Origin of the sequence: Paenibacillus sp. ACRRY (genome assembly GCF_022346995.1) — a bacterium.
GTDB lineage: Bacteria > Bacillota > Bacilli > Paenibacillales > Paenibacillaceae > Paenibacillus.
Map to the genome: position 1 here is coordinate 461,372 of NZ_JAKRNM010000001.1, position 230,686 is coordinate 692,057.

General features: G+C 45.1%; 189 protein-coding genes and 4 pseudogenes (2 of these 193 cut by a window edge). 152 read left to right on the forward strand and 41 right to left on the reverse strand.

Annotated elements, in window-relative coordinates:
* From MH144_RS02050 to MH144_RS02100, 11 genes are all read left to right on the forward strand, one after another.
* Nucleotides 1-934: the 3' portion of an amidohydrolase gene (locus tag MH144_RS02050; protein ID WP_239299224.1), read on the forward strand. Its footprint begins 353 nt before the window's first position; only the last 934 of its 1,287 coding nucleotides appear in the window; its start codon lies beyond the left edge, outside the window; the stop codon is at nt 932-934.
* Nucleotides 931-2,226 carry an amidohydrolase gene (locus MH144_RS02055; protein WP_239297401.1) on the forward strand — a complete coding sequence of 432 codons (1,296 nt, stop codon included), beginning with the start codon at nt 931-933 and terminating at the stop codon, nt 2,224-2,226. Before MH144_RS02050 ends, MH144_RS02055 begins: the two co-directional genes overlap by 4 nt.
* 42 nt (nt 2,227-2,268) lie before the next feature.
* Nucleotides 2,269-3,825: a glutathione ABC transporter substrate-binding protein gene (locus tag MH144_RS02060; RefSeq protein ID WP_239299225.1), complete on the forward strand. Its 1,557-nt coding sequence runs from the start codon at nt 2,269-2,271 to the stop codon at nt 3,823-3,825.
* 107 nt (nt 3,826-3,932) lie between these two features.
* Nucleotides 3,933-5,138: an amidohydrolase family protein gene (locus MH144_RS02065; protein ID WP_239297403.1), complete on the forward strand. Its 1,206-nt coding sequence runs from the start codon at nt 3,933-3,935 to the stop codon at nt 5,136-5,138.
* A 17-nt stretch (nt 5,139-5,155) separates the two neighbouring features.
* A complete protein-coding gene (locus MH144_RS02070; RefSeq protein WP_239297405.1) occupies nt 5,156-6,292 on the forward strand; it encodes an amidohydrolase family protein in 1,137 nt (378 codons plus the stop codon).
* A 288-nt stretch (nt 6,293-6,580) separates the two neighbouring features.
* A complete protein-coding gene (locus MH144_RS02075; protein WP_239297415.1) occupies nt 6,581-7,858 on the forward strand; it encodes an MFS transporter in 1,278 nt (425 codons plus the stop codon).
* Nucleotides 7,859-8,188: 330 nt separating this feature from the next.
* Entirely contained in the window at nt 8,189-10,420 is a 2,232-nt protein-coding gene (locus MH144_RS02080; protein ID WP_239297425.1) for an S-layer homology domain-containing protein, read from the forward strand.
* Nucleotides 10,417-11,310, forward strand: coding sequence for a GNAT family N-acetyltransferase (locus tag MH144_RS02085; RefSeq protein ID WP_239297426.1), 894 nt, complete (start codon nt 10,417-10,419; stop codon nt 11,308-11,310). The genes MH144_RS02080 and MH144_RS02085 overlap by 4 nt, the downstream gene beginning before the upstream one ends.
* Nucleotides 11,311-11,530: 220 nt before the next feature.
* Nucleotides 11,531-11,935, forward strand: a complete 405-nt coding sequence (locus MH144_RS02090) for a VOC family protein (protein ID WP_239297427.1) — start codon at nt 11,531-11,533, stop codon at nt 11,933-11,935.
* A gap of 263 nt (nt 11,936-12,198) precedes the next feature.
* Nucleotides 12,199-14,499, forward strand: a complete 2,301-nt coding sequence (locus tag MH144_RS02095; RefSeq protein WP_239297428.1) for a stalk domain-containing protein — start codon at nt 12,199-12,201, stop codon at nt 14,497-14,499.
* A 190-nt stretch (nt 14,500-14,689) separates the two neighbouring features.
* The gene (locus tag MH144_RS02100; RefSeq protein WP_239297429.1) at nt 14,690-16,144 is read left to right on the forward strand and encodes a S8/S53 family peptidase; all 1,455 of its coding nucleotides are present in this window, start codon (nt 14,690-14,692) and stop codon (nt 16,142-16,144) included.
* A gap of 110 nt (nt 16,145-16,254) precedes the next feature.
* On the opposite strand, the gene MH144_RS02105 is transcribed toward MH144_RS02100, so the two are convergent.
* Entirely contained in the window at nt 16,255-16,680 is a 426-nt protein-coding gene (locus MH144_RS02105; RefSeq protein WP_239297430.1) for a MarR family winged helix-turn-helix transcriptional regulator, read from the reverse strand.
* A gap of 145 nt (nt 16,681-16,825) precedes the next feature.
* Nucleotides 16,826-17,464 carry a nitroreductase family protein gene (locus MH144_RS02110; protein WP_239297431.1) on the reverse strand — a complete coding sequence of 213 codons (639 nt, stop codon included), beginning with the start codon at nt 17,462-17,464 and terminating at the stop codon, nt 16,826-16,828.
* A 247-nt stretch (nt 17,465-17,711) separates the two neighbouring features.
* Between MH144_RS02110 and MH144_RS02115 the strand changes: the two genes are divergently transcribed.
* The gene (locus MH144_RS02115; RefSeq protein ID WP_239297432.1) at nt 17,712-18,167 is read left to right on the forward strand and encodes a DinB family protein; all 456 of its coding nucleotides are present in this window, start codon (nt 17,712-17,714) and stop codon (nt 18,165-18,167) included.
* Nucleotides 18,168-18,348: 181 nt separating this feature from the next.
* On the opposite strand, the pseudogene MH144_RS02120 reads toward MH144_RS02115, so the two are convergent.
* The 3 genes and pseudogenes from MH144_RS02120 to MH144_RS02130 all read right to left on the reverse strand — a co-directional run.
* A pseudogene (locus MH144_RS02120) lies at nt 18,349-18,683 on the reverse strand (cupin domain-containing protein); the annotation flags it as partial.
* Between the two features lie 209 nt (nt 18,684-18,892).
* On the reverse strand, nt 18,893-19,720 hold the full coding sequence (locus MH144_RS02125) for an AraC family transcriptional regulator (protein ID WP_239297433.1): 828 nt from the start codon (nt 19,718-19,720) through the stop codon (nt 18,893-18,895).
* Between the two features lie 269 nt (nt 19,721-19,989).
* Nucleotides 19,990-21,270, reverse strand: coding sequence for a glycoside hydrolase family 125 protein (locus tag MH144_RS02130; protein WP_239297434.1), 1,281 nt, complete (start codon nt 21,268-21,270; stop codon nt 19,990-19,992).
* Nucleotides 21,271-21,681: 411 nt separating this feature from the next.
* Here MH144_RS02130 and MH144_RS02135 point away from each other — a divergent pair, with 411 nt between their 5' ends.
* Genes MH144_RS02135 through MH144_RS02150 form a run of 4 tightly spaced genes read left to right on the forward strand, consistent with a single transcriptional unit; the run spans nt 21,682 to nt 26,279 of the window.
* Nucleotides 21,682-22,632, forward strand: coding sequence for an ABC transporter permease (locus MH144_RS02135; protein ID WP_239297435.1), 951 nt, complete (start codon nt 21,682-21,684; stop codon nt 22,630-22,632).
* 16 nt (nt 22,633-22,648) lie between these two features.
* Nucleotides 22,649-23,560: a carbohydrate ABC transporter permease gene (locus MH144_RS02140; protein ID WP_095286732.1), complete on the forward strand. Its 912-nt coding sequence runs from the start codon at nt 22,649-22,651 to the stop codon at nt 23,558-23,560.
* A 39-nt stretch (nt 23,561-23,599) separates the two neighbouring features.
* The gene (locus MH144_RS02145) at nt 23,600-25,210 is read left to right on the forward strand and encodes an extracellular solute-binding protein (RefSeq protein ID WP_239297436.1); all 1,611 of its coding nucleotides are present in this window, start codon (nt 23,600-23,602) and stop codon (nt 25,208-25,210) included.
* A gap of 52 nt (nt 25,211-25,262) precedes the next feature.
* Nucleotides 25,263-26,279, forward strand: coding sequence for a glycoside hydrolase family 130 protein (locus tag MH144_RS02150; protein WP_239297437.1), 1,017 nt, complete (start codon nt 25,263-25,265; stop codon nt 26,277-26,279).
* 58 nt (nt 26,280-26,337) lie between these two features.
* Here MH144_RS02150 and MH144_RS02155 read toward each other — a convergent pair whose 3' ends face one another.
* Nucleotides 26,338-28,674 (reverse strand): helix-turn-helix domain-containing protein, encoded by a 2,337-nt coding sequence (locus MH144_RS02155; RefSeq protein ID WP_239297438.1) that lies wholly within the window; start codon nt 28,672-28,674, stop codon nt 26,338-26,340.
* Nucleotides 28,675-28,859: 185 nt separating this feature from the next.
* On the opposite strand from MH144_RS02155, the gene MH144_RS02160 reads away from it, so the two are divergent.
* The 13 genes from MH144_RS02160 to MH144_RS02220 all read left to right on the forward strand — a co-directional run bounded on the left by MH144_RS02160 (nt 28,860) and on the right by MH144_RS02220 (nt 43,349).
* Nucleotides 28,860-29,963 carry an amidohydrolase/deacetylase family metallohydrolase gene (locus tag MH144_RS02160; protein ID WP_239297439.1) on the forward strand — a complete coding sequence of 368 codons (1,104 nt, stop codon included), beginning with the start codon at nt 28,860-28,862 and terminating at the stop codon, nt 29,961-29,963.
* Nucleotides 29,941-31,050: a DgaE family pyridoxal phosphate-dependent ammonia lyase gene (locus tag MH144_RS02165; protein WP_239297440.1), complete on the forward strand. Its 1,110-nt coding sequence runs from the start codon at nt 29,941-29,943 to the stop codon at nt 31,048-31,050. The genes MH144_RS02160 and MH144_RS02165 overlap by 23 nt, the downstream gene beginning before the upstream one ends.
* Nucleotides 31,047-31,802, forward strand: a complete 756-nt coding sequence (dagF, locus tag MH144_RS02170; protein ID WP_239297441.1) for a 2-dehydro-3-deoxy-phosphogluconate aldolase — start codon at nt 31,047-31,049, stop codon at nt 31,800-31,802. The genes MH144_RS02165 and dagF overlap by 4 nt, the downstream gene beginning before the upstream one ends.
* Nucleotides 31,795-32,808 carry a sugar kinase gene (locus MH144_RS02175; RefSeq protein ID WP_239297442.1) on the forward strand — a complete coding sequence of 338 codons (1,014 nt, stop codon included), beginning with the start codon at nt 31,795-31,797 and terminating at the stop codon, nt 32,806-32,808. The genes dagF and MH144_RS02175 overlap by 8 nt, the downstream gene beginning before the upstream one ends.
* On the forward strand, nt 32,795-33,541 hold the full coding sequence (locus tag MH144_RS02180) for a GntR family transcriptional regulator (RefSeq protein WP_239297443.1): 747 nt from the start codon (nt 32,795-32,797) through the stop codon (nt 33,539-33,541). The genes MH144_RS02175 and MH144_RS02180 overlap by 14 nt, the downstream gene beginning before the upstream one ends.
* A gap of 381 nt (nt 33,542-33,922) precedes the next feature.
* Nucleotides 33,923-34,462 carry a 2'-5' RNA ligase family protein gene (locus MH144_RS02185; RefSeq protein ID WP_239297444.1) on the forward strand — a complete coding sequence of 180 codons (540 nt, stop codon included), beginning with the start codon at nt 33,923-33,925 and terminating at the stop codon, nt 34,460-34,462.
* A 333-nt stretch (nt 34,463-34,795) separates the two neighbouring features.
* Nucleotides 34,796-35,899, forward strand: a complete 1,104-nt coding sequence (locus tag MH144_RS02190; protein WP_239297445.1) for a peptidylprolyl isomerase — start codon at nt 34,796-34,798, stop codon at nt 35,897-35,899.
* 346 nt (nt 35,900-36,245) lie between these two features.
* Entirely contained in the window at nt 36,246-37,214 is a 969-nt protein-coding gene (locus MH144_RS02195) for an Ldh family oxidoreductase (protein WP_239297446.1), read from the forward strand.
* Between the two features lie 563 nt (nt 37,215-37,777).
* Nucleotides 37,778-38,620 carry a transporter substrate-binding domain-containing protein gene (locus MH144_RS02200; RefSeq protein WP_239297447.1) on the forward strand — a complete coding sequence of 281 codons (843 nt, stop codon included), beginning with the start codon at nt 37,778-37,780 and terminating at the stop codon, nt 38,618-38,620.
* Between the two features lie 18 nt (nt 38,621-38,638).
* Nucleotides 38,639-39,973, forward strand: coding sequence for a CapA family protein (locus MH144_RS02205; RefSeq protein WP_239297448.1), 1,335 nt, complete (start codon nt 38,639-38,641; stop codon nt 39,971-39,973).
* Nucleotides 39,974-40,023: 50 nt separating this feature from the next.
* A complete protein-coding gene (locus MH144_RS02210; RefSeq protein ID WP_239297449.1) occupies nt 40,024-40,779 on the forward strand; it encodes an amino acid ABC transporter permease in 756 nt (251 codons plus the stop codon).
* Nucleotides 40,779-41,531, forward strand: a complete 753-nt coding sequence (locus tag MH144_RS02215) for an amino acid ABC transporter ATP-binding protein (RefSeq protein ID WP_239297450.1) — start codon at nt 40,779-40,781, stop codon at nt 41,529-41,531. The genes MH144_RS02210 and MH144_RS02215 overlap by 1 nt, the downstream gene beginning before the upstream one ends.
* A 255-nt stretch (nt 41,532-41,786) precedes the next feature.
* Complete coding sequence (locus MH144_RS02220) at nt 41,787-43,349, forward strand: glycoside hydrolase family 43 protein (RefSeq protein WP_239297451.1); 1,563 nt, start codon at nt 41,787-41,789, stop codon at nt 43,347-43,349.
* Here the strand turns inward: MH144_RS02220 and MH144_RS02225 are convergent.
* Nucleotides 43,346-44,230, reverse strand: a complete 885-nt coding sequence (locus tag MH144_RS02225; RefSeq protein WP_239297452.1) for a helix-turn-helix domain-containing protein — start codon at nt 44,228-44,230, stop codon at nt 43,346-43,348. The genes MH144_RS02220 and MH144_RS02225 overlap by 4 nt on opposite strands.
* Nucleotides 44,231-44,301: 71 nt before the next feature.
* Between MH144_RS02225 and MH144_RS02230 the strand changes: the two genes are divergently transcribed.
* Nucleotides 44,302-45,192: a pectinesterase family protein gene (locus MH144_RS02230; RefSeq protein ID WP_239297453.1), complete on the forward strand. Its 891-nt coding sequence runs from the start codon at nt 44,302-44,304 to the stop codon at nt 45,190-45,192.
* 42 nt (nt 45,193-45,234) lie between these two features.
* Nucleotides 45,235-46,368 (forward strand): glycoside hydrolase family 88/105 protein, encoded by a 1,134-nt coding sequence (locus MH144_RS02235; protein ID WP_239297454.1) that lies wholly within the window; start codon nt 45,235-45,237, stop codon nt 46,366-46,368.
* A gap of 133 nt (nt 46,369-46,501) precedes the next feature.
* Here MH144_RS02235 and MH144_RS02240 read toward each other — a convergent pair whose 3' ends face one another.
* Nucleotides 46,502-48,805: a helix-turn-helix domain-containing protein gene (locus tag MH144_RS02240; RefSeq protein ID WP_239297455.1), complete on the reverse strand. Its 2,304-nt coding sequence runs from the start codon at nt 48,803-48,805 to the stop codon at nt 46,502-46,504.
* A gap of 437 nt (nt 48,806-49,242) precedes the next feature.
* On the opposite strand from MH144_RS02240, the gene MH144_RS02245 reads away from it, so the two are divergent.
* From MH144_RS02245 to MH144_RS30685, 8 genes are all read left to right on the forward strand, one after another.
* Nucleotides 49,243-51,561, forward strand: a complete 2,319-nt coding sequence (locus MH144_RS02245; RefSeq protein ID WP_239297456.1) for a glycosyl hydrolase family 95 catalytic domain-containing protein — start codon at nt 49,243-49,245, stop codon at nt 51,559-51,561.
* Nucleotides 51,562-51,701: 140 nt separating this feature from the next.
* Nucleotides 51,702-52,616, forward strand: coding sequence for an ABC transporter permease (locus tag MH144_RS02250; RefSeq protein WP_239299233.1), 915 nt, complete (start codon nt 51,702-51,704; stop codon nt 52,614-52,616).
* A gap of 15 nt (nt 52,617-52,631) precedes the next feature.
* On the forward strand, nt 52,632-53,510 hold the full coding sequence (locus MH144_RS02255) for a carbohydrate ABC transporter permease (RefSeq protein ID WP_062834731.1): 879 nt from the start codon (nt 52,632-52,634) through the stop codon (nt 53,508-53,510).
* Between the two features lie 34 nt (nt 53,511-53,544).
* On the forward strand, nt 53,545-55,134 hold the full coding sequence (locus MH144_RS02260) for an extracellular solute-binding protein (RefSeq protein WP_239297457.1): 1,590 nt from the start codon (nt 53,545-53,547) through the stop codon (nt 55,132-55,134).
* 380 nt (nt 55,135-55,514) lie between these two features.
* Complete coding sequence (locus MH144_RS02265; protein WP_239297458.1) at nt 55,515-56,183, forward strand: hypothetical protein; 669 nt, start codon at nt 55,515-55,517, stop codon at nt 56,181-56,183.
* A 316-nt stretch (nt 56,184-56,499) separates the two neighbouring features.
* On the forward strand, nt 56,500-56,733 hold the full coding sequence (locus MH144_RS02270; protein WP_239297459.1) for an XRE family transcriptional regulator: 234 nt from the start codon (nt 56,500-56,502) through the stop codon (nt 56,731-56,733).
* A gap of 42 nt (nt 56,734-56,775) precedes the next feature.
* Nucleotides 56,776-57,210, forward strand: a complete 435-nt coding sequence (locus MH144_RS02275) for a DUF3888 domain-containing protein (protein ID WP_239297460.1) — start codon at nt 56,776-56,778, stop codon at nt 57,208-57,210.
* 54 nt (nt 57,211-57,264) lie between these two features.
* Complete coding sequence (locus tag MH144_RS30685; protein WP_275439937.1) at nt 57,265-57,876, forward strand: sugar O-acetyltransferase; 612 nt, start codon at nt 57,265-57,267, stop codon at nt 57,874-57,876.
* A gap of 36 nt (nt 57,877-57,912) precedes the next feature.
* Here the strand turns inward: MH144_RS30685 and MH144_RS02290 are convergent, their stop codons facing one another.
* Entirely contained in the window at nt 57,913-58,785 is an 873-nt protein-coding gene (locus MH144_RS02290) for an AraC family transcriptional regulator (RefSeq protein WP_239297461.1), read from the reverse strand.
* 308 nt (nt 58,786-59,093) lie between these two features.
* Between MH144_RS02290 and MH144_RS02295 the strand changes: the two genes are divergently transcribed.
* Complete coding sequence (locus MH144_RS02295; RefSeq protein ID WP_239297462.1) at nt 59,094-65,477, forward strand: rhamnogalacturonan lyase family protein; 6,384 nt, start codon at nt 59,094-59,096, stop codon at nt 65,475-65,477.
* 297 nt (nt 65,478-65,774) lie between these two features.
* On the opposite strand, the gene MH144_RS02300 is transcribed toward MH144_RS02295, so the two are convergent.
* Nucleotides 65,775-66,938 (reverse strand): iron-containing alcohol dehydrogenase, encoded by a 1,164-nt coding sequence (locus MH144_RS02300; protein WP_239297463.1) that lies wholly within the window; start codon nt 66,936-66,938, stop codon nt 65,775-65,777.
* Nucleotides 66,939-67,123: 185 nt separating this feature from the next.
* Here MH144_RS02300 and MH144_RS02305 point away from each other — a divergent pair, with 185 nt between their 5' ends.
* The 4 genes from MH144_RS02305 (at nt 67,124) to MH144_RS02320 (ending at nt 72,670) form a co-directional block, all read left to right on the forward strand.
* A complete protein-coding gene (locus MH144_RS02305; RefSeq protein ID WP_239297464.1) occupies nt 67,124-67,564 on the forward strand; it encodes a MarR family winged helix-turn-helix transcriptional regulator in 441 nt (146 codons plus the stop codon).
* 21 nt (nt 67,565-67,585) lie between these two features.
* The gene (locus MH144_RS02310) at nt 67,586-69,544 is read left to right on the forward strand and encodes an FUSC family protein (protein WP_239297465.1); all 1,959 of its coding nucleotides are present in this window, start codon (nt 67,586-67,588) and stop codon (nt 69,542-69,544) included.
* Nucleotides 69,545-69,783: 239 nt separating this feature from the next.
* On the forward strand, nt 69,784-70,281 hold the full coding sequence (locus MH144_RS02315; RefSeq protein WP_239297466.1) for an SMI1/KNR4 family protein: 498 nt from the start codon (nt 69,784-69,786) through the stop codon (nt 70,279-70,281).
* 103 nt (nt 70,282-70,384) lie between these two features.
* Nucleotides 70,385-72,670 carry a preprotein translocase subunit SecA gene (locus tag MH144_RS02320; RefSeq protein ID WP_239297467.1) on the forward strand — a complete coding sequence of 762 codons (2,286 nt, stop codon included), beginning with the start codon at nt 70,385-70,387 and terminating at the stop codon, nt 72,668-72,670.
* A gap of 99 nt (nt 72,671-72,769) precedes the next feature.
* On the opposite strand, the gene MH144_RS02325 is transcribed toward MH144_RS02320, so the two are convergent.
* Both MH144_RS02325 and rsgA read right to left on the reverse strand, forming a co-directional pair.
* Nucleotides 72,770-73,780, reverse strand: a complete 1,011-nt coding sequence (locus MH144_RS02325) for an aminoglycoside phosphotransferase family protein (protein WP_239297468.1) — start codon at nt 73,778-73,780, stop codon at nt 72,770-72,772.
* Nucleotides 73,777-74,850 (reverse strand): ribosome small subunit-dependent GTPase A, encoded by a 1,074-nt coding sequence (rsgA, locus tag MH144_RS02330; RefSeq protein ID WP_239297469.1) that lies wholly within the window; start codon nt 74,848-74,850, stop codon nt 73,777-73,779. The genes MH144_RS02325 and rsgA overlap by 4 nt, the downstream gene beginning before the upstream one ends.
* Nucleotides 74,851-75,374: 524 nt before the next feature.
* Between rsgA and MH144_RS02335 the strand changes: the two genes are divergently transcribed.
* On the forward strand, nt 75,375-75,929 hold the full coding sequence (locus tag MH144_RS02335; protein ID WP_239297470.1) for a class I SAM-dependent methyltransferase: 555 nt from the start codon (nt 75,375-75,377) through the stop codon (nt 75,927-75,929).
* Between the two features lie 129 nt (nt 75,930-76,058).
* Here MH144_RS02335 and MH144_RS02340 read toward each other — a convergent pair whose 3' ends face one another.
* A complete protein-coding gene (locus MH144_RS02340) occupies nt 76,059-76,616 on the reverse strand; it encodes a helix-turn-helix domain-containing protein (protein ID WP_239297471.1) in 558 nt (185 codons plus the stop codon).
* Between the two features lie 294 nt (nt 76,617-76,910).
* Between MH144_RS02340 and MH144_RS02345 the strand changes: the two genes are divergently transcribed.
* From MH144_RS02345 to MH144_RS02420, 17 genes are all read left to right on the forward strand, one after another.
* Nucleotides 76,911-78,137 carry a Tm-1-like ATP-binding domain-containing protein gene (locus MH144_RS02345; protein ID WP_239297472.1) on the forward strand — a complete coding sequence of 409 codons (1,227 nt, stop codon included), beginning with the start codon at nt 76,911-76,913 and terminating at the stop codon, nt 78,135-78,137.
* A 39-nt stretch (nt 78,138-78,176) separates the two neighbouring features.
* Complete coding sequence (locus MH144_RS02350) at nt 78,177-79,172, forward strand: Gfo/Idh/MocA family protein (protein ID WP_239297473.1); 996 nt, start codon at nt 78,177-78,179, stop codon at nt 79,170-79,172.
* Nucleotides 79,169-79,948, forward strand: a complete 780-nt coding sequence (locus tag MH144_RS02355; RefSeq protein WP_239297474.1) for a sugar phosphate isomerase/epimerase family protein — start codon at nt 79,169-79,171, stop codon at nt 79,946-79,948. The genes MH144_RS02350 and MH144_RS02355 overlap by 4 nt, the downstream gene beginning before the upstream one ends.
* Before the next feature lie 7 nt (nt 79,949-79,955).
* Nucleotides 79,956-80,918 carry an ABC transporter permease gene (locus tag MH144_RS02360; RefSeq protein WP_239297475.1) on the forward strand — a complete coding sequence of 321 codons (963 nt, stop codon included), beginning with the start codon at nt 79,956-79,958 and terminating at the stop codon, nt 80,916-80,918.
* 30 nt (nt 80,919-80,948) lie between these two features.
* Nucleotides 80,949-81,830, forward strand: a complete 882-nt coding sequence (locus MH144_RS02365; RefSeq protein WP_239297476.1) for a carbohydrate ABC transporter permease — start codon at nt 80,949-80,951, stop codon at nt 81,828-81,830.
* A gap of 65 nt (nt 81,831-81,895) precedes the next feature.
* The gene (locus MH144_RS02370) at nt 81,896-83,416 is read left to right on the forward strand and encodes a type 2 periplasmic-binding domain-containing protein (protein ID WP_239297477.1); all 1,521 of its coding nucleotides are present in this window, start codon (nt 81,896-81,898) and stop codon (nt 83,414-83,416) included.
* A gap of 51 nt (nt 83,417-83,467) precedes the next feature.
* On the forward strand, nt 83,468-83,830 hold the full coding sequence (locus tag MH144_RS02375; RefSeq protein ID WP_239297478.1) for a cupin domain-containing protein: 363 nt from the start codon (nt 83,468-83,470) through the stop codon (nt 83,828-83,830).
* An 11-nt stretch (nt 83,831-83,841) separates the two neighbouring features.
* Nucleotides 83,842-84,669: a phosphoenolpyruvate hydrolase family protein gene (locus MH144_RS02380; protein ID WP_239297479.1), complete on the forward strand. Its 828-nt coding sequence runs from the start codon at nt 83,842-83,844 to the stop codon at nt 84,667-84,669.
* Between the two features lie 79 nt (nt 84,670-84,748).
* Nucleotides 84,749-84,874, forward strand: coding sequence for a hypothetical protein (locus MH144_RS30690; RefSeq protein ID WP_275439938.1), 126 nt, complete (start codon nt 84,749-84,751; stop codon nt 84,872-84,874).
* Nucleotides 84,875-84,950: 76 nt separating this feature from the next.
* The gene (locus MH144_RS02385; protein ID WP_239297480.1) at nt 84,951-86,663 is read left to right on the forward strand and encodes a sensor histidine kinase; all 1,713 of its coding nucleotides are present in this window, start codon (nt 84,951-84,953) and stop codon (nt 86,661-86,663) included.
* Complete coding sequence (locus MH144_RS02390) at nt 86,660-88,099, forward strand: response regulator transcription factor (protein ID WP_239297481.1); 1,440 nt, start codon at nt 86,660-86,662, stop codon at nt 88,097-88,099. The genes MH144_RS02385 and MH144_RS02390 overlap by 4 nt, the downstream gene beginning before the upstream one ends.
* A 338-nt stretch (nt 88,100-88,437) precedes the next feature.
* Complete coding sequence (locus tag MH144_RS02395; RefSeq protein WP_239297482.1) at nt 88,438-90,174, forward strand: type 2 periplasmic-binding domain-containing protein; 1,737 nt, start codon at nt 88,438-88,440, stop codon at nt 90,172-90,174.
* Nucleotides 90,175-90,235: 61 nt separating this feature from the next.
* A complete protein-coding gene (locus MH144_RS02400) occupies nt 90,236-91,150 on the forward strand; it encodes an ABC transporter permease (protein ID WP_183519494.1) in 915 nt (304 codons plus the stop codon).
* Nucleotides 91,151-91,162: 12 nt separating this feature from the next.
* Nucleotides 91,163-92,056, forward strand: coding sequence for an ABC transporter permease subunit (locus MH144_RS02405; protein ID WP_239297483.1), 894 nt, complete (start codon nt 91,163-91,165; stop codon nt 92,054-92,056).
* Nucleotides 92,057-92,126: 70 nt separating this feature from the next.
* Nucleotides 92,127-93,755: a glycoside hydrolase family 13 protein gene (locus MH144_RS02410; protein ID WP_239297484.1), complete on the forward strand. Its 1,629-nt coding sequence runs from the start codon at nt 92,127-92,129 to the stop codon at nt 93,753-93,755.
* 61 nt (nt 93,756-93,816) lie between these two features.
* Nucleotides 93,817-95,484 carry a glycoside hydrolase family 13 protein gene (locus tag MH144_RS02415; RefSeq protein WP_239297485.1) on the forward strand — a complete coding sequence of 556 codons (1,668 nt, stop codon included), beginning with the start codon at nt 93,817-93,819 and terminating at the stop codon, nt 95,482-95,484.
* A 263-nt stretch (nt 95,485-95,747) separates the two neighbouring features.
* A complete protein-coding gene (locus MH144_RS02420) occupies nt 95,748-96,635 on the forward strand; it encodes an aldo/keto reductase (RefSeq protein ID WP_239297486.1) in 888 nt (295 codons plus the stop codon).
* Nucleotides 96,636-96,749: 114 nt separating this feature from the next.
* Here MH144_RS02420 and MH144_RS02425 read toward each other — a convergent pair whose 3' ends face one another.
* Nucleotides 96,750-98,510, reverse strand: a complete 1,761-nt coding sequence (locus MH144_RS02425) for a methyl-accepting chemotaxis protein (RefSeq protein WP_343225995.1) — start codon at nt 98,508-98,510, stop codon at nt 96,750-96,752.
* 342 nt (nt 98,511-98,852) lie between these two features.
* On the opposite strand from MH144_RS02425, the gene MH144_RS02430 reads away from it, so the two are divergent.
* The 3 genes from MH144_RS02430 (at nt 98,853) to MH144_RS02440 (ending at nt 100,702) form a co-directional block, all read left to right on the forward strand.
* The gene (locus MH144_RS02430) at nt 98,853-99,254 is read left to right on the forward strand and encodes a hypothetical protein (protein ID WP_239297488.1); all 402 of its coding nucleotides are present in this window, start codon (nt 98,853-98,855) and stop codon (nt 99,252-99,254) included.
* Between the two features lie 178 nt (nt 99,255-99,432).
* Complete coding sequence (locus tag MH144_RS02435) at nt 99,433-99,981, forward strand: PadR family transcriptional regulator (RefSeq protein ID WP_239297489.1); 549 nt, start codon at nt 99,433-99,435, stop codon at nt 99,979-99,981.
* 1 nt (nt 99,982) lies between these two features.
* Nucleotides 99,983-100,702, forward strand: a complete 720-nt coding sequence (locus MH144_RS02440) for a CPBP family intramembrane glutamic endopeptidase (protein WP_239297490.1) — start codon at nt 99,983-99,985, stop codon at nt 100,700-100,702.
* Nucleotides 100,703-100,774: 72 nt separating this feature from the next.
* Here MH144_RS02440 and MH144_RS02445 read toward each other — a convergent pair whose 3' ends face one another.
* Both MH144_RS02445 and MH144_RS02450 read right to left on the reverse strand, forming a co-directional pair.
* Complete coding sequence (locus MH144_RS02445; RefSeq protein ID WP_239297491.1) at nt 100,775-101,245, reverse strand: GNAT family N-acetyltransferase; 471 nt, start codon at nt 101,243-101,245, stop codon at nt 100,775-100,777.
* Nucleotides 101,246-101,557: 312 nt separating this feature from the next.
* Complete coding sequence (locus MH144_RS02450; RefSeq protein ID WP_239297492.1) at nt 101,558-102,457, reverse strand: LysR family transcriptional regulator; 900 nt, start codon at nt 102,455-102,457, stop codon at nt 101,558-101,560.
* A gap of 139 nt (nt 102,458-102,596) precedes the next feature.
* Here MH144_RS02450 and MH144_RS02455 point away from each other — a divergent pair, with 139 nt between their 5' ends.
* The 9 genes from MH144_RS02455 to MH144_RS02495 all read left to right on the forward strand — a co-directional run bounded on the left by MH144_RS02455 (nt 102,597) and on the right by MH144_RS02495 (nt 109,322).
* Nucleotides 102,597-104,066 (forward strand): UbiD family decarboxylase, encoded by a 1,470-nt coding sequence (locus MH144_RS02455; protein ID WP_239297493.1) that lies wholly within the window; start codon nt 102,597-102,599, stop codon nt 104,064-104,066.
* Nucleotides 104,067-104,101: 35 nt separating this feature from the next.
* On the forward strand, nt 104,102-104,701 hold the full coding sequence (locus MH144_RS02460; RefSeq protein ID WP_239297494.1) for a UbiX family flavin prenyltransferase: 600 nt from the start codon (nt 104,102-104,104) through the stop codon (nt 104,699-104,701).
* A 133-nt stretch (nt 104,702-104,834) separates the two neighbouring features.
* On the forward strand, nt 104,835-105,464 hold the full coding sequence (locus tag MH144_RS02465; protein WP_239297495.1) for a cysteine hydrolase family protein: 630 nt from the start codon (nt 104,835-104,837) through the stop codon (nt 105,462-105,464).
* Nucleotides 105,465-105,637: 173 nt separating this feature from the next.
* The gene (locus MH144_RS02470; protein ID WP_239297496.1) at nt 105,638-106,093 is read left to right on the forward strand and encodes a GNAT family N-acetyltransferase; all 456 of its coding nucleotides are present in this window, start codon (nt 105,638-105,640) and stop codon (nt 106,091-106,093) included.
* Between the two features lie 172 nt (nt 106,094-106,265).
* Nucleotides 106,266-106,835, forward strand: a complete 570-nt coding sequence (locus tag MH144_RS02475) for a hypothetical protein (RefSeq protein ID WP_239297497.1) — start codon at nt 106,266-106,268, stop codon at nt 106,833-106,835.
* A gap of 89 nt (nt 106,836-106,924) precedes the next feature.
* Nucleotides 106,925-107,542, forward strand: a complete 618-nt coding sequence (locus tag MH144_RS02480; RefSeq protein ID WP_239297498.1) for a histidine phosphatase family protein — start codon at nt 106,925-106,927, stop codon at nt 107,540-107,542.
* A gap of 211 nt (nt 107,543-107,753) precedes the next feature.
* Nucleotides 107,754-108,383 (forward strand): TetR/AcrR family transcriptional regulator, encoded by a 630-nt coding sequence (locus tag MH144_RS02485; RefSeq protein ID WP_239297499.1) that lies wholly within the window; start codon nt 107,754-107,756, stop codon nt 108,381-108,383.
* 18 nt (nt 108,384-108,401) lie between these two features.
* Complete coding sequence (locus MH144_RS02490; RefSeq protein WP_239297500.1) at nt 108,402-108,911, forward strand: DUF4188 domain-containing protein; 510 nt, start codon at nt 108,402-108,404, stop codon at nt 108,909-108,911.
* A 285-nt stretch (nt 108,912-109,196) separates the two neighbouring features.
* A complete protein-coding gene (locus tag MH144_RS02495; protein ID WP_239297501.1) occupies nt 109,197-109,322 on the forward strand; it encodes a YjcZ family sporulation protein in 126 nt (41 codons plus the stop codon).
* A gap of 396 nt (nt 109,323-109,718) precedes the next feature.
* Here the strand turns inward: MH144_RS02495 and MH144_RS02500 are convergent, their stop codons facing one another.
* Complete coding sequence (locus MH144_RS02500; protein WP_239297502.1) at nt 109,719-110,693, reverse strand: helix-turn-helix domain-containing protein; 975 nt, start codon at nt 110,691-110,693, stop codon at nt 109,719-109,721.
* Between the two features lie 169 nt (nt 110,694-110,862).
* Here MH144_RS02500 and MH144_RS02505 point away from each other — a divergent pair, with 169 nt between their 5' ends.
* From MH144_RS02505 to MH144_RS02540, 7 genes are all read left to right on the forward strand, one after another.
* Entirely contained in the window at nt 110,863-111,738 is an 876-nt protein-coding gene (locus MH144_RS02505; RefSeq protein WP_239297503.1) for a fumarylacetoacetate hydrolase family protein, read from the forward strand.
* 21 nt (nt 111,739-111,759) lie between these two features.
* Nucleotides 111,760-113,226 carry an alpha-ketoglutaric semialdehyde dehydrogenase GucD gene (gucD, locus tag MH144_RS02510; protein ID WP_239297504.1) on the forward strand — a complete coding sequence of 489 codons (1,467 nt, stop codon included), beginning with the start codon at nt 111,760-111,762 and terminating at the stop codon, nt 113,224-113,226.
* Nucleotides 113,227-113,242: 16 nt separating this feature from the next.
* Nucleotides 113,243-115,216, forward strand: a complete 1,974-nt coding sequence (locus MH144_RS02515) for a YjhG/YagF family D-xylonate dehydratase (protein ID WP_275439939.1) — start codon at nt 113,243-113,245, stop codon at nt 115,214-115,216.
* Nucleotides 115,217-115,274: 58 nt separating this feature from the next.
* Nucleotides 115,275-116,873, forward strand: a complete 1,599-nt coding sequence (locus MH144_RS02520; protein WP_239297505.1) for a glycoside hydrolase family 43 protein — start codon at nt 115,275-115,277, stop codon at nt 116,871-116,873.
* Nucleotides 116,874-117,229: 356 nt separating this feature from the next.
* Complete coding sequence (xynC, locus tag MH144_RS02525; protein ID WP_275439940.1) at nt 117,230-118,903, forward strand: glucuronoarabinoxylan endo-1,4-beta-xylanase XynC; 1,674 nt, start codon at nt 117,230-117,232, stop codon at nt 118,901-118,903.
* Nucleotides 118,904-119,040: 137 nt separating this feature from the next.
* A complete protein-coding gene (locus MH144_RS02535) occupies nt 119,041-119,691 on the forward strand; it encodes a hypothetical protein (protein ID WP_239297506.1) in 651 nt (216 codons plus the stop codon).
* A gap of 229 nt (nt 119,692-119,920) precedes the next feature.
* Entirely contained in the window at nt 119,921-120,343 is a 423-nt protein-coding gene (locus tag MH144_RS02540) for a DUF3237 family protein (RefSeq protein ID WP_239297507.1), read from the forward strand.
* A gap of 126 nt (nt 120,344-120,469) precedes the next feature.
* On the opposite strand, the gene MH144_RS02545 is transcribed toward MH144_RS02540, so the two are convergent.
* From MH144_RS02545 to MH144_RS02570, 6 genes are all read right to left on the reverse strand, one after another.
* A complete protein-coding gene (locus MH144_RS02545) occupies nt 120,470-120,856 on the reverse strand; it encodes a RidA family protein (protein WP_239297508.1) in 387 nt (128 codons plus the stop codon).
* A gap of 19 nt (nt 120,857-120,875) precedes the next feature.
* Nucleotides 120,876-122,252: an amidase gene (locus tag MH144_RS02550; RefSeq protein ID WP_239297509.1), complete on the reverse strand. Its 1,377-nt coding sequence runs from the start codon at nt 122,250-122,252 to the stop codon at nt 120,876-120,878.
* A 193-nt stretch (nt 122,253-122,445) separates the two neighbouring features.
* Complete coding sequence (locus tag MH144_RS02555; RefSeq protein WP_239297510.1) at nt 122,446-123,471, reverse strand: ABC transporter substrate-binding protein; 1,026 nt, start codon at nt 123,469-123,471, stop codon at nt 122,446-122,448.
* Between the two features lie 33 nt (nt 123,472-123,504).
* A complete protein-coding gene (locus MH144_RS02560) occupies nt 123,505-124,377 on the reverse strand; it encodes an ABC transporter permease (protein WP_239297511.1) in 873 nt (290 codons plus the stop codon).
* Nucleotides 124,377-125,153, reverse strand: a complete 777-nt coding sequence (locus MH144_RS02565; RefSeq protein WP_239297512.1) for an ABC transporter ATP-binding protein — start codon at nt 125,151-125,153, stop codon at nt 124,377-124,379. Before MH144_RS02565 ends, MH144_RS02560 begins: the two co-directional genes overlap by 1 nt.
* 216 nt (nt 125,154-125,369) lie before the next feature.
* Nucleotides 125,370-127,049: a PucR family transcriptional regulator gene (locus MH144_RS02570; protein WP_239297513.1), complete on the reverse strand. Its 1,680-nt coding sequence runs from the start codon at nt 127,047-127,049 to the stop codon at nt 125,370-125,372.
* A gap of 331 nt (nt 127,050-127,380) precedes the next feature.
* Between MH144_RS02570 and MH144_RS02575 the strand changes: the two genes are divergently transcribed.
* Nucleotides 127,381-127,863, forward strand: coding sequence for an NUDIX domain-containing protein (locus tag MH144_RS02575; protein ID WP_239297514.1), 483 nt, complete (start codon nt 127,381-127,383; stop codon nt 127,861-127,863).
* 191 nt (nt 127,864-128,054) lie between these two features.
* Here the strand turns inward: MH144_RS02575 and MH144_RS02580 are convergent, their stop codons facing one another.
* A complete protein-coding gene (locus MH144_RS02580) occupies nt 128,055-129,380 on the reverse strand; it encodes a PepSY domain-containing protein (protein ID WP_239297515.1) in 1,326 nt (441 codons plus the stop codon).
* Nucleotides 129,381-129,625: 245 nt separating this feature from the next.
* Between MH144_RS02580 and MH144_RS02585 the strand changes: the two genes are divergently transcribed.
* Complete coding sequence (locus tag MH144_RS02585) at nt 129,626-130,084, forward strand: NUDIX domain-containing protein (RefSeq protein WP_239297516.1); 459 nt, start codon at nt 129,626-129,628, stop codon at nt 130,082-130,084.
* 150 nt (nt 130,085-130,234) lie between these two features.
* On the opposite strand, the gene MH144_RS02590 is transcribed toward MH144_RS02585, so the two are convergent.
* Together MH144_RS02590 and MH144_RS02595 are read right to left on the reverse strand one after the other, a co-directional pair.
* The gene (locus tag MH144_RS02590; RefSeq protein ID WP_239297517.1) at nt 130,235-133,423 is read right to left on the reverse strand and encodes a hybrid sensor histidine kinase/response regulator; all 3,189 of its coding nucleotides are present in this window, start codon (nt 133,421-133,423) and stop codon (nt 130,235-130,237) included.
* 16 nt (nt 133,424-133,439) lie between these two features.
* The gene (locus MH144_RS02595) at nt 133,440-134,582 is read right to left on the reverse strand and encodes a response regulator (RefSeq protein WP_239297518.1); all 1,143 of its coding nucleotides are present in this window, start codon (nt 134,580-134,582) and stop codon (nt 133,440-133,442) included.
* A 486-nt stretch (nt 134,583-135,068) separates the two neighbouring features.
* Here MH144_RS02595 and MH144_RS02600 point away from each other — a divergent pair, with 486 nt between their 5' ends.
* The 5 genes from MH144_RS02600 to MH144_RS02620 all read left to right on the forward strand — a co-directional run bounded on the left by MH144_RS02600 (nt 135,069) and on the right by MH144_RS02620 (nt 141,967).
* Nucleotides 135,069-136,073: an ABC transporter substrate-binding protein gene (locus MH144_RS02600; protein ID WP_239297519.1), complete on the forward strand. Its 1,005-nt coding sequence runs from the start codon at nt 135,069-135,071 to the stop codon at nt 136,071-136,073.
* Between the two features lie 158 nt (nt 136,074-136,231).
* Nucleotides 136,232-137,821 (forward strand): helix-turn-helix domain-containing protein, encoded by a 1,590-nt coding sequence (locus tag MH144_RS02605; RefSeq protein WP_239297520.1) that lies wholly within the window; start codon nt 136,232-136,234, stop codon nt 137,819-137,821.
* A 161-nt stretch (nt 137,822-137,982) separates the two neighbouring features.
* Nucleotides 137,983-139,020 carry an NAD(P)/FAD-dependent oxidoreductase gene (locus tag MH144_RS02610; protein ID WP_239297521.1) on the forward strand — a complete coding sequence of 346 codons (1,038 nt, stop codon included), beginning with the start codon at nt 137,983-137,985 and terminating at the stop codon, nt 139,018-139,020.
* Between the two features lie 152 nt (nt 139,021-139,172).
* On the forward strand, nt 139,173-139,829 hold the full coding sequence (locus MH144_RS02615) for an NAD(P)-dependent oxidoreductase (RefSeq protein WP_275439942.1): 657 nt from the start codon (nt 139,173-139,175) through the stop codon (nt 139,827-139,829).
* A gap of 131 nt (nt 139,830-139,960) precedes the next feature.
* A complete protein-coding gene (locus MH144_RS02620) occupies nt 139,961-141,967 on the forward strand; it encodes a glycoside hydrolase family 2 protein (RefSeq protein WP_239297523.1) in 2,007 nt (668 codons plus the stop codon).
* 28 nt (nt 141,968-141,995) lie between these two features.
* On the opposite strand, the gene MH144_RS02625 is transcribed toward MH144_RS02620, so the two are convergent.
* On the reverse strand, nt 141,996-142,868 hold the full coding sequence (locus tag MH144_RS02625; RefSeq protein WP_239297524.1) for an AraC family transcriptional regulator: 873 nt from the start codon (nt 142,866-142,868) through the stop codon (nt 141,996-141,998).
* Between the two features lie 195 nt (nt 142,869-143,063).
* On the opposite strand from MH144_RS02625, the gene MH144_RS02630 reads away from it, so the two are divergent.
* Nucleotides 143,064-146,411 (forward strand): DUF5107 domain-containing protein, encoded by a 3,348-nt coding sequence (locus tag MH144_RS02630; protein WP_239297525.1) that lies wholly within the window; start codon nt 143,064-143,066, stop codon nt 146,409-146,411.
* A gap of 182 nt (nt 146,412-146,593) precedes the next feature.
* Here the strand turns inward: MH144_RS02630 and MH144_RS02635 are convergent, their stop codons facing one another.
* Complete coding sequence (locus MH144_RS02635; protein ID WP_239297526.1) at nt 146,594-147,862, reverse strand: saccharopine dehydrogenase NADP-binding domain-containing protein; 1,269 nt, start codon at nt 147,860-147,862, stop codon at nt 146,594-146,596.
* A 260-nt stretch (nt 147,863-148,122) separates the two neighbouring features.
* Here MH144_RS02635 and MH144_RS02640 point away from each other — a divergent pair, with 260 nt between their 5' ends.
* The 9 genes from MH144_RS02640 (at nt 148,123) to MH144_RS02680 (ending at nt 156,720) form a co-directional block, all read left to right on the forward strand.
* Complete coding sequence (locus MH144_RS02640; RefSeq protein WP_239297527.1) at nt 148,123-148,902, forward strand: hypothetical protein; 780 nt, start codon at nt 148,123-148,125, stop codon at nt 148,900-148,902.
* A gap of 193 nt (nt 148,903-149,095) precedes the next feature.
* Complete coding sequence (locus MH144_RS02645) at nt 149,096-149,764, forward strand: Type 1 glutamine amidotransferase-like domain-containing protein (RefSeq protein WP_239297528.1); 669 nt, start codon at nt 149,096-149,098, stop codon at nt 149,762-149,764.
* Between the two features lie 109 nt (nt 149,765-149,873).
* Nucleotides 149,874-150,185, forward strand: coding sequence for an ArsR/SmtB family transcription factor (locus tag MH144_RS02650; RefSeq protein ID WP_239297529.1), 312 nt, complete (start codon nt 149,874-149,876; stop codon nt 150,183-150,185).
* Nucleotides 150,186-150,187: 2 nt separating this feature from the next.
* Nucleotides 150,188-152,689 carry an FAD-dependent oxidoreductase gene (locus MH144_RS02655; protein ID WP_239297530.1) on the forward strand — a complete coding sequence of 834 codons (2,502 nt, stop codon included), beginning with the start codon at nt 150,188-150,190 and terminating at the stop codon, nt 152,687-152,689.
* 345 nt (nt 152,690-153,034) lie between these two features.
* Nucleotides 153,035-154,252 carry a DNA polymerase IV gene (locus tag MH144_RS02660; RefSeq protein WP_481857334.1) on the forward strand — a complete coding sequence of 406 codons (1,218 nt, stop codon included), beginning with the start codon at nt 153,035-153,037 and terminating at the stop codon, nt 154,250-154,252.
* Nucleotides 154,249-154,614 (forward strand): YolD-like family protein, encoded by a 366-nt coding sequence (locus MH144_RS02665; protein WP_239297531.1) that lies wholly within the window; start codon nt 154,249-154,251, stop codon nt 154,612-154,614. The genes MH144_RS02660 and MH144_RS02665 overlap by 4 nt, the downstream gene beginning before the upstream one ends.
* Nucleotides 154,598-154,966, forward strand: a complete 369-nt coding sequence (locus tag MH144_RS02670) for a YhjD family protein (protein WP_095286834.1) — start codon at nt 154,598-154,600, stop codon at nt 154,964-154,966. The genes MH144_RS02665 and MH144_RS02670 overlap by 17 nt, the downstream gene beginning before the upstream one ends.
* Before the next feature lie 301 nt (nt 154,967-155,267).
* Nucleotides 155,268-155,789, forward strand: coding sequence for an RNA polymerase sigma factor (locus MH144_RS02675; RefSeq protein WP_239297532.1), 522 nt, complete (start codon nt 155,268-155,270; stop codon nt 155,787-155,789).
* Nucleotides 155,758-156,720, forward strand: coding sequence for a hypothetical protein (locus MH144_RS02680; RefSeq protein ID WP_239297533.1), 963 nt, complete (start codon nt 155,758-155,760; stop codon nt 156,718-156,720). The genes MH144_RS02675 and MH144_RS02680 overlap by 32 nt, the downstream gene beginning before the upstream one ends.
* An 86-nt stretch (nt 156,721-156,806) precedes the next feature.
* Here MH144_RS02680 and MH144_RS02685 read toward each other — a convergent pair whose 3' ends face one another.
* Nucleotides 156,807-158,144, reverse strand: a complete 1,338-nt coding sequence (locus MH144_RS02685; protein ID WP_239297534.1) for an alpha/beta hydrolase — start codon at nt 158,142-158,144, stop codon at nt 156,807-156,809.
* 34 nt (nt 158,145-158,178) lie between these two features.
* Nucleotides 158,179-158,655 (reverse strand): MarR family winged helix-turn-helix transcriptional regulator, encoded by a 477-nt coding sequence (locus tag MH144_RS02690; protein WP_239297535.1) that lies wholly within the window; start codon nt 158,653-158,655, stop codon nt 158,179-158,181.
* A 242-nt stretch (nt 158,656-158,897) separates the two neighbouring features.
* Here MH144_RS02690 and MH144_RS02695 point away from each other — a divergent pair.
* Nucleotides 158,898-159,008: pseudogene (locus MH144_RS02695) on the forward strand (hypothetical protein); the annotation flags it as partial.
* A 100-nt stretch (nt 159,009-159,108) separates the two neighbouring features.
* On the forward strand, nt 159,109-159,657 hold the full coding sequence (locus MH144_RS02700) for a sugar O-acetyltransferase (RefSeq protein ID WP_239297536.1): 549 nt from the start codon (nt 159,109-159,111) through the stop codon (nt 159,655-159,657).
* A 108-nt stretch (nt 159,658-159,765) separates the two neighbouring features.
* Here MH144_RS02700 and MH144_RS02705 read toward each other — a convergent pair whose 3' ends face one another.
* Nucleotides 159,766-160,659: an AraC family transcriptional regulator gene (locus MH144_RS02705; protein WP_239297537.1), complete on the reverse strand. Its 894-nt coding sequence runs from the start codon at nt 160,657-160,659 to the stop codon at nt 159,766-159,768.
* A gap of 174 nt (nt 160,660-160,833) precedes the next feature.
* Here MH144_RS02705 and MH144_RS02710 point away from each other — a divergent pair, with 174 nt between their 5' ends.
* From MH144_RS02710 to MH144_RS02745, 9 genes and pseudogenes are all read left to right on the forward strand, one after another.
* Nucleotides 160,834-162,153: an MATE family efflux transporter gene (locus MH144_RS02710; protein WP_239297538.1), complete on the forward strand. Its 1,320-nt coding sequence runs from the start codon at nt 160,834-160,836 to the stop codon at nt 162,151-162,153.
* Between the two features lie 88 nt (nt 162,154-162,241).
* Nucleotides 162,242-162,403, forward strand: a pseudogene (locus MH144_RS31060) (maltose acetyltransferase domain-containing protein); the annotation flags it as partial.
* A 273-nt stretch (nt 162,404-162,676) separates the two neighbouring features.
* Nucleotides 162,677-162,853, forward strand: coding sequence for a hypothetical protein (locus MH144_RS31065; RefSeq protein WP_481857335.1), 177 nt, complete (start codon nt 162,677-162,679; stop codon nt 162,851-162,853).
* Nucleotides 162,854-163,409: 556 nt separating this feature from the next.
* The gene (locus MH144_RS02720) at nt 163,410-164,108 is read left to right on the forward strand and encodes a response regulator transcription factor (protein WP_239297540.1); all 699 of its coding nucleotides are present in this window, start codon (nt 163,410-163,412) and stop codon (nt 164,106-164,108) included.
* A gap of 2 nt (nt 164,109-164,110) precedes the next feature.
* Nucleotides 164,111-165,577 carry a HAMP domain-containing sensor histidine kinase gene (locus tag MH144_RS02725; protein ID WP_239297541.1) on the forward strand — a complete coding sequence of 489 codons (1,467 nt, stop codon included), beginning with the start codon at nt 164,111-164,113 and terminating at the stop codon, nt 165,575-165,577.
* Nucleotides 165,570-166,715: a WD40 repeat domain-containing protein gene (locus tag MH144_RS02730; protein ID WP_239297542.1), complete on the forward strand. Its 1,146-nt coding sequence runs from the start codon at nt 165,570-165,572 to the stop codon at nt 166,713-166,715. Before MH144_RS02725 ends, MH144_RS02730 begins: the two co-directional genes overlap by 8 nt.
* Before the next feature lie 187 nt (nt 166,716-166,902).
* Nucleotides 166,903-168,726 (forward strand): acyltransferase family protein, encoded by a 1,824-nt coding sequence (locus MH144_RS02735; RefSeq protein WP_343225998.1) that lies wholly within the window; start codon nt 166,903-166,905, stop codon nt 168,724-168,726.
* Between the two features lie 42 nt (nt 168,727-168,768).
* On the forward strand, nt 168,769-169,458 hold the full coding sequence (locus tag MH144_RS02740; protein WP_239297544.1) for an SGNH/GDSL hydrolase family protein: 690 nt from the start codon (nt 168,769-168,771) through the stop codon (nt 169,456-169,458).
* Between the two features lie 44 nt (nt 169,459-169,502).
* Nucleotides 169,503-170,495 carry an LCP family protein gene (locus MH144_RS02745; RefSeq protein WP_239297545.1) on the forward strand — a complete coding sequence of 331 codons (993 nt, stop codon included), beginning with the start codon at nt 169,503-169,505 and terminating at the stop codon, nt 170,493-170,495.
* Nucleotides 170,496-170,641: 146 nt separating this feature from the next.
* Here MH144_RS02745 and MH144_RS02750 read toward each other — a convergent pair whose 3' ends face one another.
* Nucleotides 170,642-171,853 carry a DUF418 domain-containing protein gene (locus tag MH144_RS02750; protein ID WP_239297546.1) on the reverse strand — a complete coding sequence of 404 codons (1,212 nt, stop codon included), beginning with the start codon at nt 171,851-171,853 and terminating at the stop codon, nt 170,642-170,644.
* A gap of 209 nt (nt 171,854-172,062) precedes the next feature.
* Between MH144_RS02750 and MH144_RS02755 the strand changes: the two genes are divergently transcribed.
* The 4 genes from MH144_RS02755 (at nt 172,063) to MH144_RS02770 (ending at nt 174,994) form a co-directional block, all read left to right on the forward strand.
* Nucleotides 172,063-172,311, forward strand: coding sequence for a hypothetical protein (locus MH144_RS02755; protein ID WP_239297547.1), 249 nt, complete (start codon nt 172,063-172,065; stop codon nt 172,309-172,311).
* Nucleotides 172,312-172,349: 38 nt separating this feature from the next.
* Nucleotides 172,350-172,508 carry a hypothetical protein gene (locus tag MH144_RS02760; RefSeq protein ID WP_239297548.1) on the forward strand — a complete coding sequence of 53 codons (159 nt, stop codon included), beginning with the start codon at nt 172,350-172,352 and terminating at the stop codon, nt 172,506-172,508.
* A gap of 232 nt (nt 172,509-172,740) precedes the next feature.
* Nucleotides 172,741-173,673: a glycoside hydrolase family 43 protein gene (locus MH144_RS02765; RefSeq protein ID WP_239297549.1), complete on the forward strand. Its 933-nt coding sequence runs from the start codon at nt 172,741-172,743 to the stop codon at nt 173,671-173,673.
* A gap of 163 nt (nt 173,674-173,836) precedes the next feature.
* Nucleotides 173,837-174,994: an alpha/beta hydrolase family protein gene (locus MH144_RS02770; protein WP_239297550.1), complete on the forward strand. Its 1,158-nt coding sequence runs from the start codon at nt 173,837-173,839 to the stop codon at nt 174,992-174,994.
* A 259-nt stretch (nt 174,995-175,253) separates the two neighbouring features.
* On the opposite strand, the gene MH144_RS02775 is transcribed toward MH144_RS02770, so the two are convergent.
* Entirely contained in the window at nt 175,254-176,258 is a 1,005-nt protein-coding gene (locus MH144_RS02775; RefSeq protein WP_239299239.1) for a pectate lyase family protein, read from the reverse strand.
* A gap of 419 nt (nt 176,259-176,677) precedes the next feature.
* Between MH144_RS02775 and MH144_RS02780 the strand changes: the two genes are divergently transcribed.
* Genes MH144_RS02780 through MH144_RS02800 form a run of 5 tightly spaced genes read left to right on the forward strand, consistent with a single transcriptional unit; the run spans nt 176,678 to nt 182,281 of the window.
* Nucleotides 176,678-177,595, forward strand: coding sequence for an ABC transporter permease (locus MH144_RS02780; RefSeq protein ID WP_239297551.1), 918 nt, complete (start codon nt 176,678-176,680; stop codon nt 177,593-177,595).
* Nucleotides 177,596-177,624: 29 nt separating this feature from the next.
* Entirely contained in the window at nt 177,625-178,506 is an 882-nt protein-coding gene (locus MH144_RS02785) for a carbohydrate ABC transporter permease (protein ID WP_095357686.1), read from the forward strand.
* Between the two features lie 54 nt (nt 178,507-178,560).
* Nucleotides 178,561-180,150 (forward strand): extracellular solute-binding protein, encoded by a 1,590-nt coding sequence (locus MH144_RS02790; protein ID WP_239297552.1) that lies wholly within the window; start codon nt 178,561-178,563, stop codon nt 180,148-180,150.
* A 25-nt stretch (nt 180,151-180,175) separates the two neighbouring features.
* Nucleotides 180,176-181,159 (forward strand): LacI family DNA-binding transcriptional regulator, encoded by a 984-nt coding sequence (locus tag MH144_RS02795; protein ID WP_239297553.1) that lies wholly within the window; start codon nt 180,176-180,178, stop codon nt 181,157-181,159.
* 27 nt (nt 181,160-181,186) lie between these two features.
* The gene (locus MH144_RS02800) at nt 181,187-182,281 is read left to right on the forward strand and encodes a pectinesterase family protein (RefSeq protein WP_239297554.1); all 1,095 of its coding nucleotides are present in this window, start codon (nt 181,187-181,189) and stop codon (nt 182,279-182,281) included.
* 220 nt (nt 182,282-182,501) lie between these two features.
* Here MH144_RS02800 and MH144_RS02805 read toward each other — a convergent pair whose 3' ends face one another.
* Nucleotides 182,502-182,951, reverse strand: a complete 450-nt coding sequence (locus MH144_RS02805) for a MarR family winged helix-turn-helix transcriptional regulator (protein WP_239297555.1) — start codon at nt 182,949-182,951, stop codon at nt 182,502-182,504.
* Between the two features lie 271 nt (nt 182,952-183,222).
* Here MH144_RS02805 and MH144_RS02810 point away from each other — a divergent pair, with 271 nt between their 5' ends.
* The 10 genes from MH144_RS02810 (at nt 183,223) to MH144_RS02855 (ending at nt 196,600) form a co-directional block, all read left to right on the forward strand.
* The gene (locus MH144_RS02810) at nt 183,223-184,419 is read left to right on the forward strand and encodes an MFS transporter (protein WP_239297556.1); all 1,197 of its coding nucleotides are present in this window, start codon (nt 183,223-183,225) and stop codon (nt 184,417-184,419) included.
* Between the two features lie 240 nt (nt 184,420-184,659).
* Nucleotides 184,660-185,247 (forward strand): TetR/AcrR family transcriptional regulator, encoded by a 588-nt coding sequence (locus tag MH144_RS02815; RefSeq protein ID WP_239297557.1) that lies wholly within the window; start codon nt 184,660-184,662, stop codon nt 185,245-185,247.
* Nucleotides 185,248-185,348: 101 nt separating this feature from the next.
* Nucleotides 185,349-186,089, forward strand: coding sequence for an oxygen-insensitive NADPH nitroreductase (nfsA, locus tag MH144_RS02820; protein ID WP_239297558.1), 741 nt, complete (start codon nt 185,349-185,351; stop codon nt 186,087-186,089).
* Between the two features lie 341 nt (nt 186,090-186,430).
* A complete protein-coding gene (locus tag MH144_RS02825) occupies nt 186,431-187,978 on the forward strand; it encodes a response regulator (protein WP_239297559.1) in 1,548 nt (515 codons plus the stop codon).
* Nucleotides 187,979-188,172: 194 nt separating this feature from the next.
* Nucleotides 188,173-189,138: an ABC transporter permease gene (locus tag MH144_RS02830; RefSeq protein ID WP_239297560.1), complete on the forward strand. Its 966-nt coding sequence runs from the start codon at nt 188,173-188,175 to the stop codon at nt 189,136-189,138.
* A 14-nt stretch (nt 189,139-189,152) separates the two neighbouring features.
* Nucleotides 189,153-190,022, forward strand: a complete 870-nt coding sequence (locus tag MH144_RS02835) for a carbohydrate ABC transporter permease (protein WP_239297561.1) — start codon at nt 189,153-189,155, stop codon at nt 190,020-190,022.
* Nucleotides 190,023-190,110: 88 nt separating this feature from the next.
* On the forward strand, nt 190,111-191,754 hold the full coding sequence (locus MH144_RS02840; protein WP_239297562.1) for an extracellular solute-binding protein: 1,644 nt from the start codon (nt 190,111-190,113) through the stop codon (nt 191,752-191,754).
* A 98-nt stretch (nt 191,755-191,852) separates the two neighbouring features.
* A complete protein-coding gene (locus tag MH144_RS02845) occupies nt 191,853-193,601 on the forward strand; it encodes a sensor histidine kinase (RefSeq protein ID WP_239297563.1) in 1,749 nt (582 codons plus the stop codon).
* Complete coding sequence (locus MH144_RS02850) at nt 193,598-194,929, forward strand: ABC transporter substrate-binding protein (RefSeq protein WP_239297564.1); 1,332 nt, start codon at nt 193,598-193,600, stop codon at nt 194,927-194,929. Before MH144_RS02845 ends, MH144_RS02850 begins: the two co-directional genes overlap by 4 nt.
* 864 nt (nt 194,930-195,793) lie before the next feature.
* Nucleotides 195,794-196,600: a Cof-type HAD-IIB family hydrolase gene (locus MH144_RS02855; protein ID WP_239297565.1), complete on the forward strand. Its 807-nt coding sequence runs from the start codon at nt 195,794-195,796 to the stop codon at nt 196,598-196,600.
* 309 nt (nt 196,601-196,909) lie between these two features.
* On the opposite strand, the gene MH144_RS02860 is transcribed toward MH144_RS02855, so the two are convergent.
* Complete coding sequence (locus tag MH144_RS02860) at nt 196,910-197,959, reverse strand: YeiH family protein (protein WP_239297566.1); 1,050 nt, start codon at nt 197,957-197,959, stop codon at nt 196,910-196,912.
* A 154-nt stretch (nt 197,960-198,113) separates the two neighbouring features.
* Between MH144_RS02860 and MH144_RS02865 the strand changes: the two genes are divergently transcribed.
* On the forward strand, nt 198,114-199,007 hold the full coding sequence (locus MH144_RS02865; protein WP_239297567.1) for a LysR family transcriptional regulator: 894 nt from the start codon (nt 198,114-198,116) through the stop codon (nt 199,005-199,007).
* Nucleotides 199,008-199,086: 79 nt separating this feature from the next.
* Here MH144_RS02865 and MH144_RS02870 read toward each other — a convergent pair whose 3' ends face one another.
* Entirely contained in the window at nt 199,087-200,622 is a 1,536-nt protein-coding gene (locus MH144_RS02870; RefSeq protein ID WP_239297568.1) for a carboxylesterase/lipase family protein, read from the reverse strand.
* A gap of 202 nt (nt 200,623-200,824) precedes the next feature.
* Here MH144_RS02870 and MH144_RS02875 point away from each other — a divergent pair, with 202 nt between their 5' ends.
* The gene (locus MH144_RS02875; RefSeq protein WP_239297569.1) at nt 200,825-201,640 is read left to right on the forward strand and encodes a helix-turn-helix domain-containing protein; all 816 of its coding nucleotides are present in this window, start codon (nt 200,825-200,827) and stop codon (nt 201,638-201,640) included.
* 47 nt (nt 201,641-201,687) lie between these two features.
* On the opposite strand, the gene MH144_RS02880 is transcribed toward MH144_RS02875, so the two are convergent.
* Both MH144_RS02880 and MH144_RS02885 read right to left on the reverse strand, forming a co-directional pair.
* Nucleotides 201,688-201,891, reverse strand: coding sequence for a hypothetical protein (locus MH144_RS02880; protein WP_239297570.1), 204 nt, complete (start codon nt 201,889-201,891; stop codon nt 201,688-201,690).
* Nucleotides 201,892-203,055, reverse strand: coding sequence for a glycoside hydrolase family 27 protein (locus MH144_RS02885; protein WP_239297571.1), 1,164 nt, complete (start codon nt 203,053-203,055; stop codon nt 201,892-201,894).
* Between the two features lie 356 nt (nt 203,056-203,411).
* On the opposite strand from MH144_RS02885, the gene MH144_RS02890 reads away from it, so the two are divergent.
* The 6 genes from MH144_RS02890 (at nt 203,412) to MH144_RS02915 (ending at nt 209,461) form a co-directional block, all read left to right on the forward strand.
* Nucleotides 203,412-205,343 carry a fructose-1,6-bisphosphatase gene (locus MH144_RS02890; RefSeq protein WP_239297572.1) on the forward strand — a complete coding sequence of 644 codons (1,932 nt, stop codon included), beginning with the start codon at nt 203,412-203,414 and terminating at the stop codon, nt 205,341-205,343.
* A 220-nt stretch (nt 205,344-205,563) separates the two neighbouring features.
* Nucleotides 205,564-205,752, forward strand: a complete 189-nt coding sequence (locus MH144_RS02895; protein WP_239297573.1) for a hypothetical protein — start codon at nt 205,564-205,566, stop codon at nt 205,750-205,752.
* Between the two features lie 91 nt (nt 205,753-205,843).
* Entirely contained in the window at nt 205,844-206,764 is a 921-nt protein-coding gene (locus tag MH144_RS02900) for a helix-turn-helix transcriptional regulator (RefSeq protein ID WP_239297574.1), read from the forward strand.
* A 21-nt stretch (nt 206,765-206,785) separates the two neighbouring features.
* A complete protein-coding gene (locus MH144_RS02905) occupies nt 206,786-207,784 on the forward strand; it encodes a cysteine peptidase family C39 domain-containing protein (protein WP_239297575.1) in 999 nt (332 codons plus the stop codon).
* 18 nt (nt 207,785-207,802) lie between these two features.
* Nucleotides 207,803-208,813, forward strand: a complete 1,011-nt coding sequence (locus MH144_RS02910) for a hypothetical protein (RefSeq protein ID WP_239297576.1) — start codon at nt 207,803-207,805, stop codon at nt 208,811-208,813.
* A gap of 228 nt (nt 208,814-209,041) precedes the next feature.
* Nucleotides 209,042-209,461: a MarR family winged helix-turn-helix transcriptional regulator gene (locus tag MH144_RS02915; protein WP_239297577.1), complete on the forward strand. Its 420-nt coding sequence runs from the start codon at nt 209,042-209,044 to the stop codon at nt 209,459-209,461.
* A 213-nt stretch (nt 209,462-209,674) separates the two neighbouring features.
* Here MH144_RS02915 and MH144_RS02920 read toward each other — a convergent pair.
* Nucleotides 209,675-210,283 (reverse strand): annotated as a pseudogene (locus MH144_RS02920) (aldo/keto reductase); the annotation flags it as partial.
* A 33-nt stretch (nt 210,284-210,316) separates the two neighbouring features.
* Here MH144_RS02920 and MH144_RS02925 point away from each other — a divergent pair.
* Together MH144_RS02925 and MH144_RS02930 are read left to right on the forward strand one after the other, a co-directional pair.
* The gene (locus MH144_RS02925) at nt 210,317-210,766 is read left to right on the forward strand and encodes a MerR family transcriptional regulator (protein WP_239297578.1); all 450 of its coding nucleotides are present in this window, start codon (nt 210,317-210,319) and stop codon (nt 210,764-210,766) included.
* A 390-nt stretch (nt 210,767-211,156) separates the two neighbouring features.
* On the forward strand, nt 211,157-211,303 hold the full coding sequence (locus tag MH144_RS02930; protein ID WP_239297579.1) for a hypothetical protein: 147 nt from the start codon (nt 211,157-211,159) through the stop codon (nt 211,301-211,303).
* 171 nt (nt 211,304-211,474) lie between these two features.
* On the opposite strand, the gene MH144_RS02935 is transcribed toward MH144_RS02930, so the two are convergent.
* A complete protein-coding gene (locus MH144_RS02935) occupies nt 211,475-213,073 on the reverse strand; it encodes a PucR family transcriptional regulator (RefSeq protein WP_239297580.1) in 1,599 nt (532 codons plus the stop codon).
* 274 nt (nt 213,074-213,347) lie between these two features.
* On the opposite strand from MH144_RS02935, the gene MH144_RS02940 reads away from it, so the two are divergent.
* The 14 genes from MH144_RS02940 to MH144_RS03005 all read left to right on the forward strand — a co-directional run bounded on the left by MH144_RS02940 (nt 213,348) and on the right by MH144_RS03005 (nt 229,968).
* A complete protein-coding gene (locus MH144_RS02940) occupies nt 213,348-214,145 on the forward strand; it encodes an ABC transporter ATP-binding protein (RefSeq protein WP_239297581.1) in 798 nt (265 codons plus the stop codon).
* Between the two features lie 30 nt (nt 214,146-214,175).
* Nucleotides 214,176-215,054, forward strand: a complete 879-nt coding sequence (locus MH144_RS02945; protein WP_239297582.1) for an ABC transporter permease — start codon at nt 214,176-214,178, stop codon at nt 215,052-215,054.
* Between the two features lie 26 nt (nt 215,055-215,080).
* Complete coding sequence (locus MH144_RS02950) at nt 215,081-216,109, forward strand: ABC transporter substrate-binding protein (protein WP_239297583.1); 1,029 nt, start codon at nt 215,081-215,083, stop codon at nt 216,107-216,109.
* A gap of 62 nt (nt 216,110-216,171) precedes the next feature.
* The gene (locus tag MH144_RS02955) at nt 216,172-216,984 is read left to right on the forward strand and encodes a cysteine hydrolase family protein (protein WP_239297584.1); all 813 of its coding nucleotides are present in this window, start codon (nt 216,172-216,174) and stop codon (nt 216,982-216,984) included.
* Between the two features lie 21 nt (nt 216,985-217,005).
* Nucleotides 217,006-218,193, forward strand: a complete 1,188-nt coding sequence (locus MH144_RS02960) for an amidase (RefSeq protein ID WP_239297585.1) — start codon at nt 217,006-217,008, stop codon at nt 218,191-218,193.
* A 73-nt stretch (nt 218,194-218,266) separates the two neighbouring features.
* A complete protein-coding gene (locus tag MH144_RS02965; protein WP_239297586.1) occupies nt 218,267-219,109 on the forward strand; it encodes a creatininase family protein in 843 nt (280 codons plus the stop codon).
* The gene (locus MH144_RS02970) at nt 219,106-219,972 is read left to right on the forward strand and encodes a fumarylacetoacetate hydrolase family protein (RefSeq protein WP_239297587.1); all 867 of its coding nucleotides are present in this window, start codon (nt 219,106-219,108) and stop codon (nt 219,970-219,972) included. The genes MH144_RS02965 and MH144_RS02970 overlap by 4 nt, the downstream gene beginning before the upstream one ends.
* Nucleotides 219,973-220,007: 35 nt before the next feature.
* Nucleotides 220,008-221,024, forward strand: a complete 1,017-nt coding sequence (locus MH144_RS02975; protein ID WP_239297588.1) for an ABC transporter substrate-binding protein — start codon at nt 220,008-220,010, stop codon at nt 221,022-221,024.
* A gap of 49 nt (nt 221,025-221,073) precedes the next feature.
* Nucleotides 221,074-222,408: an FAD-binding oxidoreductase gene (locus MH144_RS02980; RefSeq protein ID WP_239297589.1), complete on the forward strand. Its 1,335-nt coding sequence runs from the start codon at nt 221,074-221,076 to the stop codon at nt 222,406-222,408.
* A 96-nt stretch (nt 222,409-222,504) separates the two neighbouring features.
* Nucleotides 222,505-224,187 (forward strand): CocE/NonD family hydrolase, encoded by a 1,683-nt coding sequence (locus MH144_RS02985; protein ID WP_239297590.1) that lies wholly within the window; start codon nt 222,505-222,507, stop codon nt 224,185-224,187.
* 47 nt (nt 224,188-224,234) lie between these two features.
* A complete protein-coding gene (locus MH144_RS02990) occupies nt 224,235-224,675 on the forward strand; it encodes a cupin domain-containing protein (protein ID WP_239297591.1) in 441 nt (146 codons plus the stop codon).
* Nucleotides 224,672-226,000 carry an amidohydrolase family protein gene (locus MH144_RS02995; protein ID WP_239297592.1) on the forward strand — a complete coding sequence of 443 codons (1,329 nt, stop codon included), beginning with the start codon at nt 224,672-224,674 and terminating at the stop codon, nt 225,998-226,000. Before MH144_RS02990 ends, MH144_RS02995 begins: the two co-directional genes overlap by 4 nt.
* Before the next feature lie 57 nt (nt 226,001-226,057).
* The gene (gene ggt / locus MH144_RS03000; RefSeq protein WP_239297593.1) at nt 226,058-227,638 is read left to right on the forward strand and encodes a gamma-glutamyltransferase; all 1,581 of its coding nucleotides are present in this window, start codon (nt 226,058-226,060) and stop codon (nt 227,636-227,638) included.
* A 344-nt stretch (nt 227,639-227,982) separates the two neighbouring features.
* On the forward strand, nt 227,983-229,968 hold the full coding sequence (locus MH144_RS03005) for a glycoside hydrolase family 127 protein (RefSeq protein ID WP_239297594.1): 1,986 nt from the start codon (nt 227,983-227,985) through the stop codon (nt 229,966-229,968).
* A gap of 143 nt (nt 229,969-230,111) precedes the next feature.
* Here MH144_RS03005 and MH144_RS03010 read toward each other — a convergent pair whose 3' ends face one another.
* Nucleotides 230,112-230,686, reverse strand: the 3' portion of a protein-coding gene (locus MH144_RS03010) for a response regulator transcription factor (RefSeq protein ID WP_239297595.1). Its footprint extends 358 nt past the window's final position; the window shows 575 of its 933 coding nt (coding positions 359-933); the start codon falls outside the window, past its right edge; the stop codon is at nt 230,112-230,114.

The window sequence follows — 230,686 nt, forward strand, 5'->3', positions numbered from 1 at the left end:
TTCTCCACTTGAAAGGTCCAATCATTTGTTGGAACGTTTGATTGAAGCAGGTTCTACGCATATACGGACCCATGTAGACGTGTATCCGGAAGTGGGGACGATACAACTTGGTCCAATTCAAGAACTGCTCCACACTTATCGCAACACGTTAACGTACGAGATTGTTGCTTTTCCACAGCATGGTTTGTTGCGTTCCGGCAGCAAGGAGCTGGTCCGCGAAGCCCTACGTCAAGGAGCACATTTAGTCGGAGGCGTTGACCCTGCAACGATGGACGTGGATCTGGAAGCCAGTTTGCAAACGATGGTGGAGCTTGCAGTTGAGGCAGGCGCAGGTATCGATCTGCATTTGCACGATCCCGATTATTTGGGCACATATACGATGAAGCGCTTGGCCGCTTTGTCGATGGAGGCTGGTTTACAGGGAAAGGTTTCAATCAGCCACGCGTTTGCCTTGGGTGAAGTGAGCGAAGTGGAAGCGAGAGTCACAGCCGAATTGCTGGCCGAATCAGGAATTACGATTATTACGAGCGCACCTCATGGTCGCGTCATCCCGCCAATTCCTTTGTTATGGGAGCACGGAGTCAGCGTTGAAGCAGGCTGCGATAATGTTTATGACACATGGCAGCCATTCGGAAATGGTGACGTACTGGAGCGTGCATCAAGGCTTGCGGAGCGGTTTGCATGGATTGATGAACGTGCTTTGGCACGGTCGCTAAGGCTCATAACAGGCGGGAAAGAAACGTTAAACATTCATGGCGAACGTGAATGGCCCGCTCCTGGCGATGCGGCTGATTTTGTACTGATAGATGCGAGCTGCGCAGCTGAAGCGGTGGCCCGCAGAGGGGCTCGGGAGGCTGTTTTTTCAAAAGGGCGCCTTGTATGGGATAGCCGGCAGGGTCACCGAAAAGGAAACATTTTAATCGGAAAGGAATGAGGGTCATTTTACAGCATCAGGATCATCCGTATTGGTTGCGTAATGTTTGTCTGGAGCAAGGTTATCGGTACGAGAACAATCATATCGTGGGAACGATGACCGGAAAGTTTGATCTATGGATCGAAAAAGGAAAAATCATGATGATCGTAGAGGCTGAGAGCAGGACTGAGCAGGAATCACCATACGGATTAAGTAGAGATGCATGCATTGGAGAAGTTAGGCAAGGCTTGCAAGGTCCTGACCGGGATGCGAAGGGCATGCTTCTCCTGCCTGGTTTCAGAGAAATGCATATTCATATCGACAAAACGTATTATGGTGGACCATGGATTGCGCCTACGCCGCCCGAAAACATCTTTAAACGGATGGCAGAGGAACGCGAGTTGTTGCCGCGACAATTGAAGCACTCTAAGGAGCGGGCCTTGAAGCTGCTGTCCCTATTCCAATCCAGCGGTGTTACTCATGTACGCACTCACTGTAATATCGATCCACAGGTAGGACTTGGCAATCTGGAGGCCACAACAATGGCAATATCTCAATTCAGTGACCGTTTGTCCTGCGAAATTGTAGCATTCCCCCAGCATGGTTTGCTTCGCAGCGGCGTTGTTTCTGAAATGAGGGAAGCGATGCGAAGGGGCGCGCGTTGGGTAGGTGGAGTGGACCCTGGCAACGTGGACAACAACATTGAGAAGTCACTGGCCACGATTTTGGATATTGCCGTTGAAGCTGATGCAGGAGTGGATATCCATATTCACGATCCGGGCCAACTGGGTGTATTTACCATGATTCGGCTGGCTGCAATGACTGAACAGGCAGGATGGCAGGGGAGAGTGAACGTAAGCCATGCACTGGCATTTGCTGATATAGGGGAAGCGGTGCAGGAACAGTTGGCCGAACGATTTGCTGAACTGGGAATGTCGATTACATCAACGGTGCCTCTCAACCGCTGGATGCCGTATTCTTTGTTAAAGAAACATGGTGTTCGTGTGGAGCTGGGCGAGGATACGATCACGGATCACTGGGGGCCATTCGGCCGCGGAGACATGCTGGAACGTGCTGGACGACTGGCTGAGCGTGAACGCTGGAGTTCGGAGCGCGGATTGGCCGAAACCCTTGGATACATAACGGGAGGCATAACCCCACTGGATGATCGGGGGAACATGCAATGGCCTCGTCCTGGTGATGACGCCACTGCCGTGCTGGTCGAGGCATCCTGCTCGGCTGAAGCTGTGGCAAGGCGATCGACGCGCGGCGGACTCTTATACAAAGGGTTGGTCGTTAACGGAGAACTCTAATATAAAGTCACCATCATTCCATAAGGAAAGTAGGACATGCACATGAAAAAAAGAGGACTTATTACCAGTTTATTGACTCTGTCCATGACACTTGTCATTAGTGCGTGTTCGTCTGGGGGTTCTACAGCTTCCGGCGGCGAACCCACCACACCGGGAGAACGCCAAGCTGGCGGAACACTTGTGATCGCGCGGCAGAGCGACGCCAACAATTTGGACCCACAATACAGCTCCCAGATCAATTCTATGGCCGTCTATCATCACAAAATCACAGAAGGCCTTGTCTTGATGGACAAAAACAGCAAATATCAACCAGCACTTGCTACGGAGTGGACACAGGTGGACGATACGACATGGGAATTCAAGCTGCGCGAGGACGTGATGTTCCATGACGGTACTCCGTTTAACGCGGAAGCGGTGCAGAAAACGTTCGCACGGATTCCAAGTACACCCAAAGCGGGCATGTTTTCGATGATCAAAGAAGTTACAGTGCTGGATGACTACACCGTCCAGTTCGTGCTTGAATACCCTTATGCTGCGATTATGTCCTTGCTTGCCAGTGCGGAAGGCAACATCTTAAGCCCTGTTTCTTTGGAAAAAGCAGGTACGGATATGGTGAAGGAACCTGTAGGGACTGGACCATTTGTATTTGAATCCTGGACACCAGGTGATAAAATCGTGCTCGCCAAAAACGAAAACTACTGGGGGGACAAACCGAATATCGATAAAGTCGAATTCAGAACCGTACCTGAAGATACGACGCGGTTAGCCATGGTTGAGACAGGAGAGGCGCAAGTGGCGGAGCAAGTTCCTTCCACGGAGATTGCCCGGATTGAGGCATCTGCAACGATGAAGCTGGGTCGTTATGAAGCTTTTGCGACAGACCATATCGGCTTCAATACTAGCAAGGAGCCGTTTGACAATAAGCTGGTTCGTCAGGCCATAGCGTATGCGGTGGACAAAGAATCGATCGTCAGCGGTGTGTACAACAACATTGGCAAAGTAACGGATTCCACACTCGGACCAACGGTCATCGGTTATAGCCCTAATGTCAAAGGTTACAGCTACGACCTGAACAAAGCCAAATCGCTGCTTACTGAGGCGGGGTACCCAGAAGGGTTTACCGCAACGCTCTATACCAGCGACAACAAAACAAGAGTGAATGTGGCGGAAGTGCTGCAATCCCAATTGAAAGGCATTGGCATAAACCTTGAAGTGAAAGTGTTGGAATTTGGGGCGTATATCGATGCGGCAGCCAAAGGAGAAACCGAAATGTTCCTCAGCGGATGGGGAAATGCAACCGGTGATGCGGATTATAATCAAATCAACCTGTTGCACAGCAGTTCCAAAGGCGTTCCGGGCAATCATTCGTTCTATAGCAACCCTGAAGTGGATCAACTAATTGAAGATAGTCGCAAAGAAACCGATCCTGAGAAACGTACCACCATTTTTGAAAAAGCCATTCAGATCGAACTGAACGACGTGCCGATTCTTCCGTTCCGCAATGGCGAAAATCTTGCTGCGCTTTCGAAGGATGTGGACGGGGTATGGATCAGCCCATCCGGTTTTGTAGAAATAAACACGGCGAGCTTTCTGAAATAACGGACGGAGGAGTGGGGATGACAAGTCAGATCATCCGAAATTGCAGAATTTCGGAAAGCAATGAATTACATGACCTCTGGATACGCGATGAAAAGATAGAAAGAATCATGCCATCGACCCTTGATGGGGAATCAATAGTGGATATCAGGTTGACGGATATCGAAGAGGATGAAGAGCAACGAGCGAGGTTGCCGGGCCAAACGCTCACATTAGATGCTCAGGGAGCACTCCTCTTGCCCGGACTCATCGAGCCGCATATCCATTTGGAAAAAGCACTTCTACTTGATCGTATGTCTGGCGATGCTGCCTCATTGCAGGAAGCGATCTCCATGACTGCAGCGCTCAAAGCGGGATTTACTGAAGAAGACATGATCGAAAGATCAGTAGAGGTGATCAATAAACTTTCTGGTTACGGTGTGACCCAGCTTCGCTGCCATGTTGAAGTGGACCCGATGCTTCAGCTTCGGGCGATGAGCAGTGCATTGGAAGTCAAAGAACGGATGCGGAGCAAGGTGGATATGCAAATCGTCGTTTTTCCGCAAGAAGGGATTGCGAGTGCTCCGGGAACGGTGGAGTTAATGGAGGAAGCGGTCCGGATGGGGGCTGACGTGATCGGTGGAATTACGTATGTTGATCCCGACCTGGAGGAACATTCGAAATTTGTATTCGAGCTTGCCGAACGCTCTAACCTGCCGATCGATTTCCATGCGGATTTTTCACTAAATCCTGAAGATGCTGGAATTATCCACATTGCTCGGAAGACAGTGGAATATGGTTATCAGGGGAATGTGTCTGCTGGACATGTAACCTCACTCGCCGCCATGTCCCGGGAGAAGGCTTCATTATATGCCGGACAGATTGCGGAGGCGGGTCTGCATCTCATGACACTTCCTGCGACCGATCTCTACCTGAATGGCCGCGGGGACGATTACAACGTCCGAAGAGGTATTGCGCCAATCGGGTTGCTGCGGGATCACGGCGTAAATGTAATCTATGGTTCAAACAATATTCAGAATGCATTTACGCCTTTTGGGAGCGGAAACCCGCTTGATGTGGCTTGGCTGCTTGGCCATGCCGCTTTTATGGGAAGCCGGAAAGACACAGAGACATTGGTGGAGATGGCAACATACGGTGCGGCAAAGGCTCTGGGTCTTCGAGATTATGGTTTATGGGCCGGAGCACAGGCGGATCTGGTCATGTTTCCGGTACAGTCGAAGCGACAGTTAATTATTGAGCGCCCGCGGCCAATAGGGGTATGGAAACGGGGTTGCCTGTTGGCGAACGAAAACAGCTTAGAATGGAGAATGAAATGACTTTCATTGTGAATAATGTGTTGCTTCCCACGGGTTTGCATCGTTTAGTCATCGAAGATGGACGCTTTCGGAATATTGTGCCTGAATCATCCGATAATAAAGCGGTGACAGTGGAAAGTGGAACACACGCCGAATCGTGGAATGCGACAGGGTTGGTGTATCTCCCGACTTTTGCAGACATGCATTGTCACTTGGACAAACACCATATTGGAGAACGCTGGTTTCCATTGGAACCTTTTCAGACTTTGGAGAAGCATCTTGCCTATGAAAAAAGGCTGCTCAGCGAATTGAAACAACCGGTTAGAGAGCGGGCAAAGTTGCTCGTGGAACAGATGTTGGATTACGGCACCACCCGCATTCGGACTCATGTTGATGTTGATCCAGAGGTGGGGCTGCGCAACCTGGAAGCTGTTCTGTATGTCAAGGAAGAACTTCGAGATGAAATGGACATCGAGATTGTTGCATTTCCGCAACAAGGGCTGCTTCGTTCTTCATCGGAGCAGATTGTAAAGGATGCGTTGGCACTTGGCGCCGACCTTGTCGGAGGTGTTGATCCGGCAGGCCTTGACGGGGACATGGAACGTAGTTTGCAATGCATGTTTGATTTAGCAACGCTCACTGGGAAGGGGATCGATCTTCACCTCCATGATGGAGGTGAAACAGGGCTTGCGACTATGCGGAGATTTGCGGAATTGACGATGGAGTCGGGTCTTCGGGAACGTACTGCGGTCAGTCACGCGTATTGTCTGGGTGAAATGACAGACGCTGATGTGCAGCCGATTTTGGATATCCTTAAAGATGCCGGAGTGAGCCTCATTTCAAGCGTACCAATTGATCGTCCGATGCCTAGAGGTTATCAAATCCTTGATACTGGTGTGAATTTTATGCTTGGCTCCGATAATATCCGTGATGCTTGGTCGCCTTTTGGCAATGGAGACATGTTGCAGCGTGCATCACGTTTGGCCGAGCGGGAAAACTGGGTTAGCGATGAGAGATTGCTTGGGACATATCAGTGGGTATCTACCGGCAATTTAATTCCAGCAGAGGGAGATCCCGCGGACTTCTTGCTGGTGCGTGCAATAAATGCTCAACATGCTGTGGCGTCTGTCCCGACGAGAGCAGCCGTTTTTAAGAAAGGAATGCGAGTACGTTAATGTATGAGTTAAAATGTCTGATTACAGCAAAACCGGCCATCTTCTGAAGTGGAGAAGGCCGGTTTTTTTGAGTAGTCCATTAAGCTATACATATATGAATACAGAATCACAGAGGTAATTTGGTATATCCCTGCAGGAACTCACTATATTTAGTTCTTTTTTACATGTTCTTTGTTGTAAAACTGTTTTAAGTGCCGTAATCTTATTTTGATTGACTAGTTTGGTGGATTACTTTTTTATTTGATAAAGTAACATATTGAGATTATTGAGAAATGGAGAAAAGCTTCGATGAAGTCATCCGATTTAACCCGTCCATTTTACTTTTTGTGGACGACCCAGACTGCTGCGAATGCAGCAGACGTGCTTTACATTATGGCCCTTACAGTGCTGGTCCTTGATCGAACCGACTCTCTTGTGTCGGCAGCGCTTATGCCGCTAATGCGTAGCGGAGCCCAAATGTTGAGCAGTTTGATTGCGCCATTACTGATTAATCGTTTCAAGTTGTCCAACCTTCTATTGATGTCGCAAGTCGGGCAATTTTTGCTATTCATTTGCCTGGCGGTTTATTTGCAGTTGAACGGAGAGGCTTCATCACTTGTTTTGGTATTTTTGCTTGTATTCGTGATGTCTTTTCTCGACGGATGGACAACTCCAGCTCGTAATGCACTTGTTCCACGTCTGGTATTGCGTGAGCAAGGTCTGCTTAAAGCAAACGGACTACTCAGCGTCAGCGACCAGATTGTGCAATTTGCAGGTTGGGGACTAAGCGGTATCATCGTTGCATTTATGGGAGCTAGCCCCACTTTATTGATCACCGCTGTTATTTATGGTCTTGCCGCGGTATTTACACTTGGTGTGAAAGAACCCGAGAAGTCGGAAGTCGTTAACAAGGAATTGGAGGCCATTTCTAATGAAATTGCGGAAACTGGCACATCCAAATGGCATACGTTAACTGAAGGCTGGAAAATGATATGGATGACACCTCGCCTGCGGGTGCTCACCTTTATGGACATCATCGACATGCTCGGGGCATCGATTTGGGTAGGCGCATTTACCCTTGCTTTCGTACAAGTTGCACTTGGTCAAGGTGAAGAATGGTGGGGATTTATTAATGCTGCTTATTTTGCAGGGACAATAGGCGGTGGTTTGCTGGTACTGGCGCTGGCACGGACTATTGGTGACCGTTATTTAACGGTGATGATGATTGGTATGGCTGGATATGGAGTGCTGACCGCGATTTACGCACTTAACACGCAGCCTTTCGTTGCTCTTATTTTAGTCATGTTAATGGGGCCTTTTGCGGAACTATCCATTATTAACCGCCGTACATTGATTCAGCGCAGTGTAGCCAGTCAGCAGCTGCCCACGGTGTTATCTGCTCAAGCTTCACTCATGCATCTCGTATTTTGCATTTCGCTGTTAGGCATGGCTGGACTTGCCGAATACATCGGGATCGTGAATCTCTATTTGTTCGCAGCTGGACTGACCATTCTAGCACTTTTGGTAGGCTTGCTGAGCCATCGGGCTTTCCGGGACCAAGGCGCTCAGAGTCATATAAGCGGTTAGTCTATGGCATCTACCATGATTAAAAGCCGAAAAGGTTAGCTCAAAAAACAAAGGCAGTCTGCGGAAATGGCAGTCTGTCTTTGTTTTAACACATAAAATTTGATTCTGTTAGAAGTGTTCCTGAATTTAAGGATCTAAGAGGTAATGAGATGTTATTGGTATTCAGTGTTTCCAATAAAAAAGATACGGTGATTGAAAGAAGAAATTTCCAGGGAAAATTATTTATTTACATATAAAGAATTGTGAGAAAAATGTCGAAATTGAATAAGCATAGATTCTTTACTCCATGAGAGATAGGTCTATTTTGATTCATATATAGGGGGTAATCATTTGAAGAAGAAGCTACTCATCAAAGTCATGACAACTACTGCTCTGCTTAGTGCAAGCATCCAGCCTGCTTTCGCTTCAACGGAACTGACCGATATCCAAGGTTCTTTTGCCCAAGACGCCATTCAGAAGCTGTCTGAGGCCGGAATTATCAATGGGCAAGGTGAGGGTAAGTTTAATCCGACCGGCAAAATAACCAGGCAGGATTTCGCAATCATTCTTGCGAAAGCTCTGAATCTGAATGTGGAAAAAGTGCCGGTACAGCCGACTTTCTCGGACATTCCGGCAGATAGTTACTCCTACAAATACGTTGAAGCTGCAACGCAAGCAGGCTTAATCAGAGGACTTGGTAACAGCACTTTCGGTTTGGGACAAAATCTTGCCCGGGAAGATATGGCCGTTCTGTTTGCAAGATCACTAAGCTATACTGCAGGTGCTGATATAACAGCTGGTAAGGCATCGCAGCTGAAATTCACGGATGCTAACTCCATCTCAGATTATGCTAAAGATTCGGTAGCAGTAGCTGTAGAGCTTGGACTGATTAATGGAAACAGCAATGGTACCTTTAATCCACAAGGCAATGCCAGCCGTGAGCAGGTAGCTTTGGTGGCCAGCAAATTTCTTGCAGCTCAGCAAAAAATAAAAGAAGATCTCGCGAACCAGCAGTCCGAGGAGCAGGATAATGCAGTACCCCCGAGCACAACGACTGACGATGTAGTGCCAATTCCACCCGTTTCTTCTTCCAGCGGAAGCAGCAGCGGCAACAATGGAAGTCCTGCAGCCCCAACGGATTTCGTAGCTCCAACGGTTGTCATCATGTCATCCACGCCTGTTCCAGTTGGAGGAAACGTAAGTGTAACGAGTTCTGAAACCGGGGTTGTTTATTTGGTACCATTTGAAGACATTCCAACAGCAATATCGGGGCTCAATACATTGGTGACAGATCACCGTGCTGCCAAGAAGTCCGTTACAGCAGCAAATACCCAAACCTTCATCTCAACCGAAGGGCTTGCTGCCGGAATGTACCGAGCAGTTGCGGTTGATGGAGCAGGTAATGTTTCTGTGCCTTCAGTTACATCGATTGAGTTAGTAGAGAACACAATTCAAACGACTTCAATCGAGTTCTTGGATGCCCGTACGATTGCGTTGAATTATGATGAAGAATTGGACACGACTCATATCCCTACTGTTTTTAACGAAGAGGGGCATACAATTACCTCTGATTTGGTGGTTAAAGCCTCAGATGGTGATGTTATTTACCCTATTTCTTTAAATAATGACGATGTCTTGATTTCAGGGAAACAAGTATTAATCAAACTGCCATTCACGGTACAAATGGAAGAGTGTCTGTATATCTCATATCAACCTCAAGCCGAGGAAAATGCTCTACGTACCTTATCAGGGAAAAAGGCTCAGTCAATTAATGAATACAAAATTCAGTACTCTGAGACGAATGAATCCTCACTATCATTGTCTCTTGCACCCAATGCCTCTTTTGTAGTTAATCCTTCTTTAGGAGTGAATGAATCAATCTCGTTATCTGTATCAGCCAATCCAGAAAACTACAATAAGCGCAGCATTAAGAGTTTAATTCAGGTTAAGCGGGGAGAGACTGTAGAGAACCTCCTTTACAATCCAGAAGACAAAGATTTTGATATTATCGATGCGGAACAGCATGTGCTAGGCAGCATAAGCGTCACTTCTACCTCGGATGCACTGACGATTAATCCAAATGGGGATAGCGGATTGACTATTGTTCCTTCTAGCTCTTTATCGGATATGAACACTAAGCTTGTGTTCACACTTCACGAGGAGGGGAATGATCAATCCAAGCAGGTTTCACTACAAGTTACGTTTGATCAAACAAAACCAACCGTGACGGATGCGACTTATAAAAACGGAAATATTACGCTGAACTTTAATGAGCCGCTCACTGTTTCTTTCCCTTCTGGGGGTAGTAATACACTGGAATATGCACCTAGCGGTGATTTCACAGCAGAAGATAAGAAAGTGTTAATTGGAGGACCTTCAGGTATGATTAGTCCTGAAACAGATTACCAGTTTTCCTTGGTTAACAATCAGCTAGTAATTATGTTGACCGAGGCTGCTTTTACAAAGTATAACTTTGCACCCCCTGGGAATTTCCGAGTAACACTTAATGGCTACCAAGATTACGCAAAAAATAACTTAGAACAAAATCAGTGGGAAGTTTCCATTCCCGCTATTCAGGATTGAGCCAGCCAGTACGATTGGAATTTGCTATCTTTCAAAAAGCTATTCCAATCGAGTTTCAGGCTTATCTCTCGATAGAGCACCGTGCTGTTCTCAAGCAGATGCCGGATTTCTACGCTGCGGTGGGTGCATTAATTCAAGGGAAGCCGGCAGGAGTTACTTTAATCCATCTCCCTGCTCTTGGTTCTCAGCGAACGGCAAAATTACTTGATATTAATATTGATCAAGCGCATCGCCGGCAAGGAATTGGACTAGCGTTAATGAATCAGCTCTGTTTACTGCTTAGAAAGGCAGGAGTACATGAATTGACTGTTGAATATCTGAGGAGCGAAATAAATCAACCGAAGGTATCCGCTTTTTTCCAAGCTTGCGGCTTTGATCTTTCGGTCCCTGGTATCTATGTATACAGTTCATCACTGCAGGTTCCATCAGAGTTTCCATGGGTAAGAAGCTTATCTTTGCCTGATAGCTTTACAACCCGGCCTTTTTATTCCATTTCTCCTGAGGAACGGGAAGAGATACAAGCTGGGTTAGGAGAGTGGTATCCATCAATCTTGGATCCGTTAGCAGAAGAAGAGCTGATTGACAAAAGTCGAAGTGTTTTTCTGCGCCACAACGGGGAGATTGTGGGGTGGTTGATCTTTGAACATTTTGATGACAAAACCATTCTGTGTAAAACCATGTTTGTCCGCACTCTTTTTCAGCGTATGGCAAGAGGTGTAGCATTGATGGCCGAGGCAAGCCGGAGGCTGTCACTGGATCCGGTGTATAGTGAATTGATTTTCTTCGTGGAAGCAGAAAATCAGCCGATGGTGAAATTTATTAAAAAACATGTGTGTTCTCCACATATAAAAGAAGAAATTTTATGGAGATCACAAAAAACACTTCATTAAGAGTAATCGTATACGTTTTCTTAAAGTTAAGCCTCGGCTTAACTTTTTTTATAGTCAAAGGACTTATACCTGCTTCTCATTGGAAGAGATGAAAAAGTTAAAACGCTACTGACATACCGTGGTCAGTAGCGTTCTTTTATGATTTAAAGGGTGGAGAGTAATTCTACCTCAAAAGATAATATCACATTTTATCTTTTATTTAGAGAAAGGATGTTCTTTTATGCATTTCGCTTCTGTACGTATGATTACCGACGACGTGGATCGTCTAGTCGAATTCTATGAGAAAGTCATGGGTGTTTCAGCAGAACGTCCCGCACCAGTCTTTGCCGAACTCGTTATGCCTTCGTGCACTCTGGCTATAGGTCACTCCCAGACGGTACCACTGTTCGGTGTTGGTTCCGTGGTGGCTGCCGATAATGGCAGTGTCATCCTCGAGTTCCGGGTTCATGATGCCGATGCCGAATACGAACGATTGAAGCCCGTTGTTGATGACTGGGTGAAGGAACCGACTACGATGCCGTGGGGGAATCGTGCGATGTTGTTCCGTGATCCTGACGGCAATCTCATTAACCTCTTCCAGCCGGTGAGTGAGGAAGCGATTAAACGGTTCAGCGGTAGAGCTTGAAAGTCTATCACTAGTTAATGAATCAAAGCAGCTGATCAATATGATCAGCTGTTTTTGATTTACTTCTAACCTAACGAAAGGATAGCGCCTGAACTAGAGATGACTCAATAATCTTGTTATACGAATAGTATTCTATTGAAAATAGCTGCATCAAATCCATAATATTCAATTTATTTAGTAACTTTTTCCGTATTCGAGCGTTTAATAGTATGACTTTTAATAGATTGAAATTTGCGAGGGAGCGAAAGGGGAAGAAATAAAGAATGAATTTGAAAAAGAATATGTCCATAATCACTGCGGTAGCAGTACTTCAAGCATTTGCAGTTGGTTCAGTGAGCGCACAACCCGTAGATCAAGGAGAGGCAGCGGCTGTAAAGCCTGTCAAAGCAGAATCATTAGAGGTCATTAAGGAAGAACAGCCGCTTACTGAGAATGAAGTAAAGATAAAAAGCAGCACAGCATCCTCAAAAGCTGAATCTGCTGAAGGAGGCAATGAAGCCACCAAATCAGCGGGCGTGGAGACATCACCTGCGATAAACACGGATTCGCCTACTGCTGATGAAGAAACAATAACCAATGAATCCGAAGAGGATTTTACGAGCCAGGAAGGAACTACCGAGGATGACAAGACGACAGCTACTCCAGCTCAAGTCGAGCAACCTGCAACAGGTACTGCTGCTACCGGAACATCGGGTGGAGACCTTACTCTGTACATGAATAGCAACAAAATGGAGCAGGATGGGAATACGTTTCTTGCCGGCCAGCCAATGACTGTAAAAAACGGTGTATCCTATGTTGCGATCCGTGCACTGGTGGACCGTGTGGGGTACGGAGTTAAATACGATAACAAAACTAAAGAAACCATCATTATCAGTGGTGACAATGAGCTCCGATTCAAAACAAACAGCAAGGTTTATACCGTTAATGGTGAGTCCAGAACGATGAAAGGCCCTACGTATCAGCAAAAAAATACGTTTATGGTGCCGTTAACTTCCATTACTCAAGCGCTGAACATTTCCTATAAAGTAAATCAGTCGGCGAAAACCGTTGTGCTCAATCTACATAAGAAGCCTGTTGCAAGCTTTGTGATTTCCCAAAAGGAAATTTTTGCGGGAGATACAGTGGATTATGTGACTTCCTATAGTTCTCCAAACGGTCTGGAGATCACGAACGAACGCTGGACAGGTCGTCAGGATTTGTTTGATCAAGCGGGTACATATACCATTTCATATCAAGTTCAGGATTCAAACGGCCAGTGGAGCGATCCCTATTCAATTACAATTGAAGTCTTGCAGCCTAATCTTCCTCCTGTAGCCATGTTCACAACGGACAAGGAACAATATAAGATGGGTGAAAAAATAACGTATTTGGATCAAAGTACAGATGATGAAGGCAAGATTGAGAAAACGGTTTGGGATAACAATCCGCTCGCATTCTTTGAACCTGGACCCAAAACGGTAACCTTGACCGTCACAGACAACCATGGGGCTACTGATACGTATTCCAAAGTGATAAACATAACCGATGAGACGTTATATAATTTTTCGGATTTTAATTTACTTTTCACACCGGTTGGACAGAAGTTTACCTTTAATGGTGGCGAAGTAACTTCCATGGAGAAAGTACCTTATACGTATAGAGATGAGGCAAGTCTGCTCATCCGCAGCAACAGTCCGGAAACGGTTAATACGGAAGGCATTGTGTACCAAGAGTCTTCTTCGGGGCAGACGCGCTTCATGATTCACCATGTGAACAATACAGGCAAGAGAGTAAAAATGTATGTTATTGCAACCAATAACAACCCATATCCAGCGGTATTCGAGCAGCAAAATATGGGTTTCGCAGGACCGACTCCGTTTGCTACCGTAGCCGGTAAATTGTCTATTGATAAATGGTTCAAGTCGATACAGGCTGGTACTGATCAAAAGAAAGAATATTTTGAACCAGGAGAAAGTAAACTGATTTTGACCGAGCTCAATAAAACACCAATGAAAGAAGGGCAAGTGATCTCGCTCTATTCGGATGCATTCAGCGATTATTCCCTGGATTATAACGTTATTCTGGTCGAAGAAAATAAAGACCCGTTCGAAGCGTTACCAACGCTGCCTGTGCTCGATCGTGACGGTGTGCACAACCGTGGCACATACCCGAATGCAACTCGTGTTATAACGTACGATCAGCAAGTTGGAGCTACGCCAGCGCGTTTGCCTCTTGGAGACAATGCAAGCGACCCGAATTTGATTGGAACGGATCCGATGGCTTACACGGATGCATCCAATGCAGGTAACTTTGGAGTCTTATACAAAATCACGTTAAGCAATGTTGCGCCGCGTACACTGATCTCGTTTAACCCACGTGGTGGAAAGTACTTTGGAGTAGCTCTTGTGAACGGTCAAGTTGTACAAATTGTCGATGGTAGCCTATCGATTAACACGTCTAGTGAACAAAGCGTACTCCACCGAACAGGGTCTTCTTCGGAAAGTGTAACAATTCTTTTCTCAGCAGCGCCAGGAAGTAACCTGCCAGTTAACCTTCTATTTACACCACTCCCAATGGAGAAGTAGTGTAGTTGATCTTATGGGCTAGAGAGGTAACAAATAATTTGTTAGGCTACGCATTGAAAGAAAGGACTCCTTAGGGAGTCTTTTTCTGTTATACAATCGCTGTTAAAGGATTTTGACGGCAGGATAGTAGAAGAGTCTGTTAAAACTAAACTAATGTCTCTATTACGAACGATATAGGGGGGTAACAACGATGGCATTTCCTGATCCAACATGGGCAAGGGTAGGTTTTATAGAACCACCGGATTTTCATAATTCCGGCAAGAATATTGGAATAGTAATCATTGATAAAATGAAGCCCCATCATACAATTCGCCACTTGGGTGACCGAATTAAGTACGTAACTGTCCAAAACGATTTAACTATAAAATGCAATAATATTGCATTCCAATCTTCAGAAGGTGAAGTAGATGAGGAAGTCGGTGAACATGGCTTGATGACCATATTAACCCTATCTCATGAACCTTTCTCTTTGGAAGGGAAAACACATATAGGTCTTTCTCCTGCTGCAAACTTCATTGTGCTTGACCATGGTGCTTTTAGAGAAGGTGAAGGTGAGCGATTAAAATATGGAATTGATTGGGTGCTAAAACAGCCAAACTGGAATATTAAAATAATTTTATGCACAGGTTGGCATGCTTCGGATAATCCTGTACTCCTACAGAAAACTCATAAGAATTCAACAGTTCAAGCTTTACATTCTGCAGAACAAAGAGGTTTGATGGTAATCTGTTCAAACGGTAATACAAGATTGGGCAACATTATGCCACCTATCGAATATTTCACTGTGGGTGGCTTCAATGATCGTGGGAAAGCGGAGCGTCACCTACATTTGCCTTATCCCGATGAGCCGTTTGGCAAGAATGGAGATGGTCATTTTAGGCCAGATATTCTAGCTCCAAGAGTATACCTAACGCTCCCTTTCTGTGAATCCAAGGAGAGAGAAGAACAGGTATCATATTATTGGGAAACTTCCGGTGCAGCAACGCTCGTAACTGGTATTGCTGCGTACTTATTTTCTAAATATCCAGAATTAGACTCAACAAATTTACGAAGTAAATTGATTGAATATGCTGATCCAATAGAAGATTACAAAAATAATGCACCAAGAATAAATGTTGGTAATGTAATTCATAGTTTAGAAATGCAGGTTAATCTGAAAAAAGCAAACCAATGTTTATCGAGTGTTCGTATTGCTGGCCATGACCATTCTATAGAATCTTCAGATGATATTGAAAGGGGGTTAGCGTTATCCAAACTTGTTCAACAACAAATCGTAACTCGACAAGAATTATGGAAGTATACTGAAGATGAATCCGATGTAGTAAGGAAAATTGCAGTATACGCCTTAGCTAAACCAGAAGACGAATGTGAGAGAAGGCTCTATTGGAAACGATTAAGCGAGGAAAGCGAGGGAGGAGTGCGCGGTTGGTATGCGCACGGTTTGTTACAAAATGCGAATGAATCAGAAGTATCCAAGTGGGTCCCATTTTCCACAGATAGCAATTGGGCAGTCCGTTGGTCTGTTAGTGAATACTTAACTAGATATGTTGAATACTTTCCTCAATTGGAAAAGACGCATGATCCGGATTTGATACAAGAAAAGGCCAGCAAGGTACTGCAGTGGTTAAAAAATCCAATGGTTTAATGTGAAGTAGAACAGGGCTGAAAAAAACGGTCTATAAAACTCGCTAAAAGGACGTAAAGAACTCCATAAGATAGACCTAGCCACCTCAGTTCCAGAGGGTTCTTTTAAATTTACATATCTTTCATATTGAATTGCATACGTGTAAGCATATCAGTCATCATGGCAACTTCTTCTTCACTGAAATCAAGAAGCATCTGATGAACGAACTGGTTACGATCCTGTTTGAAGTTGGCTATATGCGTGAGTCCTTGTTCCGTTAATCGGACGAAGGTTTCCCTTTGGTCAATAGGGTTTCTTCTTCTTGATACGAGACCGTCTGCTTCCAGCTGCTTCAAGTGACGTGTAATCGCAGCACTGTCGATGTGAATGGCTTTTTGCAAATGGCTTTGAGTAACTTCCTCATGAATATAGAGATGATACAACAGAACATATCGTGAAGAACTGATCCCCGTACAACGTTCAAATTTGGGTTTCAGCTGATTACTTATATTTTTAAGTAGGATTAATAGGTTTTCTTGCTCCAGTGAACAATTCATGTTGTGCCCCTCCTTGAATGGTGCCGAATATCTTGAAAAAGACAGCCTGGTAACCAAGGCGCATCTCTTCCAAGACATTCAGCAGCTAAAGGCAACTATATCACAATGTGATGGCTTCTCGCATCATGGCAAGCAGCTAATGGATTTAAGCCCAGAATGTAGTTTCTTCTGCTGGCAGGCGGTAGGAAGTATATCCCTCGCTCGTAGCTTTACCAATTGTCAGCAGCATGACGGGTACATAACGTTCTTTATCCAATCCAAACACTTCGGCAATTTGATCTTTTTCATATCCACCAATTGGATTGGTGTCATATCCATGCGCACGGGCAACCAGCATTAATTGCATGGAAACCAGGCCGGAGTCAAGCATAATAACATCGTTCATTTCAGCATCAGACATGCTGCTATAGATCGGTTTGAATGCATTCAACTGAAAGTCCTTAACATCTTGCGGCATTAATCCGAGCTCAACGGCTTTCCCATAAATGTTTTCGGCATAATCGAAGTTGTTTTTGTCCGCAAACACCGCAATAACAGCGGAAGCTTGGGCTACTTTTTCTTTGTTGAAGCGGGACAGTGGCACGAGTTTATCTTTTCCCTCTGGCGTATCCACAACAAGGAAACGCCAAGGCTGCATGTTAATCGAAGAAGGAGCAGTGCTTGCTTCGTTAATGATTTGAGTCATTTCTTCTCTGGAGATTTTAACGGATGGATCATAAGACTTTATTGAGCGGCGTCCGTATATAATTTCATTAAAATCGTTTGTTTTTTGAGATGGTTTCATAATAAATTTCTCTCCCTTTATCTAATAGTTGATGTATCAATATTTGACTAGTCAATAGTTGATAAGTCAAATATAATCGAATTGTTTGATCATTTCAACCTTTTTTATATGTTAAAATATTACAATCCATGAGGTGAACTATTGTATTGTTCAGTTGCACAATAAGAAAATAAGTGTTTGTCGAATGTAGTTGATTTGAATTGAATTGTTGAATTTAAAGCAATGAGAAGAGGAGGGGATTATCGAAATGAAGACCATTAAGTGTATGATGGAGCATCTGTACTGGGCCGACGGACGCATCTTGGACGCGCTTCAGGAAAGTGCGACGAGGAATAAAGACCTGTTGAAGTTAGTTAGGCATGTCGCGGTTGCAGAACGTGTCTGGCTATCCCGATTGCATGGCAAGGACAGCGGGCAATATTCGTTGTGGGAGGAGGAAGAAGACCTCTCGGTGATCCGGTCGATGTTCGAAGAAAACGCCAAGCAATATCGCGTCTATATGGAAGGACTTGATGAATCCCGGTTGGACGAGAAGCTCGACTACGCGAACCAGAGCGGGGTTCTGTTTCAAACGTCCGTCCGGGACATCCTGTCACAGGTTATCTTACATGGGCAATATCACCGGGGACAGATCAACCAAGCGCTTCGAATTGAATCGGCAGAGCCTGCCCAAATCGATTACATCACGTTTGCGAGACTATAACGACGGATCATAATCACCATTACACTGAATTGAAGTGGCTTTGAGATAACACTTAAAGGTAGCTCACTAAAAAAATACTGGAAATTACTGCTAACAACCAAGGAGTTGAAAAAAAAGAAAGGAGCTTCTGCTGCCAGCTCCTTTCTTGGGTAAATGAATTGTTATTAATGTTTTGAATCAGCTCACTGACACTCTTGCCTGTGTTTGCTAAGCTTTTGGCTCGATCAACATGATATGACATTCCTTTATGGCGGATGGTTTGATCTCTGTTCCTTTCGGGATAACAATCATTTCATCCTTGTAAATCTTCACTTGGCTATCACGAAAATCAATGATCATTTCCCCTTTGATCACGAAAAATACCTTATCTGTCTCTTCATGAACATGCCATTCGTACTCTCCTGCAATCTTTACAAGCTTAAATTGATAGTCATTCATTTCACCAATGAATTTTGGAGTCCATTGATCATGAATTGTAGATAGTTCCTCACTCAGTTTAATAACTGGATAATGGATAGTAATCACTCCTTATTTTTATGTACTTTGCTTCACAAGATTGCAAACACCGAAACTGGCGATTCACCACCTGGGGTCCGTAACATATCACTTTGGGATGATCAGACATTTACGTTTTTTACATACGCAATTTTCCAGACATCTTGTTTTCTTGGCTTGCTATTAGCATATAATTTTTATTTTTAGTTTCAAATGGATGCCTGTTGAAACTAACATGGATTATTGGTGAATCTCTGCCTATACTCGGTGGGAGAAAGACCAAATTGTTTTTTGAACACTCTACTAAAATAAAAGGGGTCTGTAATCCCAACAGCTTCTGCAATCTGCTGTACTGAGACATCACTTGTAATTAATTTTTTTTGCGCCATGTTAATGCGGTATTTAAGTACATATTCTGCTGGCCCCATACCGGAATATCTTCTAAACACATAAGAAAGTCGATTACGATTAACGTTATAATGCTCTGCGAGCGATGGTATTGTAAGACCTTGATAATAGTGTTCATGGATGAATTTCGATACACGTTGGAATAAGGCATGTGATTCACTGCTAGTTTGCCTGTTATCCGCACATAATAATGCTTCATTTAGTGCATCACGAAACAACATTTCAGTCTGAAACATCGAGATTCCACCTTGCTGATTATACACATGCCAAAGCCGTATAATTAATTCGGTTAGACGGGTGGAATCTCCCGTTGGCAATTCAAAATGTTGATGAGAAAAGGACGACTCTTTTAATTTTGAGTCATGTATCCGGTATAACACAAGAATATACTCCCAGTTAGTGTCACCAAACATTTTTTGTTCTAGTTTCATTTTCGCTCCCCCATGAACAATTTTCCCTGGCGTAAAAATATAAGGCATTCCATTAAAATAAAATTGTATTTTCCCTGTCAAGGGGAACACAAATCCCGGGAAAGAATCTGTATAATCTGCGTAGGGCACTCCTGATTTTTTACCATATCGGTATACTCCTTCTACTTGAAAAGGAATTTGTGCAAAGTGTTCTGCTAGTAGATTGATGTTTATGTTCACAGTGTGACCTCACTTCAATAGTAGTTTGTGAATAAATTTTGAAGTTAATTAATCAATGTATTTCCTATATTCACATTATTGATAACGATTATCATTGTCAAGATCGGACGTACTAATGCTCACCGGGATAATAGAATAGTGAGGAAACCTACAAAAAAACGAAAAACCTGCTGCGGCCTTCCCTATAAACAGGACGGTGCAGAGGTTTTTGTTGGAATACGATAATTCTCGCTGTAGCTGTCTCTAAAAGAGCGTATATCTTAGTGGTCTTAAATGATTCCCCTGTCCATCGCTTTGCCGATCAGCGTAGCAAAAAGGCTGTTAGACCAGGCGAACCACTCGCGTGAAAAGTCGGAGGGATCATCCGGGTGAAAGCCTTCGTGCATATACCCGGTATCTGCATCAGTCCTGATCAGCATATCGATTAATTCTTTCATTTCCTCATCGTTATCTGCTGTTAGCGCTTGCATAGACAGTGCCATATGCCACACATAACCTCCTGGCGTATGCGGACTACCAATACCTTTCGCATGTTTACCTTCGAAATAAAAAGGGTTGTCGAAACTAAGAGCAAATCGGCGAGTGTTTTGATATATTTCATCCTCTACACCTACATAACCAATATAAGGAATAGATAGTAATCCCGGTGTGCCAGCATCGTCCATCAGTGAATAATTCCCGAATCCATCAGTTTCATAGGCGTAGATTCGACCGTATTTTGGATGATTCACAATCCCGTATGTCCGGATGCCGAAGTCAATTTCCTTGCGCAGCTTCGCTGCTCGGGCAGCCAGTCTTTCGTCCTTATAGATAACGCTGGCGATTTCGCGGATATACTCCAGAATCACCACAGCGAACATGTTGGAGGGAATGTTGTAACCGAATTCGCAGCTGTCATCACTCGGGCGGAAGCCCGACCAGCTCATACCAGTGTAGTTGACAGGCATACCGCGTCCGTTATTGTGTAACGTCTCCGTATCCTGAAGCGTCTGCCGGATAAAATGGTAGGGTGACTTCTCTCCGTGGTACTGCTCCGTTTCAATAACGTTCACAATGGAGCTGAGTGCCTGGTAGCATTCAGTATCGAAGATATCCGTTTGCTCTGCTTCCTTCCAGTACATATAAGCCAGCTGAACGACAAAGCAGAGGGAATCCAGCTCGTATTTGCGCTCCCACATCAAGGGATTTAAATTGCAATCATCCGTAGCCCGGTAATGCTTGTCGCTTGCAGTTTCATTGAATGCATTTGTATACGGGTCGATATTCACATAGAACATCTGCCGTGCAATCAGGCCGCGGAGAATCCGCTGAAGCTCAGAGTCATTTTTGGCAAAAGGAATGTAGTGGCGGACTTGCTCCGTAGAATCGCGCAACCACATGGCTGGGATATCGCCAGTAAATACAAAGGTGGTGCCGTCTTCAAGCAGCTTGGTTGTCGTCTCAAGTGTGTTGGGGAAGCAGTTGCGGAACAGCTTTTGCAATTTGGGATGATGGGCAAGTCTTTTGTCGGCCTCATTCAAGTACTCGGTAATGGAAGATGGCAGATTCATAGTCAAACTCCTCCTACGTAGTTAGGATAAGGTAGCAAGCACGGTTCATAATACAAAGCTTCTGATATCATCAATGCATGTGATAGTCTTGGCATTCGTAGCAAATGTTTGCATACTTGTCTGGTGATCACAATATGTAACTTTTGCAGCTTAAAGAGAGGTTCATAATTCACACATTTTATTCATGTTTCATGCGGGACATTTGCATCACGACAAGCCCGAAAGTGCCACAGCAGCAAGGTTTCACGCGCTTTCTAACATGACAATGCACAACCTACATATTTACGGTGTCAGCTTGATTTCAATACAATTTGAATTGTAAGCGCTAGCATAAAAGAGGTCAGCTGAATGCAAAGCGGATACAAATTTATTTTATGTAACGAAAAAAATACCATAGAGAGGAGTGGGAGAATGAAGGTGAGTCATGCTACAGTATCTGTAAAACCTTCATTGAAGAACAAATCCCTTGGCAAAAGAATCTGGAAAAATTGGGAGCTTTATTTGTTCATGCTTCCCGCGTTGTTGTATTTCCTCGTTTTTCATTACGGCCCGATGTACGGCATTCAGATTGCTTTCAAGAATTTTGTACCTTCAAAAGGAATCACAGGCAGTGAATGGGTTGGTTTTGACCATTTTGAACGATTCTTCAATTCCTATTTCTTTTGGGATCTGCTCTGGAACACGTTCAGCATCAGCTTCTATGAACTTGCGATCGGCTTTCCACTTCCGATTATTCTGGCGCTAGCCTTTAATGAGGTACGGAACGGTCCGTTCAAGAAATCGGTTCAGACGGTAACCTATGCTCCGCATTTCATTTCCGTTGTTGTTATGGCGGGGATGATCATCACCTTTTTGTCGCCTTCCAGTGGAATGATTGTCCGGTTAATTGAATTCCTGGGCTTTCAACCAGCACAATTTCTGACGGACCCGGCCTGGTTTAAGACGATTTATGTTTTCTCGGGTGTCTGGCAGAGTACCGGGTGGGGGACGATTATTTATCTCGCAGCTTTGTCTGGCGTAGATCCCCAGCTGCATGAAGCGGCCATTATGGATGGAGCGAGCCGGATTAAACGGATGCTGCATATCAATCTGCCAACCATTGTACCCACCATTACAATCATGCTGATCTTAAATATGGGTAATATACTGGGCCTTGGCTTCGAGAAAATTCTGCTGCTGCAGAATTCACTCAATATGGAAGCCTCCGATGTAATCTCCACCTATGTCTACCGCGCCGGTTTGGTGGATGCCCAGTATAGCTTCTCAACGGCTGTGGGATTGTTTAACTCGGTAATCAACGTTATTTTGCTTGTTACTGTCAATCAGATTGCCAAACGTACCAGTGAGAATAGCCTCTGGTAGAAAGGAGTTGAGGTCTTTGGTTACTGCCATGAAAGAGTCCAGAGGGGACAAGCTGTTTGTGATTTGCACCTATATTTATTTGGTTCTTGCACTGCTCGTTGTTCTCTATCCGCTGATCTATATTCTCAGTGCTTCCATCAGTTCGCCGCAGGACGTCAACTCGGGAGCCATGTGGCTGTTTCCGAAGAATGTGACACTGGACGGCTACAAGCTTGTTTTTGATAACCCGAAGATATGGAATGGTTATTTGAACACGATTATTTATACGGTGGTAGGGACCCTGGTCAATCTCGCCGTTACTCTGCCAGCCGCGTATGCGCTCAGCAGATCTGATTTTGTCGGGCGTAATCTATTCATGGGTCTCATTCTGTTTACAATGTTCTTCAGTGGCGGGCTCGTGCCGACGTATCTGCTGGTCAAAAACCTCGGACTCATCAACAGCATGTGGGCATTGATTTTGCCGGTGGCTGCTTCAGTTTGGAATATTGTCGTAGCCCGCACCTTTTTTCAGACGACCATCCCAAAAGAACTGCAGGAAGCGGCGCACATGGATGGCTGTACGAATCTGAAGCTGTTCATCCGCATTATTTTGCCACTGTCGGCACCCATTATTGCCGTTATGGCTTTATTCTATGGAGTAGGCCACTGGAACAGTTATTTCCCGTCCCTGATCTATTTGAATGATGAAGCCAAGTATCCGCTGCAGATGGTACTGCGCCAGATCCTTGTCCTTCAGGAGATGTCGGCCGAAACCACGGGCGCTTCGATCAATAGCGAGGTGGCGACCGCCATGAACAATAAGGCTGAAACGGCATCACTAATCAAATACGGAGTCATTGTTGTCTCCACTTTGCCGATCGTGGCGGTTTATCCATTCCTGCAGCGTTACTTTGTCCAAGGGGTCATGATTGGCTCTGTTAAAGGTTGAACCATTAGAATGGTGTATATAACAAGGGAGGAATTATTCATGCAGACCACACGCAAACCATGGAAGCTTCTGTTGTCTTCGGCTCTAGTTCTTACACTGCTGGCAGGCTGCAGCAATGCTGACAAAGGGGCAGGAGATAACAGTACCGGAGCGGTTACTGTGAATAAAGAGGGTTTCCCGATTGTCAATGAATCCGTAACTCTCACACTTATGGCGCCGGATGTAGGGATTCAGAACTGGGAGAACATGACCGTGCTCCAGCAGATGCAGGAGAAGACGGGCATTAAGCTGGAATACAGGAATGCACCGAAGGACAGCTTCGAGACCAAGAAGAATCTGGTGCTCGCCAGCGGAGATTACCCGGATATTCTCTATGCTGCAGGTTTGACCACTGCAGAGCAGATGAATTATGGAGAGCAGGGTATCCTCGTTCCTTTGGAAGATCTGATTGAAGAATATGCTCCGAATTTCAAGGCTTTGCTGGATGAGAATCCGGATGTCCGCAAATCAATTACAGCACCGGACGGGCATATCTATTCTTTGCCGGTAGTAGAACTCAGTCAGCATTGGTATCGTAACCCAATGTGGTATAACGGTGACTTCCTGAAAGCATTGAATATTGACAAGCTTCCCGAAACGACAGAAGAGCTGTATACCTACCTGAAGCGTGTGAAGGAAGAAGATCCGAACGGCAATGGCATAGCCGATGAAATTCCGATTTCCTCGGTGACAACACCTGCTGCCAATCTACGTGATATCCGCACCTGGCTGCTTGGTGCCTTCGGTATTTATGAAGAAGAGATATACGTGGACGATGACGATAAGGTGCACTATACACCGCTTGAAGAAGGATATAAGGAATATTTGACCTATATGAACCGTCTGTGGTCCGAAGAGCTATTGGATCATGAGAGCTTCTCGCAGACGGCAGAGCAAAAGAAGGCTAAAGCACAGAACAACCAGGTCGCCCTCTTCTCCGACTGGCATGCCTACATGTCCAAAGGCGGAGAGCCTTCGACGGCAGATCCAATGTTTGCACCTGTCCGCAGCGAATCGGTGGCTGCACCGGCGATTGCGAAGAACAGAGGGATTACAACGGGTGCCTTTGCCATTACGGAAAGCAACCCGGCGCCGGAAGCCTCGATGCGTTGGGTGGATTATCTCTATTCCTACGAAGGTGCCATGTTCTTTAATAAAGGGCCAGAGGGCATTCTCTGGGAATATACCGACAAAGAAAACCGGGTGAAGAAATATTTGCCTGTACCGGATGGAAAAGAAATGGAAGATTATCGAGCTACTCTGACACCTAACTACGGTATTCCTGCTCCGACCCTGTCCATGGATGATATTAGTAAAGGGCTGAAGACAGACTTTGATCTCTGGGTAGAGAAGGAAACGGAGCAAAAGCTTCTCGATAAAGGTGCTCGGATTCCGTTCCCAACACTATTCCTCACCGTGGAAGAGCAGACGGAAATCAGCAACCTGAATTCGGATTTGAGCACATACGTGAAGCAGATGGAAGCGAAGTTCATCACCGGTGCAGAGCCCCTTACCAGCTGGGACAATTATGTGGCGACCGTTAAGAAAATGGGTGGAGAACGTGTGGCTGAAATTAATCAGGCTGCGTATGACCGCTGGAAATCCAACTAATCAAGTCAGCGCGGAAACCATACCTTGAACATGAATCCCAGGAGGAACAGACATGCAAATAACGAGACATCCGAACAATCCCATTGTCGTCCCGGGCGGCTATGAATGGCGAAAGGTTACGGTCTTCAACCCGGCAGTCATCATAGATAATGACAAATTTTATATGATTGAGCGCACCGCAGGCTCCCTGACTCCATGCAAGAATTATCTGGGTCTGCTGGAGAGCGATGATGGCGTAAACTTCACCCACGTGAAGGATGAACCCATTGTGACGCCCGATATGCTGGGTTTTCCATATGGCAGTGTGCAGGACCCACGTATTGTCAAGATTGATGGAACCTTCTATCTGAACTACGCCCTGCGTCCCTGTGCAATGAGCTATTATCCAACGGGAGCAGGGGTCCCCCTGCGCTCAATTCCGGAATATCCGGACGGATGGGGGGAAGAGGAGGGACACTGGTTGACCCGGTCCTCCATTCTGAAATCGGATAATCTCCTGGATTGGGAGTTTGTGGCGGATACGACACCTCTTGATATTAACGACCGGGATAATATTCTGTTTCCTGAAAAAATAGGTGGCAAATTCGTACTGCTGCGCCGTCCCGAGGAATATGTGGGAGAAGACTACGGTACGGATAAGGCGGCCATGTGGATTACCTACTCCGAGGATCTGGTGAACTGGGAAGAGCCCAAGCTGCTCGCCACCGCCGGAAACCTGTCCTGGGAATCGCGGAAAATCGGGGGCTCAACGCCTCCAATCCGTACCGACAAGGGCTGGCTGGTGCTCTATCACGGCGTCGATGAAGATATCGTCTACCGTGTGGGAGCTATGCTGCTGGATTTGGAGCAGCCTGAGAAAATCATTGCCCGGACCCATCATTTCATTATGGAGCCGGAGACGTACTACGAGAAATTTGGATTCCAGATTCCGAATGTAATCTTCCCGACCGGAAACGTGGTCAAAGATGGACTGCTCTTTATCTATTACGGAGTAACGGATACAGCGATTGCTCTCGCCACGGTTCCTCTGGATGAATTGGTAGAGCATATCCTTCGGGAAGGGCAGTAATCAGGGCCGGCTTGGTTAGTGATTCAGCTGCTTTGCAGGGGAAGAAGGAAGCCCGGAATTAAATGGGCCTTTTCACAACAGTCCCCTTCAAAGCATGTTCTTTACGATATTGCCCTGGTGTCAGACCGATTTCTTTTTTGAACTTGCGGATGAAATTCGGCGTATCCAAATAACCGACCTGCTCGATAATTTCTTTGAGCGGTGCGCTAGTGTTCTCCAACAGCCGGATGACTTCATCCACACGTTTTTGCCAGATATATTGTGAGAAATTGCTGCCAGTCTTCTCTTTGAAACTCCGGCTCAAATAAGAGGTCGAAATGGCAAACTTAAGCGCCACATGTTCCAGGCTGAGTGTGTAGTCTGCGAACTGCTCGTCCACGTAGGCCAGAATGTCATCCATTAACGAAGATTCGCTTGTCTCCGTGTTCCGCTCGACCTGCATGCAAATGTCAGCGGCCAGAGAGAGCAGGCGGTTCTCCAGCTCTTCTAGCGTTTCAAAGGAGGTCAATTCCGGCATATTGGCAAACACACTATCCATCCCAAGTTCGGAGGCTGTGCGCAGAAAAGCGTTCAGCAGTTCGAAGCAGATGCAGCGCAGCAGATGAACTTGCAGTGGCTCGTCTTTGATCATCTCGATGGTATCAGCAATCATCTGGACGGCTACCGGTTCGTTGCCCTGTTTCAGACTCTGCTCCAGCTTCAACATGGATTTGCGCGGAATCCAGAAACTCTCGGTGGCGGAAGGGTTCAGCTCTGCAAGCTGCTCGAAGTAGGTTACCTGTCCGCTGCGCCGGATCATTCGGTGTTCCAGTGCCGCGGCAGCTTCGATAAACGATTGATTAAGACGGCTCAGGTCGCTATATGCCATACCGACACCGATGCTTAAGGACAGCTGCGAGTGCTCACGGATGATCGATTGGATACCTTCAATAACCTGCTCCATTTGGGTCTGGACCACCATGTCCGCTTCTCCGGGAAGTGAAATGATTAAGGCAAATTGGTCCTTGACCGAAAATTCCACACCAAAGATCTGTGCACCAGGAGTGGGCAAGCACACATTGCTGAGTATATCCTGCAGGAGATGCCGTTCCTGCCAGGACTTGCTGCCCGGCTTGGTGTCATCCCAGGACAGAATAGCTGAGAAATAGAGGCCTTCCCCCTGAGGATGCCTGAAGCCGGTACTGAAAATCATCTGCTCAATTTCTGGATCGTCCGGCTTGCCGTGTTTAAGCAGCAGCAGCATACACTGATTGCGGACGAAGGGCTCCTGTAGATCAATTTTGGCGCTGTAATCGTGAAGAGTTTGCCGGATCCATTCCCACTCATTGCGAAGCTTGGGAGCATCATTACCGCTGCTTTTCAGCTTCGCGAATTCCATCAGATCCCTAATCGGATGGTACTGCCTTTTGGCCAGCAGCAGTGCCGCAGCAATGCCAGTGATCACTGTAATACAGAAGACAATTAAAATCAGGGTCTGAACATGGGCCACACGACTAAAAAATTGGAAGCTTGGCATCGTGGTGACATAGGTCCAGCCATTTTCTTCCGATTGCACCGAAACGACGGAGTGTTGTTCCCCGTCCAGCTTCAGATTATGAATCCCAGGCTCAAGTCCGGATATGTTCTCCAGCTCGTTCTGGGGAAGGGTGACGCCATGGCTGTTTGCCGTCAACACCTCTCCAGTAGGACCGAATATGTAGCTGCTCCCCGTGAAGTCACTCAAAATTGAATCCATAACTCCAGTAAGCTTGGATTCTTTCATTAAATAGACAACGGTTCCGTATGGATAGGGGTCATTCGGTTTAATGGGTACGAGCATGACAAGCATTGGATCCGTCCGGGAATTAATGGTTACATTCTCCGCGGGACGTACCAGCGGTTGTCGGGTTTCATTTAAGTCCTGCCGCAACTCCGCAGGGGTCCAACGCTCAAATTGATAGAGAGTATCAAAGGTGACATGAAGATCAGCGAGACCACGGTGAGAATAGATGTTGGAGTCGTTATGGAAATACAGAAGCAGGTCCTCGGCAATATTGCTGCTGGCTTTGTAATTAGCAAGTGCCTGTATCGCCTCCATGCTGTAGTAGGGATCCCTCACCATGTAAGGGGTCAAATACTTGTCATAGGCGATTCTCCCTGCTATTTCCTGAAGTTCATTCATACGGGTATCTATGGTGTTCTTCACCTGATTCAGCTGATTGACATTGGATTGTTCAATTTCTACACGAAGCCCCTTGACAGCGTTTTCATATACAAAAATAGTAACACCTGTTAGAGGGATAAGAAATATAAGAATGTAGGAAAACGCATATTTCAGTAGAAGTCTTGATTTGAAATGATTCCAGCTGAATTTGAATTGGTTGAGCAAGGATGGCTTGAATGCCGGATTAGCCATGTAGTTGTCCCTCCCGTATTTAAAAAGTCGGATTAGTCATCCTGGAATAATAAATTACTGTTCTGTTCTGGATGATATTTAAGTTAGCATAAACATTATAACATTATAATCTTTGGAATAAAGTAGCTCATCAGGTTTATTTTTAATTTGCCTGTATACCTGGGTTGAAGAAGGAGATGGGATGATTGGGCACAGAGAATGTGCTGCGCAATTTGCAGCTTGTTGACGGGCGGATCATTGATATCGCCATTCAGGACGGGATCATCACCGACATTAAACCGTCAGGCCAGGCTGCGGAAGGAAAGAGCGGTCAAGATTGTTCGGGGTTATATGTGTCTAGCGGATGGATTGATCTGCATGTGCATGCTATGCCGGAGCTTGATCCCTACGGCGATGATATTGATGAAATTGGTGTGAAGCAGGGAGTAACCACACTGGTGGATGCCGGAAGCTGCGGAGCAGACCGGATCGGTGCATTGTACACTGCCAGCCTGAAGACTGCTACGCAGGTGTTTGCTCTATTGAATATTTCAAGGATCGGGCTCGCACGGACAGATGAGCTGTCACAGCTGGAATGGATAGACCGGGCGAAGGCCCGGGCAGCGGCAGCGGCTTATCCTGATTTTATCGTTGGTCTGAAAGCACGCATAAGCCGAAGCGTTGTCAAAGATTGCGGCGTAGAGCCGCTCAAGCTGGCACGCATATTGTCCGAAGAAACGAAGCTGCCGCTCATGGTTCATATTGGTTCCGCACCGCCTGCAATCTCCGAAGTATTGGAGCTATTACAGCCGGGCGATGTAATCACCCATTACCTTAATGGCAAGTCCAATAATCTGTTCCATGAAGACGGCACACCACTACAAGGACTGCTTGATGCTGCTTCCCGTGGAATTCATCTGGATGTGGGACATGGCACAGCGAGCTTCTCCTTCCGGATTGCAGAACAGGCCAAGGTGGCCGGTATTGAGCTGAATACAATCAGTACGGATATTTACCGCGGCAACCGGCTGAACGGTCCGGTCTACAGTATGTCGAATGTGCTGACCAAGTTTCTCGTTCTCGGCTACAGTCTGGAAGAAGTCATCCGCGCGGTTACAATCAACGCAGCAGCATGGCTCGGCAAGCCGGAGCTCGGACAGATTAGGGTGGGACAGCAGGCGAACCTGACTTTGTTTGCTCTTGAAGCAGGTGAGAAGCAACTTATGGACTCGGAAGGCGATGTCCGGATCGCACAGCACTATATTAAGGTTAAAGGAGTCTATGCTAATGGATCACTCATTACAAGCTAGATATGGACTGAAGCGTGTGATAAATGCCAGTGGTAGAATGAGCATTCTTGGCGTTTCCGCACCAACGGATTCAGTCATGGAGGCAATGAAACAAGGTGGACAGCAGTATGTAGAGATTGCAGACCTCGTAGACAAATCGGGAGAATATATTGCACACCTGCTTGGTGCGGAAGGGGCAGTTGTTGTGAACTCGGCATCCAGCGGCATAGCCCTGTCAGTGGCAGCCATGGTGACTGCCGGAGATCCGCGGCTTAGTCTTCGCCTTCACCAAGAGCCGGTATTGAAAAATGAAATTATTATGCTAAAAGGCCATAATGTGCAATATGGAGCACCTGTCGAAACCATGATATTTCTTGGCGGCGGCCGGGTTGTGGAAGTGGGATACGCCAATGAAGGCCGCCAGGAGCATATCGAGCAGGCCATCGGTGAACATACCGCGGCCATTCTCTATGTCAAATCTCACCACGCTGTACAAAAGAACATGATTTCTGTTGAAGAGGCCTGGGAGGTTGCACAGCGCAGAGGGATTCCGCTAATAGTTGATGCCGCAGCAGAAGAGGATCTGTCCAAATATGTCCATTATTCAGATTTGGCGATTTACAGCGGATCCAAAGCGATTGAGGGCCCCACCTCCGGGATTGTCGCCGGTAAAAAGAAATACACCGAGTGGCTGAAGGTACAGCTGCAAGGGATCGGCCGCAGTATGAAGGTTGGTAAAGAGACTACCTTCGGGCTGCTTCAGGCGCTGGAGGAATACCAGAACAAGACCGATAACAGCGAACGGGAGAAGCAGGAGCTGGAGGCTCTTCAGCTGCTGACTGAGATTCCTGGAGTTTCAGTATGCATCGTGCAAGATGAAGCGGGTAGAGCGATTTTCCGTGGACGCGTCCAGGTTGATTCCGCTGTTGCGGGAAAGGAAGCGAAGGATGTGAATGACCAGCTGCGTGAAGGGGAAATTGCGATATATACCCGAGACTATGGCGTCAAGCAGGGTTATTTCGATATTGATCCCAGGCCCCTGCAGGGTGATGATCTTCAGGTGATTATCAGAAGAATACAAGAGATCGTGGGAGGCGAGCAAAAATGAGTCATATTCAACAGCGTCTGTATAAGAACAGAGCCGCACTTAATGTACTGGCTGGCAGTATCGGAAACGCTAAGGAAGTATACGAAGCTGCAGAAGGATATGTACTGATAGGTGTGCTCTCGAAAAATTACGATACGGCGGAGGAAGCAGCAATTGCCATGACTGCATATGGTCAGGCTATTCAAGATGCAGTATCCATCGGGCTCGGAGCCGGAGATAACCGCCAGGCGGCAGTTGTGGCGGAAATTGCAGCAAGTTATCCGGGAAGCCATATCAATCAGGTCTTCCCAGCAGTGGGGGCGACTCGAGCCAACTTGGGAGCTAAGGACAGCTGGATTAACAGCCTGGTTTCACCGTGCGGGCAACCCGGCTATGTAAATATATCAACAGGCCCTGTCAGTTCAGGGACCACTCCGCATGCTATTGTTCCGGTTCATGCCGCCATTGCACTGGTTCGTGACATGGGTGGCAATGCGCTCAAATATTATCCAATGCAGGGTATGAAGCTGGAAGAGGAGTACCGAGCGGTGGCCAAGGCCTGCGGGGAAGCCGGATTTGCTCTGGAGCCTACGGGTGGAATCGACCTGAATAACTTCGGAACCATACTGGAGATTGCACTTCAGGCAGGTGTGCCACAAGTTATCCCGCATGTCTATTCCTCTATTATCGATCCAGAGACGGGGAGTACGAACGTGCAGGATGTTCGCAGGCTACTCGATATGATGAAATCGCTGGTGGACAGGTATGCCTAGGATTGCTGCTTTTGGTGAAGTGATGATGCGTTTACAGGTTCCGGGTTATGAAACGCTGATTCAGAGCAGCAGGCTGGAGTATTCGTTCTCTGGCAGCGGGGTAAATGTAACGGCAGCGCTGGCCAAATACGGCCATACCGGTGCTCTTATAACTACCTTGCCGGAAACGCCGGTGGGCGAATCAGCTATCGCCTATCTGCGCAAGCTTGGAGTGGATACTTCACTAATCAGCCGTGGCGGCAAGCATCTGGGGATGTACTTTCTGGAGAATGGCTTTGGAGCACGTCCCGGCAGAGTCACTTACACAGACCGGCTGGGCAGCAGCTTCAATACTGCGGAAGCGAGTAACTATGATATGCCAGCTCTTGCAGCCAAAGTTGACGTTCTTCATTTATGCGGCATCACGCTGGCAATGAATGAAGGCGTTCGCCAGCAGATGAAACAACTTGCTGTGGAAGTGAAGCGTGCCGGGGGGAAGGTTGTTTTTGATTGCAATTACCGTCCTGCGTTATGGGGAACAGATGGCTATACCAAGGCACGCCCACATTATGAAGAACTGCTCGAACTTGCGGACATAGCACTGATGAATGAGAAGGATGCGCGCTTTATTCTTGGCATTGGAGCCGGAGGTTATGATAGAATAACACAGTTAAAGCAAGTGATTCCCGAAGTTGTGGAGCGCTTCGGCATCAGAACGGTCGCGGGAACCCAACGAGAGATTAATGCTGACAACACGCATTCCCTGACAGGTCATATTTGTCATGAAGGTACGTTCGTGTTTTCCGGCAAACTGACCTTCCCGGTGTATGACCGAATCGGAGCCGGGGATGTATTTGCGAGTGCCATTATCCACGGGCAATTGCAGCAATACCCGCAGCAGCAGACGGTTAATATGGCAGTGACTGCAGCGATGCTGGCCCATACCACTCCAGGCGATACAGCGCTTTTTAGCGAGAGTGAGGTGCTCCGGGCGCTGTCAGACCATACCTTAGATGTTGAAAGGTAGTGAACAACGAGTGTCCTTGAAGCGGAAGCAAGGTCCTTTATATCAGCAAATCCAAAAAATTCTCAAAGATCGAATACTCCATGGAGTATATCCTCTCGGAAGCATCATCCCCTCTGAGCCACAGCTGGAGAAGGAATTCGGTGTCAGTAAAATGACGGTTCGCGGTGCGGTCCAGGAGCTGTCTCAAGAGGGATATGTGCAGAAAAAAAGTGGTGTTGGCACGATTGTGATGCGCAATACCTCCCATCAGAAGCTCTCTAAGGGGAAGCGGTTTACGGAGCTGCTCGTAGAAGAGGGACATAAACTGGAAAAGAGAGTACTGAACTCCCAAATAGTCACTAATGATGAAGGGACGGAGGAATTTGGCCGCTTCGGACTGTATTGCCAGCGGATTGAAAGGCTCTACATTCTGAACGGTCAGCCTTATATTCATCTCATACACTTCTTGGCTACAGCTGCCCTGCCCGGCGAAGGTATGCGAGAAATGAATACAGACATTCAATCGCTGTACGACTCACTGGAGGAGAACGACATTATGCTGGAAAACTTCAGGGACCGTTTCTTTGTAGAGCCAGCACCTCCCGAGGTGTGTAAGCTGCTGGAGATCCCCGTAGGGATGCATGTGCTCAAGCGCCTGCGTAACTCCTTTGACGGGGAAGGAAGACTAATAGAGCACAGTATCGGCTGCTATAATACAGAGCTTCATCATTATCTGGTTAGTTATGACACCTGAATTAGTCATCGGAATGGGTGGGCATATATAATTAGGATGTATTCCTTAGTGTTAGACTATCGCTAATGCAGCAGGATTTTAGATGTTCGAGGTATTACAACATACTTCATTAAAGTCGCTAATCTAGCGGCTTTTTTTGGTTGCTACATCGTTTTTTTGATCCAATAAGAAATTGTCTCGACCTGGATATAAAATTAATGGAGGAATGTAATTACTTTTTTATTTATAACTGGAAGGACCTTATTACTAACGGTGAGATTTACTTGGTAGTGACACATTATTTAACTAACAGGCAGGATCGTCTGAATAGTCGAAGAAATAAGAATGGTGAGCGAAAGTGCACAATGTTCCTAAATGGTTGCTAAAGGATGTGGCTGTATAATGAAATATTTTATTGGAATTACCCCTCCAGATGAGTACAAAGAAAAAATAGTGGTATTCCGTGATCGCTGGTCGAGTAGCTATCTGAACGACGTAGCAGAGCCACACATCACTGTAAAAGCGCAGGGTGGTCTTCATGGAGATCTGAAGTGGCTAGAAAAGGTAAGACAAACATGCGATTCAATCCAAACTTTTTCGTTAACATTATCGGTACCTGGGTCGTTCGGAAGTGAAGTCTTATTTCTTAGCGTTGAAACGGAAAAAGTAATTGATTTACATCGAAGATTGGTAAACGTGATTTCTCCATCACAAGAACTTGTAGATCGCTACTTTGAAATGGATAAGTATCATCCACATTTGACCTTGGGGCAAACCAACTGGGGGTTGAAGGAGACTGAAATTCACGAAATGGAAATGTTAGCAATAAACGAATTAGCTCCTTATCCAACCTTTAATGTCCATTTTGTTCGTGTATATAAAGAAGTTAAGCCTAACCAATATGTACCATTTGTAGATATCCCCTTGGGAGCTAAATGCTAAGTGTCTCAACTAACAGGGAACATTAGTGAAACAAATGGAGTGGCTTATTAATAGGAGGTTTTGGCTTGGTTAGTGATATCTTAGTACAACCTTGGTGGAAATTCTGATCTATTGCAAAAAGCAGAAAGTTATATGAGGCCACATACAAAAAATCTTTCTAAAAAAATAGAAGCTTTGCATTCAGGTAATCTACCTTTGTAAATAACACATATAGATGAATCAAATGAATAAGGATTTAAGATTTTTTATGTTATTTTAAGGTATTATTTTCCGAATACATTATATTTAATTAAAAAGTAGATTTAGGAAAAGCCTAAGGGGGATCATAATTTAATGGACAACAACAAGCCGTCGCAATCTGACAATGAAGAAGAAATGAAAGATTCTTTGACCGAAGAGCGGGAGAACCAGGTAGAAACAACGATGGTGCCGGAAATACAAGAAGAGGAGAATCAACAGCATTCATCCGAGGCACATCCACAAGTGGTTAAAGGGAAAAAAAATGTGGTCTGGATGGTAATCTCCGGAGTACTGGCAGCCGCACTTATCGTTGTACTCGTATATCCACCGTTTGGCGGGGGCAGGGAGTCTGTGGCTTCGGTCAATGGTACGGACATTTCTAAGGATGAGCTGTATAATGAATTGGTTTCTCTTGGTGGCGAGAGCACACTGAACAGCATGATTACAATGAAGTTGATCGATCAGGAGGCCACAAAAGCGAACGTATCTGTTACTGAACAAGATGTGAACGACGAGATTGAATCTCTAAAAACCCAGTATGGCGGTGAAGAAGGGCTTAACATGGCACTTTCTCAATCAGGCATGACCATGGATTCGCTCAAGAAAAATACGGAAGTCCAAGTGAAGATCCGTAAAATTCTTGAACCGCAAACGACAGTAAAAGATGAGGATATCAGTGCTTATTATGAGGCGAACAAAGCAACATTCGCCACTCCGGAGCAGGTAAGAGCATCCCATATCCTAGTGGCGACGAAAGAAGAAGCGGATGAGATCAAAAAACAATTGGATGAGGGAGCAGATTTTGCAACCCTGGCAAAAGAGAAATCCACAGATACAGGCTCTGCAGCGAATGGCGGGGATCTTGGATTTTTTGGAGAAGGTGAAATGGTAGAAGCATTTGAGAAAGCAGCTTTCTCCATGAAAGTCGATGAGATTAGCGACCCAATTAAGTCCGATTATGGTTACCACATTATCAAGAAGACAGATTCTAAAGAAGCTACTAATCCAACGCAAGAAGACAAAAAAGAAGATATTCGTAATATACTCGTGGAGCAGCAAGTCGGTGAACTCAGTACCAATTGGATGAGCGAATTGCGTTCCAAGGCTACAATTGTTAACACACTTGAGCCAGCAGATGAAAGCACGGATGCTGCCGCGGCTACCGCTGAGGATACAGAATCCTCTGCCAAGGAATAATAGTCACGACAGATGGAATAGAAACAAGGAAGCAGCTGACCAATTTGGCCTGTAAGGTTCGAATTTGATCAGCTGTTTTTTCTTGTATCTTTAAGAGTAAGGCGGTGAAAATCAATATTTTAAATTCATTCTTAGCAGAAGGTAGCTTTAAATAGAGCAAGTAAGGTTAACAGAACATGCTATGACTAATTTGGTTTATGCTATAATGATATGCTTATATGACAATAAGAAAATTTTCAAATAGGAGTGTGATTCATATGCAAAAGGGTAACAAGAAAGCACAGAACAACTCATTCCTCGCCACAATAGGGTCTCACATTCACACGGCTCTCTGGGATATCAGACAATGAGTTATAACCTGGATAGTGCAAGAGAGTTGGCCATTCGTGTAATTCTTGCGACTGGCGCGAGCCAAGCAGTGGCAACTTCACTTGCTGAAGCAACCGTCGGCGCAGAGTGTTCCGGTCGCAGTGGGGTTGGATTCGCCCATCTTCCCGATTATCTGGAAGGCTTTTTGAATGGTCGTATAACGGCTACAGCAGAACCGGAAATATCCTTTCCAACCCCTACGATTATAAAAGCCGATGCTAAGGGTGGTATCGCCCAGCTCGGTTTTGATCGTGCTTTTGAGGAGTTGCTAACACGTGCGAGTACATATGGGGTAAGCATATTTTCATTAAAGAATAGTTATACTGCCGGTGAACTGGGTTACTACGTAAGGAAACTAGCCCATAGGGGGATGGTAGCTTTCGCAACAACGAATGGGCCTGCTTTAATGGCTGCGGGACAGGGGGCGGAAGCCGTTTATGGAACGAACCCTCTTGCATTTGCTGCACCTGTTGATAACAGGTCTCCCTTGGTATTCGACCAGGCATCCAGCGCCACAGCCTTTGTTAATATACGTAAAGCTGCTGAACGAGGAGAGGATATACCGGAAGGTTGGGCCATTGACGAGAAAGGGAATAACACTACTGATCCGCGCGAAGCAATCAAGGGGGCATTACTTACTTTTGGAGGTACACGTGGTGCTAATATTGCTCTCATGGTTGAAATACTCGCTGCAGGTGCGACAGGTGCAAACTGGTCACTTGATGCGCCATCCTTCGATGAAGGCAGTGAATCGCCTGGAGCAGGAGTATTTATTATTGCTTTGGATCCCGAACTGCTATCGCCCGGTTTTTCCGCTCGATTAGTCTCTCAGATTGAACGATTGTCTGCTAAGGGAATTCATATCCCGGGAGGCAGCACTATTTTGGAGGAAATAGATATCCCTTCTTCTTTGGTTGAAACACTGGAGAGCTATTGTCTCAAGTGAAATAATCGGAATATTGATGACTCAGAAAAAGAAGGAGTAAAACAAGGACTGGCTAATGAGCCAGTCTTTTTTTGGACCTTTCTCTGGGCGAGATACATATTGTTAAGCCTACTCGGCTGTGTTACCTTCATAAGTTTTAGTCTGAGCAAACATCACTTTATTTTATATATTAAATATGTAAAGTATACAAATAAAAAAAATAATAGTATCCTTTCAAAAAGCGACAAATTTTGAAATAGGCGTGTGGTACCGGTATCTTTCTGTAGAAGAATGTCGCATAACATCATAGCAATCTATCATTTATGTATGGGAAATGCTAAAAAAAATATCGGAAATTCTCTTGAATATGTATATAATAAGATAATTCGAACTTTTTCGCGTTGCTTCGATAAAGAGGGATTCTTGTTTCATATTACAATTCGACTGATTTCGCTATTATTCGTCATTTTACAACCATTTTTTATTGACACAATATATCTAGCGTGACATAATACTTTTCATACTAAATTACTATGTTATATCGGATATTTTAATTTCCGTGATTACACGAGGGGGAAGTTGTAATGAAAAAGAGATTTATGCCAGGCGTTTTTATTCTATTGTTGGGTATTGTTATTGCAGGATGCGGAAATAAAAGCGGGGCAGATTCTGAAGCTCAAAGTGGTGCGGGAACAGGTCAAAAAACAATTGTCGCAGCAACCAGCGGAGTCAGTAATCCATTCAGTTACGATAAAGACGGTGAATTGACAGGATACGATGTTGAAGTTATGAAAGCCGTTTTCGAAGGGCTGCCAGAATACAAATTGGAAGTGCAAGCGATTGAGTTTGAAGGAATTCTGACAGGACTGGATAACGGACGTTTTCAACTGGGAGCAAACAATTTCAGTTCTAATCCTGAACGTCGTGAGAAATATGATTTTTCGTTGCCCATCATTGAAAATGCGAATGTGTTCGTTGTTCGTAAAGACGACAACACCCTCAAATCGATCGAAGATCTGAAAGGGTACAAAGCCGTAACCGAAGTAGGAAACTCCGGTGCAACACTACTTGAGAATTACAATACAGATCATCCGGATGCCAAAGCAGACATCATGTATACAGACGAAAACTTCGTGAAGCAGTTTGAAGGCATCGAAGCAGGACGTTACGATGTGCGCATTATTTCCCGTGTTTCTGCGGAGAAAGCCATCAAAGAACATGGTTTCACCAATCTGAAAGTTGTACCATTCTCTACAGAAAACAGTGACCCAGGTTCATATATCCTGTTCACCAAATCTGCTGATAGTACTCTGCTCGATGCGGTCAACAAACGCATCAAGGAAATGTACAATGATGGTACGCTGCTTAAAATCAGCGAAGAACAGCTGGGCGGAGACTACCTGCCGAAAAAAGAACTGATGGAATAGTGAGAAAAGGGTGAAATTATGAAATTTATCGTTACAGGAGATGCGCTGTTTTCAAGCAGCAATTTGCATAAAACAATGGATCCTAACCTTCTCGCACTGTTGCGCGGGGCAGATGAGGTGTTCACCAATGCTGAATTCGTTACGCCGAGAAAAAATACGATTCCGGCATCTGGCCGTGGTTATCAGACAAGTGTACGTCCCAAAGCGTTGGATGAGTTTGGTCCGCTAAATATTCGTTACGTGAGTTTTGCAAATAACCATACAGGCGATTACGGTGTCGAAGGTTTATGCGACACAATTGATGAGGCGGAGCAGCGCGGCTTGGTTCCGCTGGGTGTCGGACACAGTTTACACGATGCACGTAAACCGGTATTTGTAGATACGGCAGATGGACGGATCGCGATCATCACCATCGATGTAACAAGAAGCGAGGTATTTGCTGCTTCGAACCCTGGCAACGGGGTTCCAGCTCGTCCAGGCGTCAATCCTCTTCGCTGGTCACGCACGTATGTCGTGAATGATCAGGATTTTGAAACACTGAAAGAAATCAGCGAACGTATCGGGATTTCACCAAGTATGGAAGAAGGAAAGCGAATCGAAACGTACAAGAGCAAATCGGAAAATCACTACGAATTCGGATCACTCTTTGAAGGTTATCTGACGTTCGAAAAAGGGGATAACCCTCGTGTCAAAACCGAAGCTCATGCACAAGACCAGCAGGAAATTCTCCGTACGATTCGGGATGCCAAAGAGCGGAGTGATTTTGTATTCGTAAGCTTGCACACCCATGAAGGGGAGAATGAAAACTGGTATTCGGACTATCCTGCTGAATTCATCGAAACGTTTGCGCGTGGTGCAATTGATGCAGGAGCGAATTGTGTATTTGGACATGGGGCCCACTTTACAAGAGGTGTGGAATTGCATAACGGTCAACCGATTTTTTATAACATCGGCAGTCTGTTCATGGAGTTTGAAGCTGGGGAGTCGATCATTTCTCCGGAGATGTTTACGGCTTACGGCTATTCCGAAAACGAATCCCCATCTACGCTGCACAAAAACAGAACGAAGGACAGTGAAGGGAACTGGCAAGGCTTCTACAGTGATCCGAAGTTTTCCGAAAACTTCCTTGTTTCGTTTGATCTCAGCGTTGACGAAAATCGCTTCGATTATGAGCTGATTCCAATCGATCTCAGACTTACTCACCAGACCGTAACCAAACGCGGGCTACCTGTCCTGGCATCAGAAGATGCTACGACATCATTGCTTGAACGGCTGAACGCAGTCAGTAAGGAGCGTTATCATACAGAAATCGTTCGCCAAGGCGAAGTGTTGACCGTTAAAGAGTGGAAGTAATTCCACTCTTGCTGTATTTAGAACATATTGCGGAAGGAATGTAATACTTCATGGGAGAAATTTTTGATATCAATGCGGTGTTTTCTGCCATTCCCCGACTATTAGAGGTTCTGCCTGTGAGTCTGCAGATCACAAGTATTTCAATGGTTATCGGTCTTGTATTTGCCTTGATCTTTGCCGTGATCCGCATGAGAAAGATTCCTGTACTCAGTCAGGTTGTGGCCGTGTTCATCTCGTTTATTCGGGGAACACCAATCATTGTACAGCTGTACTTAACGTATAACGGGATACCACTGTTGTTAAAGTTCATCAATCAACAGTATGGGACCGATTATAACATTAACGCTGTGCCTGCGATGCTGTTTGTTCTGGTGACATTTGCATTTAATGAAGCTGCTTATAACTCGGAGACGATCCGTGCAGCTCTGCAATCCGTAAACAAGGGGCAGATAGAAGCAGCCGAGTCGCTTGGCATGACTTATCTTCAAGTACTACGCAGAGTTATCGTACCTCAAGCCCTGGTCGTTGCCATTCCGCCGCTGGGTAATGCCTTGATCGGTTTGCTTAAGGGAACATCCCTGGCATTTGTCGCTGGGGTTATCGAGATGACTGCACAAGGTAAAATCATTTCCGGAAGCAATTTTCGGTTTTTCGAAGTTTATCTAGCACTCGCAATCATTTATTGGATCATGACGATTATTATTGAACAAATTTTGCGTTTCCTGGAGAAGAGATTCTCGATTCCCGATCCGGTACAAAAAACGATGAACAAAGGCTGGTTCTCCATGGGAAGGAGGGAGATCTGATGATCAAGGTAAGCAATTTGTCAAAGTCTTTTCACGGCAATCTCATTTTGGACGATATTTCGGTGGATATTGAGAAGGGAGATGTTGTAGCCCTTATTGGTTCGTCAGGTGCGGGGAAATCTACTTTTTTACGCTCTTTGAATTGCCTGGAAAAGGCAAACAAAGGCCTTCTGGACCTTGAAGGACTTAAGGTGGACTTCAGCAAAATTACAAGCAATGAGCGCCTGGAGCTGCGCAAACAAACCGCAATGGTCTTTCAGCAATTCAACCTTTTTCAGCACCGGACCGCACTGGACAATGTGAAAGAAGGTCTGAAGGTCGTCAAGAAAATGAAGGACAAGGATGCCACTGAAATTGCCAAAAGGCAGTTGGAACAGGTTGGGTTGGCCGAACGGGCGCATTATTATCCGAAACATCTGTCCGGAGGACAGCAACAGCGTGTCGGTATTGCGCGTGCGTTGGCAATGGAGCCCAAGCTTCTCCTGCTCGACGAGCCAACATCTGCACTTGATCCCGAGCTGGTAGGTGAGGTGCTGCAAACCATAAAAAAAACAGCTGCCAGCGGACAAACCATGCTGCTTGTTTCACACGAAATGAGCTTTGTATACGAAGTGGCCAACAAGGTACTTTTCCTGGACAAGGGGAAAATCGTAGAGGAAGGAACGCCGGATGAAGTATTTAATCACCCGAAATCACAGCGGGCTAAGGAGTTTCTACAGAATTACTTCCGTAACAAATCCGGCAACCTCTAATTTAGACAGTAACGAAAAGCATTTGAACTAAAAAAGTTATGCCGCCAGCGCGCATCGATATTCAATCGGTGCGCGTTGTTTGTATTTGGGTCGTAATGTCGTTAAGTGTATTTATATGTATAACTTCAAATCAAAAATGGATTGAACAAGAAAGTATAAAAAGAAGGGAACTGAACATGGAATAAGCAAGAAATTTACATCTGATTGAACTATAATGGGCGTGTTTACAATACATTTGCTGGAGGAGAGCTGACATTGAGAACATTTCAAAACCCCGTACTCCCCGGATTTTACCCTGACCCATCAGCCATAAGAGTGGGAGAGGATTATTATCTGGTAACTTCAAGCTTTGAATATTTCCCTGGCGTGCCTCTGTTTCACAGTAAGGATATGGTTAACTGGCGTCAGCTCGGCCATATCCTGGATCGGCCTTCTCAATTGAATCTAGATCATATCGCTCCATCTATGGGAATCTGGGCACCTACGATCCGGTATCATAATGGGACCTTTTATATGATCACAACCTACGTCGATAATGAGAAACAGCAGCATAATTTCTATGTTACGGCTACTGATCCTGCCGGAGACTGGTCAGATCCTGTTTGGCTAGAAGATGCTCCCGGTATTGATCCATCCCTGTTCTTCGATGATGGCCGCGTATATTATACAGGCAACCGAGTTCCTCCAGGCGGGCAGGAATATCCCAAACACATGGATATCTGGTTGCAGGAAATCGATCTAAGTCAAGGTAGACTGATTGGAGAGAAGTATAGTATCTGGCAGGGCGCACTTAAGGTTGCACATGCACAGGAAGGTGCTCATCTATACAAAATTGGCGAATGGTACTATGTGACTGTCGCAGAAGGAGGAACTGGCCACACTCATGCAGTTACCATAGCAAGGAGCAGGAAGGTCAAGGGTCCTTATGAGGGTCACAAAGCTAATCCGATTTTGACTCACAGGCATCTTGGAAGAGAGTTTCCAATTGTCAACGTGGGCCACGGCGAACTGGTGGAGACTCACCATGGCGAGTGGTGGATGTTTTGTCTTGCTTCCCGCACTGCGGGAGGTTATTACCGCAATCTTGGTCGTGAGACGTTTCTTGCACCTGTAATTTGGGAAAATGAGTGGCCAGTGGTTAGTCCTGGAAAAGGAATGTTGGAATTTGAGACGGTTGCCCCGAATCTGCCAGAACACACGTGGGAGATCCCCTCTGTGAGAGAGGATTTTAATGTTCCAGAACTATCTCCCGTTTGGAATTTCCTTCGAACACCCCGTGGTGAGTTCTGGAGTCTAACTGAACATCCAGGATATCTGCGTTTGAAACTGAAGCCGGAACAGTTAACTGCGCAAGGGAACCCCTCTTTTATTGGACGACGCCAACAGCATTTAAGCTTTATCGCTGCAGTACGTCTTATATTTGAACCTCAAGCGGATGGTGAAGTGGCTGGCTTAGTACTGCTGCATAACGCGAACTTTCATTTCCGCTTTGTCTTATCACGTGAAGGTGACAGGTATATTCTTCGCCTAATCGAACGTTTCGAGGGAGAAGAAAAAGAGCTTGGTTCTGACCGATGTGATGGAGGCAGAGTTCAGCTGAAAGTGGAAGCCCGTCATCAGGATTATAGCTTTTACTTTAGAACAGAAGAGGCAGATGAGTGGAAGACACTCTGCACGAATGTCGATGGAAGGCTGTTAAGCACTGACCTGGCCGGAGGCTTTACAGGAACATACATCGGCCTGTACGCCAGCTCTCAGGGAGCTCCTAGTACAACGTTTGCTGACTTTGATTGGTTTGATTATGAAGGTTTGAATTAGAGTTCTTTATTAGGTTGAAACAGGCTTTCCCCCTGACGAAATTTGATTTCTTTTCGATAGTGTGAAGGGTTGTAACCTGTTACTCTCTTGAAGGTTTTGTTAAAGTGGGACAGATGCTCAAACCCGACATGTGAGGCAATGTCCTGGATTTTGCTATTGGATTGGGTAATGAGTCGCTTGGCCTGTTGAATTCGAATATGCACGACATACTCCCGAAAATGAAAGCCTGTCAGTCTGTAGAATATGCGGCTCAAGTAGGAAGAGCTGATGAAAAATTGTCTGGCCGTTTCTTCCAAAGTCAGTGGCTTCTCATAATGTTCGCGAATATAAGTAGCGACGTCGGTAACCAGGTTGTGCAGTGGGTGCTTCGTGTTATCACTCTGTGAGAGAGGTTCTGTACGTTGAAGGAGAATCATTAATTCAGCAAATAAAGTTAGAACACTTGTTTCGTAAAACGGTCGACATTCCTGACATTCCTCAACCATACGTATCAGAAGGTTTTCTGCTTCGTTCTGCTCTCGTAGCATCAGTCGAAAAAGGTGAAAGCCGCGCTTGTTAAACCATTGCGTATCATCCTGAAGCGGGGTGGGTAGAAGTGCTGGATTATAATTAATTAGAATTCGTTCAAATTCAGCAATTTCGGAGCTTGCGGTCGCATGCATCTCATCGGATTGGATCAGAATAATCTCTCCTTTTTGAAGCGTGACCACTTGACTATCTACAAAATATATACGTTCACCTTCTTTAAGATAATACAGTTCAACGAAAGGATGACTGTGAGCCCGGGGCATAGCTGTGATGCCTGCACGTTTCATGTGCTGGATGCTGAATTGCTCGTTTGCCACATGGTATTTCGGTTGGGAAACGCTTACACTTTTCATGGCCGCTCCTTATCACTCGGTAGTTATTACCATTATAGTTTATCTCCAAAGTAGGTTGAAAGGGGAAACGTATGTTGATTACTGTATCTGCTGGACAAAACGGAGATTATTCCAATCTCCAGGATGCTGTGGATTCGATCTCTCAAGGGCATAAATCGGAGGTTACGATTCGAATCAAACCAGGGCTCTATCAAGAGAAAGTAACCATCCCATCTGATGCTCCGCCCATTCTATTGCTCGGCGAAGATTCAGACACCACAATTATAAGCTGGTCGGATAATGCACATACACTGGATGCAGAGGGAAAACCACTCGGAACATTTCGCTCAGGGACCATAAATATATTTGCGAAGCAGTTTACTGCCGAGAATATAACGATCCAAAATGCCTCTGGACCAGGGACGGGGCAGGCTGTAGCCGCCTTTGTTGACGGAGACCATGCCGTCTTTCGCAGAGTGCGTTTTCTCGGTAACCAGGATACGTTATATACGGGCCCAGGGAAGCAGTATTATAACGATTGTTATATTGAGGGGGATGTAGATTATATTTTTGGTCCGGCTACGGCGCTCTTTGATCACTGCCAACTTCATAATAAAAGATCAAGAGGGTACATAACGGCAGCTTCCACACCGGAAGGTACACCATTCGGATATGTCTTTTTGGATTGCCGAATTACAAGTGGTGAAGGGGTTCACGATGTGTATCTTGGGCGTCCTTGGCGTCCTTATGGGCATGTTGCTTTTCTGCGAACAGTTATGGATGGTTCCATTACAGGCGAGGGCTGGCATAATTGGGGGGAGCCTGATAGAGAGAAAACTTGTCGTTATGAGGAATACGAGAGTCGTGGCGCAGGCTCTAATCCATCGGAAAGAGTTTCTTGGTCGCGGCAACTGACATCAGCGGAGACGATGAAGTATCAGATTATAAATATTCTGGACGGATGGCATCCCGAAGGTTACTGAGCAGCATTACCCTTACTATTGAAATGACAGGAGGTCACGGAGATGACCAAGATAGAGGCCAAAATTGCAAGCAACGCCCGGAAAATTGCGGATACCGTTATAGGACAGTGTAATGAAAAGGGAGAGCATGAGTACGTTCTGAAACGTTGGGCTTACGTACCCGGGATGCTGTTGATGGCGATGATGCGCACTGGAAAATGGTTTGACGAACCTGCTTATACCGCGTTTGTACGGCGTCACATGGACACCTTTATTCAGAAGGACGGTTCCATTCGGACCTACTCACTGGAGGAGTACAATCTGGATCAGATTAATCAGGGGAAGAATCTGTTCTGGTTGCTCCAAGAAACAGGAGATGATCGGTATGCTGAGGCCGCTCATCTTCTCGCCGCACAGCTTATTAGTCAACCTCGAACCTCTGAAGGTGGATTCTGGCACAAAAAGGTATATCCGTTTCAAATGTGGCTGGATGGTCTGTATATGTCTTCACCCTTTTTGGCAGAATATGCCAAGGTATTTGCACGTCCCGAATTACTGGACGAGGTGGCTCATCAGTTATTGCTGATTGAGCATAAAACTCGCGATCCTCGGACCGGTCTGCTCTACCACGGCTGGGACGAATCCCGTGAACAGGAATGGGCAGATAGCCGCACGGGCTTGTCATCGCAATTCTGGAGTCGGGCAGTAGGCTGGTACATGATGTCACTTGTAGACTGCCTTGATCATTTCCCGATAACGCATTCGAAGCGTGGAACCATAATTGGTATTTTCCATCGGTTGTGCCTTGCCCTGCTTCAGGTACAGGATAAAGAAACAGGACTGTGGTATCAGGTACTGGATCAAGCCGGCCGGAAGGGTAATTACTTAGAGGCGTCCGGTTCATGCATGTTTGTATATGCTTTGGCAAAAGGACTGAGGCGTGGTTATTTGGAAGCGGGATTTGAAAATGCGATGCTTAGAGGGTATAAGGGTATCGAAGAGCATCTCACGGAAGAAGATGCACATGGTATACATCTGAAACAAATATGCCATGGAGCAGGATTAAGCCTAGATCGAAATGGTTCCTACGACTATTATATTTCGGAGGAGATCGTTGAAGATGTTCCAATGGGAATGGCACCCTATCTGCTTGCTTCCCTTGAAGTGGAACGTTATGTTAACAGAAGTGAATCATGATGCTAGAGCAGAACATACCATGTTACAAAAGATAGTTTACCTTTTAAGACTCCTTAATCATGACGACTATCTAAAAAGAGGCCTCTCCAAATTGGAAAGGTCTCTTTGTCGGTTATTGATTGACCGGTATAATTTAAGGTTTGCTTTTTGCGGTAGAGATTTGATTATTTTCCAAGGTTGTTGCGCCGGCGCGATTTCGATATTCACCGGGAGTCATATCATTTAACTGTTTGAATCGGCGGATGAAGCTTGACACGTTGTAATACCCAACTTCCTCCGCTACGGATGATAGCGGTTTCAAAGTTGTGGTCAGTAAATGCTGAGCTTTCTTCATCCGTAATTCGGTCACATACTCAAGTGGGGTCTGACCGGTCTGTTCCTTAAACAATTGACTCAGATTGGGCAAAGCCATGCCAAATGTCTCTGACATTCCCTGAAGAGAAAATTCACATTGGTCAAAATGCTCCTCAATGTATTGGGTGATCAAGTTGAGGGATCGGGACGCTGGTTCTTTTGCAGATGTTTCCTTATTCAGTCTCTCAAACGCGAGGGATAAATCCTGACTGATAGATTGAATCAATTGCTCGAATTCATCGATTGTCTCCAGACGCTCCAGTACAAATATATCGGGATATTGGGCGGAGTGTTGCTCGCTCATCCCCAGTCCAATCCATATCTCATTAACGGAACGAATAATATCGTAGCACAAACTACGGGCAATAATTAAAGGTACCTGCTTTTGCCGGATAAAATCAGTAATATTCGAGAGAGCACTTTGAATCTTATCCATCTTGCCTTTACGAACAGCCCGCTGCAGGCTCTCCATCTCTGCGTGGGGATAGGACTCTTGGTGATTGAAGCTCATCGGAATATCGTGATACCGAATAACCCGGTTAACACCTTGAATGAATCGATAATCCATGGCTGTCTGCGCTTCAAGATAGGAACGGGGACTTTCTGAAACCAAGGTTCGGGTACCGACACCAAGAGTTACCGTCCCGCCTAATAATTCATGTAATCGTTCTTGGAATTGATCCATACAGGCAGGCGTGTCATCAGTAATAGTTTCTTGAATAAGCAGGAGGAATACATAACGACCCGTCTCAAAATGCTCAATTCCCAAAATGGGATGAGGACCGGGATAGCTTTGTTCCATTTCCTGAACGGTATGATTATTCATGGAATGTACATGCTCGGCAGTTTCAATAATGATAACCTGGGTTTGTGCCTCGTCGGTCAGTTCTACAATGTTGCTATCATATTCAGTGATTTCTGATAAGGATTGAATTTCACCCTTTAGCAGCGCGAAAACCATCTGTTTTTTGACAGCGGATGAGTGATTTTTAACACGGTTATCGAGATCTTTATTTTGATTGGCCAGGCTGGTTAACGTATAACGAACGGTTTCAAGTTCATTCAATGATTTCATCTTTTGAGGGAATAAACGATGGCTTTCCTTGCGCAGCAAATGGATGGGTCTATAATTGGAACGCATGCTTACATAAATGATGCCTCCGCCGACAATCAAAATGGCTATTATTCCGTAGGTCAGCCAGTTTTGGGCATGATTCACTTTATCCATTACGACATGGATCGGAAGCAAACTTGCATATTTCCATCCAGACTGCTTGGATTCCATGAGGAAAAGATAGTAATTGGTTCCCTCCAGTGTAATCTCCTGATAAGGAGCGTGATTACCTTCCGTAATAAGCTTCGATAAGGCTAAACGGGAGGGGCTGCCTTCTTTTGCAATAGAAGTAACGAGCTGATTATTCTGGTCAAAGATCCACATGGATCCTTCAGCTTTTTCATATGTGGACATTAATTGATGAATGGATCTTTCATTGATCAAATACACTATGGTTCCGTAAGGTTTAGCTTGATTCGGAAACATCGGTTGAATCATTCTCAGATAGCGTTCATCCGATTTTTCATCATAACCTGGTGAGAGCAGGGAAGCTGTCCTGGATTCCTGCAAATCGGTAATCATGGATGATGCGGGCCAATCTTCAAATTGATAAATTTGATTGGAGATCATCGGCAATGAATAGACACCGCTGCTTGTAAAAACAGCAGGGTCCGACTTGAAATATACCCAGATTTCATGAATAAACGGGCTCATTCGTTGGTAACGTTTTAACTCCCGTGTGATTCCCCAAGCTTTATAACCCCATTGCTCTGAAATTCGATAAGGGTACAAACTGTTATCTTCAATTAGCATTTGCCTCGTGGTATCTTCGATCCTACCTAATTGCTCGTCCATGGATTCACGCATGTTATCCAGCGTATTCAGATTGCCGGCAATCACTTCCTCCTCCAGTTGGCTCACGAAGAAACTATAGACCAACATCGCAATCAGGGTGATGGGAAGCAGAAGAAGGATGATGTAGGACAACAGGTATTTTATGAAGATTTTATAGGAATGGTTGTCGGTCATCTCGTTTAGCCCCCCTGAAAGAGTATTGGTTCGCTCGTTCATTTTTTAGCAAACTTCCCTGGCGAAGCTCGTATAGCACGCGAGCATGTTAGTGACAAGCAAGGTGATTAGCATTATTTTAGATGATTCCATTCCATACATCTACCTTTTTTTCCTTTTTCATTCAGAATGGTAATGGCAGCGATGGTTGGCAGGCAAATATTCAGGATTTGATATAACCAATTAGTTTGATTATAGAGCTGAAAAGTTATATTTAGTGGATTTCAGATAAATTGCTTATAAATAAAGCACATAAATTTTGTACATTGTAAGCCTTTTCAAGACTGTGATAAGGTCGTTTTGCATTAAAGGTTTAAGCGGATTAGGCAGGGAAACCTGCTTCAATTCAATTCCGCGAGTTTTTCCTTTGCTAAACAACAAATAAAGAGGTGAAGTGAATGAGATTAAGATCTGAATCCTTGATGTGGTACGATACTCCAGCTCGTAACTGGGAGGAAGCACTACCCATCGGAAACGGAAGGTTAGGTGGAATGGTTTTTGGAAACATCAAGCAGGAACAAATCCAGTTTAATGAGGATTCGATATGGTCTGGTGGACCCAGAAATCGGAATAACCCGGATGCCAAGGAACATCTGCCTCATATACGGCAGCTCTTGTTCGACGGTAAATTAAAGGAAGCTCATGAACTCGCGGAAGCAGCTCTTTCCGGTACGCCATGCAGCCAAAGGCACTATATGACAGCCGGTGACTTGATAATTCGTATGAATCATACGGTAGATCCGGTGGATTCCGCAGATTACAGGAGAGAACTGAATCTGGAGCAGGCGATTGTTCGTACGGAATATGTGTATGAAGGCGTCAGGTTCCGCAGAGAAGTATTTTGCAGCTACCCTGCGCAGGTCATGGTGATTCGGCTGGATGCGGATCGTCCAGGGAGTTTGAGCTTCATGGCGAGATTCGAACGAAAAAAGGGCCGGCATATGGAACTGTCTTATCGAAAAGGTGAAGATACCATCATAATGTCCAATCCATGCGGAGGAGTTAACGAAGCGTCATATACGGCCGTGGTAAAAGCCGTTGCCTCAGGGGGGACTGTTCAGGCGATTGGGGAGCATTTGAAAGTACAAGGGGCGAACCAAGTAACCTTATTTCTGTCCGTGGCTTCCGGCTTCCGGTACGATAAACCAGAACGGCAAGCCTGTGAATGGGTTGACCAAGCAGCTGTCCAAACGTATGAAAAGTTAAAGAATGAACATGTGCTTGATTACCAACAGTTGTTTCAACGGGTCAAGCTGGAGCTTGCGGACCTTTCGGAAAATGATCATCATCTATTGCCTGCTTCAAAGCGGCTTGAGCTTGTACAAAAAGGAGCCGAAGATTCCGGGCTAAATACACTATACTTCCACTTTGGAAGGTATCTTCTTATTTCATCGAGCAGGCCTGGCGCTCTTCCGGCCAATTTGCAAGGAATATGGAATGACTCCATGACACCGCCGTGGGACAGCAAATACACAATTAATATCAATACCCAGATGAATTACTGGCCCGCTGAGACGTGTAATCTGGCAGAATGCCATGAGCCTTTAATTGAACTGGTCGAACGGATGAAGGTCAACGGGAAAGTGACCGCACAAATGATGTACGATTGCAGAGGTTTCGTCGCCCACCACAATACGGATCTCTGGGCAGACACCGCTCCCCAGGATATTTATGCTGCAGCAACTCAGTGGGTCATGGGCGGGGCATGGCTTACGCTCCACCTATGGGAACACTATCAATTTTATCCGGATAAGGTTTTCTTGGAACGAGCATATGACACAATGAGGGAAGCGGCGTTGTTTTTTGTGGACTTTCTTGTTCAAAGTCCTGAAGGCTATCTGGTCACCAATCCTTCTGTTTCACCCGAGAACCGTTATAAGTTACCGAGTGGGGAAGCAGGAACATTATGTTATGGTCCCACGATGGACACGCAAATTATTGAGGAATTATTCAGGGCATGCGTGGAAGCGAGCCTTGTGTTGAACGTTGATCAAGATCTCCGGGAGCAATGGGAGAAAATGATCAAACAATTGCCACCTATGAAAATTGGCAAGCATGGACAGCTGCAAGAATGGCTGGTGGATTATGACGAAACAGATGCGGGCCATCGTCATATCTCCCATTTGTTTGGACTTCATCCCGGTTCAACCATCAGTCCTGACCTGACGCCAGAGCTGGCAGAAGGTGCGAAAACGACACTGATTCGGCGGTTGGAAAATGGGGGAGGGCATACGGGCTGGAGTAGAGCCTGGATCATTAACTTCTGGGCAAGGCTGCTGAATGGAGAGCAGGCCTATGAGCATACACAACAACTTCTTCGGCAATCAACCCTGCCCAATTTATTTGATAACCATCCTCCGTTCCAGATCGATGGTAATTTTGGTGGTATTGCAGGCATTGCGGAAATGCTGCTGCAAAGTCATTTAAATTACATTCAGTTTCTCCCGGCCCTTCCAGCTGTATGGCCAGCGGGTAGTGTGACCGGCCTGCGGGCCAGAGGAGGATTCGTCATTGACATGACATGGGCTGACCAACAAATGAAGACAGCGTCCGTACGCTCTGAGATTGGAGGACGCATCCGTTTGTTCTCGCAGCATCCTATCCATGTAACTACCGCGGACGGGCAGCCGGTAGCTACAGATCGTAAGGGGAATATTACCGAATTCACTACAGCCGCAAATACCGTATATACATTGGCCTCTGCAGGTGAAATATAAAAATTGTATATAATTATTGAATATTGTAAACGCTTTCCTTCTGGTGATATATTCGGCGTGCAACATTATACATCCACCCATAAGGAGGTGACACTGTGAAATTGGCTATGAAACAGAATAGGAAGTTCGGGAATCGGGGTATGGGCGAATATTTTAATATGCTGGGTAAGGACTTCCAGAAGCATAAGATTGTTTACTTTCTGGGACTGTTCGGGATTAGCTATTACATCATTTTTAGCTATATACCGATGTATGGCGTTAGCATCGCTTTTAAAAATTACTCACCGGTCAAAGGCATTTTGGGAAGCGAGTGGATCGGTTTTCAGAACTTTGTAGATTTCTTCCAAAGCTTTTACTTTTGGAGGTTACTGCGGAATACGCTGATCATCAGCATTTACGAGCTGCTCATTGCTTTTCCTGCGCCCATTATTTTAGCTCTGCTGTTAAATGAGGTAAGGCATACCTTTTTCAAACGGTTGACACAGACGATCACGTATCTGCCACACTTCGTGTCTATTGTTGTAATTAGTGGCATGATTGTAGACTTCTCAAGAAAAGCGGGATTGTTTAACATCATATTGAGCTGGTTTGGTGTTGAAGCACAAAATTTATTGCTGGATCCATCCCTATTTAGAACCATATTTGTAGGTTCGGGAATATGGCAGGGTATCGGCTGGGGATCCATTATTTACCTCGCTGCATTATCAGCCATTGATACTCAGCTGTACGATGCAGCCACAGTGGACGGCGCGAACCGGTGGAAGCAAATGCTGCATGTAACGTTACCGGGCATCATGCCAACGATCGTTATACTGCTGATTCTGCGCATTGGTGGCATCATGGATGTCGGTTTTGAGAAGGTAATCCTGTTGTATAATCCTCAAACCTACGAAACGGCAGATGTCATCTCCAGTTTTGTATACAGGCGTGGACTTCTGGAGGCGAATTACAGCTACAGCACCGCTGTCAGCTTGTTTAATTCCGTCATTAACTTCATTCTTCTGATTCTGGCAAACCGGATTAGTCGGAAAATCAATGATACGAGTCTATGGTAGAGGAGGATACCTGGCATGATAAAACGCAGCTTGGGCGATAAAATATTTGACACATTAAACATTGTGTTTTTGACAGGGCTGATGATCATTACTCTCTATCCTTTTCTCTATGTGATCTTTGCATCGCTCAGTGTGCCGTCAGAATTGGTCAAACACAGCGGCCTTCTCCTGTGGCCTAAAGGGTTCTATCCAGAAGCCTACAAATTAGTGCTCAAAAACCCGATGATCATCTCCGGCTATAAGAACACCCTGTTTTATGTAGTGGTTGGAACCACGCTAAACGTGTTTTTTACGGCGTTGTTTGCTTTTGTTTTATCACGAAGAGATATGTATTGGAAAAAGTATATGATGATGATGGTTGTCTTCACCATGTTTTTCAGCGGCGGTCTCATTCCTGGCTATATTTTGGTGAAAAACCTGGGGATGCTCGATACGCGCTGGGCTCTTATCATTCCCGGATTGATCGCCACCTGGAACCTCATTATTATGAGAACTTCATTTCAGGCTATCCCGGTTGAGCTTGAAGAGGCGGCAAAGATTGATGGAGCATCCGATTTCCGAATTTTTGCCCAGATCATCTTACCTCTATCGGTTCCTGTACTTGCCGTGATGGCATTGTTCTACGGCGTAGGTCATTGGAACTCATGGACAGGGGCTCTAATTTATTTGCGGGATCGGGAGCTGTTTCCGCTGCAGCTGGTTCTGCGGGAGATTCTCATTGAGAACAGCACGACGGACACAACCAACCTGTCCACTGCGACGGGAGATCCATTCCTAGGAGAAGTGGTTAAGTACGCTACTATAATCGTGGCTACGTTGCCTATTCTGGTGCTGTATCCATTTATCCAGAAATACTTCACAAAAGGTGTCATGATAGGAGCCCTGAAGGGCTGAGTACCTTATACTAGCTGAATAATGGGGGATGAGTATGAAGGTTACGAAGGTAGGAAAAATGTCCTTAGGCATCCTGATGGCTGCATCGTTAATAGCGGGGTGCGGAGATGTCAAAACGGGTGATCAGGAAGGTACAACTGACCCAAAAAACGAAGCAGTCAGCTTTCTCTGGAACGGTAAATTCAGCAGTAAAATCCCAGAACTTAAGGGCTATGGTGATGTGGCAGCGTACAAAGAGATTCAGAAACGGACAGGTATCACGATTAATTTTCAGGAAAATGATACGAGCAATCTCTCCCAGTTCAATATTATGCTGGCCTCAGGAACCTATCCCGACATTATATATGTTCCGAGCAACTACCCTGGAGGCGTAGCCAAGCTTATTGAAGACGGTGTAGCCATACCGCTAAATGATCTGATTGATCAATATGCGCCTAACTACAAGAAACTGCTAGAGGAGAATCCGGAAATCAAAAAGCAGGTTATGCTGGATGATGGTACAATAGCCAAATTCCCGCAGGTCAATCTTGATCTTAGACGCAACGCGTGGGCCGGAACGATGATCCGTCAGGATTGGCTGGATCAGGTAGGGCTTTCGATGCCAAAGACCATTGATGAGTGGTATATCGCATTAAAAGCTTTTAAAGAAAATGACATGAACGGAAATGGCGATAAGTATGACGAAATTCCGCTCGGTGATCAAAGTGGAATGGGCAGCATTACATCCTTCAGCACAGCATATGGTCTACTCGTTACCTTTCAGATGAATCCACAGACGGGTAAGATCACCTATGGTCCCTATGAACCCGCATTCAAAGATTATCTTGCTATGATGAATAAATGGTACCAAGAAGGCTTGATTGATAGTGAATTCGCAGCTACCGACAAGAAAGGCTTTGAAGCGAAGTTCTCGAATAATATTGTAGGCGCTTACGGTGGGACCATTTCCGGCATAAATACGTACAAAAACCAAATGCAGGCGGCTGTTCCCGATTTTAAACTGGTAGGTGTCTCGCCTCCGGTTGGACCTGCAGGCCAATCGTTCAGTGCAGCGGAACAACTGGCACAATATGTACCTCTCGAAGGAGCAGTTGTCAGCTCACAGGCCAAAGATCCAGAGAAGGTAATGAAGTTGCTCGACTTCATGGTTAGTGAGGAAGGGAGTGACCTGCAGAACTGGGGCCTTGAAGGGGAGAGCTATGTTATAGAGAATGGAAAGAAGAAATTTACGGATGCCATATGGAACGACCCGAATTATGAAGCACGAGTAGCCGTTTCGCGTTATGCCTATCCGACTTCAGGGATGGTTAAGGTGATGAGTTATGATGCCTGGGCTTCATTTGAACTGGAGCATCCGGAAGCCAAGGAAGCCAATGAAAGATGGTTCAATGCGGATCGCACACTGCTGCTGCCACCGCTCTTGTTCAGTGGGAGTGAAAGTCAGGAAATCAGCAGAATTATGAGTGAAGTGGATACTTATATGAAAGAAATGCTGTTAAAGTTCGTGATGGGTAACGAACCCCTGGAGAACTTCGACACATACAAGGATACACTTCAGAAAATGAACATTGAAAAAGCGATCGAAATCTACCAAGTAGCGTATGATCGCTACCAACAAAGATAAAGTCAAATAGAATGGAGCAGTCTGCCAATGAGCAGCTGCTTCTTTTTTTATTATATTATTGGACAGTTTGACGTAACATACGAAACGTTGAAGGACATGAGCTGCTTAGTAAAAACAACTAACTGTTCTTTTTATACTGTACATAGAAGTAATATAGTAAGACCAATGATAACAACGGCTCATATATCAAACACGAGAATCGGGATTGGAATGATCTCTCCAAACGTTAGCAAAAATAATGAATCATTTAAGGCTTATGGTAAAGAGAGACTTCCTATTTTATGTGAATCAGGTTGATGATTGTGGGTTAATAACGGGGAAATGACTATTCTGGTTATGTAGGTTGCTATTCATAAAAAGTATAGGGAAGGTGAAACTTTTTGGATCTTGTCATTTATTCGGCTTTGGCACTAATTTATTTGTTTCTTGTGATCAGGATTGCTACTCAATTATCTGGAAAAAGACAATGGCTCAATTACTCCATCTTCCAGATCTTTGTATTATTCAGTCTTGCGTACGATAACGGAATTATCGCAGCTGGTCATCTCATAGGTGAAGGAGAGCTGCTAAAGAGACTTAGTAGTGTTCGCTTTTGGCTTCATGCCTTTGCAACTCCCACGTTGATACTTGTAGGCTACTACATCCTGCGCAGCTCACAAGTCAAATTTTCAAAACACATCATTACACATATTGCTGCGTGGTTAATAACAGTGGGCCTTATCATTTACCAAATTGTAAGTTCAACTATACATGAGGTTAACACTCTCACTCCCATAGAGGAGTATGGGGTTTTGAGGTATACGTCAGAAAGTCTTGCTGGTCCGCCCTTTATGGTTATCATCGTTGGTTTTCTGCTGTTGTTAATCGGTGTAATCGTTCTAGTAAAACAAAAATGGGTATGGCTGTTCGTTGGAACCGTACTGTTATTTGTGGGGCAGGGGATCCAAATACCCTTAGCAAGCACAGCTTTAACAAATATATACGAACTTCTTCTCATGGTGTCCATATGGATCACCACTTCAAGAGCTTTAGATTCTCAGAGACCATAAGGTTCCTGTAATACGTTATAGAGTTGATTGAAGTAAAAGAAGAAAAGGTGAAATGTCTAATGGATGATTGACTCGTTCATTAGACATTTTTTGTTGTGGAGTAATAACTGTGCTAATGAACAGGATATTTGAAATCAACGAAGGGTACAATACTACAAAAACTCTGGGGGTACTCCGTGTTTAAACCATTTGTTTGGTTGATTTTAATTTTTACTTTATCCGTTGGGTTCAATTGGGCCACTAGTAGGGAACGCTCATGTAGAGGATAAACAACGCGTAAGGTTAGATATGACGGTATACAGGAGGTTTTCGTTTTATGAAATTCGAACTAGGACGCTGCTTACTGAATGAACGCTTGATGGAATCCGGAAAGTCAGCAGAGTGGCTGGCAAAAGAATTACTTTTTAAACCGGAACGGGTTTACGACTTTATGGAAAACAAACGGGTGATGCCGCTTAAAATGGCCATATCGATCGCCGACTCTATCGGTTGTGACGTTCGTGCCTTGTATGAATTAATTCCGAGTGATATCGAAGTCAAGGGAGATTGATGAAATGTTGGAATGCGCTATCTCTAACCGGAGGTGAAGTCCTTGTTTGGAAGAGTGGTAAGAAGATTACTTGTATCGCTTCTCTGTCTGACGCTTATTTTGGAACCCGCAAAAACCTATGCTGAAACGCATACATATTGTAAGGACCAAAGACTGATCCTAACTCTTTTAAGTCCGACAATAGAAGAGCAACTAACCCTCTTTTATAAAGATCGATTGATTGAGAAACCTATGTTTGCTCCTTTTCTAGGTGGGAATGACCTAAGCATAGATTATCATGATTCATACATTATTGCCCACGTAACGGTTGAACCGTACGTTGGTCCCCACTTAAGTGTTGGTCAGGATCTGATTACGTTTCATATAGACAATGCCGGCGAGGTCAAAGTCATTGCATATCATCATATCAAAAGTTACGAGCTTCCACCAAATTGGAGGGATGTGGTCATTCCAACTGCAACCTTCAGACAAATGTAAATGTTGCGCTGTAAATAATCGAAATACTTGTTTAACAAGGAGTTGAGTTTTTTTATGACAAAACAATATCAAAGGTTACTTGAGGGGAAATTGTATGAAACCGATGAACAGATCCAAGAAATGAAAAATAAAGGGCGGTATCTCTCTAGATTATTTAATCAAACCACAGAAGAAGAGAATGCTCTCAGAAAGGACTTGATTAAAGACCTGTTTGGGAAAATAGGTGAAAATTATACAGTGAAGCCACCCTTTTATTGTAGTCATGGGTCTCATATCAACGTAGGAAATCATTTTTTCTGTAATTTTAATTGTATCTTTTTAGACCTCAATACGATTGAGATCGGCAATAATGTATTTATTGGTCCAAGAGTTAGTATTTATACTGCTCTTCATCCCATTGATAAAGAAGTCAGGAGCACAGGACTCGAGTATGCGTTACCCGTAGTCATTGAAGATGATGTTTGGATCGCAGGAGATGTTGTCATTAATCCAGGAGTAACCATTGGGAAGGGAAGTATTATTGGTTCTGGTTCGGTGGTTACCAAAGATATCCCTGAAAATGTGATTGCTCATGGCAATCCATGTAGAGTTCATAGATCAATTACAGATGCGGATAAAGAATACTGGAATGAGGTGTTAGCCGAGTACAAGGAAAGTTTAGAATAAATGGTTTTTTAATGCCGAAATGGAGTAGGAATTTGGCTACTCATAATAGATGGCTTCGTAAGGAAACTCTAACTTATTCAAGCGATATTCTTTGGGTGACATGGACATATATTGCCGAAAAACTTTGCCAAAATAGCTTGGACTCTCAAAACCGCATTGTTGACCAATCTGGGAAATTGGAAGCTCAGTCGTGCGGAGTAGTCGGATTGCAACCTCAATCCGTCTGTCTTTGAGATAGGCTAGCGGTGATGTTTTCTCCGATTTCTGAAATAATCTGCACAAGTAATGCTTATTGATATCACAATGGCTGGCCAGCAAATCGAGCGTCAAAGGGGAAGCATAATTCTCCCGGATGAACTTTTTGCATTTCTCGATCGTGGTAATCGAAAGGACGCCGATATCTCTCTCCGCATCCCGACTTGTCTGAACCAAGATAAGCAACCACTGATAGACTTGCATGGACAAACGATACTTGTCCGTTACTTTCTCTTGATGAATCAAATGGATGATCTGCCATAACTCCTGAATCAGGGGAGAATCCGCGTTTCGTAGAATGACATGTCCCTCGTTATCATGAATCATATCCCAGATCCGGTTCGCTTCATCCCCCCGAATGTTTATCCAGATAAATTCCCAAGGTTCGTTATTCTCTTGCTTATAGTAATAGCAATGTTCTCCAGAGATTTTAACCAGTAGGGCATGTCCTTTAGGTAAAGGAAGCGTTTGATTATCAATATCCAGATAGCCCTGTCCATTAAGCGTGTATTGAAAAACAACGTGCCCAGGGTCCGGTCTATTGTCACTTGGACAGCGATATTCCTCGCTGGAGACGATCTGCCATCCAATAGAGTCCAGTGTCATGATTGATGTATCGTCGTTACGAAAAGCATAAGAGACCGTATGAACCATACTTTCATCCCCTGCCTAAAAAAGTCAATTATATTATATAATACGTCACATTTTTTAGATTGTCTGCCTTTTTTTACACCTGTAAGATAATTGTAAGCGGTAACATAAAAAGGGGGTGACTATCGTTGTGTTCCTTTGGTTAGTGAAAGCAAGTTTTCCTGCAACAAAGGAATAGTGCTTCACAAGTCCAACGAACGACTAACATCAAGCAGGGCAGATGAACCATATTCCTGGGGCTGTCTTACAACACAAAGATTTCTTTCCCCAGATTCTAAAATGAATTTTTGGATAAAGGAGGAGCTAATCCAATGGACCGAAGAACTGTTTCCATCCAGAAATCGATATTTGTATCTTTTCTAGCATTCCTTATGGTTATTTCATTGGCTGTACCTCCGGCTCCGGCACGTGCAGAGTCATCAGACATCCTGACGGGCCGCCAGGGAGAATATCTTAACCGGGGTCTGGTTGCGGTTCTCGTAGACAACGGCGTTTTTTTAAGCTGGAGGTATTTAAACAATGATCCTGATGATATCGCTTTCAATATATACAAAAACGGAACCAAAGTGAACGCGTCACCGATCAGCGACGTGACAAACTATGTGGACACAACCGGCTTCGACAGCTCGCAATATCAGATTTCCACCATCATTGCGGGCAAGGAGCAAATGCAGCCAGAGGTTGTATCGGTCTGGCATAACGATTACCTGCCTATTCCACTGGATAAGCCGGCTGACGGCCGGACCAAGGATGGTGGAACTTACTCTTATTATGCCGGCGATGCTTCCGTAGCGGACTTGGACGGTGATGGCGAATATGAAATCGTCTTCCTGTGGAGTCCGAGTAATTCCAAAGACAATTCGCAGGCAGGTTATACCGGCAATGTCTATATCGATGCCATCAAGCTGGACGGCACAAAGCTGTGGAGGATTGACCTTGGAGTCAATATCCGTGCCGGAGCCCATTATACGCAACTCATGGTATACGATCTGGATGGCAACGGAAAAGCCGAAGTCGTTGTGAAAACAGCGGACGGCACAAAAGACGGACAAGGCACGGTCATTGGTGACGGCACGAAAGATTACCGCAACGAGGGCGGATACATACTGTCAGGGCCGGAGTATCTCACGCTGTTTGACGGTGAGACCGGAGCGGCCGTATCCACCGTGGATTACAATCCCCCAAGAGGAAACGTCAGTGATTGGGGCGACGGGTACGGCAACCGTGTAGACCGCTTCCTTGGCGCCATCGCTTATCTGGACGGCACGAAGCCAAGTGTTGTGATGAGCCGCGGTTATTATACCCGCACTGTGCTTGCTGCTTATGATTATGTTGGCGGAAAACTCGTGCAGCGCTGGATCTTCGACACAAACGAAGCAGGAGCACAATATCAAGGACAAGGTAACCATAACTTAAGTGTACTGGATGCCGACAATGACGGCAAAGATGAAATCATGTTCGGCGCCTTAGCCATCGACGATGATGGCGGTTTGATGTACAGCACCGGGCTCGGTCACGGTGATGCCATGCACGCCGGACAGCTCGATCCGAACCGGGAGGGCTACCAGGTCGTAAGCGTGCATGAGCATTCGGACGCTGCGTACGGACTGGAGATGCGAGATGCGGCTACAGGTGAAATTCTCTGGGGACAAAAAACAGGTTTCGACACCGGCCGCGGAATGTCGGCGGACATTGATCCGAACTATCCTGGCTACGAGTCATGGGCCACAACCATTACCAATGGGCAAAGTGTCCCTGTAACCAATACCTACTCAGCTGCCGGAGAGGCTATCTATACTGCGGAAGAAGGACCTAAAACCGCAAACTTTGCGATTTGGTGGGATGGAGATCTTCAGCGGGAGCTGTTCGATCATGAGTGGGATAACAGTACAGCCAGAGGAATTCCACTCATCTATAAGTGGGATTACGAGAACAAAAAGCTGGATGAAATTTTCCGGGCGACTGGTACGTTAACGAACAACCATACCAAAGGAAATCCAGCGCTACAGGCGGACATTCTGGGTGACTGGCGTGAGGAAATTCTACTGCGTAGCGAAGATAGTTCGGAATACCGTCTCTATACGACGACCATTCCTTCAGATTATCGTATTCCTACGCTGATGCAGGACCCTGTATATCGACTTGGTGTAGCATGGCAAAATGTATCTTACAACCAGCCGCCTCATACAGGCTTCTATCTTGGAGCGGAAGCAACAGCATTCCCTAAAGCGGATCTGTCACTGACGCGTGAAGCAGAAATGCTGGAGTCCGTCTATCGCTTTGACTTTGGTACCGAGACAGCGTCAGGGAATACGGCAGTACAGGATACGCTTTACGCACAAGATACGGGCTACGGCTTCATAGAAACAAGTGGGGTTACCGTAGGGGCAGACCAGGTTTCGGTTGAGACCGGTACGACATTTGCTGTTGACCTGCCCAATGCCAACTATAAGGTGACATTGCGGCTGGGGAATGATTCGCGTGGCTCCAACGTTGGAGTCAAATCCGAATTCGTCCAGAAGTTAGCTATGACGAATGTAAAAGCGGGAGAACCGCTGGAGTATTCCTATGACATTGCCCTGGTGGATGGTCAGCTTGATTTCCTCTTCACGGGTACAGCCATAGACATCCAAGACATTATCATAGAGAAATATCCGGATAAATCGGCCGGTGCCGCAACGACGATCTATATGGCCGGTGATTCAACCATGCAATCTTACAGTGAAATGCAGGCACCACAAGAGGGGTGGGGTCAGCAATTCGGTCGTTACTTCTCAAATGGGGCAGTGATCGTGAACGACGCGATCGGCGGCCGAAGCAGCAAATCGTTTATGGTAGACGGTCGTCTGGATACGATCCTGCAGCGAATCAAGCCGGGAGATTTCTTCTTCATTTCCTTCGGTCACAATGATGCCAGTGCAGGGATACCGGACCGTTATGCATCACCAGAAGATTATAAAATGTATTTGGCCCGATATGTAAACGGTACCAAACAGCGAGGTGCAACACCGGTATTGCTTACTCCGGTTGGACGCAGAGATTTCAATACGGTAACGCAGGAATTCAACGTCAGTTTCCCGGCATATGTGCAGGCTGCCAAAGAGGTGGCAGAGGAGCTTGACGTGCCGCTGATTGATCTCAGCAAGCTGAGCATTGCGTACTACGACAAAATCGGTAATGCTGCAACGGAGAAAGTGTTCCTTTACGCTAATCCGGGTGAATATCCGAAATACCCAAATGGAATCAACGATAATACACACTTCAGCAGTTATGGCGCACAGAAAATTGCCGGACTGGTTGCAGGCGCGGTCAAAGACATGGAGTTGAGTATTTCTTCTCTGGTTATCGACCCGGATATGTCCGAGCCGGAACCGGAGCCAGAAATTCAGCTCTACGAAGAGGATTTTGAAGGATACGCTGCCGACTACCAGTATGCGATGGTCAATGCTACGGGTATTGCAGGAACGATGACAGGGACCGTTGTAGAACAAAGCGGAAATAAAGTGCTGTCCGTCACGGGATCCGGATCAGGTCATCGGGCTAAAGTGTTCCGTTTGTTCGATGCCGTAAACGGTGATCAGGTAAACGTGAAGTTTGATTGGCAATCGGGCAATGTAAGTGCCTATCCGTCAGAGGGGCATCTTACTATCATGGATTCTAACGAAAATGCGCTTTTCACACTGTATACGAAAACCGGAAGTTCCAAAATTCATTATTATGTCGGTGCTTATAATCCGGACTATGGCACAGGCGATACAGCCATACCTGAAGGTGGAACGGCTACAGAGATCTCCAAGAACCAGTGGGTCAATGTGGATGCAACCGTTAATTTTGCCAAGAAAACGCTGGATATGACGTTAACGAACATAGCGGATCCGACAGTTACACAGACGATCGAATCTATTCAGATGAGTTCCGGTGCTTACGCGGACAACGTCAGAGCCTTTAGGTTCTTGGGTACGAGAAAAGGCGGTGGAGGCACGCTGAACTGGACGACTCAGATCGATAACGTGCGAATTGAAGGCACTCAGCTCCCTTCCGAGGGCGGCGATCAAACGGCTTTGATTGCTCTGTATGATGAGATCAAAGCACTGGATCTGTCGGAATATACAGAAGCATCGAAAGCAGTGGTGAATCGGGCTTTGGCAGCTGCGGAAGCCATATTCAATACAGAAGCCACTCAGGCCCAGGTTGACCACACATTTAACATGTTAAATGTCGCCAAGGGTTCATTGACCAAAGAGACGGCTGAAGAGGTAAGTGAGTACAAGTTTGATTTTGGTTCCGGCAGCACTGCTGATGGATATATCAAGGTAGATGCCAAGCGAGCGTACATCGAAGGAAATGGGTATGGCTTTGCCGATACTGCGCTGACCGAAGATGTGAACCGGGAAACCGGAGATGCGCTCAAGGAGGATTTCACGCGGGTAAACGGAACTTCCTTCCTGGTGGAAATGGAACCAGCCAATTACCGGGTAACGATGACCGTTGGGGATGCGGAGGAATCGACAAGCGCAAGTGTCGTCGCGGAGCAGATGACGAAGCTGCCGCTTACAACCATTTCCAAGGGTGATTTTAAAGAAATCACTTATGACATTGCTCTGATTGACGGAGTGTTTAACTTTGACTTCGCTGGAAATACACCGAAGATTAATGGACTGAAGATTGAGCGTCTGCCTGAAAACGGCGCGGGCGATAAGCCTGTCATTTATTTGGCTAGCGATTCCACCGTTGCCAATTACGCGGAGAACTATCGCCCGCAAGCAGGCTGGGGCGAAACGCTGGGCGGATATTTTGATCAAAATGAAATCAGCGTTGATAACCGGGCAGTCGGTGGGCTCAGCAGCAAGACCTTCCTGGTCGGTGGATATCTCAACGATCTTTTGCTCGATATTCATGAAGGCGATTATCTGTTTATGCAGTGGTCTCATAACGATTCCACGCCGTCCCGCCCGGAGCGCTATCTTACGCCTGAGCAATTCAAGGTATATTTGAAAGAATACATTGATGGAGCTCGGCAAAGAGGGGCGATTCCGATTCTGGTCACTCCAGTTAACCGTCGTGATTTTACTGGAGAGATCCTGAACAAAAGCTTCCCGGAATATGTTCAGGCCATGAAAGAAACGGCGGAGGAGACGGAAACACTTATCATCGATCTGAACCAGGCAAGCTGGGAGTATTTCCAGGAGCTTGGGACAGAAGGAACCAAGTCGATATTCATGTGGGTAGGTACAACGGAAGACAATACACATTTGCAGATGAACGGTGCAATCAAGGTATCTGAACTTGTGGCACGTCTTGTGAAAGAACTGAATATACCGCTGTCAGCCTTAGTCACACTGGAAGGGGAATCACCGGAACAGACAGCTCCGCATACGACGGTATCCGTTGAAGGGGAGAAGCATGACGGGTGGTATACTTCTCCAGTACAAGTAACCTTTACAGCAACTGATGAAGATTCCGAGATTGAAGGAACCTATTATCAAATTAATGGTGGCGAAACGGTGAGTGGTACACAGTTGACTCTAAGTGAAGAAGGTACACATACCATCACTTACTGGAGCGTCGATGTGGATGGTAACCAAGAGAGTGAGCAGACTCTGACCCTATCTATTGATCTCGTACCACCAACCATTGAAATTCAGGGTCAAACCGAATACACCATTGATCAGCACGTGGAAATTGGCTATACAGCCTCCGATTCGGTATCCGGCGTAACAGAACCGACGGGTGTGCTCCTGGACACTCCGGCTTATACACTGGAACCCGGCCTGAACAAGTTGACGGCAAACGTATCCGATTTGGCTGGCTGGGAACAGACGGTAGAATATAGCTTTGGAGTTATTGCTACATTTGATAGCCTGATTAATCTGACCAACTCCTTTGCGAATGAATCGATAGATCCTAATGCAAATGCTCTTGCTGAGCAGCTCGCGAACACATTAGAGCAGGCCAACCAGGCAGCTATTAATCATGAAGGAGCAAAGGCACGTCAACTTCTTGCATCTTACGGTAATGATGTTCAAGCAGCTAGAGGAACCGTATTTACGGATGAGCAGGCCAATGTGCTGCTTAAGTGGGAAGAATGGCTCAACCAAGCAACTCCACTAGCGAACGGGGCGCCTGGAACGCCTGTGTTATCTGATAATAACGGTTACGATACGGGTCTCAAAGACGGGGATTACACGGTCACGATGAATCTGTGGTGGGGCAATAACGGCAATCAGTTCAAACTGTATGAGAATGGCGAATTGATCAAGGAAATTGCACTGGTCGATCAATCACCATCCGCTCAATCTGTTCAAGTAGATATTACTGGAAAGAAAAATGGCACCTATATTTATACCGGAGAATTAATCAATTCACTGGGTACCACCATGAGTGTTCCACTGACAGTCATTGTTACCGATGCTTCTCCGGGGCAAGCCGTTCTATCAAACGACAACTGGGACGGTGACGGCAACTATAATGTCAGCATGAATCTGTGGTGGGGAACGAATGCAACCGAATACGAACTCTACGAAAATGGTATATTGATCGACACACAGTCGCTGCAATCGAATACACCTAATGCACAATCTGCGGTTACCGCAATCACCGGAAGGGGACCTGGAATCTATGAGTATGAAGCTGTACTTCGTAATTCTTCAGGGGAAACCAGAACTTCCAAGTTAAATGTAACCGTACGAAAGTAGGCTAAAAAGGTTAAGGGTTCATCAACCACAAGTCATTAAAGTAGCTTAGGTTTATAAAAAGTGCTATTCCTCATCCATTTGAGGAGTAGCACTTTTATATTTTGAGAGATCGTAAAGGTGCATGTTTACGTTTTTAGATTCGTCGTAAAAGGAAGTATATTTGAGCTGAAATCTGCTCAAGTTTGTTCACAAGTAGGTACTCCTACATACATTTATGGATAAACAACAGAAATGGACGTCCCAATAAAGGACGTCCATTTTTATTAACTCACCTGCAAGAAGAATACCGATCTGCCATTACAACGATGCTTGATAGATTTGGACCACGTCTTCACGCTGCAATGTTTTGAAAAATCCGAACGGACCGAAACGCATGGCTTTATCGGCCATCGCGTCAATTTGACTGCCATCGATGTCGTAATCCGCAAGCCGGCTAGGTGCACCAATGGAAGTCCAGAAGTTACGCAGTGCATCAATACCTTCTTCTGCAACCTGTCTGTCTGATTTACCTTCAGGGTTAACATCAAATACGTTGATTGCCAGACGTTTGAACCGACTTATGTCCACATCCAGATTGTGCTTCATCCAGTGCGGGAAGAGAATCGCAAGACCTCCTCCATGAGGGATATCGTATACGGCCGACACGGCGTGTTCAATATTATGAGTGGCCCAGTCTCCGGCAAGACCCATATTCAGAATATCGTTAAGTGCCATGGTTCCACAATAAAGTATGGTTTCTCGCAGTTCAACGTTTTCCAGATCCTTGATCAATCGAGGTGCAGTCTCCATTACGGTACGAAGAATGGTCTCGCAAAATCCAAGCTGAACCGGTGTATTGCTGTCCAGATGGAAGTAGTGTTCAAACACATGAGACATCATATCCACCATCCCATATACCGTCTGATCAAGAGGCACAGTGAAGGTATTTACAGGATCGAGGATTGAAAACGCAGGGAAAGAATACTCGCTGAACCAGGCCCATTTCTCCTGTGTATCCTGATTAGTAATAACTGAACCGTTGTTCATCTCGGAACCTGTCGCCGCCATGGTCAGTACCGTTCCCAGCGGAAGTCCGCCTTGAGGGGTGGCTTCGCGCACGACGATATCCCACATGTCTCCGTCGTACTTTGCACCTACCGCGATCGCTTTACCACAATCAAGTACACTACCGCCACCGACAGCCAACACCAAATCTATATTATGTGCTCTGCATAGCTCCACACCCTTATGAACCGTAGAGAGACGAGGATTCGGTTCTACGCCGGCCAGTTCTGTAATCTCTGCTCCGATTTCCTGCAACTGGGTGATCACCTGATCGTACAGTCCACTCCGTTTGATGCTGCCACCGCCATATACAAGCAAAACGCGTTTCCCGTATTTGGGAACTTCCGTTTTTAATGCTTCGATTTGCCCTTTACCAAAAATGTATCGAGTCGGATTGTAAAACTGAAAAGATCTCATGTGTATGTTCCTCCAAAGAAGTCTGAAATTTTGTGCATCAACCATTATAGTCCACATGATATGTAAAAACAAATGGTTGTAAGTCTAAGCCAGAAGCCGTATTTGCTTTTAATCATAGTGAAAACTATAATTAATTTGTATGCAAACTATATGTATAGCAACTAAATTTGAAGGTGGAGACACATATGAATTCTAGCTCGGAAGAACGATATGGATATGCCTTAACAAAAACTAGCAGAGCGATTCTTCGCTTTCTTACTGGTTATTTGAAGCGTTTCTCTATTACGCCTGAACAGTGGACCGTATTGAAGCGGGTGTATGAACATGAAGGTATTTCGCAAAAAGAGCTTGCTGCCATTACGGATAAGGACCCTGCTACTTTGGCCAAAATACTGGATAACTTGGAAAAATACCGCCTGATCGTTCGGCAGATGAATCACCAGGACCGTCGTTCATTTTTGATCTTCATTACAGAACATGGCTCGAAATTAAAAAATGAGGTCGAAAAGAATCTGGAACATGTTTTTGGTCAAGTATTGGAAGGTATTACGAAGGAAGAGTTAGCCATGTTTAGCAATGTGTTATCCCGTATCGAAAACAACGCAAGAACTCATACACAAAACTAGTTTGAAATAGAGGTTGGTAAGATGGATCAACATCAATTTACTCATGAGAACAGACGACGTTCTAAGCATCATTTTCCGAAGAAAGCAACCTACAAAGAAGCCTTTCGAATCAAACCGATTCCGCTCAATTGGTTCAGGGGAGTTGGCTCCGCAATCAGTGTGGGAATTCCCTCCTTAGTCGGTTTTTTGATCGGAGATCCTGCTCTCGGCATATTAGCGTCCGTCGGAGGTTTCACCTTTCTGTATGTATCTAATGAAACGTATTCCCAGCGTGCTGTAAGATTGTTCTGGATTGCGCTCGGATTAACTGCTTCATTTGCACTAGGTGCGTTAAGCTCTTATAACGATGTACTTATGGTGCTTATGTTTGGGGTTATTGGGTTTCTGAGCACCATGCTGTTTAATCTTTTTCAAATTGTCGGCCCTGGAGGCATGTTTTTTGTCCTGGCTTATGCGATTGGCACTTCCATGCCGCATGATATGGCAGCGATCGGCCCAAATGTGCTATTCGTATTGCTGGGCGCGATCTTTGCCTGGATCGTGGCTATGACAGGAGTGCTTGTGAAGCCGTACGGTAACGAGACCAAGGCAGTTTCGGCGGTATACCAGAGCTTGTCCAGTCTTCTGTCATCCATTGGAACGGATCATTATACGGAACGGCAGCATCAGGCGGCGTTTCTTATCAAACAGGCAGATCGAACATTATCCCATTCCACGTTTTTCGGGAAACGGAACCGGAACAAATGCGTTTTGGAAAAATTGATAAGATTAAACGTACAAGCTGAATTAATCTTTCTATCTATTCTTGATGTCTCACAAGAGCGAAAGCATGAGATGGAAGATCAACTCGTCGAATCACTGCAGATCATAAGCAATCAGCTCCGTGACAAAAATAGCAGTAAACATTTTGACGTTCGAATATCCGAAGAGGGAAGCAGTTCTTCTCTTAGAGATCTCCATGCAAACGTAAAGTGTGCATTTGAAATTCAATCGGGGACAAATGATTTGATTACAGCTCCGGTGTCGTCATCTACTGCGGAATCGGCGAAAATCGTATTTGGTGATCTGATCCAAAAAGCGTTCAGCAAGGATTCTCATATACCTTTTGCGGCTCTCCGTTACGGAACAATAATTATCATTTCAGCAGCTATTGCGTATGGTTTCCATTTGAACCGTTCGTATTGGGTTCCGTTATCCGCGGCTGCAGTAATGGGAGGCGGGACATATGTTAGTAGCCTGCATCGGGGCATACAACGTTCGGTGGGCACGATCATTGGGATTTGGATAGGGGCAGCTTTATTATGGCTGAAACCTGCTGGCTTGTTTATTTCGTTAACACTTGCCGGACTGCAGTTTATTGTGGAATTAATCTACGCCCGAAATTATTCGCTCGCGGTTATGTTCATTACTCCCAGTACCCTATTGATTGGAACGACAATTAACCCAGCACTGACTAGCGGGTATTTCATATCTGCACGACTCGTCGATATCATCATTGGAAGCATCGTGGCCATTGTCGGGACGACGTTGTTATGGAGAAAGATTTCTTCCAAACGGTTGCTTACCGTTTTTTCAGATACTGTTGAAAAAGAAGGGAAGATGTTGATTGCCATGTTAGAGAGTGAACATACGCGCATCCAAGCCTCCAAACAACAGGAGCTTCAGCAAGCTTTACTTCAGCTCCGTTTGGTATATGACAGTGCATTTGCCGAGTCGCTTCGCAGGGATGTAAAGGTTACGAGTCTCTGGCCTGCAGTGGGGGATTGCTTGCACTTGGGATACATGTTACTCGCAGCGTCTCGCCATCCTTCAGGTGAAGGGGCGGAAGAGCGAGTGCAAGAGTATAAAGTCTATTTCGAAAGACTTACACACTCCATCAAAAATAAAGAGAAACTCATTATGGACGTGCCGAGGTTGCCTGAATACCCTTTAATCCATGAAGATATTGTTCAATTACAACGTTCATTACGTATCACCTAATGTTAATAAACCGTTCCCTCAACGTGGCTGCTCGATACAAGTGTCCATATTGAGGGAACGGTTTTTTTTATCTATGTTACGGTCCTACTGGAGGAGAACCTATTATTTAGATACGCCTATCTTAGAGCGATTACTCAGTGAAGAATTACTTCGTCAAAAAGGGTATGGAATCGTAAAGCTAGAATAGTAATCAAAACAACGAATAGGAAAGTGAGTCCATTGGAGGAAGTAGGTGCACGATGAGTAGTAAAATCCATGAATTCATGAATTGGGCTGAATCAAACGGTTGGAAAATAACCCAACAAACGAATTCTTATTTAAATTTCGATGTTGGTTTTATTTCCAGATACAAAAAAATTCCTGATGGATATTTAGATTTTTTACGTGTTGTGGAACAATGCATCACCCCTGATGAGAAAACATGGTTCCTCTGTGAGAATGAATATAATAATAGCTCAGATGATGATTTTCGATGGAATGAATTTGAACTGCTCAGCTTGGAAGCAGCAATGAATGACGATCAATGGAGATCAGAAATAACGACATGGTGGAATCATTACCTGCCAATCATGATATCAGTTAACGGTGGTTATTCCTTTTATGCGATTGATATATCCAATGAAACAGGTGCCATCGTACGTGGAGATGAACCTGAATTTGAAGAAATCGAAAAAGTGGCAAATGATCTGGATGAGTTTTTGGAACTCATTATGTCGAATTCAATTGTATTTCAGTGATCAAAAGGGTTTGCAGTAAAGCCTCCTTCACGATTATGTTAATTGCTTAGTGAGGTTGCTGTCGTTATCGTATTATGCACTTCGACCGAGGAGGGATTAACCAGTGAACCTAGTAGCCAAGTTGATGGGTGAACTCAAAGATCGCGATACCCGGCAGCAGTTGAAAGGCTATCGAAACCAAGTGCAACTCATCAGAAAAAGAAATTTGGAGGCTTGGAACGATGACCAACTTCAAGAGGAATCACAACGCCTGAAAGAGGAAGCATTAGGGGGCAGACCCTTGGATGAGCTGCTTGTCGAAGCTTACGCTTTAGTCTGCGAGGTAGCGAAGAGAACGCTTGGATTAAAGCCGTACGATGTACAGATCATGGCAGCCATCGCTCTGCATGAGAGATTTTTGGTTGAGCAGCACACAGGTGAAGGGAAAACGCTCTCTGCTGTGATGCCTGCTTATCTAAATGCACTGACAGGGAAAGGCGTACATGTGCTGACGTTTAATGATTATTTGGCCAATCGAGATGCCCGGTGGATGGGCCCGATCTATCGTTTTCTTGGGTTAAGCGTAAACTCGGTTCAAGCGGGCATGAGTTTATACGAGAAAAAGGAAGCCTACGCTAGTGATATAACCTATGTGACGGCTAAAGAAGCGGGGTTTGATTACTTACGTGACACGATCGCACTTAATGAAGTTGAACTGGTTCATCGTCCGTTCCATTTCGTCATTGTCGACGAGGCAGATTCGCTGCTTCTTGATGAAGCGCGGGTGCCGCTGGTTATTAGTGGAGAGTCGGGCTCTTCCAAGAATGACAACATTCGTTTCGCAGAAGTGGCTCAGCAGCTCGAACAAGGAGAGCATTATGAATTCGATGAATTCCAACGGAACGTTTACTTGAATGAAGCTGGCTCAGCGAAGGCAGAGTCAATGCTTAGATGCGGCAATCTGTATGATAGCCATAATGCTCATTTGTTAACTTCATTAAATTGTGCACTGCATGTAGAAACGTTACTAAAAAGAGATGTCGATTACATCGTCCGAGACGGTGAAATCGAGTTGATTGACGAATATACTGGCCGCGTGGCTGAAAACAGGTATTTACCCGACGGGCTGCAAGCCGCACTTGTAGCCAAAGAAGGGCTACAGTGGACGGTAGGTGGGAAAATTCTGGGCACGATTACCATTCAACACTTCATTAGCCTGTATCCAGGAATTTGTGGAATGACGGCTACAGCACATGCTTCTGCAATGGAATTTGAACATATCTATGCGCTGCAGGTCATGCGAATTCCTTCGAACCAACCAAATATACGGATTGACCACCCGCACCGAATTTACACACATATAGAAGCCAAACGAAAAGCGCTTGTACAAGAAATCTCGTCTGTCCATGCGACGGGACGTCCAATTCTCATTGGTACATCTAGCGTTGAGGAGTCCGATGACCTAGCGGAAGCACTGGCTAAGGTTAATATACATTGCCATGTTTTAAATGCGAAAAACGACGCAAAAGAAGCAGAAATCATCGCTAAAGCAGGAGAAATTGGTGCCGTAACGGTTTCTACAAATATGGCAGGACGAGGCGTAGATATTCGGCTCGGCGGAGGAAATCCTGAGCAGGCAGAATGTGTCGCCAAGCTGGGAGGATTATATGTGCTGTGTACATATGTGAACGAAAGCGTGCGGATTGACGATCAACTACGCGGGCGTTCGGGCCGTCAGGGCGACCCGGGATCCACGGTATTTTTCGTAAGCCTGGAAGATGAGCTGATGGTTCAGTTCGGCATCCATAAGCTGGTTCGGGTTCCTAGGCAGGATGAGGCTCTAGAGGACTCGGTGCTTTTCAGTAAAATCGAGCATATTCAGCGTGTTATTATGGGGCAGAACTTCGATATTCATCAGGAACTGAACAGTTATTCAGATATGGTGGAAGATCAGAGGCGAATTATGTTCGCGGAGCGACTTCAGATTTTAAAAGGTGACTTGCCGATGAGCCCCTCTGAACAGAGGGTACGTCTTTTTTATATCGACGAGTTCTGGGCGGAACATCTGGCATACGTTTCTTATCTTCGCGAAAGCATTCACTTGGAGAGCATAGCCAGCCGTAATCCAATCGATCAATTTCATATGCAAATCACCCAGGCCTACGAGCAAATTCCACATAAAATCAATAAGGAATCTGAGAAAATGTTCGTAAGACTTGGAGGTTCAAATGATCCATCGGAGTGGGAAAAGCTAGGTCTGAAAAGCCCTGCATCTACAAGGACATATATTATCAACGATCAGTACAGCGAAAATAGACGCAGCTCATGGACTGGAACGACCGTCTTTGCTTTTTGGGGCAGCCAAATTTTGAGATGGGCACTATGGCCGGTATATAGGATCTCTAAATAGTGGTGGAGAGTCGTATTCCATATCATCGAATTAATTGATACTACAAAAGAAACTCCGAATCCCACTAAGGGCTTTCGGAGTTTCTCTGTATGAGCAAATTTAAACAGTGATGTTCTTCATTTCATGGATTTTTTGTAGCATTTGGATAATTTGCGTCTTCTTACCACCATCCTCTGTGTGGAGATAACTCTCCACAAACCTGTATCCAAATACGAGAAGGATCATTTCATAGACGCAATGGTCGGCAGCAGGGGGTGCATCCGCATATTCTGAAAATCCCTGGTAATAGGCGGGAACACACCGCTTGTAGTAATCGACCATGTAATTAACATCCGCTTCATCCGCAATCAGACTTGCTAGATCTTCACCCAAATAGCCCCATCCCGATGTATCCCAATCAATGAGCGCAATTTTCCCATCGGCATAGATCAAGTTGGTCACCCAGAAGTCCCTATGGCATAGCACAAGGGGCAGTTTTTCAATGCAGTCAAATATGTCGTCTGCGTGATCATCAATGTCGATAAGCATTTGCCGCACGTGCTGAGGGAATTCGCAGTCCTCTGAACGTATATAGTCGTAGACGACTGGCCATGACCGGTAGTACAGATAGGTGTTTTTCATGAGGTCCGCATGGCTCAGGTTCGTCAGGCTTTGCAGTACAGCAGGTTGTTGGGCATACAGTTTGCCTTGAAAGCGTCCCAACTCCAGCGCGGCCTGTTCGTACATGTCACCGGTCAAGTCCAAACCGGATACACCATCAATGTATTTCAGCCATAGGTGGAATTCATCTTCTTGGATATTCATCTCGGCGTGATAACATGTTGGCCAGCACAAGGCATCTGAGAATGTTTCACCCAAGTCAGATGCATAAAGGTCATATTCGCGACGCCATGAATCTGGATCATTGTAACGATTCCATTGCTTTTGAATCTTCAGCACGATGCGGTAAGACAATCTTTCGCCTTCCGATGTTTCGGCAATCCCCGTAACCAAGAGTACATTTCCCACAGTCCCGCCCTGTAACGGCATGGTTTGGTAGTCGGCCGAGATGATATCTTTCTCAAACCGTCTGCTTAAGACATCATTCAGCGTTTCGGATTTAATATTCATATCTTCTTACCCCCGTTTCTCTTCGTGTTCTTGCTGTACATGGCGAGGGTTTTGTTTCTCGCCCTTTTATCAATGAGGTAACTCGTTTTATCCTGAACATACTTGTTCTCATGCTGTTGGGCGAGATAATGCTCCCACCGCCCACGAGACAACGAACCGTCGGCAATCGCGGAGAGAACGGCACAGCCAGGCTCGGTTTGATGGCGGCAATCCGTAAATCTGCATTGTGGGAACCATTCCTCCACATCGGTAAAACAAGTGCTTAAGCCTTCATCGGCATCAAAAAGCCCAAGCTCACGCATACCCGGCGTGTCGATGACCATCGTTCCGGAGGGAAGCATGAACAGCTGACGATGTGTTGTCGTATGCCGCCCCCGGCTGTCGACATCCCGGATCGCATGAACCTTCATTACGTTCTTTTCCATCAAAGCATTGAGCAGTGACGATTTACCGACACCAGACATGCCGAGAAAGACAATTGTTTTACCAGGCAGTAAATAGGGATTAAGTTCGTTCAGCCCCATGGCTGTATGACTGCAGATTGCGTGAACCGGCACACCAGGAATACTTTGTGTGACTTCTAAGAGTGGGAGAGTATAATCTTCAACGAGATCAGCCTTGGTCAGAATGATGACCGGCTGGCCGCCGCTCTGCCTGGCTTGTGTCAGGTACCGCATGATACGGGAAACGTTGAAATCCCCATTCAGCGATGAAAGGATAAACACATAGTCAAAGTTGGTTGCAACGACCTGTTCCAGCACGGTTTTGGTATAACCTGTGGCATGACCGGAGTAATCCGCGCGTGAGAATTTGGAGCGGCGGGGCAGTACTGTAGCGATGAGAGAATTTCCGCTCTCGTTATAGTGCAGCGAGACAAAATCTCCGACGCACGGAAAGTCCACGCGTGCTGCGGCGCCGTAATAAAATGTTCCTTTGAGAACCGCTGTAACTTCCCCACGCTCGGTCATGACCGTGAAGCGCTCGCGCCTAAGCTCCGTCACCCTGCCGGGCAATAATCCGCCTTGAATTGCATCTATTTCTGTATAGCCATAGGTTTTCAAATCGATCATGTTTTTTGGTTAGCTCCTTTAATGTTGTTTTTTGGACGCAAAAATGCCACGGACAAGCAGCCTCAATAGAAGCTGCTGTCGCGCGGCATAAGGACGCAAAAAAGATACGACCTTCATCGTATCTGCAAACAGCAATATTCACGAAAGGTTACTTTGGATGGCATACCAAATAATGCGGGCATTTTCCCGCTTTTTTTGCATATGCCTACTATTCAGTTTTAAGACGAAACCACCATATAAGTAGCTGCCATTAAAAACATCTCCCTTCGTGTAAGGAACTTGCTTATCACTAAGCTACTTATAAAATACCCTTTTCTTCCAAAAAAATCAATTGAAAATAAGACTAACTGGAAACGTTCCTTCCATTTATCTTAAGGAACAGGGTTGAATTTTGAAGAAGCAGTTGAACGCCATGGGATATCGAGTATCGAACGTAAAGGTGATAAGTTAAGGTTTACAATACAATGAAAGTTTATTATAGTTATTAAAGAGTTATTTTATCTGCAATTAAAGGAGAGACCGACATGAATCCAAAATTACAAAAGAAAATTAGCAATTTAGAAAATATCGAAAGATTTCCAGCAGAGGAATTATTGGAGCTCTTACCTGTTAAGAAAACCGACAATGTACTGGACCTTGGAGCGGGAACTGGTTATATTTCACTTTCTATGGCTGAACGAGTGAACACCGTATATGCATTGGATAATGATAAGGATATCCTTGAATATCTGGAAAACCAAGCGAAGGAGAGAGGCATCGCTAACATTAATTCTGTTGTAGGTGACTTCAAAGAAATTCCGTTAGGTAACCAGTTTCTTGATATAGCTATTGCTTCAATTTCTTTACACGAAGTTCAGCCACTTGCAGCAGCTCTAAAAGAAATCAACAGAATATTGAAAGACCAAGGCTTGTTCTTATGTATTGAATTAGAAAAGTCAGAGACTTCAACGGGGCCGAGAGTTTCTTCCAAAGATATGGAAGTTGAAATCCTTGATGCTGGCTTCTCCATCGTTAATAAGATCTATCCGTCAACCCAAATTGCCAACCAATCTGTCTATATGATCCTGGCTCAAAAATAAACAATAAAGTTGATTTTATCTTAATGTAAAAGGGCGAGTAGATGTTGCTGCAAATTAAAGCTTAATGTAAATGAAAGCGAGGATGCCGACAAATGTCGGCATCCTCGTTAATCTACGAAATGGGATCTACTATGAGTCTTTCGATTGGTACTCAGTAAATACGGCTAGATAGCGAACTTCTTCCGAGATCGGTATTACCGTATGTTCCTGGAGTGAATTAAAGTACAAGCTATCTCCATCACTTAGCTCGTATTCTGTTCCTCCCACACGATACTTCATCTTACCAGATATAACATATATGAATTCTTCACCTTCATGTGAAAAGGTATGTTCATTAACTTCCCCTTGTTTTGCCACAAACATATAGGGCTGCATAATTTTATTATGTCGATTGGAAGCGAACGCAAAGAACGAATAGCCTTTGTTCGTTTTAATCCATTTCTCAACGTCCTCATATTGACTCGCATTAACCATGACCGTGTCGTTGCTGGATTGCTCTTCTAGCAAGTCGGAGACCTTAACCCCAAGAGCATTCGCGATTTTCATTAAAGTCGACACAGCTGGCATCGCACCGCCATTCTCAATCTTAGACAGCATGCTCTTAGTGAAACCACATGCTTCAGCAATTTCCTCCTGAGTCCTCTTTTGCTCTCTGCGTATGAGACGAATGCGCCTTCCCAAATCCATGGTTACCTCTTTCTAATCTAAGATTTGTATCAATGTATAATATACTTCAACTAGGTTGAATATTCAATCTCTTCGATATTGATGATGTTCATTCATGCGAATTTTGACGGGTAATGACGATAATGACCGACCATAATGAATTGAAAATAACCCAAAAGAAAGCGCTTGCTTAAATGAATAACATGAGGTATGATGATCTCAATTCAACAAGGTTGAATAAAAGTTGAATTAGTAAACTTAAGTTTTACCCAGTTGATTTGTTATAAAAGGAGGTCCATGTGAAGGAGGGCTAGCGTGAAGCGGATCATTGGTATGATCGGGGCGATGGATACCAAGGGCACTGAGTTTGCATTTATGAAGAACGAAATTGAACGTAGGGGATTCGGAGTATACGTATTTGATACAGGCGTGATCGGTGAACCTCGGTTGCATTCAGACATTCCGCGAGAACAGATCGCTGCTGAAGGGGGATCATCTCTAGAGGAATTAATCTCTCTAAACGACCGAGGGAAGGCAATGGGAATCATGTCCTCAGGAGCTGCTAAAGTCATCGAGAAGGCTGCTTCATCCGGTGTAATTCATGGTTTAGTTGGTATGGGTGGAACAGCTGGGACTGCAGTAGCAAGCAGTGCGATGCGAGAGCTGCCTATCGGTTTTCCCAAGCTGATTGTTTCTACAGTTGCAGCGGGCAATACAAGGGAGTATGTAGGGACGAAGGATATTGTTATGTTTCCCGCCGTTGTTGATGTGTCCGGAATTAACCGAATCAGTAGGGCCATCTTTACACGGGCAGCTGGTGCGATATGCGGTATGACTGAATCCGAGATTACGCCAGCAAATGATCGGAAACTGATTGCTGCGAGTATGTTTGGCAACACGACTACATGCGTTGAGCGGGCGAAAGCACAGCTTGAGGCCGAGAAAATGGAAGTGTTGGTCTTTCACTGCACGGGCGTTGGTGGACAAACGATGGAAAGTCTTGCTGAAGCCGGCTTACTGGGAGGTATTCTAGACCTCACAACGACAGAGTGGGCCGATGAAATCGCCGGCGGGGTATTTTCAGCTGGATCCAAAAGAGGAGATGCAGCAGCTGAGCGAGGTATACCACAGGTCATCGCTCCGGGCTGCGTGGATATGGTTAATTTTCATGCCAGGGCCACAGTCCCCGTCCAGTATGCGAGCCGTAATTTCTACGAGTGGAATCCGAATATTACACTCATGCGAACGACACCTGAAGAGAATATGCGGATTGGCCGCATACTTGCGGAGAAGGCCAATGCTAGTTCAGGGCCAGTTGCCTTCCTGCTTCCAATGAGAGGCGTATCCATTTTGGGTAGCCCTGGGCAACCATTTTGGGATCCGGATGCGGACCGCGCCTGTTTTGATGCAATCCGCAAGCATGTTAAAGACAGTATTCCGGTTTATGAAATGGATGTTAATATCAATGATCCAGCGTTTGCGGACAGAGCTGCTAACCTGCTGAAGGGAATGCTTACGGATGGTCCAGAAGCGGAGCACTAGGCTTATAACAGAGTATTCATTTAAGGAGGAGAACGGAAAATGAAAACGTATAAGGTGGGTCTTGTCGGTGCAGGTGGTGTTACAGAGCTTCATTTGGAGGGATATAAAAATCACCCAGACCGGCTTGAGATCGTTGCCATTTGTGATCCGAATGTAGAGATTCTTACTCAAAAAGCAGAACAATATGGCATTCGGCAGCAATTCACCGAATTGGATGACTTTATTCAGAATAGCGGCATCGATGTTGCGGTTGTCTGCACCCCCACTTCGATTCGCAAGCAGGTTGTTTACCCCCTGCTGGAAGCAGGAATCCCACTTTTTGTCGAGAAACCGTTCTCCGATACATTGGCTGATGCCACCGAAATTACCAATAAGGCAGCGATGCTCGGCGTGCCAATCTCAGTCAACCAGAACTTCCGTAGGCATTTCACCTTCGATGTCGTTAAGGATATCGTGACTCAGGATACCATCGGCAAGGTAACTTCAATTGTTTTCAACAACCTGTTTTTCCGCCAAGACAGCGGCTGGCGACTCCAGTGTGAGCGTCATGCATTGTCCGTTATGGGGATTCATTGGTTTGATGGATTCCGCCAAATTCTTGGTTCAGAGGCTGTTTCCGTTAATAGTTTGATGCGGTCCTCTTCAGCAATCAATTGTGCGGGTGAAACCGACGCAACGGTTCAAGTTGCCTTCGAGAACGGTTCGATGGCTACCTATGTTCAGAGCTTCTCGTCTCCATTCCCGAGAACGGAGATGATTGTTATCGGTGAAACGGGCACTTTGTTCTGCACTCATCAGAGGGTTGAACTGTACCGGAATGACACCAAGTCCCCATTACAAACATGGCACAACGATGTCTCTCGTGAAACAGCCACTTTTGAGGGCCTAAATCAGCTCCTGGTGTCACTTGAAACCGGAGATGAAGCTCCAAATAGCGCACAAGATAATCTGAAGACAGTGGCCATCCTGGATGCAGCCTATCGTTCCTCCAGCGAGCAACGTCCAATAATACTGAATCAAGGAGTAGTCGTATGAGCGTCAAGTTTGCCTTTTCACGGCCGACCCAAACGGATGAAGAACGGGACCTTCTATTTAGAGAATATCATTCAACTGGTTATGCAGGGCTTCAATTAAAACATGCCCAGTACGCTTCATACATTAATGACTCAGAACGTTTCCTTGACGAATGGGGAACGTGGCCCGGGATCGCGTCGGCACTGATTACAGGTGGACCTGTTGATGACGAGATTCGCTCCCGTCTAGCCTCGCTGCTTAACTTCAGCGAAAGCGTGGGTACGGAGACCATCGTGTTTTGTCACGGGCTCTCCCGGGAACATGTCACGGCGGAGGATATTCGCCGTTTCGCCCGTCAGTTGTCAGAGCTCGGCAAGGATTGCGAGCAGCGGGGTGTTCAGCTCTCCCTGCACCACCATTACGACCAGCCCGTAATGTACCGAGAAGATTTTGATATCTTTTTCGATCAACTGCAGGACAGAACTGTAGGCTTGACGATGGACACAGCCCATTTGGTGAAGTCAGGGATTTCGGACGTCGCGGAGATCATTACCAGTTTTGCTCCATACATCGATAACTTCCATATGAAAGATTTTGCGGGCGGAGACTGGCGGGTGCTGGGAGAGGGAGACATCAATTTCGTGCCGATTTTTCAAGCGATCCACGAGATCGGATATGTGGGCTGGATGTCAGCAGATGAGGAGAGCGGCGGAGGGATCCAGGAGGGGATGCATCAATGTCTCCATTTTATGCAGCAAGGAATTCAAGAGGCGCAGGGTAAATCTAGCCGGAGGTGAATCGTCTGTGAATTCCCTTATCGCTAAGCTTGGTAGAAAGTCCCGAAGACAGGAAAACGCTCGTAGCCGAGCGTTATGGCCGGACATAAGGCGAGATCGATACCTCTATTTGCTGGCTTTGCCGGGCATCTTGTACTTTATTGTGTTTAAGTATGTGCCAATGTGGGGAGTGGTGATCGCCTTTCAGGATTATTCACCCTATCTAGGTATACTTCAGAGCAAATGGGTGGGATTTGAGCACTTTATCCGCTTTTTTTCCAATCCTGACTTTATCATTTTGTTTCGCAACACCATGATGATTAGCTTCCTCAATCTACTCTTCTTTTTTCCACTACCGATCCTGCTGTCCTTACTACTCAACGAAGTGACTCATCATGCTTTCAAACGTACGATTCAATCCATTGTTTATCTGCCGCATTTTCTGTCTTGGGTCATCATTGTTGGGATCTCGTTTTTGCTGTTATCACAGTCATCTGGCATCATCAACATGATCCTGCAGTGGGCTGGATTGGCTAGCTATGATTTTCTGACCAACAAGGATACCTTTTGGGCGCTGCTTACCATACAAAACATCTGGAAAGAGACGGGATGGGGAACCATTATCATTCTGGCGGCCATTACTTCCGTTGATACACAACTGTACGAGGCAGCCAAAATTGATGGTGCCAATCGTCTTCGTCAAACGTGGCATATTACGTTACCCGCGATCCGTAATGTCATCATTGTGTTATTGATTTTACGCCTGGGGCATATCATGGATGTCGGATTTGAGCAGATTTTTCTCATGATGAACGGAGCAGTGACGGATGTAGCAGACGTGTTCGAAACATACGTCTACCGTAACGGCATCCAAAACGGGCAGTTCGGCTATAGTACAGCTGTTGGCCTGTTCAAATCCCTTGTCGGACTGATTCTGGTCGTTATCGCCAATAAGATGGCCAAGAAGTTCGGTGAGGAAGGAGTCTATTAAAACCAGCCGTATCGGGAAGGAGGGACTCTTATGAAACCTCGCATAGCCAGCCGGCTGTTTAATACAGCAAACTATGCGGTACTTTCATTGATTGGCATCGTCACGCTATTTCCGCTCTATTATGTACTCGTCGTTTCCTTCACCGATTCGCACGAGTTCGCGGAGAAAAATGGCTTTATTCTCTTTCCGACGAAATGGTCGATTGCGGCCTATGAATATCTGTTCTCCACCTCGGCTTTTATTAACGCGGCAGCAGTGAGCACCTTTCTAGCGACGGTTGGTACGGCATTAAGCCTCATTGTCACAGCAGGCATAGCATTTAGCTTGTCCCGTAAGCGGCTGCGCGGCAGACAGTTCATGCTCGTCGCCATTGTGCTTACGCTTTTATTTAATCCAGGTATTATCCCACCGTATCTCGTCGTCAAGGAACTCGGCCTGATCAATAGTGTCTGGTCGCTAATTATTCCTGTATTGACTAGTGGCTGGTACGTCATCTTGATGAAAAGCTTCTTCGACAGTATCCCGGTGGAGCTCGAAGAAGCGGCCATGATCGATGGAAGTACCGATCTCGGCACCTTTTTCCGGATTGTCCTTCCGCTGTCGGCGCCAGCTCTGGCTGCATTCGGTCTGTTCTACGCCGTTGCCTATTGGAACACGTTTTTTTCGGCTGTTCTATACATCAACGATTTTGCGAAAGTTCCACTTCAAATTGTGCTGCGCAATATGCTCGTAGACTCGTCGACCTCCACTGGCGGCGCAGCTGCAATGGAGATGATCTCAGAACAACAGATTCCAACACAAACGATTAAAATGGCTGCTGTCGTCATTTCCACGCTGCCTATTGTGTGCATTTATCCATTTTTGCAGAAACATTTTACGAAAGGCGTCATGCTTGGTTCGGTTAAGGGTTAAGCAAACAGGTGACTTATGCAATTGAGATTCAAGCATTCGTTCAACATGGGAGGTCGTCGATAAAAATGTTACAAGTACGAAAATGGAAAAGTACGATGGCTGCGATGGCACTATTCATTGCACTCGGATCGAGTCTAATGGCTTGCTCGGCCAATACTACGGACGGTAACAATACGGCGAAGGACGATGAGCCCGTCACCATTAAAATCATGTCGGATTTTACCATCGCTCAGCCGCCTTCTGCAGATAATCCCATCATTAAGGAATTTGAGAAAAACACCAATACGAAGCTGGATATCACATGGGTATCCGGAGCGAACTGGACGGATTATGTTGATCGGATCAATGTGGTGCTGAGTTCCGGAGACCTGCCTGATTTACTTAAGCTGAACGATGTCACCAATCCTCTTTTCCAGCAGATGGTCAACCAGGGCGTGTTCTGGGATTTAACCCCCTATCTGAAATCCTATCCGAACTTGATGACGTACCCGGAATCCGTATGGAACAATACGTCGATCGGCGGTAAAAACTACGTTATTCCCGTAGCAAGGCCACTTAATGGCTTCGTGTTCACCAACATTCGTAAAGATTGGCTTGATAAGCTGGGGCTTGAGGTGCCAAAAACTGTGGACGATTTCTATCACATGCTCAAGGTCTTTAAGGAACAGAAGCCTGATGGAAAAGCGGATACGTACGGTTACACGATGCGTGGACATGAGGTATTAGATGGAGTGTTTACGAATTCGAATGGCCGCTGGAAGGATGTTGGAGGGGAATTAATCGATGCGAACTTTGATCCCGGCATGCGTGAAGCCATATTGTTCAAAAAGAAGCTATTCGATGAGGGTCTCATTCCGCCAGACTTCTCCGTTATGAAGGATAGTCAATTCTGGGATCTGGCCACGACGGGAAGAGCAGGCGCGACAGCGGAGACCATCGAGGCGCAGTTCCGCTGGACCTATGATCAATGGAAGCGCGACCCTAATGTTGATTGGATGCCGATGTCCTCCCTTACTTACCAAGATGGCCCATACGCGCCTGAGTATAGAGGATACATTGGCGTTCTCGCTATTCCGAGGAATGTGCCGGAGGAAAAGGTGAAGAAAATTTTATCTCTTCTGGACTATGGCGCGTCGGAAGAAGGAGGCACTCTATCCATGTATGGCATCAAGGGTGTTCACTATAACGAAGAGGATGGCATGAAGGTAGCAACGGAGCAAGCTGTCGTGGACAGTGTAGGCGTTGGTGCATTCGGAAAGCTGTTTATGCGATATGACCCGTACATGTATGCATACGCACCAGGCATGACAAAGGAAGTCTTCGAACGTAATAAACAGGTGATTGACGAGCGAGCCAAAATCGCCAAGCCGGATGTTGCCATTGGCCTTGTTTCGGAGACGGATACGAAGCTCGGTGCTGACTACGCGAAGAAGATGGCCGATATGAAAACACAGATCATCATGGGGAAAGCCACAATTGAGGACTGGGATAAGCTGATTCAGGATATCCAGAATGATTCCAATTATATGCAGATCACCAAGGAGATTAATGAGGCGTACAAGGAAAGGTTGGCCTTGACCCAATAATGCTGCATAGCGAAGTTCATAAAAATAAGTATTAAAAAGGAGAGAGAGATTATGGCGACCATCACAAGTTTAAGCAAGCAAGAGGAGCACCGTCTATTGGATATGGGCTGGGGTAAAATCCAGTGGCTGTGCGGGAAGGAGATCGATTCAGAGGCGGAAATGACGTTCGGGATGGTGTACATTGATGCGGGCAAGGAAAATAATCGGCATATTCATCCCAATTGTGAAGAAGTTATTTTCATTCTTTCTGGGGAGTGCGACCATACACTCGGGGATGAAACGTTCCACCTTGAGCCTGGAATGATGCTGCGGATCCCCCGCGGTGTACCCCATCATGCTAAGGTAACGAGCTGGGAACCCTGCAGGATGATCATTGCCTACTCATCAGCAGACCGTCAAACGGTCGGCGAATAAGGAGGGCCACCATGTCTATATCAAGAGAAGTAGCACTGCAGCGTTTAAAAAGTCAGGTTAGCCAGGGAACAACGCTCATTGGAGCAGGGGCAGGTACAGGATTATCCGCAAAGTGCGCTGAAGCGGGTGGAGCTGACCTTATCATCATATATAATTCGGGCCGTTACCGTATGGCGGGACGTGGTTCACTCGCAGGGCTAATGCCTTACGGGGATGCTAACAAAATCGTGGTGGAAATGGCGTCAGAAGTACTCCCGATTGTGAAAGATACACCTGTTCTTGCCGGAGTATGTGGAACGGACCCGTTTCGCGTCATGCCGGTGTACTTGAAGCAGCTTCAAGAGATGGGATTCACGGGCGTACAAAACTTCCCAACGGTTGGCCTATGCGATGGGGTCTTCAGACAAAATCTCGAAGAGACAGGAATGGGATACGATCTGGAGGTGGAGATGATAAGGCAAGCTCATGAACTCGGTCTTCTGACCACACCATACGTTTTTAATGAAGACGAGGCGAGAAAGATGGCTGAAGCTGGCGCAGATGTCCTGGTCGCCCATGTCGGTCTTACGACGAAGGGATCCATCGGAGCTTCAACAGCACTGACACTGGATGAAGCAGTTGATGTGGTACAACGGATTAGCGATGCGGGTAAACAGGTTAATCCAGATGTTCTGGTCATCTGCCACGGAGGGCCGATCTCCGAACCGGAGGACGCCGCTTATGTTCTTAGCCGTACTAAGGGAGTCTCTGGCTTCTTCGGTGCATCCAGCGTGGAGCGTCTTCCAACGGAGGTCGCCATTACCTCACAAGTACAGCGATTTAAGAGTATTGGAACTTAATTACTGTGATTCAATTTCACTTAATTAAGCTTACAGCGGGATGAAAGCGTTTGACTTATTCAAATATCGATCTATAATTATGAAGGAAATTGGACGTGGACGGGAACTGACGAAGTGTCCTGATTGGTGTCCGCCTGAATGGATCGAAATGCCGACAAGCTTCAAAGTAGGCCTCAGCCTATGGGGAAAACGATATTCGGTATAGCTGTATGTATACTCACAGCAAGCTTCCATAACCAGGAGGCTTGCTGTTTTTATTTTTAGAAGGAGACTAAGTCAGAATGACACTTAAAAAAAGGATTTTTTTATTGTTCTTCCTCAGTGCGTTCATCCCTTTTATCAGCATATTTGCGATTTCTTACTATACCATTGACTCCATTTTCGCAAATAAAATCGATGACGGCATCCGCAGTAATTTGCAGCAGGTGACATCTTCACTGGAGAATTCAATCACCAATCTGAATCACGTTACACAGCAATTGTCCTACCGTGGAACCATTGGCAAGAAGCTGGATCAGTTCTTGAAGCCTTCCTCGGATATATTCCTATTGATGGAGGCGAGAGACGAATTAAAAAGTGAGTTAAGTGTGGTCACGTTTACCAATCCGAATATTGGTTTGACCTTATATTACTTCCAGAAGGATGGAACTACACAGTTTGGTAACTTTCCGATTAAGGATGGTTTTTCTCCGGAGTCACTGCCTGTGCTCTTCCAGACCTATGGCATTAAGTACTATGGTCCGCATATCAGCAGGAACCGATTCGATGACCAACTCGTTCTGTCTGCTCTGCGAAGAGTACAACTGCCTGAAAGGGACGACGCGTACATTTACGTTGAGTCAGGCTTTCGCCTCACACAGGATGACCTGGGATACAGTCAGTACAACGGGGCTCTGTCTCATCTGATCCTGGATGGTGAAGGCAACATTGTGTACAGTGAAATACCGGAAGCGATGAAGGTCGGGGAGAATTTCTCCAGCTTGACAGCCGATCCTGCCAAGGACGGGATATCCCGGGGGTATCACTGGTTCAAAGAGGATTCTTCACAGAAATGGAGTGTCGTTTCGGTCATTTCACAGGCTCAATATCAGCAGGAGAAAAATCAGTGGTTACTTCAAATATTGCTGGTCGCATTATTTTTCCTCGGCTTTACCGTATTTCTAGCTTGGCTCCTGTGGAAGATGGTGTACAAACCACTGGGCTTGTTCCATTCAGAAATCAACGGGATGTCCAAAAATCCACAAACGACGGGGAGCCGAGCTCGCACCCAGATACCCGAATTTGATTTTCTGCTCGGTGAATTTTCGAATATGCAGCATCAAATTGGCGATCTCTTCAAGGAAGTGCAGCAGAAAGAAAAGATTCGTGCAGACCTGGAAGTGGAAAAACTGCTCTATCAGATTAATCCGCACTTTCTGATGAATACACTTGATACGGTACACTGGCTGGCCGTCATGAACGGACAAGGGGAGATCGACAAGCTGGTGCAGTCATTGAACAAGCTGCTCTATTACAACCTGGGCAAATTAGGGCAAGTATCCACGATGGAAGAGGAGATTGACGCATTAAGACAGTATCTGATTCTGCAGCAAATTCGTTATGACTTTGAATTCGACGTCCGCATTACTGCAGATGAACAAGTGCTGCAAATTCCTGTGCCTCGTTTTATTCTGCAACCGCTGGTTGAAAATTCGCTCTATCATGGATTGAGTGACGAAGGCTTTATTCAAATCGAAGTGACATGTAATACAACATTAAACATAATGATACAGGATAATGGTGCAGGCATGAGCGAGGAAACGATTCATAAACTGCTAAACAACCGTGTAGCTGAACAACAAAAAGTAGGAATGGGCATTGGACTCAATTACGTTCACCGCATGCTGAAGTCACAATACGGGGATCAAGCCCAATTGGTCATTGAGAGTGAATTGGGAACGGGGACAAGCATACTGCTCATACTGCCCATTAAAGGAGAAGATATCTCGGCATGATTAAGGTACTGATTGTGGATGATGATAAGCTGGTACGCAAAGGCATAAGCTCTGCGATGCCATGGAACGAGTTCAATATGGAAGTTGTAGGAGAAGCAAGTAACGGAGCGAAAGCACTGGATTTCCTAAAATCTCAACCAGTTGATCTCATGTTGACGGATCTTGCGATGCCGGTCATGTCAGGGATCGAACTGATGAGAGCGACGAGACAGCTGTATCCGGAGCTTCATATTGTCGTGTTAACCTTGCATCAGGATTTTGATTATATCCAGGAGGCGCTGAGGCTTGGAGCCATTGATTATATAGCCAAAGTCCAGCTGGAGAAAGAGCAATTCGAACATGTTTTGCATCGGATACATACCCGAATTACCGGGTTGACGAGTTCGAACCGAAAGATGCCTTCTAGCAATGAAATCAATGTTCATTATCCGAATGTATATGCACTCGTTTCTCAAGATCGCAAATCCGAACAGAAGTGGCCAGTGGAGCTAACCACCGATGGAGATGTGATCAGGTGGGAGGTGGAACGGAATAGCTGGATGTGGGCAGCATCCCACAACGAGCAGGACCCGCTGTTCCATCAGTTGAAGGCATCCCTGAATCAAGTTCCCCAAAGTACGTTACTGGTTTTGTCCGATGTACAAGAGAGAACGTGGTCGCAAATCAAAAACTGGATTATGAATTATACAGAGGCATCTCTATTCTATGCGTACAACCCTGATGACCAAGTCATTGCCGTTTCGATGAACGAGAAAGAGACTCTTCTAAAAGAACCGCAGGATGAGGACATAGATCGGATTAAGCAAAGTTGGTTCCAAACACCATGGGCCCATCATGACACGTACTACGACCAACTCATTGAACAGTTTACATCATTACAATTACACAAGGGTCAGTTGATGGGATTACTATACTCCATCGTTATGGAGTGGAATCATCTTTTTGCCCAAACAACGCTTGGAAGGATCTCTATGATCCATGCTTTTGATTCCTGGTACGAGGTTGAGGAATGGATTAAACAGACTGCTGGGGTTATTCGAAAGGCCGACGAACAGACCTCGTATTCCCAGGAAATCATCCATGCTGTGAAAAAAGCAGTGATGATTATGCAGGATGACCTGGAGCAGGCGTATACAGCTTCAGGCCTTTCCCAACAACTCAACATCAGCCGAAGTTATTTCAGTCAATGTTTCAAAGATCTGATGGGGAAAACCTTTAATGAATACTCCAGATTCATCCGGGTAGAGAAGTCCAAAGAGTATTTGCTCAATACAAACAACACGATTTTCTGGATTGCCGAGCGAGTGGGTTATACGGATGAAAAATATTTCAGCCGGATTTTCCGTGAAATGACAGGCCTTCTGCCAAGCGAATATCGGCAGAGGCAGAGAAGTCATATAGCAGATGTGTTCCCATTGAACGGACATCAATCATAGGGAAAGTGACCGTCTCCATAGTTATCGTTGTAGGCCGTCATGGAAATGACGCGAGAGACATTTTATCGATTATGGATAAATTGAAGGCCGACAGTTTCCTGTTTTGAGGAGCTGCCGGCCTTTGTTTTCGATTGGAAAAAAGGATAGATAGACAAATGTAAGTCAGCTGGTAGGGTAAATGTTCACAAGCAAACCAATGCTCTAGGATCGCGGTTGAAAACTGTAATCATTTCTCTATCCAAACGAACGTGCAATCCCTATCTCATGAGATCTTCACTCCATTTTATAATGAAAGCGTAAACAAAAAATGATAAACAGAATAAGGGGAATCGAATTAGATGAGAACAAAATGGTCCATGAAAAGCAAACCGCTCACGAAACGTCTGGCCGTGCTGTCGATGTCTGCGCTGATGGTTACAGCTCTCGCGGCATGTGGAGGCGGTTCCACTGCTCCTACTGCAGAGGAGGCAGGCAAATATGAGGTAACACCGGGGGATCCGTTCAGTGCCTACAAAGACGAAATCACCGTAACCATGGGACGGGTGACTACAGCCAACCCGAAACTACCGGCTGGAGATACCTATGAGAACAACGCATATACGCGACTGGTTAAAGATACATTTAACGCTCAAATTTCGGATCAGTTTGAAGCCAATGGTGAAGATTACAGCCGTCAGGTTTCGCTCGCCATCGCCTCTGGGGAATTGCCTGACATGATGCGTGTTGACTCCAAAGACGAACTGAAAGAACTGGTGGATAATGACCTGATTGAAGATCTGACGGCCATTTACGATCAATACGCTACGGACAACATCAAGCAAATGTACGATTCCTATGATGGTCGTGCATTAGATAATGCGACGATTGATGGACGTTTGATGGGCCTTCCGGCAACGTCCCTGGATTCAGCACCAGCGATGGTTTGGGTACGTCAGGATTGGCTGGATCTGCTGGGGATCCAACTTGATGCAGACGGAGATGGCGCCATCTCGCTCGAAGAAGTAGAGAAAACGGCACAGGAATTCCTGAAAAGAGATCCTGGTCAAACCGGTAATCCGGTCGGTATTCCTTTTGTTAACACACTGAATACCACAGATTATAATGCCTCTGCCTATACCATGCTTGGTGTTGCCTCAACCGAAGGCGCGTTCCCGCAATATTGGATGAATGGGGAAGACGGCAAAATTGTATATGGTTCCACGACAGAAGAGACCAAGAAAATGCTGGGGATCATGGCAGACTGGTTCAAGAACGGTATCATTGACCCGCAATTCGGAACCCGCACCTTTGATGACATCACTGCACTCTATACCAATGGCCAGAGTGGTATCGCTTTTGGACCGTGGCATATCCCAGACTGGGGACTGATCAGCGTGAAGCAGATGGATAAAAATGCGAAATTCACGGCGTATACATTGGAAGATGCAGACGGTAATGTGAACGTGGCCCATGCCAACCCATCCAATCAGTTTATCGTGGTGAGAAAAGGATATGAGCACCCTGAACTGGCTGTTAAGATTGTAAACCTGTTCTACGACAAACTGGCAAATGATAAAGATGTGGCAACAACGATGCCTGAAGCTGCCAAGTATCAGGAGACTGGGGTAGACGGTTCTACGAGACCGTTTAATATCGAAGTCAACTCGGCTACATCGCTGCTGGATGATTACTCTGATGTCGTTCGTGGAATTAAAGGAGAAATTGGTCTGGATGAGGTTCGCACAACCGAATCGAAGAACAATATCGGAAGCATTAAAACGTATTTGAGCGACATGGATACGGATGACGCGACCGCCTGGTCCAAATATCATTCACGAATTAACGGAGTTGGACTGATCGACAAGCTCACACAGGAGAATAAATTCGTGTGGATGACTCCTGCTTTCTCTGGAACTACATCAAGCATGAAACAAACGTGGGCCAATCTGACGAAGCTCGAGCAGGAATCGTTCATCAAAATTGTGACGGGTTCCGAACCGCTGGATTACTTCGATACATTCGTCAGCAACTGGAAGAAACAAGGCGGTGATCAAGTCATTCAGGAAATTGAAGACGAGATCGCATCGAAAAAATAGACATCCATGAACAGTAGCAGGGCTGCGATATGCAGCCTTTCTTCAGGAAAGGGGTTCATCCATGAAACAAGGGAAATTAAAAGCAAGAGGCCGGCTCGGCACAGGTGCCATGTACCATATGATGATGCTGCCGGGTATTTTGTTTTTGCTTGTGTTCAGCTACATTCCAATGGTCGGTGTCATTACGGCTTTTCAGGACTATGTACCTGCCAAGGGCATGTTCGGCTCCGAATTTGTAGGGCTGAAGCATTTCATTTATATGTTTAAACTGCCGGATATCGCTCAGGTCATCAGCAATACGTTAGTCATTGCTATTGCCAAGATTCTGCTCGGAACGTTGATGGCGATCATATTTTCGGTATTGTTGAATGAAATTCGTATTAAATACGTTAAAAAATCCGTGCAGACGATTGTCTATCTGCCGCACTTTCTATCCTGGGTTGTACTCGCATCCGTCGTGGTCAACATGTTCAGCTTGGACGGAATCGTGAACCAAATGCTTGCATTCTTTGGCCTGGATCATATTAATTTCCTTGGCAGCAATACGTGGTTCCAGCCACTGATCATAGGAACAGATGTCTGGAAAGAATTTGGTTATAGTTCCATCGTTTATTTGGCTGCTATTACGTCAATTGATCCCGGTCTATACGAAGCGGCAGGTATGGATGGAGCCAGTTGGTGGAGAAAAGTATGGCATATTACACTGCCGGGTATGCTGCCTATTATTCTGCTCATGGGTGTAATGAGCTTGACCAATATTTTGAGTGCTGGTTTCGATCAAATCTATAACTTGTATAACCCGGTGGTTTATGAAACGGGCGATATACTGGATACCTACGTGTACCGGATTGGTCTCGTTGGACGACAGTATAGCTTCGGTACGGCTGTTGGATTGTTTAAGTCCGTGATCGGCATCGTGCTGCTCATGTCTGCGAATCAGCTCGCCAAAAAATATACAGACAGAAAAATATTCTAAGGAGGCAATTCCGTGTCCTATTCTGCAAATTTTAAAGATCGAATTGGCCGGTTTGTCATCTATGCCATCGTAATCATGCTGGCATTGGCTTGCCTTCTTCCGTTATGGAATATTGTTGCCATTTCATTCAGCAGCAGCGAGGCCGTATCCGCGAATGCTGTAGGTCTCGTTCCGGTCAATTTTACAACAGCTGCGTATTCAAAAATTATTGATGATGCACAGTTCTGGCGTTCCTTTGGCATCTCTGTTCTACGCGTTGCGCTAGCCCTTGTGCTTAACATGATTCTGATTATTTTGATGGCTTATCCGCTGTCCAAATCGAAAAGGGAATTCAAAGGCAGAAACATCTATATGAATATCATGATTTTTGCCATGTTGTTCAGTGGAGGAATGATTCCGAGTTACCTGCTGATCAAAAACCTGGATATGCTGAATACGATATGGGCACTTGTTCTACCAGGCGCTGTCCCGATATTCAGTGTCATCCTCGTGATGAACTTCTTCTCTGCTGTACCTAGAGCACTTGAAGAAGCAGCGTTTATCGATGGGGCGAATCCGCTCCAAGTCTTGTTCAAAGTGTATGTTCCCGTGTCCATTCCGGCGCTGGCGACCGTTGCCTTATTCAGTATCGTGGGTACATGGAATGACTTCTTCAGCGGTTTGATCTATATGACCAAGGTCAGCAATTATCCGCTTATGACCTATATTCAGTCCCTTAATGTAAATATTGCCGATTTGCTTCAGGCTGGTACGAACTCAAGCGAACTCAGCAACCTGACTGAAATTTCGAATAAAAACCTGAATGCGGCTAAGATCGTAGTCGCGGTCATCCCGCTGCTGTTGATTTATCCGCTGCTGCAAAAATACTTTGTAACAGGCATTGTTGTTGGATCAGTCAAAGAATGATGAGACGTTATAACACACCTTAACGGAGAGGTAGCACCTATCTGGAGAAGGTAGAAAGGCTGTATGAAACATGGAAAATAAAAAATGGTGGAAAGAAACCGTTGTATATCAAATATATCCGCGAAGTTTTCAAGATAGTAACGGAGATGGAATCGGAGACTTGAAGGGTATTGTGTCAAGGCTCGATTATTTGCAGAAACTCGGTATTGGTGCGATCTGGTTGTCACCTGTTTGTAAGTCCCCTCAAGATGACTTTGGGTATGACATTTCCGATTATCAGGATATCGATCCAATGTTCGGGTCTCTGGATGATATGGAATCGTTAATTCATGAAGCCGGCAAACGAGATATTCGGATCATTATGGATCTGGTGTTGAATCACACGTCGGATGAACATCCTTGGTTTCAAGAAGCCAAAAAAGGGAAAGACAATCCGTACCATGACTACTACGTCTGGAGAGATGGTGTGGAAGGAACACCTCCGAACGATTTAGGTTCCACATTTGGTGGCTCAGCATGGGAGTGGGTTCCTGAAATTGGTCAATATTATTTGCATCTATTTTCTGTAAGACAGCCAGATCTCAACTGGGAAAATCCCAAAGTCCGGCAGGCGATTTACGACATGATTAATTGGTGGATCGACAAGGGAGTCGGTGGATTTAGACTTGATGTAATCGACTTAATCGGTAAAGTGCCAGATGCGAAGATTACGGGGAACGGGCCCAATCTGCATAAATATATCAGGGAACTGAGCAAGGAAACGTTTCAAAAAGCAGAAAATCTGCTAACCGTTGGAGAAACATGGGGCGCTACTCCTGAGATTGCAAAACTGTACAGCAACCCGGACGGCAGTGAGTTTTCAATGGTGTTCCAGTTTGAACACATCGGCTTGGATGAACAAGAAGGCAAGGGAAAGTGGGATCTCAAGCCTCTGGACGTGCTGGAATTGAAAAAAGTGTTGTCCAAATGGCAGACGGAGCTGGGGGGCGATGCCTGGAATAGTTTGTTCTGGAATAACCACGACTTGCCTCGAATCGTCTCCCGTTGGGGAAATGACGGAGAATATAGAATCGAATCGGCTAAAATGCTCGCTACCCTTCTTCATGGCATGCAAGGCACACCTTATATTTATCAGGGTGAAGAATTAGGCATGACGAATGTTCAATATGCGATTGAAGACTATCGGGATATTGAATTGCTCAATTTCTATAAGGAAAGAATGGGAAAAGGATACCCTGAAAGCAGTGTGATGGAGTCGATCTTTGCCAAGGGACGCGATAACGCACGAACACCGATGCAATGGGATTCTTCCGATAACGCCGGGTTTACACAAGGAGAACCATGGATCAAAGTTAATCCAAACTATACCGATATCCATGCCCAAGACAATTTGAATAATCCTGAATCCATATTCCATTACTATCGGAAGCTAATCCAATTGAGAAAAGATCATGAAGTCATCGTGTATGGAGATTATGAGCTGGTTTTCCCCGATGATCCAGAAGTGTTTGCTTATACCCGAACGCTAAATGGAACAAAAATCCTTGTCGTATGTAATTTTCAAGGAAATACGATAGAGCTCCCGCTTCAGGAACAATTGGCAGAGACGAATCAACTGCTGATATCGAATTATGCAGGTGAACTGCCTCTGGACGAACTGCGTCCATATGAAGCGAGAATGTACCTTATGCATGCGTAAAGAACGTAAAGAATAATACTATAAATAAAGACGAGTGGTTGAGAAAGAAGGATTGCATCAAATGAAAAGAGTATGGTGGAAAGAAGCAGTAGCTTATCAAATCTATCCGAGAAGTTTTATGGATTCCAATGGAGATGGGATTGGCGACATCAAGGGGATTATTTCAAAACTGGATTATATCCAAGACCTCGGTATTGATCTGATATGGATCTGTCCGATGTATAAGTCGCCTAACGATGATAATGGTTATGATATCAGTGATTACTGTTCCATTATGGATGAATTCGGCACGATGGCTGAATTTGATCAATTATTAAATGAAGTACATCACCGCGGCATGAAACTCATCATGGACTTGGTGATCAATCATACCAGTGACGAACATCCGTGGTTTATCGAATCGAGATCTTCGCAGGATAGTCCCAAACGGGACTGGTACATCTGGAGAGATGGGAAGAACGGAGAAGAACCGAATAACTGGGAAAGTATTTTCGGTGGTTCTGCTTGGGAATATGACGAAGTCTCCGGACAGTACTATCTTCATCTGTTCTCCAAAAAGCAACCGGACTTGAACTGGGCAAATGAAAGCGTACGGAAATCCATTTATGAAATGATGAATTGGTGGCTGGATAAAGGTATTGATGGTTTCCGTGTCGATGCAATCAGCCACATCCACAAAGAAGATGGCTTGCTGGATATGCCAATTAAAGAAGGCGTCAAATACATCTCTTCGTTTGAGAAGCATATGAATGTCAAAGGCATTCAGCGATATCTGCAAGAAATGAAAGAAGAAACGTTGTCTAAATATGACGTAGTAACGGTTGGCGAAGCCAATGGAGTGAAAGTAGAGGACCAAGAAGATCTGTATGATTGGATCTGTGAAGTCAGAGGCAAATTTAATATGGTCTTCCAATTCGAACACCTTGACCTGTGGAAAAACAGTACAGACAGGCAGCTCGATGTTCCCAAACTGAAAAGCGTCTTGACCAAGTGGCAAAAATCGCTGGAAGGTATTGGTTGGAATGCTTTGTTTATTGAAAATCACGATCAGCCGCGCAAAGTTTCGTCCTGGGGAAATGATGCGGAGTATTGGTATGAAAGTTCAACAGCTCTTGGAGCCATGTACTTTTTCATGCAGGGCACTCCGTTCATTTACCAAGGACAAGAAATTGGCATGACGAATGTGGCTTATCCTTCCATAGAGGACTATAACGACGTAGCTGACCGGAATCTGTATCAGATTAAACGTGAAGAAGGGATGTCGCATGAGGAAATCATGAACATCATCTGGGCTTCAAGTCGCGATAACTCCAGAACGCCGATGCAGTGGTCTTCGGCAGAACAAGCCGGGTTCACCAATGGTACGCCATGGCTTAAGGTGAATGACAACTATGTTCATATTAATGTAGAGAAACAACTGCAGGATCCGCGTTCCATCCTTCACTTTTATAAACAAATGATTCAGCTGCGAAAAGAACACGACACGTTGACATATGGTATCTATGAGCTTCTTATGCCGGAACATCCTAGTGTATTTGCTTATACACGTACTCTGGCAGAAGAACAGGTGCTGGTAGTCGTTAATCTCTCTGACCAAGCCGTTGAGCTTAAGGAAGAAGACCTTAGCCTTAACTTCTCTGAGATCTGGCTTACCAACTACGAAAATAGCAAGAGGCCATTGATGCTGCAACCGTATGAAACCATCGTTGGTTTAAGCGATATAGGTTAATTAGGATTTTCCTAAAAGTATCTATTAAAGCAAACAGAGAATTTACTTCTCTAATTTCCGTCATCAAAAAGTGAACCCCTTAGAAAAAATATTGGAATAAACGCTGTTTATCCAATGAATTTCTAAGGGGCTTTATTTATTAGAGCACGCTTCAGATTGAAAATTTTTAATTTATCCTTTATTATGAAAGCGTTATCGTTAATCTAATACTTATTGTACAATTCGGTCACTTGACCAACATATTAAACCTCGAGGTGAGTAGAATGAAGTACAGAAGATTGGGCAAGACCGAGCTTGATGTATCCGTCGTAGGTGTGGGCACCTGGCAGTTTGGCGGGGACTGGGGGAAAGACTATACCCAGAAAGAAGTCGATGATATTCTATATCGTGCCAAAGAACTTGGCATTAATTTGATTGATACAGCTGAATGTTACGGACCTCACCATATGTCCGAGAACTTTATCGGCGATTTTGTGTCCCGGGACCGGCGTGAGGATTGGGTGATCGCATCGAAGTTTGGTCATCAGTGGCACGATCACTGGACAAACGCCTGGAGTGTAGATCAGATCCGTGTTCAACTGGAAGAATCTCTGAAAGCCCTAAGAACAGATTATATCGATTTGTATCAGTTCCATTCCGGTTCAGATGAGGCGTTCGATAACGACGAGCTCTGGACGATGCTGGACAAGCAGGTGCAGGCTGGTAAAATTCGAAATCTCGGGATCTCCATTGGCAGCAACGATAATCTGCATCAGACGAGCAAGGCTACCGAGTTGAATGCGAAGGCTATTCAGGTCGTGTATAACCGTCTGGACCAGAAGCCCGAGGAGAGGGTGTTCCCGTCATGCCAGAATCAGGACCTTGGTGTGCTCGCAAGGGTCCCACTGGCCAGCGGCTATCTGAGCGGTAAGTACAAACCGGGTGCGGTGTTCAATGACAATGTCAGAAAGGGACGCGAGCGTCAAGAGATCGATGAGAAACTGCAGCTGGTAAGTGAAATTCAGAAGAACGAAGTCCCGGAAGGTGTCGACATGGCCTCATGGGCCCTTGCCTGGTGTCTGAAGCATCCAGCTGTCAGCTGCGTCATTCCGGGATGCAAAAGTCCGGAACAGGTTGAAGCGAACGCCCGGGCTGCTGATCTGGAATTGTAAGGAGCTTGATCAGTGTGGCTTGCTGAGGAAAATACTGTTTTGTTTTAAAACGGACAAAGCAGCCGACCAAAGTAAAAGAGGTCGGCTGCTTTTTTTTATCTAGATGAATTAAAATTAATATTTAAATTGAATCGTCAAACGCTCTAACTGTTGAGACATTTCCGACAAGGTTGTGGATAAGCTCGTGATTTGCTCCATTGAAGCCAGTTGTTCTTCTGAAGATGCAGCTATATTTTGGGAGTTGTCTGCAGCTTGAAGCGCAAGATTGGAGACTTGCTCCTGGCCCGCTGTTATTTCCTGGACACTTGCCGTGATCTGCTGTGTAACGCTGGCGAGTTCCTCCGTTTGTTGGGCGATAAAGTTGGTAGACCCTACGATTTTGTTGAACTGTTGTTCCGTCTCATTAGCAATCTGTATGCCGGAGTCGACGTCCTGTTTAACTCGATTCAATGTCTTGAGCGATTGTTCTATATCTGAACGCATATCTTGAATCAACGTGGAAATCTGCCCGGATGACTGGTTCGATTGTTCAGCAAGTTTTCTCACTTCAGCAGCTACTACGGAGAAACCGCGTCCTTCTTCGCCTGCACGGGCTGCTTCAATCGAAGCATTGAGAGCAAGAAGATTCGTCTGCTTCGCAATATCCGTAATGGCATGCAGCATCGTACCGATCTGCTGACTGCGTTCATCCAGCATTCTCATGACTACATCCGTTTCATTTACCGACTGGTTTATCAGGTTCATTTGTTTCGCTGTATGCTCTACGGCCGTACCACCTATGTTCGCGAGTTCCATCGCATCAACAGAAGAATCGGCAATGGTTGATGAACTTTCCGCTATTCGCTGGATCCCAATCGATATTTCCTCGAGTGAGGTGGTAGTTCGTTGAAGCATCATTTGTTGTTCTTGTGCACCTGCTGCAGATTCTTGGATCGAAATGGTGATATTCTCAGTTGCCTGACTGGTGTGCTCCGCTCCAAGGGTCAACTCTTTGGAAGAAGAGGCTACTTGTTTGGTAGAGAGATCAACTTGACTTATAAGTGTTCTCATGTTTTTAATCATATGGTTAAAGTCCTGTGAAAGCTCACCGATCTCATCTTTGGACTTCATCTTAACTTCTTCAACGGTTAGGTCACCGTCCGCCACTGACTTCAATCGCTTAGCCACCATAAGGATCGGCTTCGTTAGACGTCCTGAGATGATGCTGACGATGATGGATCCCAGAACAACTGCCACAGCTGTAACAATAAGAACAAGATAAAGAACTTGTGTGGCACCACTGTTGAACTCACTTAAGTATGCACCCGAACCGATGATCCACCCCCAATGCGGATCCATTTCAACATATGATACTTTCGTTTCTACCTCACCTGTATCAGGTAGAGCCCACTTGTAGGTGACAAATCCGCCTCCGGCTGATCCAACGTTAACGAGTTCTTTCCCCAAATATACACCATCTTCTGTAACGACATCTGTCAAATCCTGACCTTCATTTGAAGGATTCATCACAGAATGAGCATCTTTGCCAACGGCCCATGGATATCCTGTTTCCCCTACAGTATATTCACTTTTTACAGGTCGCTTATTATCTGCATTCTTCTCACCGAGCAGTTCTACGCGGAGCTTTTCCTGTGCTTGCTCTAATGTTAGACTTCCATTCTCTACCTGCTCATTGAGGAGATTAATCATACCAATGACCATTCGTACACTATTTTCAAGTGCGGCCTTGCCGGATTCATTCATTTCATTTTTTGAAACGGTATAAGAACTGAATCCTATTACGATTGTGGGCACAATCAGTATAACCAAGCACAAAGAGACTAACTTAGCTCTTAACGTTCTCATTTTTAGAATGGATCCTATCTTTGTTTTCACTTCAGTTCCCCCTAAGTATGTCAATGTTACAGATCTAACCCAGAACTCAATAGTTAAAATTTAAATTAAATCTGTACCTAATATATCGAAAAAAGAGGAGGTAAAATGAAGTCTTTGAGAGATGAAATCTCTCTTTACACTAGATCATCCATTGGCCTATTTAACACAGTGCAATTTGTATTTTATAAAATCATTAGTGGCTGTTGTATAGAACTGAATCCAACACAAATAGAGAAGGTGACGATGGCCTGTCAGAGATGTTCATAAAACAAAAGTAAACCAACACTTATTGTTGTATAATGATGGTAAAATATACAGGTGATATGATAGGGGCGAGGGATTTTGCACAGAAAGATTAAGATTAACCTCTTTTACTTAGCTGCTGGGATTTACCTGGGTATTGCCGTTGCAGCATTTGTTCCATGGATTGAGATTGGCTTGAAAATAACGGCATACTCAAGCATCATTGCACTATTAATAACGATCTACGACTCTTCTAAGGTTAGTCTTAGAATAACCTCGCAAGAAGGAAATTTGTGGAAGCATAGAGTTCACTATGTATTTATGTTGGCTATGAAATTATTAATGATAGTATCACCGTTCGTTCTACTGTTCTGGATTAATTATGAGGATGATGAAGAAGTTATAGCCAAGATAAGTAATTACGTAACGTTTGCTGCAATTGGAATTGTTTTCTTTACAAGAGGAATGGAATTAAAAGGTTTAAGCAGCACTCAAAAATGATTTCTATGCTTATTGCATTATTATAGATCGAAAGGGGTGTTACCTTACGGTAATTACTCCTTTTTTGCATTGGAGAGCAGAGTTAAAGATAGCCAAAAAAGAATTGTAATCTTTATCCTAATGGAGTAATATGCTAATTATATATATCTCAAAGATATATTATGAACGGGGAGGGCATATGAAAAGAATCAATACGACCCACTTTGCGATTCTCGGCTTGCTTCGGTTGAAGCCCATGAGCGCCTATGAGCTTGTTAAGTTTTCGAAGGAGAGCATCGGCCTTTTCTGGAACGAATCGTATGGACATATTCATAAGAGTATCAAACAATTGCAGTTAGATGGCTCTGTAACGGTGGTGGAAGAAGCAGAGACGGGAAGACGTAAAATTGTCTTCGGCATTACAGAACAGGGATGTAAGCAGCTTGATTCCTGGCTAGCTCTGCCACCTGAAGAACCCGTTATGAGAAGTGAACTGCTAATGAAGCTCTTTGTCTCCGATGAACGTCATTTCCCGCAACTCATCACTTTTCTCGAAGAGGAATTAGCAGCAAATGAGCAGCTAATCACAATGCTTGCAGGAATTAAAGCGAGTGTTCCTAAAGGGGAAAGCAAACAAGCCCAGCTCTGGTTGTTAACACTGGACTATGGGGAGAGATATCTTCGAATGACTATGGAATGGTGTCAGCATGCGCTGGAAACGTTAAGTCATCCAAACAGGGGAGATTAAAATGAATAAAAAACGATCCACACTCATTCCGATCCTTTTGGTCACAATCGTGGTGGTTGCTTGTGCACCTCTCCTGTTATGGTTTAGAAGCAGGCCGCTTCTCCAATTAAAGGTCTTCGAAAGCGATGTATACAACCTGGAGATGAGTTATCAGATCACGGTGTTGTTATTAGCTGTAATAGTAATTGGCATAGTATACGGGTTGGCAGGTAAGGGTGGACTTAGGTATTTAGATCTGAAAAAGCGAGACGGAAAAATTCGGTCCGAACCGTGGATCGGCATTAAGCCGAAAGAAACAGAGACATGGAAACACTTGGGTCTAAACTTTGCGGTCATCATTACGTTGGTAACTGCTGTGGTTATCTACTTCCAAGTAGTGCACGGGGAAACCGTGAGACTGGAATTGTATCCCGGAGTTATTCTCATCCTTGTGTTTGCACTAATGAATGCTTTTTCTGAAGAAATCATCTTTCGGTTTTCATTTGTTGCCGTTGTTGGCAATTATGGTTTGTCCCCGTATATAGCTCAAGGACTGGCGGCTGCAATCTTTGGGGCCGTTCATTATTTTGGACATCCAGGCGGGATACCCGGTGTATTCATGGCAGCTTTTATCGGTTGGTTTTTAGCCAAATCGATGTTAGAAACGAGAGGATTCTTCTGGGCGTTGGCGATTCATTTCTTGCAGGATGTTCTTATTTTCAGTGCGTTATTTATGAAATAGCTGAGCTTGTGAGTTCATACAAAAGTGAACCGCCCATTGAAAGGCGGTTCACTTAATCCAATGGCTATTCATCTACAAGTGCTTCTCATAAAATACCATTGTCATTCTGTCATTAATTACTTTGGTTACACCCGTTTTTTTATAGCCTATCTTCTCATACAAGTAACAGTTTCCTTTCTCTTGTAAGATGGTGCCCAGTCTCCATGACTTAGCATCATCATATATTTGCTCAACCATTGTAAAGACTTTTTGAGCAATGCCTTTTCCCTGATGTTCTGGCAGTATAAAAATGGGGCTAACACTATAGATTTGGTCATCTTTTTTCACGACTCTAATTCCGCCCACAGCAGCCTCAAGATGATGAATTATGAAATAATCTGTGAAAGACTGATTGATTTGAGTAAGAATTCTTTCTACGGTTTCATTGGCAGGGCTTGTTTCAAAATCCTGATATTTTTCCAACAAGGGCATAAATGCTTTAACTTTCATTTTGTGAATAGTCATTGCATCATTTAAATCTGCTTTACATAATGAAACCTCCATTAAAATTTACCCCCTTTTGAGACGCTCTTTTACAATACGTTAGCTAGCACATGCTCTGTTTACTTAGTGCAAAGAAAGATATTCGTCTAAGTTGATGTTTGTTTAATTTGCAGCCATTAAACAAGATAAAGCCAACGTATTTTTCTTTTTCGACGTTGTATTTTCATATTACTTGCTATGGCGATCCTCCAAGAAAGCAATGCACCAAAAGTGTCTCCTTGCATAGTGCAAATTTTAACGCGTGATAAAACTGTAATCCCTCATTGAAATATACCACTGCAAAGTCTAAATATACCTTCGGAACAAAACCCTTTATTTTATATGATTAATCAGAATGTCTTTAAAATTTTGTGCGGCTTGGGATAAATGGCGATGTTCTATCCAGATCAGGGCAGTTTCAGAGTTTACATTGGGAACAATTTCAGCAAAAGACAAGCTTTCAGATGTTCTGATCTGTAGTGCAATTTTTGGAACAATCGCTATTCCTAATCCTGAATCTGCCAAGGTCATTAAGGTTGTTACATCAAGACTTTCACAAATAATTTTAGGATTAAATCCAAAACTGTTACATGTCTCAACAAACCTGTGGAAAACATTATAATCACCTTGGCCGCGTAACACCATGAGAGGCTGATTTTCCAATTCTTTTATGGAGATCGTTTTTCCTTTGAAAAAGGTGCCGTTAGAAGGTTGAACAGCTACAAGAGGCTCGGATTGTATGGGGTATATGGAGAGATTTCTCATATCCGTCATTTCTTTTGTCTGTAGCGGCAATCGGACAATGCCTAGTTCAATCTCTCTATTTTGTAAAAGCTCTTCAATTCTTCGTGAATCTTCCTCCAACAGTTGAAATGAGATATGAGGATAGTTGTCCTTAAATATTTTTAAAATGGGTGGGAGGTAAGGTAGGCATGACATTACTGTCCCGATCGCGAGTTTCCCTCGTTGTCCATCCTGTTGTTCCCTCACTTCTGTAACCATTGCATCAATTGAATTTAGCACTTCCTTCGCCCGTGTATAGAATGTTTCTCCAGCAGGGGTTAATTCGAATTTTTTATGATTGCGTTTAATGAGAATGACTCCGAGCTCATCTTCTAACGCTTTTAATTGCATACTTAATGGGGGCTGTCCCATATGCAGGCGGTTCGCAGCGCGTGTAATTTGTCCTTCATCTACGATGGTTACAAAATAAAATAGTTTCTTCAAATCCATAAATTCAGCATCCCTTGCATATATTTTTCAGATGAACACCTATCATTATATATATTTTACATATAGTTATACAGCGTCTTAAAATGAATAAGCAAGATTAACAGTTAGCAAATAACTTATTTCAAGGAGGACAATGGATATGAAACCATTAAAAAGTTTTCGCGAATATGTAGAAGTATTGAAAGAATATAACGAAGTCGTTTCGATTCATCAAGAAATTGATTGGAACTTAGAAATGAGTGCCATCATTCGACGAGCTTATGAAACTCACGCTCCAGCACCGCTTTTTAAAAATGTGAAAGACAGCACACCAGGTTTTGAAGTATTGGGAGCGCCAGTAGGGCTCAGCCCCAATGAAGAACATCCCTATATTCGAGTAGCTCTCTCCCTTGGGCTGCCAATAAACACTACTGCCCCTGAGCTAGTTGAAGCGTGGTCTCATCTTCCGGAAGTCACTCCCATTCCGCCTCGTTTAGTTGAAAACGGTGAATGCAAAGAAAACAAATTGTTTAATGATGAGATTGACCTTACCAAACTACCTATACCGTTTATTCATGTTGGAGATGGGGGCCGTTACATTAATACTTACGGTATACTTGTTGTCCGTACTCCTGATGGATCCTGGGTTAACTGGTCTATTACACGTGTAATGCTTGATGGACCCCAGTCATTGGCGGGTGTTATTATCCCATCTCAGGATTTAGGGAAAATACACCGTCAGTGGAAGGAAATCGGCGAAGAGATGCCGTTCGCCTTATGCTTGGGCGTAGATCCTGGTATCGCTATGATCGCAGGCTATCCTCTTTCCGGTGATGTTAGCGAAAGGGAACTGATCGGAGGATGGTACGGTGAAGCCATCGATGTTGTGAAATGCGAGACGAATGATTTGGAAGTACCAGCGACAAGTGAGATTGTAATTGAGGGAACAGTCTCCCTAACAGAAATGGTTCCGGAAGGTCCGTTTGGAGAATACGCCGGTTATACATGGATCGGTCATGAAAAACCAACACCACGCTTTGATGTAAAAGCGATGACACATCGGAATAATCCAATCATACCTGTAAGTGCAACCGGCGTACCTCCTGAAGAAAGTTCCACGAATTGGGGCATCGGTATTGCAGCAGATATTCAAAATACACTGCGAAAACAAGGACTTCCTATCAAACAATGCTTTATTCCGTTAGAGTCTGCAGTACATTGGCTTGTCGTCACGGTAGATCGTAGTCAACAAAAAGTGGATAATGAACAGTTATCTCATGACATTGGAGCAGCCGTTTTTGCAACGAGAGCGGGTTCCTACGTACCCAAAGTCATCGTTTTAGATGACGATATTGATCCAAGTAACATTAATCAGGTTGTATGGGCGTTTGCTACTCGCCATCATCCAGATCAACGTGAAGTTATGGCTGAACAAAAGGTTCTACCTCTTGTCGGATACCTGGATGAAAAAGAAAAGCGTGAGGCGCTCACTACAAAAGCCATTTATAACTGTTTATTGCCTTTAAACAATGGCTCTAGTGATGAACAATCCATTGAAGCATCATTCAGAAGTTATCCCGAAGAGATGCGTCAGAATATTATTGAGAATTGGGAAAAATACGGATTTTGATATGTTTCATATAACACAGAGGGAAGGAGAGTAAAATGAAATTAATTATAGCAATAACCGGGGCAACGGGTGCTATGTTTGGTGTTCGCCTGTTACAGCTTCTTCAAGATACCGATATTGAAACCCATCTCGTGTTATCTTCATGGGCCGCAGCAACCATTCAAGAAGAAACGCCGTATACGGCAAAGGAAGTTACACAGTTAGCTGATTACTCCTATTCCAATAAGGATTTGGGAGCCAAGATTTCGAGTGGTTCCTTTCAAGTGGATGGTATGATTGTTGCTCCTTGCACGATGAAAACATTAGCTTCCATTCGTATAGGACTTGGTGACAATCTAATTACTCGCGCCGCCGATGTCATCTTGAAAGAACGCAAAAAGCTAGTCTTAGTGGCACGAGAAACACCACTCAACGATATTCATTTAGAAAATATGTTGACTTTATCTCGTATGGGGACTGTAATACTTCCTCCAATGCCTGCGTTCTATAATCATCCCGATTCTCTTGATGATATCTTCAATCATATTGCATTTCGAACACTGGATCAGTTCAACATACATCTCCCAGAGGCAGAAGAAAAACGCTGGAATGGACTTTTAAAAAGTAAAGGGATTACGCAGGAGCAGATCCTCTAAGAAATAATAAAAGCCTAAACTCATCATCACTTGCTGAGTTTGGGCTTTTCCTTTTCCAATTAACAATGATTTTAATAATTTTTGTATAAAAAGGTTGCATCCCACTAAATAATAAGTTCTGGGGGTGTATGGAATGGACAAAATGAAAATTCATCTCAAGGGGAAAAATATAGCTCTAATTGTCGTGGATGTTCAAAACGATTACTGTCATCCAGATGGGGCGATCTCCAAAAGCGGAATTGATGTGAGCTCAGTAAAACAAATGATGCCTCATTTGCATTTTTTATTAGAAGCTGCAAGACGAAGCTCAATTCCCATCATTTTTCTGCAAACTAACCATGAAGATGCTACTGACTCCGAAGTATGGCTTTCACGTTTTCCGGATGGGGTAAACCCTATTTGTCGTACAGGAAGCTGGGGAGCAAATTTTTACGAAGTGGCACCACAGGCGAATGATATCATTGTCAAAAAGCATCGTTACAGCGGGTTTGTCCATACGAGATTGGAGAGCGTTCTGCAAACGCTCAAAATAGAAACCCTCATTATGACAGGGGTTAGCACGAATTTGTGTGTTGAGTCTACAGCGAGGGAAGGTTTTATGCTTGATTATCACATTGTTCTTATACAAGATGCCTGTGCGGCTTTTTCACAAGCAGAACATGATATGACGTTGAAAACAGTGGATACGTATTTCGGAATGGTTACAGATACAGCAGGAATCGTCTCTTATATCGAGACCTCGCATCAGACAACAGTAAATTAAACAGAGACGTAGTTGTCGTAAGACAAAAAAATGTTCCACTCAAAGTCGCTATAAGCGACTTTTTTTTGTTTTAAGAAACTATTTTTTTCTCTCGATGATGTTTGGAGCAAGATTATTGGTATTCTATAAGTAGTAAATTAATAAATGAATTCAATTCAGTATTGGAGGTCTACATGGAATTTAGAACTGCAACGTTAACCCATCTTCCTTCCATTGTTCGTTTATTGGCAGATGATGAAATGGGTGCTACCCGGGAGAGTTTCATAGAACCACTGCCAAAAGAATATGTTGAAGCTTTTGCAAAAATTGAACAGCAGATTGGTAATTCCATAATCATTGCCTTGGATAACAACGAAGTTATTGGTTGTCTTCAGCTTACAATTATTCCGGGGATTGCAAGACTGGGTACGACACGTGGCCAAATTGAGGGTGTACGTATTGACCGGAATTATCGTGGTCAAGGCGTTGGAGAGTCTCTATTTCAATACGCTATTCATGAAGCCAAATCAATGGGGTGTGAGCTGATTCAACTGACAACGGATAAAAAGCGAAAAGATGCTCACAGGTTCTATGAACGACTTGGATTTGTTGCTAGTCATGTTGGGATGAAACTTGCACTCAATAATTAGTCCTTTTAACTAATTGATTACGATAGAGCAATATAGCTAAGAGAGCAGCTGACTTGTGTAACCGGCTGCTCTTGTTCAACTAGCTGGGAGATGAGTGCAACATTTCGTCTGTTGAGAAAGTCAATAAGTTGTAAGATGAACGAAAAAATATGATGATAAGCAGGTGGAGAAATTGAAACATCGTTTATTCACGATCATATTTCTTTTCACTACCATATTCTTTTTTTCGAATGGTCAAGATGCTAAAGCTCTATCCTGTGCCGAGAAGGGAAGCCTCCAAGAAGAGTTAGATGGATCTACTGGTGCCATTTACGGTGAAATAAAGAAAATTAAAGTTGATCTGAAGCAAGAAGGGATAATGGGCACAAAAGAGAAAGTTAGATATATACTAATGGAAGTAGAACGAAGCTGGAAAACGGAAGTAGATTCTCAACTCATTGTCGCAACCGACTACACTTGGGGTTTTAACTTCACTGAAGGCAACAAATACCTCATATTTATTAGTGAAATGGATGGCGAAATAAGCAGTAGTCCATGCAGTTCGACAATTGAAATGAATAACCCTAACGAAGTAACTGAACAATTCGGTGAGGGATTCGAGCCAAAACAACAAGTGAATTTAAAACACAAGATGTGGTTTATGATGGAGCGGGATATTGATTTGTATATCGTCCTTGCAATAATCCTTGTGGTAAGTTCCGTCTTCATCCTGAGAGCAAGAAAGAAAAGGAAAAGGGGCTAAGCATCACTCTCTAATGGGAACATTCGTTGAGTGAATTGAAGGTTTTCTCTTGAGCAGTTTACATATTACGTAGGAAAAGAGGGACACAGATGACTACGTTAGGATTGATCCGACACGGAGTAACGGATTGGAACGACGAATATCGGACACAAGGACATTCCGATATCCCGCTCAATGAGAAGGGGCGACAACAGGCTGAACTCTTGTCCAAAAGAATTGGCTCAGAACATTGGGATTATATTTATTCTAGTGATTTGTCCAGAGCACTTGAAACAGCAGAAATTATCGGTAAGATCAAAAATATTGAAGTGAGAACCGACCCGCGCTTGAGAGAAATGAACTGTGGGCTTATAGAAGGGACAACAGAACAAGAGCGTGTCAATCGATGGGGGTATGGATGGTTTAGGCTGGATCTCGGCATCGAAACAAACGATGAGATTGTAAGAAGAGGTAGGCAGTGCCTTGCCGACATATCAGATAGACACCCGGACCAGAATATCTTAATAGTAAGTCACGGTGCGTTCCTTGGAATAACTCTGAAGAGACTCATCCCGCATATCGACATGACAGAAAGTTTATTGAATACATCAATCACCATACTGCATACAGCGCAATCTCGATGGGACTGTTCGGTGTATAATTGCACTACACATTTAAATGTGGAATCTATCGATATAGTAAAAAAGAATATGGAAAATGAAATATAGAAGCCGTGATTAGCGGCTTTTTTATTTTTATCAGTACAACAATTACACTATGCATCCCAGTTGAATAAAGATCAGTTCACTAGGGCTGTACCCCTGCATCTGTGTAGCGAATGTTAGGGGTGTTTAATCTGTCTGTTTTGCCGTATTGACTAAATAAGTTAACTCGTGTTAATTTATTTACTGAAGTTAACATCAAGGAGATGCAATCATTATGAATCAGGATATCTCCCTAAGGGAATTAAAAAAAGCCAAGAACAAAATCGCGCTGTACGAAGCGGGATTATCCTTAATGAAGGATCGAATGTTCAGCCAGGTCATGATTGAGGACATCTGCAAGACTGCGGAAATATCCAAGGTCACTTTTTTCAAGTTTTACCAACGTAAAGAGGATTTGCTCATCTATTTTATGCGGGTATGGCTTACTGAACGGATAATCGAGATCGAACAGGAAGGGAAAAAAGGATCTCAGGCATTTCGCCATTTACTGGCTGAGGTTGCTAAGGAACATCAAGTAAGGCCGGGGATGATGCCGAGTTTGATCTCCTTTCTCGCAGAACAGAATATGCAGCCTTGCATGCCTGAGCTGAGTCAGGCCGAAGTATCGCTGCTCTTTCCAGGTCACGAGGAAGCGGGAAGTCAATCACCTAATATGTACGTTTTATTTCAACAGTTCATGAAGGAAGAACAACAAGTGGGAAAGCTTAACAAATCTATTACCTTGGAGGAGTCTGTACAGATCTGTTTCACCATTTTTTATGGAGCGTTTCTGACGGCTCAACTGTACAATTCAGCGGAGATTGGCCGCTTTTATGATACGCATCTGGGTCTGCTTGAAATATAGGAGAAGGAGTGGGTAAGCATGGCTAAAGTGATTGCAGGTCGGTATACCGCACATATGGAAGGTTCCTTCGTTGTTTTTGTGATTGGTTTTCGAATTAACAAATGGTGGGCGGTACATAAATGGCTGCCTGTTATGAATTCCATGTCCCCTATGATTCAGGAGCTGTATCGGAACAAAGAGGAGCTCGGATTTATGGATGGTTCCTATCACTTTTCAGGCCGCGGACTTACACTCATCCAGTATTGGAGGAGCTTTGAACACCTGGAGCACTATGCCCGACACGGAGCTAACCACCTGAAGGCGTGGAGGGATTTCAACCGCAAAGTTGGAACTGGGGGAGATGTAGGGATTTTCCACGAAACCTATCTGGTTCCTGAAGGGCAATATGAATGTGTCTACAACAATATGCCGGCCTTTGGGTTGGCAAAAGCGGGAGCCCACGTCCCGGCAACGGGGCGTAGAGAAACAGCAAGCCGGCGGCTTGGCCGCGAAGGAGAACCTGCTGTTCCGACACCTCCGAATCCATAGGCCTAGAGTCTCCTGCCATTGCCGAATTAAACGAATAAAAGGTGCGACCTAAGTTGATGCTCGCATGGTGATATCCTGTATCATAGTAGCTTGTTTGTAGATCATGGGTAAACATGACTGAATAAAAGAATAAGGCAGCCGACATCGTGATTGGCTGCTTGTTTTTTAATTAAGGGATCAGACAAAACAAAGGCAGCGTTGCTAAAAGCCCTTTTTATACATAGCCTTGTCAAATAACGCATTTCTGAATAATCTAACACATACCACAGAAGAGGGGGAAGAAATATGAGTGGATACAGCAATGGTAATGTAGGAGGACTTGGTGGGGGATACGGTGGCTTTACGTCCGTTGGTGCTATTCTGGTGCTTTTTATTCTGTTAGTCATTATCTCCAAAGCTTTCCTAGTATAATGATCACTGAATAGGCCCCAAGCGGTGCCGGTAAAAGGACTTGTAATACTTTCGAATTAAACAGTGCCTTAAGCAAAAGTGGCATGCTTGCGGAGTTGCGGAGCTTTACCTGTAATATAAAAAAAGGAACTGCTAATAGGGCAGTTCCTTTTTTTTTAAAGTTAGAGTTAGGACACAGGATCTGGGGAGAACTTCTAGTTGTGTTCTGACCATTGTCTAATAGATCCATTTATATTTTAACTTAACGATTACGCAGCAATAGAATAAAATATCGCTACTGGAACAGGCATGGTATAGGAAGAGAGCATTTTCCCTATTAGCGTACATTTCGCGAGATTCACTTGAAAAGATAGTATTCAGCAGTAATCTTAAAGTGTACCCTTTGTAAAGGACATTTTAATCTAAGGGGAGTTTTTTTTGATACCTGTACATACAAATTTCATGTGGAAAGGGTTCTTGATCACCGAGATGCTCCTTTGCAGCAGTCCGCTGGGAATGGATGCGAAATTCACTTGGCGTGATGCCCGTCCATCGCTTGAACTGACGGCTGAAATGCGCATTGGTCTTGTATCCAAGCATCATCGCAATATGGTCAATGTTCAGGTCTGTTTGTTTTAACAGCCGCTGGGCTTCGTTCAGAAGGGTTTCCGATAAAAACTTGCGAGGGGCTGTACCATATACCTCCCGAAAGATCCTGTTGATCTGTGAAGGGCTAATGTTCAGCGACTTCGCGATGTCTTGGATCCAGGTTCGTTCGCTCTCCCGAACGTCGCCATGAAGATGGATATATCTTACGGAGTCCTCAATGTACTCGGCAATTTGGTGGGCGATGGTTTCTTTTCTCGATAAGGTAATGGATGCGTTCTGAGATAACTGGCCAACCAGGGAGCCGAGCAGTTCGAATACGGCGGCATGGACTTTCATCTGTTTGGAGGAAGACAACGGCATGGATAAGTGTTCTGTGGCCAGATAATACAAGGTACATAGTGAAGAGGACAGTCCTGAAGCCAGGCTCGAATCTGCCGGATAATAAATGTCCTTGCAGCGGTTGAGTTCCCTGCAGAAGGAGGTATCGTGTACGCTGAAATGAACAGAAAAGTATGTGAAACCCTTCGGTCCGGCACCTGTGCAGGAGTGAGTCATACCCGGACGGATAAACAGAAGGTCTCCAACGGATTGACTGTACGACTGACCGTTGACCACCATGTTCATCTCGCCGTCCAACATCCAGTGAATTTCATACATGGAATGCTCATGAGACGGATACGTCCAGTTGGAATCGACTTGTCTTGCATGCAGTCCCAACAATTGAAAAGACATGCGAACATCGGGCAGACGGCCTAAATATGCGGCTTCTGAAAGTTTGGTCACAGCTACCTCCTCGTAACGCTCTGTATTCCAAATACGATTAGATATATTTTAACAGAAAAATAATGCGTGAAAAGGGTAAGTCGTCGGAGTGATAAGTCCATCGTCATGAAACATCGCTGGTGCTATGGTAATGTTATCAACCCGGTAGGGAGATAGGGGGCAAGCTGGAATGAGAATTATTCGATTTTTGGATGGACAACAGAAGTGGTTGGCAGCCGTTACGGATGATGAACAAGCGTATCGTTTGCCGCAAGCAGATTTTATGACTTTAATCTATCAGGCGAGGGAGAAGGGTGTTACTCCGGTTCAATGGATTGAAAGCGCTCTTAAACCGGTAAACAAGCTGACCGATGATTGGACTTCTCTGCACCTGATCACACCCCTGGATGCACCGGAAGTGTGGGCAGCAGGTGTGACATATCAGCGGAGCCGGGAAGCGCGGAATTATGAAGCTACGGATGGAAAGTTGGATGCGGAAACCTTCTACGATAAGGTCTATGGCGCAGAGAGACCGGAGATCTTTTTTAAATCCACAGCAGCCCGGACTGTCGGGCCGAATGAGGCTGTCACGCTACGAAGCGATTCTACTTGGCAGATCCCGGAGCCTGAGCTGGGGTTGGTGCTTGCCGCGGATGGCAGCATTGTGGGATACATCGCCGGAAATGACATGAGCTGCCGCGATATTGAGGGAGAAAACCCGTTGTATCTGCCACAAGCCAAAATATGGCGCAATTCCTGCTCCATAGGTCCAGCTATTCGACTGGCAGAAACGGTGAAGAATCCCTATGAATTCAGCATTGTCTGCCAGATCTATCGGGATGAATCAGTGGTTGTTAAAAGTGAAGCGAGTACGAGTGAATTAAACCGCAAGCTGGATGAACTGGTTTCCTTTTTGGCAAGGGATAACGATGTGTATGACGGTACGGTACTTTTGACAGGTACTAGCATCGTGCCTCCGAATGATTTCACCCTTGAACCTGGAGACCGCATTGAAATATCCATAAGTGATATCGGAACACTGATCAATCCTGTCATTTCAAATTAGTTTAGAAGGAGGATGAATGCGATGAGCGCATTTCAGTTAGAGGAGACCTATAACAATTTTATTAACGGGGAATGGGTTAAACCAACGTCTGGATCGACGGAACCGAGCATTAATCCGGCGAATCGAAAAGAAATCGTGGGTTATGTGCCAGCCTCGGGTGTAGAGGACTTGAACAATGCAGTGGCAGCGGCCAAAGAAGCAGCGAAGACCTGGCGGAACTTAACGGGTGCGGAACGGGGGAATTATCTTTTTCAAGCTGCTAATGTGTTGGAGCGCCGGGCCGACGAGGTGGCGGAAGCCATGACCAGAGAAATGGGGAAGACATTCCCGGAAGCCAAGGGAGAAACGATGCGCGGCGTCGCCATTTTGAGATATTACGCAGGGGAAGGTATGCGAAAAACGGGTGATGTGATTCCCTCCACAGATAGGGAGGCACTGATGTTCACGACCCGTGTGCCGCTTGGCGTCGTAGGTGTAATTGCACCTTGGAACTTCCCGGTGGCTATTCCCATCTGGAAAACGGCACCGGCTCTGATCTATGGCAACACCGTTGTATTGAAGCCAGCTCAGGAAACGGCGGTTACAGCAGCCAAGGTTTTGGAATGCTTTGAGGAAGCCGGCATCCCGGCTGGTGTTCTCAATCTCGTGAGCGGAAAAGGCTCGGTAATCGGCTCCGCACTTGCTGAACACCCCGATGTAAACGGAATAACGTTTACTGGTTCCAATGAAGTCGGGAAGCGGGTCGGCGCTGCAGCACTTGCTCGTGGAGCCAAGTATCAGCTTGAAATGGGTGGCAAAAACCCGATTATCATCGCGGCAGACGCTGATTTGGATTTGGCTGTTGAGGCCACCATCAGCGGCGGCTTGAAATCAACTGGCCAAAAATGCACGGCCACCAGCAAGGTCATTATTGAACGAAAAGTATATGATGCCTTTAAAGAAAAACTCCTGTCGCAAATCCAGGAAATCCGTCTGGGTGACGGGATGTCTTCCGGAAGCTGGATGGGTCCATGTGCGAGTGAAAGCCAGCTGAGTACCGTGCTTGGTTACATTCAAAAAGGACAGGATGAAGGTGCCGTACTGCTCGCTGGAGGAAAAAGACCGGACAATCCTGAGCTCGCAGAAGGATTTTATGTACAGCCGACCGTATTTGAAGGTGTCGAATCGCACATGTCCATTGCCCGGGAAGAAATATTCGGCCCCGTTCTGGCCCTGATTCCTGTGGATTCCTTGGAAGAGGCCATCGCGTCGGCAAATGACAGCGATTATGGTTTGAGTGCTTCAATCTATACACAAAACGTCGGGGCCATGCTGTCCTTCATCCGGGATATGGATGCCGGACTCGTAAGAATTAATGCGGAAACTGCCGGCGTAGAACTGCAGGCACCGTTCGGTGGAATGAAGATGTCAAGCTCGCATTCCAGAGAACAGGGGCAAGCGGCCATCGAGTTTTTTACGGCGATCAAAACAGTCTTTGTGAAGTCATAAACTGTGGGAGGCTACCATGTACGAACAGATAATGTCGATTATGGGGGAGAAGGAGTCTAGCAGCTATGATATTATAGCGCATGCTCCAGGGGCAACAGGACGTCTGCCTTTAACCGATGATTTGCTGCGGAATGCTCCAAGCGGCGACTTGTTCGGCATGTCCCAGAATGTCGGAATGGGCTGGAAGCCTGGAGAATTGAACGGAAAACAGTTTCTGATCTTAAGTACGCAGGGCGGTATCCGCAATGAAGATGGCAGTCCCGCAGCTCTTGGCTACCATACGGGACACTGGGAAGTCGGTTTGCTGATGAAAGCTGCCGCAGAAGAAATATCGAGTCACGGCGGAATCCCGTTTGCTGGCTATGTCAGCGACCCTTGCGACGGCAGGTCTCAGGGAACAACCGGCATGTTCGACTCGCTGCCGTACCGGAACGATGCCGCGATGGTATTCCGCAGATTGATTCGATCCCTGCCCACGCGAAAAGGCGTGCTCGGCGTTGCAACTTGTGATAAGGGATTACCCGCCATGATGCTTGCACTTGCAGGTATGCCGCAGCTACCAGGAGTTATTGTTCCCGGCGGCGTTACGCTTCCGCCTACCGATGGGGAGGATGCAGGTAAAATCCAAACCATTGGCGCAAGGTACGCGAATGGAGAGCTCTCTCTTGAAATGGCATCGGAGCTAGGGTGTCGGGCCTGCGCTACACCGGGCGGCGGCTGTCAGTTTCTAGGGACCGCGGCAACCGCCCAGGTGGTAGCAGAGGCGATGGGCATGACGGTGCCGCATGCCGCTCTGGCACCTTCAGGGCAGCCCATCTGGTTCGAGATGGCTCGCCAATCTTCGCGTGCACTGATCAACATGGAGTCCCAAGGGATCAAGATGGCAGACATTGTTACAGATGCGTCCATTCGCAATGCCATGGTCGTTCATGCCGCGTTCGGCGGATCTACCAATCTACTTCTTCACATCCCGGCTGCTGCCCATGCAGCGGGTTTAACTGTGCCAACGGTACAGGACTGGATACAGGTGAACAAGAACGTTCCAAGACTGGTTAGTGCTCTGCCGAACGGACCGATCTTCCATCCGACCATACGGGTTTTTCAGGCCGGAGGTGTTCCTGAGGTTATGCTTCACCTTAGACAGCTTGGCCTGCTGGATGAATCTGTACTTACAGTAACAGGTGCGTCACTGGGTGAAGTGCTGGATTGGTGGGAATCGTCGGAACGTCGTCATCTCATACGCAAGCAATTGAAAGAGAAGGACGGGATTGATCCGGACAGTGTGATCATGAGCAGAGAGCACTCGCAGCGTCTTGGGATTTCTTCGACCGTGACCTTTCCAACCGGGAATATCGCGCCAGAAGGCTCTGTCATCAAATCCACATCCATTGATCCTGATGTGCTGGATGAGCATGGCGTGTATCGGCATCGTGGCCGGGCAAAGGTATTTACAACTGAACGCGAGGCAATCCGTGCCATTAAGACTGGCGGGGTTCTGGCTGGCGACGTTGTTGTACTGCTCGGTCGTGGACCTTCAGGAACCGGGATGGAGGAAACGTATCAGCTTACTTCTGCGCTCAAGCATTTGTCTTTTGGGAAATATGTATCGCTCATCACCGATGCCCGCTTCTCGGGAGTTTCAACCGGAGCATGTATTGGTCATGTAGGGCCCGAAGCACTGGCAGGAGGGCCCATTGGCAAACTCCGAAACGGCGACTTGATTGATATCGTTGTGGATCGGGGCAAGCTGGAGGGCAGTGTGAACTTCATTGGAGAAGGAGATACGGAATTTTCGCCGGAAGAAGGAGCTTTCATTCTGGCTCAAAGGACCTTTCATCCAGATATGCGTCCTGATGAAAATTTGCCGGATGATACCAGGCTTTGGGCTGCGCTGCAAGCTGTCAGCGGCGGAACATGGAGAGGGAATATATATGATGTAGACCGGATCATAACTGCCCTGGAAGCCGGCAAAAAAGCGCTGGCATGGTGATGCATTTTTATCATTTGTTGTGTCTGCCATTATTTTAATACCGGAGGTTGCTTCTATAATGAATATGATTACCAACCCCATTCTTCCCGGTTTCCATCCCGATCCGTCCATATGCAGGGCGGGGGAAGATTATTATATCGCCACTTCCACCTTCGAATGGTTCCCGGGTGTACGAATTCACCATTCCCGGGACCTGGTTCATTGGCGGCCGATAACTTCTCCGCTGACAAGTAGCACTCAGCTGAACATGGAAGGAAATATTAATTCCGGAGGGGTATGGGCGCCATGCCTTAGCTTCGACAATGGTGTATTTTACCTGATCTACACAGATGTCAAAAGCCGGGTAGGGGCTTTCAAAGATACTCACAATTATCTTGTGACCGCAACAGATATCGAAGGGCCATGGTCCGAACCGGTTTTTCTGAACAGCAGCGGGTTCGATCCTTCCTTGTTTCACGATGAAGATGGTCGCAAGTGGCTGGTCAACATGATCTGGGATCATCGGAAGGGAAAAAATCGATTTGCAGGCATCGTGCTGCAGGAATACTCTGTTCAGGACCAAAAGTTGATCGGACCTGCCATTAACATTTTTAAGGGAACAGAACTGGGGCTGACAGAAGCGCCTCATCTATATAAATACAAAGACTATTATTACTTGATTACGGCTGAAGGCGGTACGGGTTATGAACATGCCGTTACGGTTGCCCGCTCTCGTTCCCTGCAAGGTCCTTATGAAGTTGATCCGGAGAATCCAATTCTTACTTCATATGGAAGGCCGGAATTGACTCTGCAAAAGGCCGGTCATGGCAGTCTTGTCGAAACTCACACGGGTGAATGGTATATGGCTCATCTGGTCGGAAGGCCAGTTCAGGAGAAGTTTTGCATCCTTGGACGTGAGACTGCTCTTCAACCGTGTACGTGGAGCGATGAAGGCTGGCTGAAGCTTTCAAACGGTGGTCGACATCCGGAGGTTTCGGTGCCTGCACCGAAAATCTCGTCAGTTCCATTTGAACCGGCACCGGAAATGGACCATTTCGACCAATCAGAGCTTCGGAACGATTGGAATACCCTTCGTATCCCACCTGATCCATCTTGGCTCAGCCTGACGGAACGTCCAGGTTACTTGCGCTTGCGCGGGATGGAGTCCATGAGCTCGACACACAGACAAAGCATGGTCGCCCGGAGGCTTCAGGATTTCAGGTGTGAAGCTGAAACTTGCCTGGAATTTGCCCCGGACCATCCACAGCAAATGGCAGGACTAATACTGTACTACGATACCAAAGACTATCTCTATTTACGGGTTACCTATCATGAAGAGAAAGGAACATGCTTGGGAATACTTCAGTCTAGATACGGAATTTACGATGAACTGTTGGAGGATATTCCCTTGAAATCAGTGGATCGGATTCGGTTGAAGGTGGTATATGAGTATGACCGTGCCTGCTTTTACTATGCATGCGATGATGACCGATCCTGGTATCCTGCAGGTGGATGGTTGGATGTCACACATCTGTCCGATGAATCTCCGGAATACATCCGGTTTACGGGAACTTATATTGGTCTCTGCGTGCAGGACCTTGGCGGTACCCGTAAGCATGCTGATTTTGATTACTTTTTGTATAAGAAAACAAACAACGAAACGACGATTCAATGCTGAATTAAGACCTTTGTAGTAAACAGGTGAGGAGCAACCTTGAAGTTGCGAAGTACTTAACAGATGACTCCTGTATTCTTCAGGGGTCATTTTTTTTTTTAGCTTTGACATCTGCCAAGCTGCTGATTTGGTGGTCTGCTATATATCTCCAACTTACGCAAACGAGAAATAACCTATAATTTGTCAGGTTTTAGCTAAATGAATAATATAGTAAGATTTACAAATAAAATCTAGTTTTTGTTTTTGATCTGAAAGGGAGTGGTACATGGATTTCTATTCGCTGCTGGACAAGTTGATATTTTTGAATACGCTTTCATATCTACAACAATTTGAGGAAGGTGAAGATATTGAAATTTAAGATGAATTTAAAAAAATCAGTTCATATTCTGTTGGCCTGTTTAACAGCCCTGCCTCTAATGTTAACGCCGACACACGTATCAGCAGCAAGTGATGCCAACATTAATTTGTCTTCCGAAAAACAGCTTATCAAGGGGTTTGGAGGCATTAACCACCCAGCCTGGATTGGCGACTTGACGCCAGCTCAGCGTGAAACCGCCTTTGGCAACGGAGCGAACCAGCTGGGTTTTTCCATACTGAGAATCTATGTCGACGAAAATCGAAATAACTGGTACAGGGAGGTGGCTACCGCGAAAAGAGCCATAGAGCAAGGCGCGCTCGTATTCGCTTCTCCTTGGAATCCGCCAAGCGACATGGTTGAAACCTTCAATCGCAACGGGGATACAAACGCTAAACGATTGAGATACGACAAATATGCCGCGTATGCACAGCATCTGAACGACTTTGTCACTTATATGAAAGATAACGGTGTAGATCTGTATGCCATTTCGGTACAAAACGAGCCGGATTATGCCCATGAATGGACATGGTGGACACCGCAGGAGATCCTTCGTTTCATGAAGGAGAATGCAGGATCCATTCAGAATACCAAAGTCATGGCTCCTGAATCGTTCCAGTATTTGAAAAACATGTCTGATCCAATTCTAAATGATCCTCAGGCACTCGCCAATATGGACATTCTGGGAGCGCATACGTACGGGACACAGTTCAAAGATTTCGCATACCCGCTCTTTAAGCAAAAGGGAGCCGGTAAAGAACTGTGGATGACCGAAGTGTATTACCCGAACAGTGATAACAACTCGTCAGACCGTTGGCCTGAGGCACTGGACGTATCTTACCATATGCATAATGCCATGGTTGAAGGGGATTTCCAGGCTTATGTATGGTGGTACATTCGGAGACAATATGGCCCGATGAATGAGGATGGAAGCATTAGCAAACGTGGATATAATATGGCCCACTTCTCCAAATTCGTGCGGCCAGGCTATTACCGAGTCGATGCAACCAAAAATCCGGATACCAATACGTTCGTTTCAGCCTATAAAGGGGATAATAAGGCGGTCATTGTGGCGATTAATCGCGGCACCTCGGCTGTAAGCCAAAAGTTTGTCCTGCAGAATGGTAACGCTTCCACTGTATCCTCTTGGGTTACGGATAGCAGCCGAAACCTGGCAAGCGGAGCACCGATTACGGTGTCAGGTGGAGCCTTTACAGCACAATTGCCAGCCCAAAGCGTAACAACGTTTGTAGCCAATATTACCGGTGGTAGTGTCACTCCAGGCAGCGGAACCACGTACGAGGCGGAAACGGGCACTACACTTACCGATGCCGTGATCGAGACGCTCTACCCGGGATACACTGGGAGCGGATACGTGAACTTTAATGCGTATACAGGTTCGGCCATTCAATGGAATGCCATCAATAACACGATAACAGGTACCAAAAACGTAAAATTTCGTTACGCACAGGAAAGCGGAACGCGTAATCTCGACATTTTCGTTAACGGAACCAAAGTCATCAGCAACGAACCCTTTCCCGCAACAGGCAGCTGGTCGACCTGGAGTGAAAAAACCATTCAGGTCCCCATGAACGCGGGAACCAATACGATTAAAGTGGTCACAACTGGTACAGAAGGGCCAAATATTGATAACATCAATGTCACTGCAGTCCAATAAGTGTACCGTTATGACAATGTAGAGAATAATTAGCCAAGCCCCCGTCCTGCTTTTGAACCGCTAATCGGTTCCTGGGATGGGGGTTACTCATGATTTTGAAGCTGCGTCCTTACTACCTTACAAGGAGAGTGTAGACTTTGGAAATGAGGAATGAAGAGGGAGAAGTGTTAGCCATTTTAAATATCGATTCATCTCAAGGGGAGAGTACCATTGATCGCATTGTTCGCCAATTAAAACCTGGGATGGGAAAAGGGATATATCTTGCCGTAGATAAAAAAATCAGTCAGCAAACAAATTACGGAGCAGTGAAGTGGCTCGGAGGTGTTACAGAGTTAATGGCAAAACTATCACCATGGGAGCCCGTGTTTCCTGCTGATGCTAATGTGTTGGATATTCAGGTTTATTATGGATTTGACAATCTGACAGAGGAAGAAATCGATGAAATGGCTATGGAGAGTTCAGAAACTGGCAAAGATGTTGTGAGAGATCTCAAACCAAATGATACGTTCGTTGGTGTCAGTTTATTATATCTTAAAGATGAAACGCTATTTCAATTCCGGATTTTCGGAACGACGAAAAGTCGTATTCAGGTACCTGATATAGAGAAACAAACGATTGAGAAGTTAACAATTCGTTCCAACGAAGCCGTTTACATCGGAGACAATGAATCACAGAGATTGATTTGGGCGGAGGTAGGACCGACTAGGGGCAAGGCATTACAGTATGAAGTCGTGGCTGAAGATAGCAGCCGTGATTGGCTAATTTCTATTACGGAGTCTTTGAGCTAACGAGAAACGAGATCATCAATCCCATTCTAAAACCTCTTATGAAAGCAAGCTAGTATTCCCCAAAAGGGATGGCTGTGGAATAAGTCTATTTTAGAAAACATTATTCAACCGCTGGAAAAAGAAGAAATGGGGGGTTATTACAAGATGGTGGAGAAACAGAAATTATAGATTTGTGATCATTAACGATTAAATTGTAGATGACTCTATACTTAAAAAGCAGGTGAATTTCATGGCATGGGAAAAAATATTCACGGTACATGTTGCGATAGGCGATACTACGGATCTCTCCAACAATAATGATGGCGACTCCGTAGTCATGATTTCTTTTGGTGGCCATGTCACAGGAAAATACTTCGAAGGTGACATTCTTCCTGGAGGAGTAGATACTCAAATTATTGGCCCGAATGGCGGTCGGCATAGCTTATCTGCAAGATACATGCTTCAGGGTAAGGATTTTACAGGTGAAGCTTGTAAAATGTATATCGAGAATAATGGAATGTTCGATGAGAAACTGGAGAATATATTGTTTCGAACTTCTCCTAAAATCATCACGAACAGCCAAGCATTGTCCTATTTGAACAATGATGAACTAATGGGCGAAGGCATACCTTCGAATACTGGAATAGATATTCATATCTATAGAAACGTATAGCTTAGATGAGCGCCAAACTGAATTTTCGTATATCGTGAAAGGGACGAAGCAGCTTAGAACACTGCTTCGTCCCTTTTTAAATCTTAATTGAATTCTGAAGATTCCGAGGCATCTCTGGGCGGTATACTACTCACCCCGCACCGAAGGCGCATACGCCAACACTTCCATCTCAATCAAGTAAGGGCCTAATCCGCTGAATACGGTAATACGGGCAGGATAGGGCTCTTTCATCATTCGCCTGTATACTTCGTTGTATTCGGCCTGATCTTCTACTCGGGCCAGATGAGTGGTTGCCTTAACGATATGATCGAGTGTGAGGCCCGCTTCCTGGAGGATAACTTCTATATTGCGAATGCACTGTTCCGTCTGCTCCTTAATGCCGCCGATTGGATCAAGCGTCTGCGGATTAACGCCTACCTGACCTGCGACGTAGACAAAATCTCCTGCGCGGACAGCGTGTGAGAAGGGGAGCGGGAATTGGGGTGCTGCGCTTGTGTGTATGATGGTAGACATCGTAGCTATCAATCCTTTCCTAGTGCGAGTTTAGGTTTGGCGTTGCCAGATGCCATTGCGTAGTTTGCTGGTAATGATGAGCAATGGACAACAAGCGGTCTTCTCTCATGTGTGGGCCAGAGAGCTGCATGCCGATAGGCAAGTGCTTCCCGGAGGTTGAATCAAATCCGATAGGAACCGTGATGGACGGTAGACCGGAATTGGTAAAGGGTCCGTTAAAGATCGGGCTGCCTGTCTTGTAGCCATGGGGAGCCACATACGGTGTTGATGGCGTTAATAGAACATCGACCTCATCGAAGAGCCTCATCATCTCGCTGCGGAATAACGTTCGGATGCGTTGTGCCTGCAAATAATCAACGGCACTCGTCTGGTAGCCGAGCTCAAGCTGCTCCCGCATCGTAGGGCCGTAACGATCAGCTGCCTCTGCGAAGCGTTCCTGATGAAAGGCGGCTGCTTCTGCCCGCATCACCATACGGTGAGCAGCAAAAGTCTCTTCCATATAAGGAGGCAGATCAACCGGCTTCGTGTGCATGCCCATCTTCTCAAGTACAGCTATTGCCGACTCAACAGCTACCATGATCACTGGTTCATCTGTGTGAAAAAAGCTGCTTGGCAAACCGATAACCATTCCTGAAATAGGGTGCATAAGAGTGCTTGTTAAATCTGGCTTGCCGTGAGCCAGCGAGAAGGGGTCCATCTCATCTTGACCAGCTAAGGCTTCAAGAACAATTGCGTTATCTTGTGCCGATCGAGTGAAGGCGCCCACATGGTCAAGGCTCCAGCTTGCTGTTATGACACCGTTACGGCTAACTCTGCCATATGTGGGTTTCATGCAGGTTAACCCGTTGTAAGATGCGGGTCTAATCAGAGAGCCGAAGGTCTGAGTTCCGAGTGTGAAGGAAGCCATGCCAGCCGCTACTGCAGCGGCGGAGCCAGAGCTGGAACCGCCCGGGGTATGCTCCACATTCCATGGATTGCGAGTTGGTGGCTCTCCCCCCTGAAAGGCATATTCGGTCGTTGTGGTCTTGCCAAGCAAGATAGCGCCAGCCGTCTGTAATCTGTCAATCACCGTTGCATTGGTCTCAGGTATGAAGTCTGGATAAGTGCTTGATCCAGCCGAGGTGCGTATGCCAGCAGTATGGATAATGTCCTTTGCTCCGTATGGGATGCCATGCAGTGGACCGAGATAATCGCCACTCATCAGCTTGTGCTCCGATTCTTTTGCGGCCTGCAAGGCTTGCTCAGCAGTAATGGTAACAAAGGCTTGCACAGCAGGCTCCACCTCTTCAATCCGTTTCAAATAGGACTGTGTGAGCTCGACAGGAGATATCATTTTGTTCTTAATCAGTTCAGCCGCTTCGGTGATCGACAGTTCGTTAAGTGGTTTCGTTATCATCGCAGAGGCACTCTCCTGTAAGGGGGATTGGGTCCTATTCCTTCAGGAAGCTTGAAGCTGCGAATCAATTCCAAGTCTGCTGTGAATAGGGCAAGCTCCTCGCTCGTAATAACTCCATTCGCATATTTGGCGTTTTCAGTACATTGGTGGGTGAGATAGTCGTCCTGATTCAGAATAATCAACCTTTCTCTCTCTATTTGGTGAAGCTTGCATCGATAATATCCTCGTAAGCGAGGTCTTCCTTCAGATTGCCAATGAAGCGCTGCATACCGATCGCAGCCTCAAAGGCTGATTCATTGATATGCCCATCAGCAGGGTATACCTTACTGTCAATCATGCGTTGTACGGCTTGATCCACGACTTTCTTGTCCAGATTCGGGAATTCCTTTACCGCGACAGCCTTAGCGCCCTCAGGATTCGAGTGAATGTAGTCCAATGCTTGCTCAATAGAGGTGACGAAGCGCTGGGTGAGATCCGGATTTTTCTTAATGAAGCTTGTGGTTGTATTCATTGTTGCAAAAGCAAAGTCAGGATAATCCTTCGTAAAATCATGGACGATGTGCAGTCCCTCAGCAATTCCTTGATCAAGCTGAGGCTCATACACGAATGCAATGTCAGCTTTGCCGGCTAATACGGCACCAAGTTCGGATCCATTCTGAACCTCCGTGATCGTGACATCCTTGTCGATATCGATGTTATTGTCTTCGAACAGCTTTCGCATTAAGCTGTTGGAACTTGTGGGTGCCAAGCCGACAACGATGGTTTTGCCTTTGAATTCCTCTGGCGAGCTCACAGTTACTCCTTCACGCGCAACCGCCCATACGGGAGCGCTGCCCGATAGAAGGACCAGTGAGCGAGCATCTCCACCTTTTGCATTAGCGAATGCGACATGCTCAGGACCGTGAAAGGAGAAGGCCGATTCGCCTGAGATGACCGAAGACAAGGCTGTTGGCCCACTTCCGGCAGCGCGGATCGAGGATAGCTCAATGTGATTCTGCTCTAGGAATCCTTGATTGTTTGCTACATACAGTGGAAGGTAGAGCAGGTTGTGATACACCTCGGAAACCATGATCGTATCCACCTTGGTATCTTCTTGCCCTCCGCTCGCCATAGCGTCTGTTCCATTCACAGACTTCGCATGGCTTCCACATGCACTGAGTAGTGCAGTCAATAAAAGGGTCATCGTTGATAGAATAGCTATCTTTTTGAAAGTACGCATTGGTCATCAGGCTCCTTTTATGGTGTAAGTTGTTTATACGGAAGTGGATTTGCTGCTGTTTTTATTGTCATTCCATGGAAGGAGGCGTGACTCGATATAACTGACACAGGTGTAGAGCAGCATGGCAACGAGCATAAGCATAAACACGCCGACCCACACAGCCGGAAGGTTGAACAGGTTGCCTTCGACAAATACCATATGGCCAAGGCCTTTGTCTGAAGAGATGAATTCTCCGCCTACGACAGACACGAGTGCCAAGCCAATATTGATACGGAAGGCGGAGATGATCCATGGCAGAGAGGAGGGAATAATAATTTTGCGGAAAATTTGTGATTTCTTCGCTCCGAAGGATTTCATGAGATTAATCTGGGACTCATCAATTTGGTGAGTCGCTTGGTAAGCCGATAACAACGCAACAATAAACGTTGCCACGGAGGCAAGAACAATCTTGGAAAAGATGCCTGAACCAAACCAGATGATAATCATTGGAGCTAGAGCAATCTTCGGGATGCCGTTCAGCGCTACAATGAACGGATCAAGCACCCGGGCGACGGCCTTGGAATACCACATGAGTAGTCCTGCCAAAGAGCCAAATAGACTTCCCGCGACAAATCCGATAATGGTGGCATTAACCGTGGCTAGAACATCTGTAAGAAGTTGACCTGAGCTGAACATGGTGATAGCGGCATCAAGAATGGCATTCGGCGATCCCATCAGGAAACCGTTTACCAGCTTCAGTTGAACGGCAGCTTCCCATATCACCAGGATGACTGCAACAATAATGAACCGCCATATCATCGTCATCGTCCATTCTTTGGTGAAAGGAGACTGTTTGCGTTTGGTCTTATTTTTCGCAACCCCAGCATGCTGCTTCGTTAGGGTCATTTCAGGTGATGTGCTCTTCATTAGCTGATCCTCCCCATTTGAATATCGAGCTCCGACCAGATTGATTCAAAATACTGCTTGAACTTGGGGTCGGAACGGGCTTTTAATGCTGAACCGTACTGCGAAGCGAGACCGATGTCATACACTTGCTTCACTGTCGTGGGTCTTTTGCTCATGACAGCGATGCGGTCGGAGATGGCGATCGCTTCCTCGATGTCATGAGTGATAAGAACTCCGGTCTTGCCCTCGGATTTCAGGATAGATAAGATTTCGTCTTCCAGAATGAGTCTGGTCTGATAATCCAGTGCGGAGAAGGGCTCATCCAGTAATATAATATCCGGCTGGGTAACGAGAGTACGTATAAGGGCTACACGCTGGCGCATTCCGCCTGATAATGTGGAGGGACAGGCACCGGCGAATGAAGCCAGTCCGTAACGATCCAGATAATCCATGGCAATACCGTCGCGATCCTTTTTGGGCATGCCTTTCACTTCCAAGCCTAGCGTGACATTGTCTAGAATACTCCTCCATGGAAGCAGTAGATCTTTTTGCATCATATAGCCCACATGTCCGGTTGTCTGATCGATCTCTTGACCGCAGACGATAACCTTGCCGTTCGTTGGCTTCAGCAGACCCGCAATGATATTGAAAATGGTGCTCTTGCCGCATCCGCTCGGCCCAACGATACTGAAGAACTCCTGCTTCTTAATTTGCATTGAAACCTCAGCCAGTACCTGAATATCTTCTCCGTTTGCATTGACGAATGATTTGGAGACGCCTTGTATTTGAATAGCCATAATGAGCAGCCCCTTTCTTCCAGTGTTGACGATGATTTTTGTGTTAGTTAATGTAACATCAATGGATATATTCTTATCATAAAGATTGTCGATTCAATTGTCATTAGTCATGTTAAACATAAAAACAGAATTAAATCAGTTAAAATACACAGAGAGTGAACGTGAGATAAGATAAACAAAAATAAACGTGTCATTATAAATGACACGACACTCGATTCAAAATGTATGGGGAGCTTCGTTAAGGGAGGGGTTAGCATTCAACACGGACTCAAGTGCGAAGGCGAGACGAAAGCGCAGACTTTCCATCGGGTCCTTGATGTTCCTGCCGGTCAGTTTCTCACATTTCTCCAGCCTATAGATAACTGTATTGCGATGGACGAATAGCTCTTTGGCTGTATCCCCGATTTGGCAATGATTCTCATAGAAGGAGGACAAGGTTTTCATGAGTTCACTACGTTCGCTTGAATCTCGTCCAGCGAAGGGTTTAAAGGTTTCTTGATGAAATTGTAGTATCTCATCGTAAGGAATCATGCGCAGCAACCGGCTTATATCCATGGTTTGATAGGAATGAACGAAGCGGGTCTTTTTCATCTGATAGCCCGATTGGAGTGCCTTGACTGCTTCTTTGTAGGAAAGTCCGATATCCAGCACATTCGTGTAGGGGTTGCCTATTCCGAATGAAACGCTGAGCTGCGAATCCGTATACAGATTACTCGCTAATTTCTCAAGCTGCTGGACAACCGTTTGTTCATCCCAAGACGACTCACCCAAAAAGACGAGAATGCCGAACTGATCGTTCTTCGTGAACATGACGAAGGAGAGATTCAGTCTGGCGAACGCCTGTTTAATCAGCTCATAATAAGCGTCTCGTTCCGAGATGTATCGCTCTTCCTTGATAGGAGCAAGGTTCGGATTAGGCCTGGCCGCTAGAGATTCGTCCATCTTGGCAAGGATGAGAACCGAACTCTCTTGTGCCTTCAGTCCATATTTTTTACCGCGATGGAGCGCCTCTTGTTCAGAACGAAAGAAACCCTGAATGAGATCGGAGAAATATTCATTCTTGTACCGGCGTGAACGCTCCTTGACTGCCTGTTTCTTGGTTAATTCGAGACCGATGACATTAACGGCTTGCTCTAACGCCAGACTGGAGAGCTTCGAGGCTGCAGGGCTTTCGTACAGCGCAATCAAATAGCCCTCGTGCCGGTCGGTGAAGATGGGATGCAGCTCGATATGCCTATATTTATCGGCATTAAGCAGGCAGATAGAGGAAGCAATCTGGAAGGAAGGGTACTCATGTATAAATGTCAGTATAGGCTCAGCGAGAGAATAGGAATCTATATGTTGTGCATGATGGGAGATTGCCGTAATCTGCTTTTTCGAGTCCAGCAGCAATACAGGTGAAGATAACAGCTGGGACAACGTATCGACAATAGATGGAATGCCTTTTCCTTGCATAACCATCGTGGAGAATTGCTTGTGAATAGACAGGGCGTAGTGGAGCTCATGAGTTTTGTTTTGAAGGATGGAGCTGATCGAATGCTGGAATATTTCACCGAGTGTATTGTCGATTTCGGACAGTTCGATAATCGGGAACCCCAGCTTGTCGGCTGTCTCGAGCAGTTGCGGAGATAATTCAAAAGAGAAGCGCTGTGTCTTGATCGCAAGTGCCGCACATCCAATCGCATGCATATCCGTAATAAATCCAAGATGGGCATCGGGGCGGTCTTTCAGTATATATCCGTTCGTAAGCAGCATATCTCCTGGTTTCAGGAATTGTACAATGTCTGGTGCATCCATAATGTTAATGGATTGTACCAAGCGATTGAGGCCGTGATGCCCGGCGATAACCTTTGCTTTGGATAGAATGGGGATAGTCAATAAATGCTGCAGATCCATTTTCAACCCACTCGCTTTCGTAATGGTAATGTTATAAAAGCTAACACATAATTGGATGGTCGTAAAGAAAAAATTAGGTCATCAAAACTTATACTTGACTCTAAAGTACAATGGTGGGTATTATTTCCATACGTCAGTCATTAGGAGAATGAACTATGTTCATTTTAGAATTAAAACAATGTCATCACCATGGAGAGCGTTAATCCATTCCTTGAAAAAATTGGGGATGGGTTAACGCTATACGCGCTTCCCATCCTGCGATATACAACGCGCAGGACTTTGGTCTGGCGCGTTTTTTTATTTTTCTCACAACAGAAATGGAGGAGTGTACATGGCAATTATGACGGATTCAAAAGGCAACATTTTTTTGGAATTTATTCATATCGAGTATGATAAACTCATTACAATTACGCTGGATGCTCCACTAACACATGCTCTAATTGTGGTGAAGTGCCAAGGGAAGTACCTTCTCATGCATAATAAGTGGAGAAACAACTGGGAACTGCCAGGGGGTATCATTGAACCTGGAGAGAACGCTGAGCAATGTGTAATTCGAGAATTGTTTGAGGAAACCAATCAACATATGGACAAGGCTGAATTTAAAGGGTTAATGAAGTTTAAACTTCAGCCAAGTTTCCACGGACCTAAACGAACAGAATATGGGGCACTTTTTATGGGAGAACTGTGCGAACTTCATGATTTTGTTGAAAACGACGAAGCTTCTTCAATTATTCTCTGGGATGGTACATCGGAGATTGGTGATGTTGCGGAAATAGATAGGAAGTTAATTGAATTGCACACTTGCAGTACTTGATATCTGCAGATCAAGCATTGCAACTCAGGAACTTTTTGGATGGAGGCCTGTCAACCTACACTGATTGCCGACCTTCAACAGTCTTACTACTTCAGTAACTAAATGAAGTGCTCCCGTACATTGGTCGTAGATGCGGGAGCACTTTTCTATGAAGTCAATAACTTTCATTATTCTATTGCAGGTTCAGAAAGTTACAGTTTGTAGTCAATACCTTCGCCAGCGCCTGTGCGAGCATTAATGTATACGTGAGAAACGCCTTCGATCCCGGTGACGGGAAATGCATAGACGAGCTTGTCGTTGTGGAGCTTCAGCTTGGGCTTACCCGAAACGTTTACGTATGGGCCAAGCTTCGCAGAGGCTTGCTCCGCTGTCAGCTTCGGCTGAAGGGGGAAGTTTTTATTGTATTGGGAAAAATAATTAGACGCATCAAAGCTCATTAACGCACCGGTACGGCGATCAAACCGCCATACGACTTTCATCTGCGAAATGGAGATTTGCTCCCGGACTGGAATATAGACGAGATAAATGGAAGTTTCTTTTATCTCTTTTGCTACTAATGTCAGACGTTCGTCAGACCAGCGAGTCATCCAGGCGTCCGCAACTTCGATAAACTGCTTTATGTCCATATTCTGCTCTACAGCTGCATCTTTGGAGATCGAGCCCTTGCGTCTGACTTGGAGCACGTGTCCGCTTTTACTTAGTGTTACGGTATAGGAGCTGGTTGATTTTCCTTCGGTGTCCGATAACCTGAAATCCATGACTTCTCCGAACTCGGGGCTGCTCCCGCCAGAGGCCATGTGGACGATTTGGTTACCTACTCCTTTATTCCAAGCCTCCCCCATGAAGATTTTCGCTTTGGCTGCAAGCTCCGTAGCCGTATACGTGGTTTCACCAGCGAAAACGGTTCCTGGCTTCAGAGGTATGTAAGGATTCTGGTTGTACCGGAATTCATTATAGGCTTTATAGCCGGCTGTGAAGAATGGGTTGAGCTCAGACAAGGCATCTTCCATTTCGTTCGAAATCTGTTGTATATCTGAAGAAGAGGAATCAAAAGCTTTCTTTTTCATCTGCTCGAGATACGGTAGAGCGGTCCTCGCGAACGCTCTCAAGCGCTGAATTTGTTCTAATTGATCCGGGGTAAGCGACTTTCCCTTCTCGCTGGCGGGATAGGCCAAGTAGTGGCTGCCTTCCGTGATGAACCACTCATACGAGGACGAAGATTGAAAGTTCATTGTGATCGATCCGATCCTAACATATTCCGAGATAATATTGGCATGTTCAATCGCAGATTGAAGTGCTGCTTGCCGATCTGCAATCGTAGATGCCGCAAGGGATTCCGCAAGCGCATAGTCAAAATCGCGCAGGTAGATTGATTGTATATTCGACCAGTATTGCGTACTGCTCTGTTGCTGCCGCTCCCATTGTCGATTATTCTGATGCTCCGTATAGCTGAAATACGCGCCTGCTAATGTTGTCACGCAAAGCAGACCAATGATGGATTTGGTACGAACGTTCATGTCTATTAAAACTCCTGTCTATGTCTTCATAATGCTTATCCACTTTAACAAAGATGTGAACACTGTTTAATGAGTAAATATTACCAATATTATTTTCTTGCCCGTTGACTAAATCTGTTCGCTAATACTGACGAAAAATATATTAGAGGTGTTCAGAATTTGTTGAGACTGATATGCTAACTTCGTTTTAAGCGCAACTGAACCTGAGGATCAAATCAATAGGAATATAGGGGATAGTAGATAAGATGGAAAGAAAGATAAGAAATTCAGTAAAGGCCCTCATCATTAAAGGTGAAAAAATGTTGGCAATTAAGATGGACGATGATGGTGATGCCTTTTATATACTGCCTGGTGGAAGCCAGAGTGCGGGGGAGACATTGACTGAGGCAGTGAAGCGTGAAGTTGCAGAAGAAATTGGAGTAGAGATCATTCCTAATTCATTGGAATTTGTCATTGAAGGCGTATATGGCGAGGCGTTTCACCGTGTGGATTTTGTGTTTTTATGTGAATATAAAGGATTAACTGACCATTTACTTTTCCAAGATGACGGACATCACGTCCGTTATGAATGGCTTGATATCGATAACCTGATCGGGCAACCATTGTATCCTTCCAAATTGCGAAAGCAAATTCAGCAGTTATTCAATGGAGAAAAAACCGAGATGTACTTAGGAAATGAGGAACCAGGTAATCCTAGTTTATAAACTGAGATTATCGTATCTAACATGGTTCATTTATAAGAAAAGCATCCAATGGCGCCATTCGGCGAGCGATATCGTAAAAGGCAAGCTTTTGGCTAGAAATACAAAAAGAAGGAGCCGCATGAAATCATGATTGCTCCTTCTTTTTGTATGCTATGGGTTTGGTACGATGAAGGAAACCGTCGTTCCTTCACCAGGTTTACTTTGAATCGTTAAGCCCTGTCCATACATTTTTTTGAGCCGTCGATCGGTATTCGTTAATCCCACACCGGAGGTTCCCGCTTTCTTATTACGATCTAATAGGGAAGATAGCTTGGTCTCATCCATACCCACTCCGTTATCATGTATGATGAATTGGATGTAATCCGCTTCTTTTGTAGCAGATAGAGTTAGCTTTCCGCCACTGGTACGGTTTAATATCCCGTGCCGGATGGCATTTTCTACGATAGGTTGGATCGTAAGTGGAGGAAGTTTAGCATCCAACGGATCAGGCAGATTCCACTCTACTTCCAGTTGTTCCCCAAATCGCTCCTTTTCGATATACAAGTAAGCTCGAAGTAAATCAAGTTCATGGGACAGAGGGACCTGGCGCTCTAAGTTCCTTGAATTAAAGCTTCCCTTTAAGTAATCACCGAAGGCTTCGAGCAGCGTAATCATGCGGTCTGGATCTAACAGACTGAGCGAAGCAATGGAATTGATTGTATTAAACAAAAAGTGAGGCTGAATCTGAGCTTGGAGCCATGCAGCTTCCATACGTAATTGCTCGTCTACAGACTGTTTAAAATGGATTAAAGCGCGAATTCTTGACTGAAGCTCTAACATATCAACCGGTTTTGTTAAATAATCATTAGCACCCGCAAGAAACCCGGTATGAATATCTTCTGGTCTGATTCTAGCCGTCAATAGCAGTATAGGCAGCTCGAAAATCGTAAACTTCTTTCGTATCATTTCGGTCAGGGTATATCCGGACATTTCCGGCATCATCACATCGGTTACGACCAGATCCCACTGTTGTTTATGGTTAATCTGTCTAAGCGCCTCTTCAGCACTATTTACAGCAGTAACCTCATAGTTGTCCAGCTCCAGCAATGATTTTATAACCTTCAGATTGATGGCATCGTCATCCACTATAAGAATAGACCCCTTGATATGATCTATCTTGTATTTATTCTCTGAAGAAACAGCGGCTTCCATCGTTGCATCCATCACGTCGGATACCAGGTGATTGAAATGAGACTCTATTTCTTCATCGTTCTGTACACCTTTAACAGCCGCTATGGCGTCTGCCAGGGGTAAGGAAAATGTGAAGACGGATCCTTGTCCAAGCGCAGAGGTGACCTCTAACGTTCCGCCATGAAGTTCTACTAAATTTTTGCTTATGCTGAGTCCCAGCCCTAAGCCGCTGCCTTGAGAAGTTATGCTGGAATCCGCTTGCTCATACGGGGAGAATATGCGCTGCTGCAGTTCTTCGTCAATTCCAATACCCGTATCTATTATATGGACATAAACAGCTTCATTCCGGGTCTCCGCACGAAGGGTAACACGGCCTTCCTTCGTATATTTCAAAGCATTGTGCACTAAGTTGAACATAATTTGGGTAAGTCGGTTTTCGTCGGCTGCTACGTTAGGTAATATATCAGGAATCTCATTCTGCAGCTTCACGTTCTTATCTACCGTCATATAGTTCAGCATATGGACGACTCCCTTGGCCACTGCTGGTAAAGAGACACTTGTTGGTTCTAGCGTAACCCGGCTTTCTTTGAGAAGAGTAATATCAATCAAGTCATCGAGCAGATGTGACATGCGTTGTCCAACTTTAGTAATTAGCATCAAATCTTCATGATCAGGTGTATCTAGCTTACTGCTCTTCCGAATGATGATGGATTGAGCCATATTCATGATCGCATGAAGCGGATTCCGAAGCTCGTGTGACGTATTCGCGAGAAATTCATCTTTTTGTTTGTCCACTTTCTTGAGCGCTTCCGCTTGTTTTTCAGCACGTATTGCTGTTTTGGTGAAGCGTACAAACCAAAAGGATGCAAACACAACAAAGGCTACTATCAGGTCAATTGGGTAATAAGGCAAATCTTTATCAAACCATGACTTGAACAATCCGCTAAAGACCATATTAAATGATACGGCAATACCCGCAAGTAATATTGAAGTCGCTGCTTCTTGACCAGTCTTCACGGCCTGTCTTGAAATAATAGGTACTAGTAAGATGGCTGTGAGCATGAAAATACCCAGAATTTTGGAGGTATAATCCAGCCAACTGATCGGAAAGATTAGTGTAATGGATACATATAAGTAAAAGAAAATTGAAAAAATAGAAATCAATTTCTTAAAACTATGTACGTTAAGCAGGTGCTTTGTACATAACACTAGACAATAACAAAGAGCGGAGTATCCAACAATCCTAAGACGCACTGCCCATTCAAAATTAATTGGGAACCACTGAAGCAGCATTTTGTCATCGTCTATTAACGTAACAATCAAGGCAAATAAAATAATCCCGGCAAAATAAAGAAGCTCTTTCTGTCGGTGCCCTACGAAAAGAAGAATAACGATATATAACATATGTAGCAGCAAAATGATACCGACTAGCAACTGCATATTTTCGCTAAAATGTATTTCATTCAGGACAGCAGATGGAGTTCCAAATTTAATGGATTGAATGATGCCACCTTCATGATGATAGTGAAAATTACTGACATGAATGACAATATCCATTGTGGACTGCTCCACTGTAAAGTTACCTGTATAGGGTACAACCTTAGAGATCGTTCCTATCGGATTTTCATCAGGGTGGCCTGATTCGTATAGAAGGCTTCCATTAACATATAAGCGATAAGCAGTCTTTATTTCAGGAATATGAATGCCATAAGACGCATTAGATGTTGGCAAAAGTACGCGCAGTCGGTAAGTTCCGAAATTGGATTCTGGACTCGTATCATTAAAAGTACCAGGAACCTGTGTCAAATTTGCAGTTCGTGATGTATCACTAAAGGATGTGCTGGGATGAATGAAGGTACCCGGGGTAAAGTTCCATTGCCCGTTCAGTGTAATCGTCTGTTGATCGGTAAATTTCCAGTAGGATAAATCAAGTTCTCCCTGGGACGCATGTGGCTGACTAGGAGGGGAGAACTCCGTATACCAGAACAGCCTTACTCCAATTAAAGCTGCTACGTAAAAGAGGATGAGCCAAGCTATCCTGTGTTTGGATATGATTTTCTTAATAGGTGTGAATGATGGCAACATGAACAATCCTTTGTCATACGTTATAGTGGGCTTGTAAAAATGGCCTCTTATTTGGTAGTTTTCTTTACAAATTCTGAGTAACATACATCTAAAATGCTGTTTAAAAGGGAAGCTGTTTCTCTTTCCACTCCTTGAACCATAGTTGAATATCGTATCCAGGGAGAATATCGTATTCCTCTTTTAGTCGTGTCGTAAGTTCTTGATAACACTCCATCGTTTTCTGTGGCTCGTTCAATTGGTCATACAGCTTCATTAAGGCGAACGAAGACTTTTCCTCTATCGAATAGAGGCGTTGAATTTGTAAATATGTAGTCAAGGCATCGCTAAATCTCTGCTGATCCTCATACCAACTACCGACGCTTAGAGCTGTATTTAGCCATAATTGTTTAAGTCTTTGCCTTTCTGCCTCTGCCCACAAATAATCGAATTCCTGCAAATATTCACCCGTATAGCTGTTTATCTTCTCCAGATGCAGCTCCAGGTTATTCTCTGAGACATCGATTGTCTGCAAAGAGTTGTCCCATAGGGATACGTCCAAAATGATATGGTCTAACTCTAATAAATATCCTTCATTTGCACTCTTAATCTGAAATCTCTTTCCATATGGAGTAAGCGTTTTGCGAATATGATAAATGGTTGTATATAACTGTGAGTAGGCCTTGTTTACATCTGTATTGCTCCATAATAAGTCTACGATAAACGATTTGCGAACAAGCTGTCCTCTATGCTGAAGTAGATACAGGAAGAGTTCCTGTGCTCTGAAGGTTCTCCATTGCATTAATGAAAATTGGCCTGGTGACTGTGGCTTCTCAATCATGACTTGTTTGAACATGGTCATTCTGAGAGGTTGATGTGGATCAGGGATATCCAAACTGACTGTACTCTTGCTCAATATCCGATTCATTGTTTTGGACAATCGATCAAAACGAACCGGCTTGACAATATAATCTAAGGCGTTTAATTCGAAGGCGTCCACAGCGTATTCCTGATAGGCTGTAACAAATACCACCATCAGATCAGGTTCATGCTCCAACAATCGTTCCGCCAGCTCAATACCATTGATCTCAGGTAACTCTATATCAATAAAGGCGATATCCACCTTGGCATGTTTAACGATATCCAGGGCATCGTATGGGTTTGTACATTTACCGATAATATCAAGGCTGGAATTTTCCATCTTCAGTAGTTGAAGCTCCAAATAAGACAACGCTAAAACTTCATCGTCAATAAGAATAGCTTTCATTTCAAAATACTCCTTATTAGCGTTTATTTAGTTATCTTGATTTTATCATGGATGTTGAAAAATGGAATAAAAACTCGAATGATGTAGGAAAGCTAGGAGGGGCTTCCCAAGTGGCCTGCGTATATCGATCGCAGCGGAGATATTCAAAAACCAGCCCATTCTGCTTAATGGAGTGAACAAGCTGTAAATGTAGCTCTTAAGAAGGGAAGCCTTGAACAATTATTAAATAATGAAGACAAAAAGACTGCGGAGCTTTACCTTAACTTGGCGGTTATTTGTTGTTCATTTGAAAACGGCTTGGTGATTGTATTTTTTAGTCAGTAAGCAAGTGAAGAGTTTGTATAAAGCCGGTCGTAGAGAATGTATATTGAGCATGCAATCCAATCTAGGGTAAAATCGACTCAAGCAAAATGATAATGATTATCATTATACATAAACGAATTATTTTGCTACAAAATATAAAAATTTGTGGGAGTGGATTTAATCATGGCAAGATCGGGATTGTTGAAAACAGGATGGATATCACTTATAACGGCAGCAATGATTGCGGTGACAGGTTGCGGCTCGACAGCCGAACAAGCCGGAACCGCAGAGACTACCAATCAGCCTGCACAGGCAGCGGCAGTATCAAGCGAAGGTACAAGCCAGACGGAAACGCGCGTTGTAACTGATGCCTTTGGCGAGGTAGAGATTCCGACCAATCCGAAGCGAATTTCAGCACTTTATCGTGAAGATTATTTGGTTGCGCTTGGGGTAACGCCTATTGTGCAGTATTATAACCCGATGTGGGGCAAGCAGGATTATTTGAAGCTGGACGTACCCTTGTTCGACGTGACCGGAAACATCGAAGCTCTGCTTGTATCCGAGCCGGACTTAATTATCGGTGCAGGAGAGGTTGATGCCGAACAATACGAGCTCTATTCCAAGGTTGCGCCGACGTTCCGCTTGCCGGACGACGTGCTTGCGGATACGCGCAAAACATTGACCTTAATCGCCGATTTGCTTGGTTTAAGCGATAAGGCTGAGCAGGTTCTGGCCGAGTACGATGCCCGCATTGCCGATGTGAAGGCGAAGCTGAACGCGGCGATCGGCGATGAGAAGATCGTTGTTTTGCGGATGAATGTCGTAGACAAATCGATTAACATTTTTGGCCTACATAACACATTTGTTGGACAAATTTTGTATGAGGATCTTGGGCTGAAGGCACCTGCGTTTGCCGAGGCGATGACGGAGGGAAATATCGTCTTGTCGAATGAAGTCATTCCGGAGCTTGATGCGGACCATATTATTTTGCTTCCGTCCAACGGGACATGGGACGAAGAGAGCAACGCGAAAGCATTTGAGGAAATGAAGACAGATCCATTATGGAAGACCGTTCCAGCATTTAAGAATGGCCATGTATATCCGGTAGAGAGATCATATTGGCAGACGGGAGCCATTACGGCCAACGGATTGAAGATGGATGATTTACTTCGATTGCTTGCTCCTTAAATAAGGAAACAAGAGTAAGTATGTTCTATTTATGGCGCTTGTCTCCAGAACGGAGCAAGAACGAGTCGCATTTCAACGAAGGTTGATGGGCGGCTCTTTTTGTTTTACACTATATTCATTGAGAATGAATATCAATTAAAAGGCGGTTGATAGTAACGATGGATATTGAACAGCGCAAACAAGCTGGGGCGGCTCCATTAGTCCAATATGTGCTGCGATCGATCCGCTTAATCGTTCCGGGCGAGCAAGCAGAAGTACATAATATGGACGGCAGCGATAGATACGATAAGGAAAGTTTCGAACTACTTTTTATCATGAGCGGGACGGGACAAGGAAAATGCTATTTGCAAATGCCTGGCAGATCTATATCTATGGATCAAGAGATTATGAGCTGCAGCTATTACCGATTGTGCTTCGTAACGAGCGGATATGATTCAGGTTCGAGCTTGCTGCCAGATAAGCAGGAACTTGCCTGCTCACCCTTCGCCAAGACGATAGAGCTGCTGGGTGAGATATATGAACTCCGCGGGGCGAGCGACGAGCTCGGACGGTTTCAACGATTTGTGAGATTTCAGGAGCTGCTGCTCTTTTTATTCCGCCAAAATGCAGCTGCAGCCGAGGATCAGGGAACAGATATGGAGCAGCATGGGATAGAGCTTAGCATACAGCATATTCATCAATATTACCGTGAGGTTCTGACCGTGGATGAGCTGGCTTCCCTCGCAGGCATTGATCGCTGGAAGTATACCCGTCTGTTCAAAGAGGTTACGGGTCAAGTACCGCTCCAGTACTTAAATGAAGTACGGATTAATCAAGCCAAGAAGTGGCTGACAAGCGCCGATGACAAACTGCTAGATATTGCGCTGAATGCAGGTTTTAACAATGAGTATTATTTTAATCGTCGTTTCAAGCAGACGGTAGGCATATCGCCTGGACAATACCGTCGCAGCCGCAAGGGACAGCTTAGAGTAGTAGCTCCGTATTTGGAAGATTTCATCGTCGCGCTGGATATGCAGCCTATCGCCCAATATTGTCATGCGAAATGGGGGAAACAAGACTATTTAGGCTTAAACCATATTCCGACGTTCGATGAGAACAGCGGCAGCTTCGACGCTCTTTCCTATTACAAGCCCGATTTAATATTGCTTATGGATCGTTACGAGCAACAGCAATACTCTCAGTGCCGACGCATAACCAATACATGCATCCTGCGTGAGCAGACCAACAATTGGCGTACACTGCTGCGTACCGTCGCTGATTATTTCGGTCGGACGGAGTTGGCCGATGATGTTATTGCTAAATATGATATAAAAGCGCGTAGCGCGAGTCATACACTGAGTCAGGTAATGAAAGGTGAAACGGTCGCTTTTTTGCGTATTTCGGCGGACCACATTATTCAATATACGGAAGAGGGACAATGCTTCGTTTCGACGGTTCTTTATGGTGATCTTGGCCTGCGCCCCCACTCCGCAATAGGAGTAGCTTCAAAAGCGGATCGGCCAGGAATGTTTAACCTCTCCGTAGAGGACCTGTGTACGTTAACCGCGGATCATCTTTTTATTACTTTTGATAAGTGGCATAGCCAGGCAGAAGGAAAGGAAAGAGAACTGCTGGAGAAGCCAGAGTGGCGTGCTCTGCCCGCTGTACGAAACAACCGCGTTTACGAGGTTGATTTTCTAACTTGGATGAATAACGGAATTATCTCCAACGGCAAAAAAATTGATGATATCCTGCGATCGTTAGCTTAATTTGGTTTCGTTTGTGACTGACTGAACTGCATCCTCCATTTTGTATAAAGCAACCGTCGGTTTTGTCCATTGTTATTGTCACGTTGTCGAAGCTACAATGATATTGATAATGATTATCATAAGCACGGATATGACATAAGCCGGCTGGAGGAGGACATCAATTGACTGAGCAGCTTGAATTATACGATGTGACAATTATTGGCGGTGGTCCTGCGGGAATGTATACTGCTTTTTATAGTGGAATGCGAGATTTAAAGACAAAGCTAATCGAAGCGAAAGACGAGCTGGGCGGGCGAATGCTTATTTATCCCGAGAAGATGATCTGGGATGTTGGAGGGGTTACTCCGATCCTATGCGAGAAGTTAATTGCCCAATTGGCGGAGCAGGCGAAGACGTTCGACCCGACCATTGTATTCGGCCAGCACATTGTCGGATTGGAGAAACAAGCGGATTCGACGTACATCCTGGAGGCGGCAACGGGGGAGAAGCACTGGACACGTACGGTCATTCTGGCAATTGGACGGGGTATTCTGCGAATGGCGAAGCTGGAGCTGGAAGGGGCTGAACGTTATGAGGTGTCCAATCTGCACTATACGGTGCAGGAGCTGGAGCCTTTTAGGGGAAAAAGGGTCCTTATTTCGGGAGGGGGAAATTCCGCTGTCGATTGGGCGAACGAGCTGGTTTCCATCGCTGCTCAGGTCACAGTGGTACATAGACGAGACCACTTCGGCGGGCATGAGAAAAACGTTATTCGAATGAAGGAGTCTTCTGCCGATGTGCTTACGCCATATGAAGTCACGCAGTTATACAGCGGCAACGGAAAGTCGATTGAACGGGTGACGATTAACCACATCGAATCAGGGGATTCCCGTGAGCTGGAAGTAGACGAGGTTATCGTTAACCACGGACTGAAATCCGATTTTACAGGGATCAAAGATTGGGGACTGGATATGGACGACTGGAACATATTCGTCAGCCCGAAACTAGAGACGAACTTGCCGGGCATCTTCGGGGCTGGCGACTTCGCCAACTACGAAAGCAAGCTTAACCTGATTGCAGGGGCATTCACGGATGCGGCCTTAGCGCTTAACAGCGCCAAACGGTATATCGATCCCGAGGCGCCGAGAATGGCTTATGTATCGTCACATAACGAGAGATTTAAGGAACGGAACAAAGCGCTTGGTGTATCCAGTGAATAGCAGGTTCTAATGTTGGTAAATAAGCCGCTGATTAGCGGCTTTTTTCTTTTATTTTAAATGTCTGTTATTGATTTGATGTCATACTGTCTGATACTTTTAATCAGAAATGTTGTTGCTGTCTAAGTTACTTGTTATTAATCAAAAGATAATAGATGGATCATTGCAGAAGATGGAGGGGTATTCGTAATATGCAAATTTTAGTATTGGGTGCAACTGGACGAGTCGGTAGTCAGATCGTTGCCAAGGCTCTTAAGGAACAACATCATGTAACTGTATTGGTTCGTCATCCCGAAAAATGCCAGGTTTATGATGAAAATTTAACAATCATACAAGGTAATGTATTGAATCAAGAAGATATTAAGCATGCTATTCGTGGAGCCGATGTCGTGATTAGTGCACTGAACACAGACGGGACCAATACACTATCCGAAAGTATGCCGTTGATCATTGAAACAATGTATGAAGAGGGAATAAAACGAATCATTACTATAGGAACAGCAGGTATTCTACAAAGCAGACTCACTCCGAATGTTCTACGATATCAATCCAGTGAATCGAGGCGTAAATCCACCCGTGCTGCTGAGGAACATCATCGAGTGTACTTGTTGCTTCGAGAATCTACATTGGAATGGACAATAGTGTGTCCTACGTATTTACCGGATGGAGAACGTATAGGCGTATACCGAGTAGAGCGTGACGTTCTACCTGAAGGCGGCACGGAGATATCCGTGAGCGATACAGCAGAATTTGCGTACAATCAAATTGAAGATGACTCTTATAGCAAGTATCGTGTAGGAATTTCTTACTAACGATTGGGATCATTTGGGGTGAATCTGAAAAACTCCAGCATATTGTCCATGAAATCAGAAGATGTTGAATGGCTTTGGACGCGTTGCTTCTCTATAATAAAGCACAAATTGTGTGAAAGAGAGGAACTTACATGAACGCCCGATTAAGCATTCCAATGGAAGAATCATGGGTATTTCAGGCAGATACGAAGAGTGAAGGATTGGAGCATAAATGGTATGAGGATGGTCCTCCTCAAGGAGAACAGATCCGTATACCGCACACGTGGAATGTGCAAAATGGATTGCAGGAATTTCGCGGAACAGGCTGGTACAGCTGCATCTTTTTTGCACCGGCTGAATGGGAGGGCAAGCTGCTGCGCCTGCAGTTCGATGCGGTATATCGTGATGCGGTCGTTTGGGTTAATGGACAAAAAGTGGGGGAACATGCCGACTCAGGATACACCTCGTTTGTTTTAGCAATCACAAGCCATGTTGTCTACGGAGAAAACAACAGGATTGTGGTATCGGCCAATAATGAGAATAGTCAAACAGCTCTTCCGATAGGAAATAGCTTTGACTGGGCCGACGACGGCGGAATTATACGCGGCGTATCCCTTATTGTGAGTGGTTCCACAGCAATTGATTACACCAAAATCCAGGCAGTCCCTGTCTTTGACGAAGATGGGGAAGCGGCTGATTCCCCTTATGGTTTATTATCCGGTGAGATTCACTTGTGGGAGCAAAATAGCGGGATAAATAATCAAGCTTTGAAGCTTTGTGTAAACGTCACGTGTGACGATGGCACAACAATTGCGACTACATGGAAGATGTTGAGCCAGGAAGACGGTTTGCGCTTCAAGGACATCAAGGTGAATAACCTCAAGTTGTGGCATTTTGACCATCCTCACTTATACAAGGTGAATCTTGCTCTGTTTGTGGAAGATATAATCTCGGATGAAGTATCCACCGAGGTTGGCTTCAGGGAAATTCGCTCAGAAGGCAATACATTGCTTCTTAACCGAGAGCCGGTTCGTCTTATGGGGGTGGAATGGATGCCTGGATCACACCCGAATCGAGGCATGGCTGAAACGACGAGCCAACTGGCGGAGATGCTACGACATATCAAAGCGGCCAACTGCGTTATTACGCGTTTTCATTGGCAGCAAGATAGCAAGTTGCTGGAATGGTGTGACCGTAACGGTCTATTGGTACAGGAAGAGGTACCGCACTGGCAGACGCCGCATGATCCAGACGACGATTGGATACGCACGTCCGTGCAGCATGCCCGCGAAATGATTAATCGACATTACAATCATCCCTGTATTTATGCCTGGGGATTAGGTAACGAGGTCAATGGGCAATCTCCCGTAACGGTCCGTTATTTTGAGAAACTCAAAACACTTGTCCACGATCTGGATGACACCCGATTAATTAACTACGTTTCCAATACGGTTCATGAAAATCCCTCCATGGATGCTACTGGCGTAGGTGATGTCATTATGTGGAATGATTACATCGGAACATGGCATGGCGATTTAGATCGGCCAGCAGTCATCAAAGACATTACAGAGACGTATCCGAATAAACCTGTGATCGTTGCTGAATATGGACTATGTGAGCCTGCTTATGAGGGTGGTGATGAACGACGGAAGCAAATCCTCACAGACAACACGGTGGAATACCGAAAACATCCTGGGATTGCTGCTCTCATCTATTTCAGTCTGAACGATTATCGGACACAGATGGGCGAAGCAGGTGAAGGCATGCTGCGCCAACGTGTGCACGGCTCCATGTATCTGGATGGCAAGCCTAAACCATCCTACGAAGCTTTACGTCAATTGGCCTCTCCGATTCATGTATCTGTAAATCTCGAAAGTAGAGTGGGTAGAGTAAGAGTAACGATAGTTACTTCAAACGATATCCCGTGTTATAAGGTATCTGGTTATACGTTAAAACTTATAGATTCACTCGATGTTTGCTATACAAAAGAGATCCCGGATTTAGAGCCCGGTGAGCAATGTGTTTTGCATTTAGCAGACATACCTCAAAATAGGTGGGATGATATCCTATTAGAGGTTCAAAGACCGACCGGCTTTTCAGTCATAACGGGTTCATTACGCAGTTTTGCCGGTCATTTAACAGATCATCTGGTTCCATAATTGGTGATTTCATTTCTTATATCTTAGGTCAACCTTTTGGGATGCTCCGATATTCGGTCGGGGAGCATCCCATTATTTTTTTGAACAACCTTGAGAAGTAATAGGGATCTTTGATACCAACAGATCCGGCTATTTCTTTTACGCTTTTATCCGATAAGGCTAACATCTGTCCAGCTCGCTGCATCTTCAGTCTGAGATAGAACTCAATCGGGGGCACGCCTGTTTCCTTGTTGAACAAGTAAATCAAATGTTGCTTGGACAGTCCTAAATGACTTGCCAAATTCGGAAGTGAAAGGGACTCGGTCATCCGATCCGTCATATATTGCACGGCTTGTTCCAAATAACGTTCACTTTTACGATCTTGAAGCGAGTGCATCAAACTAAAACCCACTTGATTGATGAGGTGCCGAATACATTGTGATACATAGATCTGATTGTTCATGGCGTAAGGTTTATCTGACAACATGCCATAACATTGTTCAACATCCTCGAGCCACCTTGCGTGCAAGTTTAATGTAAAAGGGAGCGGTCCGTTATCTAGGGAGTATGTTTGAATTAGAGATTCTGCATCTGTCCCTGTAAGGTGCATCCAGTAAATGGTCCATGGATTTTCATTCGATGCACCATATCGATGAGGGGTTTCCGCTGGGATAACGATAAGCTGCCTCGGTTCAATTCGAACAGATCTGTGGGTTTCCACCCAACCTTCGCCTTTGACGCAGTAAATGAGAATATGAGTTGCACAACCCTTGGGCCTTTCTCTGTAATGAAATTTTGCATCAGGAAAAAAACCGATATCGCTCACATGGAAATGTTTTGTTAATGCATGATTTTGTAATTCTTTGAGCATAAATTCAGGTTGTATAAAAATCTTTTCTTCTTCAAATCCATCTGGCTTCATGTTCAAGTTCGCCTCTGCCATAAAAATCCCCTTACTTAAGAATATGATTTAATATTATCATAATACCCCTTGATAAGAAGGTCGTTATTGAAATTAAGTTTAAGAATATAATCCATCAACTACCGACTTTCGTTAATTGTATAAAAGGGGGAGTGGCATTTAAATTAAATGTATAACCCAAAGGAGGATCTCGATATGAGTACAAAAGAGTCATCAGCTGTTTCTAAGGTGCGAGTCTGGGAGGAACAGGTTGAAATTCCCACTTACGGAACTGGCAAACCTGACAAGAATCCCATGTTTCTGGAGAAGCGAGTGTACCAGGGGAGTTCCGGACGAGTCTACCCGCATCCGGTCATCGATAAAATCCTGGATGAGAAAAAATCCAGATCCTATTGCATGGCCATTCTTGAGAACGAATACGTTCGCGTCGAAATGTTGCCTGAAATTGGTGGGCGCATCTACCGCGCATTAGATAAAACAAACAATTATGATTTCGTGTATTACAATCGTGTTATCAAACCGGCACTTGTTGGGCTTGCTGGCCCATGGATTTCAGGAGGTATCGAATTTAACTGGCCGCAGCATCATCGACCGAATACGTTTGGGCCTGTACAGCACACGGCAACCGAGAATGAGGACGGCAGCGCAACCGTATGGGTTAGTGAGATTGATCGCATGTATGGCACAAAAGTAACCACTGGTTTCACATTACATCCAGGTAAGGCCTATATCGAAATTACGGCGCAAATGTACAACCGGACCTCCGAGCCGCAAACCTTTTTGTGGTGGGCCAACCCGGCCGTGGCTGTCAACGATCATACACAAACCGTATTTCCACCTGATGTTACAGCTGTATTTGACCACGGCAAACGGGATGTATCCAAATTCCCGATTGCTACAGGGACTTATTACAAAATGGATTATTCCGAAGGCGTCGATATCTCCAGGTACAAAAATATCCCGGTCCCGACTTCTTATATGGCATATAAATCAGACTACAATTTTGTAGGCGGTTACGACCATAGCGTGCAAGCAGGTTTGCTGCATGTAGCCAATCATCATGTCTCTCCAGGCAAGAAGCAATGGACGTGGGGCAACGGTGAATTCGGCCAAGCCTGGGACCGTAGCCTGACGGATGAAGACGGGCCTTACATCGAGTTGATGACTGGTGTATTCACCGACAACCAGCCTGATTTTACTTGGCTCCAGCCGTATGAAGAAAAGTCGTTTACCCAATATTTCATGCCGTACAAAAACATTGGGGTCGTCAAAAATGCTTCCGTGGACGCAGCAGTGAATTTGGAAGTGGATGAACAGCTCCGAGTGGCGACGGTTATGGCCTATGCTACATCGGTCTTTGAAGGAGCAACCATAACATTGAAGGGACGTAAGCGGACCTATGTCAATGATGTTGCCACCATTTCACCAGAATCAACTTACAAAACCATCATTACCTTGGACGATGAAGATCAACCACATGACTTGCTTGTCACAGTTCGAGATGCCAAGCATAATCTGCTCATCAGCTACAAGCCAGCGAAACCATCCATCGAACAGATTCCGGATGCCGCCAAACCGCTTCCTCTCCCCGAAGAACTGAAAAGTACAGAACAGTTGTATCTTGCCGGTCTTCATTTGGAGCAGTACAGGCACGCTACGTTTGAACCGGAAAGCTATTATCAAGAAGGATTGAGAAGAGATGCTTCTGATATTCGTCTCAACATTGCTTATGGAACATTGCTGCTTCGCAGAGGGGTTTTGGAGAAAGCGGAAACTCATTTCCGTAAGGCGATTGAGTCATTGACCTGGCGAAATCCCAATCCGTATGACAGTGAAGCTTACTATCAACTTGGCTTAACACTCCGGCTCCAAGAACGAAATGAAGAGGCTTTCAAATCGTTTTATAAGGCAGTGTGGTCTGCAGCATATCAGGATAGTGGCTACTACGCATTAAGCCAGATTGCTTCCGAGCAGGGGGCATATATAGAAGCACTGGATCTGGTAGAACGTGCATTGATTCGCAATACAAGAAACTACAAATCAAGGCTCGTAAAAACGGTACTGCTTCGCAAGTTGGGTCGTTATGAAGAAGCTATTGCGTTTGCAGACGAAACGCTGACGATGGACATTGCGGATTTTGGTGCTAGACATGAGAAATTCATGAATCTCGAAGCCATGGGAAAAAGTGAAGAGGCTCTTTACGTACAATCTGAGCTTCGACGATTTATGAGAGGTGACGCACATAATTACTTGAACCTGGCTTGGGATTATGCAGGAAGTGGTTTCTATGAGGAAGCATCCCAGCTGTTAGAAGAAATTTCATCCAAACAGGATGGATTGGCATATCCAATGGTTCATTACACACTTGCCTATGTCTATGACAAGATGGGACTCACTGAAAAAGCAGAACATGAACGTCAGCTTGGAGGAACTGCTGCACCGGATTACTGTTTCCCGAACAGCCTGTTTGATCTAAGTGTATTGCTTCATACAGTCCACAAAAATCCATCTGACAGTATGGCCCATTATTATTTAGGTAACTTTTATTATGATAAAAAACGAGCGGAAGAGGCCATAAAGCACTGGGAGATTTCCATTGGCCTTGAACATCAATTCGCCACGGCTCACCGCAATCTTGCGCTGGCCTATTATAACAAACGTCATGACGCAGAGGCTTCATTGCAATCGCTTCATCAGGCGTTTGAATGTGATAAGGATGATGCCCGAGTATTTTACGAGCTCGATCAGCTGCTTAAGAAAACGGGCGTTTCTGCACAAGAACGATTAACAAAACTTCAGGAACATATGCACCTGGTCGAACATCGTGACGACCTATATCTCGAATATATTACGCTGCTGAATACGCTAGGCAAACATAATGAAGCACTGTCTTTATTATTAAGTCGTCGTTTTCACCCTTGGGAAGGCGGAGAGGGAAAAACAACAGGACAATATACACTTGCTCTCGTTGAGCTTGCCAAGAAGGAGAATGCCCGTCAATCCTATCAAGAGGCCGTTTCACTGCTTCAACGGGCGCTTCAATATCCGGAGAATCTGGGTGAAGGCAAACTTGAAGGCGCACAAGAGAACAATATTCATTATGAGCTGGGCATGGCCTATCAGGGACTCGGACAGCTAGAAGAGGCTGTTTATCATTGGAAACTCGCTTCGGAGGGGCTCGAGGAACCAGCCAGTGCGATGTATTACAATGATCAGCCACCAGAGATGATATTCTATCAAGGGCTTGCGTGGGGTCAATTAAACCATTCGAAAGAAGCCAAGCGCCGATTTAACAAGCTGATGGATTACGCAGAAAGACATCTTTTTGATGATGTGAAAATCGATTACTTTGCTGTATCCCTACCAGATTTTCTGGTATTTGAAGATGATTTGAATAAGCGAAATCAAACCCACTGCTTGTTTATGCTTGGCCTTGGATTACTGGGGCTTGGGAATAAAGAAGAGGCCAAAAAACGATTTAATGAAGCGTTACAGTTGGAGCCTAACCACCAGGGAGCGAAAATCCACTTGAAATTATGTTAAGTATATATGGATAAAACTCATTGGCAGTAGAGTAACCACAAGGAAAATCCGGGACAACCAGTTCCGGATTTTTTTGTATCCATTATGAAAGCAGTGAGTCAACCTAATCGGGATGAAAACTAGGGAGGAATTAGGAAAAACATTTTATGGTGATCGTGCTTCGAATTAATCCATACGTACAGTTATTTAGTCCATATTAATCTTTGATGAAGTAATCCATCGGAGTCTTTATTTTCTCCCACGACAAAATCGGTCATATGGTACGTTAGATATTCTTCGTACTTGCTTTCGGTTTTGAGAAGGAGCTCATGGACGTTGTAAATACCTACAGGAATATCATCCAGAATTAGGCTGGCCAAGGCAGCATAAATGCCGCATGCGACTTGAAAATACGTGGCATTTGTTTTGTACTGGGCATAAATGCTACTACTTTTCATCGAATTATACATAAACTTTTCATGATCCTCGTAAACCAAAAGAACTCCAACGAGATCTGCACCTTCTACCTCCCCGTTATCTGGATCAATTATGCGCTGGTTCCAATTCCATAAATCGTCTACACGATCTAAATGGTTTCGAATTAAATTCGTTGTATACTCACTAACACGATAAATAAATCCAATCTGCATATCAAATAACTCACCTAGTGTTAGCACTTCCTCATGCGGCATCAGACATCCGTAAAATTCCTTGTCTCCTAACCTTACTTTGTACTCCATTGAATAGACTTGTTCATAAAAATAATGAGGCAAATGATTATGAACAAACATCGGAAAGCTTAATATGGCTTCATCCAGGAAACATTCGACTGACCAAGAAGTGTAAATGGTGTTAGGTTCAATTAATGTTTGGTCTGCAAAAAAGGATGTATCATGCTCAACAATGTAGCAGGCTAAAGGTTTTTTATCTGGATTTTCTTGCATGAGTTTTATAGCCATCCATTGTACGACACCAGGATTCATACCTGAGCATGTAATGGCCGTTGTCTGGGTGAAATCAGTTTTTCTAGTTTGATATTTAATATTTCGCTCTGCAAGGGGAAACCCGTGCAGGCTCTCGTTATTATCCACCTCCTCATTCTCAAGGGCAGAATTAACATATAATATGCCCAGTTCGTTACAGCAGTTGAGCATCTCGATCGTATCGGCCCATGATACATCAATGACTACTTTTGTGTTTGTTTTAGTAAGGTGTTTCTGAAAGTCGCTGACATTTTTAAGATCCAGCTGTTGGATTTTGATTTGTTTCGAAAGATGGGGGAAGAGTTGATCATAATATGCTTTATCCTTTTGGTTCATATCAATGAGGTGGAATTGTGATTGGTTAATGATAGAGTGTATAGGGTCATTATTATCTTGTACGGATTGATTAAGAATGGCTAATACCGCTTTAGCAGCACCTCCGCTGCTGCCTAGTATCGTAATGGAAGGAGAGATTACAGAATCCAACATCTTATCACTTCCTTCATAGTTATTCATGTCTATGTATTAATATATGATTCTACTAATCGCAACGATCGTGCTTCTACCTATTAAATAGAAGAGAAATAATAGATTAGAGGGACAGCTAATTAGCTGAACAGGATGTATGGGAAACCTTATCATAGTCGCGTTGAATTAACGGGTAGGACAGTTTAATGAAAGAAAAGGGATTACAATTACTGGCATGGAAATAATAGTAGTCAAATTAGATTATTAAATGGAGGGTGAATATGTTTCTAATTACTAATCCTAAAGTTTCTGGATTTACGCCCCAGTGGTCACAATTTAGAGGATTCTCAATCCTATTTGATAATCCATCAGACCGATTATTGCCCTTAGATGAAAGTAGAGAGCTGAGGTTACTTAGTTGTGATATTGAAACTGAAGAATTAAAATTATACAAAAGTTTATATCAAACTCTTACAATATTCACAGAATTGAACAATGCATATTTGTTTTGCCCTTTGCCTTCCCATTCTTATCATGTGACGCTTTGGGATGGAATTAATGAAGCCAACGTTCAAGCTGTCTCACGCAAACATAGGTTCCAAGCCGAAGATCTGCTTGAAGGTTTACCGCATTCCTTGCTGAGAGAAAATGAGTTTCTCTGTACCGAAGACCAGCCGCTAAATATCAACATGAAAGAACCCATTACGTTTCAATTTGATAGACTCCTAAAATGGGGGAATTCTGTGCTAGTAGCAAGTCTAAAACCTGCGAATTCTCATTCTCAAGCCATCTTACATAAGATTGAAAAAGAAAGAAAATACCTCATCGAAGAGTATAAGAGACATTTCGGATTAAAAACGTGCGGATTTTCCTATACACCCCATGTCTCTCTAGGGTATTTCGCTAATAAAGAATTGGCTGAATTGACTACCTCCATGATTGATTCTTGGAATGAACATTTTTTAACAAACACCAAGGGAGAAACCATTACTTTTACTAGCAGCAGTCTGTACGGTTTCAACGAAATGTCTACGTTCTTTAAAAAAGCTGCAGGAAATTAGTTAAAAGCAGCATTCAAATCCTCATTATGGGAAAAATAAAATATCCCAACAATGAGGTGATTGCATTTGATAAAAATAATTTTGACGTTCACAGTTCAAATGACGTTTCGACGAGATGGTCTTAATGGATATAGGGTAGATGATATAGTTAATAAGCTGAATTAAAAAGTTCCAAGCGACTAGGAGTGAAGCTATGAAATTATTACTAACTTCTGCGGGCGTTAATAACAAAAGCATACGCGACGCGTTAGTGGACATGTTGGACAAGCCGATCGCCGACTCCAACGCACTGTGTATTCCCACCGCAATGTACGGACACCCCTGGGTCGGACCTGGCGTCAATACCTGGCAGTTCATCAGCGGGAAATCCGAGAACCCCATGGTTGACCTGGGCTGGAAGTCTGTTGGTGTGTTAGAGCTCACCGCGCTGCCAAGCATCAGTAAAAACCGCTGGGTGCCGCTGGTTCAGGAAATAGACGTCCTGCTGGTGGCGGGCGGCGACGCACTCTTTCTGAACCACTGGATGCGGCAGTCCGGACTGGCAGACCTCTTACCATCGCTGCAGGCAGTTTATGTGGGAATGAGCGCGGGTAGTATGGTGATGGCACCCCACATTGGGGAATACTTTGTTGGCTGGGTTCCACCCGGCGGTGGTGATGCGACACTGGGTCTGGTTGACTTTGCAATTTTTCCGCATCTTGACCATGAAAAGCTTCCGGAAAACACTATGGCTGCTGCTGAAAGATGGGCCGCTGGTATTCAAGGGCCTACATATGCGATTGATGATCAAACCGCCATCAAAGTGATCGATGGAACAGTAGAAGTTGTTTCCGAAGGGCATTGGAGGCATTTTACGTTATGATATTCACGCTGTTGGTGACATAAGGATAGAAAATAACAAATACAGGAGTTTGACTTTCATTTTACTATATCGTATTATTCTAATATAACGATACAGAGGGGGATTACGTTTGGATAAACTCGAATTTCACGATAGCCGTGATTTAAAACAGTTTGAGGAACCTGCTAACTTACTGAAGGCCCTTTCTCATCCTATACGCCTGTGCATTGTGCGTGGGTTGATGCGTAAAAAGAAATGTAATGTTTCCTATATGCAGGAGTGTCTGGATCTGCCGCAGTCAACCGTTTCCCAGCATTTACAGAAGCTGCGCAGTGCAGGAATTGTTGATACGGAGCGAAATGGCCTCGAAGTGAATTATATACTTGCAAACCAACGTATTGAACAGATTATAACTGTTTTATTTGGAGAGGATGAATGTTAATCATGAGCAAGAAAGTAGTCATTGTTGGTGGAGTAGCGGGGGGTGCGTCAGCAGCTGCCCGCCTACGCCGACTGGACGAACATGCCGAAATAGTCATATTTGAAAAGGGTCCCTACATTTCATTCGCCAACTGTGGCTTACCTTATTATATCGGCGGAACGATTGCTGAGCGTGACCGTTTGCTGGTACAAACACCTAAAGGGATGGCAGATCGTTTTCGAATTGATGTACGTGCACAGAGTGAGGTCATGTCAATTAATCCCCAACAACAAACGATTCAAGTGAACAGCGAGGAGCGCGGTCAATATGAAGAAACCTATGACGAGTTGATTCTGTCCCCAGGTGCACGTCCGAAGATCCCCGATGTGCCGGGTATAGATAATCCATTGATTTATACAGTGCGTAACATTCCAGACATTGATCGAATCAAAGATGCAATAAGTTCATCTAACAACGAGTCATCAATCGTAATTGGTGGTGGATTTATCGGTGTCGAAATGGCAGAAAATTTGAGGGAAGCTGGACTACATGTAACGCTGGTCGAGGGTAATGAACAATTGCTGACTCCATTTGATCCTGAGCTCGCAGCTGCACTGGCACAAGAAATGGAGCAGCATGGTGTTAATTTGCTGTTTTCACAGCGTGTAAAAGCTTTTCGTACATTGGAGCAAGGCATAGGGGTCGAGCTTGCAGATGGTCATGTTCTAAGAGGAGATCTTGTGATTCTTGCGATTGGCGTTTCGCCAGATACCTCATTTCTGCAAAGCAGTGGTATTTCCTTGGGGACACGTGGACACATCATTGTCAATGAGGCCATGGAAACCAATATACCGCATATATATGCGGTTGGTGATGCAATTGAGGTCAGTGATTACATCCATGGAACCAAGACAGCGATTCCGCTTGCAGGTCCTGCCAACAAACAAGGACGTATTGCTGCGGATCGGATTGCCGGCATTAATTCTACCTACAAAGGAACACAAGGGACTTCTATTATTAAAGTGTTTGGACTGACTGGAGCAACTACGGGCAGTAATGAAAAGATGCTAAAACGTCTTAACATTAATTATCATACGGTGATTGTTCATCCTGCTTCTCATGCATCGTATTATCCAGGATCGAGTGCAATTACTCTGAAATTGCTGTTTTCCCCTGAAGGAAGAATCTTGGGTGCTCAGGCAGTCGGATTCGAAGGAGTGGACAAACGGATTGATGATATTGCGGTTGCTATTCATTTTGGGGGTCATATAAGCGACTTGACTGAACTTGAACTGAGTTATGCACCGCCCTATTCATCTGCAAAAGATCCGGTTAATATGGCTGGGTATGCAGCAGAAAATATTTTGTCCGGACGTGTCAAAACGTATACCTATGACCAGCTGCCCATGCGCCAGCCGGAGCAAACCATACTCCTGGATGTACGTAGCGAGCTGGAGCATCGTAACGGCCATATTCCAGGGTCATTAAACATCCCAGTGGATGAGCTTCGGGAAAGAATGCATGAGTTAGATGTCTCTAAAGAAATCTGGGTATACTGCCAAGTAGGTTTAAGGGGGTATACTGCAGCACAAATTTTGCGTCAGCATGGTTTCGCCGTTAAAAATTTGAGTGGAGGATTTAAAACGTATCGACAAGCGCAATTTAAGCCAGCTCCGCTTTCTAATCAAAGAGATGATCATACAGATGACCAAAATCATAACAAGCATATTTCTAATCTTAAGCAAAATGCATTGCATCAGACTGATCAACTGTCTACCCAGCCACTGCGTATCGATGAAGAATTGGATGTGTGCGGATTGAGCTGCCCTGGTCCGTTAATACAAGTAAAGCAGAAGATGGATCAACTATCCGATGGAGAAACGCTACGGGTAAAAGCTTCTGATCCAGGGTTTTACGAAGATGTGAAGGCATGGGCAGCAATGTCTGGTTCCTCACTCATACAGCTGGAACGTGGTAAGAGCGGTATCATAGAAGCAGTACTAACCAAGCAGTCAGAGACAGTCAGATCATCAACTTCGGAAGCTCAAAATGTTGAACCTGCCAGTACGATGGTTGTCTTCAGTGGCGACCTGGATAAAGCAATAGCCTCTCTTATTATTGCTAATGGCGCAGCTGCAAGTGGGCGCAAAGTAACCATGTTCTATACATTCTGGGGACTAAATATTATTCGCAAGCATCCGACGGGACCGGTATCCAAAAACATTATAGGCCGTATGTTCGATCTTATGCTGCCACGTGGTAGTCACAAGTTAGGCTTGTCCAAAATGAATATGATTGGTGTCGGTCCTAAAGTTATTCGCGGCATTATGAAGAAAAATAACGTAGCCTCCCTGGAGGAATTGATTCAAACTGCGTTAGCTCAAGGTGTTGAAATGGTTGCTTGTCAAATGTCTATGGATCTGATGGGTATCCAACGGGAAGAGATCATGGATCAAGTGACGATTGGTGGGGTAGGTTACTATCTAGGCCAGGCTGACAAAGCAAACCATAATCTGTTTATATAGAAGGGATATGCACTATATATTAATTACACAATAGATATCTTAATGGCTTAAAAGCTCAGGGCTCCTTTTGAAGCATCGTTGGAGTGTATATGAGGTATTGGGTAGTTAGTAGAGAAAAAGAGATCAATCATGGAGAAGTCTCTAATCGACCCTGAGGGTTTATCCCCCTCAGGGTCTTTCTTTGTCATAAGACACGCTTCTGAATGTTGAGTATGACTATATCTCGATGAATATAAATATTTACCTCTTGCATAAAGAACGTGTGTTCGGTTTATAATATATATACAAACATACGTTCTTAAAAGTACAGGAGTGATTACAGTGTTGACTAAGCAGCGAACCATTATGCTCATTGATATGCAGAGCTTTTATGCTTCAGTCGAAAAGGCAAAAATGCCTCAATACAAAAATAGACCACTTGCCGTTGCAGGCGACCCAGCAAGACGTTCTGGCATTATTCTTGCTGCTTGTCCATTAGCCAAAGCGAGAGGTGTATCTACGGCAGAACCACTCTGGCAGTCGCTGCAGAAGTGCCCTGAACTAATCATAGTTAGACCTCACATGCAAGAATACATCGAAGTATCCACTCAAATCATGTCCATTATTGAAGAGTTCACCGATCTGGTTGAGCCGTATAGTATAGACGAATTATTCGCTGATTTTACAGGGTCTATGCATCTGTTCGGTAATGATCCCGTCGATTTGGCGAAGCAAATTCAAGACAAGATCTATAATGAAACAGGGGTTTACGCGAGAGCGGGTATCGGTGAAAACAAAATCATCAGTAAATTGTGCTGCGATATGATCGCTAAAAAAGCGGAGGGTGGCATTTTTCACTTAAAGAAAGAAGAGTTACACCTCCACATTGGAGATAAGCCCATCCGCGATATGTGGGGGATCGGCTCAAGAATGGAAAAACATCTGTGGAAGATGGGCATCCGAACGATTAGAGACTTGGCGAATACATCTCTTACCCAACTCAAAAGTAAATGGGGCGTGAATGGAGAAGTCATCTGGCGAGTCGCCAATGGACTCGACAACTCGCCAGTAACCGTCAATACGCACAGTACACAAAAGGATATCGGGAACGGAATGACCTTGCCTAGAGATTACACAGAGGCTTGGGAGATTGAAGTGGTTATCCTCGATATCTGTACAGAAGTGTGCCGAAGAGCACGTAAAAAAGGTCTGATGGGTAGTGTCGTTTCCGTGAGTGTGGCTGGAGCGGATTTCGACCATCCAACGGGCTTTCACAGGCAGGTTAAGCTGTCTGATCCAACAAACATAACCGTTGATGTGTGCAAGATCGCCAAACGCATATTTCATCAACACTGGGATGGGCAACCGGTGCGCCGTGTAGGCGTATCCCTTTCTCAATTATCCAACGCGGATACATATCAACTGTCTTTCTTTGATGATCAGGAGCACAAACGGGCTATTGATCAGGTGATGGACGACATTAAGGATCGATTTGGCGACATTGCCATACTTCGCGCAAGCTCCATTACGGCTGCTGGTCAAGCGATCGATAGAGCATCTAAAATTGGGGGGCACTACAAATGAGCAAAAAACTTGAGGCTAATGGATTATGGGAATCAAGCCGGATGATGCTTCCACAACATAAAGAGCGAATCATACAGCATCGTACTCAAATTCATGTTCAAGCGAAACCGCTAATTCATGAAGATGAGTGGGAGATCATTGCTCAAAATGTAGATATGTCGCTCAACTATACATTACAAGCCACCATTGAAGTGTATAATGAGTCGGGCAATCGATATATACACGGGATCGTTACTTCAATCAGTACCGTTGGGAAGAAAATCAAAATTGAAATGCACAATGGATTTGAATGGGTCGATTTTGATCAATTGGTCACGGTAAAGCTTGAAGAAGGAGGCGTGTACGGTGAGACAGACTTCTGAGGAACTTGCACTCGTGAAGAGGCTGGTAGAGCTTCCCTATCTGTTAAGCGCTCTGGAAGTAGATAAGCACAAAATATACGCTTCAAATTTTAAAATGAAATCGGTCTATGTTGACTATTTGGACGGTACCCAAAAGAAAATCGCTTTAGAGATGTACCAATCGAAACAAAGCTTAAAGGAACATCATATAAAAATCATTGATGAACAGAGATCCGAGCTAAGTCTAACGGTAAATTATTCGGTGAGAGGTTACATTCATAAAATGACATTATTATGGAGCAAAGTGAAGGTGGATGTAACCTTAATGCTAACTGAACATATGAATGTTGATATTACTGAATTGTCCAAATAACAACTAGAGTTAGAGCAGAAGATGGTATATAACTGAGAAGCGTGGACATAATACAATTATAACCATTGTTTTCTTCTCCCGAATGGGTAAACCGACCTTTGAAATTGAAGGGTCGGTTTTTTGTCTGCCTTGCAGCAGTTGAGGATGTACAAGCCGCTAATTTGCGGCTTTTTTTAATGTCTGTCAATTGGGATGCCAATCGTTTTTTCAAACATACTGAAACTTTTCAGATATATTCAACAAAATGTGACCAAATGCCGTCCTTAAGAGTGTTAGAGGTATAAAGGAGGGCTGAACAACCATGCAGCGATCCGTACCCCAACCGGGCGATCATGTGATGAACATATATGAGACTTATGCGGATACTCTGTTCCGAATAGCCATGGTGCACCTTGGTAGACGAGAGGACGCGGAGGAAGCTACTCAGGATACCTTCATCAAGCTAATGGAAAAAGCCCCCACGTTCAACGATGCGGAGCATCAGAAAGCATGGTTGATCCGAGTCATCACCAATCACTGCAAGTCCTTATTAGGTAGAGGCTGGCGCAAACGGGAGGTTAATCTGGAGGGAGCAGAATTTCTAACAACAGATGACCCTGAAGATCGTGTGCTAATCGAACTCGTGCTGTCATTGCCCATCAAGTATAGAGCAGTGGTTCATCTGTATTATTACGAAGATTATCCAGTCCGAAAAATCGGTGAGATTTTACAGATTAGCGAGTCAGCGGTGAAGATGCGATTACAACGGGGGAGACAGCTGTTAAAACTGGAGCTTGAAGGGGAGGAACTGAATGAACGAGGAACAATTCAAACGAAATTATAAGAGAGCGGTGGATCAGATGAAAACAAGTGACCAAATGAAAAAACGCATGGAGCAAATCTCCAACGTGCAGCACCATAAACAAAAACGTCAGCGCAAGCCTCTTTATATTGCAGCGAGTGTCGTCATTGCTGCCAGCATTGGCCTGGCTGCTCCAAGCTTATGGCAGCAGTGGAACGTTTCGACACCATCGGGGACACAGGTGACTGCAAACGTTTCATATGACCCGGTAGTGATTCCGAAGACAGAACTTCCGAATTCAAATAGCAGCGGCCCCAAAGCGAGCATGCTTCAACTGGTTGTATATCAGGGGAATGTCTATACGCAGTCCCCGACATCGCTTAACGGTGAGGATGCCCTGGCTTTGCGCGGTGAGAAACTGGGTACTACAACGGGTGGCATCAATGAGTTGAGTAGCCAGGATGAATATAAAGAGCTGGCCTCCAACATCGGTGAAGCGGATATCTATATGGTTAATGGCTACAATAAGGACTTCCGTATCATGTCATACACTGAACTTGATGGTCAGGTGTTCGCTCAATTGTTTGACAAGAACAATGGCATCACGATTGGGAGCGGTGACGATCTGTTTGGTAAGCTGCATCTCGAAGGTAACATGACTTCGGCACAATGGGAGACCTTTGAAAGCTGGAATAATGGCCTATCACAGCTACAGCCATTGGCAGCGGACCCATCATTGGAAAGATTCATTTCGGCACTATATGAGTCCAAACCACTAGCCATGACTTCAGAATTGGAAGAGCGTCTTTATGGTCAGGAAGACCGTAAGATCATCTACCTAGCGCTGGAAGACAAGACGCAAGTTCCACTGGTTCTGTTCAAAGAAGGACTGGTGCGTTACGGTAATGTACCTGTAGTTTTTGAGGTGGAGGAAGGTGTTTTCCAAACATTCTGGAATGGTTTAGGCAAGTAAGGCAGGATGGATGAGCGAGGCAAGAATGGAGAGAGTGTAGCACATCGATAAAAAACAGTTGCCTAAGCAGGCAACTGTTTTCATTATTACTCTAAACTATCCAAAAAGGCTAGTTTTCTCTGAATATAAGTGCGAGTAGCCGCAGTATCTATTGTATTCATGTATCCGTGAACTTCCTTGCTCTCATGGATATCCGGAATATATAAATCTGTGTTGACGCCTAATGCTTTTAACCGTTTATAATAATCTTCAGCTTGATCTGGAAAAGTCCCCGTGTTTCCGTCGGTGATAAAAGTTGGAGGGAAATTACTCGTCGCTTTCGGTATTACATTTAATGATTGTAAAACTTCTTTATCAGCGCTAACTACCGGCTGACCCATGTAAGCACTCCCAGATTGAGCGAAAATATAGTCCGTTACGATGTCTTGAGTTACGGTTCTATGTCCCCGAGTAAAGTCAAGAGCAGGGACTTCTAGAACTAAAGCTTTGATATCCTTAAGCTCGATGACGGGATTAATATCGATTTCTTTTGCATAATCAGGGTTAGCTTGAATGGTTATAAAGTTGGCAGCGATAAATCCACCTGCACTTCCTCCGCCAAAGATAACATTATTCATATTAATTCCATACTGTTTGCCGTTTTGCTGCATAAATTGTACGGCTTCTGATAATTGCTTAATTGGTGTCGGGTGTACATATTCAGGAGCTAACGCATAATTGATTGTTACCACATTATAACCATGGTCAACCATTAATTCGTAGTGGTATAACATTGTATTCTGTGCCGCTCCCGCGTTTGGATCGCCTCCTATAGAATCTCCAGCAATAAAGCCGCCACCATGTACATAAAAGTATGTTGGACGTTCTTCGTCTAATGATCCCTTGGGTGTAATAATATTTAGAAAACTTCGGGGATACTGCTCACCGTATTGAATATTGCTTGTTAGTTGATATTTACCATCAATAGTTGTCGTAATAGACGGTTCGGCATGAAAAGTGTTTTTTGCCCCAGAAGAACTTTGCAAATATAAAGTAACTGGTTTTGGCGTGACTGTAATGAGGATTAATATCGATGTCACCAGCATTAAAACAATGATGGGAATCCATTGGCCGATTCTCAGAGCTGTGGATGTGAAACTTCGATTCGTTTTCGTATGTACGCCTAAGGCGAAAATAATGAATACAAATCCAGATGCCACAAATGAAACTTGTGCAACTACAAATAATTCGATTTTATCAAATAGGATCCAGAGGATTTCAGCAGCTATGGATAAAGTCGAAATAACGAATAAACCACGATAAAGCTTTTCATTGAAGTGCTTCTTCACTACTATAATATTAACTACAGACATAATTATTGCGATTACCCCTAAAGGGATTAGATAATTAATCAAAAATGACTGTGCCCAAGATAATAAAATCATTATCGACCCTATAATAAATCCGTACAACCTCATATTAATCTTCATTCTCGACCAAGTCCTTCTTAATCATATTTAATTGTGCATCGATTACAGATAAAAACTCGTTTAATTTCTCCAGCTCCTTAACAGTGAGCTTGTCTCCTAATGGCATGAGTACCTCTAGTATTTTTTTTCGTTCTTCTATCAAAATATTTTTTCCTTTTTCGGTCAACTCAAGAAAGACCAATCGTTTATCCTTCTCATTATTTTCACGTTTAATTAAGTCTTTATCCGTTAATCGATTTACAATCGCGGTAATAGAGCTTTTTTTGACATTAAGTGCCTTAGCCAAGAAACTTGCTGTGCAGTTATCAATCGTATTAATGATATTCATTACGTTAAACTGTTCTGGAGTAACGTTGCTAGATTTAGAAATACTTTTGTGAATCGATTGCATACTCATACCTATTGATTGCGTTCTCTGATTGTACATATCAATATGTTGTTCTAATTGCTTATTATCCATATCCATAGTTAATCCTCCCTCATCAAATTAGTTTCATTGTCTAACTGTTAGATTGTGAAACTAATATTAACATTATGATTTTTTGAAGTCAACAGCTGAAAAATAAATGTCCAAGAGAATGACTATATACACTACTTTATTAGCTTTTCTCGTTCAGGTTCTGCAAGCTCGAATTGAACATGCAAAAAGGACAAAGCAGCACAAACATCTGCTTCGTCCAAGGCAAATAAAATAAAGTCCCCTAGGATTCCTATTGTTACCGATACCGAGTAGCTGCCCGCAATAAGAATACACCAGACAGTTCCTCTGGTAATGTCGGTTTTCGCTGCGCAGCAGATTCAGCAATTTTCTTCACATAGGGCGAAAATAGAGGACATTGTTTCATTGATCATCAGGTAAGTTACAATGCATATGGAGACTAGTATATAATTAGTAAAACCATTTTGCCTGGAGGAAGAAATGAAACAACATAAAGAGAAGGTTTATTACGAACGGGGAACGACGGAATTACGTGATAGAAGCATACGAGCCCAAAAGCTTGTTAAGGCCTTTAATGATTGCGATCCGGAAGATGGACAAAAGAAAGAGCGATTGATTCGGGAACTATTTGGCAGCATATCAGAAGGCATTAGCATTGAGCATAATTTCCACTGTGATCTGGGTTATAACATTCATGTTGGCCGAAACTTCTATGCAGGATACAACTGCACCATTCTGGATATGGCGGAGGTTCGGATCGGTGATGACTGTATGATAGGACCTAATGTCGGCATTTACACGGCTGGTCATAATATAGCACCAATGAATCGAAACAAATCGGGTCACGGCATTTCCATCGTAATTGGTAATAATGTCTGGATCGGAGGTCACTGCGCCATTTTACAGGGTGTTTCAATAGGGGATAATTCCATTGTGGCAGCGGGTTCAATAGTAACGAAGGATGTGCCGCCAAACACGATTGTTGCGGGGAATCCAGCCAAGGTGCTTAAACATATTTCAGACGAATAGGGGAGTTTGAAAGATAGATTAAGAATATGGTATTCTTCTCCGATTAATTCTAAAAAACAACCTAGTATCTTCACGGAGTGATGTGGGGATATCGGGTTGTTTTACATTTTAAGAGGAGTCGTTACTCGTAACTTGTTTTCGGTAATTTTGGGGAACTATCCCCATTTGTTTACGGAAAATGGACGAAAAGTAACTCGAACTTTGGAAACCGCAGGCAAGCGCAATTTCACTTATGGATCTACGTGTTTCTTTTAACATTTCACAGCTTTTTTGTAGACGATATTGAGTGACATAGTTATTGGGCGTTTGCCCCACATACTTGTTGAATAGCGTGCAACAACGGCTTCGGCAAACTGCTCCTGCAGATGCGATTTCATCAAGAGTTATTTTTTGATCATAGTTTTGATGAATGAAACGAGTCATATCCTGAACGTGCGTTAATACTCCAGGTTGCTCGAAATTGGGCTGCAAATGTTCTCCTATACTGGCACACAAAGATAGAGCTTGTGATACCAGACGAAGTGGATTGGGCTGAGTATGTTCCGTGTGCATTTCCCTATAAATATCCTGAATGGACTCTAATATGCTTTGCTGCCAAGCCACCTTCTCTGTAAGCACAAGAAAATCAGCCATCGTTAAACTAAACTTTTCCGTCCAGTATGTTTGAATAAATGAAGTCTTCTCGCCAAGGATAGAGGGATGAATAACGACGACAAGAAAGACACAATCGTTATGATCGGCAAGAGAATAACCGAAATGCAAACGTTGGCTGTTCACGAAAATTCCTTCTCCTTGATGCAATCGAGTGATGCTTCCATTAACAGAGAACTCCATCGATCCTTTTTGTACATAGATAAACTCCACATCCACATGCCAATGTGCGACTGCCGCATAATTGTTAAATTGATGAAGGCTTCCCTTTCGGACATACAGCGGTATATCAGGAAGATTATAATCCAAACGCTCTGATAAATCAGAAAACACCTCTAAATTCTTCGTCAACGAGATCACCCTTAAGTGTATACGATTTTAATAAAATTATAGCCAATATTAATGGAAAGTACAAAGATATTATCCTATTCTTATATTGTGTAAATCAATGGAGAGGACAGGATATCGTTGAGAAATCGCATACAACTCAGAGGATTGGAGAATCGGGATTTTAATCGAGAGTTAATGACACTCGTTATTCCCATTGCGTTACAAAATTTAATATCGGCAACCGTGATATCTGTTGATGTCATTATGCTGGGCATGATTAGCCAATCTGCAATGTCAGCTGTATCACTCGCAGGGCAGATTACGTTTGCATTAACATTGTTTTATATGGGGATGTCAACAGGGGCTGGTATCCTTACTGCGCAATACTGGGGAAAGAAGGATATCTCCACCATACAGCGCATTCTTAGTATTGCCTGCATGTTCTCCTTTTGCGTCTCGATTTTGTTTTTTTTGTCCTCTTTCATTATGCCAGAAGCCCTTATGCGCTTGTTTACCAGTGATATAGAACTAATTGAATATGGCTCACGGTTTTTACAAATGAATTCCTTTTCCTATCTTGTCATGGGAATTTCGCAAATGTATCTCAGTGTGATTAGAAGTATGGAAAATGCAAAACTCAGCGCGTGGATTAGTTCACTATGTTTAATCTTAAACATTTTGTTCAATGCTGTTTGCATCTTTGTTATATTTCCATCGAAGCCCGAGCTGGCTATTTCGGCAGTAGCTCTTGCAACGGTTGCAGCAAGGGTGATTGAATTTGCATGCTGCATTATTCACTCCGCGACGAAGGGATCTGTGCGTTTTCGCTTACCCTTACGAGATGACGTTCAGCGTAAATTGCTAAAGGATTTCTTAAAATACGCCTTGCCTGTACAGGGAAACTATATTGTATGGGGAGGAGCGCTTACCGCTACTGCTGCCATTATTGGGCATGTGAACTCAGACATGGTAGCTGCAAATTCAATAGCGTCAGTTGTTAAAAATCTGGCGGTTGTCCTGTGTGGAGGTATAGCGACAGGTGGCTCTGTACTTATTGGGAAATATTTGGGACAGGGTGAACTCGAGAAAGCAAAGTATGCAGGCAACAAAATGGGCTTTTACGCTTTGCTATTTGGAATTATTGCAGGTTGTACGATCCTAGTCATTAAACCGCTTGTATACTCCATCGTGCATTTGAATCCAACTGCACAAAGTTACCTGGATGGCATGCTTTACATTAGTGCGTACTATTGTATAGCCAAGTCAATAAACTCTACGATTATAGCTGGTATTTTTACGGCAGGTGGGGATTCCAAATTTGGATTTTGGTGTGACACCGTTGTCATGTGGGTAATCATTCTGCCGCTTAGTTACTTATGTGCATTTGTTTGGCAAGTGCCGCCGATATTGTTGTATATCATCATCAGCTTAGACGAGATCATTAAATTACCCATCACGTTTATTCGATATCGACAGTTTAAGTGGCTTAACAACATTACTAGAAACTTTGCATAAACCTGGTCTTCACTACGGGTTAGGCAATTTACTCTAAATAAATTTAGGCATATACAAAGGAGAATGTTGCATGAATATTCAAGAACGAATGGCTAGCAAACAATTATTCACAGATCACGATGCGAATTATCCGAAAGAGGCTGCAGAGTTGGCCAAAGCGCGTCAGCGAGGTAAGACATTATGCTATGAAATTAATAATCTGCACCCCGATGATGTTGAAATGAGAAAAACGTTAATGAAGCAACTTTTTGGAAGCATTGGAGAAAATGTATGGATGGAACCGCCAATTCGCATGTCTTATGGTTCCAATACAACCGTAGGGGATAATGTATATATCAATTTCAATCTAACTGTAGTCGACGACTACAAAGTTACTATCGGGAATGATGTCATGTTTGGACCAAATGTAACGATTGCTGTAACCAATCATCCTGTACATCCCGAAAAGCGCAAGGAAGGCGGAATGTTTGCATTACCCGTGGTCATCGAAGATGGGGCCTGGATCGGAAGCGGAGCAATTATTGTGCCCGGGGTCACGATTGGTAAAGGGAGTGTAGTTGGTGCTGGTAGTGTGGTAACCAAGGATATCCCGGCGAATGTAATTGCAGTTGGGAATCCATGCAGAGTGCTTCGGGAGATTACAGATCATGATCGAGAGTATTACTATAAAGACATGCGGTTTGATCAAGTTGAATGGTAGGAACTGATCGTTTTATTGCATAAAAGCAAGGCTCGTATTAAGTCAAATGAAATCGTGTAATCTCCGATCATCTGACTTCTGGAGAGGAGTTTTTCTATGAACATCATTTATTTCATTCTTACATTAGTTACCCTTTATTTTGTCATTACAGCGATTGTTCATTCTCGTCACACCCACGTGTTAGCACATAAAATGGAAAAACAGTTTGAACATTACTTCAATGAAGATGTCCATCATAATGATCAGCATATCGAATCCAAAGGATAGTTATGCTTACTAGTCAAGTACAAATGTTCCTATGCACCTATTAAGTATTTAATAGAAAATGATAATTCAATAAAGCCAAAAAGCAGCTGATCAATGTGGTCGGCTCTTTTTTCTTTTCAAACTGAACAGGGAGGATTCAAGGATCTCAAAGGCTTTATTTAACGATTTTACTTTTTCGTTCCCGTGCATGATAAAACACGAAATTGATTAATTCTATACAAATCGTTAACATAAGTAACAATGTCAGTAACGTTTAAGACATGATTATTTATACGAGACGGGGATTATCATGAATAACGCGAAAATTCTAATTATTGAAGACGATGCACCCATTGCCGATTTACTCTCATACGGCCTTTCCATGGAGGGATTTCAAACAAGGATCGCCTCAAGTGGAGCAGCTGGGATGAGCGAGCTACAGATGTTCCAACCTGATCTGTTACTTCTAGACTGGATGCTTCCAGATCAGAGCGGACTGGATATATGCAAAAGAGTGACCTCCGAGTATAACATTCCCATCTTCATGATTACTGCAAAGTCGGATATTACCGACAAAGTGTTGGGTCTGGAATTTGGAGCAGATGATTATATCACCAAACCTTTCGACCTTCGAGAAGTCATTGCCCGGATTCGAACCATTCTTCGCCGATTGGAGCAGTCCAATCAAAAGGATCATCATAATCTACATCATGAAATTATTCGTTTTCATGACATTGAGATTCGAGCTGAAGAACGATCAGTCAGTAAAAAAGGTCAACAGGTTGAATTAACGCCCAAGGAATACGATTTACTCATGACGCTAGTGAGAAATCCAGGGAGAATTTTTAGCAGATCTGAATTGCTTGATGTAGTGTGGGGATATCATTTTGCAGGGGATACACGAACTGTGGATACCCATATTCAGCGACTTCGCAAAAAGCTGGATGCGATGGATAACATTGCGACGGTATTCGGGGTTGGTTATAAGTTCAAAAAAACAGGTGATTAAACATGCATAAAATCAGTATCAAATTCCTCCTCGGCTTTCTGTTGATCTTCACTTTTTCTTTTGTTGTCCTAAGTCAGACGGTAAAAGGGATCATTCATACAAGCAACCAAAACCTGATTATCACCGAACTCGAAGGGCTTAAAAATAATAGTAATGTCTATGTACGTCAGACCTATCTGATAAATCACTTCACGAGCAATGAACTTTATTTTGGAGAGATGGCCGAAGAACTCGGAAACAACTTGAATCATGCGACTGGAAATAGTGTTGGCGTGTATACCGTTAACGGAGAGTTATTGTATGCTTCTGACAAATCCTTGTTTTCCGAAACACAGCGAACGGATCTGCAAGAGGCTATTCATGGCAGCACCGCATTTAACATCGAGTACGATGAGAACAAGACGTCCGTATTGTTTTCTTATCCTGTTATGATCGATGGAGCAAAAGTGGGGATTCTGCGTTTTTACAAAGATTTTAGTTTGTTATATCAGCAGAGTAACCGAATCTTGGATACTACGCTCTACATTACGCTAGCTATTTTTGCAGTAACATTTATTTTCTCCTTCATCTTGTCCAGACATATCACTCTGCCACTGGGCAAACTTGCACGGGCCTCTTCCGAAGTGAAAAATGGGAATTTGAACGTGCGTATCGGATTTAAACGGAAGGATGAGATTGGTCGACTTGCTGACAATTTTAATGAGATGATTAATCAGATCGACCTGCAAATGAGTATCATTAAAAAGGATCGGGACCACCTCAAAGAACTTCATCAACAGGAAAAAAGATTCTTTGATAATATTACTCATGAACTTAAAACGCCTTTGACTTCCATATTGGGTTATGCCGAGGTCATTAAGACCCATGGAGAACGAGACCGAAGCTTTTTTGAAAAAGGAATGGACCATATCGTAGAAGAGAGCAAGCGCCTACACAATATGGTACTCAAGCTGCTTGAAGTGTCTCGACGTCATGCAACTAATCAAGAACTGGACAACGTTGAAGCTGGAGCAGTTCTTCGAGATGTATGTGAATCCATGTCCATACGAGCACAGCGTTACAAAAAAAACATAACAGTAGATATTGAGAACGGATTATATTTGCTTGCGCAAGAGGACCGAATTCGACAACTCTTTATTAACCTGTTGGATAATGCGATTAAATACAGCTTGGACTTCTCGGAAATAAACGTAAGAGGTTTCCACGTGGACAGTAAAATTCAATTCATCGTAGAAAATTCAAGTAATCCAATCGATGCGAAGCAGCTTTCCAAACTATTTGAACCTTTCTATCTGGCGCACCCGAAGGATTCAGAAGAGGGTAGTGTTGGTTTGGGGTTAAGCATCGTCAAGTCAATTGTGGACGAATTGGAAGGTTCAATTTCGATGGTGAGCCAAGATAACCATACCATAGTCACTGTAGAATTTAACCGAATAAAAACGGTAGAGGAGGGGACACGTCATGGCTAGAACACATAGTGGATGGTTTTTAGGTATGATGGTTCTTATGATCCTTGTTCTTACAAGCTGTGGTACACGTCCGCAAAACGAAACTATTATCATTTCTGGCTCGGAAGAATCGGAACAAACACATGAGGACTTGAGTCCCGTTCAAGTGCGTAAAATCTATCGTCTCCCCAAGGAAAATGTAGATAAGGGATATTGGTTGGGCTGGTCCTCAACGAAATCAATGATTGGAGCATTCAATTCTGCGTTAGATCCTGAACACTTGCAATTGAAAGGGTTGGTGTATCCCTTCGAACAGAGTGGAATTATTTCAGAGATCGACATGGATAGTACGCGTATGATGCTCTCGCCGGATGGAACCCACCTTGCTGATGTTAGTACAACAAGAACCACTGCAACGTTAAAGTTGTTTTCAATACAGAACAGTAAAGAAACACAAGCTGAAACCCTTAATTTAACGAGCCAGAATTACTTGCAGAGTTTGTCCTGGTCGGACAACAGTGAGTATATCAGTTATCTGATTGTTGACGCTGTCCATCCAGAAAAGAATATGCTAAGGATCTACGACTTAAAAACCAGGAAATCCGCATCGTACGTATTAAATGGTTTCAATGATGATGACACGTTGATTGGGTTCCAGGTATCTAATGATGGCCAAAATGCATTGATCAAGCTGTTTGATTCCACTCAATCGAGTAGAACAACTGTAGTGCTTGGCAAACTGATTGATGGTCAATTGCAGATTAAGTACAAACGTCAAATAGCAGATAAGCAGATGACCTGGATCGGAGATGATCAGTTTGCTTTTTTGGGAAGGGACGGTACGTTGTATGAATACGATCAGCGTAATGGAGAGTTATCCGTCATTATGGAACGAGTCTCTGCATATGAACTCTCTTCAGACAAAAAGTTTATAGCGTATACACTTCAAGATGAGGATGCTGTATATGTTGGCAAAATGCAAGGAAGAAATGTGCTATACAACGAGCCCGTCTACCATGGTGTTTTACCGTTAAATATGAAGTGGAGTCCGGACAATAACCGTCTGTTCATTCAAGGCCCTAAGGCCTTTACGAGTCCGAACGTCATTCAGAGTGATGATCCCACAGAGGAGCCTGCTTTTATTATCGAATTTGAATAGCACCAATTCATTCAAACACGCATCACGGAGCCATCCGTGTCTGCGTGTTTTTTCTGTGTCAACAGACATACGCCTGTTGTGACAACTTGTTTACATCTTGATCAAACTTTGGCGACATCTGCTGATTATATTGATTAAAGAGAACAAGCCCATATACAGACAAGGACTGAGACATATGAGTGGGGAATTGAATCAACCGTTAAAGCGTTATTTGCCTGGAATTGATGGCTTACGAGCCATCTCTGTTTTGGCTGTCATTGCGTACCATTTGGATTTGAAGTGGGCCCAGGGTGGTTTGCTCGGAGTAGGTGTGTTTTTCGTGCTATCTGGTTATTTGATAACAGATCAGCTCCTCATGGAGTGGAAAGTGAACCATTACGTCTCGATTTGGAACTTCTGGATGAGAAGGTTTCGCAGATTGTTGCCTGCTATGTTGTGTATGCTCATTCTGGTTGCCATGTGGTTATTAACTACAGATCTGGAGAGACTCTTATCACTCAAAGGAGATTTTATCTCATCGATTTTTTACGTGAATAACTGGTATCTCATATTTCATGAAGTGTCATATTTTGAAAGTTACGGACCTGCTTCACCGATTGGACATCTCTGGTCACTTTCCATCGAGGAACAATTTTATGTCGTGTGGCCCATCTTAGTACTCATTGGTTTAAAGTTCGCTCCGCGGCGTGGAAAGCTGGTGTTGCTTATTTTAGGTCTGGCTGTCCTCTCCGCATTGGCCATGGCGTTGATGTATGTACCAGGTACAGATCCGAGCCGAGTATACTACGGAACAGATACCCGTTCCTTCGCCATACTGATTGGTGCGGCTTTGGCGGTGATGTGGCCGAGCTGGAAGTTAGGTGAGAACATTTCACCTGGAGCGCGTACTGCGCTGGATTTGGTTGGTGCGCTAGGAGTACTCTTTATAATCATCATGTTCCATCGCATGAATGAGTATGATGATGCGCTGTACCAGTTCGGTTTTTTGTTACTGTCTCTGGTTACGGCACTCATCATTGCAGTCCTGGTACATCCAGCAAGCCGTCTGGGAAAAGTTCTGGGTTGCAGGCCACTAATCTGGCTCGGCAAGCGTTCCTATAGTCTTTACATTTGGCACTATCCTGTAATTATTCTCATGCAACCAGATGCGAGTACGGAAGGACTTGGCTTTACCCCAATACTAATGCGTCTCTTGATCATAGTGCTTTTGTCCATATTCTCATTCGAGTTCATCGAAGAGCCGATTCGAAGAGGGCAATTTCGTAGCAAATGGCGTGCGCTCTTGCAGAATGAACGCTTCAAACCCTTGATCGGCTTGAGTGTAACACTACTCGCTTTCTTTGTTGCACAATCCTGGATATCCGACGCAGCGAAAGAGCAACCTTCTGATGCTCGACCTGTGAGTACTGTAAGCACACCATTTGGCGAACTTCCGAAGACGGGAGACGATGACCAATCGTCTTACTCCGACGGTAATACACTGCTAGTTGAGGACGATGAGCAAAATATTTCAAAAGAAGATCTCATTGACACGTCCAACTCAGGGGAGGGCATCACCATGATCGGTGATTCCATTACACTGGATGTCGATTCAACTATGAAGAAGTTGCTCCCAGGCATTGTGGTCGATGGGGAAGTCGGAAGACAAATGTCTCGTGCTCAAGAAGTCGTCGATGAACTGCGAGCCAAAGGCCAATTAGGTGACCGGATCATTATAGAATTGGGGAGCAATGGGGTCTTTAACAAAAGCAAACTGAGAACCTTATTGGAACATTTACATGACAAGCGAGTTTATCTGGTAACCACCCGAGTGCCCAGAGCTTGGCAGGATACCGTGAATGATGCCTTGAGAGATGCTGCAGATGACCATCCCAATGTTAGCATTATTGATTGGTATGAAGCCAGTGAGAGCAAAAGTGGGTTATTTACTCAGGATGGTGTTCATTTAACCCCTGAAGGAGCGCGATATTATGCATCTATGCTGGTCGAACATCTCGAATCTAACGCATAGTTAACCATATTCAAGATCTACGATGAAAGGATGAAATAAACAATGAAACAACGAAAATCATGGATGACATGGGGGCTTGCGCTCCTGATCCTCATACTTGGATATATGGGTTTCCACTCCCAGGCCTCCTCCAAAAGTGAACAGGAACAAACAACATCTCAACGTTCTGAAACATCCAAAAACACTTCAAGTCTAGGCCAGACTAAACCCCAGAATAACAAACCTTCGCAAGAAGCGGACGACTCAATAGCTGTATCCAACGACGGTGAAGGTGTAACGGTCATCGGCGATTCAGTCATTGTTGGTGTGGAACCTTATTTGAAAGAGATGCTCCCTAAAATTACGGTTGAAGGAAAGGTTGGCAGACAGATGTCTCAGGCCAGCAAGTTCATCACAGAATTGTGTTCACAAGGGAAATTGGGAGATCACATCATTATAGAACTTGGAACCAATGGTCCTTTTTCCAAAGATCAACTTCGCAGTTTGCTCACTTCCCTGTCGGAAGCGAGACAAGTTCTCGTCGTGACAACCCGGGTGCCCAAACGATGGCAAGATACCGTGAACACAAACATTAAGGAAGTCGTTCCTGAATTTGATAATGCTAAGGTCGTTGATTGGTATGAGGCAAGCCAAGGGAAAGACGAATTTTTCTACAACGATGGAGTACATCTGAAGCCGGATGGCAGCAGGTTTTATGCATCACTTTTGATACAGCATTTGCAAGGAAAATAAAAAAATGAATTTCCCAAATAGAGAATCAAGAAAAGGAGTATAACATGTCGTTAAAAAAGAAGAAAATTGTAGCTGTTCTTTTCATCCTGCTATTTTGTGTTATTGCTTTTGGACTATATTATTTCCTTTCCATATATAAGGGGTTAGCAGGATTACAAAAAACCTCGGCCAACTCTCCCTTTATGGAAGTCATGGCGCAAGAAGAGAACGTCGTAGAACCACCGAAGTGGCTGGGCACAGAGCCAGTTAATATTTTGCTGATGGGCGTGGATGCTCGCGGTAACAAAAAGGGAGAAATTCCCCGCTCGGATAGCATGATGGTTGTTTCTCTAAACCCGGTCAAACAAAAGATCAACGTATTTTCCATTCTGAGAGATACTTACACCGATATCCCTGAGCACGGTAAAAACCGGATTAACACAGCAGTCACTCATGGACCCAAGACGGCAATGCGCGCTGTTAGCGATTTACTCGGAATTCCAATTCAATTCTATGTTTATACAGACTTCCAGGGATTTATCAAACTTGTGGATGCTGTCGGCGGGGTTGATTTCCATGTAGAGAAAGATATGACTTATGAAAGTAAAGCCGATAATCACGAGTATGATATCCATTTGAAAGAAGGAGAACAGCATTTGGATGGGAAAACAGCGCTTCAGTATGTTCGTTTCCGTCATGATGCCCTGTCTGATTATTCCCGGACGAAGCGGCAGCGTGATTTTGCCAATGCTGTCGTAGAAAAAATGAAAAGTACGACTTCCATTATGAAGCTTCCATCCATCCTGGAGGAAGTCAGTCCTTATATCGATACCAATCTGTCTGTAAGCGATATGTGGCAGCTGGCCTCGGTCGGATACAAAAGCAAGATGGAGGCAAGTGAGCAAATTCCCCCAATGAAGATGCTTAAAGAGACCTATGTTGGTAGAGCAGCAGTACTGGATATAACAAGCAGGCACAATTTGAAAGAGTATGTCCGTACCATAATAGAGTCCGAAGATACAGATTTCTCTGATGAGGAGGATGCGGTACAACAATAGTGTGATGGACAGCAGCTTTCTAATTTTATCGATCGAAACACCGTTGCTCCATTTGCTGGCGAAAATAAACTTCAAAAGAAGAACCCCCGTTCGAATTTGAATGAATGGGGGTTCACGCATTAACTCTTATTGTTGTTAGGAACTGTTCATTTCGTTGAAGCTGAACCAAACGAACTGAAAATTCGGTCAAAGCATCGCATCATTGACTCAAGTGGCCCATTAGGCATTAGAGCAATTAGGGAGCCAATAAGAAGTGTGATGATTATAATGATCAGATCACCAAGGGGGACTTCGCCTAGACCATAATCAATTCCCAAGAGTGTCAACACCCAAACGATAATGAACTGTGCAGCGTACATCGTAAGAGCTACACGTCCAACGGAAGCAAATGGGGTTAATATTACACTTATTTTTCTTGGTATGAGGAAGGCGAGGCCTATGACCAGAAAGGCTATCCCAACTCCAATCATCATTTGAAACGAGGATGCGGTATGTGGAGCTGTCTGCAGGAGCATATGCCATATTAGTGGTGGTGTTACGTTATTTGGCCAGATGGCATATTCGTCAATTGGAGTTGGACTTGAAGGTTGAACACGAACTAGCCAATCTTCAAAGGAAGTCGTTAAATCTGGTAGAACATAAATGGCTAGTAGCTTACCAATGATGAGCATAATGAAGCCAGCACACACAAGTGTCATGGCTATTCGTTTGTTCGTTAAATTGAATCGTGCAATTGTCATTCCTGCAACAAAAGCAGGAGCAAGAGCGAGAGCGGATATTGGACCACCAGCCATATCTTGTAATAGATAGTTTCCAGAGAAGTAACTCATTCCCAGAATCATAAGTGGCGGGGCGAATATCCATAAGGCAACGGTGGTGTACACGAGAACACGAGTTGAACGGTTGATCAGCACCAATCCCAAGACAAACATGGCAGCGTAAGCAGGCAAGATAATACCATAAGGCGTGTTTAACATGATAAGCAAGTAACCAATCACATCAACAAATACTGCACGAGCAAGCATTTTTGAACGAAAAATGGTTTTTGCTTCTCCACGTTCTTTCATTCGCTGGGCCATTATCGAATAAGAAATGCCTCCGCAAAGAACAAATAGCAGCGTTGTATTCCCCGCGACAAAAGCATTTCTTTCATTCAAAGCGAAGTGCTGTAAGAACATGCCAATCACTGCAAGACCCCTTGCTGCATCAAGAGCGAGAAGGCGACGTCCCGATCCGCGATGATTCTCCCGCTCAGTCGATGACTTCGAGTTATCGTTCTGAAAATCGGAGTCATCGGGGTATACCTCTCTAGCTTCCTCGTGTCTAGGTACAGTTGATGTCAAAACGTTTAATGACAATTCAAATTCCTCCTTAGTCTGTTTTTAACCTTGTGCATTTAGCAACGTTACTAACTCAATATATAAGGGACTTGTCGCTAAAGTTTGATCAAGTTGTAAACAAAATGTCACAAGCCAAATATCTGGAGAATACCCGTATGCAAATAGTAAATATTACGATTGATAAACAGGGAAAGGTTTTTGGGAGGATGATTATGAGACAGAGTGGGATGATCAGAAAAAAAAATAATCGATGGATACATACATGGAACAGTTGGCATTGGATCTTGCCGAGCCTGATTGGAGTAATGACTTTTTCAATCATTCCATTTGGTCTCGTCTTTTATTTCAGCAGCATTCGCAATATTTTCACCAAGCAGTTAGTCGGATTACAAAACTATGCAGATGTACTTTCTAATGATGCGTACCAGAATTCGCTGTCGTCTTGGATCAGTTGCATGAAATTCATCTTCACCTGAAAAAACCGAGTCAAACAGATGTAGATGAATTTATGACCATGCTCAAGAACATTAAATCATTTGCCAACTATGAGTCCATGTTCTCGAAAGAAATCTATACTCTATACGATGACTTTTATGCAGGCACGAAAACGTCTGCTGAAGTTTCCCGGATTTCACAAGATAAATACACGTTGTTCTTCAAAGAAAATCAATAATCAGCTGTAATCAAATTTAATCTATGGAGCGGATTTTTTTAGATCCCCTTCATAGTTTTTTTATTTATGCTCTACAACGTGGAAGCAAATGACTGTGTTTTGTGCTAGCATGGAGTAACCAGAATGGAAATTCCATTTTATTGAAACCTTGCTTTCGTTCGCAGCTATGAAAAAGCAGGCGTTATCATGAAATATCCGGCACAGGATTTTTTAAAAAAAAGGAGATCATTCTATGTATGGATACTTGTTCGTTTACTTTACTGGAGAAAGTAACCCCGATGGAGAGCAAATCTATTTCTCGTTAAGCCGGGATGGGCTGCATTGGGAGGATTTGCATAAGCGTCAACCTGTCCTCCGATCTGTCATTGGAGAAAAGGGCGTAAGAGACCCTTACATCCTGCGCAGCAAAAGCGGCGATCGATTCTACATCCTATCAACTGATCTTAGTATCTATCACAGGGGCGGGTGGGAGCAGACAGAGGCCATGCTCACCGGAAGCCGTTCGCTAATTATTTGGGAGTCTTCCAATCTGATCGATTGGTCCGCGGCCCAAAAAGTCGACGTAGCACCACAGGCAGCGGGATGTGCATGGGCTCCGGAAGCCATTTATGATGATCTCGTGGATGCATATCTCGTATTCTGGGCTTCGAGTATGGAAGCTAGCGACGGAAAAGGCCGGGGAATGCACATCTATTGCAGCACGACGAAAGACTTCAAATCTTTCTCGCCTGCCGAACGGTATATTACCCGCGGCGCGAATGAATCGATTATTGATACAACGATTATTCAAGTTGGCAACAAATATTATCGGGCTTCAGGTGATGGTCAGATTACCATTGAGTCCTCCGAACAACTTCGCGGTCGCTGGAGGAAAGTATCCACGTTACAATCTCTGGGACTAGAGTTAACAGGCAAGGATGTCGAGGGACCTGTATTTTTCAAGTTTAATGATGAAGAACGATGGGTTTTACTTGTTGACCAATATGCTACAAGCGGAGGATACTTGCCGATCGTAACGACCGACATTGGAGATACCAGTGGAGCATGTTGGGAGAAGCTGAAGGCAGAAGATTACTCGTTCGATATTCTAAAAAAACGGCATGGATCCGTGCTGCCAATTGCACAGCATGAATATGATTTATTACTTGCCCACTGGGGAAATTAAGCATCAAAATTCGCAGATCGAAAATGTTAAGCGTGCTATTCGTATACTTATATAAGATATTCACTCAATAATTGATTCCTGCTTGATTCAGAAACGATATTTATGTAAGCGATACCAAGTGAATTTGTTTAGTTGTTGCCTATACTTTGAGAGGAGAAATGTAATGAAAAACGAAATCATTGAACGTGATTTTAGTTGCTTAAGAGATGGACTGACTATTCGTGGAAAAGAATTTCTGCCCAAAGGAGATCAACTTCCAGCGATAATCTTAAGTCATGGATTTGGTGGGAATTTCAGGGATTTGGAAGAATATTGCATAACGTTTGCATCGTGGGGGTATGCTTCGTATTGTTTTGACTTCTGTGGTGGTTGCGCGAATGAAGAGGGAAGAAGTGACGGGAATTCAACGGATATGACAGTTCTGACGGAATGTGACGATTTGGAAGTCATAATGAATTATGTACTAGGATTATCTTATGTAGATGACAACCGATTGACTTTGATGGGGTTTAGTCAGGGTGGATTTGTCTCAGCGCTTACAGCTGCCAAATATGCAAAAGAAGTGGAAGCATTAATTCTCCTTTATCCGGCACTCTGTATTCCGGACGATGCTCGGCGAGGTGCTCTTGCCAGATCATCGTATGATGTCCATGATGTTCCAGAGATCATAGAGTGCGGCAAGATGACTATTGGCAAAAAGTTTCATGAGACTGTCGTTGATATGAATCCGTATCAGGAAATCTTGCCTTACAAAAATCCCGTATTGCTGATCCATGGTACCTCAGACGAGACAGTACATTATAATTACTCTGTTGAAGCCCAAAAATCATATGAATTAGGCCAATGTCATTTACAATTAGTAAAGGAGGCCGGTCATCATTTTACCGATAAACAAAAGGCGAGTGTTCTTGTATCCATACATCAATTTCTACTAGGAAAGAAAGAAGTTTTAACGATCGACGTACGGATTACAGGCAGTGAAGTACGTACAGAAGAAGGAGATGATAAGCAAATTGCCATCTCTTTTACTGGGAGCTGCAAATGCCCTTACTTTAAAGGCGAGATTTTACAAGGAGCCGAGGACATACAAGACTATCATGAAGGGAATTTGGTCAAGGTTCGTGCAGAGTATACTATGGAAGGGATAGACTATGAAGGGGAACGATGCACTATTCATATCGTTAACCAGCAGGTGAATGGGGAACTGAAGCCTACTATAACAACGGATAGCAAAGCACTTGACTTTCTGAATCATGCAGATCTGACTGCTACTCTTGAGGGGTTCACAGATGGACTTACGGTGCGTATTTATTCTAAATGATGTGACGACTCAGCTATACATGCAACTATATCTATTTATCCTTGTTCGAATGGAACAAGTCATGGGTGTTCTTATCATTTTTCGTAAAATATGAAATTTTGTAATTACAAACAAAGTTCTTGTCTGTTGATTTTTTAAGACAAGAACTTTGTTTCATTCCTCAAGCCAACACAATTACAACGTTGTAATTTAACTCTAAATGATTATCTAGGATTGTATAAAATAGCGGTCTCTCCTTTTTATCCATGCAATGGATCGCTCATTTGCCAAAAACAAGAGTTGTGTTAGAAGAACCCGCATATTTGGTCACGAATTCACGTGCATAGTTTGCATCCCTCACTTCATAGCTGTAATTGCTGCTTGGTCTCCAGTTTGTTTTGGGTGATCTTGGGGCAGATAAAGCTGGTGTGCTACCTGTATCAGTAAATTCGCCATTCCCTTTGTCATCAAGGATGCCGCCTTTTTCCGCACCGGCACCAAAATAGTTATTTTCCGAATAGATGCGTGCTTTTTCCCCAATCGTAATTGCTTGGTTGAAATTGTTTGCATAGTTGTTTTTAATATGGAAATATCCATATCTCATCAGTCCAGGACCTCGAACGTATAAGTTTTCAAAGTAATTGTTGGCCATCGTTACATGAGGCACGCCGTTATAACTGCTGTTGCCATCATTGGGGTGACCCAGAATAATTCCATATTTGTGATTTGCGAATTTGGAATTGCTGATGGTTATATAATCCGCTCTGTCGCCAATATAGAGCAACTTATCTACTTCAGAACCACTAGAGCTATAGCTATGGCCTGAAAAGGTGACATGATCTATCCAATAGTTTGACCCAGAGGTAATGTACATCTGGATATCATCGTTTGCATTGATGCCAGCAGAATGAACAAAATTGAGGTTTTGGAAAATAACATTGCTTGAAGAGGAGGTTGATCGGAAATGAATGTTAGTCAATATGTGGTTGTCATACGAGCCAACGATTGTTTTGTTAGCTCCGAAGTTTACTTTTTGTAGAGTGGAAGAGGAAATGTTTTTTTCAATGACAAGAATTTTCGGTACAGTATCAGCAATGTGTGTCCTCAGATCATTTAGATTGTTGATGTAAATAATTTGGCCGTTTTTGCCGCCTGTTACAGCAGACTTCGCAATTCCATTCTCATTCTTAGCATTTCCTGCAAACCCTGTCAGACCAGTTGCACCAGTGTTCGGAAAATTGGCTGCCCCATACGTAGAGGGGAGAGTGGAGAAATTCAGAACCATGAGAACGAAAGCAAGTGCCAAAAATGAAAGCCTTTTAAAAAAAAGTCACCATCCATTAAAAAATGTATTTTTTTACAGGACATTGTATTTGAAGGTAATGTTTGTGTCAACATTAACTACGTAACATTTATGCAATTTTATATACTTGATGATATGAAGTGCTCCATTGTAGTCATCAACATAGCACTGATTTTTGTTGTTGCCAAATACAGGGGAGTTTGCTAAGATGTAAAAAATGTTATGGAAGCGCATACATTTAGATTAAAATTACAACGTTGTAAATTTCTAAATTGAAGTTCTCACCTTGTTCGAATAACTGTATTAATACTATTAAATCCTAATTACTTTCGAGAATGTGGGAGTATGTATGTTTAAAAATTACAACGTTGTAATTCTGAGCGAAGGGAAGTGTCTTCAAGGTGAAAAAACGTTTGTTCACGTTGTATGTGCTGGCCAAAAGGGATAGGTATTTGCTGCTTATGTTCGCGCCTATTTTCTTGTATTACATCATTTTTATGTACGTTCCCATGCCTGGTGTACTGCTTGCCTTTCGCAATTTTATGCCGGGTCAGGGAATGTTCAGTGGTGAATGGGTAGGTCTGAGATGGTTCGAGCAATTTGTGAATTCAATCTACTTCTGGAGACTGTTGCGTAATACATTTTTGCTTGCTTTTCTTCCTCTGCTCTTTGGTTTCTCCATCCCCATTCTATTCGCTGTCTGCATCGTAGAGATTAAAAACCGAACATTCAAACGTTTTGCCCAAACGGTTACGTATCTCCCTCACTTCATCTCAACCGTGGTCGTGGCCGGTATGATTATCAACTTTCTATCACCCACGGATGGGATCGTCAATACGCTGATTGCCAAATTTGGGATGGAAAAAGTGAACTTCATGATGGAAGCTGGCTGGTTCCGTACTATTTTCACGAGTTCCGATATCTGGCAAAGCTTCGGTTTTAGCTCCATTATCTACATCGCAGCCATTATGGGCATTGATCCAGAGATGTACGATTCCGGAAAAATTGACGGCGTCAACAAGTTTCAGGAGCTCTGGCATCTTACCCTTCCGAGTATCAAGCCGACTATAGTTATTCTGCTCCTGCTGTCACTGGGAGGCATTATGAGCGTAGGCTTCGAGAAAGTATATCTGCTATACAACGGGGCCACGTACGAGACTGCCGATGTGTTATCAACCTATGTATACAGAATGGGAATCGAAGGACAAAACTATGGTTTTGCAACGGCTGTTGGCCTTTTTAACTCCATAATCACCTTTGTACTTGTTTTTGCAGCGAATACAATGACTCGCCGCCTGACTAAAATGTCACTCTGGTAAGATTCCAAACTGAATCAAAGGAGACCTGTATGCAAAAATCGAGAAGTGACCGGATGTTCTACGGATTTGTCTACCTGCTTACCATTTTGGCAGTTGTCGTCACGTTGTACCCGTTCTTGTATGTGGTTAGTATTTCATTCAGCTCCGTGGAAGCCATCGATAAACAGAAAGTTGTCTTGTGGCCAGTCGGTTTTACCCTTTCAGGATACCAAATGGTACTTCAATACAAGGAGTTATGGGTGTCCTTTTATAATACCCTTTGGTATACCGTGGTGGGAACGCTGTTAAACATTGTGGCAACTTGCCTTGCTGCTTTTCCGTTATCCAGACAGCAGTTCTTCCTGCGCAGGAAACTTAATTTTTTTATCGCATTCACGATGTATTTCTCCGGCGGGCTCATTCCGGTCTACATGCTGATTACATCACTCGGTCTGTACAATACCCGCTGGGTAATGGTGCTGCCTGTACTGGTTATTACGTTTAACGTGATGATCTGCCGTTCTGCATTTGAAGGTATTCCGAATGAAATCTTCGAGAGTGCGAGTATAGACGGAGCAAACGAACTCACCATGTTGTATCGCCTGGCAGTTCCCATCATCAAGCCGACACTTGCTGTCCTTACCCTCTACTACGCAGTGTTTCATTGGAATAATTTTTTCTCGGCCTTGCTGTATCTGGGCAAACAGGATATGCAGCCTCTACAGATGTTCCTGAGGCGGGTTCTGATTATGGCCTCCCCAGAAGTGATGCAGAAGATGGGAGGTACGATGACCTCAGGTGCACTGGCTGTCTCCACACTTCAGGTTCGATATGTATCCATCGTAGTCAGTATTCTGCCAATTGTTACGATCTACCCGTTTATCCAGCGGTACTTCGTCAAGGGTATTACACTCGGAGCCGTGAAAGGATAGTCCAATTGAGCATTATGGTTGACCAAGTTTGTTCATACCAAGGAGGAATGATGGATGAGAATTAAAGGGGCAGGAAGAAAAAGTGTAATGGCAGCAATACTTGCAGTCAGCCTTGCGGGTTGTAGTGGCGGAACAGGAACAGATGTAGGTAGCAGTCCACCAAGCTCGGAACCGGCATTTAATTACACAGGTGCAGGACCTGTGACCGATCAGACGGATGCTAAGTTATCTATCCTCGGGACGAATGCATGGACGACAAATGTAGATCTATCGACTGCTGCAATTGTGAAGAAAATTGAGGATATTGCGGGTGTTCAGGTTGATTGGGATCTAATCCCGCCGCAAAACTATGCGGATGCTGTGAATCCAAGACTGGCCGCTGGTACGGGGCTGCCAGACATCGTTTATTTGCCTGATCAGGATCAACTTATGAAGTATATTAACAGCGGGTTATTTATTCCGATTAATGAATTGGTGGATAAGTATGGGGTGAATCTCAAAAAAATATATGAAAAATCTCCTTCAGTCAAAGCCAGTTTAACCACGCCAGATGGTAAAATGTATTATATTCCGCAGCAAACGTTGACCAGAAATTATATGCCTGTGTTTATGATTAATCAGCGCTGGTTGAAGAAGCTCGGAATGAATGAGCCTACAACATTGGATGAGTTCACGGCAATGCTTCGCAAATTCAAGACAGATGATCCAAATGGCAATGGTCAAGCAGATGAGATCCCATTATCTATGGAGTCGAAGTTTGTGCCGATGGCGTTTGGGCCGGTCTTTGGCCTGGATCTGGCCAACCAATTTTATGCGGATGATCAGGGCAAGGTCCATTTTAGCTATTATGAACCTGCCTACAAAGAATACCTGACTTATTTGAACGGGCTATATAAGGAAGGATTGCTTGGAGTGGATTATGCGAGTACTACAAGCGATCAGGTAACCTCACGTATATCTCAGGATGTGACTGGAGCAACGTTTAATTTTAGCTGGTACATGTCAATGGTCTACAGTCCATTGTTCAAGGATTACGATCCGAAGGAGCCCATCTTCAAAGGTATTCTACCTTTGAAAGGGCCGAATGGAGATCAGTTCTATGTTGGACGTACACCGGTGAGTGGTATCTTTGGCATTACGCGTGACAGCAAAAATCCAGAACTTGCTTTTCGATTCCTGGATTATGCGGTAAGTGAGGAAGCACAAACGTTTTATACATGGGGCATCAAAGATGATACGTATACGGAGGAGAATGGGGTGAAAGCGTTTACGGATAAGGGTAAAGACAATGAGTATATCCAGAAACTCGGCATAGGTCCTGTCAATCTGCCTAATATTCAGTCCACTGACTCTGCCGATTCCGTGGTCGCAGAGTGGCATGCAAAGCTCGACAAGGAGCTAGAGCCATATATTCGTGAACCTTTTCCATTTGTTTATGCTCTACCCGATGAAGCCAGCGTAGAGAGTATGGCGATGCCAGATATTACAACGTATGTTGAAGAGATGAATTTTAAATTTATAAGCGGAGATACCGGCTTGGATCAGTTTGACAGTTATATTGAAACATTGAAAAAAATGAACATTGAGCAGGTTATTGCTGGCAGACAGGCACAATATGACCGTTACAAGGCTGCTCAACAGTAGTATTTGAAGGCGGTCAGTATGAGAGGTGTTGATTGAACTGATAACGATTAAGGACATTGCCAAACTGGCGGGGGTAAGCTATAGCACGGTATCCAAGGCGCTTAATGGAGACCCCCGGATTAAACCGGCGACTAGACAGAAAGTCCTTGCAGTCGCCGAGAAACACCAGTATCGAAAAAACATTCTAGCTCAGCAGCTCTCTACTGGAAGAAGCAATATTATAGGTTTTGTGCTTGATGAATTGAGCAATCCATTGTTCTCGAATATATCGGGCATTCTGCATGCAGAACTGAAACAGCGTGGATACCAAATGATTCTGGTCGTTGCAGATGATGGGGTAGATGTGTTCAGCCAGCTCCGCGTAGATGGCTGCATATTGTGGGATTATGCACTGGAAAATCGGGATGCATTCTGGAAGAAGTTTTCCACTCTTAATATGCCTTGCTTTGTATTGGGTACAGATGAGACGCCCAATTCCCCTTATATCAAAGTTGATCGTAAAGAGGGAATATTTAAAGCAGTAGAGCATTTGAACTCGCTCGGACACACCCGTATCGGTTTCATTGGAAACTCGCAAAATATCAAGCTGGAAGGGTACCGAGAAGCTTTGCAGCGCACAAATCTAAAATATGAAGAAGATTACGTGCTGCCAGCACATTCCTCTTGGGAGGACGGGTATTTTGCAATTCGAAACTATACATTTGGTCCAAAGGCTCCGACGGCTTTTATCGGTTTAAATAACCTTGTAACCCGAGGAGCGCTGCGGGCTTTGCTGGAGGCAGGCTACAACGTACCCCGTGAGATCTCATTAATCGGTTATGATGACCTGCCAGATATGCAATATGCTGAAGTTGCACTGACCACAATCGGCCCTGCACTGGATGAATTGGCTGTTCAGGCTGCAGAACTAATCGTATCCTTAATCCGCAATGAAGAAGTGGATTATCCTGTTGTCATCCAACCGAAACTGAATCATCGTAATTCAACTGCGATAGCCGGGGACTTTTAGCAATAACAACGCCAGAGGAGGTGGAATATGGAGGCACACAAGAACAACTCTCGTATAAACAGACTTGAAACGAAAGCGAGGGATGAACAGGTGTTCAATGGTATAAATCAGCCCTATCCATCTCGTTACTACACGGTGGCTCAGGATGGAAGCGGAGACTTCTCTACCATTCAGGCTGCAATTAACGCCATGCCAGATAATGCCATCAATGCGCTGGAGATTCGAATCAAGAAAGGTGTTTATTATGAGAAGCTTCATATGGATAAGCCTAAGATTCATTTAATCGGGGAGGGGGCAGAGCAAACAGTTATTACTTACGATGACAATGCGCTAAAAAAATTCCCTGACGGACAGCTATATCATACATTTCATTCGTACACGGCCTTCATCGGAGAGGATGATTTCACAGCAGAGGGGCTTTCTTTTGTAAATTCTTCAGGTCCAGGCAAGGATGTCGGGCAAGCCCTTGCCATATATGTGGATGGTGACCGTGCAGCTTTCCGCAAATGTCGCTTCATCGGGCATCAGGATACCATTTTCACCGGACCGCTCCCGCCAAAGCCCATGGACCGAAGTTTTTTCGGGGGGCCGCGCGATGGGGCAGAACGTCGGAAACTCCGTCAGTACTATGAGGACTGTTATATAGAAGGCGATGTTGATTTTATTTTTGGCTCCGCTACGGCCGTGTTCAAGGGGTGTGAAATCTTCTCCCAAAATCGTATATCAGATACTGCTGCAGCAGAAAATACGGTACATGGGTGGATTACTGCGGCTTCGACACCCGAAGACGTTCGCTATGGCTATGTGTTCATCGATTGCACCCTGACCAGCAACGCTCCCCCACAGTCGGTATACCTCGGCAGGCCGTGGCGGAATCATGCTAAAGTATGCTTTCTGAACTGCTGGATTGGTGCTCATGTTAAGCTGGAGGGCTGGCATAACTGGAACAAACCAGATGCCGAAACTACTGTTGTATACGCTGAATTTAATAGTAAGGGTCCCGGAGCAGCGAGTACGGAAGAGAGGGCTTCGTGGGCCAAGAGGCTGACTGAAGAGCAAGCATCCGAGTATACAGCGGCTCACATTTTGTCCGGAATCGATGGTTGGCTTCCCTTTAGCTAACCCTATCCGAACGAAACACTTTTATGCTAAATAAGATGTCTTTCAACATACGAGAAACGATAGGGAATAAACGAGGAGGCAGCCGATCCACATGATCGGCTGTTTCCAGTATCAAACGGGCAGATTAGCGAAACGGAAAGCAGTCCCGAACATATCAGAGCAGGTGCAAAATCCCTCCACAACTACTCATGTGCAGGGATTTTGCATTTAGGAAGCATCATTACTCGACTAAAACGTGAAGCATTTCCCTCAATTGTCGTCGCTGCTCGACTGTAAGTTTAGCCATGAGCTTCTCAGAGATTTCCGCGCTTATTGAGCGAATCATCCGAATATGGGGCTTGGCCATATCAGTAAGTGAAAGAATGGTCGCACGCCGATCTGTCGGGTCAACAGTGCGCTGAATCAGTCCGTTTTCTTCCAAGGCGTTCACGAAATCCGTGATCGTTCGTGGTTTTAAGTCCATGACAGCTGCAAGCTCATTCATGCGTATATGCTCGGCTTTCCAAACTTCCATCAACAGTCGCAGACGGGCCCCGGAGAGGGGAATGGGCAGATCTAACGAAGCCAGACGTTTATCGAATTCAAATTTTAAAATACGTGAGCTGGTGATGAGTAAATAAAAGGTATCAGCAGCTTCTTCATCCGGGTAGTCATATGACGATATTTTCATTTGCTTATATATCCTCTTTTCGAATAAGTCTTCCTCTATTTTATCGTAAAGATTCTCATTTTCAAATTGTGCCAGCCGCAGAAGGATTGACTTCCTGAAAATTAGTGAGTAAACTCACTATATAATAAAAAAAGTGAGGTTACTCACTAATTAACCATACTGGAGGCTTCACCATGATTAACGTATTACTCGTCAGAGAAAATCCAATACCGACTGAACAAGGGCTGGCAAATGCAGCAAGCTTGGCTAGGCAGTTCTAAGGAGGCGTGTGATGGACAACGAACTTATACAGCAACAGCAGTCGCCTAGGTTATGGACGATGGATTTTGTATTGATTACAGCTGCTAGCTTCTTTTTGTTCTTCGGATTTCAAATACTGCTGCCTACGTTGCCGGTTTATATGCTGGACTTGGGTGGAAACAATACGGCGGTCGGCTTAATCATTAGTATTTTTACCGTATTCTCCTTATTCACCCGGCCATTGGTCGGAGCACTTATGAATCGGAGCAAAAAGGGTTGGCTGATTGCAGGACTTATTCTATGCTTTCTCATTATATCCTCGTACAATTGGACGGTTTCGGTTGCCATGCTTCTACTGGCGCGCTGTATTCACGGCGTTGGTTGGGGGATTGTCACCGTCACATCGAGCACCATCGCCTCAGATATTATTCCGGCTAATCGGCGGGGAGAGGGGATCGGTTTTTTCGGTCTTGCCAGTACGCTTGCCATGGCTCTTGCGCCTGCGATCGGACTTGCACTTCTGGACGGAAAATGGCAGATGCATGGCGTTATTGTCGTTGCAGCCGTCAGTACGGTCCTGTCTTTACTATGTGTATGGGGCGTTAAGAAACAGCGTAAACAGAGCGATGCCTCGTCAGGTAGCGGAGATCAGGTACAAGCGAAAACTTCATTCCGGTCACAGTTATTCGAGCCAAAGGCGCTGTTTCCTTCCTTACTTGGTCTGCTGATCGGGATTGTTTACGGCGGAATCGTCAGCTTCATTACACTATTTGGTGAAGAAGCTCAGATTGGTAATGTTGGTTTGTTTTTTACGTTGAATGCCATTTGCCTGCTTATCGTGCGGTTTATCTCTGGACGTCTGTTCGACCGCAAGGGGCACACCTGGGTCATATTGCCCGGTAGCGTCTTACTGGCCGCTTCGCTGCTCGTTTTGTCCTATGCCCATAGCATGACTATGTTGGCCATTTCAGCAGTTCTTTTTGGTTTTGGGTTCGGCGCAGTGCAGCCTTCGCTGCAAGCGTGGATCTTAAACCGGGTAGAACCCGAACTGCGCGGACCTGCGAATGCGACTTTTTATTCGGCGTTTGACCTTGGCATCGGCGGCGGTGCGTTACTTCTTGGTCGTCTAGCCGAAGCCAGCAGTTATGCGATGATGTATCGTTATTCGTTTCTCGTCATCATTCTATTTTGTATCATCTATATAGCGTATAGCTGGAAGAAGTCTTAGTAGAAGGGGCACCTGTAGAGGTGCTCCTTTTGTTTTCATACAAGCCCATTGTGGGCTTGTAGGCTAGATATCAATTATGCTGTATAGCAGGCCAAGGAGATCATAGGAAAATAAAGTCAGGTTGGACTATTCATATACAAGACGAGAATATCGTTGAAATATAAAGGAATCAGAATTCTTGACAGTTCGTTACAAAATACCTATACTGTGTCTGTAACTGCCTCTATGAAAGGAGATATCATGAGTAAAAGCGGAAGACCTCGTGAATTTAATAAGCCAGCCGTTCTAGATGCGGCAATGGAAACCTTTTGGTTAAAAGGATATGAAGCCTGCTCTACGGAGGACTTATGTAATAGTACAGGTCTTGGCCGGGGAAGCTTATACAATGCATTTGGCAGCAAGCATGAACTGTATGAGCAGACGCTTCATCGCTATCATGAGCACTGGATTCAGGAACAAACGGCCATGCTGGAACGTCCTGGACCCGTCAAAGAAAGACTTCGCAACTTGTTGGAATGGGCAGTTGAAAGAGATTTTGAAGATACAAGTAAGGGATGTTTGTTGATCAACGCTACCATGGAGCGTGGTCGGATCGACGCCACAGTAGAAAGTGTATCGAGTCGCCACGTAGAGCGCCTGGAAAATATTCTCTTTAAGATGATGGAGGAAGGGATTCAATCTGGAGAGATTGATTCTGACAGATCTGCTCTTGATTTGGCAAGAACATTTGTATGCAGCTATTATGGTCTACGAACGATTAACGCTACTACACGAAATCGTAGTATGGCAGAGCAAATGGTTGAGGGTACTATGGCAAACATAAAATAGTCGGCATTGCCGATTTTTTTTGCACAATTTTGTACAGTTCATTACAAAATTAAAAAATACAAAAACGGGTCCAAAATAACGATAAAAAAGGGAGCATACCAATGAACTCGACGATTGAAACCATTTTAAATCATGTGTCTGTTCGATCCTTTACAGACCAACCATTAACACAAGAGCAGATTAAGCAGTTAGTAACGGCGGGCCAAGCTGCCTCGTCCGCAAGTTTTCAGCAAGCCTACACTATTATTGGTGTATCTGACCAAGAACTTAAGATGAAAATAGCTGATCTGGCAGGCGGTCAAAAATTTATTGCTGAAGGCGGACATTTCTTTGTTTTCTGTGCTGACGTAAATCGTCATAAACAAATTGCAGAAGATATGAACATTGATATTTCTGGTACCATAGAAGGTATGGATGCAATTCTAGTAGGTGCGATCGATGCTAGTCTGGCAGCACAAAACCTGGTTCTTGCTGCCGAATCTATGGGCCTAGGCGTATGTTATATTGGCGGGGTTAGAGACGGCATCATCGGGATATCGGATTTACTAAATATTCCCGAGTATGTGGCGCCCGTATTCGGAATTGTGGTGGGATATCCAAATGAACGTAACGATACAAAACCTAGACTTCCTTTTGAGGCTGTCTATCATGAAAATAATTATAACAATGATACCAAAGGACTTATTAATCAATATGATGAATTGACTAAATTATATTATTCGACTCGCTCAGGGATAAAACAGAACAAAATATGGTCAGAGTCAGCAGTAGGAAGCTTCGTTCGTCATCCTCGAACTTTTATGAAAAAGTTTCTGACCGATAAAGGTTGGGCTAAACATTAATAAAGTGCTGGAACACGAAGCAAATACTCCCTTTGAAGCCACTATTATAGTGGCTTTTTTACTTTGGCCAGCCATCCAGAATTGAAAACGCATTGATTTGGTTGGAGAGCAGTTATAACAAGTGTATGCATTATCTACGGCTTGAGCCAATGAAGTGCGTAAAATGCGAAAACAAAAACACAACCGTGTTGGTATATGGAAGATCAACATGGAACGTATATTGAGTTTTCGTGAGCAGGAATTGAAGATATTTCATGATTGGACTACAATTCATTCTTCGTCTTGAGGCACCATCTCATTATAATAGAGACATAAGCATATCCAACAGGGGGGAATAACGAATGTACAAGGTTCTGCTGGTTGATGACGAATGGATGATTCTTGACGGAATTGCCAGCGTAATGAGTTGGAATCGACTTGGCACAGAATTGATAGGCACCGCGCAGGATGGATTGGAAGCGCTTGCTTTTATAGAACTTCAACGTCCTGACATTATTATTACGGATATTCGTATGCCTGGCATGGATGGCCTGCAGCTGGTTGAAGCGGTTGCCGAAAAGTATCAGGACATATCATTTGTTATGCTGACAGGCTTTACTGAATTCGAGTACGCCAAGAGAGCAATGCAGTACGGAGTCAAGCACTATTTGCTTAAGCCGTGCAGTGAAGAGAGCCTGATGGAGGCTATCTCTGAACTGGTTGGCGAAAAGGATGAATGGACGGATCAGGCCCAGTTTGTGCAAACGATCCAAACCAACCTGGAACGTGTACTGCCGCATGCGCAGCAATACTTCCTGAAGGAACTTGTCACCAACAAGACCTATGGTACCAAGGAGTGGGGACACTTCGGCGAGTTATTTGGTGTGGATTTTCGAAGTCAGCAGGTGCGAATGCTGCTGGTTGAGATTGAGGGAGAGCATGAGTACCTGCATCTGTTTGCCATCCAGAACATCGCCGAAGATGTCTTTCACAATCCCATTCTCAGTACAACCTTGGGACGTCATGTGCTGCTGATCATGGAAGACAAACTTCCAGAAGAGCAATTATTTCATAATATCGACGAGATTCGTCACACCTTCACCCGGTATTACCACTACGACTTGACGATGGCTCTCAGTGAGCCGGGAGAATTGGCGCAGACACGTCAGTTGTACATGCAGACCATAGCATACCTGAATCATCGCTTTTACCTGGGTGAGGGCAGCCTTATCATGGAAAGGGACATTCTATCTCCGGAGGAACATGGCTATTCCGAATTTGAGATGGATCAGGAGCGACTTGTTTCAGCCATTCAGGCCGGACATTGGCAGGTGGCGGAGGAGGAGCTGAAGCAGACGTTCTGCTTACTGTCAGATCAACGTTATGACATATCTCAGACCAAGTCCTATCTTATCCAAACATTCATGGAGATCATTCGGCTTAGCCATCCTGCGGGGATGCAAGGATATATGGATCGACTGCCTTGCATGATGGAAACGAGTACACTTCAGTCGTTCCAGCAGTTTATTCTGGATGCAGCACGAGAAATCGCACTGGAGCGATACCGGCAGCAGCGCTCTAGACAATCTCAAATGGTACGGGCTGTCAAGGAACTCGTGGAATTACGGTATGAGGATGAATCCCTGACACTTCAGGCTATTGCTGGAGAGATCTACATGAATCCGGACTATATCAGCAAAATATTTAAAAAGGAAACCGGAGAGAAATTTACGAATTATGTACTTCGTTATCGGATGGGAAAAGCATTGGAACTCTTGAAGGAGGATAGCAGCTGCACGGTTTCATCGCTCGCGGAGAAGACTGGCTTTGGAGCCAACTGGCCGTATTTCAGCAAAGTGTTTAAGAAATATACGGGTTTCTCGCCTTCCGAGTATAAAAAGGTTCCATAGTCCTGCCGATTCTGTAATCCATTCTCTGCATCAAACACCTTGTATGCCTCAATAGGCGTCAGGGTGTTTTTTGTCGGCCGGAAGTCGGTTTTGAACATGAACAGAGCGGAAATGAGCATGGGAAGCATGGCCTGCAAATTTTATGATTACCATAGGATGTTAACGAATGAACATCGGAATTGGAGGCAAGGAGAATGGAACTGAAACGAGGTCCGGTGGTGCATGCGGATACATTGAAACCACCAGGCAGATGGGGTGTCGTCAAAAAGGAACTGGCTCGAAACAAATATGTATATCTGATGCTCGTTCCTGTTGTCGCGTATTATTTGATATTCAGTTATGGTCCCATGTACGGGCTGCTGATGGCTTTTCAGGAATCCTACAGCCCGGTCAACGGGATCTTGGCAGGAACGTGGATCGGTTTTGACAATTTTACAATGTTTTTCGAAAGTTATTATTTTTGGCGGCTGATTAAAAACACGCTCATTTTAAGTTTTTACAGCATTGTATTTGGATTCCCGGCACCCATCTTGCTCGCCATCCTGCTGAATGAGGTTCGCAAGAAATGGTTCAAGAGCACAGTACAAACGATCAGCTACATGCCTCACTTTATTTCAGTCGTTGTGGTGGTCGGAATGTTGAAAACGTTCTCAACACTCGATGGCGGCTTATTTAATGTCATTCGGGATTTTTTCGACTTACAGCCGGTCATGTTTTTGGCCGAAAAGGACATGTTCCGTCCCATTTATATCTTATCGAACATATGGCAGGGGGCCGGCTGGGCATCCATTATCTTTTTGGCGGCACTCAGCGGCATTGATCCCCAATTGTATGAAGCCTCCAAAATCGATGGGGCCGGACGCTGGAGACAACTGCTGCATATCACGCTGCCAGGTATTATGCCGACGATTGTCATTATGCTGATCCTTCGTCTTGGTGCGGTGATGAACTCCGATTTTCAAAAGATCCTGTTAATGCAGACAGCGCCAACGTATGAAACATCAGACGTTATCTCCACCTTCGTGTACCGATCAGGGATATTGGAAGGTAATTATACATATTCCACGGCTATCGGGTTATTTAACGGCATTATCAATTTTTCACTGCTTATTATCGCGAATGCGATTAGCAGAAAAATGAACTCAACCAGTCTCTGGTAAGCGGAGGTGAAACGATGAAAAGGTCTGTCGGGGAACACATCTTTGATGCAATCAATGTTCTTGTTCTGATCATCTTCATGTTGATCTGCTTTTACCCCATGTTATACGTATTCAATTCCTCCATCAGCGACCCGGATCAGATGCTGCGTTCCAGATCCCTGATGCTGCTGCCGGAAGGCTTTCAGCTGGAAGCATATAAGTCCGTTTTCAAAGATACAAGGATATATACGGGATACATGAACACGCTGTTCTACGTGGTCGCCGGTACGGCGATTAACCTGCTGATGACCTCCTTGGCTGCCTACGGATTGTCAAGAAAAGATCTGATGGGGCGAAAAACATTAATGAAAATGATTACCTTCACCATGTTTTTTGGTGGTGGCATGATTCCGACGTTTTTGTTGATTCAGAATCTGGGCCTTGTGGATACAAGACTGGCCATGATTATTCCAGGCGCAATCAGTACATTTTATTTCCTCATTATGAAAACGAATTTCGAAGGCATTCCGACCAGTCTGATCGAATCAGCGAAGCTGGACGGGGCAAACGATTTTCTGATCCTGTTCCGTATCGTATTGCCTTTATCGAAGCCGATCCTTGCCGTAATGATGCTGTATTATGCAGTGGATCACTGGAACGATTACGTAGGACCGATGCTTTATTTGCGCAGTCAGGAGCTTTATCCCATCCAGATCATTATGAGGGATATTCTGATCAGCAGCAGTACAGAAGCAATGGGTGCCGGGGCAGATACCGGTTTTGCTATCGGGGAGAATATCAAATATGCAACGATTATCATTTCTACACTGCCAATCATGCTCGTATACCCGTTTATCCAGCGTTTCTTCGTTCAGGGAGCACTAATTGGTGCTGTTAAACAATAAACGCAATTCAAGTGAAATATTTAGGAGCCGCGACTGCCTAAGGTCACGACTTCTGATATTATAAATGACTTATGTGGAGGCGAATGACATGAAAAAAAGAATGGGGTCCATCATGCTCTCTTCTCTTCTGACGATGGCGCTGCTTGCAGGCTGCACCGGTGGAAGCGAAACGACCCAACCTGACAACAACACGGTAACTCCATCAGAGGCAATTACCGAAATCTCTTTGCCGATTACAAGCGAGCCATTTACCATTGAATACTGGCGTGCCAATGATGCCAAACTGACGGCTTCTCTGGGGAATTTCGGTGAAACGGCAGCCTACAAAAAGAAGGAAGAACTGACCGGCATCAAGACGAATTTTACGCATCCGCCTCTGGGACAGCAGCGTGACCAATTTAATCTGCTAATTTCGACGAAGCAGTTGCCTGATGTGATCTATTACAACTGGGCGGATGCAGTTGGCGGCCCGGAGAAAATGATTAAGGATGGCCGAATCATTCGGCTTAATGAACTGATAGATCAATACGCCCCGAACCTGAAACGCATAATTGAATCCGATCCGGATGTGAAAAAGCAAATTGCTCTGGATGATGGAACAATCTATATGTTCCCGTTAATGAAGCTGGATGCACTGAAGCTAAATGCCACTTCAGGATTGATTATACGCAAGGATTGGCTGGATAAGCTGGGACTCGAGGTTCCTACGACAATCGATGAGTGGCATACGGTACTTAAAGCCTTCAAAGAGCAAGATCCTAACGGTAATGGCAAAGCGGATGAATTGCCATTTACGGGCAACTGGGGACCAGGCAATCTGACCAAGCTGCATGATTTTGCACCCGGATTCGGTGTCATCGGTGGCTATCAGCTGAATGGGGACAAGGTGGAATACGGACCTATACAGCCAGGATATCGAGACTTTCTGGAGAACATGTCCACATGGTATAAGGAAGGATTAATTGATCCGGAAATCATGACGAATGATGGCAAGGCGTTTGATTACAAAGTCACCAACAACCTGGCTGGAGCCTATCAGGGTGGTGTATTTAGTGGAATGGGCAAGTATTTCAACCTGATGCGGGATACAGACCCGAACTTTAATGTGACAGGCGCTCCATGGCCGATATCCCCGGATGGAACAGGTTATTCTTCCTTTAATTTGGAAAACAAAGTGCTGAGTTACGGCGAAGCCATCACTTCATCGGCGGACGAGGATAAATTGAAATACATCGTACAGTGGATGGACTATAATTACAGTGAAGATGGCAGTGATTTGTTCAACTTTGGCATCGAGAATGAGAGCTATGTGAAGGAAGGTGATGGTGTAAAATTTACCGAAGTCATCACCGATAATCCGCAGGGATTGACCTATGACCAGGCACTGGCTGCCTATGCACTATCGATCATGGATGGTCCAATCAATCAGGACAGCAGGTATCTGGATGCGCTTCTCTTCGATGATGGGCAGCGTGCAGCTAACGAGGAATGGATGAAAGCCAGCTCGGCTCGTACCCTTCCGACGATTCGTTTGACTACGCAAGAGGCCAGTAAAAGCACCTCAATCATGAGCCAGGTCGATACGTATCTGAATGAAACGATGACCGCGATCATTAACGGCCAGAAACCTATCACGGAATTCGATAAAATGGTCGAAACCATTAAAAGTATGGGCATCGACGAGGCCATTGCCGTGCATCAGGCGGCCTACGATCGCTATCAGTCAAAATAAAAGTCAGTTTAGGGCTGTTCATGTTTGTTTCGACAAGAAATTTCTCCTCCATGTGTTATAAATATAGAGAACACGTGTTGTAAAGGAGCGCGCTTGCCATGACAGCCTATCGCAAACTAAGCATCAAAATGAAAGTATTTCTGATGATTATGCTGATGATGGCTCTGGTCATCACACTGGCATTTACTTCTTTATATTATACGTACTCCGTCTATGACAGACAGTTGTATGACAAATCGTCCAGTCTGCTTAACCTCTCTTCGTCCACCGTGGATGCAGAGCTCAGGAAGCTGGAGGCATTATCGCATGCGATGATCTCGGACAGAGTTATTCAAAAGTCCCTGAAGTCGCTCGCCCAGGATGATACGGATTATACGGGGTTTGTTGAACGAAACCGGATGGCTGACCGGATATGGGAACACGCTAGTGGGGCTGCACGATATGTGCAGTCCGTTCATCTTATTGATTCTCAAGGCGGGTTGGTTAAATACGGCGAAGCGCTGACTTTTTCCAGTGAAAAGTACAACCGAATGATCCGAGCAGCAGAAGGAGCAAACGGAGCGGTACGCTGGCTGTATCCGGATGAAGATGATCGGATGCTGTCCATGGTGCGTCAAGTGAGAAGCTACGAGCCGATGACGCTCGAGCCGATAGGCATTCTGTTTTTTCGGATCAACATTGACAAACTAATCGAGGAATATGCCGGCATAGACAACAAGGACAGTGATATTGTGCTCAAAGCAGGGCAAAAGGTAATATATCCGTTCCGGGAGTTTTCAGATAGCCTATCTGCAGATTTGCAACCGCTTCCAGGGAGTGGAGGCTACGAGATCAAAGAGCTGGATGACCAAATCGTACTTGTGGCACAGAAGAAGTCTGCGCAGACAGGCTGGGTTTATTATAATATGGCACCTTATGAACAGATATTTGAGCGCATTATTTTATTGAAGAATGCACTTATCGTGGTCTATGTGATTGCAATTGTTGTGGTACTGACACTTGGTATGGCTTTTGCGCGCAGCTTGACCAGGCCAATTCAGCAATTGATTACCCAGATGAGAGACATTCAGCACGGAAGTTTGGAGAACATGGATACCGCCATTACTATTCCAGTTTCCAAGCATGTGGACGAGCTAGGTTTGCTACAGCGTACGTACCGGCTCATGATTACCCGTATCAATACGTTAATTAAGGAGAATTATGCTAATGAGCTGGTGATCAAAGAAACAGAATTTAAAGCATTACAAGCTCAGATTAATCCCCACTTTCTGTATAATGCTTTGGATTCGATCCATTGGCTTGCCAAAAAGAGCCGGCAGGAACAGATATCACGCATGGTCTTGTCTCTTGGATATTTGCTCCGTACATCTATCAGTTTCAAGCAAAATGTAATTACCATTGCGGAAGAGCTTGAAATTGTGAGCCATTATATCACGATTCAGCAATACCGCTTTCAGGCAAGGCTGGACCTGCAAATGGATATGCCCTCTGCTTATTTGCAGTGCAATATACCCAAAATGACTTTACAGCCACTGCTCGAAAACGCCATCCAGTATGGCCTGGAATTACAGACAGGTCCTTGCGTGATTCGTCTGTACGCTCAGATGCGTGAAAATAAGCTGGCTGTATTTGTAGAGGACAACGGTCCTGGCATGGAGCAAGAATACGTCAAACAGGTAATGCGTGGTGAGGTTCAAACCAGAGGAAGCGGGATCGGGTTATTGAATATCCGGGATCGGCTCCATCTTGCTTTTGGGGAAGAGTACGACATGATTCTGGAGAGCAGTCCGGGTAGGGGAACCCGGGTTATCCTGCTGTTACCACCGCCAAAGGAGGAAGAGCTGTGAGCATATGGTTTCGATTCCTCGGCATACTGTGTCTCCTAACGATTCTTGCGGGATGTATGCCCCAGCTTGTCTCGAGACCCGGCATGATTGTCGAAGAAGAGCCCATTACACTGCATATGGCCTGGTGGGGTGGACAGATGCGCAACGAGGCAACCGCTGCAGTGATAGATATGTATGAACAGCAGAATCCTCATGTCCATATTAAGTATGAGTACAGCAACTTCAATGAATATTGGAAAAAACTAGCCCCTTATGCAGCGGGGAATACATTGCCGGACATTATACAAATGGATATCTCCTATCTGTCTCAGTACAGTTCCCTCAACTTGCTTGAAGATCTTGTGCCATACATGGATCGAGGCATAATTGACACCAGCGATATGGACGAAGCCAAGGTCCGGCTCGGTGAAATGGATGAAAAAGTTTACGGCATGAGTCTAGGGGTCAATGCCTTGATGGGGTATTATGACCCGGAGATTTTGCGTGAGCAAGGCCTCGAAGCGCCCACGGAGGACTGGACTTGGGGTGATTTCTATGCCATGGGAAACAGCTTGCATGGCAAGGATATGTATTTGGGCACTTACTTTACGCCAGAACAGTTTTTTGCATATTATCTGAGGCAGCATGGAATGAAGCTGTATGCTGAGGATGGACAGCGGCTCGGGTACGATGATGATTCGTTGTTCATCGATTATTTTAGCCGTATGCAGCAAATGGCCAAAGAGAAACTTATTTTTCCACCAGATATATGGGCCTCGGATATCGGCAAGCCCGATAGGGATCCATTTTATAGGGGCCAAGCCCTGTTTAACTGGGGCTATTCGAATCAGTTCATTGCCACGTCAAGAGAATACGGCAAGCCTTTGGCTATTGCCACCATGCCGGGACCCCATAGCCAGGAAGCACTTTTCCTTAAGCCCGGCATGTTCTTCTCTGTTGCAAGCAATTCCAGACACAAGGAAGAAGCAGCCCGGTTTATCAGCTTTTTCGTTAATGATATTGAAGCGAATAAACTGCTTAAGGCTGAACGGGGTGTTCCCCTCTCATCAAGGGTCAAAGTGCAGATCAAACAAATTGTCGACCCAGAGGTACAACAGGTATTTGATTATGTGGATTGGGTAGAAAAGAACAGCAGCCCAATGGATCCCCCCGATCCGGCTAGCGGATCAGAAGTGACCGCGGTCCTGCGGGAGATTTACGACCAGCTGCTTTTTGGCCGAATTACACCCGAACAGGCGGCCAGGCAGTTCCGAGCGGAAGCCAGTGCAATTTTGGGGGAGAAACCCAAACTTACGTTTAATGTATCTGAAAAATCAACGATGGAATGATATGGAGTAAGAGGATACAACATCGTGAATAATATCAGTTTCATTATGCTAACTGCCAGGGTAACGTCTTGCTGTCGATGTTATACTTAACCTAAAAAACAGTTGCCTATGTAGGCAACTGTTTTTTAATAGTTTTAACAACATTAATCTTAGCTATCCAAGAAAGCTAGTTTTCTCTGAATATAAGTACGAGCTGCCTTATCATGTTAGTTTCACAGTCTACAGTGAAACTCAGAAACTAATATGATCCGCATGTTCTTTGAAAATTGAGCGGTACCCTTAAATCCAGGCATTTGTTCACACCATTTTAAACTCGAATAATCTGGCTTGGTCTGGTTTGTTACTTCTTATTTTTCTAGGTGGTGGAGCTATTACACAACAGATTGCATAGCCAAAACGAACCAATTACCGGATTCAGATAGGTATTGTCTTGCTGCTCAATGGTGCCTGGATTATGATTACGGCAGGATTCACATCAAGTATGTTTTTATTAATTGTTGGAGTGATCATGTTAGCCATCGGTAATGGATAGACGTTTCAAGCAAGTATGCAATTAGCTGGCAGCTTGGGAGAACCTTCCGAACGTCCAACCATTATTTTTACTTACTATCTCGCGGGTTACACTGGGATGGCAATCCCTACAATAGGAGTAGGCTTATTATCAACGTTCGTAGGACTTTTACTAGCACTTGTCATTTTTGGTGCGATTATTACCAATACTACATAGTCCACTGTAGAAACTAACGAAGGAAATAAGGTTGAAATCAATAGTTGTTCAACAGCGGATAACATATCTTTCTTGTTGACGGCACCTCTTGAAGCATAGTATTATTTTACCAATTTAGCTTTATGGGGAGGACTCAGATGTCTGCAATTAAGGCCATTGTACTGGACCTGGACGGAACTTTGCTAGGAAGTGATAAATCGATCTCTCCCAGGAATGTTCAGGCTGTTAAAAGATGTTATGATTCTGGGATACATATTATTGTTGCCACAGCAAGGCCGCCTAGAACGGCAAATCAATTTGTGAAGCAGTTTCCTTTTGTAGATTACATGATTTATTACAATGGCGCTTTAGTTACATGTAAATCCAAACAAAATGAGCGGCATATTTGTATCCCTCTGGAGATAAACCAACAGATTAATACATTCATCGAGGTAAACATGCCTCAATCCATAATCTCATACGAGGTTAATGATTCATGGTACACAAGTAAACCAATTCTTGATTCCCACTGCGCTCATTTCGGTATCCGTTCGAATGATCCGAGACCTCAGGTTGTTGACCAACATTATATAGACTCTCTATCGCCGACCAAAATATTAGTTCAAGGTTGTTACACAGGGAAGGATCTAAGCGAGCAATTTGGTGACCATGTAAACGTGATTGCAACGGATAGAGGAGCATTGATCCAAATCATGCATAAATCAGCTTCAAAGGAAAAAGCCGTGGAATGGGTGTTAAGTAAAATCGGGGTGAATTCAGAAAATCTAATGGTGTTTGGGGATGATTTTAACGATTTAGGCCTATTCCATCTGTCCGGATTTCCTGTAGCCATGGGAAATGCGATCACTGAACTCAAGAAATGTGCAGTTTACATAACGGATTCAAATGATAATGATGGCGTGGCTGCTGCAATCGGAAAATTTGTGATATCACCTCTGAAGTAAATCATTCAACTAACTGGAATCGTTAGCCTTGATACAACCTCTCTATGGGACAAAGAGTAGTGAGGCACAACCAAACTGGTATAAAGTGTATCGTATGTCTATGATATGAATGAATGAGTTGCAGAAGAATTTAGTTTAGAAGTATAAAAAAAGATCAGAATATGTCACTAGTTCGTAAACATACTGTCTAAGAACAAGAAGATGGTGCCATCGAAGCCGCTATTATTAGCGGCTTTTTTCTACTTGTCGTAGTAAAGTTAGTCCAGCTTATGGTTTCAAAAGTAGGATGGATGGCACATACTATTTTTATCAGCCGAGATTTAATAGTTTTAAAAATACATATCCGATGAGGGAAAGAACGATGGAGCCAATAAAGCTGGCTGCAAAAGCTTTTAGGCCCAATTGCCGAAACGTAACTGTATCTACACTGAGGCCCAGACCAGCCATGGCCATAGCAATCAGCATATAAGCCGCAAGAATGATTAGATTCGTCAAACCTGAAGGAATAACCTGCAGCGTATTCAGAGCACTCATCATGAGGAATCCGAAAATAAACCAAGGGATCGGAAGTGATTTCAGGCTTCTTTTATTCAACTTGCTGTTTCCGGAGTTTTTGGAGCGATCCAAACGATTCGTCCAGAATCCAATCAAGATAGCGACGGGCACCAACATGGCCACACGCGTTAATTTAACAATGACAGCCAGGTCCACAGCATCTTGGCCCACAGGTTCTGCAGCTGCAATCACATGTGCGATTTCGTGTAATGTAGCGCCTGAAAAAACGCCGTATCCTGATGCAGACAACTGTAGAAAAGGATATAGAAGGGTGTAAACCATCGTAAAAATAGTTCCCAGAATCGCTACAGTAGCAGCACCGATGGCGGTTTCTTCGTCTTTGGCTTTGATCTGAGGTGCAATGGCTACAACTGCCGCAGCTCCACAAATAGCTGTTCCGCATGCAGTTAATAACCCCAAACGTTTCTCGACGTTGAAGAATTTGGCAATACCATACACAACAAAAATGGTTATGGTAATGTTCAGGAAGGAGATCAAGACAACCTTGGGTCCCGCATGAAGAATGTCCTTCAAATTGAGCCGCATGCCAAGCAAAATGATTCCATATCGCAAAAGCTTTTTAGCTGAAAAGGAAATTCCGCTTACCATATGATCAGGTACTTTCCTAACCGCTCTCCAGATCATGCCAAACAAAATGGCAAGTACAAGCTGGCCCATGATGTGTAGAAAAGGAAAATTGGCTGCATATTTGGCAGCAAGCGCAAGCATTAGAGTAAGCCCAATTCCCAGCACAAACCCTTGTTTATTCTTTTTCTCTTGTTGCATGACAGAAGTTGGATTCATTGATATCACGTCCGATTTCTTTATTTCTTCTACACCTGTAACTATAATTAGTTATGATTGAAAAGAGAAATACCGAAATGAAATGCATATCATAACAAATCATAATGATTGAAATGATATTTGAGGCTAAATACTATCTAGGGAGATGCATTATATGATCGTGGAAAGCTTGAAAGTGTACATAACTGTAGTGGAACAGCGCAATTTCTCTAGAGCGGCAGAACTATTGCATTTATCTCAACCCGGTGTTAGCGTACACATTCGTAAATTAGAGAAGGAATTTGATGTAAAGTTAATGCATCGTTCGCCCAAATGGGTGAAACTGACGGAGGCTGGGGAGCTGCTATATGTACGTGCCAAGGAAATGGTGAATCTATACGAGTCGGCAAAATTGGATATTGCCAGATTACACGATAATGTTAGTGGCTCATTGCAGATTGGGGCTAGCTTTACAATTGGAGAGTATGTTTTACCTCGCCTGTTTTCGTCATTTGCAAAGCAATACCCTGAAGTGGCCATGGAAGTATTCATCGGAAATTCTTCTCAAGTTGTTGAAGCTATTCGAGACAATCATATGGATTTTGGTTTGATTGAAGAGGACATTGAGGTCCAAGATCTGACCGTGACGCCATTCATGAAGGATGAATTGATTATAGTGGCAGCGGAAGGATATCCTCTTAACGCTTCGGTGAATGCGGATCTGGAACAATTGCAAGATCAAGTGTGGATACTTCGCGAAATGGGATCAGGAACCAGATCATCTAGTGATCGATTTCTGGCTCAGACAGGACTCCGGGTAAACCGTTCTTATGTGTTCAACAGCAGTCAGGGCGTCAAAGAAGCGGTGTTCTCTGGATTAGGCATCGCCATGTTGTCCCGCTGGGTTGTAAAAAGGGAGTTATCCGCTGGCATGTTGAAGGAAATCACCATTCCAGATATCCACCTTGAACGAAACTTTTCCTTAGTTCGTCGGATAGGTCATATTCCTACCAGAGCAAACGAGGTTTTCGCGGAAAGACTGCTGAAACTGGATAGTCATTTTATCTGATCTAAAACAGTCGAGACAACGTAAAGAGCCATGCATACTTGCAGGGCTCTTTAATGTCTGATTCATGAATGTATGATGTCTACACTACAGGCTCATTCTGCTTTTTGAAATACTGTTCAATGACCAATTCTAGTACAGGCCCCGGCTCTGCACGCTGTAACTGGGACGTATCACCGAATTCCATGCGGTAGGGCTGCTCGGTACTGCTTGGAATCCAATAGGGCAAGGGTTTGCCCGTGGAATCCATACCATTCGGATCGCCTGTCGCAATAAAATTGGACAGATAATTACACATCTGGCGTGCCAGGTCATAATGTTTACCGATAAAAGGCCGCCAGCATTTGGCGAGCGTTTCGAAGAAAAACCACAGATCAACGGAATGGAACGTGCCTGGCTGATCCCAGCCCGGAATCTCCGCATCGAAATTATAATAATAGAGCGGTGTCTCGGAAGGATGACCACTATTGGAGCGGATCACAAGTTGAATCGCATGCTCAATCATGCGGATTGATGCCTGCTGTAATACTTGATCGAGATCTCCAGTATCGGCTCCACAGCGCTGCAAAAAGGTGGGCGCATCCTCTCCGAACAGTTCAGTCGCCATTTGCTTCAGTTCCTCCATACTGCTTACCGCAGGCTGGGTCCAAAACTCGGAAGAGGTATGCCCAAGCATAACGGGAACGAGTTCGCGTTTATGCTGTATGAAACGAATGAACGGATCACCCGTACAGAACTGATCATCGATGACTGTTCCCCAGAAGCTTTGATATTCCAGGATTTTATCCCGCAACGTGACCGCGTCCAGCTGTCTGGCTTCATCTAAAGTGGATACGCCCAGAAAACGGAAAAAATCAACGCCCTTCTGCTCGGCATCCTGCAGTGTCCCGCGGACTGAAGATACACGCACATTGGGATACAGTTCGGTCGCAATTCCACTCATGATGACAGCTCGCTGGAACAGGCCTTTGTTCTGCGGGGAAGTCATCTGACTTAGCACACTGCCGCCGCCTGCAGATTGTCCACCAATGGTTATCTGATCCGGATCACCGCCGAAGGCAGAGATGTTACGTTTCACCCAGGCCGTACCTGCCTGCTGATCCAGATGACCAAAGTTCGCAGGTGCTTGTGGGGATTCAGCGCTAATCTCGGGGTGGCACAGGAAACCAAACGCATTCAGACGGTAATTGACGGTAACCACGACAATGCCCCTGCGGGCAATGCGCTCACCATCAAATTCCATTTCAGCAGTATGACCCACCTGAAGCCCACCGCCAAAATACCAGACAAACACAGGCAGCTTCTCATCCGTTCGTTTGGCAGGTGTCCACACATTTAAATATAGACAATCCTCACTCATCGGCAGATCGGGATCAACAGACCACTCTCGCGTATAGATGTTATTATCGTCAATGACGGTAGGGGCCTGCATAGAGGTGGGGGCAAAATCAAAAGCTTGCAGCACCCCATCCCAATCGGATGCAGGTTGTGGTGCACGCCAGCGGTTCTGGCCTACCGGTGGGGCGGCGAATGGGATACCTTTAAAGCTTGTAACACGTGGGTCTGCGGCAGGCAGCCCCTGAACTTGGCCATTTTCTACCTGAACGATTCTAAGCAACACAACATTCTCCTCTCTGAATTGAGCATCCTTATTCATGTCGATCCAAGATGTCTGTGGTTGCGCTTACATATCTCTGTTTGGTTATGAGACCGCTATTCCGATCATAAGCAACTTGAAAGGAAGTTTCTAGCATCAAAATAAATCAAAAACTCCACAAAATCATATATAATGACTGGTATCAAGAAGGGAGGAGCCGGATGTGGACTCATTATGGACAGACGGGAGCAGGGCGAGTCAGGTTTATTTTATAAGCGGCGCCCATAAACCCGTCAATCTTCACCAGTGGGGACCGGGCGTGCGTGACGTTTATGCGCTGCATTATATCATGCAAGGGCAGGGTACACTGGAAACCGGGGGCCAGCAATTTCGGCTCGGTGCGGGGGAGAGCTTTATTATTTTTTCGCAAAAAGAAATCTATTACTACCCTGATCCCGCCGACCCGTGGGAATACGTATGGATGGAGTTCAATGGACGAGACGCAGGACGACTTATAGCGTTGACACAGTTCTCGGTCCAGCATCCCGTACTGCCAGCTGCGCCGGAAACCTTGGAACCCTGGTTTCACCTGGCCTGGAATGCGGGGGCATCACCAAGTGAAGTGGTTAGGGCGGATGCGCGTTTGCACCTGTTGTTATCCTATTACATGGAGTACTTCCCACGCGAGACGCAGGAGGAAGCCAGAGATTATGTGTGGCTGTCGAGGACCTATATTGAGCAGAACTACTGGAAATCGACCTTGACGGTTGCGGAGATTGTACAGGCCGTGAATCTGGAGCGAAGCTACTTGTTCCGCAGGTTCAAAGAAGCTACAGGCGAATCCATCTCGGCGTATATAACGGCATGCCGTATCCGGCGCGCCTGTGAGCTGCTGAAGTCTTCCAGATTGTCCATTCAATCCATCGCCTATTCGGTTGGGTATAATGATCCGCTTTATTTTTCCAGAGTATTCAAAAAGGCAACATCACATACACCAACAGCCTATATGCTGTTACATCAGAAACAAGCAGAACTCTAAGGGAAAACGTTCAGTACACTAACGAATAGACAGATTACATATTGCTTTTATCGAAAAAGCGCACAGTTCCCGGATTCACGGAAGTAACGAATCAGCTTCTCAATCGGATCCCGCCCGCAATTCAGCTTCACACCGAGACAGTCGATACAGAGGTATTGCTGGGCTGTGCGAGAGACCAGTTTGAGATAAATTCCCACATCATCCGACGAGAGCGGAACCTGGCAAGTGGTGCACAGCCGGTTCTGTGCCATTTATTTCACCAATTTGGCTCGCACGACGAGACAATCATGAGCCCCAACCACCGGTGCATAACGCTCGCGGAATACACCCAGCTCCTTGTGTTCCCAGCAATCGTAGAGTGACAGGGAATAACCCGCAGCGTAAGGCAGCCCCATATCCCAGAATTGAAGGGACAGCTCGCGTTGACTGTCACTCAAGTTGAAGAATCCGATGGCAAGATCACCGTCTGTCAGCACCTTCACCAGCATGAATACATCATCGGTATGGAACCATTGAGGCTCGGGTTTGATGCGATAGGCTCCGCGTGCCTCCGCATCCTGGTTGATGGCAAGCAGGTCCGGGTTCATCAGAATATCCTTGGTTGCCTGATTGGCCTTGCGTACATCACATCCAATCATGAGCGGTGATCCCATCATGGACCAGAGCGAGAAGTGGGTTTTGTATTCAGTGTCATTACAGCCGCCGATGGTTCCAATAAAGTCGTTGTTGCTTCCTCCATACATGCCTACGATGAGCATGTCCATGTCATTATGGCAGAAGGAGCCAGTGTAGCTTTGTTTGCCGAGCTGAGACAGAGCCAGGTCCTTGACCGATTGCCAGTTGTCACGAATGTCACCGGTGGAGCGATACATATGAGCCCCTGACTCACGAATCCACTCATATACGTTGTCCTCTCCCCAGTTGCATGCAGAGAACAGGATATCCCGCCCGCAGTTTTTGAGTGCAAGGCTCATACGCTTGTATAACAGCTCACCTGAGATATGGCGCGGCTTGAAACAGTAGTCATATTTTAAATAATCCACGCCCCACTCGGCGAATAACGCAGCATCCTGGAATTCATGCTCGAAGCTGCCTGGATAACCAGCACAAGTATGTGTGCCAACACAGGAGTACATGCCAAATTTTAGGCCTTTGTCGTGGATATAATCTGCAAGCGCCTTCATTCCACTCGGGAATTTGGTGGGGTCTACAACCAGATTGCCATCTGCATCTCGTTCCTTCAGACTCCAGCAATCGTCAATGACGATGTACTCGTACCCGGCGTTCAGATAACCTTCTGTTACAAACACATCGGCAACATCCCGAATCAACTGCTCATTAATGTCCCACGTGAAGGTATTCCATGAATTCCATCCTAGTGCAGGGGCAAACCCCATTAACGAATGATTGCTCATAATATCGCTTCCTTCCTAAATCCTCGTTTCATAAGTTATGAATAGCGTGAACACAATTGTTATTTCAAAATAACTACAATGAACTTAAACGATACATGTGAATTCAGCCATAGCTTGACGTTGCTTCCATATGGACTGATGTTGTCTAGTAGGCTTAAATGAAGCAAACGCCAAGTACTTTCACTCAATGAAATTTGTTGAACCATGAGAAACTGGAGTATAATGGCCTTTGTGGATAGCCTTTAGAAGGAATTCCGTGTTTGGTAAAAAAACATATAAAGAGTGGTTATAATTGTATTTGTAAAGATTGGACCCAACTATACATCACGATCATTCCTTGAAGGGGGACATCTGTTTTGGATGAGCAATTTTTAGATCTACTGGCTGAGAAATATGATACAGAAGAAAAAATCATAACAGAGATTATCAATCTTGAAGCGATCTCCAATCTTCCGAAGGGAACCGAGCATTTTGTCAGTGATTTGCACGGGGAGTTCCAGGCTTTTCAGCATGTACTACGAAACGGTTCAGGTACCGTCAAAGAGAAAATCAAAGAATTATTTCGTGAAGTTTGGACAGAGCAGGAAATTAATGATTTTGCGGCGTTAGTGTATTATCCGGAAGAAAAAATAAAGCTGGTTATAGGGGACCTGAGCAATAAACAGGCCTTGAACCAGTGGTACAGACAAACGATAGAAAACATGCTTAAGCTTGTTTCTTATGCCTCTTCCAAATATACTCGCTCCAAACTGCGGAAAGCTCTGCCGAAACAGTATGTATATATTGTAGAAGAGCTTCTATACAAGACGGATACGACCAACAATAAGGATCCTTATTACGAGGAAATATATCGGCAGATTATATCCCTGGGTCAGGCGGACAATCTCATTATCGGCCTTGCTTACACGACTCAACGTCTGGTGGTTGACCACCTTCATGTGGTTGGCGATATTTATGACCGGGGGCCAGACCCCGATAAAATTATGGATACGTTAATCAACTACCATTCTGTAGACATTCAGTGGGGAAACCATGATGTGCTCTGGATCGGTGCCTATGCAGGTTCTCTGGTTTGCCTTGCGAATATTATCCGGATCTGCGCGAGATACGACAATCTGGACATCATCGAAGATGTATACGGAATCAATCTTCGCCCATTGTTGAACCTGGCGGAGAAATACTATGAAGATAATCCATCTTTCAGACCTAAGCTGCAGGGCGGCCATAACGTATCGGAGCAGGAAATTCTGCAGATCACCAAGATTCACCAGGCCATTGCCATGATTCAATTTAAGCTTGAAATTCCGATTATCAAAAGACGCCCAGACTTTAATATGTCTGAAAGACTTCTGCTGGAGAAGATCGATTACGACAAAAACGAAATCAACATCTGCGGAAAAACGTACCAGCTGGAAAACACCTGTTTTGAAACTGTAAATCCGCAGAACCCTGAACAATTGCTGGAGGAAGAACGCCAGGTGATGGAGAAGCTGCTGTTCTCCGTTCAGCATTCCGAGAAGCTGGCTAGGCATATGAATTTTCTTATGAAAAAGGGCAGCCTTTATTTAAAATACAACGGCAACTTGTTAATCCACGGCTGTATTCCTTTGGATGAAGAAGGAAATATGGAAGAAATGCAGATTGAAGACAAGACGTATGCGGGCCGTCAGCTGCTCGATGTTTTTGAGGATAACTTACGGTACGCCTTTGCGCATCCGGAAGAAACAGATGATCTGGCGACGGATATGGTATGGTACATCTGGACAGGGGAATGTTCATCACTCTTTGGAAAGAGGGAAATGACCACTTTTGAACGGTACTTTATCCAAGATAAAGAAGCGCATAAAGAGAGAAAGAACCCTTACTACCATTTACGTGAAAAGGAAGAGATCTGTCGAAAGATCTTGCAGGAGTTTGATTTGAATCCGGATCATGGACATGTCATTAACGGCCACACGCCAGTGAAAGAAATTCGTGGAGAGAGCCCTGTTAAAGCAAACGGAAAAATGGTCGTTATTGACGGTGGTTTTTCCAAAGCTTATCAATCCACAACGGGCATCGCGGGATATACCTTGTTGTATAATTCCTTTGGCATGCAGCTCGTCGCCCATCAGAAATTTAATTCAAAAGAAGATGTGCTATGTAACGGAACGGATGTATTATCTATAAAAAGACTGGTGGACAAAGAACTGGCGCGGAAACTGGTGAGGGAAACCAACATTGGGGAGAAGCTGCTGCAGAAGATCTCCAATTTGACAGATTTACTGGAATACCGCTCGATGAAATAAACTATTGCTAAACATACTCACGCGGATCAAACCGTTTGAGTGCAACTTGACGTAGAAGCTCGTACAGGCAGGGAAGTTATAATACCCTGCCTGGTGCGAGCTTTTATTTTTTTGTGGATTGAACTGTTTTCATTACGTACTGCTGCGACATTCTGTGTCGTACCATGACCCCTATAATAACGGTGAACACACAAACTACATTGAAAAGAGGTTCACACCATTGGCAAAAACCAAAAGAGGACGTATCTTATGGAATATTCCTTCTCGGGGGCGGGGAACATGTCCGGTATGCAGCAGCACACGTATAAAACTGTTGTATTCGCAAACGAAAACAGATGGTACGAGCCTGAAAGTATGCAAGAAATGTTCCAAGGCTGTACAATCCAGAGTGGATAGAGCAACCGTATAACGTAGCAGGCCTGTTCTTCGGAGCGGGCCATTCGTTTGGTATAATGGGTTTACGTTTAGCACATTGTGGAATCAATTGGGGGCCTGTATAGATGAGTAATATGCACCGCATTCACTGGTTTGACCAGCAGATTCGAAGCGGACGTTTTCCGAACAGCAGCTGGCTTGCTCGTGAATTCGAAATATCCCGGCGTCAGGCACAGCGGGATATTGAATATATGGCGATTTCATTACGTGCCCCTTTACTATATCTTGCGAAATATAGAGGGTATTGTTATGAGGACCAGACCTATCGCTTACCCCATTTATATATGACGGAAGAAGAACAGAGCGTCCTCAAGTATTTGGCTCATCGTTATCGGCATTTTAACTACGAACAATCTGATGTGGTAAAGCGTGTGGCGCATCTGTTAGAACGATTTACGGCTGAAGAGCAGCAGATATGTAGAAGTCCACTTCCCACATTCTCTGCATCTCCCAAGCTTCTTCAGCATTTTGAATTATTATCCCATGCCATAACAGAATCACTTAAAGTACATATGTGTTACAGAGATTATTCCGGAGAAAGGCAGTTTCCTTGGTGTCCATTGAAAATCATATCCCAGTACAATGCTGATTACGTCATTGGCTATGAAACGGATCCTGTACAGCAAAGTGCCATTCGTCTGGAGGGTATCGTTCATGTACGATTGACGGATGAAACATTCGAATGTAATTCAGACATGCAGCTCAGTGGATGGGAAGAACCTCTACCTGTTCGAAAACCATTTGTAACTGAGATTCGCTTAAAAGAAGTGCAACAAACAGAGCAGTGGCAAGGATACCGCATTCGAGACAAACAGGATCAAATCCACTTTATAGAATTTTATGATACAGAGGCTTTCATGCAGCATTTATTTATAAGTGAGTGGGAGGAATTAATATCTCCTGGGTGGCTAAGAAACAAGATGCAGAGCCATGCAAACGTAATACTTAATAGACTTCATAATTCTAATCATGCTCACGTGAAGTAAAGACCATGGAGGGAATTGATCTTGGCAGAATTACAGCTAAACAACCTGATGTTAAAGCGAGAGTCTAAATCATTTGTGGATAGCCTGCATGCTATATTAACCCATACAGGTCAGTTTCAAGGTGCTAAATATTTGCTCTCCGGGTATACAGGGATGGCTTTTAAACTTTCGGTGCATCGCAGGCTTCTTCCGATGTCGGTAACGGCGTATGGACAATGGGGAGAAGCACACCGCCCTGGAATTGACAACCTGGGAATATTCACAATCTGGGATGGAGGACGTACGCGCCATTCTACATTCGATTATTATCAGATGGATGCAGTGCAATGGGTAAAGCGAAGTCTGGACGAGGGAAAAGGAGTAATCTATTGGATTCCGGAGTTCGGGGTTATCCATGGATATGATGACGACGATGGTATCTTTTACTTACAAGATGGTTGGAGTAGGGAGCCTCAGATTTTGCTATATGACAATTTCGGGCTAAACTTCACAGGGTTCTGGTATTGTCAGATCTTTGGTGAGCAGATTCCAATACCCAAACAGGATATGTTGTTGGAATCCTTACGACTTGCTATCGAGGACTGGGATATCCCTTATCGCCTACTACCAGATCAAAACATCGCTTCTGGCCGATTGGCATATGACGTATGGGTGCAAGCTCTACGAAGTGGAGATTATGATCCAACGGGGGCAACTTATCTTTTAGAATCTTATTGTCAGTCTCGTGATGAAATTCGAATGTACCTGCAGGATATGCAAGGAATATGGGATGAGCTGGACCAAGCTTATTCATGTTATGACCAACTTGGAACGTTAATTCACCAGATGAGGGGATTCATGATTCAGCAGGAGGGCAAATGGACCCTAGAGCTGGACGCAGTGGACAAACTGGCACAAGTTCTAATGGAAGCAAAAGCACTAGAAGAGCAAGCAGTCCATTTTTTCCGCATGATATCCTTGAATTTCCCTGATCGTAAGCGCTCTACTGTGCCGCGATGGGGAGCGCACTCGGCAAGATAGGCAAAGGGAGGAAGGATAATGGCTACACAAGTTTATCTTGACCTGATTCAAGGCAAACAAGCCCAGTATTCTAAGGATCCGAACATTATAAGTAGCGGTTCCTATGCAGATGTGATGCACCGTATTTTATTACATAAGATGTGGACGGATTTCCCGCGTCACATGATTGCGGGCATGACAGCAACTGTGTTTCGGTTGGTCGTAGATCGGCATCTGACCGAAGAATCAATCTCAGCCTACAACTGGATGGCAGAGAACTTTGTAGCTGCTGATTTTATTGGAGTAACGGCCAGTCAGGCAGCAGGGTTTTCATTTGCACCGACGTTTCCTTTGTATCAAAAGCAGGCATTGGTGGACATTAAGTCATCCATTGATCGGGGTGTGGGGGCCATAGTATGGCATGACCAATTTGTTATTGCTGCCGGGTATGATGATGTGGAGCAGGTTTTACTCATCTGTAACAGCGAAGGCCGTGACGTTACTCGTTTGCCTTACGATTCTTTTGGGCGAAATAGTACGCCTTATTGGTATTATCAAGTGCTTGAATCCTGTAGAACGGTAGATGTATGGGAGGTCTGCAAGGAGTCGTTGATTCAGGCTGTATACAAATGGGAAACTCATGACTACATGCTGCCACCTCAAGATTATGCCTGCGGAGCTGCTGCTTACTCTGCCATTGCTACAGCACTGGAAACAAGGGTTTATGATCCGAGGCAAGCTGCTACTGTCCTGCGATATTATTGCAAATCAAGAGAGAATATTGCCTTCTATATTACAAAGCTTGGATACCTCTCTGACCACATGGTTCAGGTCATACAAGAATATACGTCGTTGTCAGATCTTTATTTGGAGATGATTGGTTGGGTTGACCAGTTCAACCTATGGGATGTAAAAGAACCGGAGTGTGTACAGTCTGTGATAGCGCTTCTCCATCAAGCGAGAGAAACGGAACAACGTGCCATTGATGCGATTAAACAGGCTTTTCCTGAAACCATAGCCAATCGCTTTAAAGATGTTGGACTGAGATAGCTGTGTCATCATGCTGTGAAGAAAAACCGAACCGAGCTCATTAAAGCTTGGGAGGTTTTTTTGCGTTTATCTGGGATCCGAAGTAATAGAATGTGGAGATTTTTTATGTTATTAATAACAAGAAGTTTTGATGCTGAGATTGGTCTGAAATTGACAAAAGTACATATAACAAGTAATATTTAAATAGAGAATCTTAAAATTGAGATATATAAAATGGAGTGAGAAACAATGAATAATTTCCGATATCAAGCATGTCTTCATTTCATTCAAATGTCAAAAATGATTCAGGACCAATTTCGGAGCGAGTTAAAGAAAGCAGATCTTAATTTCACGGAACTTTCTGTGTTAGTATCGCTTGAACATGAAGAAAAACAAGCCATTCAACAAATTTCTCAAAGTGTTTCTTTGACTAGTGGTGCTTTGACGTATATCTTGGACAAATTAGAGAATAAAAAGTTGCTAGCTCGGATCCCTTGTCATTCAGATCGCAGAGTAATATTTGTACAACTAACGGATAAAGGCAAACACTTAGTAGATTGTATACTTCCCAATCTGTATAACTTGGCTGATATTCAGTTCAATTCATTAACAATGGATGACGCTGATAAACTTGAAAAGTTGGTAACGAATATGGGGACCGTCGGTTAATACATCGAGCATATGGTTTAGATCGGTTTGGTACTTGCATGGTGAAAACTTGTGGGATATACAACCCGAACCGCGAAACACAACAAGGCTATGAGGATGTAGAATTTTTCAATTACGAGTCCTGAAATAGTCTGCTTTTGAATCGGATGGTGAAGAAAAACGAAGAATGTTGATCTGACAGATCAACATTCTTTTTGCACATTACAATAGGGTTTACAGATCAATCTTCCAGTTTCCCATCATCTTGGCGACTTCCGGATCGTGATACGATAAGAAAAGACTCTTCCGAGTATCAAGGGCCGTAATCTGTTCAATATCCTCGGTACTGAGCTCAAAATCGAAGATGTTGAAGTTTTCGACAATCCGCTCTTTTTTTACTGATTTCGGAATGACAACGATCCCACGCTGCACAAGCCAGCACAGCACGACCTGCGCGACAGACTTCCTGTGTTTTGCAGCAATGGATATCAGCACTTCGTTACCAAACATGTTATTAAGCCCTTCAGCGAACGGAGCCCAAGACTGATGTTGAACTCCTTGTTCTTTCATAAAGGTGGCACTCTCGGTTTGGTGATAGAACGGGTGAGTTTCGATCTGGTTAACAGCTGGGACGATTTCATTGTGCACGATAAGGTCCATCAGACGGTCAGGCAGGAAGTTACTAACACCGATCGCCTTGATTTTACCTTCATGGTACAGTTCTTCCATTGCACGCCAAGCGCCGTAGTAATCACCAAACGGCTGGTGTATTAGATATAAATCGAGATAATCCAACTGTAGCTTATTTAAGGATTTGGTAAAAGTTACACGAAGGCAAGCATACTTCGAATTTATATTTTTCAAGGAGGTCTTCTCATGCACACCGTCAAAGAGGCCGCGCAGATAACAGGACTCACCGAGCACGCGATTCGCTTTTATACAGATAAAGGCTTGGTGCCAAGTGTACAGCGCAATCAGAATAATATTCGAATGTTTGACGAAGAATCAATCAACTGGTTACATGGCATCAAATGTCTCAAACAATCCGGGATGCCGATTGAAAACATTAAATTGTATGTTGATTACTGCCTTGAAGGAGATTCAACTATCCCACAACGTTACACACTCATGATGGAGCATAGAGAAGCAGCTCTTGCTAAGTTTGAAGAAGCCAAACGGCATTTAGCTCATTTGGAAGAAAAGACTGCTCTATATCAAGCAATATTGGAGAACCGAGCCCTGGACACAACCAATCCCGCTAACTGGGATCGAATTAAACATATGCATGGAGACGTATTTTACGCTTCCTCTGCTGGTGAGGTTTAAGAGATAAAAGGATGATCAGGATATTCCAAAAAAACCTACCTGCAGTCCGATCAGGCTTGGAGAAGATTGGGCATATTTGACGGTAGCCAAGGCGGAGGGGAATGAAATGTGGTTTTGCTCCTCTAATTCTAGCAGTGTAGTTTGCCGGAAGAGGCCAAATGACGGAGTTATAGTCTGCAGCTTTATTTTCCGTGCCTAATAGTTTGTTTATTTAAAATTTTAAAAATACCTTTACAATAATTTACAGTAAGTTATAATACAATCACCAGGTGGGTTACTTAACAATAAAAGCGAAATATTGTAATTTCACTTTTCACAGTCATGTAGTAACCCTCGGCTCGTCAAAGTTTTGAACTGCTAATTACATAATAAGATATTGGAGGTATGGCTATGGTCAAGAAGAAAATATCCACAACCCTCAGCGCAGCTTTAATCGTTTCTATGCTGGCTACTGGCGTTATAGTCGCTATCCAAGGTAAAGCAACATTAGAGGTAGCGAAGACAGCAGGGGATAAAAAGGTTGAAGTAATTAAATGAATAAACCAGGTGCGACTCTAGTAGTCCCAATTAGGAGTATTTGAAGCACCTGATGTGTAATTAAACGAAGTTAAAAAACACCAAAGTGGTAGCAGCTATGAATAGTAAGTGAACAAACACAGTAAATTTATTAACCTCAGCTGGTTTAATCAAGCTGAGGTTTTCCCTTTTTCAAGTTTGTCTCTCGGGCGACATCATACGTCTAAACATAAGTCCCAGCTTTAACAGCAGCAGGTGATCGGTATTCTTCAAATCCAGATGCAGCAGCCCCGAAATTTTCTCCAACCTATACAGCACTGTGTTGCGATGGATAAATAGCTCACGTGCAGTATCATTCACTTGGCCGTTGTTGGCGAAATAGGCCTCAAGGGTGTGCATCATCTCGCTATTGTATTCCTCCTCTTTGTCCTGCATTGGACGGAACAAATAAGAGCAATACCTGACCATGACCTCCTGTGGAATATGCTTGAAGAGATAAATGAATTCCAGGTCAGCAAACATGACAACCGGTTCACTTAAACCAAGCTCCGTACTGATTCTCTCAGCCTCCCCGCACTCCCGGAACCCGTCGATGAACTCCTCCATACCCGTTCTCACTTTACTGATAAAACATGTCCTTGTTCCGTGGTCCCATGAATGCATCAAATCCGCATACAAACGTACCGAATCCTCATACTTCCTTCGATCCTTGGCCTCTTCTTCTAGAAGGGGGAAGAGTGAATATATGCGGTTCATCACATAAAAATGATGGGATTCCAAGGAGGACGTTTTGGGATGGTCCTGAAGCCTATTCTGAATCTCCCTCAGTTTGCGCCTCTGACTTTCATGGTCCCAAGCATCCACTCTTGTGGAAGATACCATGCATACGTAGGGCGTGCTCCAAAATGTGCTTCCCAAGGCTTCGGCAAATTCAAGCACCGTTTTCAGAGAGGCGTTCCCCTTTAAGTAACGTTCCATGGCCGTGCCAAGACGACTGCCTGCCGCAGTAGCCTCCTGATTCTGGATGACCTCCAGGTGATAGGAAAGAATCACGGCAGCTTGGTGAAAAAGGCCTTCCATTTCATGTGCTTCCAGAAGATTTTCAGTTTGAATCAGCAAGTAACCGTATGATGTTCCGTTTTTCAGCAGGGGGACCCGGTACAGCAGGTTGCTCGCCGACTTGTAAAACCGATTGTCCTGATTCCAGGGCCAATCGCTCAACAGCTCCATATCGGAACAGCGGGTCATGTTATACAAGGTCTGTCCTTCAGAGGTAACGATGGCTAAAGGAACCCCTAAAATGCTTGTGATACTTTGAAAATAATTGGTGTACTCATCCGCCTGCATCGCAAAATCAACCAACTTCTTCTGTGTTTCAAGCAATTCATTCAGCCGGCGGGTATCGCGTTGGAACTCGGATTGGTAGAGAGCGGTGATCTGCTCGGAGAAGGTGAATTGAAAGGGAAGCTCAATTAGGGGCAAGCCCAGCCGATCGGCTTCCAGCAGGGCAATCTCTGGTATTTCCGCCCAGTATCGACCAAGCTTAATGCCAAGCCCGGAGGCACCACGTTCATTCAGCTTTTGTAGCAAATTTACAAATTCCTCGGGTGAATCCCTAATCGCATACGCTGTAGTCAACAAGAGTTCCCCTTCTTTCATCCAGTTGATCACATCCGGCGCATCCATCAAATTGATGGAGCTAATCGTTCGGGAAATTCCTTTTTTACCGGCTGCCAACTTCCCTTCCGATAATGGGTACACCGCCAACGCATCTTCTATAGTTAAATGCATATCAATCATTCCTCCTAAACGATACATATTTGAATCAGGTACCGGACACGACGTAACTTTTTTAGCAATTATATAGGGTCTGGTCGAGATCCTGCAATCCCTTTTGTTACATATATGTCATATAAGTTAACTCTTAAGTGTGGGTTGTTCTGTTTTTAAACCAACAGGAAGCGTATACCGTTAGATAAAAAACCAAATTTGTGTCAGGTATATTTACATACATATTTTTTGGCTTTATGATAGGACACAACTTCAAAGAGAAGAGGGGATTCAGATGCAGCTCACCCAAAATCAACAGGCAGCAGCCCAAAAGGATAGTCGTTCCATGCTTGTTATCGATGATGTCGGCAAAATCTACCCCAATGGCACTGTAGCTGTGCAGCATGCGAATCTGCATGTAGGGGAAGGGGAATTCCTGTGTTTTGTCGGCCCTTCCGGTTGCGGGAAATCTACCATTTTTAATATGATTGCCGGTTTGACGGAACCGACCTCCGGTCATCTGACCGTGCTGGGTACTTCCCCAAAGGAAGCACGTAAACAGAATGAAATTGCCTTTGTATTTCAGGAGCATACCCTGCTCCCGTGGGCCAAGCTTATTGATAATGTTACCATGCCTCTTACTTTGCGTGGCGTATCCAAAAAGGAGCGGGTTGCCGAAGGGGAGCGGGTTCTAGAGCTGGTAGGCCTGAAAGATTATATGAAGGTGCTGCCACGTGAGTTGTCAGGCGGAATGAAGATGAGGGTATCTATTGCACGAGCGTTGATATCTCGTCCCAAGCTGCTGTTAATGGATGAACCGTTTGGCGCCCTTGATGAAATTACTAGGCAGACGCTGCAGAATGAACTGCTAAATATTTGGGAACAGGACAAGAAGATGTCGGTTCTGTTCATTACGCATAACGTGTTCGAAAGTGTGTTCCTATCAACAAAAGTCGTGGTGATGACGCCTCGTCCCGGTAAAATTTCGGATTTCATTGATATTCCGTTTGCCTATCCGAGGGATGATGAATTCCGGACCCAGCCTGAATTCGGTGAATATGTACGCAGCGTATCCGCTGTACTGAAACATTGATAGCCAGAAACGAGAGGAGAGGGAAGCAACATGGAAGAGATGGTAGCTAATCCAGCTGTTGAAACGACACCAGGTATCCGAGCTTCTGGAAAGGATAATGCCCGCAGCCATCATCCGGCAGAAGAGAGCCCAGTCATTGGACTGCTGAAAAAAATTCTGCCGCCAATCGTCGTGTTTGTCCTGTTTATCGGCGGATGGGAATTAATCGTGCGGATACTCGGAATGCCCCCATATATCTTGCCCAAGCCATCCGATATTGCCGCAGCCGCTGCTGAGAACAGCGCAAATCTGATTATGTCGGTAAGCACAACCATTGTGGAGGCGTTGATCGGTTTTACGATCAGTGTAGTGCTCGGTATTTCATTGGCCATTCTACTGGCCCTGTCCAAAACAGTGGAAAAAAGCGTATATCCCTACGCTATTATCCTACAGACTATTCCAGTCGTTGCGGTAGCGCCAATCATAGTGATCTGGTTCGGAGCGGGAATAAATGCCATTGTGATCATTTCATTCTTAATCAGCTTTTTCCCGATTTTATCGAATACGCTGATCGGATTGAACTCAACGGATCAGAACATGAAGAATTTATTCTATTTGTACAATGCAAGCAAGCTGCAAACCATTTGGAGACTGAGATTTCCGGCGGCACTTCCGTACATTATGGCAGGACTGAAAATTTCATGCTCCAGTTCGGTTGTCGGAGCAATCGTGGGTGAATACATTGCAGGCATTGGTGGTGGACAGGGCGGACTTGGTTACGGGATTACCGTTGCTGCAACCCGTCTGCAAACTCCTTATCTGTTCGCCTGCGGTTTAGCAGCATCCGCTCTAGGAATCGCATTTTTCCTGATTATCAACATGGTGTCGAACAAACTTTTGAAGTCCTGGCATGAGTCAGCAATGAAATGATACCAGAACCGGGGGAGAGATCCAACATGTCCAAACATCATATGAACTTTCGTTACAAGAGATGGCTGCTGTCTGCTGCTTCTTTGATCCTAATGCTTCTGAGCGCATGCTCCAATTCCTCCGCTCTTGAATCCGGCGCCCCAGCGAGAGGGGAAACCGCTACAGATTTGAAGCAGGTGAAACTGATCGAGGGCTGGTACGCCAAAGGGGAGGATGGAGGTTATTTTGCGGCATTGCAACAGAACTATTATAAGGACAAAGGGATCGACATGACGATTCAGCCGGGAGGACCCGAGGTGTCAACCATGCAGCTTGTCGCTGCAGGCAAAGCTGAATTCGGTATCTCTTATGCGGATGAAATTTTGAAGGCGCGGGAACAGGGGATCCCTGTTGTCGGTATCCTTGCCGGTTTTCAAAGCACACCGCAGGTTCTGATGTACCACAAGGGGGAGAACATTCAGGATTTCACAGACCTGAACGGCAAAACCGTATACATTGGTACAGCGGTGCCTTACTGGGAATATATCAAGAGCCAATACAATCTGACAGAAGTCAAAGAAATGAAGTATAACGGGCAGCTTGTCAATTTTATCAATGACCCCAGTTCGCTCAATCAGGGTTACATCACGAATGAACCTTACGCGCTTGCTCAGCAGGGGGTTGAGGTGGACTATCTGAAAATTGCCGATTCCGGTTATGCGAATTATGCAGACGTTCTTTTTACGACGGAAGATTACCTCAAGGAGCACCCTGATGTCGTTGAAGCCGTAGTGCAGGCAAGTCAGAAAGGTTGGAGCTATTATCTAGACAACTATGAAAAGGTAAACCCGTTTATTCAAACCTATAATCCCGATATGACGGTAGAAGCTATGAATTACGAGGCAGTACAGGAAAAACCCTTTATTCTTAACAAGGATTCCGAAGCAAATGGTATTGGTTACATGACAAAGGAACGCTGGAACACCCTGCAGGATCAGATGATCAAGGGTGGAGGATTAACGAAGGCACTAGATGTTACCAAGGCATTTACAACGGAGTATCTGATGAAGCCATAAACCTGACCAAAAGTATTTTAAGCTTCAAATCAGAAATTTCAGAAAAAATGAGGGGACTTAATATGTTCAAACTTGGAAATCGAAAGAGCTATTGGCAAGTGTCCGAAACGCTGGTGGATCTAAGGCGAACGCAAAAGTACGGCAAGTCAGTAACCCTCCCTGCACAGCCGCAGGAAGTCATATTTGATCTCGAACATACCGCAGTCATTGTCATCGATATGCAGAATGATTTCTGCACACCGGGTGGATGGCTGGATTCCATTGGGGTCGATACCTCGCCGCTCCTTAACCCGATCAGCCGGCTGAACCGACTCATGCCCGAGCTGCGCAAAGCGGGAGTGCCTGTTATTTGGGTGAACTGGGGTAACCGGGAAGACCGAATGAACGTGCCGCCTTCCGTGCTCCATGTGTACAATTCGGATGGACGGGGCAACGGCATCGGGGACCCGCTACCGGGAAACGGCTCCAAGGTGCTGGAGAAAGGCAGTTGGGGAACGGCGATTGTTGATGGCCTGGACTCATCCCCCGATGATATCTATGTGGATAAATACCGCATGAGCGGGTTTTGGGATACACCACTGGACAGTATTCTACGCAATCTTAATATTCAAACGGTGTTGTTTGCCGGGGTAAATCTCGATCAGTGTGTCATGCATACACTGCAGGACGCGGCTTGTCTCGGATATGACGGCATACTTCTGGAGGATTGCTCGGCAACAAGCTCCCCAGATTTCTGCATAGAAGCGACATTGTACAATATCAAGCAATGTTATGGCTTCGTTACAGATTCCACTTGGTTGGTACAAGAACTGAACGGGGGAGCGACTCCTATAGAGAGAAACACCTCGGAAGAGCTGGCATCGTTAGAAGGCTGAGCGGAAGGATGGGATGAAGCAATGAAGGACCAATGGAACGCCATTGTCAACCAGGTGAACGTTGAACCGACAGGACAGGGTAGGATGAACGGACTCAGCTTTATGGTCAAGGATGTGTTTGGCGTCCGTGGCCATACAAATAGCGCGGGTAATCCATGTTGGCTCCAGACGCATGGGCCGGCGGCGGAACACGCAGAAACGCTCAACCTGCTATTGCAGCAAGGAGCTAGGCTAACGGGGATGACGCATACGGATGAGCTGATGTTCAGCTTGAATGGCGAAAATGTCCATTATGGAACACCAGTGAATCCGAGGGCCCTCGATCGTATTCCTGGCGGTTCATCGAGCGGATCGGCGGTTGCCGTCGCCGCCGGGCTTGCTGACTTCTCTCTTGGAACGGATACGGGAGGATCGGTACGGGTGCCATCTTCGTACTGCGGAATTTATGGAATGCGTCCATCGCATGGCATGGTCTCCGAGAAAGGCGTTATCCCGCTCGCTCCCAGCTTCGACACCGTCGGCTGGATGGCACGCGATCTCGAGACGCTGTGCCGGGTAGGTGGAGTGCTTCTGCCGCAGACAGAGTCTGGTACCGGATTTAGCCGGGTGCTCATCAGTGAGGAGGCGTGGGAGCTTGCTGACACGGAGAGCATAGATGCGCTTGCCCCTTACCTGAAGTTGCTGTGCGGCCTGGCTGCGAGCCATGAAACGGTTCGCATCGCCCCGCAGGGTCTACCTGAATGGATGACCATGTTCAGGACGATCCAAGGCTACGAAATATGGCAGGAGCATGGGGCGTGGATTGAACGTGAGCAGCCGACCTTCGGACCAGATACGGCCGGGCGATTCTCCTGGGCAAGCACTATTGAACGTGCTGATCAGGAGAAGGCAGCCAAACGCCGAGTAGAGGTGTGCAAGCACATGACTGACCTGCTCAGAACGGATTCAGTGCTTGTGATTCCGACGACGACTGGAGTGGCCCCGAAGCTGGGGCTAGGAGGACCTTTAAATGAAGAACGAAGAGTGAAAACGATGAGTTTGACCTGCATTGCCGGCTTGTCGGGTCTGCCGCAGATTACAATCCCTGCTGCCGAGGTACTGGGATGTCCGGTCGGTATTTCTATCATCGCCGGTCCGGGACAGGATCAACGTCTGTTGGAATGGGTCGCATCCCTTTTTCCAGCATTAAATTCAGCAGTAAAAGGATAAGAGCCTCATTCAATATATGGACATTAAGCTACTGGAAAAAAACATTAAAGCCTCAGGAGAAAGGGTGTCGGTTATGTTTCAACGATATGAAGGAACTGCGTGGGAGGAGCGATTTTTGCCCCGTCTGACAAGCAAACAGGTCAAAGAACTGCCGAAGGATAAGGCTCTGGTTATTCTGCCGGTTGGAGCTGTGGAGCAGCATGGACCCCATCTGCCTGTATACACGGACACTCTGATTGGAGAAGCGACATTAACACAAACGCTGGAGCGCGTGCGGCCGGATAAGGAAATCTGGCTACTGCCTCCGGTCTCGTATGGCAAAAGCAATGAACATATCGGGCTTCCAGGAACCATTTCATTATCTGCGAGCACACTGCATGCCATCATGCTGGACATTGCAGAAAGTCTAAAGGCCAGTGGTTTTCGCAAGCTGCTGTTGTTTAATACCCATGGTGGCAATGTGGATTTGCTGAATACTGTATCACGAGAAATACGGATCAGAACAGGGATGATGGTTTTCTATCTCAGTCCCAGCAGTCTGAATGTGGCGGAGGATCTACTCTCTTCCGAGGAACTGGAATTCGGTATTCATGGTGGCGATTATGAGACTTCACTCGTAATGTCCATCAAACCGAACTGGGTGAAGGAGGAGTTCCTTGTCAAAGAGCTTCCTGATATGTCCTCATACCGCTTTCTTACATTAGAAGGGAAAATTCGCTTCGCCTGGAAGATGGCTGATATCTCCGCTACCGGCATTGCTGGTGATGCTACGACGGCCACGCCTGAGAAAGGCAGCATTATTCAGGATAGAATCTCAACGATTTTGTCGGAGGCGCTGGAGGAACTGTGTGATTTTGAAATCACCGATGTCCGCGGGACTGAACCGGTTCAGCAGCCAGCAGGAAGCACCCCGTGAAGCTCGTCAGTCTAATACACGGCGATGGTGAACGGGCAGCGATTGAGCATGAAGAACGATTCTTCCTTCTGGAAGAGATCAACAGGGCGGAAGGAAGCGCATGGGGCACCTCCATTATGGAGATTTTGCAGCAAGGCCAGCTAGAGGAGCTTGTCCAGTGGTATCAGAAGCACGGGGACAGAACAGTTTCATCAATCCCTTTCATACCTCCAGAGGGTGCCATCCCTGCTCCTCTCTTCCGCCACCCTCGTAAAATATGGGGAATTGGCATGAATTATGTGCAGAAAGCGATCGATCTCGCATCTACTCCTCCAGAGCGTGAGCCAGTCTGCTTCATGAAGCCGGACTCAAGCCTGATCGGGCCGGAAGAGTATATCCAGCTGACGGCTCAGGATGTGAATGTGACATCAGAAGCAGAGCTTGGCATTATCATCGGTCGAACCTGCAAAAATGTGCCGGAAGAACATGCACAGGAGGTCATTGCTGGTTTTGCCGCAACGCTGGATATGACAAACCAGGATATTCATGCACGGAACCCCAGATTCCTGCAGCGATCCAAGGTATTCGATACATTTTTTAGTCTTGGACCACAGCTATTAACACCTGACGAAATAGGCGATCTGCAGAGCCTCGTCGTTGAAACTGTGTTGAATGATGAGGTTATTCATAGCAATACAGTGTCTCGCATGATGTATCATCCATGGTTCATTGTCTCGTATTTTTCACAGATGATGACTCTCCATCCGGGAGATGTGATCATGACGGGCACACCCGGTTCCGTCCGGATTCAGCAAGGAGATGTCGCTGAATGTAGAATCAGTGGCTTTATGACTCTCCAAAATCCGGTAGCAGAAGTAGAGTAAATCATCCGTAATTTTCCTTGGGGAGTGGTAATGAGATGAACAAGTACAGACAAAAAGGAACTGTAGTTTTACTGGCAGCATTGTTTTCCTTATCCACATTGCTGGCGGCTTGCGGGAATCAGCCAACTGCTCAGAATGCCGCTGCTACGGGGGGAAGCGAGGAACTCACGGCAATTACACAGGTGACGAACTGGTTTGCACAGGCGGAGCACGGGGGTCTGTATGCGGCAAAGGAACAAGGATATTACAATGAGGCTGGTCTCGATATGACCATCCAGGCAGGTGGGCCGCAGGTGTCTCCAACACAGATCGTAGCTTCCGGCAAGGCGCAGTTCGGACTTGCTACGGCGGATCAATTGCTGGTCGCTCGTGAAGAAGGAATCCCACTTGTAGCGATTGCGACGATATTCCAGAAAAGCCCGCAGGGACTTATGGTTCATGCCAACCAGAACATGTCCTCCCTGGCCGATTTGAACAACCGCTCTGTTTACGTGGGGACGGGCTCGGTATTCTGGGATTTTGTAAAGAGTAAATACCAATTGGGTAACGTGAAGGAATTGGCATATACCGGTTCTCTAGCTCCTTTTGTAGCCGATGAAACGGTTGCTATTCAGGGATATGTAACCAGTGAGCCATATGAGATGAAGCAGCAGAATGTAGACATTGATTTTCTGCTACTGGCGGATGCCGGTTATAACCCGTATTCCAATGTGCTGTTCACCACAGAGCAGTATATTAAGGATCATCCTGATATTGTGCGTGGTTATGTCGAGGCTTCGATGAAGGGCTGGGATTATTACAAGACCAATTATGATACCGTGAATGACGTCATTTTAAAGGAAAACCCGGATTTTACGAAAGAAAAGCTGAACTATGCCGCTGAAGCGCTTATCCCGTTCGTATACGAAGGTGATGCGGCGGAACACGGTGTTGGTTACATGACGGAGGAACGCTGGGCGGAGCTTGGAAAGCAGCTAAAGGAGATTGGGGCATTGAAAGAGGAGCCTGATGTCAGCAAGGTATTTACGGATGAGTTCATGCCAAATTCCTAAGAAATTCCTTTAAGGAGATCAGTATTACAACATACGGGAGGGGAACCGAATGAATGAACATTGGATAGCCGTATTGAAAGAACGCATGGACCCGGAATTGCTGCAGTGGGAGGAGGCCTCGCTTGCCAAATATTCGATGGATTATCATCACTTCTCTCCTGTGCTGGCCAGTCAGCTGCAGGGTAAGGTCGCCGAGTGCATTGCCAGTCCGCGCACCGAGCAGGAGCTTGACGATCTGCTCTCCATTGCAGCAGAGCTGGGAGTTCCGCTGACCATCAGGGGTAACGGCACCGGCAACTACGGCCAATGTGTTCCGGTCACAGGCGGAATCGTCCTGAATCTGGCCAAGTACAACAAGGTGCTCGAAACGGGAGATGGCACGATGCGGGTCCAGGCCGGGGCTAGACTCGGAAAAATGGAATCCACTGCCCGCAAGGCAGGTTATGAGTTGCGTACGATGCCTTCCACCTTTCAGTCAGCGACGATCGGCGGTTTTTTATGCGGCGGTTTTGGCGGCATCGGTTCAATCAGCTGGGGGACGATCTGGGATGGGCTGGTACGTTCTCTAAAAATCAAGACCGTTGAGGTTCATCCCCGTACCATTGAGCTCCAGGGGGGCGAGGTGCTGCCTTACCTGCATACTTACGGTACAATCGGCATTTTGTCCGAAGTGGAGATCAATCTGGCTCCCCGAGTGGAATGGATGCAGTGGGCAGTAACCTTTGACAGGTTTGAACAGGCTTTTCGCTTCGGGCAAACGGTTGCTGAGGACACTTCCTTGGTGAAAAGGCTAATCTCCATCCATGAATGGCCTGTTCCGTCCTATTTTCTTCCGCTTGATCTCCCCGCTGGCCGTGCTGTCGCATTACTTGAAGTGGATACAGCCAACGAATCCCAACTTGAACGCATCATATCGGAATATGAAGGTCACTTGGCGATGAAAGTTTCTGCCGAACAGTACCACAAGGGTGTAGGGGTCTCCGATTTCACATGGAATCATACGACATTGTGGGCGCGCAAGGCAGACCCGGGCTTGACCTACCTGCAGCTGAATTTTGAACCATCCAGTGCCCTCGAGCAAATCTCGTCTATGAAAAAGGAATATCCGGAAGTGATGAATCATATCGAGTTTGCCAAGCAAAACGGAAATATGCTGATCTCCGGCCTACCGCTGGTTCCCTTCACAACGGAGGAAAGCCTGAATCAGCTGATGGAACGTTACGAGGAAAACCGGGTTATCGTCAATAATCCGCATACGTGGGATTTGAAGGAAGGCGGGCGATCATACGCCCATGATCGTTTGTGGGAAATCAAACACTGCAACGACCCAAAGGGAATTTTGAATCAGGAAAAATTAAAGCGTTCGGCTGTTAGCGGCGTCTGATCACCGGGTGACGGGAGAATGGTCCACACAGCAGCAGATAACGTACCTTACGGATTCTTATAGTAAATCCGTATCTACAGCAAAGGAGCGAGTCGCATGAAATTTGGAAATGTGGTCATCCGCCGAAAGGTTCCTTGCACGATGCGTGACGGTGTAACGTTGTATTCAGATATATACATGCCTGACGAGACAGGGGAATATCCTGTGCTGCTAATGCGCCAGCCCTACGGACGGTCGATTGCCTCTACCGTTACGCATGCCCATCCCGTCTGGTATGCAAGTAAGGGATATATCGTGGTAATACAGGACGTTAGGGGACGGGGAGAGTCGGAAGGCGAATTTCATCCGTTTGTTCAGGAAGCAGAGGACGGGTTGGATACCATTGAATGGGCAGCAGGTCTGTCCGGATCGACCGGAAAAGTAGGCATGTACGGTTTCTCTTATCAAGGCCTAACACAATGGGCAGCGGCTTCCCTTCATCCCCCTGCGCTTAAGGCGATTGCACCGAGCATGTGTCCAGCAGACATGTATCATGGTTTATTTTATCCGCATGGCTCCTTCGCACTTGGCAATCATTTGCCGTGGGCTTTCCAGCTGGCTCGTGACTCGGCGCAACGGGCGGGTGACTTCGATACGGCCGAGCAATGCTCACAATTGATGCGCAGCCCCGAGGAGATGCTCTGGAAAATGCCATTGAATAAAAGACATCCGATTCTGGAGCAATACTTTCCGGCATTTTATGATTGGATCGATCATCAAGCGTACGATGAGTACTGGGAACGGATGAACTGGATCGACGAGATCGCCCGGGAGCCGGTGCCGGCTTTGCATATTGGGGGCTGGTATGACGGTTTTCTCATGGGTACGTTGCAGTCGTTCGAGGCTCTGCAAGCTACTGCCACATCGGATTGTTTTCATCGGCTCATTGTCGGCCCTTGGGCCCATATTCCATGGGGGCGCAGAGCGGGGGGAATTGATCATGGCGAGCAAGCGGACGGTGGTCATCATCTGGAGCAGCTGCGCTGGTTTAATTATTGGCTGAAGGGCAAGGAAGACATGGAATTGTCTGGTGAACTGCCGATCCGATATTTTGACCAATTGAACCATGAATGGCATACGGCTGAACAGCTGCCTCCTGTATTTCAGGATGGGCCCTCTCCGACCGAATGGTTTTATCTGTCGGGGTCACAGACCCCGGCGAACGGTGCGACAGGAGGGGGAAGACTCGAAAAGCATAAGGAAGATGTGGAGGAGGCTGTGCCGGATGTATTCGTATATGACTCACGTCTGCCGATGCGTCTGGACTCTTACCTGCCAACCGACCGATTTGCCATTCAGGAACGCCAAGAGATTCTGGTATATACGGGAGGACCGCTTGCTGAGGATATCCCGATTTTCGGGTCCCCGGAGTTGTCCGTGCAGTACCAAACATTGGGAGGTCCGACGGATCTGGTGGCCATCCTCACGACCGTATCCGAGAAAGGGACGGCCCGGCTGCTGAGTGTGGGCCGCACGGAAGTCTGCAGTGAAGGAGCAGATGCTTCCAATGAATGGAGAACGGCGCGTATCCGGCTGCGTCCCATGGCGGCAACACTGCCAGCTGGCTCGTATATCCGGCTTGAGTTGACAGGTAGTGCCTTCCCGTTATTCTCCCGTCATCCGAACGGTGTCTTGGATGAGACGAACAGCACGGGAACAGACGGGTTGAAGATTGCCACCACGGCTATTCGCAGTACAGAACAGGACCTTTCCTGTTTAAAGCTGCCGCTCAAAAGATGAAAAGCGAAGCATAAATAAAAAATCAATCAAAGTGAGGTTGAATGTATATGGTGAACATTCCAGGTCTGGTTGCTGGTAACTTTGAGAGTTGTCCCGTTCACAAAATTTCCGCACAGGATACAAACAAGTTCATTTTACTGTGCGACAGGGAGCAGGTTCCTTTCACTTCATTTGTGGAGATCTTCGAAGTTGGGGGCAGAACTCCATCCAATGAACACCGGGAGGCTTATGAATATTTTTATGTGTTAAAAGGGGAGGGACTTGCCAAAGTTGGAGACGAATATGAGACTCCGATCCGCCAAGGCTCATTCATTATTATTCCGCCGGGCAACCATCACGATATTATCAACACGGGCAGCACACGCCTGTATTGTCTGACGACCATGGTACCGGACGAAATGTTCTCGGATATGATCAAAGCAGGTCCGGCCACCGAGCTTGACGAGGAGGATCTGGCCGTGCTTCAGGCGCTGGCTACGGCACAATGAGTGCAGAGCTGCGTTTCATTAATGTATGCCTTCCGCACCTTGAAGACCTCGGTCTTTATGAACTAAAGGCGGAGGACGGGAAATGGGTTAGCATCCGTCTGCAGGATCGCTTCCTTGATGCACGGGAAAGCGGTGCTTCCCGTCCGATGGTCCCGCATCAGGCCGGACCGGATCTGAAACGGCTCGTAGACGCGGATTGCATCGATCTGCAGGGCGGCATGATGCTGCCTGGCCTGGTTGACTGTCATATGCATCTGGATAAAGCCTTTTCGCTCGAGCAGGTGTCGAACCGATCCGGCACACTTCATGAAGCCATTCTTAATTACAGTCAGGCTGTACAGACATTCAGCAAGGAGCAGCTAGCGGAACGCATGCTGGCTGCAGCCAGGATGGCACTGAGCTACGGGACCACGACCATAAGGAGCCACCTTGACTTCCCTGTTCATCTGGGGAAAGAGGTGGCCTTTCGGACGATTGAGGCAGCCTTGGAGGTACGGGAGAAGTTGAAGGGCAGTATGGCTATCCAATATGCGCTTATGGTTCCGTTCCGCGGCAATCAAGAAGCTGCGGATGAGGCAATCGAGGAAGCACTGCGGATGGGGATTGATGTACTGGGTGGAGCCCCTCATCTGGCAGACGACCCTGAACTGGAGATTGGCAGGGTTTTTCGATTAGCGGAACGTTTCGGGGTACCCATTGATCTGCATGCAGATGAAAGTGATCATCCTGGAAAAAAAACCGTGCTGAGCATAGCAGAGCATACGATTCGCTACGGTTATCAGGGCAGAGTGACGGCAGATCATCTGTGCTCGTTGTCCGCAATGACGGAAAAAGATGCACAGCATGTGATAGCGAAGATGAAGGAGGCCGGTCTGAACGCAGTAACGCTGCCTGCGGTGAACCTGTATCTTCAGGGACGGGAAGATCGTGGGCTGGTAAGACGGGGCACAACACGAATTTGCGAGCTGCTTGCAGAAGGCATTCCACTCGCTGCGGCTTCCGACAATATTCAAGACCCGTTCCATCCGTTCGGCCGCGGGGATCTGATACAGATTGCCCAAATCACATCATATGCGGCTCATATGGGCAGTGAACGAGATTTAGTGCACCTGCTGCGGATGATTACGGATATACCTGCTGTAATCACAGGCTGCGATGAGTATGGAATAGTGGAAGGGCATGATTGCAACTTTGTTATAACGGATGCTTCGGATATCACGCAGCTGCTATCAGGCACAAAAATGAGTCGCTGGGTGTATGCCTCCGGGAGATGGCAGTCTGCTTTGCATACAGCTCAGACATTCGCATCTGAAATGGTAACATGATTGGCAACAAACAGGAATTACTGTCAGTTGAACATAGAAGAGAAAGAGGGTGGCAAGATGGTTGCACAAGTCACAGGCACACAGACAATGGTAGTCAGTCCTCACTCTTTAGCCAGCGCTGCAGGAGCGCGTATTTTGCAGCAAGGAGGTAACGCCTTTGATGCCGCAGTGGCGGTGAGCGCCTGTCTTGCCGTCGTATACCCACATATGACGGGACTGGGAGGCGATTCCTTCTGGCTAACCTATAGCACCAAAGAGAAAAAAGTCAGGGCGTATAACGCGAGTGGACGTTCGGGCAGCCGGATTACCGCCGCCAGCTTTGCGGGCGAATCAGCTATCCCACAGCGTGGTCCCCGAAGCGTCATTACCGTGCCGGGAATGGTGGACGGCTGGGATGCCATATTGCAGGAATATGGCTCGAAGACACTGGCAGAAGTGCTTGAGCCCGCGATCCGTTATGCGCTGGAGGGTTTCCCGCTGTCGCCGGATCAGCATGTCAATACGGCCGAGCGTTTCGATCTGCTCGCAGCTTATCCGCAGACAGCCGCCATCTATCTGCCCGGAGGCAAGGTCCCGGAGCAAGGCAGCCGCTTTGTGCAGTCTGATTTGGGAAACAGCCTGCTGCAGGTTGCGGACCAGGGCCGAGACGTATTTTATTCAGGCAGTATTGGTCAAGAGATTGTTCGCTCACTTAAGGAGCAGGGCGGTCTGCTGACACTGGAGGACTTTGCGAGGCACAGAGGTGAATGGGTGGAACCAGTCATAGGGAGTTACCGAGGGCTTGATCTTTATCAGGTCCCTCCGAACTCACAGGGCTTTACCGGTATAATGGGGCTTCAAATTCTAGAACAGTTTGATTTGGAAAGTATAGAGCATGGTTCCTATGAGTACTATCACCTGCTTGTGGAGGCACTGAAGCTGAGCTTCCGTGACCGCGATCGATATTTGACAGACCCGCAATTTTCCTCCATCCCTCTGGACCGGCTGCTATCCAAATCCTATGCCGCGAAGCTGGCGGCCTGCATCGATATGGAGCGAGCCCTGCCGATGGATACCCAGCCGGTAGGCCATGATACGGCATATGCGGCGGTAGTAGACAGTGAGGGCAATGCCGTTTCATTTATCCAAAGTCTCTATTTCGAGTTCGGATCGGCTGTCGTTGGGGGAGACACGGGTATACTGCTGCAGAACCGAGGCTCGTTCTTCTCCCTTGATCCGTCACATGTGAACAGGCTCGAACCGGACAAAAGAACCTTTCATACCCTGATGCCGGCAATGGCTTGCCGAGATGGGAAGCCATATATTTTGTACGGTACCCAGGGAGGAGAAGGTCAGCCCCAGACACAGACGGCGCTGCTGACCCGCATGGTGGATTATGGCATGGCCCCCCAGACCGCTGTGCGGGAACCTCGCTGGGTGTGGGGAAGAACATGGGGAGAGGCAACACAAGAATTGAGAGTGGAGGGCCGAATCGCGGAAGAAGTGCAGCAGCGTTTACGGCTGGCCGGACACAAGGTACAAAAAGTTGAAGATTTTGCTAGAGTCATGGGGCATGCACATGCCATTATGATCGATGACAATGGCTTCCTGCTCGGGGGCACAGACCCTCGCTGCGATGGTGCGGCTATCGGATGGTAAAATTGAACCAGGTGAAAGGTCTGGGTGCATACCGCCCAGGCCTTTATTCTTACATAAGACACAACTAAGCTGCGACCGTTTCCCGTTAGCCTACTGGGGAACGGTCGTTTATTTTCTTCTTAGTTCGAACCAACTCCACCCCAAAAAGGACAGGAGCAGGTTAAAAAACTTTTGAAGAACTAGAGTTTATGTTAATGGTAGCAGTTGTTAACCACTATTGGTATTCGCATTGCTGATGCAGTCGTACGAGGTTGTAATTATGTAAATTTCAGTTGGAATTGATGATTTCACCCTGATGTAATGATTTGTAAAATAGGCTTATTAAAGAACAAGGAGAGGTTCACATGACAAAGCCAGACGTCCCGCACCATCCGCAGACATCAGGTTATAGCCATAAAATCAATGATCCATTCTGGTCGCATTATATTGAACTTGTCCGCAACGTGGTTGTTCCTTATCAATGGGAAGCGCTCAATGACCGTATCGAAGGAGCTGAACCAAGCCGGGCTATTCGGAATTTCCGCATTGCTGCAGGGGATGAAGAGGGCGTTCATTTTGGCATGGTATTTCAGGATAGCGATGTTGCGAAATGGATTGAAGCAGCATCTTATCTGCTCTCCGCGAAGCCCGACCCGGAACTGGAAGTCCTCGTGGATTCCGTTATTGTGACCATAGCTCGGGCACAGCAAGCCGATGGTTATTTGAACACGTACTTTACCCTGCGTGAACCTGGGGCGCGCTGGACGAACCTCGCCGAGTGTCATGAACTCTATTGTGCAGGACATATGATTGAGGCTGGTGTGGCGTACTATCATGCCACGGGCAAGCGCAAGCTGCTGGATGTGGTTATTCGCCTGGCGGATCATATAGGCACCGTGTTTGGTACAGAGCCGGGACAATTGCCAGGTTATGATGGACATCAGGAGATTGAACTTGCACTCTTCAAATTGTATGAGACGACAAAGGAAGAGAAATATCTGGAACTGAGCCGTTATTTTCTGGATCAGCGGGGAGCGAGTCCGCATTTTTTTGTAGAAGAATGGGAGCAGAGGGGCCATACCATACATTTTGGCGAGTTGGACATGGTTCACCGTCACACGTACTCCCAGTCCCATCTGCCCATTAGGGAGCAGTCGACAGCAGAAGGTCATGCGGTTCGACTGGTTTACATGTGCGCGGCTATGGCAGATGTAGCTGCGAAGACGGAGGATATACCGCTGAAAGAAGCCTGTGAACGGTTATGGAGCAACATCGTAAGCAAGCGAATGTACATTACGGGAAGCATTGGTTCATCAGCCAAAGAAGAAGCATTTACAGGCGATTATGATCTACCGGGAGATACGGCCTACGCAGAGACCTGTGCCTCAATTGGCTTGATCTTTTGGGCGAAGCGCATGCTTCAGATGGAGCAGGATAGCCGGTACGCAGATGTTATGGAGCGGGCCCTGTACAATACGGTGATTAGTGGAATGTCCCTGGATGGTCAACGTTTCTTCTATGTGAATCCGCTTGAAGTCGATCCGGAGATTCAACGTGTGAATCCTAATTATGCCCACGTGCGAACACGCCGGCAAGGGTGGTTTGGTTGTGCCTGCTGTCCGCCGAACATTGCGCGATTAATTGCCTCATTGGATCAATATGTATTTACCCCGGTTGTGGAACAGGCTACGTTGTATGTGCAATTGTACATCGGAGGGGAAGGGGGATTCACACTTCAGGGTAGGAGAGCAGCCCTAACCATGGACTCTGACTATACCTCCACCGGAGATGTGAAACTGATCGTTCGGCCCGATTCCCCAGAGGGAATGCAGTTTACGATAGCTCTGAGAAAGCCGGACTGGTGCAAGATTCCCGAGCTGTGGATTAATGGGGAGAAGACCGAACAGGAAGGGTTTATTTTTGAATGCGGTTACATAAAAGTGACCCGTACGTGGAGAGCTGGTGATGAGATCAAGCTTCACTTCCCAATGGAGTTGCTGCGTATGAGTGGGCATGATCACATCAAAGCCACTTTCGGAAAAGTAGCCATCCAGCGGGGACCGTTTATGTACTGTCTCGAAGAAGTCGACAATGGCCGAGGATTGCATCGCATTCAGCTGCCCCGTGATGCCGAGTTTCATATCGGTAGCGAGGAACGGATGCCTCTGGGGGTTCCGGCACTTACAACCATTGGGCAGCGCATAGTATCCCATGAAGACTGGGGAATACATCTGTATCGCAGTGATGTTCGCTGGGATACACAGCCTGCCGAGCTTCGGTTCATTCCATACTTCACTTGGGCCAATCGGGATGAAGGAGAAATGAGCGTTTGGATTCGGGAGAGCGAATAAGAAGAAGACTACTAGTGCTGCTGTAAAAAGGTAGGCAAAAAGGAAAGCGCCCGATAGACCCAGAATGCGCGCTGCAGGATAACGCGATCTTTGGTGAGCGGACACTTCATATTTTTCACGGCAACAGTTCTGATTGAGTCAGTCTATTTATCTGAGTTGGTAAACTTGCTGCGGAAGTTGGAAGGAGAGATGCCCTCTTTTCTCGAGAAACAGGAAGAGAAGTAGGATACATGATTGAAGCCGATCTCTTCGGCGATGCGAGCAACAGACCAGGCGGTTTGCAGCAGCAGCTTTTTGGCCTGTTCGATTCTGTAATGCAGCAGATATTCCATGGGGGTCATGCCATACACTTTCAGCATGCTGCGTGCGAGATAGTTTGGATGGTAGTTAAGTTCCTTTTGCAGGATCGGATTGGAGATCGGTAGCGGGTAATTGTGGCGGATGTAGAGCTCAACTTTCTCGGCAATCCGGATGGCAGCAACGTCGGACAGTGAAGACAGCCCGAGGTCCAGATGCTGCATAAATTGCTGGAAGGTCGCCTGTCGTTTCCAATTGCGCATGGACTGAGGCTCCTGATCAAGCTGTGAGAAATGCTCCAGCAGTTCCATGTCTTTGGATGCAATGTGCAAATGTTTGGGAATGAAAATGGAACAGACATCACAGTGGTTCAGATATGCGCTCACCTTATGTGTCTCAATTAATTCGGTTTGATTGGCGA

Coding starts and splice junctions, on each gene's coding strand:
- xynC (WP_275439940.1), top strand. CDS start 117,230: ATGAATTTAAAAAAATCAGTTCATATTCTGTTGGCCTGTTTAACAGCC.
- MH144_RS02215 (WP_239297450.1), top strand. CDS start 40,779: ATGATCAAGGTAAGCAATTTGTCAAAGTCTTTTCACGGCAATCTCATT.
- MH144_RS02400 (WP_183519494.1), top strand. CDS start 90,236: ATGAAACAAGGGAAATTAAAAGCAAGAGGCCGGCTCGGCACAGGTGCC.
- MH144_RS02680 (WP_239297533.1), top strand. CDS start 155,758: ATGAACGAGGAACAATTCAAACGAAATTATAAGAGAGCGGTGGATCAG.
- MH144_RS02470 (WP_239297496.1), top strand. CDS start 105,638: ATGGAATTTAGAACTGCAACGTTAACCCATCTTCCTTCCATTGTTCGT.
- MH144_RS02440 (WP_239297490.1), top strand. CDS start 99,983: ATGAATAAAAAACGATCCACACTCATTCCGATCCTTTTGGTCACAATC.
- MH144_RS02195 (WP_239297446.1), top strand. CDS start 36,246: ATGAGTTATAACCTGGATAGTGCAAGAGAGTTGGCCATTCGTGTAATT.
- MH144_RS02945 (WP_239297582.1), top strand. CDS start 214,176: ATGGAAGAGATGGTAGCTAATCCAGCTGTTGAAACGACACCAGGTATC.
- MH144_RS02725 (WP_239297541.1), top strand. CDS start 164,111: ATGCATAAAATCAGTATCAAATTCCTCCTCGGCTTTCTGTTGATCTTC.
- MH144_RS02205 (WP_239297448.1), top strand. CDS start 38,639: ATGAAATTTATCGTTACAGGAGATGCGCTGTTTTCAAGCAGCAATTTG.
- MH144_RS02255 (WP_062834731.1), top strand. CDS start 52,632: ATGATAAAACGCAGCTTGGGCGATAAAATATTTGACACATTAAACATT.
- MH144_RS02395 (WP_239297482.1), top strand. CDS start 88,438: ATGAGAACAAAATGGTCCATGAAAAGCAAACCGCTCACGAAACGTCTG.
- MH144_RS02740 (WP_239297544.1), top strand. CDS start 168,769: ATGAAACAACGAAAATCATGGATGACATGGGGGCTTGCGCTCCTGATC.
- MH144_RS02620 (WP_239297523.1), top strand. CDS start 139,961: ATGAACGCCCGATTAAGCATTCCAATGGAAGAATCATGGGTATTTCAG.
- MH144_RS02645 (WP_239297528.1), top strand. CDS start 149,096: ATGAAATTATTACTAACTTCTGCGGGCGTTAATAACAAAAGCATACGC.
- MH144_RS02520 (WP_239297505.1), top strand. CDS start 115,275: ATGAATATGATTACCAACCCCATTCTTCCCGGTTTCCATCCCGATCCG.
- MH144_RS02090 (WP_239297427.1), top strand. CDS start 11,531: ATGCATTTCGCTTCTGTACGTATGATTACCGACGACGTGGATCGTCTA.
- MH144_RS02960 (WP_239297585.1), top strand. CDS start 217,006: ATGAAGGACCAATGGAACGCCATTGTCAACCAGGTGAACGTTGAACCG.
- MH144_RS02800 (WP_239297554.1), top strand. CDS start 181,187: ATGGAGGCACACAAGAACAACTCTCGTATAAACAGACTTGAAACGAAA.
- MH144_RS02575 (WP_239297514.1), top strand. CDS start 127,381: ATGGCAATTATGACGGATTCAAAAGGCAACATTTTTTTGGAATTTATT.
- MH144_RS02365 (WP_239297476.1), top strand. CDS start 80,949: ATGAAACCTCGCATAGCCAGCCGGCTGTTTAATACAGCAAACTATGCG.
- MH144_RS02885 (WP_239297571.1), bottom strand. CDS start 203,055: ATGAGCAATCATTCGTTAATGGGGTTTGCCCCTGCACTAGGATGGAAT.
- MH144_RS02380 (WP_239297479.1), top strand. CDS start 83,842: ATGTCTATATCAAGAGAAGTAGCACTGCAGCGTTTAAAAAGTCAGGTT.
- MH144_RS02455 (WP_239297493.1), top strand. CDS start 102,597: ATGAAACCATTAAAAAGTTTTCGCGAATATGTAGAAGTATTGAAAGAA.
- MH144_RS02855 (WP_239297565.1), top strand. CDS start 195,794: ATGTCTGCAATTAAGGCCATTGTACTGGACCTGGACGGAACTTTGCTA.
- MH144_RS02290 (WP_239297461.1), bottom strand. CDS start 58,785: ATGGTTCATACGGTCTCTTATGCTTTTCGTAACGACGATACATCAATC.
- MH144_RS02660 (WP_481857334.1), top strand. CDS start 153,035: ATGCTCATTGATATGCAGAGCTTTTATGCTTCAGTCGAAAAGGCAAAA.
- MH144_RS02860 (WP_239297566.1), bottom strand. CDS start 197,959: ATGAATCCAACTTCTGTCATGCAACAAGAGAAAAAGAATAAACAAGGG.
- MH144_RS02600 (WP_239297519.1), top strand. CDS start 135,069: ATGGCAAGATCGGGATTGTTGAAAACAGGATGGATATCACTTATAACG.
- MH144_RS02260 (WP_239297457.1), top strand. CDS start 53,545: ATGAAGGTTACGAAGGTAGGAAAAATGTCCTTAGGCATCCTGATGGCT.
- MH144_RS02410 (WP_239297484.1), top strand. CDS start 92,127: ATGGAAAATAAAAAATGGTGGAAAGAAACCGTTGTATATCAAATATAT.
- MH144_RS02305 (WP_239297464.1), top strand. CDS start 67,124: ATGAATTCTAGCTCGGAAGAACGATATGGATATGCCTTAACAAAAACT.
- dagF (WP_239297441.1), top strand. CDS start 31,047: ATGAGTCATATTCAACAGCGTCTGTATAAGAACAGAGCCGCACTTAAT.
- MH144_RS02295 (WP_239297462.1), top strand. CDS start 59,094: ATGGACCGAAGAACTGTTTCCATCCAGAAATCGATATTTGTATCTTTT.
- MH144_RS02200 (WP_239297447.1), top strand. CDS start 37,778: ATGAAAAAGAGATTTATGCCAGGCGTTTTTATTCTATTGTTGGGTATT.
- MH144_RS02630 (WP_239297525.1), top strand. CDS start 143,064: ATGAGTACAAAAGAGTCATCAGCTGTTTCTAAGGTGCGAGTCTGGGAG.
- MH144_RS02225 (WP_239297452.1), bottom strand. CDS start 44,230: ATGAAAAGTGTAAGCGTTTCCCAACCGAAATACCATGTGGCAAACGAG.
- MH144_RS02845 (WP_239297563.1), top strand. CDS start 191,853: ATGACAGCCTATCGCAAACTAAGCATCAAAATGAAAGTATTTCTGATG.
- nfsA (WP_239297558.1), top strand. CDS start 185,349: ATGAACTCGACGATTGAAACCATTTTAAATCATGTGTCTGTTCGATCC.
- MH144_RS30690 (WP_275439938.1), top strand. CDS start 84,749: ATGAAGGAAATTGGACGTGGACGGGAACTGACGAAGTGTCCTGATTGG.
- MH144_RS02995 (WP_239297592.1), top strand. CDS start 224,672: ATGAGTGCAGAGCTGCGTTTCATTAATGTATGCCTTCCGCACCTTGAA.
- MH144_RS02150 (WP_239297437.1), top strand. CDS start 25,263: ATGCAAATAACGAGACATCCGAACAATCCCATTGTCGTCCCGGGCGGC.
- MH144_RS02700 (WP_239297536.1), top strand. CDS start 159,109: ATGAAACAACATAAAGAGAAGGTTTATTACGAACGGGGAACGACGGAA.
- MH144_RS02930 (WP_239297579.1), top strand. CDS start 211,157: ATGGTCAAGAAGAAAATATCCACAACCCTCAGCGCAGCTTTAATCGTT.
- MH144_RS02765 (WP_239297549.1), top strand. CDS start 172,741: ATGTATGGATACTTGTTCGTTTACTTTACTGGAGAAAGTAACCCCGAT.
- MH144_RS02730 (WP_239297542.1), top strand. CDS start 165,570: ATGGCTAGAACACATAGTGGATGGTTTTTAGGTATGATGGTTCTTATG.
- MH144_RS02585 (WP_239297516.1), top strand. CDS start 129,626: ATGGAAAGAAAGATAAGAAATTCAGTAAAGGCCCTCATCATTAAAGGT.
- MH144_RS02235 (WP_239297454.1), top strand. CDS start 45,235: ATGACCAAGATAGAGGCCAAAATTGCAAGCAACGCCCGGAAAATTGCG.
- MH144_RS02560 (WP_239297511.1), bottom strand. CDS start 124,377: ATGAAGAGCACATCACCTGAAATGACCCTAACGAAGCAGCATGCTGGG.
- MH144_RS02985 (WP_239297590.1), top strand. CDS start 222,505: ATGAAATTTGGAAATGTGGTCATCCGCCGAAAGGTTCCTTGCACGATG.
- MH144_RS02270 (WP_239297459.1), top strand. CDS start 56,500: ATGAAATTCGAACTAGGACGCTGCTTACTGAATGAACGCTTGATGGAA.
- MH144_RS02550 (WP_239297509.1), bottom strand. CDS start 122,252: ATGATAACGAAACCACTTAACGAACTGTCGATCACCGAAGCGGCTGAA.
- MH144_RS02910 (WP_239297576.1), top strand. CDS start 207,803: ATGGCTACACAAGTTTATCTTGACCTGATTCAAGGCAAACAAGCCCAG.
- MH144_RS02185 (WP_239297444.1), top strand. CDS start 33,923: ATGAAATATTTTATTGGAATTACCCCTCCAGATGAGTACAAAGAAAAA.
- MH144_RS02075 (WP_239297415.1), top strand. CDS start 6,581: ATGAAGTCATCCGATTTAACCCGTCCATTTTACTTTTTGTGGACGACC.
- MH144_RS02915 (WP_239297577.1), top strand. CDS start 209,042: ATGAATAATTTCCGATATCAAGCATGTCTTCATTTCATTCAAATGTCA.
- MH144_RS02685 (WP_239297534.1), bottom strand. CDS start 158,144: ATGATTTTATTATCTTGGGCACAGTCATTTTTGATTAATTATCTAATC.
- MH144_RS02100 (WP_239297429.1), top strand. CDS start 14,690: ATGGCATTTCCTGATCCAACATGGGCAAGGGTAGGTTTTATAGAACCA.
- MH144_RS02990 (WP_239297591.1), top strand. CDS start 224,235: ATGGTGAACATTCCAGGTCTGGTTGCTGGTAACTTTGAGAGTTGTCCC.
- MH144_RS02315 (WP_239297466.1), top strand. CDS start 69,784: ATGAGTAGTAAAATCCATGAATTCATGAATTGGGCTGAATCAAACGGT.
- MH144_RS02495 (WP_239297501.1), top strand. CDS start 109,197: ATGAGTGGATACAGCAATGGTAATGTAGGAGGACTTGGTGGGGGATAC.
- MH144_RS02460 (WP_239297494.1), top strand. CDS start 104,102: ATGAAATTAATTATAGCAATAACCGGGGCAACGGGTGCTATGTTTGGT.
- MH144_RS02830 (WP_239297560.1), top strand. CDS start 188,173: ATGGAACTGAAACGAGGTCCGGTGGTGCATGCGGATACATTGAAACCA.
- MH144_RS02350 (WP_239297473.1), top strand. CDS start 78,177: ATGAAAACGTATAAGGTGGGTCTTGTCGGTGCAGGTGGTGTTACAGAG.
- MH144_RS02785 (WP_095357686.1), top strand. CDS start 177,625: ATGCAAAAATCGAGAAGTGACCGGATGTTCTACGGATTTGTCTACCTG.
- MH144_RS02675 (WP_239297532.1), top strand. CDS start 155,268: ATGCAGCGATCCGTACCCCAACCGGGCGATCATGTGATGAACATATAT.
- MH144_RS02420 (WP_239297486.1), top strand. CDS start 95,748: ATGAAGTACAGAAGATTGGGCAAGACCGAGCTTGATGTATCCGTCGTA.
- MH144_RS02110 (WP_239297431.1), bottom strand. CDS start 17,464: ATGAAACCATCTCAAAAAACAAACGATTTTAATGAAATTATATACGGA.
- MH144_RS02250 (WP_239299233.1), top strand. CDS start 51,702: ATGGGCGAATATTTTAATATGCTGGGTAAGGACTTCCAGAAGCATAAG.
- MH144_RS02710 (WP_239297538.1), top strand. CDS start 160,834: ATGACACTCGTTATTCCCATTGCGTTACAAAATTTAATATCGGCAACC.
- MH144_RS02145 (WP_239297436.1), top strand. CDS start 23,600: ATGCAGACCACACGCAAACCATGGAAGCTTCTGTTGTCTTCGGCTCTA.
- MH144_RS02580 (WP_239297515.1), bottom strand. CDS start 129,380: ATGAACGTTCGTACCAAATCCATCATTGGTCTGCTTTGCGTGACAACA.
- MH144_RS02595 (WP_239297518.1), bottom strand. CDS start 134,582: ATGAAAGCTATTCTTATTGACGATGAAGTTTTAGCGTTGTCTTATTTG.
- MH144_RS02375 (WP_239297478.1), top strand. CDS start 83,468: ATGGCGACCATCACAAGTTTAAGCAAGCAAGAGGAGCACCGTCTATTG.
- MH144_RS30685 (WP_275439937.1), top strand. CDS start 57,265: ATGACAAAACAATATCAAAGGTTACTTGAGGGGAAATTGTATGAAACC.
- MH144_RS02965 (WP_239297586.1), top strand. CDS start 218,267: ATGTTTCAACGATATGAAGGAACTGCGTGGGAGGAGCGATTTTTGCCC.
- MH144_RS02720 (WP_239297540.1), top strand. CDS start 163,410: ATGAATAACGCGAAAATTCTAATTATTGAAGACGATGCACCCATTGCC.
- MH144_RS02385 (WP_239297480.1), top strand. CDS start 84,951: ATGACACTTAAAAAAAGGATTTTTTTATTGTTCTTCCTCAGTGCGTTC.
- MH144_RS02925 (WP_239297578.1), top strand. CDS start 210,317: ATGCACACCGTCAAAGAGGCCGCGCAGATAACAGGACTCACCGAGCAC.
- MH144_RS02940 (WP_239297581.1), top strand. CDS start 213,348: ATGCAGCTCACCCAAAATCAACAGGCAGCAGCCCAAAAGGATAGTCGT.
- MH144_RS02935 (WP_239297580.1), bottom strand. CDS start 213,073: ATGCATTTAACTATAGAAGATGCGTTGGCGGTGTACCCATTATCGGAA.
- MH144_RS02105 (WP_239297430.1), bottom strand. CDS start 16,680: ATGAATTGTTCACTGGAGCAAGAAAACCTATTAATCCTACTTAAAAAT.
- MH144_RS02435 (WP_239297489.1), top strand. CDS start 99,433: ATGAAAAGAATCAATACGACCCACTTTGCGATTCTCGGCTTGCTTCGG.
- MH144_RS02210 (WP_239297449.1), top strand. CDS start 40,024: ATGGGAGAAATTTTTGATATCAATGCGGTGTTTTCTGCCATTCCCCGA.
- MH144_RS02900 (WP_239297574.1), top strand. CDS start 205,844: ATGAGTAATATGCACCGCATTCACTGGTTTGACCAGCAGATTCGAAGC.
- MH144_RS02505 (WP_239297503.1), top strand. CDS start 110,863: ATGAGAATTATTCGATTTTTGGATGGACAACAGAAGTGGTTGGCAGCC.
- MH144_RS02355 (WP_239297474.1), top strand. CDS start 79,169: ATGAGCGTCAAGTTTGCCTTTTCACGGCCGACCCAAACGGATGAAGAA.
- MH144_RS02540 (WP_239297507.1), top strand. CDS start 119,921: ATGGCATGGGAAAAAATATTCACGGTACATGTTGCGATAGGCGATACT.
- MH144_RS02840 (WP_239297562.1), top strand. CDS start 190,111: ATGAAAAAAAGAATGGGGTCCATCATGCTCTCTTCTCTTCTGACGATG.
- MH144_RS02310 (WP_239297465.1), top strand. CDS start 67,586: ATGGATCAACATCAATTTACTCATGAGAACAGACGACGTTCTAAGCAT.
- MH144_RS02230 (WP_239297453.1), top strand. CDS start 44,302: ATGTTGATTACTGTATCTGCTGGACAAAACGGAGATTATTCCAATCTC.
- MH144_RS02565 (WP_239297512.1), bottom strand. CDS start 125,153: ATGGCTATTCAAATACAAGGCGTCTCCAAATCATTCGTCAATGCAAAC.
- MH144_RS02490 (WP_239297500.1), top strand. CDS start 108,402: ATGGCTAAAGTGATTGCAGGTCGGTATACCGCACATATGGAAGGTTCC.
- MH144_RS02370 (WP_239297477.1), top strand. CDS start 81,896: ATGTTACAAGTACGAAAATGGAAAAGTACGATGGCTGCGATGGCACTA.
- MH144_RS02060 (WP_239299225.1), top strand. CDS start 2,269: ATGAAAAAAAGAGGACTTATTACCAGTTTATTGACTCTGTCCATGACA.
- MH144_RS02625 (WP_239297524.1), bottom strand. CDS start 142,868: ATGAAGCCAGATGGATTTGAAGAAGAAAAGATTTTTATACAACCTGAA.
- gucD (WP_239297504.1), top strand. CDS start 111,760: ATGAGCGCATTTCAGTTAGAGGAGACCTATAACAATTTTATTAACGGG.
- MH144_RS02065 (WP_239297403.1), top strand. CDS start 3,933: ATGCCATCGACCCTTGATGGGGAATCAATAGTGGATATCAGGTTGACG.
- MH144_RS02515 (WP_275439939.1), top strand. CDS start 113,243: ATGTACGAACAGATAATGTCGATTATGGGGGAGAAGGAGTCTAGCAGC.
- MH144_RS02605 (WP_239297520.1), top strand. CDS start 136,232: ATGGATATTGAACAGCGCAAACAAGCTGGGGCGGCTCCATTAGTCCAA.
- MH144_RS02115 (WP_239297432.1), top strand. CDS start 17,712: ATGAAGACCATTAAGTGTATGATGGAGCATCTGTACTGGGCCGACGGA.
- MH144_RS02955 (WP_239297584.1), top strand. CDS start 216,172: ATGTTCAAACTTGGAAATCGAAAGAGCTATTGGCAAGTGTCCGAAACG.
- MH144_RS02665 (WP_239297531.1), top strand. CDS start 154,249: ATGAGCAAAAAACTTGAGGCTAATGGATTATGGGAATCAAGCCGGATG.
- MH144_RS02655 (WP_239297530.1), top strand. CDS start 150,188: ATGAGCAAGAAAGTAGTCATTGTTGGTGGAGTAGCGGGGGGTGCGTCA.
- MH144_RS02555 (WP_239297510.1), bottom strand. CDS start 123,471: ATGCGTACTTTCAAAAAGATAGCTATTCTATCAACGATGACCCTTTTA.
- MH144_RS02570 (WP_239297513.1), bottom strand. CDS start 127,049: ATGGATCTGCAGCATTTATTGACTATCCCCATTCTATCCAAAGCAAAG.
- MH144_RS02175 (WP_239297442.1), top strand. CDS start 31,795: ATGCCTAGGATTGCTGCTTTTGGTGAAGTGATGATGCGTTTACAGGTT.
- MH144_RS02545 (WP_239297508.1), bottom strand. CDS start 120,856: ATGTCTACCATCATACACACAAGCGCAGCACCCCAATTCCCGCTCCCC.
- MH144_RS02180 (WP_239297443.1), top strand. CDS start 32,795: ATGTTGAAAGGTAGTGAACAACGAGTGTCCTTGAAGCGGAAGCAAGGT.
- MH144_RS02590 (WP_239297517.1), bottom strand. CDS start 133,423: ATGTTACTCAGAATTTGTAAAGAAAACTACCAAATAAGAGGCCATTTT.
- MH144_RS02340 (WP_239297471.1), bottom strand. CDS start 76,616: ATGGATTTGGGAAGGCGCATTCGTCTCATACGCAGAGAGCAAAAGAGG.
- MH144_RS02415 (WP_239297485.1), top strand. CDS start 93,817: ATGAAAAGAGTATGGTGGAAAGAAGCAGTAGCTTATCAAATCTATCCG.
- MH144_RS02155 (WP_239297438.1), bottom strand. CDS start 28,674: ATGGCTAATCCGGCATTCAAGCCATCCTTGCTCAACCAATTCAAATTC.
- MH144_RS02790 (WP_239297552.1), top strand. CDS start 178,561: ATGAGAATTAAAGGGGCAGGAAGAAAAAGTGTAATGGCAGCAATACTT.
- MH144_RS02980 (WP_239297589.1), top strand. CDS start 221,074: ATGAATGAACATTGGATAGCCGTATTGAAAGAACGCATGGACCCGGAA.
- MH144_RS02465 (WP_239297495.1), top strand. CDS start 104,835: ATGGACAAAATGAAAATTCATCTCAAGGGGAAAAATATAGCTCTAATT.
- MH144_RS02615 (WP_275439942.1), top strand. CDS start 139,173: ATGGATCATTGCAGAAGATGGAGGGGTATTCGTAATATGCAAATTTTA.
- MH144_RS02745 (WP_239297545.1), top strand. CDS start 169,503: ATGTCGTTAAAAAAGAAGAAAATTGTAGCTGTTCTTTTCATCCTGCTA.
- MH144_RS02770 (WP_239297550.1), top strand. CDS start 173,837: ATGAAAAACGAAATCATTGAACGTGATTTTAGTTGCTTAAGAGATGGA.
- MH144_RS02095 (WP_239297428.1), top strand. CDS start 12,199: ATGAATTTGAAAAAGAATATGTCCATAATCACTGCGGTAGCAGTACTT.
- MH144_RS03005 (WP_239297594.1), top strand. CDS start 227,983: ATGACAAAGCCAGACGTCCCGCACCATCCGCAGACATCAGGTTATAGC.
- MH144_RS02445 (WP_239297491.1), bottom strand. CDS start 101,245: ATGGAGGTTTCATTATGTAAAGCAGATTTAAATGATGCAATGACTATT.
- MH144_RS02190 (WP_239297445.1), top strand. CDS start 34,796: ATGGACAACAACAAGCCGTCGCAATCTGACAATGAAGAAGAAATGAAA.
- MH144_RS02760 (WP_239297548.1), top strand. CDS start 172,350: ATGCTCAAGAACATTAAATCATTTGCCAACTATGAGTCCATGTTCTCG.
- MH144_RS02775 (WP_239299239.1), bottom strand. CDS start 176,258: ATGGTTCTGAATTTCTCCACTCTCCCCTCTACGTATGGGGCAGCCAAT.
- MH144_RS02485 (WP_239297499.1), top strand. CDS start 107,754: ATGAATCAGGATATCTCCCTAAGGGAATTAAAAAAAGCCAAGAACAAA.
- MH144_RS02390 (WP_239297481.1), top strand. CDS start 86,660: ATGATTAAGGTACTGATTGTGGATGATGATAAGCTGGTACGCAAAGGC.
- MH144_RS02690 (WP_239297535.1), bottom strand. CDS start 158,655: ATGGATATGGATAATAAGCAATTAGAACAACATATTGATATGTACAAT.
- MH144_RS02055 (WP_239297401.1), top strand. CDS start 931: ATGAGGGTCATTTTACAGCATCAGGATCATCCGTATTGGTTGCGTAAT.
- MH144_RS02480 (WP_239297498.1), top strand. CDS start 106,925: ATGACTACGTTAGGATTGATCCGACACGGAGTAACGGATTGGAACGAC.
- MH144_RS02815 (WP_239297557.1), top strand. CDS start 184,660: ATGAGTAAAAGCGGAAGACCTCGTGAATTTAATAAGCCAGCCGTTCTA.
- ggt (WP_239297593.1), top strand. CDS start 226,058: ATGGTTGCACAAGTCACAGGCACACAGACAATGGTAGTCAGTCCTCAC.
- MH144_RS02635 (WP_239297526.1), bottom strand. CDS start 147,862: ATGTTGGATTCTGTAATCTCTCCTTCCATTACGATACTAGGCAGCAGC.
- MH144_RS02240 (WP_239297455.1), bottom strand. CDS start 48,805: ATGACCGACAACCATTCCTATAAAATCTTCATAAAATACCTGTTGTCC.
- rsgA (WP_239297469.1), bottom strand. CDS start 74,850: ATGATCGATTTGAAAACCTATGGCTATACAGAAATAGATGCAATTCAA.
- MH144_RS02805 (WP_239297555.1), bottom strand. CDS start 182,951: ATGAAAATATCGTCATATGACTACCCGGATGAAGAAGCTGCTGATACC.
- MH144_RS02130 (WP_239297434.1), bottom strand. CDS start 21,270: ATGAATCTGCCATCTTCCATTACCGAGTACTTGAATGAGGCCGACAAA.
- MH144_RS02640 (WP_239297527.1), top strand. CDS start 148,123: ATGTTTCTAATTACTAATCCTAAAGTTTCTGGATTTACGCCCCAGTGG.
- MH144_RS02335 (WP_239297470.1), top strand. CDS start 75,375: ATGAATCCAAAATTACAAAAGAAAATTAGCAATTTAGAAAATATCGAA.
- MH144_RS02300 (WP_239297463.1), bottom strand. CDS start 66,938: ATGAGATCTTTTCAGTTTTACAATCCGACTCGATACATTTTTGGTAAA.
- MH144_RS02880 (WP_239297570.1), bottom strand. CDS start 201,891: ATGGCACAGAACCGGCTGTGCACCACTTGCCAGGTTCCGCTCTCGTCG.
- MH144_RS02975 (WP_239297588.1), top strand. CDS start 220,008: ATGAACAAGTACAGACAAAAAGGAACTGTAGTTTTACTGGCAGCATTG.
- MH144_RS02245 (WP_239297456.1), top strand. CDS start 49,243: ATGAGATTAAGATCTGAATCCTTGATGTGGTACGATACTCCAGCTCGT.
- MH144_RS02865 (WP_239297567.1), top strand. CDS start 198,114: ATGATCGTGGAAAGCTTGAAAGTGTACATAACTGTAGTGGAACAGCGC.
- MH144_RS02135 (WP_239297435.1), top strand. CDS start 21,682: ATGAAGGTGAGTCATGCTACAGTATCTGTAAAACCTTCATTGAAGAAC.
- MH144_RS02950 (WP_239297583.1), top strand. CDS start 215,081: ATGTCCAAACATCATATGAACTTTCGTTACAAGAGATGGCTGCTGTCT.
- MH144_RS02835 (WP_239297561.1), top strand. CDS start 189,153: ATGAAAAGGTCTGTCGGGGAACACATCTTTGATGCAATCAATGTTCTT.
- MH144_RS02755 (WP_239297547.1), top strand. CDS start 172,063: ATGATCAGAAAAAAAAATAATCGATGGATACATACATGGAACAGTTGG.
- MH144_RS02325 (WP_239297468.1), bottom strand. CDS start 73,780: ATGAATATTAAATCCGAAACGCTGAATGATGTCTTAAGCAGACGGTTT.
- MH144_RS02810 (WP_239297556.1), top strand. CDS start 183,223: ATGGACAACGAACTTATACAGCAACAGCAGTCGCCTAGGTTATGGACG.
- MH144_RS02825 (WP_239297559.1), top strand. CDS start 186,431: ATGTACAAGGTTCTGCTGGTTGATGACGAATGGATGATTCTTGACGGA.
- MH144_RS02450 (WP_239297492.1), bottom strand. CDS start 102,457: ATGGATTTGAAGAAACTATTTTATTTTGTAACCATCGTAGATGAAGGA.
- MH144_RS02165 (WP_239297440.1), top strand. CDS start 29,941: ATGGATCACTCATTACAAGCTAGATATGGACTGAAGCGTGTGATAAAT.